A 230,686-nucleotide genomic window follows, 5' to 3' on the forward strand; every position below is an offset into this window, starting at 1 on the left:
TTGTAAAGGCTCCGTAAGGAATTCCATCGCTTATATTGGTCCAGGTTTTACCATAATCCGCTGTTTTGTAAAGGGCCGGAGTGTAGTCGTTGAACTTGTATCGGGTGGTGGCGATGTATGCCGTAGCGGGGTCATGAGGTGATACCTCGATGGCATTGATCAAGCATTCGCTAAGTCCTTTTGGGGTTACATTGTCCCAGGTTTCCCCACCGTTTTTGGTAATGTGTACCAATCCATCGTCACTTCCCGTCCAGAACACACCCTTTTCATGCGGCGACTCTATCATATAGGCCAGGGTTCCGTAGTTTTCCGCGCCTACCGCCTCATTGGTGTAAGGTCCGCCACCGTTTCCTTGCTTGGCATCGATATCCCTCGTTAGATCGGGAGAGATTTCTTCCCAGGTAACCCCCATATCGCGTGTGCGTAAAACCAATTGCGCGCCATGGTAGTACGTACCAGGTTCGTGGATGGAACCAATAATCGGGGCATTCCAGTTGTACAGATATTTCATGTTCCTAGCTTCCCTTCCCAAATACTGAATGGGGGCGGCCATGATATTCGTGGAACTTTTGGTTTCCGTATCAAGGACTTCGATAGTTCCCAAATAACTGCCACCAAGCACGTATCTTGGGTTATCTGGGTCAAAGGCCAAAAAGGCACTTTCACCACCGGCGGAATAGGTCCAATCCTCCTCCGTTATACCGCCTCTGCCAAGCGACAAGCTGGCGATTCGCACCGAGGTATTGTCCTGCTGCCCGCCGTAGATATTGTAGGGGAACAGGTTATCGACACTTATTCTATAAAACTGGGCCGTTGGCATATTGTCCTGAGCAGACCAAGTTTTACCATAATCAAAGGTAATGGTAGCCCCTCCGTCATCGGCCAACACCATATTTTTGGAATTATCCGGGTTTATCCACAAATCGTGTGTATCCCCATGCGGTACATCAATGGTTTCCCAAGTCTTCCCTCCATCTTCGGAACGGAACATCGCTGCACTCAACACATACACGGTATCTTCATCATTGGGGTCCGCAAAAACTTCAATGTAATACCAGGCACGTTGTACCAGTCTATTATCTCCACTCACCATGGACCAGGATTCCCCTGCATCGTTGGAGACGAAGAGTCCGCCCTTGTCCGCATTGGAATCACTTTCTATCAATGCATATACCTTATTAGAATTGGCAGGGCTAACGGCTATGGCCATTTTTCCCTTTTCCTCTGGAAGGCCTTCGTGTATTTTTTTCCAGGTCTCTCCGGCATCGGTGGATTTGTAGAGTCCGCTGCCTTCCCCGCCACTGATTACCATATTGGGTTTGCGTTGGTGCTCCCACATGGCCACGTACATAATTTCAGGATAATTGGCATCCATAGAAAGTTCTGCCGCACCGGTCAGATTATTCACGAAAAGGGTGTTTTTCCAAGTTTTCCCTCCATCGACGGATTTGTAGACCCCTCTTTCGGGATTGCCGTCAAATAGCGCCCCTTGGGCAGCTACATAGACAATATCCGGATTGGTTGGATGAATGATAATACGCGAGATATGCTGTGTTTTTTCCAATCCTACATGTTGCCATGTTTTACCGGCATCGGTGGATTTGTATACACCATCTCCGTAAGACGTCATCACTCCCCTTGGAGCGTGCTCGCCCATACCGCAGAATAGAATGTTTGGATTCGATTTTGAAACGGCTACGGCGCCAACGGAACCCGTTTTGAAATAACCATCGGAGATGTTTTCCCATTTCTGACCGGCGGTCTCGGTTTTCCAAAGTCCACCCCCTGTGGTGCCCATATAATAGGTCATCGGGTCACCGATAACCCCGCTTGCCGTAACCGAACGCCCACCTCTAAAGGGTCCTATATTGCGGTATTTCATAGGTTTGAAATACTCATTGGCCGATTGGGCAAAGGTGGCGCTGCACGAGAGCAGCATCAATAATACTAGATATTTACTTTTCATTTTACATGATTGGTTTATTCCTTTTTCGAGTTTTATTCTTATTAACTTGTGTTATGTCAAGATTAGTGAACCAAAGCTTCTCGACTCCGCTCGAAGTGACAGTTGTAGTTCAGTTAGTCCTTATTCTTAAAATTGGTTTCATTTTTACATATGGAGAATAACTTTAATATATCATAGTCCCCATTTGCCAATGCCATTTTCTTCGCCCTACTCCATTTCTTTATTTTCTTTTCAAATTTTTCCGCTTGTTCAAATTGCATAAATTCTTGATGCCAAATGATAATAACAGGTCGACGTTTAGAAGTATATGAATTATCGTTAAAACCGTAGTTGTGTTCTCTTATTCGTCTTTCTAAATCATTGGTTAAACCTATGTAAATACTTTCATCAGCACATTGAGCCATATAAACATAATAATATCGCATTGAACTTATTTAAAACTAAAAGACTGTCAGGTCGAGCGGAGTCGAGACCCATGTTCCGGGGCTTCTTCTCGACTCCGCTCGAAGAGACAGGTGTCATTTATTTAGTCCTCTACAAACAAATAATTCAATTTTAAGTCATTAAAAGCGGCATTGAACGCTTGGAGTTCATTAGACATCACCGCATCAAACTTGTCCAATTCCTTGTTAATGGCAGCTGTAAGCTCGTTCTTAACGGCAATGTCCTGTTCCGTGGGAGGAAAGTCGTCAATCGCCACCAAACTATTCAAATGTCCCAATTTGTTGGTCAACTTAATGGGAAAATTCAATGGATCTTGCCGACTCCTATTCTTGGTCTGGTACAAAGCCTTCTCCACCTCGCCCAAACTTTCCTTCATTTTTTTGGCCTTTTCGATAAGTTCCTTAGTGGATTCATTATCTGCATACTGCTTAGTGAATGCATCCAATTGGGCCGTTACGTTCCTAATCTTTTCAATGGATTTGTGGGCTTTATCTATGGTCGTGTTGATATCGGTAATAAAATCATATTGTTTTTGCATATCGGCCACAGATGCCTCCGCTCGTGGATCTGGAAGTATTTTTAACTCCTGTGCACTGGAAACCCCATTGACATTCAAATGCACCTTATAGTTACCAGGAACCGCTTTTGGCCCATCCAAATTGGCCCACCAAAGTATCATACCGTCCAACAATTTGGCACCCTTACCCCGAGTGTCCCAAACAAAGGTATTTCCACCTTTTTTCACCTCAATTTTTTGGTCCTTTTCTTTTGTAAAGTTGTTATAAGTGGCCAAGGTATCCCCGGCTATGGAGGTATAGGTTAGATGAACACTATCCTTTTCACTGAGATTTTTCAAGTAAAAATGGGTCACCACGCCATTAGGGTGATTTTGTCCAGAGGTCTTGGAAAGTCTGTTGGAAGCCCTACCTTTTGTACGAAAGGAATCCTTGGGCTTATACAGGATATGTCCCGATGATTTCTTGCTTTCATCCAATTGATGTAGTACCGTTAAATCATCGATGATCCATAGACTGCGTCCTTGGGTGGCCACAATCAAATTATTATCCTTGATGGTCAGATCCGTAATGGGCACGATGGGCAAGTTCATCTGGAAGGATTTCCAGTTCGCCCCATCATCAAAGGAAATGTACATGCCTGTTTCCGTTCCCGCATACAGCAAGCCTTTTCTTTTGGGGTCTTCCCGCACTACACGGGTGAAGTGTTCCTCATTGATGCCATTGGTAATCTTGGTCCATGTTTGGCCATAATCCGTCGTCTTATATAAATAGGGCTGGAAATCGCCCAATTTATATCGGGTAGCGGCCACATAACAGGTACCCTCATCAAAAGCGGAAGGTTCAATACTGTTGATCATGTTCCACTCCGGCATATTGGAAGGGGTAACATTTTCCCACGTCTCGCCCCCATTTTTGGACACATGGATCAATCCGTCATCACTCCCTACCCACAACAAGCCTTCCTTTAAAGGGCTTTCATTGGCAGCAAAAATGGTACAATAGTACTCTACACTGGTATTGTCCTGGGTTATGGGCCCACCACTGGAACCTAATTTTGTTGGGTCGTTCCTGGTTAGGTCCCCACTCAACACTTCCCAACTTTGACCTTCGTTGGTGGTCATGTGTACATGATTGGAAAAGGTGTATAGTTTATTAGGATCGTGTCTACTGAACAAAATGGGGAAGTTCCACTGAAAACGATATTTCATCGCCTCTGCCCCGGCACCCATGGGGTTGTCCGGCCATACATTGATACCCCTAACGGTACCTTTTTCATGGTTCACACGGGTAAGGAAGCCGTCATAACTTCCTCCATAGACTATATCATCATTTTCAGGGTCTACCGCTATCCAAGCGGATTCCCCACCGGCGGTTTCCTCCCAATCGTCCTCCGTGATAGCGGAACCATCGCTTCTATGATTGACACGTAGTGTGGAGTTATCCTGCTGCGCTACGTAAATTCGGTATGGAAAATGGTTGTCCGTAGTCACCCGATAATATTGAGCGGTAGGCTGATTGTAATAGGTACTCCAAGTCTCCCCGCCGTCATAGGAAATCTGGGCGCCCCCATCATCCCCAATAATCATCCGCTGGCCATTTTCTGGAGAAATCCATAAATCATGATGGTCTCCATGCGGGGCATTGAAGGATTTAAAGGTCTTACCTCCGTCCATGGATTTATGATAACTTACGTTCAAAACATACACTACATCTTCATCCTGGGTATCCGCATACACACGGGTATAGTACCAGGCGCGTTGTCTCAAGTTTCTATCGCTATTGACCAAGGACCATTTTTTGCCACCATCTTCGGAACGATACAAACCGCCCTTTTCCTTATTTTCAACAATAGCCCAAACCCGTTCCGAATTTTTAGGGGAAACCGTTACACCAATGATTCCCAACGTATCCGTAGGAAAACCTTCGTTCTTGGATATCTCGTTCCACGTTTCACCACTGTCCGTACTTTTCCATAGGGCCGATCCTTCCCCTCCACTACTTAAACTGTAGGGTGTTCTTTGGGCACGCCACGTGGAAGCATACAAAATCCTCGGATTGTTTGGGTCAAAAGTCAAATCGACCGCTCCAGCCTGATCGTTTACGAAAAGTACTTGTTTCCATGTGTCACCACCATCGGTACTTTTATAAATGCCCCTTTCTTTTGTCGGTTTGTATATATCTCCCAATACTGCGGCATACACAATGTTATAATCCGTGGGATGTACCCTTATTCTTGGTACGTGCCTGCTCTTTTCCAAGCCGGCCTTTTCCCATGTTTTACCAGCATCTACAGTTCTCCAAATGCCATACCCTGAAGAAACGTTTCCCCTTAGGGTCTTTTCACCACCACCTACATATATAACGTTTGGGTCACTCTTGGCCACTTCTACAGCACCAATACTGCCGCCAAAGTAACCATCAGAGATGTTCTCCCAAGTACGACCACCGTCCAAGGTTTTCCAAACACCACCACCTGTGGCTCCGAAATAGTAAAGATTGGGTTCACCGGGCACCCCAGTAACCGCAGCTGATCTACCACCGCGATAGGGGCCTATGCCTCGATATTCAAGGCTGGAGTACAATTCCTCCGGATACGAAACGGTAACGCTATTTGATTTGTTTCTACGCTGTCCCTCAGTTGCGTTTGGCAACAATAATAGGAAAAGGGCCACTAGGCCCAAAATGGTGTAATTGGATTTCATTTTCAGTTCTTTGAATTAGTCAACCCTAAATTTAAAGAAAAGCTTTTAATACACCCATTATAAAAGGACAATAATGCTATTGTTGGCAAAGGTTTTTATTAACCTTAAAAAATTCTCAATCCATAAAGTGAATTTCCGTAAACATAGGGCCAATTAGTTTTCAATCCAAAAACTCCAAACAAACGGGATTGGGCAAATCAATTTCTTCCAAGAATGCTAAAGTGCCTAGCTCCTGGTCTCTTTTAAAGACCACAATATTATTGCTCTTTTGGTTGGCCACCAGCAAAAAATTACCACTTGGGTCAATCGTAAAATTACGCGGCCAATCCCCATGAACGGACTCCCTGCCCACAAGGCTTAAGGTACCCGTTGCTTTGTCCACTTTAAAAATGACAATGGTCTGCTCACCTCTATTTGATCCATATAGGAAATTGCCATCGGGTGATAAATGGATATCGGCACAGTAACTTTCTCCAGAAAAGTCTTGGGACAGTGTAGCATGTGTTTCTTTTTCCACATAGGTAGAACCCTCCCTTTTAAAAATGGTAATAGTGGAATTCAATTCATTAATGACATACAGATACTTTCCATTTTGACCAAAAGTAAAATGTCTTGGCCCTGCTCCATCGGGTAAATCAATGGAAGCTTGTTCGTTTGGTTTGAACTTTGCGGCATCCAAAGAAAATCGCTTCACGGCATCCAGGCCTAAATCGGCAATGAATAACCCTTCCTTTGTAAAGGCGGCAGAGTGTGCATGGGATGTCTTTACAGTATCCAAACTTTGCAGGTCAATTACTTGTGGATTCTCCATTAGCCCACCTATCTCGTCCAAATTGAAAATAGTGGAATTCCCCCCAGTATAACTAGAAATAGCCATATTTTTCCCATCATCTGAAACGGCTATATGACAAGGATGTGCACCCACGGTAACCACACCCCTTTTTTCAACGAGTTTACCTTCTATTAATTCAAAGGCCATAACACCGCCAGTTTTATTTTCAAAGGAATCTGTTTCCAGTACGGAATAAAGCATTGAATTATCTGGAGAAAACTTTATATATGAAGGGTTTTCAATAGTTGCCGCCAATTGTTTGTTGGTTAAGGCTCCTGTATTCGCATTGAATTTCAGTTGATAAATACCATTGCTATCCCCGTCCGTATACGTTCCTACATATAAATCATAGGTCATGTGGTCAGAATTCATATTGCATCCCATCATACAGAGTATGCCTAAGTACATCATTGCAGTAGTCCATCTATTCATCTGTTTATTTATGTTGTTTTTCATAGGTCAGACATGCCCAACTGCCTCGTTCAGGCCAGTGTAATTATTCACATCATTTCAGTTTGTCTACCATGAGCGTTCATGAATCCTCGATCGCCATCCCGATAGCTATCGGGACATCTAGGTGAGTATCAAGACTTGTTATGGCTCATTTCACTGGGTAAATTAAATTTACCTAAATGTAGACACTTTTAATGAATCTCTGTAAATCGCGAAATCTAAAGGTCAGTTCTTGTATTGTCCCTTTGATTTTTATAATCGCGATATTCCTTGGTCGATTTTTTCAAATCAATGATGGCAACTACCACAAGAATAAACAAAACCAGGGTAACTATAAGCAATACAAAGTACATCATGGGGGAAGTATTTACTTTTTAGACCCAGAATGTTGGTTAAGGTCACTAACCATACCTTTTTTATGGACAAACCAGATGCTTATTCATTAAAATGTTGATTACAAAGTCACTATTGATAAACCAATATCCGATTAAATTCCTATCTTTTGGAAATATCCCCATTATCTGGTATACCATTAACTGATCAATTTGGCCATATTTGGCCATAGAACTTTAAAAACTTAGATAATGACAGTAACCAAAAAAAAATCCAGGCCATTAATCATTTTATTGTTAGTACTGGTAATTTCTCCATTGACGGCCCAATTAAGGAAAATCAAGGACACTGCTCCTCTTATTGTTAAAAGAGTGGTCGGAATGGAAGATTATAGTTCAACCCTTGATTTTAACGACAACAGAAAACAACTTCTCATGGCCGGTCAAAATTACCAGACAAACTACGGTATTTATGCATCTATTGAAATTGGTGAATCAACATTGGGACAAAACTATAAAACGATAAAGAACATTGAATTTGAAATCGTAAACTATAAGCCAACTTATTTTATTGGTATTGATTCTGTTGTGGTAGTAGCAGACAGAAATAATAGCGGAGCTACTTTTAAGATTTATACACGTGCCCTCTCAGATAAGACAAATTATATCCTTAGCGAAAACTCTTTAAACAACTTACATTTTGAGCAAGGCAGCTATTTACATTCAGAAAGGTACCTAAATCCCATGTTTCCCATAAAAGATGCTAACGGAAATATAGTTTACGGCAAAGATGGCCGAATAGACTGTAAACCTGACAATGGAAAGGCATTCGATTTTGAATTTTTTTATATGGATGGAAGACATGTTGTAAGAAAAGAGGATTATGACAAAGAACAAGAAAGTGAGCTAAGTGCCACCAATGAAATTGCATTTTCACTTCCAGGACGAAGGTGCAATACCAGTTTTAACAAGGTCGTATTCTAATGTATAAATTCTTAATCTGTTTTTTTCTGATTAGTTCCAATCTATTGTCCAACAACAAAAAACTAGAGACTTTTTTTAATGCAACAAAAAATCAAGATTACGATAACGCTTATTTAATCGCTTGCAATATAGAAGATGATATATTGAAAGGTCATTTGATTACCCTTGTGAATTTATTGACTGAAAAAACACCCAAAACAGATAATAGCGTTAGCACCGAACCTTCTGAAAACAAAGAATTAAACTTTGTTAAGTTCCTAATATCCGCATATCAAAACAACTATGCTATAAAGCAAGACAATCTTCAGGCCTTCAAAAATTTCTCTAGCGCACTTAAAATAGCGGAGTCCCTAGAAAACGAGGTTTTGGCCAAAGCAGCGTTGATTGGGACACTTGACCTGTTTGCTGCAGAAATATTTATTGGAAGCAGTCAATTTGAACCTTTCTTGGAACGACTGATAGAATTAAGAAATGACACTACCGATGATTTTTTAATTCTTCTATACCAATTGATTTTTCTTACCAAGGCCGATGACGATATCCTTGAAGTAGACGCGCAGTATTATTCATATTACGGCAAACTCGATTCAATTTTTTTAAGATTGAAGAAAACGCATCCTTTATATCCCAAGTACTATTTCGAAAAAGGTATTTACCATAAAATTGAAAAGGACTATGGGAAAGCAGAGGATTTTTTTTTAAAAGCGGATAGTATCGCTTCCAAAAATAAATATTTCAATGTACTACGAGGAAAAGTGGCCTGGCAATTATCTTCTATACATATGGAAAACAACCAAATTGAGAAGGCCAAACGTTATTTGAAGATATTCAAAAATAGTTCCCATACACTTAGAGATTTATTTTATTCTACCCGTTTGGAATCCTTAATATTTCAAAAAGAAGGTATCTATGATTCAGCGTATTTTTATTTACGAAAATCAGTAGATGTTGAGTATCAACTTGGCTACAAAAACAACACTCTGGAATCCTCCATCTTAAAGGTCCAAAATCAAACGGACAAACTAAAGCTGGACAAATTAGAGTTGGATGCCCAGAACAAAAAGATAAAAATTTGGACCCTGGCACTTGGACTGGCCCTTCTTTTTGGGTCAGTCATTGGTGTACTTACCTATAAAAACACCAAGCGCAAACAATTGCTCGCTGAGCAGGGAAAAATATTGGAGGAACAGAAAGTGGCAACACTTCTAAAGGATCAGGAACTGGCTACCATTGATGCAATGATAGAAGGGCAGGAAAAGGAGCGGCAACGCATCGCCCATGACCTTCATGATGATTTAGGTGGATTGATGGCAAACGTAAAACTTCATTTCAACTCCTTGCAAGAAAAATCAATAAGTAACAAGCAAGAACTTTATAATAAGACCAATGAACTATTGGAAGAGGCCTATCAAAAAATACGGGCTATCGCCCATGAAAAAAATTCCGGGGTCATTGCGAAGCAAGGACTATTAAGAGCTGTTAATCAAATGGCTGAAAAAATTTCGCAATCAAATAGAATAGGGGTAACTGTTCAGGATTTTGGTTTGGACAATCGGCTTGAAAATAGCCTGGAAATAAACCTGTTCAGAATTATCCAAGAATTGATAACTAATATCATTAAACATGCCAAGGCCACAATGGCAAACATACACCTCACCAACCACGGTGATGTGCTAAACATTTTGGTCGAAGATAACGGAATAGGTTTTGACCCAAAAACCATAAAGAAAGGTAAGGATGGAATGGGCCTCAAAAGTATCGACAAACGAATATCCCATTTGGAGGGCACTTTTCATATTGAATCCGAACCCGGTAAAGGTTCGACCATAATTATTGATATACCCATATGATACGGTTAGCAATTGCTGAAGATCATCAGTCGTTGATAGATGGCTTGGAGCTACTTCTTAAATACGAGGAAAATATCCAAATTGTAGGCACTGCCAACAACGGGCAGGAGTTATTGGAGGTCGTACGGAAAAGAAATCCAAATGTTATAATTACCGACATTAGAATGCCCATTATGGACGGGATTGAAGCAACAAAAATTATCAAAGCGGAGCACCCCCATATTACCGTTTTGGCTTTTACCATGTTCGACCAAGAGGGGGCCGTAAAAAAAATGTTGCATGCGGGCGCAACCGGATATATTCTTAAAAACGCTTCCCTTAACCAAGTCTTGGAGGCAATTTTGACCGTTGCCCAAGGCGGTACTTATTATGATGGCAATATTGATCTCTCATTTGCAGAAAATCAAAAAAAAGCCTCCAGCAAAGGTCGGTTGACCAAACGACAAAAAGAAATATTATCCTTGATCGCACAAGGAAAGACATCAAGGGAAATTGCAGATGAACTTTTTATCGGCATACACACCGTTGACACCCATAGAAAAAACATGATGCGCATATTGGAAATCCAGGGAAAAGGAGAGTTACTGAGGTACGCCTTGGAAAAAAAGTATGAATTTTAATCTTTTCCCCTATTTTTAAGGAGAATTGAAATACTCAAAAAAAATGATTGTCAGGTCATTGTACATTCTAACCATTTTTATGTATGCCCATGTTTCCGGATATTCCCAAGTTGAAACGTACTATGCCCTGAAAAACCAAGAGGTTGAAAAGACCGATTTCAAAGAAATTAAACGAGAGCTCTTATTTAAAGCGGAATCAACGGATACTAAGGAATCCTTTGGGCTGGCCCTGGGTGCATTGGCCGTCAAACTCATACCTTTGTTGGTTGATGGGGCCTCCAAATTATTCTATAATCCTGATAATTTCAATAAAGAATATTTTGCCAGTTATTCCTTTTTTGAAAATTCTGGAAGTTTTACAAAACTAGATTCTGAGCAAAACATGGTCTTCCAACAATCTGGTCTCAACGAATTTGGGGGGCGGGAAGTAATCAATCGATTTGTATTTGACCTAGGTAACGTAAAAAATGTAGAAGGTTATTATTATCTAGGCCTAAAATCCTACGAACTCAATCATTCCTGGTGTAAACTAAGTGGACCGGGTAACCGAATTAACTATATTCTGGATATTGGATTTTATTATTTTGACGAGGATGATAAGGCCCAGGAATTCCACATCAACCCCATTCTATTGGACGAACAGTTCATTGATGGAGAAAAAAGGGAAATTCCAGAAATAAACTATCAGGTAATACCAAAAATGAAAGTACTTCAGACCGTCCAGGTTAGGATACGCGAAATCAATGCAAAGACACAAAATTGGGACCGCTATCTAGAACTTTATCAAAGTAACCAGAACAATATCTCCAAATTTTTGATACGGGCACTTGGCGAATGACCATGTTCTTCTTCAACTGGCTTCAAAGAAACTTACTTACCCCTTCAAATCGACACTAAGGAGAACTATATATACCCTTTACTAGGTATTGAATTAGGTATGCCCGCCTACTATTTTTGATCATAACCAAACGTTGGATAACCTTATGAAATACGCGTATATTCTATTCTTATTTATACTTTGGGGTAAGACCTTCGGCCAATCCTATAGCGGTCTTTTTACAGATAATTTTAGCGGAATACATAACACCATTATCAATCCGGGTAGCCTTGCGGACAGTCGTACTAAGTGGGAACTCAACCTTTTTTCCATCAATAGTGTAGCAAGTACTGATTATACCCCCTTGACCTTGGGGAATATCACTTCTTTTATTGAAAATGATAGTTTTGATAGTTTGGAGAGACTTGCTTCCGATACTAATAACTTTTTGATAAATTTAGATGTATTGGGGCCTTCCATACAATTTTCACTTAATGAGAAAAACGGACTTGCGCTATTTACAAGAATAAGGGCCATTGGAAACGTAAACAATATTAACGGTACTCTTTTTGAAAGTGTTTATGATGGGTTTGCCAACCAGGACTTTGATTTTGTTGCGAACAATATGGATTTTACCACACACGCTTGGGCTGAAATAGGCCTATCCTATGGATCAATACTGCTACAAAAAAAATATCATAGGTTAAAAGGAGGGATTTCTTTAAAATACCTCCTTGGCGGAGGGGCTATTCAAGGTAGCAGTACTCAGCTTAATGGCCAGTACGATTCTAGTATCGAAGAGGTGTCCCTAAACGGTGACCTTTCCTATGCTTTTAGTGCTACGGAAACTGAGGGGGATGTTGACTATTTTGACAACCTTTCACCAGGGTATGGTTTTGATTTTGGCGTTGTTTACGAGTTTAGAACCCCCTCATCCTTAGCTCCTTCCAATGGCGATAATCCTAGGGGATTCAATCAATACAAACTAAGAATGGGGCTATCTTTTTTGGATATTGGAAAAATAACCTATCGCAATACGGAGAGCTCCACCTATCAAATTAATGCAACATTTGCTGCCCAAGATCTAGAAGAAGATTTCATATCGGCCATTGAGGATCAGGTTGTTCCACAAACCCTTGTAAATAACCAAGCCTGGAAACTCCCTGGCACCATTAATTTAAACGTTGATTACTGGTTAACCAAGCAATGGTATCTGAACCTAAATATAAACCAAGGTTTGTTGGATATGAATGCCACTTTTAATAACAACCCTTTGAATCTTATTACGCTTACACCAAGGTATGAATCCAGGATTTTTGGAGCCTATCTACCTATTTCTAATAGTAAATTAAGTGGAACCTCAATAGGCTTAGGGTTGCGATTGGGTCCGCTTTTGATAGGTTCTGGAAGTTTATTTTCCAACCTAGGCAATAATGCCCAATTGGCAGACATATTCCTTGGACTTAAAATACCTGTGTACCACAAAAGAAAGAGTAAAGATTTCAAATCAAAAAAACAATAACCTACAATTGGTACGCCTTTTAAGTACCAAATTCAATTAAAAACCACTGTGCGCACCATACATTTTAAACAATTGACAAAATTTAGTATTTTACAACTCTAAGTCGTAAAAATAGTATGAAACCCAAATTTAGGGATTTGTTATGGTACGTTAAATACCTCTTTAAACATCAAGCTATTAATCAAATTTTAAAGGTTTGAAATATCTCACTGTACTATTGTTCTTTTGGTTCTACCAATCAGCTGTTGGTCAGGGTTTCCAACAGGATATTGTATACGAAGAAGTGGATGAAAGTTGCTTTGGCAACCAAAGCTATCAAGCGGACCCCGAAGCCGAGGCTATCGTGGACGAAATCATGGCCCAAATGGGCTTAAACAGAACCTTTAAAATTAGGCAATGCCACAATATTCAAAACGCATTGGCCAGTATACAAGAAGATAATAGTGGTAAAAAAGACCCTTATATCCTATATGACCCTGTCTGGCTTGCAAAGATGAAAAATAGCTCCCGTACAGATTGGGCTTCCATAGGAGTAATGGCCCATGAAGTAGGCCATCTTTTAAACTATCACTCTTTGAACAACGTGGGCAGCAATCATAGATATGAGATCAGTGCAGACCGATTTGCCGGGTCCACCATGGCCCGTATGGGTAGTACCCTTGAGGAAGCACAGAGCATGTTCAAAAATTATCCGGAAAAAGCCTCTAGCACCCATCCCGGAAGGGCGGAACGTTTGGAAGCCATAAAAGAAGGATGGAACCGAATCAATAATCCAACCCAAAGAACGGTTTTATTAAACGAAAATACCCCGGATCGGGATATTCTTCCAGAACTTATCATTAACAGGTATTACAAGGAAGCTGGCGGACAAAAAGAACTAGGCCAAATAAGGGAACTAAAATTTCGTGAAAAAATCACCGAAAAAATTGGTCAAAGCTTAAATGCCATATCCAACGAATTTCAACATGAATATGTGCTGAACCCAAATACCATATTGGTAAACAAAGCCTTGGAGGGACGGGATTACAGTGAGAATTACAAAGTTGAAAACGACTCTTTATTTTGGAAATATTCAAATGAGGAAAAATGGAATCCAGGTGCTCCTCGCATAGGAACAGAAAAACAAGATGACTATGAGTTTAAAAAGGACATTGAGCCAAGCTTGAGTAATTTTTTTGAAGACTTTGTTTTACTATCCAATCCAGAGGTAGCGACCTACAATGGCAGAGAAAGAATCGACGGCATCGAATGTTTTGAACTCAAATTGCCCGAAGAACGCATGGAATTTGGTGATCTTCAAAAAAAGGGCAAACGCGTGACGGTGGAAAAAAGTTATTTTTATCAAACAGCTACTGGACTCCTGTATGCCATCGTAGAAAAAGAGCTGATTGAATCTTTTAAAAAAGGAAATCCAAAAGATAAGAAAAACACCGAACGAAAAATAGTGTATGGACACTATAAAAAGTTTAACGAACTACTTTTTCCTACCGAAATGAATACCAGTCTCGTTCCTCTAAAAAGTGATATTCCCCAAACCGGAGAAGGTATATATCAGGAACGAAAAATAACGGATATTCAGTTCTAACAATACTTGAAAAAGCGATATTTTGTAGGTCTTTTCTTTAAGTCTACCCAATACTTTCCTTCTTTACAATCAACTGATTATCAATCTCCTCATTCCAAATTATACCCAATAATGGGTATTTATTTATTTGGCCTTACCTGTTATATTTGATTTTATCGATAAACCTATCTTTTTATCGACAAAAAGCAATTTAACAATGATAAAAACCATGAAAATTTTCTATCTTGAAAATCCCCCGCTTTGTCCGTAAGGACCTTCAAACCACCAACCAAAATGCAAAGAGACCACTATATTTTATCATTTATACTTTTTTTACCATTTCTGGCACTTGCCCAATTTGGACACGGCACCGTTTTTGACAACTATGGCGGAATCTATAATGTGGTGCAAAATCCGGCCAACAGTGTAGAATCCAAATACAGGTATCATATCAACGGTATGTCCTATCACTTTTTCAATCCCACCGAGATTGGCGAAACCGATTTTCAGGACATCATCCAAAATCCAAATGGTTTCAATGCTTTGGACTTTCAAGAAGTTGATGAAAAAAGTTTAAGTCTTAAAAATAACTCCATGGTTGACCAAGATATTTTATTGCCCTCTGTTCTTTGGGGTTTTTCTCCCAGGCATGCCGCTGCTTTTCTATGGCGTTCCCGTTCCTACACGGATTACCAAGGCTACAATGGAGGGCTTTGGGCACGACTGACCAATCCCGATTATAACGGATCCATACCCATAAATACATCCAACTTCAACAATACCACCCACCAATGGGACGAATTTGGTATCAACTATGCCTTTGCAGCCATTAGGGGTAACTATCACTTTTTAAAAATTGGTGGCACCATTAAATATTTGGCCGGTAGGCGTGGTACAGAGGTGCGCGGCAGTCTTTCAACCGACGAAAACGGAAACATTACAGGCGTTGAACAATTAACCTATTTAAACACTGCCACCGCATCACTTCCTTCCAACGCTACAGCAGAAACCGATGCATTTTACACCCATGCGATTGGGTTTGATTATAATGGACAGGGAATAGGTGGGGATATTGGCCTAGTTTACGAGTGGCGTCCAAGAGAGACTAACCGGGTTGGCGCCAGGAATAGCAGTGCAACCGTTAACACATACAAGTTACGGTTAAGCGCCGCTGTTTTGGATATTGGAGGTATTGAGTACGGAAAAGAAGAAAAGGACATACGAAAGATGTTGTTTAAATTTGAAGGTAACTCAATTGAACCGGACAATACAGAAGAACTGTTCCAAACCTTGGATGGTGCAAATACCCATACTCCACAGGATGAAAGGATTCAACAGGGCAGCGTCACGTTTGCGCTTCCCATGAGCTTAAACATCAATGCGGACTACCTAGTCCTGAATGACAATAAATACTATGTAAACCTCAACTATGTGCAGGCGCTGACCTCCAAAGACGACGAATTTACAAATACTAGATTTGGTATGGCTACACTGGCTCCCCGGTATGAAACCTCGGATTTTAGTGCAAGTATCCCTCTTGCGTATGTGATGGAAACCGGGAGTATCCATGTTGGATTGGCGGTTCGGTATAAATACATCACGGCCGGTTGTGTGAGCCTGCCCAACATGCCTTTAAATCACATTTATTTTGGAATCAGCCTGCCTGTTTTGGAAAAGGTATTTTAAAAAGATTTAATATGAAAAGAAAATTACTACTCCTCATTATACTAATTGTTACGACTTGGTCTTATGGTCAATATACGGCTATTCCTGACCCAAATTTTGAACAAGCTTTAATTGACCAGGGGTACGATTCAGAAGGGGGGGCTGTCGATGGTCAAATATTGACTACTGATATCCAGAACATTACATTTCTCAATCTCACAGGCGACCCAAATTTTAATGTAAACCAAAATGAGATAGGTTTAGGAATTACAGATTTAACAGGAATAAAGGATTTTGGGAGTTTGCAAGTATTATGGGTACAGGGTAATGACCTGACCGTGCTGGATGTAGAAGGAATGTCTTCCCTTTTAGATATTCGAGCCTTTTTTAATGATTTGGAGCAAATTAACATTAACGGTCTGATCAATTTGGAGATTATAGGTCTTAACGTCAATAATCTTTCGGGTATTAATGTATCCACCAACACAAGTCTGGAGATTTTTGATATTGCCCAAAACAACCTTTTGGGTCTGGATATTTCTGGTCTTAGCAATTTAACCAACATGAACGTGCAGGACAACCCTAACTTATCCTGTATACAAGTGGAAAGTGCTGCAACGGCCACGTCCCTAAACGGCAATACCAATTTTAGAAAAAATGGTGCTACTGTTTTTTCAAACTCATGTCCTTCTATTTACACTCAGATCCCTGATCGAAATTTTGAATCTGCTTTAATCTCGAACGGAATTGACACCCAAGGTGGTATCCCAAATGGTTTGGTACTGACTGCAGACATTTCGAACCAAACTAACTTGGATATTTCCAATCAAGGGGTAACGGACCTAACTGGTTTGGAAGCGTTTACCTCTTTGGAAATACTGGATGTAAGTAACAATAATTTAAATGCTCTAAGACTTCAAAACCTTAGTTTAATTGAAATTTATGCTAATAACACTAATGTAGCTGGTGGCGAAATATTCTTTCAAAATGTGCCCAGTGGTTTACCATTGTCTAACGTAACTACCTTGGAATTAATAAATAATAGTTTAGGAAATGCATCTTCTAATTTTAGTTTTGGTGGTGTTCCTAATGTACAGACTTTGAATATTAGCGGAAATAATTTTGGCACCTTAACACTTGGGGGGCAAACAGATTATATTTCTAATCTCATTGCTTCCAATTGCCCAAACCTAAACAACTTGACCGGTTTAGGTTCTTTATCACAATTACAGGAATTGACCATTACCAATTCCAATTTTACAAGCTTGGATTTTACCGGTTTAGACTTACTTAGTACGCTACGGGTTGACAATAACAACTTTGAATCTTTGAACCTCAAAGACATTGACGACACACTAACGACGCTGAATGCCATCGGAAATGTTAATTTAAGCTGTATTGAAGTAAGTAATGTTGGCACCGCCCAGGCCCAAGGGGGGTGGCAAAAAGATGATGCAACAGAATACCGGACAGATTGTAGTACAGTCCAACCGTTTTTGGTATCTGCAACTCTAACCGGAGCGGGTATTGGGCCGAATTTCTCCGTTAATGAAGGTGAATCTTTCTCCATTGAAATAAATGCGTTAAGCGATGAAGCGGATGGACAGACTTTCAGCTACGCTTACGTTCCCAGTGGCATAAGCTTAGACGACTATACACCTCCACCAAACCCAAGTAGTTTTACTGTAAATAGTTCTCAGGTCGTTGATGGTAGAATCACTTTTGAGATTACAGATGATAACATTCCTAACGAAGGTGAAACAATAATTATCGAATTATTCGAAGACAATGAAAATTGGAATTGGGAAAATGCCTCCGCAAATGGGACAAGAACCTTTGAAATAAAAATAAATGATGCTCTGACCAATGCACCTTTAATAGTGGAGGCACAAATTAATGGTACAGAGGGCAGTGCTCCCAATTACAGTATCAGAGAAGGGAACACTTTCAACATAGAATTCAACGCCCTGGGTAATGATTTTGAAAACCAAGATTTCCCTATTATTTTCGAGGTTACGGGAAACTCACAACCAGAGGACTATAACGGCTCTACAAGCCCCAGTTCGTTTACAGTAAATGCATCCACGCCCATTGATGGCAGTATAGCTTTTGAAATCACAAATGACGGAGTTGATGAGTCTGGAGAAACCATTGTTATAACCCTTCCAAAACCAACATCAAATTATGAATGGGCAAATGCTGAGGCAGATGGGAGTTTAAGCTTTGAAATTATATTAACAGATGCTTTCCTTCAAACCAGTACTTTCTCTTCAGCTATCGTGGGTGCGAACCAAGACGCCAATGGGAATTATTTCGTAAATGAGGGAGATGAAATTGAGATTCATATTGAGGCTAATGAGATTAATTTACCTCAAGGTTCTCCATTCACATTCGAATATCAAGTTTCCACTACCGGCGATAGCAATGATTACGTCGTTGAATCATCAAACCCTTATACATTTACCATTGACAACACTAGTAATCCAGACGGAAAACTTAATATAAAAGTTAACACCGACAATTTTAATGACGGTGGAGAAACTATAACAATAGTACTTCAAAGTAATGAAAATGTACTTTGGGAGGATGGATATGACCAGATAACAGATTTTTATGAAGATGCATCCTTTACCTTTGAAATTGTTGACGTCCCACCTATTGGTTTTAATATAAAAGCTGAGTTAGAAAATACTGGCGGAACTGAAGGAAACGGAATCCAAGCTGGCAGAGATGGAGCTATAGAGGATGGAATGGGTACTGATACTTTTACCCTTACTCTTAAAAATAATGATGGATCACCTTATGTGACCGACCAAGAATTGGTATTTCAAATAAATTTTATTCCAGACCCTAACCCTCAAAATGATGGAAAGAGTGCCGACGAAAGTGATTTTATCATTCCAACGCCCTCTGAAATAAGAATTGCACCTAGAACTTCCAGTGGTTCAATTACCGTTCAATTGCCTCAAGAAACCGAAGATGATATTCTTCATGAGTACTATCTCGCCGCTGTAACACAAGATACCGAAAGCCCCCCAATTCGAATGCCGGAAGCATTACAAGCCAAAATTATTGATGATGAAGGAAAGTTTAGAGTTTTTTATACAATTGATAGTAGTAACCTTTTTTTGGCTGACTACCCAGGAGCTGGTTGTTGTGCTCACAATAATGTTGAGGAGGGAGAATCAATAAAGTTCTCGTTTAATGCAGAAAAAGGAGTAATTTTAAATGAAGAATATAAGATTGGCATATCCTATCCAAAAGCAACTCACCCAGAGGATGTTATGATTGATGCTCTGCAGGGCGAAAGTGAGGATTTTTATAATACCGCGGAATTTGAAGAATTGTTTGATAATAGTGATAATCCTCCCAAAAGAATAGAAATCATTACATCTGAGGTAATTGAAAATGATCCAGATTTCAATTTATCTATTCGAACAATTGCTGATGGTGATCCGAAGGAAAAATTTGCGATTGAATTAACCTCCCAAAGCGATAACTTTCTTTTAATAAGTTCAAAAATAACCTATCCTGATTATGTAATAATACCCACAATTCAAGCTTCTTTACAAGTATTGGATGATACAGCCGATGAAGAAAATCAAGAAGATAAAGGTGTTTTTAATATAAAGCTTGAAGATGAAGCAGGAGCTCCCATTGATATGTCAATTTATTATACTATCGAAGGAAGTGCCATAAATGGAACGGATTATGTCTTTTTAAGAGATTCTATATTTTTTGCTAGGGGAGAAATTGAAAAAACTATTGATATTGAAGCAATTGCGGATGATTTCCCAGAAGATACTAAGACTATAATTCTCACACTGTTGGATAAAAAAGGTTATTCCATAAGCAGCAACAATAGGGGTATTGTTACCATACCAAAAAACGACCAAGATCTTATTGAATATTCAGTTACCCTAACAGCGCTTCAAGACATAATAACCGAGTTGTCCGGTAGTAATGTAGGAACATTTGATGTTTCCATTTCTCCGGCCAATACTTCTGGAAACGATGTCATTGTAAATTATGCTTTTATCGATAATGGAAAGCCTAACCCTGCAACAGAAGGTGAGGGTAATGACTTTACACAATCTGGCAATGGACAATTAATTTTTGTGAGTGGTGGCCCCTCAACACAACAAATTACGGTCACCGCATTAGCCGATCCTGAGACGGGCCCAGAGGTTCCCGAAACTATAACGTTATCACTTGTAGATGGCAATCAATACAGTGCGGCGGCCACTCCCGTTGCCGTAATGGAAATACTAAGTACAGAGGTAAATCGTGACAGACTTGATGAAAATGCATTGGAGGTTCAAGTGTTAAGTAATACCTGCGCAAACTCCAATGAAGGTAATGTTATTATAAAAAATAATTCCCCTTTTGCTTATTTGGCAACAATAGTCAAAGAAGATGGAGAAGAAATTACTTTTTCTTTAAATCCTCCAAAAGGTGAGGAAGAAAATGGTGAGATTGAAATAGAAAATCTACCTTCCGGTAGACATTTGGTCTCTTTTAAATTTGAGGACGAATCCATAGAACTTATCCCCCCGATTTTTGAAATATTCATTGAAGCTTTAAATGGTACCTCCCTCAAAGCGAAAAGTATAGACTTTTCCAGTAAAATGGGATATTTAAAGGTATCTGGTAGCAGGAAATATATTGTTTACAACAATGAAAAGGAGTACGTTTTCGATACACAAGGGTACGATGAAACTATTATTTCCGTACCGTTGGAAGATGGAGTCAATAATCTAAAAATTAAAGGTGAAGCTGCCTGTCAAGGAATCTTGGAAACTACACTTAATTTAACAGAGTTGACAATATATCCGAACCCTAGCCAAGGAAGGATAATAATTAACGGGTTTTTAAGAGACAGCAAAGCTAAAGTTTTTGTTACCAGTCTAGAAGGTAAAAATATTTATACAGAAACAATGGAAATAAAAAATAATCGCCTTGACCTTGATTTATCGTTCTTTCCTAGTGCACTATATATAGTAAATGTCGCTACGGAATCTGGTGAAAATATAGAATTTAAATTATTAAAGAACTGAAGACATGAAAAAAGTAATTATTTGTTCTTTTATGGCATTAGTAAGCCTATTACTAGCATGTGATGGTGAATTTGTAAAAAATGATTTAGCTATTTTTTTGACTTCACCAAAAAATGATGCCCCCTGTCTAGACGGTGAAAAAGTTGGTGAGAAACTTGATATACCCGTTGAATGGACTATAGAGGGATTACCTAATAATTTGATTATTTATGTAGACAAACTAGATGATAATAAAGAAATCATAGACATTTCAAACCAACAACAAATACCTATAGCAGTCGAAGAAACTTCAAAAAAAATCACTGTCGATCCAGGCAGTTGGTATCAATGGCAAATAATTGGAAATGAAGGAAACCTAAAAAGTGATGTATATACATTTTTCAGTGAAGGCCCTCCATCACCTAACCAAGTTCCTTTACCGGCGCAAATTCAAATTACAAGAAACAGTAATTCTCAGGTTCAATTTAATTGGACACAAACTCCAGATCTTGACAATGATCGTTTAGTTTTTGATGTTTTTTTTGGAGAAACAGAGGATACAAGTATTCCTCTCCGGGAAAACTTGGAAAGCCCAGAAGAAATATCACTCTCACCAATAGAAGCAGATAAAACGTACTACATAAAAGTAATTACCAAGGAAATTAGATCGGACAATACCGTAGGTAATAGAGCGATAGCTTTGTTAAAAGTTGCCGTGAATGGTTGATTTAAAAGGCCTTGTTTATTATAAAAGTCGAAATGTAGTATTTCTAATATTTTTTCATTTCGTGACGCTCAGCGCACAAAATGACATCCAATCCAATAATCTATTTAGCGTTCAACCCCCCCTCCCCCTCCAACTCTCCTACACCAATAAGCAAATAAAAAAGGAGACGAATAAAGAAAAGGGCATTCATACCAATTTATTATACAAGCAAGGAGAAAATTGGGATACCGTTCCCATATCCCTTAGGGCACGGGGGAACTTTAGAAGAAATACCTGTTATTTTACCCCCTTAAAAGTATACTTTAAACGGGGTGGTACCCAGAACACGCCCTTTGAAGACCACAAAAACATAAAAATAGTTTTGCCTTGTTTATTGGAGGACCGCAGCAACGATGACGTACTTAAAGAATACTTGGCCTATAAAATGTATGAATTACTATCCCCTATCCACTTTAAGACCCGCTTGGCAACATTGGACTATACGGATACCCGTGGTGAAAAAGAGGAACTACACCCGTTGGCCATGTTTTTAAATGACTCCAACAAAGTTCTGTACAACGGTGAGGAAGCTTGGGCCGCTAGAAAACCAAAAAACCATACCTTGCTAACCATCCTTATTGAGGATGACAAAGTAGTGGCCAAGCGCAATGATGCCAAAGTACTTGAGCGTTTTGTGCATCCCTTGAACCAGGAGGAAACCATCTCCACCACCAATGCCTTTTTCCAGTTTATGATCGGGAATACGGATTTCTCCACAGCCTATAGCCATAACCAAAAACTGATTTTCAAGGAGGGCAAAAGCTATCCTATTCCCTATGATTTTGACATGAGCGGTCTGGTGAATGCTTCCTACGCGGTTGTATCCAACATAAATAACACTTCTTTGGAAATTGATAAGGTGACCGAACGCCAATACCGAGGATTCAAACGGAATACTGCCCTTTTTGAAGACACTCGCAAGCATTTTCTTTCGCAAGAGTCGGAAATCCTAAAAATACTGGAAGCGCATAAACCCCTATTCAAAGAAGTTAAAAGCTATGAAACGGCACACGATTTTATATCCGACTTCTTTGCCATTTTGAAAAATGACCTTCGGTTTCAAAATGAGATTGTGGAAATAGCAAGGGAGAAATAATCCAACTTTACTTGTAATAAGAGTTGAATTCCGTCTTAGTATTAATATACTTTACCAAATGCTTGTAAAACTTTACAAATCCAGCACTAAAAAGCGTCACGGCAATAATGGGAGCGGACTTGATTACAATCCCATTTTTAAACAGGGAGATGGTCAACCAAACAAAGAGTACGGTAAAAACGAATAAAATGGCCTTACGTACGGTCCTATAACTGATCTTTAATTTCGTGTCCAACCAAATGAAGTAGGCACTGGCCAAAAAGCTGAGTAAAAAGGTTAGAATAACAATCCAAAACAAAGGAACTTCATATAAAAAGGTATTGTATAGGATCATGGAAATGATATTGGCATGTATGACCATACCATACATATCCGGAATGCTTTTACCGGCCGTTACCTTGTTCAAAGGGGTAAAGTGTTTGTCTTCCACATCAAAGGGATTTCCGGTAGGGCTGCCCAAATAACCGAACAAAACAATTTTGTCCTTCACCATTTTTTTATTGGGAAAAGAAAGAAAATCCTTTAGCGGAAAATGGACAAATCCCAAGTAATCACTCTTATAGTTTATCAATTTGGGTTTCGATAATTTTTTGGGATAACCTCTAGCATACCATTTGTCTGTACTCATATACGACTTGGCTACGGCCACGGGAAATGCCTCAAAAGTATTTTCCTGAAATACATAGGTGGGGGTAAATTCACGAACTACCGCATCCTGGTAGCCAAAATTGTAGTTGACATAGCCCTGTTTTCCATCACCCACAAAAAACGGATGATTCAAAAAGAATTGATTTTCCTTTAAAATATAGCCCGATATTACTCTTTTATCATTGAGTACTCGGGCCAGAAGTGTATCGGTCTTTGATTTATCAAAATGTTGCAACATCACGTCAAAACCAACGACTGTTGGATTTTCAGCAAGCACATTTTGCAACCCTTCCAAAATAGTCTCCCGGTTTTCATGCTCGATATTGATTAATACAATATTAGAATCCATATCCAAATTGGGATTCATTTGCTCACTGTAGTAAATATCCAAAAAACTAAAATCCTCCAGGGCCTTTTTAAGGGGATTAAAAAAGTTTAGGTTTACAAAGAGTAGTGATAACAAAAAACAGGTCATCAAGGAAAGAAGGGTGCTAAATAAGGCATCCCTCCAAAGTAATTTTCTTTTAGAACGTTTCGGTACAAGTTCGGAATCCATGTAGGCCTTTGTTTAATAGGGGCAAAATTTATAATCCGCACAGATAGCTTCCTTAATCTTGGCCTCTGGATATCCCAATAACGTAAACGTTTTAATCAAGACATCCATTTCCTTTTTCAATTCCTGAAAAGTCTCATCATCCAACAAAGTAAGTGTGTTATATTTTATGTCCTTCAAACTGGGAAATGGCTCCAGACTAATGGCCCATTCATATTGTCTTCCCTTTTTCAAAAGATTATTGTCCACATAAAGTAGCATAGAATCTGAAGCGGTTCCTATTTTAGTAATGTGGTCTCCATCATGCTGTTTTAAAAAAAGATAAACCAAATCGCTTTTTGAATTGTTCTCCCATCGAAAAAATATACTGGGCTGATATAATTTGGCACTATCCACTGGAAAATGTTTGATGATCGTCCTATCTTCCCTATACACTACCCCGGCTTCCTGCTTACTTTTTCGGCGGTTTGTGAACTGCGTCCACACATACGTAAAATACTTTCTTGTAAATGAAGTTTGGTTCAATTGTACCTTGTTTTTCGAAATATCCTGAAAAACAAATGCATTTGGGCCTGACAAAGCAAAAATTTCCCCTGTCTGGTTTACGAGCGTGACCTTTTCATGATCCGCAAGTCTCAATGTATCCAAAGCCTCAAAATATACGCCTCTATTGGCCTTTTTGTTCGAAGAAAATTTAGGCTCGCCCGTTTTTTGATACACATAGTAGCTTTCCTGACCGAAACATTCGGCAGTAAACACTGTACACAAAATGATGAAAATCAATCGTGAAAAAAGAATCCTTCCCATTTAAATCGTTTATATAAATAATGTGCCAACTTTTTATAAAACCCTATCAGACCAATACTAAAAACCATCACAGCGGTTATGGAAGCTGTTTTAAAAAGTAGTTTTTGCCTGAAAAGCAACAAGGCCACCCAAACAAAAAATACGATAAAAAATAGTTGTACGATATTCAACCTAAGTATATAACTGGCCAACTGTCTTTTATTCAACCAAATGAAGTAACAAAGGGCCATATAGGTCAATACGATCGTCAACAGGATACGTATCCAATTGGGAACCACTTTTATAAAATTACCTTCAATAATCATTTGGACAATATTCGCGTGAATGACCAACCCAAAGGTATCTGGTGGACTTTTCCCCACAAATCTGGGATTCATCGGGGTAAAATGTTTGTCCTCCAAATCAAATCGGTGTTGAATGGGATTACCCAAATATCCTACCAAAATAATTTTATCCTTTATCAAAGGAGAAAACTCTCCGTTCATAATTTCATCATATTCCAAAACAAGGAAAAAATCCCTATTGCCGGAATAATTTATGGGCCTGTCGATGGATAGATAGGATTCCATTCCAATGTCCCAATCCTGGGCCATAAATTTCTTCGATACGGCTGTTCCAAAAGCTTCCAAGATGGTATCGTTTTTTTTATAGACACCCCTAAAATTTCTTATTACCGCGGATTCATCATCAAAATTGAAATTCGAGTATCCCAAAGCCACACCTTCTTCAAGTATATTTTTATTTGAAATAATTCTTTTATCATCATTTAGAACATAGGCGGCGACTATGTTTTCACTTTTAAGAAATTCCGAAAGAAAACGATCCCATACGGGATCTTCCAAATCTTTAAATATGACATCGACACCGATCACTTTTGGTTGGGATTCCTGTATTTTTTGTAGCATCCCTGCTATCTCCTTTCTATTCCGCCTGTCAACATTTACCAAAATGATGTTCTCATTTATATTTGGATCATTCGTTTCTAGCTTTTCAGCATAGTACATATCCAAATAGCTAAAATCCTTAAACGCATTTTTAAAAGGACTAAAAAAATTAAGGCTAATACCTATCCAAGAGACTATGCACAACACGGTAAAGGCGAAAATCATACACAAAAATGCCTCTTTGAACAAATTCCTGTTCCTCATAAAAAAGTTGTAGAAATACCTTTTTTTATTTGATTCCTGCATGTAGAAAACAATTAAGAGGTTTGTTAATTGCCCCCCTTTGATCTATTTTTTATTCGATAAATTTTTACGGAAAAAAGGAAAACCGGAGGTAACGCTGATCACCTCTCTTCCAAAAAGGTCCATAAAGGCGATTTTATTTTCATTTTCATCAAGCAGTATGGTCAACTGTTCATCATTGTTTTTTAATATGAACTGCTGCTGAGGATCAAAAGATGAATTTGAATTCTGTGGATCCCAAACATAATTGGTATCGTCAATAAGCACTTGTTTTAATTCCTGAGTACTGTTGATATTCAAAGTGTCCAGTACTTTTAGCTGATTGTAATATTCATTTTCTGTTCCTTCGATAAGCGTTTTGACCAAATCAATTCTAATGACTGTATTGGCATTTTCAATTTTACCGAATCTTTCCGGGTTGATCAAGGCCTTTATTTTTGTACTTTCTATCGTATTGGAAGCTTGGATTTTTTCCGATTTCTGCGAAGACATACAGGAATACATCAATAGAACGACCATCAAAAAAGCTAGTTTTTGCATTCTAGGACCTTTTAATATCCAATATCATCATCGCCAATGAACCTTTATCGAATTCTGCTTTAAAACTCATTTTATCCTTACTCAACTTCATCGCTTCTTTTTTGATTAGCTTATCATCAAAAATCACGTACAATCGATCTAATAACGTACCATCCAATTCTTGAAGTTTGGATTGCACCTCCTTCATGTCTATTTTTTCCAAAGAAAAAACGACTATGGTATAGTCCTTTTCCACATCCTTGCTTAATCTCGCATAGGCCTTAGCTCCTTTTGGCGCCGCAGGCAATATAACTTCGGACTTATCGGAATTTATGAACGGGCTTATGGAGTCCTTATGGGGAAATAATGGAGAAAACTCATTATCCGAATCCATCCCAAAAACATATACATAAGCGGGTTGATTTACTTTAGTTACCATACGATACCTAGTTCCGGTACCATAAACATCTTCCGTAATATAATCTCCAATACTTTCATCCTCTTTTTCAATGACCACATCCTGAGCACCAAATACGGATCCGGTATATTCGCCCTTTTCATTGCGTACGTTCATAGGTTCGTTACTTCTAAGGATAAAGTCGACCTCTCCAGCCAAAATCTGTTTTTCCTCTTTTTTGACTTTTAAGGGTATCATTTCAAAGGCATATCTTGTATACTCGGCAAAATCTGAATACCTGATCCACATAAACCCATCATTTCCCCATGTAGGCCCCCAACTATTTACAATTTCAAAAGAACCGCCGTACTTATCATCGTCATATCCAATTACACACATGGCATGCCCCCCGGTTGTCCCCAAATTATCAGGGACATAAACATTCTTGGCACTTTGAAATGCATTATCTACCATAAACCCGATAACCACGGGATTTCCATTTAGAAGTGAACGTTTTACACCATCTACTTTAAACTCCTCCGACTCATCGGAACCAAATATTCTTGCAAAATCCTTTATCTTGAATCGCTCGGCAGAACTATACAATTCTTCAGGTATCTCTGTATCACACATAACATTATAATCTTCGTAGTAGGGCACGCCCTTTTCCACCATGGCTTCCATGGCCTTGCCAATGAAGGCACCTCCCCCACAGTTATAATCGTTGTCAACGTTGGAATGTAGATAGGTAAACACCGGAGCAAAAGCACCCCGGGATATGGCCGTTGAATCCTTAATGTTATATAACCTGGACTCCAGAATGGTCCTGCCGTAGTATGCGGTTGCCCATCCTACACAAGTACTATATCCCCCCTGGTTTTTTATGGGAGGAACGAAGCTTTTTAAAGAAGACGAGGTAAATTCCGTTACCACATCCTGGAAAGCAACATTTTTTGCTTTAACGGGTGTATTTTCATAAGCTTCATCATCAAATAAGAGTCCTGTACTACGTTGGGTTTGTGAGTACCCTAATACAGAAATAAAAAATAAGATCAAGGTGAGATTTCTCATTTCAATATCTAATTGGTTATGAGAACAATATACTATTTTTTTAAGAAGCCCTAAGTACCGTTTATTGGGTATTTATAGATAAATTGGAAAGTTTGAACGCGTTTGTAGTATAATTCTTTAGTATACTGGTGTAAAGACATCACCTACACAAAGGTCCTCTTGATTTCCCTTCTCAAAAAATAACCGGTAACGATGGTTGCCAGGACATCGGCGATGGGGAAAGAGAGCCAAACACCCAATTCGCCAAACAATTTTGGAAGAACCAGAATCAAGGGAATGAAGAAAAAGCCCTGTCTGGAAAGTGTCAATAATAGCGCAGGAATGGCCTTGCCTATAGCCTGAAAATAGGCCGCCCCTATTAACTGTAGTGCTATGATTGGAGTTGCCGCAAAAACCCAACGCATCGCATTAGGGGCATTTTCCAAAACAAAAGCGTTCGTATTTACATCCTCTGGTGACATTCCAGGCTTATCGCTCAGGAAAAGTGCCGTAATTGCTTCGGGAAAAATCATGAGCCCTATGAAAACAATGGTCGCTAAAAGAGAGGCGTAGGTAATTGCCGTGTTGATGGTCTTTCGTACCCTATCGTATTTTCGGGCCCCATAATTAAATCCGGCAATGGGCAAAAATGCTTGGGTAACCCCAAACACGGGGAATAAGGCAAACATCAACATTCTGCCAATGATGGCATACACCGCCACCATTGCCTCACCGCCCAAAGAAAATAGGATATTGTTCATAATCAAGTAAATGACACTTACCACTGCCTGTCTGGCTAAAGTGACAAAACCTAAGGACCCCATTTCCTGTACAACCGGCATGTCCAATCCCAAATGTTTCCATTGGATCTTCATTTCGGAATGCCTGGAAAAGAAAAAGTAACCAACATAAAGGAAACATAATATATAGCCAATCGTTGTTGCCCAGGCTGCTCCTGTCATACCCCAATCAAAAACATAGATAAAAACATAGTCCATCAGTAGGTTGCCTATGGATGGAATGATCATGGCAATCATGGCAAACTTTGGCTTCCCTTCGGCCCTAATTACCGTATTACCCATCATACAAAGCGCCAAAAAAGGAACTCCGTACAGGACTATGGTGTAATAAATTTTTGCTGGATCGTAAATGGCCCCTTTTCCTCCAAAAGCGGGAATGATGGACTCAACAAAAGTGAGGCCGACAATGACCATGGAAATGGTTATAATCAGGGTAAGGGTGATTTGATTTCCGAAAGTCGTGAAGGCTTTTTCCTTGTTTTCGGCACCAAGGGCCCTAGAGATGATACTAGATCCGCCTACACCAATGGCCATGCCCAAAGCCCCTATAAAAAAAGAAACGGGAAGCACAACATTGATGGCCGCTATGGCTATGGAACCTATCCAGTTTCCAACAAAAATGGAATCGACCAATACATTCAAGGACATCACAAGGATTCCTATACTGGCAGGAACTGCCTGGCCTACCAATAGCTTTCCAATGGGTTGTTTACCTAAATCTTCCGATGTGAATTTGGCCATAGGCCTCAATCTGTTTTCTTAAAAATGCCCTAGACCAAAGAAGAGGCATTTTTCTTTTGGTTTTGAATGGCTTCGCTTATGTAATCCCATAACTCAATTCTTCGCTGAAGTGCTTTTTTGGAAATATCTAGTACAGCCTCCCATTTTGATTTTTCATCCCCACATAGTTCCATCATCATTTTCAGGGAAAGCGGACCATGATCATCGCCATCCAGTTCTATATGTCTTCTCAGATAGTATTCCAACTTGGGATATAGAGATGCCTTTCCATTGCTCTCGATAATCTTTAGGAACATATCTGGAATAAGTTCCTCCCTTCCAAAGGTGAAGGCCGCTGCTATTTCATGAGGTTTGCCATCCGCTATTACATCAAAAGTAAATTGCATAAATTCCTTGACGGCATCGGGCAATCCTGATTGTAAGATACTTGTCTGGATATCACCCGATTTTTTAACCGTATCAATAAACGCTTCAATAGGGTACGTCTTGGCATCCACTTCCTTCATGGCTTCTAGATACATCTCAAAATGGCTCCTAAAGTTTCCGGCCTCGTCCCTATCTGTCTCCTCTTCCAACACAATCTCATTGATAAACCGGGCCGTATTTGTATTACTGCAAGGTATCCAAGGTGTTGTAACACAGGTTAGGTTTATCTGTAATGCTTTTAGCAAGGACATAAAGTCCCATACCGCATATATATGTCCTTCCATAAAAAGCCTAACATCCTCAATAGTGGAGAGCTCGCTATAAAGCTGATGATTTTTTAAGGCCGACCTCAACGGGTCTAAGGCCTCCTCAATATGTCTAATATTCTTTTCGAGCATATCTTTATTATTTAATAATGAGGCAATACCCCATCCTTTTCCCACGAGTCTATCCATTGCGCCATCAAGGAGACCCAGGCATCGTTGTCATTCAAACAAGGTATGTGTTTGTAGGCTTCCCCCCCAGCTTCCATAAACTGGTGTTTCCCTTCCATGGCGATTTCCTCCAAAGTTTCCAAACAATCCGCTACAAAGGCAGGGGTAACCACCGCCAACTTCTTCTTGCCCTCCTTCGGAAATCGTTCAAACTCAAAATCCGTATAGGGTTTCAGCCATGGGTCATTGGGCAAACGGGATTGGAAGGACACGCTTACTTTATCTTCCGGTAGGTTCATCTGGGTGCGGACCAGCTCGGTCATTTTATAGCATTGGTGGCGATAACAGGTATGGTGGGCTACAGAATTTGTATGGCAACAGGAGCCATCGATTTTACAATGGAACTTTGTTGGGTCCGATTTTCGGATATGCCGTTCCGGAATTCCGTGATAGGAAAAAAGAATGTGGTCATATTCAAAATCCTTCAAACCCTCCTTTATGGAATCCGAAAGGACTCGGATATAGTCGGTATTTTTATAAAATGCCGGTAAGGTGGTAATTTTTAGTTCAGGAAAAAAGGCATCCTTTACTTCCAACGCCTTTACTACCACGGTTTCATAGGAAGACATGGCATAATGTGGGTATAAGGGCACCAACAAAACCTCGACCACACCCTTGTTCTTAAGCTCTTGAAGCGCATTTTTAATGGTCATGCTTCCATATCGCATGCCCAGTGCCACAGGAAGTTTAGTTTGTTCGCGGAGCTTATCCGTAAACCGTTCCGAGAGCACGATCAAAGGCGAACCTTCTTCCCACCAAATCTTGGAATAGGCCTCTGCCGATTTTTTAGGTCGGGTTTGCAAGATGATTCCCCTAACAAGGATGTTACGCAATAACTTTGGAACGTCGATTACGCGTTCGTCCATAAGAAACTCGTCCAAATACGGTTTTACGTCCTTTGCCGTGGGACTATCAGGGGATCCCAAATTAACCAGTAAAACTCCTTTCATTACCTAAAATTGATTTATGAACTGCAAAAATAACACTTGATATGCGATGATATTTTAATTTAGGGCATTAGTTTTCTATACTACCATAAAGTCCGTCGATTTATTTCACTATTGTTTTGTGGGCTACCAAATTTTAGTATGTTGTACCCAAACTTGGAGATATGGATACAGTTTTCGAAGATATTCCCAGGGAATCGTTGATTTATTTAGGTATTTCGTTCACGGTTTTCCTCATAATCTATTGGGTTACGCTATTTGTATTGCGAAAATTTGGTAAAGACCCCCGGTATTTGGTGCCCGAGGGGGTCATGAAAAAGGTTGCCTTTCCCATTTTTCTCCTATTTGTTTCCATTGTGGTCCGTATGACTTCCTTTAGACAATTATTGGGTATGGAAAACGAGGAATACTGGTTCAAAAAGGCCAGTACCCTTCTTTTTATATTCGCTATGACTTGGCTTATCATTGGAATCCTAAAAGTGGTCAAACAACTCATCATCCACAATTATGATGTAAACACGGAGGACAATCTTAAGGCCCGAAAAATCTATACGCAATTCAATATTCTGGAACGAATCGTCATATTCATAGTTGTAATTCTGGCCATTGGAGCAGTCCTTATGAGTTTTCAAGAAATCAGGGAGGTAGGGGTAAGTATTTTTGCATCGGCCGGGGTGGCAGGTATCATCATTGGTTTTTCGGCTCAAAAACTTATCGGAACCGTATTGGCGGGCATACAGATTGCCATTGCCCAGCCCATAAAGTTGGATGATGTAGTTATCGTAGAAGGGGAATGGGGCCGTATCGAGGAAATCACGTTAACCTATGTGGTCGTAAAAATTTGGGATAAACGCCGTCTCATTGTACCTACGCCTTATTTTATTGAAAAACCTTTTCAAAACTGGACCAAAACTTCCTCAGACATTTTGGGCACCGTTTTTTTATATACCGATTACAAGGTTCCTTTTGATGCTTTACGGGAGAAATTGACCCAGATTTTGGAAAATACCGATTTATGGGACAAAGAAGTTAATGTATTGCAGGTAACCGATAGCAAGGCCAATTTTGTAGAGATAAGAGCCCTCATGAGTGCCAAGGATTCTTCTACGGCATGGGATTTGAGGGTGCATGTACGAGAAAAATTGATATCTTTCCTTCAGGAAAATTATCCGGAAAGTATTGTTCATAATAGGTTGTTGATCAACGACAAAGATCTTGCTCCTTCCAAGACGGATTAACACAAACTAATGAAACCCTCATCGCGGGATTTGTTAGGATAAGTTAAATACCTCTACAAAAGTAAATGATTAATAATCAAGCCATTGACCTAATTTTAAACGTATGAAATATACCTTACTATTTTTCCTTTTGTTCCTTCCATTGAGTAGGACAAAGGCCCAGACTATCACCTGCTCTCCATTGGACAGGCAGGCTGTACAGACTAAAATTGATGAGACCCAAGGTTTGGAACAACCTGATTTTGGACAAACCTTAGTCGCGGTAGGCAAAACTTTTCTAAAGACGCCATACGTGGCCAAAACACTGGAAATTGGGAACACGGAAACTTTGGTAATTAACCTACAGGGGCTGGATTGTACGACGTTCGTAGAAAATGTTCTTACATTTTCATTGATGCTTAAGGAGGATAAAACCACATTCGATGACTTTACTCGGACATTAGAAACCATTCGGTATAAAGATGGAGACCTTGACGGTTATGCGTCTAGACTTCATTACTTTTCAGAATGGATCGCCAATAATACAGAAAAGGGGTTAATAGAGGATATTACAGGAGAGATTGGCGGCAACCAAATTACCAAGGACATCAACTTTATGAGCGAGCATCGTGACCTCTATCCCTTTCTTGCTGACGATACCAATTTCGAAAAAATAAAGACATCCGAGAATTTCCTGAACAGTCAGCCTATTTGTGTTTTGGCTCAGGATGAAATTGCCAACAACGAACATTTGATACAATCCGGTGATATCATTGCCTTGGCAACCTCCATCAACGGACTGGATGTTACCCATACCGGAATAGCCACTCGTGAGGCTGACGGGAGAATTCATCTTCTACATGCCTCAACAGGTTCTATGGAAGTGGAAGTTTCGGAAAAACCGCTAGCGGAATATTTGAAAAAAATAAAAGGTAATACTGGTATTATGGTGGCAAGGCCACTATAAGGCTAAAAAATAAAAACCAACCACTGGGTTTGTTCCCCCAATTAGAAAAGGCAGAAGTCTTTTTAAATCTATCGAAAACTATCTAGGTTTTATCGATGAACAGCAAAAATATCTTTAAAACTCGTTGTACTTATTTCGAATACAAACTACTTAGTTTGTTAAATTCAAGTAGTACTAGCCAACGCCATCACATATTTCTTGGGCGTTGTCCCATACTTTTTCTTAAAAGCAGCTATAAAATGGCTGGATGTACTATAGCCAATCTTTAAGCCGATCTCAGTAACATTATATTGACCGGATTCTAGTAACTTCCTGGCATGTTCCATTTTATAATCGAATAGAAAGCTGTACACGGAATCGCCATAGATTTGCTTAAAACCCTCTTTTAAACGCTTTAAACTCAGGCCTATTTCTTTGGAAAGCTGGGTCAAGGTAGGTGGTTCCGCCATATTGGAAATAATGATTTCCTTGGCCTTTCGGATCCGTTTCACGTTATCCTCGTCTACCAGAAACGGACACTGTTCTACATCGGCATCCGTATTTTTATTAAAATAAAGAGCGATCAATTCATATATCTTGCCTTTTAAATAAAGTCCTTTTATCGTTGGATGTAGATTGTAGTTGATGATCTGACTCAAAACCACAGCGATTGGGGGCGATACCGGTTCCTGTGCATAATACTTCTTTTCCTGGTTCTCTTCACTAAGAAAAGGAATATAACCGGCCTCGTCTGAAAACAAGGAATGAAATTTACGTATACTCATTACCACGGAAACCATCCATGAATTTGGGGCCAACATAAGGTTCAAGGGCAAATCCAATTGCGTATTATAAAGCAACAGCGAATTCTCCTCGGATACCTCCAAGGCATAGGTTCCTTGGTTAAAAACAAACTTCCCCCCTCCTTTTAAACAGAAGTGGAATTGGATATAACTGCGGTTGATCTCGCGTGTGACGTTCTTTGTTTCTGAAGTATTGTTCTGAATTTTAAGTACATAAAATCCATTTTCTATCAGTAGTTCCTCAAAGGAACCTTGGGCGATGTTTTTGCTTTCCATACTTTCGCAACTTAAAAGCTATTATTTAGAATCTATCTAAACAACAACGATGGAAGATTTCCGTTAGACGTTGTAAAAATAGGGGTTTTGAGCCGATTTATATTGTATTTTGTCTAAAATCACTTCTACCGACGCTTATAGTTCCTCAAGCGTTATTTTTATTTAATCGATGCGTTTATTTTTGTCGCCGCAACTATGAAGGACTATCACATTTCTAAACATAACTCCTTTTATACGATCGGCCTTAATTATAAAAAGGCTGATGCCGAGGTAAGAGGGAAATTCAGTTTGGACGAGGCATCCATGACGGCACTCCTGGCAAAAGCGAAGGAACAGGGTATCGATGGGTTATTGGCCACCTCCACCTGTAATAGAACTGAACTTCATGGTTTTGCCCAGCATCCCTTTCAATTGATCAAATTATTGTGCGACTTTTCCCTTGGCAGTGTGGAGGAGTTTCAAGAAGTGGCCTATGTGTATAAAAACAAGGAAGCTATTTCGCACTTATTTCGGGTTGGAACGGGATTGGATAGTCAGATTTTAGGTGATTTTGAAATCATCAGTCAATTAAAGCAGAGTTTTTTCCGTTCTAAAAAACAGGATATCGCCAATCCGTTCATAGAGCGTTTGGTCAATGCGGTCATTCAGGCCAGCAAACGCATAAAAAATGAAACCGAGATATCTTCGGGTGCAACTTCGGTGGCATTTGCATCGGTTCAATATATTTTAAACAACGTTGAGAATATTTCCGAAAAGAACATTCTTCTCTTTGGTACGGGTAAAATTGGACGAAACACCTGTGAAAATCTTATCAAGCATACCAAAAACCCACATATTACACTAATTAACCGAACTAAGGAGAAAGCGGATAAGGTGGGTGGTAAGTTTAACCTTACCGTTAAGGATTATGGTGACCTGCAAGCGGAAATACGCAAAACAGATGTTCTGGTCGTTGCCACAGGTGCACAAAAGCCCACCGTTTGCAAAGAACTCATTTACACAAAGAACCCTTTATTAATTTTAGATCTTTCAATTCCTAAAAATGTGGACGACAACGTTTTGGAACTGGATAACGTATCCCTCCTACATTTGGACCATTTATCCCAAATGACGGACGAAACCCTGGAGAAACGGAAGCTTTTCATCCCAAGAGCGGAAGCTATCATTGAAGAAGTCAAGGAAGATTTCATACAATGGCTGGAGACGCGTAAATTTGCTCCCGTTATCAAGGCACTTAAAATGAAGCTAAAGACCATGAAGGATGAAGAGTTGGACTATCAATCCAAAAAAACCTCAAATTTTGATGCCGAACAGGCCGAAATCATATCCAACAGAATCATCCAGAAAATCACCAAGCAATTTGCCAACCATCTTAAGGACGACACTATTGATTCAGATTCTAGCCTAGAGCTTATCCAAAAAGTGTTTCAATTAGAGCTAGAGACTAAATGAGTAAAAGTATTCGCATAGGCACGCGCGATAGTGAATTGGCACTATGGCAGGCCAATACCGTTAAAGAGCAGCTTGAGGCATTAGGCCATTCCGTAACATTGGTTCCTGTCAAATCAACCGGCGACCTAGTTTTGGACAAACCACTGTATGAACTTGGTATAACAGGGATTTTCACCAAAACCTTGGACGTGGCCATGCTCAATGGTGATATCGATATAGCGGTACACTCCATGAAGGATGTACCTACTCAACTCCCAAAAGGCATTGTTCAAGCTGCGGTCCTCAAAAGGGCCAACTATATGGATATTCTGGCCTTTAAGAACAATGAGGAGTTCTTGGGTTCTCCTGATGGCATTATCGCTACCGGAAGTTTGCGAAGAAAGGCACAATGGCTAAACCGATATCCTTCCCATACCGTAGTAGACCTTAGGGGGAACGTGAACAGCCGCTTACAAAAGTTGAAGGATAACGATTGGAACGGGGCCATATTTGCAGCCGCGGGGTTGGAACGGATTGGCTTGGAACCTGAGAATACAATCGGACTCACATGGATGGTACCCGCACCTGCACAAGGCGCTATTATGGTGGTAGCCATGGAAAATAATCAGGAAATTCGTAAAATATGTGCCGAACTCAACCATGAGGAAACCGAAATCTGCACAAAAGTGGAACGTGAATTCCTAAGGGAATTGGAAGGTGGGTGTTCGGCCCCAATCGGCGCCTTAGCCTATATTGATAAAGAGAACGTCGTTAACCTCAAAGGGGTCCTTCTGACCGTTGACGGATCAAAAAAGCTTGAAGCCTCCTTAACGGCACCCCTGGGCAAACATAAAAACCTAGGGATTGATGCCGCACGAAGTATTTTAAGCCGCGGGGGAAGACGCCTTATGAACGAATTACAAGGTGCGGACCTCAAGACCAATATATTTTCCACAAAAAAACTGACCGAGGCCCAATTACAAAGATTCAAGGGCTCCATTAAAGTTGATTCCGATGATTTTATAAAGATTAGCCCTAACAGGATTTCTCCAATAGTGTTAAAAAAGGAGCATAAAAATGTAGTTTTTACCAGTAAGAATGCCGTAGAAAGTCTTTTGACGAACATAAGTCCCGAAGAACTTCAATTTGAGAATATTTACTGCGTAGGCAGGAAAACAAGGAGACTTATTCGGAAAAAAATTGGTAAAGTGACCCATTTTGAAAACAGTGCTACGGATTTGGCGAATTATCTGGTGGAATATATAGAGGGTACAGAAGTCACCTATTTTCATGGAAACCTTAGTTTGGATCATCTGCCCAGCATTTTGGAGGAAAACCAGATTACCGTAAACAAAATTGAGGCCTACAGGACCAAACTTTCCAGCAAATCCATATCGGAGTCGGTTGAGGGTATTTTGTTTTATAGCCCTTCTACCGTAGAAAGTTATTTATTAAAAAACAAGCCACATTCAATTGCTTATTGCATTGGGGAAACCACAGCAACCGAAGCCCGGAAACATTTCAAGGAAGTGAAAGTTGCAAAAATACCCGATACAGAAAGTGTCATTGATTTGGTAAATGAGGATTATAGTAGTTAGAAAATACAAGTTCAAGAGCAAGATTCAAGCTCAAATAAAAAATTGCTTAGCAATAACGAACAACCAAAAACCAACAACAAACAACCAAGAAATCCAACAGCCAATAGCTAATAGCAAACAGCCAATAGCAATAATATGATAAAGAACGATTTATTCCTTAGGGCCCTAAAAGGTGAAACAGTAGAGAGACCTCCGGTTTGGATGATGCGCCAAGCAGGCAGATACCTTCCGGAATTCATGGAAATCAAGGAGAAATACGACTTTTTTACTCGATGTCAAACCCCAGAACTGGCTTCGGAAATAACGGTACAGCCCATCCGAAGGTTTGGTATGGATGCCGCCATTCTCTTCAGCGATATCTTGGTGATTCCGCAGGCAATGAACATTGAGGTTCAAATGAAACCTAATTTTGGTCCCTATCTACCAAACCCCATAAGAAGCCAAAAGGGCGTTGATGAAGTTATCGTTCCTGATGTAGAAGAGGCATTGGATTATGTGATGCAGGCCATTACCGCTACCAAAGAGAAATTAAATAACGAAGTGCCGCTGATAGGTTTTGCGGGATCTCCATGGACCATTCTTTGCTATTGTGTACAAGGACAAGGCAGTAAGACTTTTGACAAGGCCAAGGAATTCTGTTTTACACAACCAGTGGCAGCCCATGAATTGTTGCAAAAAATCACGGAGACCACCATTGCCTATTTGAAAGCTAAGGTAAAGGCGGGCGTCAACGCCGTACAGGTTTTCGATTCTTGGGGAGGGATGTTGTCACCTATGGATTATCAAGAGTTTTCATGGCAATACATACAACAAATAGTAGACGCCCTTAAGGAAGATACCCCAGTAATCGTCTTTGGTAAAGGATGCTGGTTTGCGCTCAAGGAAATGTCCCAATCAGGGGCCTCGGCCCTTGGTGTGGATTGGACCTGTTCCGCCCAAAATGCACGCTATCTCACCGGTGGCAATATTACGCTACAGGGTAATTTTGATCCGGCCAGGTTATTGTCACCTCCATCGGAAATCAAAAAAATGGTCACGCAAATGATCCATGAATTTGGTAAGGACAGATATGTTGTGAATTTAGGACACGGAATCCTGCCCAATGTTCCGGTGGAAAATGCGAAGGCTTTCATAGATGCCGTTAAGGAATATAAAGAAACGCACTGAACTAATTAATTTTTCCAAACCTTGCGTTTTACCTTTTCAAAGGGCCAAAGACTTCGTACTTTTAAGGAATGATTCCCATCGCGAACGGTACTTTTGAAATAACGCCCATCCATGAAAAATACGCATGGCGAATCTGTGATTTTGTTACGGTCAACACCTCAAGGCTTAAAACCTATTTCCCTCAAACCCTGACCGAAAATTTGACCCCGGAGCTTTCCAAATTATTCGTCGACCAAAAAATTAAGGATTTTAATAGCAAGACCGAATTTGTGTTCGTGATAAAAAATACCATCGATAGAAGCGTAGCGGGTTTGCTCTTTGTAAAAAATCTGGATTTTGATAAAAAGGAGGCCGAAATCGCCTATTGTATTGGGTACCAGCACGAAGGCATTGGGATAACGACCATGGCGGTCAAAGAGATAACGGCTTGGGCATTCAAGGAACAAGACCTAAGAACATTGCGAATCATTGTACATAAGTCGAATCCCGCAAGTATACGTATCGCAGAAAAGTGTGGGTATACGTGGAAGGAAACCTTGCCCAAAGAACATCAGCCACCAGCAATGCAACCTATGGATATGGAATTATATGTGAAAGCTTATGAAGGATAAATTTTTCGAGTACATACACCAGCTACAGGATACCATCACTAAAAAACTTGAATCCATTGATGGCAAGGCAAAATTTCAAGAAGATTTTTGGGAACGGCCCGAAGGAGGAGGCGGACGTACGCGGGTCATTGAAAATGGGGATGTCTTCGAAAAAGGTGGCGTAAATATTTCGGGGGTTCACGGAGCTTTGCCCGAAAGTATGCAGGCCTATTTTGGGGTGAAAGATGCCGATTTTTTTGCGTGCGGACTAAGTTTAGTCCTACACCCAAAAAACCCTATGGTGCCCACCGTACATGCTAATTGGCGCTATTTTGAAATGTATAATAACGATGGAAACGTGGTGGATCAGTGGTTTGGTGGTGGGCAGGATTTGACTCCGTATTATTTATTCGAGGAAGATGCCAAGCACTTTCATGAAATTTGCAAAGCAGCATGTGACAAACACGACCCCAGTTTTTATCCCACCTATAAAAAACGCTGTGATGAGTATTTTTGGAATACGCACCGGAACGAGGCTAGAGGCGTTGGCGGTCTATTTTTCGATTATTGCAAGGCAACGGAGAAAATGTCCATGGAAGACTGGTACAACTTCGTTACCGAGATAGGAAACAGTTTCTTGGATTGTTATATACCGATTGTTACAAAACGTAAGGACCTCGCCTACACCCAAGAACAAAGGGACTGGCAAGAAATCAGAAGGGGCAGGTATGTTGAATTCAATCTGGTTCATGATAAGGGCACACTTTTCGGTTTAAAAACCAACGGTCGTATTGAAAGTATCTTGATGAGCCTACCGCCGCATGTGCAATGGCGATATGACCATCATCCTGTAGCAGGTAGTGCGGAAGAAAAACTGATCCATGTTCTGCAAGAACCAAAAGCCTGGGTTTAGACTATGAAACAAAAAATATATCAAATCGATGCTTTTACGAACAAGCTCTTTGGTGGTAACCCGGCAGCGGTTTGTATTCTGGAAAAATGGTTGTCCGATGATACCATGCAAAAAATAGCCGCGGAAAATAATTTGGCAGAAACCGCTTTTTCCGTTCCTCATGGCAATGATTATGAACTACGCTGGTTTACACCAGAGGTAGAGGTCGACCTATGTGGACATGCTACCTTGGCCACGGCCTACGTTATCTTTAATTATTACGATTACAAAGATCATACCATTAGGTTTATTTCGCCTAGAAGCGGTGAACTTCTGGTAAAAAGGGATGAAACCGGACAAATGACCATGGATTTTCCTACGGACGACCTGGTTCCCATTGACAGTGTGAAGGAAATTAACGAAGCCATTGGAAAGGAGCCCTTAGAAACATTTAAAGGGAAAACAGATTACTTGTTGATTTACGAAGACCAGCAAGATATTGAAAACATTAGGCCGAATTTTCACTTAGTGGACCAGTTGGATTGCAGGGGAGTCATCGTTTCGGCTAAAGGAGATGCTGTCGATTTTGTGTCCCGTTTCTTTGCTCCACAATGTGGTATTCCGGAAGATCCAGTAACAGGTTCGGCACACACGACCCTTACGCCGTATTGGTCGAAAAAATTGAACAAAACTGTTATGAGTGCCCAACAATTATCGCAACGTGGAGGAAGCTTGACTTGTGAATATTCGGGAACCAGGGTGAAAATTTCAGGACAGGCAGTTTGTTATCTTGAAGGTGAAATCACTATATAAATTAAAAAGTATAAATTATAAGTTCCTAAAACAAGTAATATGTACCCACTCATAAGAAACAGAAGATTACGCGCATCCGAATCCATTAGAAGATTGGTTAGGGAAACCATCATAAGTCCGGATGATTTTTTAGTACCCCTTTTCGTCGTAGAAGGTAAAGGAATAAAGGAAGAGATTGCCTCCATGCCCAATTACTTTCGGTTGAGTTTGGACAATTTGGAAAAAGAGGTCAAGGAACTCTGGAGTCTGGGACTTTCCTCCGTACTGTTGTTCGTGAAAGTCCCTGACAATCTAAAAGACAATGCAGGGGCGGAAGCTGTAAATGACAACGGGCTCATGCAATTGGCCATTAAAACGGTCAAAAATGCCTGTCCGCAGATGTTGGTCATGACCGATGTCGCCCTTGACCCCTATTCGTCATACGGGCATGATGGGATTGTGGCCGACGGACAAATCCTAAATGACGAAACCGTAGAAATTCTTTCTGAAATGAGCGTTTCGCATGCCAAGGCCGGAGCTGATTTTGTGGCGCCCAGCGATATGATGGACGGTAGAATACTCAGCATTCGCGAAGCTTTGGAAGATGAAGGATATAGCAACACCGGTATTATGAGCTATAGTGCCAAATACGCCAGTGCCTTTTATGGGCCGTTCAGGGATGCCCTAGATTCTGCGCCCGTAGATATTAAAAACGTTCCCAAGGACAAAAAGACCTACCAGATGGATTATGCCAATCGGTACGAAGCTATCAGGGAAACCCAAATGGACATTGACGAAGGTGCCGATATCGTCATGGTAAAACCCGGACTTTGCTATTTGGATATTGTCCGTGAAATTAGGAACGAAGTGGACGTGCCTGTGGCGGTGTACCAGGTCTCTGGCGAATACGCCATGGTAAAAGCTGCTGCCGAAAAAGGCTGGCTAGACCATGATGCCGTGATGATGGAACAACTGACCGCAATCAAACGTGCCGGGGCCAATATCATAGCGTCCTATTTCGCTAAAGATGTTGTCAAACTGCTTAATACCTAAAATTACTCCGCCCTCAACATCAGCATACAATGTAACATTCCACCAAAGGCATTATCTTTAGAGGGAACCAAACCTCCCTTTTATGAAAAATGTCCTTTTCTACGCTTCCCTGTCCTGCTTTATGATCCTGGGTGGCTGTAAACATCAGACCCATGAGCAAGTTACTCCCAGCCCTACGGAAAAAGCTCAGCGGTTCTCCAACAATTATATCCCTCCAAAATTTGAAAACGATCAGCGGACCAGCAAAATTACTGGGGCACAGGATAAAATCCAGAGGATTTTTGAAGCCAATGCAAAAGCAAGACATATTCCGGGCATCAGCTACGGCATTGTAGTGGACGATTCACTGGTACTTACCGGAAGTTATGGTGTTATTGACCTTGAAACACAAATCGAAGCCAACACAACAAAAGCCTTCCGGATTGCGAGCATGACAAAGAGTTTTACGGCCATGGCCATTTTAAAATTGCGGGACGAAGGCAAGCTGGACTTGGACGACCCTGTATCAAATTACTTTCCGCAGTTGGACACCTTAGTATACCTTACCCAAGATTCCCCGGCAATTACCATAAAGAACCTTCTAACGATGACCGCAGGCTTTCCCGAGGACAACCCTTGGGGTGATCGCCATTTGAACGATGCTACGGAAATGTTGGAAAATATGTTGGCCGAGGGACTTTCCCTCTCCAAAGTTCCATCTTTTCAATTCGAATATAGCAATACAGGATATGGCATGTTGGGCCAGATTGTGGCAAAAGTGTCCGGAATCACCTATCAGGAGTACATTACCCAAAATATCCTAAGACCATTGGCTATGGAGCATACCTACTGGGAATATGAAAAAGTACCCAAGGACATGCTGGTACATGGATACCGATATGAGGACGACACTTGGAAGCCCGAACCCATTTTGCATGATGGTGTCTTCGGTTCCATGGGCGGGCTGATTACCACGATTGCCGATTTTTCAAAATATGTGAGCTTTCACCTCTCCGCATGGCCACCCAGAAGCGAAAAAGACAATGGGCCCGTAAAACGGAGTACCCTACGGGAAATGCATACGCCACAATATCCGTACCTATCCACTTGGGCAACCGATTGGAATAACGAGCCCTGTGCAAGGGTCTCCGGCTATGGATATGGGCTGGGAATTTCGGAAGATTGTAAAGGAATCATAAAGGTTTCCCATGGTGGGGCACTGCCCGGTTATGGTAGTAACTACTCCTTTTTTCCGGAATATGGTATAGGAATTATGGCCTTTGGCAATTTAACCTATACCGGACCTTTGCCCTTGGACGAAATCTCTAAGGTACTGTTTGAGGAACTGGAATTGCAGCCTAGAAAAAAGGTAGCTTCCCAAATGCTTAAAAAAAAGAAAGACCAATTGGTATCCGCTTTGAAAACATGGGAAACCGGGATGGATACCACCTTATTTGCGGATAATTTCTTTTTGGACCGTTCCCTGGAAAAACGAACCCAACACATTTCCGATTTGAAACAAACTATAGGGGAAATCGATTCCATTGGGGAAATACGCCCCAGAAACCAATTACGTGGAGATTTTGAAATTTACGGTAAACATGGCGCCATCTCCGTTTTCTTTACCTTAAACCCTGAAATTGACCCGAAAATCCAACAATTGGAAATGAGAATTAATCCCTGACTTTTTCTGAGTTAACCCAGTCACTTCAGAATAATATCATCGCCCCTGATGGCCAAGGTAATGGTAAAAGACCTGTCCGGTTCAAATACCCAACAGGTCTATTTATACTCCTCAATGCAATTCCTCACAGAAAAAACCCCGTTGAGTCAAGAGTGTTGAAACAGCTGAGGGATTGGGCTTTTGAGTCTCTATGCGGAGAATATTATCGCAATCCTCCAGATCAAAGTTCCATCGCCCATGGTCATTTATCAATTCGTTTAAATAAGGGGCAAGATAGTTCACCTTTCCCCTTTTTCTTACGGAAGTTTTAAAAACCAATACTGTTTTCATATGTAGCTTCTATCATAAAACATGGGTGGTTCAATCCCCAAAGATCGCAGATATACATAAGCTTGACCGCGATGATGGATTTCATTATCCATAAAATAAAAAAGTGCGGATTGCACCGTTCCCGGGAATTGTCCAAAAGAAACTATTTGTTTCTGAAAGTCCATTTCTTCCATTTGCGCCCATAACATGTTTAGTTGCTCCGTGGCACTGTCCCAAGCCTCCAATAATTTCGCCTTGCTGTTGCCGTGGTCAAAATATTCGTTTAATTGAGTGGTTTGCCCAGTAACAATTTCACGTAATCCCGGTTCAGCAATGCCCAGAAGTTCCAAAACCATATCAGCAAAGGGACGCATCCCTCCAATACTATACGTAAAGAATTCATTCTCTGGGAATGTTTCGATAACCCTGCGGGTAAGTCTTCTGTGTCCTTGCCAATGTTCCAACAATTGATCTGGCGTGATTACTTGGGATGTTTTTTCCTTGATGTTTTCCATAACTCTTGATATTTAATGATTTATTATTTCGAAATCAAAGGTATGGAGGCGGTGTGACAACCCTTTGTCAGTAGTCTTTTGGAATTCAAAAATAATTTTGCTCTTGACATACAGCTGTCACACCTCAGACCTATTTTTGATCAAAAGGAATACTAAAATGGATACCAAATGGACATTTGACCTTAAAATCTTGTCCTATCTTTGGAAGAAAGGCCGCTCTATTATGGGAATGGATACCGTAAAACGTTTTGATAGGATTGTAGCGATATTTATACAGTTGCAGTCCAAACATATTGTAAAGGCCCAGGAACTTGCAGATCGATTCCAGGTGAGTCAACGAACCATCTATAGGGATATTCGAACCCTTGAGGCTTCAGGAGTGCCCATTGCCAGTGAAGCAGGTGTTGGATATTCTATCATGGAGGGCTATAGCCTTCCCCCGGTCATGTTTACCCGTGAGGAGGCCGGCAGTTTTGTTGCTGCGGAAAAATTAATGCAACAATTTACCGATAAGTCCCTGGGATCTTACTTCGAAGCGGCCATGTACAAGGTGAAGTCGGTACTCAGGGTAAGGGAAAAAAAGTGGGTGGAAGCTCTGGAATCACAGGTGAGGATTTTTCCGAACCAGCAATTGTTCAATGAAAATATACCGAATGCCCTTGAAATTCTTTTTGAAAGTATTGCCGAAAAGAAACAAGTTTTTCTACGATACACAGCCGTAGAGGCCGATGTACCATCGGAAAGATATATTGAACCCATAGGTGTTTTTAATGAAAATAACTATTGGTATGTTATGGGGTATTGCCACCTGCGTAACGACTATAGACAATTTAGGACCGATAGGATTTTAAAAATTATAGATACTTCCAAGCCCTTCCTTTTGGAACACAAAACACTGGACGACTTGCGAAAACGTTACGAAGTCAAGGACAAAACAAAAGTTCGAATTCGTGTGGACAAAAAAGTAAGCAAATACTTAGGGGCAAGTAAATACCACCAAGGTTTTATTTCTGAAAAAATCAAAGGAAATCAAGTAGAAATGACCTTTATGGTCGATGATGTCCAAAATTATTTTTCTCGATGGTACATTTCCTTTGGAGATTATGCACAAATTTTGGAACCGGAATCCTTGAAAAAAAGAGTAGTGGAGATTCTTTTACAAACACAGGAAGGTCTTAAATAAAATGAATGTTGGCAGCCCACCAATGAACTTCAAGGATTATATTTGAAAGACTAACAAAACCGTCATGCCAAAAATTATCCTTTATCTATTTATTGGAATATGTTCAAATGTACTTTTAGGACAAAAATACAACGTTGAACAGGTTGTGGGGGATTTGAACCAATTTGATTATCAGCTGGTTTATAATCAATTAGATTCCATCATAACAAATGGTATAAAAAATGAAGCTTTCCCAGGAGCCCAGGTATTGGTTGCCAAAAACGATTCCATCATTTTTCACGAGGTTTTTGGATATCACACGTATGACAGTATTCAGCCCGTGGCCTTGGATGATTTGTACGACCTTGCTTCGGTAACAAAAATTACGGGACCATTGCCTGCCATTATGAAATTGGTTGATGAAGGCAAATTGGATTTGGATGTTCCTTTTAGTACCTATTGGAAACCTTGGAAGCGACGAAAAGATAAGAAGGATATCACCCTCAGAGAGATATTGGCACATCAGGCGGGACTGGAACCGTATATCGTCTTTTTAAACAAAACCTTAAAAAAGAACGGTCGGTTTAAAAATAGGTTTTTACGGAAATTAAAAAGTAAAAGATTTGACAAACATGCCTTTGAGAATATTTATGTAAAAAGTAGGTTCAACCGGAAAATGTATCGGATGATAAACCGTTCCAAGGTATCAGAAGATAAGACCTATCGGTATTCTGGGTTGACGTTTCTTGTTTTTCCAAAAATAATAACGGATTTGACAGGGGTTCCCTATGAGGAATATGTCCAAGAAAACTTTTACGAACCTATTGGTGCCAAGACCTTGGGTTTTCTCCCGTCGACCAAAAACTATCGAAATCACATTGTCCCCACCGAAATGGATACGCTTTATAGAAATACCCTTACCCAAGGTTGGGTACATGACGAGAATGCTTCGCTGCTTGGGGGTATCTCTGGCAACGCCGGTTTGTTCGGCACAGCGAAGGATTTGGCTAAAATCATGCAGTTGTATTTAAACTACGGTGCCTTTGAAGGGAAACAGATTTTACCCAAAGATGTCGTCCAGGAATTTATCAGGGTTCAATATCCCGAAAATGATAACCGAAGAGGACTCGGGTTTGACAAACCTTTATTGAACAACAAGGAACTCCCCTTGGAAGAGGCTTATCCAGCTCCGCAGGTGAGCCCAGATAGCTTTGGCCACAGTGGTTTCACGGGAACTTTCGTTTGGGCAGATCCTAAAAACCAATTGGTATATATTTTTCTTTCCAACAGGGTCTATCCCACTAGGGAACATAGGGCACTTTACGAATTGAACATAAGATCGGCTGTGCAGCAAGTTTTTTACAAGGGATTGGCGAACCAATTAAAATTATAATCCTTTTAATTATTATTTCCAATTTCTTTTTTGACCTCATCCAAAAATACATACCCTAAAAGATATGTGTTTATGGTGTAGACGGATTTAATTGGTATCTTAGACACTCATTAAACAGACTTATGGGACTACTCATTTTTTACGCCCTCATTTCCATTTTTTTCTCTTTTCTGTGCTCCATTTTGGAGGCTGTATTATTGAGTATTACCCCAACTTTTGTGAACGTAAAAAAAAGGGAAGGCAAGACATACGCTCTAACTCTAGAGGAGTTGAAACAGGACGTGGACAAACCTCTTATAGCCATTCTTACGCTCAATACCGTTGCCCATACCGTAGGTGCCATATTGGTAGGAGTACAGGCAAAAGTAGCTTATACCGAAATGTACGGGACTACTACCCGTTCCATATGGGGCATTGAATTTACGGAAGACCTCATGGTAGGTGTTGTTTCAACCCTCATGACCATTTTGATACTGGTGGCTTCCGAAATCATTCCAAAGACTATTGGCGCTACCTATTGGAGACAGTTGGCCAATTTTACCTCCAAAGCACTTAAGGCGATGGTCTTAGCTCTAAAATATACCGGATTGTTGTGGTTATTACAACTATTCACCAAATTGGTAGGTGGCAAAGGTCATCACGGTAGCGTCTTGAGCCGGGAAGACTTTACGGCGATGACGGACATGGCCCATGAGGAAGGGGTATTTCAAAAGTCGGAATCGACCATCATTAAAAACTTATTACGTTTTGAAGAAGTTCAGGTGAAGGATATTATGACTCCCCGGGCGGTGATGAAGATTGCTTCCTCAAAGAAAACCATCCAGTCCTTTTTTGAAGATAACCCAAAATTGCGCTTTTCCCGGATTCCGATTTTTGAGGATAAAGTGGATAATATCACCGGTTTTGTTTTGAAAGACAACGTCTATGAGGAAATCATCCATAAAAACGGTGATTTGCCCTTGCAGGAAATCAAACGTGACATCTTACTGACCAAGCGTGACACCCCCATTCCCAAGTTGTTCGACACCTTCGTAAACAAAAGGGAGCATATTGCCTTGGTCATGGACGAATATGGTTCCGTTAGCGGCCTTGTAACAATGGAAGACGTTATTGAGACCCTCCTAGGACTCGAAATCATGGATGAAAGCGATAATGTAGCCGACCTACAACTTCTGGCCCGTAGAAATTGGGAAAATAGGGCCAAACAGAGCGGGGTCATCGAAAAAAATCCCGTAGAACAAGTACCAACAGAGGAAAAAGAACAAGAATAGCGGCAAATGGAAACTGCATTTATCCACACGCCCTTAGGTACCACAAAGTTGGAAGGCGACGAAAACGGTCTTTCTGCTATAACCGTTTTGGATACCCATGAAGAACCCACGGATATTATTCCCATGGAATTAGAGGATGCCGCCTATCAATTAAAAGAATATTTTGAGGGCTCGAGAACACAATTCGACCTAGTACTCAACCCATCCGGCACCGATTTTCAAAAATCCGTTTGGAAGGCCCTTCAGAAAATTCCCCATGGCAAAACAGTTTCCTATTTGGATTTAAGTAAAACCTTGGGCGATGTAAAAGCGATAAGGGCAGTAGCCTCGGCCAACGGTAAAAATCCGCTTTGGATCGTGGTTCCGTGCCATCGGGTTATAGGTAGCGATGGTTCGCTTACAGGTTATGCCGGTGGCCTGCACCGAAAAAAATGGCTTTTGGAGCATGAGAATCCCGTAAAACAGCAATCCTTGTTCTAATATTCTCCTTATTTAGTGTGGTGCTTACCTTCTTCCTAACCGACCGAATAGTCGGTTCCCTTAGATTGAATCCAATAAAAAACCGAGTTTGTTGCTTTTAAACTTAGTCAAAATCACTTTTGTCCAAGAACCCTTCCTAATGTTTAACCCTGTCAAACTATGTGACAGACCACTTGGTCTGTAAACCCTAATCCACAAAATATGTAGGTACAAAATTCAAATTTTTCTGTGCCCTTAGCTTTCCCTCGGTTGAAAGCAAAAGAAAACCCCCAGGTTCATCAATTTCACCATTAGGTAATATATATGAAATGGCGAACACATTTTTATCAGGAAGGTATTGACCTAAAATAGGTTGAATATCCAAGCTCTTTTCACTATTCAATTTTTCAATGGTCCCCGATAAATCCAAAACTGTGTTGGTCCCAGTGGAAATATCAAAAATAGCAGGCCCCTTTGATAGGCTAAATGGCTGTTGATAGACGTAATCGTAATACAATTTATCCCCCATTAGTTTTCCATTTATGGGACCCGTTGGAAAGGACTGATCAAATTGTAGCTCCCTAACCGAAATATTTAGAAGGTTTTCCATGTCAAATAACTCCAAAAAGGTATTTTCGTTATTCTCTTTGGTAAAGATGCCCAATTCCCCTTCTTCGGTAATCAAAACACTAGGCTTACTGCCCCCTAATTCGAAGGTTTTGACGATGTCATCCGTTTGGGTATCAAAAAGTATGATTTTGTAGTCCTCATTCCCTTTTCTATAGGTAATCACCAGTTTGCCATCATGATATAAAGGTTGAAACAATTGGTCTATTCCAAATTCGATAGCAATGTCAAATCCTTCTAAAGTTTGCAAATCGACAATGCGGAGGGCCAAATTGGTGGACCCAAATGGTTTGTACAAACCAAAATAAACCGAATTTTCACTGCTAAGTCCCCAAACCAAGGACCGCTCCGAGGTAATGGTATAAAATTCGGGATAGGTGGTAATTCCAGAAGAAACCAAATCCTTTTGGTACAAGGAAATGGCGCCGTTGGATAATGAAAAAAAAGAAAGCTTGTCATTGAGCTGTCGCAAGGTCAAATAATCGTTTGAAATGCCCAATTCGCTAGACAAGTCCGTTTGAAGGCCTTCATCGGTTTCACTATTATAATCGTACTGGTATACCTTGTCCAAATCCTCCCCGATCAACGTCAGGTTTATGGCCTCATCAATAGTTGGGTTCTCTGTGCTATCCATATTGCAAGAAATCAGCAACAGCAAACCGCAAACAATCGATATACCAAAGAATTTAATGAATGTGCCTTCGAATCTGATTTTAGTTGACCCCATTTTTAAATATAACCTATTTTGAGGTATTCAGAAGACCTTAAAGATTAAATAAAATATGTTAAATTACTGACTCTTAGGAATGCCAAAACTATGCTGCACAAGATTAACTTGGAACACATCCTATTTTTGGATATTGAAACCGTTCCCGAAAAGGCGAATTTTCAGGAATTGGACGATGTAAAACAAGAACTTTGGGAACAAAAATCAAGATATCAGCGCAAGGAAGATTTTACTGCGGAAGAATTTTATGATAGGGCAGGTATTTGGGCGGAGTTTGGTAAAATAATCTGTATTTCGGTAGGTTATTTTAAAATGCTGGGAGAAATCCTCCAATTTAGGGTCACCACGTTTCACGGCGATGAAACGAAACTATTAAAAGACTTTAAAAACCTTTTGAACGGGCATTTTAGCGAAGCCAAACACTTACTCTGCGCACACAACGGTAAGGAGTTCGATTTTCCTTATATCGCCCGACGGATGATCATAAATGGTATTTCCTTGCCTTGGAAACTGGATCTCTTTGGAAAAAAACCTTGGGAAGTTCCTCACTTGGATACGATGGACCTTTGGAAATTTGGGGATTATAAACACTATACATCCTTAAAGCTGATGGCGAACATCTTGGGCATCCCTTCTCCTAAAGAAGATATAGACGGTAGTATGGTGAGAGACGTGTTTTATGAGAATAGCGATCTGGACCGTATCATCACCTATTGCGAACTAGATGTGGTTACCACCGCTCAGGTCTTTCTGAAACTACGCAATGAACCTTTATTGGAAGAGCATCAAATAAAGAAGGTGTAAAGCCTCCTAGCCCCTAAAGAGGAATTTGGTTGTTCGTTTTTGGTCGTTGGTGGTTGGTTTATTGATAATCGCTTCAAATTCCAGAAGGAACGCAGGGTACACGAGCTAGATGCTCGTGCCTTTTGGCTTGCCGCTAATCCCATTTCTTTAAACTGGCAGACCTGTCACGTTATGAAAACCTGAAAGGTCTAATCGTTCCCCAATATGTTCTTTAGGTTTATCATTATATAACCATATTCTTGTTTTAAGACATATTGAAAAAAACATTCATAAAGCACACCTATGTTTAATATAAAATAATGGAATTTTTTGGCAATTGAATAAAAAAAGGGCAGCCGATTGGCCGCCCTTTCTACAGTTTATGAGTTAGTTTGGATTACTTCTTCAAATCGAACCTGTCCAAGTTCATTACCTTGGTCCACGCCTTTACGAAGTCCTTTACAAACTTCTCTTTGGCATCTGAAGTGGCATACACTTCAGCTAGGGCCCTCAATTCCGAGTTGGATCCAAAAATCAAGTCCACACGGGTACCTGTCCATTTCTTTTCGCCCGTTTTACGGTCCGTTCCTTCAAACAAGGAATCATCGTCAGAAATAGATTTCCAAGTAGTTCCCATATTCAATAGGTTTACGAAGAAATCATTGGTCAATTGGTCTTTCTTATCCGTAAAAATACCATGGTTAGATTCGTCGGAATTTGCACCCAAAGCACGCATACCTCCTACCAATACGGTCATTTCAGGTGGGGTCAAGGTCAAAAGATTGGCCCTGTCTACCAACAATTCCTCACCTTTTACGGAATACTTTCCTTTGGTAAAGTTCCTGAATCCATCTGCCAAAGGTTCCAAAGCTTCAAAGGCTTCCACATCGGTGTTTTCTTGGGTCGCATCCGTTCTTCCTGGAGCAAATGGTACCGCTATCTTGTGACCCGCGTTATGCGCGGCCTTTTCAACGGCAGCGGTTCCTGCCAATACAACTAAATCCGCAAAGGACACTTTTTTGTTGTCGGATTGTGCGTCATTGAATTCCTTTTGGATACGCTCCAAGGTATCTATGACTTCCGCCAATTGCTTTGGATTGTTGGCTTTCCAATTCTTTTGAGGGGCCAAACGAATCCTTCCTCCATTGGCACCACCACGCTTATCAGAATCCCGATAGATGGAGGCTGCGCCCCAAGCTGCAGAAACCATACTGGACAATGATAATCCAGAAGCCAAAATGTTCTTTTTCAATTCCGCAACATCGGTATCATTGACCAACTCGTGGTCTACCGCTGGCACGGGATCTTGCCATAAAAGAACCTCTTCTGGGACTTCGGGCCCTAGATATCTATCCAATGGCCCCATGTCCCTATGTGTTAATTTAAACCAGGCCCTTGCATAGGCATCCGCAAATTCATCTGGATTTTCTAAAAAGTGTCTTGATATCTTTTCGTAAGCCGGATCCATACGTAAGGACATATCCGTTACCAACATAAAAGGTTGGTGTGTCTTTCCTTCAATATGCGCATCTGGAACAGTTCCCGCACCTGCATCGCCTACAGGCTTATATTGCCATGCTCCGGCGGGACTCTTGGTCAATTCCCACTCAAATCCGAACAAGTTTTTAAAGTAGTTGTGGCTCCACTGGGTTGGGGTCTGGCTCCATGCACCCTCCAATCCACTTGTTATGGTATCCGCACCAACTCCGCTTCCAAAGTTGTTCTTCCATCCCATGCTCTGCATCGTGATGTCCGCTCCCGCAGGTTCTGGTTCCAAATAGTCAGTATCCTTGGCAGCTCCGTGCGTTTTCCCAAAGGTATGTCCCCCAGCAATCAAGGCTACGGTCTCATAATCGTCCATGGCCATTCTTCCAAAGGTATCACGAATATAATGTGCCGCTTCCAACGGATCTGGATTGGCATTATGCCCTTCTGGGTTCACATAAATAAGACCCATATGGGCTGCACCTAGAGGATTTTCCAACTCATTCCCGTCAGAGTCATAACGCTCCTTATTACCAAGCCATTCCGTTTCGGAACCCCAATAGATGTCCTCTTCTGGCTGCCAGATATCCTCACGGCCGCCACCAAAGCCGAACATTTTTAGTCCCATGGACTCATGGGCCACGTTTCCGGCCAAAATCAATAAGTCCGCCCAGGAAATCTGCTTGCCATATTTTTGTTTGATGGGCCATAATAATAATCGGGCCTTATCCAAATTGGCATTATCTGGCCAACTGTTCAAAGGCGCAAAACGCTGATTACCCGTGCTTGCACCGCCACGGCCGTCCGATATTCTATAAGTTCCAGCGGCATGCCATGCCATTCTAATGAAAAATGGCCCATAGTGCCCATAATCCGCTGGCCACCAGTCCTGACTATCGGTCATCAAATCCGTAAGGTCTTTTTTAATGGCTGCCAAATCCAATTTCTTGAATTCCTCTGCGTAGTTAAAATCTGGGTCCATTGGGTCCGATTTGGATGAATGCAACCTCAATATGTTCAGGTTCAACATATTGGGCCACCAGTCACGGTTTGAGGTTCCGCCGCCTGCAGATTGGTTCATTTGCCCGTTCAAAAATGGGCAGCCTGCTGCTTCTGAATCGTTTACGTCCCATGCTTCTCCATGGGGATTTTTGCTAGTATCCATTGTGTCTAAGTTTTTAATTTCCAGTAACTGTAAAGGTACCAATTTACCGACTGACATCAATAGCTATTGTCTTGTTTTGACTTATTTCAATATCGATTTTGTCTATAATTTCTGTATCACTGATACCTAAAAAAGAAGACCCGACACGCGAAAGGCAAGTCGGGTCCAGATAAAAGTAAAAATGAATTGGTTCCGGGGGAATACGAGGCGGACTACAATTTAATTTTTAAAGAATTTGGTGCTTTTATACGTATCGCCATCCTTAATTTGAAGGATGTACATTCCAGTGGCGAGGTCGGCTACTGGAATAGGTTCTTTTTCTATCGTGCCCACCTTCAACTCAATTCCGGCAGGGGAGATAATTCGATACATGGCAGATGCGCCAACTTCGGTCAGAAGGCTTATTTGGTTAACAGCAGGATTGGGATATACGGAAAAGCTGATGCCTTGGTCCGCGCTTAATGTCTGAAAGGTGTCCAAAAGCCCTACAACGGTATTGGGTCCATCGAAGGTAAACTTGTATTCCATACTAAATTCTGACGCGATATTTTGGGAACAGAATGTTCTGACACGCACAACGTAACTCTCATTTAAAACCAAATCCGATAGGGTTTTTGAACCGGTTGTTGTAAAAATCGAAATCCATGAACCCTCGCTTTCCTTTCTGTACTGTACTTCATAAAGCCCATCAACGATTTCATTCCACTTCAACATAATTTTATTATCAAGTGGATTTTCCAATGACAAACCACTGGGTGAATTCAAACTACATTCTGTAAAGGAAGCTCCCGAAACTATCAAGGAATAGTCCTGTTTATCCTGCAATAAACCTCTTTTATGGGAAACAATTATAGTATAAGTACCTAGAGCATTGGGTATTTCAATTTTCTCAAAAGGATCTACCCGATTATCACCATGTTCGGCTGGAGCATTGGGATTCTTGGGATTCAATTTCCATGGAAGAAATGTTTTTCCATCTTGGGTTATTCTTATATCTAGATCGTTCACGAGCGCCGGTGTACCATCGTTCAATTCTCCCCTGTTGATATATTCCGATGCAGGATCGGTCCATGAAATGGAAGCCATCAAGGTCGCGCCTTCGGTTGCCTTAACAGTCAATTCAAAGATTTCCCCGTCTACAAGGGTGTTCTCCAAAATTTGAGTGCTGAACTCCTTTTGATGCAGGACCTCAGCGGCCCTTTTTGCATTCATGACTCCCCATCCCATTTTGTAATCCGGGCCGGGAGCATCAACATCATCTGCGGTATGTAAGGCCAACCCCTTTAATGTGGCGGCTTTTAAATAAGATCCATATAATTGTTCATTATACTGTTGCAATAGCAATAAGGCACCCGTGACACCAGGTGTGGCCATGGACGTGCCGGCGGATATATCATAGCTGGTTTCACTTTTGGCATCTGTAGAAAGGATGGAGGATCCATCTCCGGCCAAATCCGGCTTAATTCTACCATCGTCCACAGGACCATAACTGCTATAGGCAGAAACCGAAGCCTCCTTTAAGTTGCCCCTAGTATCTATCCGAGAATTTGAACCTGCCACTGTCAGTCCGTTCTTGGCAACGGTAAATCCCAATAATAAATCAAAACCATCGGCACTTGTTCCAAAAACCGGAGACTCATTATCCCCGCTGTGCCTTGCATTTCCGGCCGCAGTCACCATAAGATAATACGGGGCATTGTACATAATATTGTCCCAATCCTGGGCCACTTTAATATAAGACCCAAAATACCAGTCAGGGACGCGGTCCGTCTTTATTCCATAAGAATGGTTGGAAAGTAACAACCCATTGGCCGCGGCCTCCGCTACTTCGATCTTGTCCCGAGTCCAGTCGTGTGAAAGAACACTGGCCCTGTAGGCGACTCCCTGTGCATTTCTTTTTATCCCGGAAGAAATCAAACTTCCGGTGACCATAGTGGCATGCGCATCGATTTCCGTACCTCCATCACCCACATGGGCCCTTACATCATATTCCTGATGTGTGGTCATCGCCACACCAGCGTCCCAGACACCAACTTCCATACCAAGACCATCCAAATCCAAATTCAAAAGACCGTTATTATGTAGGGCGGAGGCCCTGGAAGTTTGACTGGCATTATCGGCATAGGTCTCATAATAGATGGGGCTACCATCATGACCAATTTCCTGCAATTCGACCTTTTTACCATTGGGCAATACCTCCTTGATTTTTAGATTATTCGCTTTAGCCATAGCCATCGTCTTGGCCCTGTTCACCTCATAGTCGAATTCGAGGTCTACTTGCATGGAACCTATTTTAGAAAAATCATATTCTTTCTTAATCAAAGACTTTAATTCCAGGGATTGAGCAACCATCTTCTGGCCCACGGAGACAAAAAGGAATAAGAACGACATGGTTACACCATTATAAAAGAAGCGAATTCTAGAGTCCATAGCATAATTAGATTATGTAAGATTTGGACTACAATATTATAGGTTGAACCGAATTCGATAATCAATTGCCCCTATATATTCGATGAACTACACACTAGATTCTTGAAGGCTGTTGTGAAAGTATCAAATTTTGATGTTTGTAGGATTATTCTTCCTTTTTCTACTTGTTGAGCTTTAGAACGATGTACACAGGAAAATGGTCACTGTAACCGCCCAAGTATTTTTTACCAACAAAGGTCCTAAAGGGATTCCCCTTGTATTTCCCTTTTATTTCCTTTAAAAAATCTTGGTCAAAAATATTGGCGGTATCGAAACTGTGGCTTCCTTTTTCATATTTATAGAATCTATGGGAAAGTAGTATTTGGTCAAATAAACTCCAGGTTTTTTTGTAACTGGCACTTCCCCGCGACTTTGGTATATGAAGGCTTTCCATTGGGTTATGTAACCCCGTATCCTGTAAAAGTGTTTGAACACTCTTGGAGGAAGGATCGTCATTGAAATCTCCCATTACGATGCATTTGGGATTGGGTTCATCCCTTTCAATAGTGGCTATTTTTCCTTTTACAACTTCGGCGGCAGCCATTCTTTTATATTCGGTGCTTTCTGCACCATCCCTTCTGGACGGCCAGTGATTCACGAACAAATGTATTTTTTCTCCATTCAGGTGGCCGCATACATATAGGATATCCCTGGTAGTATCACGAACTCCATCAGGGTTGCATACCATAAGCGGGATTGCTTCGGACATGATTACCTTGAAATACTTTCTATTGTATATAAGTCCGGTATCGATTCCCCGTTCGTCAGGTGATTCATAGTGCACGAAATCATAATCCACATCCTCTAAAGGCTCGGTTTCGATCAAATCCCTTAAAACTGATTGATTCTCTACCTCAGCCACACCGACGATTACAGGCGGATAGGGATTTGCCGATTGTCCTATTTTAAATATGGTCTTGGCCAATCCAGATAATTTCTTGCGATACTTTTTGGGTGTCCATTTTTTAAATCCGTCAGGAGTAAAATCCTCATCGAGCGTACGAACATTGTTCTTGGGGTCAAATAGGTTTTCGAGATTATAGAAAGCGATGGTAAATAATTGTTTTGAAATTTTCCTTTTAAAGAATGGGAATCGCATGTCCTTTTTTTAGGGGCCATAAAATTACTAAAATAGCATAGGCGGTTTTCCGTAATTTTGCACTTTACCTATATATGTTAGAAAAGAAAACTACAGAATACGAAAAGGCCGTCCTCATTGGAATTATCAATAAGGAACAAAACGAAGAGAAAGTAACAGAATATTTGGATGAATTGGAGTTCCTTACCTATACGGCGGGCGGGGAGGTTATGAAACGTTTTGTACAAAGGGTCGACGTACCCAATCCCAAAACGCTAATTGGTAGTGGTAAAATGGAGGAGGTTGAACGTTTTGTGGACGAAAACGAAATTGGTTCCGTAATATTCGATGATGAACTTAGCCCTGCCCAGCAGCGGAATATAGAAAAACAGTTGCGCTGTAAAATCATTGACCGTACCAGTCTTATCTTGGACATCTTTGCCCAACGTGCCCAGACCAGCTATGCCAGAACACAGGTGGAGCTGGCCCAGTACGAATATTTGTTACCACGTTTAACTGGTTTATGGACACACTTGGAACGGCAAAAAGGAGGTATTGGGATGCGCGGTCCGGGTGAAACGGAAATTGAGACGGATAGACGTATCGTGCGCGACCGTATTACACTGCTTAAGAAAAAGCTTGAGAAGATAGATAGGCAAATGGAGACCCAGCGCGGCAACCGGGGGTCGCTGGTACGGGTTGCCCTTGTTGGTTATACCAACGTTGGGAAATCTACCTTAATGAACGTCATTAGCAAAAGTGATGTTTTTGCGGAGAACAAGCTTTTTGCAACCTTGGATACCACGGTAAGAAAAGTGGTTCTTGGAAACCTCCCCTTTCTTTTAAGCGATACCGTTGGATTTATTAGAAAATTGCCCACCCAATTGGTGGAAAGCTTTAAAAGTACCTTGGACGAGGTTAGGGAGGCGGATCTCCTATTGCATGTAGTGGACATTTCCCATCCCCAATTTGAGGAACACATAAACTCCGTCAATCAGATTCTTTCTGAAATCAAAAGTTCCGACAAAAAGACCATAATGGTATTTAACAAAATCGATCAATATAAAAATGAGGTCATTGCAGAGGATGATCTTATGACGGAAAAAACCTCCAGGCATTTCACCATTGAGGAATGGAAACTAACTTGGATGGAGAAAGTAGGCGATAGAGCCTTATTCATTTCTGCCTTGAACAAAGAAAATCTGGACGAGTTTAGAAAACGGGTATACAATGAGGTCAGGGACATACATGTCACGCGTTTTCCATACAATAATTTCCTGTATCCGGAGAATTTGGACGAATTTCAATAGCCATTTTAAAAAGCTCCAGTGTAATTCATCGATCAAATTAAACCACTCATATTTTACACCACATTTTGGGTTTGGTTCACAACATAAATGCTGTCCAACCTTAATGAAGGCCGTACCTTTACCCTGTGTTTAAGTGATAGTGTTGACCCCAAATCAGTATTTAACTTCTTAAGCTATAAGTAAAACCCCAAATTTTACGATACCTACTTAACCAAAAAGCCCTCCTAAAAAGGAGGGCTTTTTTTGATTTATTTGAAACTTATGACTTAAAACGCATAATTTAACCCAAACAGGACGTAGGTCTGTAGGTCATTCTCAATATTATCAAAAGTAGCATTTGCAACAGGGTTTGGGCCGTTCAAAGCATAATTTAAGGCCTCTTGTTTGTTGTTCCTTAGTCCAAACTCAAAACCAAGTCCAATACCGTTCCAAAGCGTGTAACCAAAAGAGTTGATCCAAGTATAGTTGGAAAGATCACCGCTCTTATAACTTTGGAACATTGATAGGTTGGTCTTAAAGTTGACGGCACCAATTTTTCTAGTATAGTCGGCAACAATCTTGGCTCCCAAAGAAGACTCAAAAACAGCGTCGTTCTTGCTAAAAACAAAGTTGTAGTTCAACGGATGGATGACCACTACCAAATCCGTAATAGGGGTCCAAGTAGCTCCCACACCCAAATCCAAATATCCAGGGTCATTGAAATTGCTTAAAATAGTAGTTCTATATTCGCCCAATCCTGATATGGCGAACTTTTCACTGAGTTTTTGACCGTACAATGAAGAAATTGTAAATACGTCCGATGCCTGTCTAAAGCTATCATCATCATCAGGGTCATCCTTGTCATCGAATTTCACCCATGCAAGATTAACGTTCATGGCATTTCTCCAAAAGAATTTTTCCTCTTGTAGATTAGCGAATCCGTTTACGGTAACGCCAATGTTTCCTGAAGAGTTGTTTGGTGAACCTTGGGCATACCAATTGTTAAAGTTGGTCAAATTGGCACCTATGGTACCAAAAGCGCCCTTCTTCCATCCTGGAAGCGCATCGATTTTGGCCTGAATGGCATCTACCCGGGCCTGAATTGCTGCAATAGAATCCTTCTTTGGACCCATTTCAGATTTTAATTCCTCTTCCGTTTGGGCAAAACCAAACGCACAACCCAAGAGAAGAAAAGTAACTAAGAAAATGTTTTTCATGATTTAGTGTTTATTTCAATTAGACACCAAATGTACGAATAGTCACTTTTTGGTTGCAAAAATTGACCGATTATTTACGCTTGAAAAGGGGAACCGAAGAACAGGCCTCCCCGTACATAATGGACTTGGCCACTTTCTGCAGCTTTTGTGTCAAAAAGATGTAGGCGTTCGGAGGTACCGGTCTTTTGCTACACCCTTTTACAATTATGAGTTTATCTTGATATAGGGAGAAGTCCAAGGTATTGATGACATCGTAGTAAAGCGCGGTCTCCAAATCCTCCATTGAACCTTGTACAATTCTTTTGGCGATTGGTTGTAATTTAGTTGTGATCAACATAAATGCCCATCCGGGCACAATGGCGTCACTGGAACACGTTAGCGCCACATAGCAGTCCTGGTATTGGCTCCAATCGTATTCCTCCAGAGTTGTCCTGAACTCTTTTTCCCTCAGAATAATACCCTCATACAACCAGTCCTTTATATCCAATAGTTTCCGTTCACCGGCAGGGTAATGGTCTTCTAGGTTGAACGTAACCAGTTTGCTTTGGGCGACCCTATTTACAATTTCCTCCGCCATCAATACTTATAAAAGTCCCAGTTCCAATTTGGCCTCTTCACTCATCAAATCCTGCGTCCAAGGTGGATCAAAAGTAATCTCCACTTCCGCATCCTTGATGGCATTTAAGGATTTCACCTTTTCCTCAACCTCTACCGGAAGTGTTTCCGCAACCGGACAATTGGGAGACGTTAGGGTCATCAAAATTTTTACCTCGTTGTCCTCATTGACCAAAACATCGTAAATGAGTCCAAGTTCATAAATATCCACAGGGATTTCTGGATCGTAAATGGTTTTAAGCACCTTTACGATTTTCTCCCCCAAATCTGAGGTATCCGTTCCTACTACTTCTTCTTTCATGTCTTTTATTTTATTTGGGTTTGATAAGCCACAGCATAAAGTTTCAGCTGTTTGATCATACTCACCAGTCCGTTGGCCCTTGTGGGCGACAAATGTTCCTTAAGTCCTATTTTATCTATAAATTCCGTATCCGCCTCAATAATATCCTTAGGCTTTTGGTTACTAAAGGCCCGTATTAAAATGGCTATAATACCTTTGGTTATAATGGCATCACTATCTGCGGTAAATACCAACTTATCATCCTTTAGTTCTGCATGCACCCATACCTTACTCTGGCATCCCTTAATGATATTATCATCGGTTTTATAGGTTTCCTCAATTAAAGGCAATGATTTTCCAAGCTCTATCATATACTCATAGCGCTGCATCCAATCATCGAACATGGAGAACTCGTCTATAATTTCTTCCTGTATTTCTTTTATTTGCATGTATCGCTTTTCTACAAAAGTACAATAGGAATTCTTGGGAATCAAAAGTTTAGTCTTACTCTAACAAATTGCCTTACAAGAGCATGTTTCGAGCCCTTCGTACTCCCTCGACCAAGACATCCACTTCTTTATTGGTATTATAAAAACTAAAGCTGGCCCTTACCGTACCCGGGATTTTATAAAAATCCATGATAGGTTGGGCACAATGATGCCCGGTTCGCACGGCGATGCCCAATTTATCCAAAATGGTGCCTATATCATAAGGATGAATACCATCAATATTAAAGGAAATAACCGAAGTTTTATTTTTAGCAGTACCGTAAATTTTGAGGCCGTCTATCTTTAACAATTCTTGGGTAGCGTAGAGCAGCAATTCGTGCTCGTATTTGGCAATTTCTTCAAAACCAATGCTATTCATGTAATCCAATGCTGCACCAAAAGCAATACCTCCACAAATATTTGGGGTTCCGGCCTCAAACTTATGCGGCAGGTCTGCATAGGTCGTTTTTTCAAAGGTAACTTCGGCGATCATTTCCCCACCACCTTGATAGGGGGGTAGTTTTTTTAACCATTTTTCCTTGCCATAGAGCATACCTACTCCTGTGGGACCACATACTTTATGTGCGGAACAGGTGTAGAAATCGACATCCAAGGCCTGTAAATCCGCTACAATATGGGGAGCCGCCTGTGCACCATCTATTAAAACCGCAGCGCCTAGATTATGTGCCTTTTCTATTATTTCCTCAATAGGATTAATTGTTCCCAAGGCATTGGAGATATGATTACAGAATACCAGTTTCGTTTTTTTGGACAATAATTCATCGTACACATCCATCAACAATTCCCCTTCTTGGTTCATGGGGATAACCTTTAAAACAGCACCTGTGCGCTCACATAGCATTTGCCATGGTACAATATTGGAATGATGCTCCATAGCGGACACCAAAACCTCATCACCCCTTTTAAGAATGGATGAAAAACCATTGGCTACCAAATTGATGCTATGGGTCGTTCCCGACGTAAAAATTATTTCATAGGGATTGGCCGCATTAAAATGCCTCTGGATTTTTATCCTGGCCTGCTCGTACTTGTCCGTTGCCTCCTGTGAAAGGGTGTGAACGCCTCTGTGGATGTTGGCATTGTAGTTTTCATAATAATCTACGATGGCTCCAATGACCTGTTTTGGTGTTTGTGAAGTTGCGGCATTGTCCAAGTACACTAGAGGCTGGCCATTGACCTTTCTTTTAAGTATTGGAAAATCTTCGCGTATCTTATTAATATCTAGCATATCGACTTAATGATATACAAAGATACCTAGTACAGTATTAAATTCGAATTAAATAAACTTCAAAGTTCAACCCAAATCTTAACACTATCTCACACAATGAAAGTACGGTCTCTAGAACAACCTATAACCCAAGATTAAGGATTGTCCGCTATATTGGGCATTTTGAAAAACATAATTGAGAAGCTGCCTGTCAAACGTATGCCTGAATTCAACAAAGAATCTATTGTTGTACGCAAAACCTAGACCAGCTGCAACAGTACTCCCTTTTTCAATTGGTCTGGAAGGTCCAATATCAATATTAGAATTACCACTGTCAATGGCAAAAATACCCGAAGCGTTTATGAATAGTTTTGAATTGTCGTTTAAGAAAAGATAATGTCTTATTCCTAAGCCTAAACCAAAATACTTATAATCTACAGATAGTGTTTGACTGGCACTTATAGGCAATTCTGATTCATAGGTTTCATAAAAAGGTTCGGCAGTCACCGCCCATTTATTTTTATTAAAAGGCATAACAGCTTCAATTTCAACTCCAACCCTAGGTGATAATTTATTCTCAAAAGTAAATTCCCTTCTAACCAAACCTGTATTTGTTGGTGAAACTTCAAGGTTTACTGACGAATAATGTATTCCAGGTCTAAGAATAATATTGATCCATTTTTTTCGATTTTCTTTTGAGTAGCTTATGGCATCAATGCTACTTTCATTATTAACCTTTTGAAAAAAAGAAGTCAAACTTTTCTCTCTATAGGCCAGCTTAGATAGTTCTTTTTCGGTAACTCCTTGACCATTAAATGCATTAAATAATTGCTGCTTGTACTGTACATTTTCACCAATCTTATTTTCACGAGTAATGTATTTTTTAAACACCAAAGGCTCGATTTTACCATCTGAAACTTTGTAAAAATAATTTGCCCCAAACGAGTCTTCAAATTTGTAGAGTGTTGCTTTTCCTTCAACCAACACCATTAAAAATAGGGTTTCATTGGAAAAACTTGGTTCACGGACCAAGGTCAATTTATCGACTTCTTGACTGGATCGGTCAATATTTACCGTTGCCCTTATGAATTTTGATTCTCCAATCACGCCAAACTCCTGTGTATTGGTCAAATTCCCAGTTTGAGCATCTTCATTTTCAGAAAGTTTATACTGAAAAGAATCAGGGTTCTTCATCCAGTCCACATTTCTAATCAAGCATTCTGTCTTGTTTCCAGAATTGTCAATAAAATATCCTTTTTCATAGGTGATTTGGCTTTGTACGCTAATATTGAGTAATAACATTAAAACAGACAGCCAAATAGGCAAAGAGAACTTTTGAAATATCATTTAAAGATTTGGTTAGGTTTAAAATAGAATATCCTATTAATAATTGGTCTTTTCTATCAATGGATATTTTTGGGAAAAATACTACAAACTATTTTTAGATACCAAATGAATTGGCCAATTACTTTTTTTTCCGTCCAAACACCTTACCTGTTTATTCTAAAAATGTTTATTAAAACCGAAAACCGATACCCGCTTTAAAAATGTTTAGATTTTCCCTTATACTATATGAGTAAGATTGCCCAGAAAGATCTGTATTGCCCTTATAATGCATCCATAAGTAATCCCACTGAATTTGTACATAAAATCTCTTTGTAAGATTATAACTAACTCCCAAGTTTAAATTTAGCCCTCCATCTGATGAAGTTGGCAAATCATAAACTATATCGTTATTATTATTGGAATATGTATTATTGAACAAAATGGAATATCCTAATCCTATTTGAGGTTTTAGCCTTGTGAAACCTGGTATTTCCATTTCTCCAAAAACCTTAGGCTGCAAAATCACGACATTCTTTTTATAATCAAAAAAAGCATCCCCACTCTGTGATCCGTAAGTGAAGTTGTCATATTCCCTAAAGTAGGATATATTAATGCCAGTGCCTAACTTGAAGATACCAAGATTTAAAAAACGGTATTTCGCACCCAAATCCAAGACCTCATTGATTTCCCCTATTGCAGGTGCTGTTTTGAAAGTTAAAGGATAACTGGCCTCAACACTCCATTTCTGGTCTTGGGCATATGTAATCAAAGAAATAAAAACAAAAGCCGAAGTGATAAAAAACTGTTTCATAGATGTTGATTAGATTAGTTGTTGAAGTAGCTAATGTAGATTTACGAATTGTAGGAAAATAAAAATGGTTTGTTAATATTACTCAACAAACCGTTAATTGTAGCACCAATAATTCTTAAAATAGAAAAGTCTCAAAAACCTTTAGCTTCATCAGAAAACCTCGAATCCACCCAAGAAAAATCACCTGAATACATAATTCAGCGATAACTGTATGGCAGCGTTGTAGTTCTGTGCTCCTTGGAGTGCATTTAACCTATTTCGAAGCCCGATATAAAACCTTGGGGAAACCGAGAAATTGTCGTTCAATTTTAACCCTAATCCTACGGCCGCGCCATAATCCAATTGAAAATCCCCGGAAATGGAAGATCTTCTTTCCAAATTGGAATCCTGATTCAAGTCTTTATTTTTTATTACCTGATTGAGCAAAAAACCAAACTGTGGACCAAATTCTAGGTCTATACGGTCATTAAGGGCAAACTTTCCCAAAATAGGAATCATAAGATAATTTAACTGAACGTTGGTCCTGAAATCGTTTTCTTCCCCAACAGAACCATTGGTTTGAATGGCGGCCAAATCCGTACTATATTGAAATCCTTGGGAAGAATATAACAGCTCTGGTTGCAGCTTAAATTTCTCGGAGAAATCGATTTCCACAAATATGCCACCGTGACCGGAGAATCTAAACTTTAATCCATCCGTAAGGTCACCCACAATGGAAGAATAATTGAGTCCCCCCTTGACCCCAAAATGTGCCTCTTGTGCTTTTACCCCTAGGTTTGACAATAAAAAAAGGGCCATTATAATAATGACCCTCTTATATCTATGATAATATTTCATACGATTTCTACAAGTCGAACCCTAGGTTCACCCCTAATTTATTCGCTATTAATTTATTGATTCGTGTTTTGAGTTCCGGAATCCGAACCGTTGCCAATACATTGTTGGCAAAGGCATACATCAAAAGCGCACGGGCCTCTTTTTGTGGTATCCCACGTGTCTGTAGATAGAATAGTGCATCCTCATCTAACTGTCCAATGGTACAACCATGGGAACATTTTACGTCATCCGCAAAAATCTCCAATTGCGGTTTGGTATTGATAGTGGCCTTATCACTTACTAAAATATTGTTATTCTGTTGGAATGCATTGGTCTTCTGGGCTATTTTATCGACTATGATCTTACCGTTGAAAACCCCGGTGGAACTATCTCCATAAATCCCTTTGTAATCCTGATGGCTTTCGCAGTTGGGCTCTATATGGTGCACCAACGTATGATGGTCTACATGTTGCTTGTCCCCCAAAATTGTCACCCCCTTCATAGTTGAGTCAATATGTTCTCCGTTCTGGTAAAAGTTAAGGTTGTTACGGGTCAATTTTCCACCAAAAGAGAACGTATGTACCCTCACAACGCTCTTGTCCTTTTGATCGATATAGGTATTATCAATCAAAGAGGCCGTTGGGGCATCGTTCTGAATCTTATAGTAATCTACAATGGCATTTTTTGCGGCAAATATTTCGGTTACAGAATTGGTCAATACCTCATTGCTTGTTAAGCTTTGGTGTCTTTCAATAATCTGTACCTCCGCATTTTCTTCCACAATGACCAAGTTCCTAGGCTGCAACATCAAAGAGGCCTCGTTACCCGTAGCAAAATGTAAGATTTCGATAGGTTTCCTTGGCATTTTGTTCTTTGGGATGTAGATGTATGCCCCTTCCCTGCTAAATGCTGTATTCAACGTGGTCAAGGATTCATCCTTGGAGGCTACTTTGTTAAAGTATACATCGATTACGGGTTGATACATGGGTTTTGTCAGCGCCGCACTCATCAAACAGATATCCACACCGTCATGGGTCGTCTCGGAAAGATAGGAACTATAGATTCCGTCAATAAAAACGATTTTATAGGTATCTATCTCATGAAGAAAATACTTCTTCACATCCTTGTATTCCAAGGCATTCTCTTCCTTAGGGAAAATGCTAAAGTCTATTTTTTGTAGACCGTTCAGGGAAGTGTATTTCCAAGCCTCCTCCTTTTTGGTAGGAAATCCCTTTTTCTCAAAGTTCTTTATCGCTTCCATACGCACATCATGAACGGGATGCTCCACATCCACGTTGTTTTCGAACGCCATAAAGGAAGAAATCAATTTATCTTTTAAATCCATATTTTTAGTATTAAGTAGTTAGTAAAAAGTGGTTAGTTTTTGATACGTACCACTTTGTACCTGATACCTTGTACTTTTAACCAGAAACTGTTTCCTGCTTTAACCAATCATATCCTTTTTCCTCAAGCTCCAAGGCCAATTCCTTACCTCCGGACTTCACAATTTTACCATCGTGCAATACGTGTACGAAATCGGGAACAATATAATCCAACAATCTTTGATAGTGGGTAATTACGATTACGGCGTTATCCTTGCTCTTTAACTTATTGACCCCGTTAGCAACGATACGCAAGGCATCAATGTCCAGTCCGGAATCCGTCTCATCCAAAATGGCCACTTTAGGCTCTAACATGGCCATTTGAAAAATCTCGTTACGCTTCTTTTCCCCTCCTGAAAAACCTTCGTTCAAAGACCTTGATAGAAATTTGCGGTCTATTTCCAACAATTCCGATTTCTCACGAATCAACTTCAACATTTCGTTGGCGGGCATATCCTCTAACCCCTTGGCCTTTCTAGATTCATTGATGGCCGTTTTCATAAAATTGGTGACAGACACTCCTGGAATTTCTACAGGGTATTGAAAGGAAAGGAAAATACCTTTATGCGCCCTTTCTTCCGGAGCTACTTCCTCTAAATCCTCACCTTCCAACTCAATCGAGCCCTCGGTAACTTCAAATTCCTCCTTACCGGCAATGACCTCTGCCAAGGTACTCTTGCCAGAACCATTAGGTCCCATAATGGCATGTACCTCTCCTGCTTTTACTTCAAGGTTTATTCCCTTTAATATTTCCTTGTCTTCTACCTGTGCATGCAGGTTCTTTATTTTCAACATAATCTGTTACTTTAAATATTCAGGTGCCTTTGGCATTTTATTAAAATCTTCTTTTTGATGTTGTACATAGACCTTGGCGTCCATTTCCTTTACAAATATTTCAAAATCTTCCATGCTTGCCAAGGTTTCTTCTACATCATAATTAAAACTGGGAACTCTCTTATGTTCCCTATTTTCGTAAAGGTGATACAAGTCCCCTGTTAACAGTGTAGGTCCGTTTTCGGGTAAATCCAAAAACAGTACTTGATGCCCGGGCGTGTGTCCCGGCATGGATTTCATAATCACAGTTCCATCCCCAAACACATCATAATCCCCTTCTATTTTTTGAATCTTGTCCAATTCCTGAATTGCCTCATAAATTCCCTCTCCACTAATTTTAACTTCCTCACTGGTGATAAAATCATACTCCGGACCTTGAACCAACCAAGTAGCGTTTTTCATGGTGTTTGCATGCCCGCTATGATCAAAATGGGTGTGCGAAAGTGCGATGTAATCAATATCGTCAGGGGTCATTCCTATTTTTTTCAATTGATTTACCACGGAATCCTTCCTAGAAACAGTAAACGCTCCTGAAGGATCCGTATACTCGGGCTGACCTACCAACATTTGTGGTAAACCGGCATCCCACATTAAAGTCCCTTCGGGGTGAACAATTACGTAAAAAGGATCGGCAAATTCCTTGGTCTGACCTTGATACGTAGAGTCTTGGGAAAATAACTCCAAGTTATTGACCATTACCGTACCTCCATCAAACGTATAGAGTTTAATCTCTGGTGCCGGTGCTTCGGCAACCTCGGTTTTCTCTTCTTTCTTGGTTTCCTTACAGGAAAGAAATCCAATTAAAACCGCTGTAAACAAGAAAAATCTTTTCATAAATTTCTACTATAACTCATTAAAAAAGAACAAGGAATGACCCCTAGACTGCGCTCGAGGGGCATCCCGTAACCATTTAACCTACCGACCCCTCTAAACTAATTTCCAATAATTTTTGGGCCTCAACGGCAAATTCCATGGGCAACTTGTTCAATACCTCTTTGCTGAATCCGTTAACGATCAACGCGATGGCCTTTTCCGTATCGATACCACGTTGATTGCAATAGAAAATTTGGTCTTCCCCAATTTTACTAGTGGTAGCCTCATGCTCTATTTGAGCCGTTTTATTTTTTGCTTCGATATATGGAAACGTATGGGCCCCACATTCGTTGCCCATCAACAAGGAATCACATTGTGAAAAATTACGTGCATTGTCCGCACGACTATTAATCTGTACCAGACCCCTGTAACTATTCTGTGATTTACCTGCCGATATTCCTTTTGAAATGATGGTGCTCTTGGTGTTTTTACCCAAGTGAATCATTTTGGTTCCCGTATCCGCCTGTTGGTAATTATTGGTAACCGCAATGGAATAAAACTCGCCAATGGAGTTGTCCCCTTTTAGGATACAAGAAGGATATTTCCATGTTACGGCGGAACCTGTTTCCACCTGTGTCCAGGAAATTTTCGCATTCTTCTCGCAAATTCCACGCTTGGTTACAAAATTATAAACCCCACCCTTTCCATCCTTGCCTCCGGGAAACCAGTTCTGTACCGTGGAGTATTTTATTTCCGCGTTGTCCAGGGCAATAAGCTCAACCACGGCGGCATGCAATTGGTTCTCGTCCCTGGATGGCGCGGTACACCCTTCCAGATAACTTACATAACTCCCTTCATCGGCTATGACCAGGGTTCTTTCGAACTGACCGGTACCTGCTTGATTTATCCTAAAATAAGTGGATAGTTCCATAGGGCAGCGCACTCCTTTTGGGATATAGCAAAAACTACCATCGGAAAAAACGGCGGAATTCAAGGCCGCATAGAAGTTGTCCTTTTTGGGAACTACGGTGCCTATATATTTTTTGACCAATTCCGGATGCTCCTTAATTGCTTCGGAAATAGAACAAAAAATAATACCTTTCTCTGCCAAGGTCTTCTTAAAAGTAGTAGCTACCGAAACGGAATCCATCACGATATCCACGGCAACCCCTGCCAGTTTCTTTTGCTCATCTATAGAGATACCCAGTTTTTTGAACGTATCCAACAATTCTGGATCTACTTCATCCAAACTATCATACTTTGGTTTCTTGTTAGGTGCCGAGTAATAGGAAATAGCCTGAAAATTGGGCTTTTTATACCTAACGTTTGCCCATTCCGGCTCCTCCATTTCCTTCCAGGCTTTGAAAGCTTCCAAGCGCCATTGGGTCATCCAGTCAGGTTCATCCTTCTTTTTGGAAATCGCAATAATCACTTCCTCGTTTAGTCCTACAGGAAGGGTATCCGATTCTATGTCCGTATAGAAACCATACTCGTACTCCTTGGTTTCCAGTTCTTTTTTTAATTCCTCTTCAGTATATGCCATAACTAAAAGCCCCTAAATCCCCAAAGGGGACTTTGTTTTAATTGTTAAATTTCTTCTTCTCGTATAACAGATATTAACTATCTTTTTAAATTAACTCTACTAGAGTACCACCCAAAGCGTTCCCCCTTTGGGGGCTAGGGGGCTTACAGTGAAAAACTCTCCCCGCATCCACAAGTGCGCTGGGCGTTTGGATTGTTAAACACAAAACCTTTCCCATTAAGACCTCCGGAGTATTCCAAGGTGGTCCCCACTAAATATAAAAAACTCTTTTTGTCTACAATGATCCGTACGTCATTATCTTCAAAAACCTTGTCCGTTTCGTCCATTTTGTTATCGAAATTGAGTTCATAGGACAAACCGCTACAGCCTCCACTCTTTACGCCCACCCTGACATAATCCTTGGAAGCATCGAACCCTTCCTCTTCCATAAGGGTTCTCACCTTCTTTTTTGCCGTTTCCGATACTTGTATCATATCTTAAAATGGATTAATTATAAATAGTTCACAAATATACTTCATTGGTAGGTTTTAACAATAGAACCTAACATTATTATAACGTATTAAACTATAGGACTTCTCTATGTTGAAGAAAAGGGAATTTACCGGAGTTTAATGAGTACCAAATCGGATTTTCCTTTTGATCCCAGTCCTTGGAAATCAACACTTTGACTTTCTCCGATAAGCAGTACACTTCCATCCTCGCCTTCTACTACATCATAGCCAAAGTCTATTTGGGAACCACCAAAGGAACCTTGCCAAAGCAGGTTGCCTTTATCATCGGTTTTTAGCATCCAAATATCATTTTCGCCATTATTGGATGATACATCCTGATCTGAACTTTTAGAATTACCAACAACATAATAACCGCCATCTTTGCTCGATACAACAGCCTGTGCAGCGTCAAACCGACTGCCTCCAAAAGTGCGCTCCCAAATAAGGTTGCCGGAACCGTCCACTTTTACCAGCCAGAAGTCGGATTCCCCCTTACTAGCGGTAATGTCCCCATCGGTACTAAAGGTATTGCCAACAACCACGTAACCGCCGTCCAAGGTGTTGTCTATATCATAGGAGATCTCTATTCCCGTTCCGCCAAAAGAACGTTCCCATTCCATCGTCCCCGTGTTATCCAATTTCACAAGCCAAAAATCATAACTACCTCCCGGATTGCTGATATCAAAATCATTACTTTCCGAGAATCCGGCCATGACAAAACCCCCATCCTGCGATCTCACCACGGCATGTGACCTGTCATTGTTAGTGCCCCCAAAGTAACCCCGCCATTCAACATCCCCAAACGGGTCGATTTTGGTACCCCAAAATTCCCCCACACCATGTCGGGTGAGCGTGTTGCCTTTTTCCGTATATCCATCGGCCCGGGCCGAAGTAATATCCAAAAAACCGGTAAAGAAAAAACCCCCGTCCTCGGTCTGTAAAAGGTCGTAGGAATGATCATGACCGGAAAAACCATAGCTTTTTTCCCATTCGATCTCCCCGGTAGTATTGAGTTTCAACAACCAATTATCATGAAAACCCCGATTCAAAGAGGCATCACCATCGTCGCTCATTGCGTATCCTGTAAGGGCATAACCACCGTCCATGGTCTGGACCAAACTCTGTCCCCTATCGTCCTTGGAGCCGCCATAGGTCTTGCTCCACTGTGCATTTCCATCGGCATCCAGTTTCAATAGCCAATAATCATTGACCTCAACTGTTTTTCCCTGTAAATCACCATCAATACTGTTGGAAAATCCCAAAATGGCATAGCCCCCATCCGAAGTCTGGATAATGGCCTGACCAATATCCTCGCCCGATCCACCAAAAGTCTTGATCCATTCAACTTCGCCCAAAAAACCTTGTTCGTTACTTTCAAGGTTTTCCCCATTGGCATCCTTGGAACAGGACCAAAAGAAGATAAGTGCCCAAATGAAATGAAACCTGTACATTTTCTATTCCGATTTCTTAATCACAAAAAACCCGTCGCTTATATCGCTGACAACAATCTTTCCGCTTTCAAAAAACGGATAAACACTCCAAACGCCATCAAATTCGGTATTATCATTCTGCGGAAACGTATCAAAAAAACCTGTTTCAGCTATATTCTTACCTTCAATATCTGAAATATCCAATACCCTAATTCCTGCGGTATAATTGGCCAAATAGAACTCGTTCCCCAAAACATAACCATTATGATCTATAGCACTTGTTGGGCCCAAATAGGTATCATGTAACACAGGGCTGTCCAAATCCGTCATATCAAAAATCAAGGTCCTAGACCTAAAGCCGTAGTTTATCTCATCCAACTCATCGCCCAGGATAAAATAGCGCTGGTCTTCCGTAAACCATCCTTGATGGGTATAGCCAATATTGGGATACGGAAGCGTCGCAATCTCAACAGGATTTTCCTTGTTGGTAATATCTACCACAACGACTTGCGTCTCGTTGGCCCCAACAAAAATTTCTCTATCCGTATAATCCGTATCGGGACCGGTATAGGTCACTACTTGAGCATCATGGGTATAGCCATTAACACCCCAACCGCCAGCGGCCAATGGCATTGTGGGATTTGAAAGATCCAGGAAATGGACACCCCCATTGTAAATATCATCCCGATTGGTTCCAACGGGATAGGCAAACCCCGTAACCGCATTGATTACAATATTGTGGGCATTACCGATACCCGTAAACCTTCCGTCTTCCTCAAATTCATTTGAATTGCCCACAGCATCGCGCAATTTTGTAAGGTCGAACACCTGCACCCCATGAGCATTCGCCTCTGAAACAATGAACGCATAGTCCCCATACACTTTTATATCCCGCCAGGAACTGGCCGTTGTAGCAGTTGGCAGTTTTCCTAGATACATCAAGTTCTCGGTATCGGAAATATCAATAAAGGCGGTTCCGTTATCCAGGCCCATCAAGGCATATTCCTTTCCTGTGGAGGCATCCGTCCATCCCCAGATATCGTTGCCCGATTGTGCGTTCAGCTCTGTCATTGGAATGTGTCCCAATAAGTCATACCCATTACAGGGATAGTCTCCGGCAAACCCATTTTCACAGGGAACAAAGGAGGTCGTTTCTCCCGGCACTTCCGGGTTTTCAGATTCATTCAGGACATCAGTATCAATATTCCCATTATCCTTGGAACAGGAAACGAAAACGAATAAAAACAATAGAACGGCCCTTAATCCCATCTTGATAAATTTATCCTAATAGTAAAGATACGATATAAAATATCCTGTTTACTTTTGCAACATGCTAGAAGACAAGAATAAAGAAAGGACCTCCTTGGAGAAATTGGGCGAGTTTGGACTTATTGACCATCTGACCCAAAATTTCACCCTAAATCACTCCTCTACCCTAAAAGGCGTGGGCGATGATGCTGCGGTGCTGGACTTTAAAAATAAAAAAACGGTACTTTCTACGGATTTGCTGGTGGAAGGCGTACATTTTGACCTAAGCTACATGCCGTTAAAGCATTTGGGATACAAATCCGTCATGGTCAACCTCTCCGATATCTATGCCATGAACGCAAAGGCCACCCAAATCACGGTGTCCCTTGCCGTTTCCAACCGCTTTCCTTTAGAGGCCTTGGAAGAATTATATGCAGGCATCCATCTCGCTTGCAAAACCTATAATGTGGACATGATCGGGGGCGACACCACCTCTTCCAAAACGGGTATGTTAATAAGTGTCACCGCCATTGGCGAGGCCGAGGAAGACAAAATCACATATCGTTCAGGTGCCAAGGAAAATGATCTATTGGTGGTTTCAGGCGATCTGGGCGGAGCCTATATGGGACTGCAAGTACTGGAGCGCGAAAAAGAGGTTTTTAAGGTCAACCCGAACAATCAACCCGATTTGGAACCCTATTCCTACATCGTAGAGCGACAGTTAAAACCGGAAGCGCGCAAGGATATTGTAGAATTGCTTGAAAAACTGGAAGTCATTCCAACATCCATGATCGATATCAGTGACGGACTCTCTTCGGAAATATTGCATTTATGCAAAAGCAGTAAGGTGGGCTGTGCACTGTACGAAAATAAAATTCCGTTAGATCCAACGGTTATTTCTACCTGTGAGGAATTTAAGATGGACGGCACCATGATCGCCTTGAGCGGGGGTGAGGACTACGAATTGTTGTTCACGATAGATCAGGCCGATTTTCCAAAAATAAAGGGGAATCCAAACCTAACGGTGATTGGGCATATGACCGATACATCCGGTGGAGCAAACTTGGTAACTAGAGCAGAAACATTGATACCCCTTAAAGCGCAGGGCTGGAACTCCTTTCAGGAGGAATAAAAAATCCTGGAAAAAAGCGCGATTCTTTCCTTAACCGTTGTGGGGCATACGACAGGTAAGAATTAAAGATGCTTACTTAATTTCCAGGAATTCGTTGTTGGGTTACGCGTTACGGAATGACGAAAACCCGGTGTTTTTTAAAAGAAGTGCATTACGCTACTTGATGCTCGCTATGTCTGTACTGGTAAATACGTTCCAAGGTTCTATTGATGTCCTGCAGTTCTGGTGTTAATATGGATAGGTTGCCACTTACGTCTGTGGTAACCTCCTTTTTGCAATGGATACATTTATATTCCTTGATGTGGGACGTCACTTTTTTGGAAACGGCATAATGATGTCCAAAGATGGTGCAGAAAAGTTTTTTCATGCCTTAGGATTTTTTAGGTTCACATTTGGTTCGATTTGGGAATCGGTTAAATGTTGATTTTTTTTTGGTTTCTGTATTTCAATTATGAGAACGAAGCGTTTTCAATAATATTTGTTAAAGTATATCTTTTTAAGCACCTGAACCATAATTTGTTGTGATGTGGATAAAACTTGTGGTCAACGCTAAATTTTTATGGGTCTTGATTTTTTGAAATAGGTATTCCATCTTTTTCTTCTATCTTCCCATCATGATTTCAAGTGCTTTCAAGACTAAGGAAATATGGGTAACGGCCTTTGCCCTTTTCTCCCTGTTCTTTGGCGCCGGTAACTTAATATTGCCGCCCCAACTTGGTTTAAAATCGGGTGAACTTTGGTGGTTGGTTACCTTGGGGTTTTGTACCTCAGCCGTCCTGATTCCTATTCTGGGAATATTGGCCCACGCCAAACTGCAGGGAACAATCTTTGATTTTGGGAAAAAATTTTCTCCCACTTTTGCCCTGATCTATTCGTTACTCGTTTATGCTATTGCCATAGGGCTACCAGCACCCAGAACGGCCTCGGTAACCCATGAAATGGCCGTTGCCCCTTTTTTTGATAGCTCACCTTGGCTCACCAGCATGCTCTATTTTGTCTTAGTGTTCGTATTTGTCATGAACCGATCAAAAATTCTGGACCTCATTGGCAAACTGTTGACCCCGGCCATCTTTCTCATTTTAATAGGCATCATTGGGGTCATTACCTTTTCGCTGGATTATGATTTTGCCCACAGCACTATGGAAAATACCTTTACAGCCGGCATTTTGGAGGGCTATCAAACCTTTGATGCCATTGGGGCCGTTGTTGTGGGTGGTGTCATTATAGTCTCCATAAACATTAGGCACACAAAAAGAAGTTATGCAGAAAAAAAGACCTTGATCCGCAAAGCGGGATGGCTTGCCGGGTTGGCCCTTTTTCTAATCTATATGGGACTCATTCTTTCAGGGGCCTTGTCCCATTCGCTTTTTGATTTGGATATTTCCAGAACGGAACTCCTCTCCGGATTGGCGACCGAAGCCTTGGGCACCTATGGAAATTTATTCTTGAGTATGCTCGTTGCCCTGGCCTGTTTTACCACGGCCGTAGGCATTGTTACGGGTACCTCGGATTTTATACGATCACGATTTCAAGATTCCCAAAAAGCGTATACCATCACGGCTATCCTGGGCTGTGTTCTAGGGGTTGTCATGGGACAGTTTAATGTGGACTACATTATTGCCGTAGCCTTACCGGCTTTGATGATCATTTACCCCATTACCATTGTTTTGATATTATTGAACATAGTCCCGGAAAAATACGCCTCCCCAACAGTTTTTAAAGCGGTCGTGTGGACGACCATCATTTTTAGTATCCCTGATTTTTTAAATAGTATTCCATCCCTTGCGCCAACACCTGAGGCGTTTTCTTGGATTCCTTTACAGGATTATAGTTTGGGGTGGGTGTTGCCAGCTTTGGCGACTTTTATTGTAGGGAATCTAACATCTTCTAAAGATTAAAATAGTCCTCAATTTCATTCATCCATTTTGGTTTGCTTGTAACTATTAATTCTTTATACTCCTTAGATATTTTCTCCTTATTTTTTTCTATAAAATTCATAATTTTCTCTTTATTAGAAATCATGTCACTGGCGGCGCCATTAAAGGTGAGCATCGAATAGTCTCCTTTAATTTGACTGCATGAAGCATTCTTTGATACAGAAAAATTTATTAAATCTTTTTTCAATTCCTCATCTCCATGTAAATTAATGGTTTGTGATAAACATTTAAAAAAATCATTAGGGTCTATTGCTTCCTCAATTTCTAAAGGCATTCGTGCCTGATGTTCATTCTTAACCAATGTTACTTTCCCATCAATAATTTGTAATCTCCTGAATTTTAATTTATTCGATCTTGTTTCGGAAGAATGTTGTAATTCTGGCCCCATTAAATCAGTATCTGTAAGGCATAGAATTTTTCCTTTAACATCTAAAGCTTCAGATTTATGACTCATTGGGACATATAGAAAATCATACAACAATTTAACAACTCCGCAACCACCTACAGGTAAAATTTTTAAATTTTTTATTCTTAAATTTTTTGATAAATAATTGAAATCATCAGTCCCTTCCACAATAAGCCAATTTGTTGAATAGTGCTTTAAAGAACTAATTATTGAACTTGTCAAATCATAAAAGCTCTTTAGTTGAATATCATTTGGGTGGCTACCCCTATCTTCAAAATAATTTTGGAAATTAAATCTTCTGTGCTTGGGTGTATCTGTATCCAATTCTATTTGAATCAAGGTTCCCTTATTAAGTATCGGAAGAGAACCATACCAATGGGTTGTTAAAAGTACTTGACAATTTTTAGCCTCACTTATTTCCTCAATCCTAATAAATTGGTCATAACAATTGGATATATGCAATGAAGATTCAGGTTCATCTATTGCTAGAATTATCTCGCTGTCCCTATCTTTTGCTCCAGATATAAAGGAGTACGCAATATCAATTAAAGCTTTTTTTCTTTCTCCTGCACTTAAGTTTCTTATTGGTTTGTCATCCTTTTTCAGTGTTCTTTTTGATAAATAGGAATAAATTATTTGCTCTTTAATATCACTGGCAGTTAGATTTTGTTTTGCCTTGTATTGCATTTTAAAATCATAGCCCTTATAAATAGTTTTTATAGTTCTTTCAGTATCATTAATGTATCTTTTCAAATTTTCATTAATGATATCCAGCAAACTTATTTTTTTTGTTCGATTGGGTCCAGTAGCTCGGGTGATTCTTTTATCGGTTAGTGTTTTGTCAATTTCTGATGAAATTTTCTTATCTATTAAATTTTGCATTCCTTCTGTTTCTATCCGTAAAAAATCTTCAATAGAAGTTTCAATGGGAATGTATAGATAAGTATAAACCTTTCTTAGTCTTGAAATTAAAGCGTTATATTCTTTTGGTTTAAATGGTTGAAGACCAGCTTCTTTAAATTTCTTTTGAACTGAACCGGTAAAGGTGAAAAAATATTGATTGCCATTGTCAAACTCCTTACTAAGGACTAAAAGAATATGTGTGTCTCGGTATTTTAAAAGGTTATTTTTTCGAAAACTAAAATAATTTTTAATTGGTTTATAATTGGAATTAGAAGCTTTTTCCTCCCATAAAAAATCACTTAAAACCTCAATATATTTTTGATTTGATGGTGTGAAATTTTTTAATTTTTCTTTTTCAAATAGCAGTAAAGGTGCTACAAAAGCTTCTCCTTTTTTTGATCCAATATTAATGTTGAAAATTCTATTATTGAAAAATGTATCAACCGCTTCCAAAATTGAACTTTTTCCGCAACCATTGTTGCCAATTATTACGGAAAGTGTTTCAGGGTCTTCGGAATGAAAGGGAATAAATGAAAAACCCTTGTAAATTTTATAATGCCTTTGAAATAAACCTATTATCATTAGTACCAAAAATTTTCATTTTTTTCAAAAATTTCTTGAAAGTTTGTTAAGTTAATTAATTATAGGTGTAATTTATAAGAATATTCTTATTAGTAAATAATTAATGAGTTCAAGGCAACTATTTTTATTTAGTTTTTCGCTTTTTTGAATAGTAATAGAAAAAATAGGCTACCAGAATCAACACTACAAAAGGCAAATAGGTGCCAATGGCTACCCCAATTTCATAGGAACTGTCCGGTGCTTCCTGCATTTTCTTTTCAATTTCGGAAACATCCTGTAAAACCATAAATACACCCATAATCATATGTCAATTTCCAAACTGATGGGACAATGGTCGCTACCCATAATCTGGTCATGAATTTCCGCCGACTTCACTTTAGGCCACAGCGATTCGCTCACCAAAAAATAATCGATACGCCAACCTACATTCCTACTTCTGGCACCGCCACGCATACTCCAAAACGTATATTTGTCAAACGTATCTGGGTGCATTGCCCTAAAACTGTCCACTAGATTTAGGGTATTAAGCATGTTTTCAAACCCATCGATTTCCACTTGGGTAAAACCTGCCGTTTTGTTGTAATTTGATTTGGGATTGGCCAAATCGTTCTCCGTATGGGCTACGTTAAAATCTCCCGTAATGATCAATGGTTTCTTTTTGGACAAGTCGAGAAGATAATCCGTAAAGTCCTTATCCCATCCAGAGCGGTAGTCTAAACGTTTTAAACCATTACCGCTATTAGGCACATAGACATTGACCAAATAGAAGTCGGGGTACTCAGCATAGGAAATCCTGCCCTCCAAATCATGGTCCGCAATACCCATATTACTGCCAAAAGAGATCGGCTCTTGCTTTGAAAGGATCCCTGTTCCCGAATAACCTTTTTTCTCGGCGCTATTGGAATATAAATGGTAGTCCTCAATTCCGGATAAGGCCTCTACCACCTGGTCGTCCTGTGCCTTGGTCTCCTGAATACAAAAAACATCCGCATCAAAATTGGATACCACTTCTTCAAAGCCTTTTTTAACGGAGGCCCTTATACCATTTACGTTCCACGATACTAATTTCATAACACTATTGTTTTAATATAATTCCTTGATGATCTTAGGCATTCATCAAATCCTCAATTTCCTCTACTTCGATGGGAATATTACGCATAAGATTAAATGGTTCACCCTTCTCCCGAATCACCACATCGTCCTCCAAACGTATGCCCATCCTTTCATCGGGAATATAAATCCCCGGTTCTACAGTAAAGACCATGTTGGCCTTCATGGGTGTTTTTAGCTCCCCGTAGTCATGGGTATTCAACCCAATATGGTGACTGGTACCGTGCATAAAGTATTTCTTGTAGGCGGGCCACTCCGGATTTTCATTTTGAACATCGGCCTTGTCCAAAAGTCCGAGCCCCAATAATTCTGAGGTCATGAGTTTACCACATTCCTTATGGTATTCAGCCCACAGCGTTCCAGGTACCAACATTTTGGTCGCATCGTTCTTCACCCTTAGGACGGCGTTGTAGACTTCTCTTTGTCTTTTGGTGAATCGCCCGTTGACAGGAATGGTGCGGGTAAGGTCGCTGGAATAATTGGCATACTCGGCGGCTACATCCATCAATAGCATATCACCATCCTTACAGGGTTTGTTGTTTTCCAAATAATGCAGCACATTGGCATTATTCCCGGAAGCGATGATGGGCGGATAGGCGAATCCCTTGGAACGGTTCCGCACAAATTCGTGCAACAGTTCCGCCTCTACTTCATACTCCATGACGCCGGGCTTTACAAAGCCCAATAATCTTCTAAAACCTTTTTCGGTAATGTTACAGGCCATTTGCATGAGCTCCAGTTCCACCGGTTCCTTGACGCCTCTTATTTCTTGAAGTATCGGGTTGCTCTTGGTCACTTGATGGGCCGGAAATTTTTGTTGGCAGGCGAGAATAAATCGGTCTTCCCGGGTTTGGGTCTCTACCGCTTGCCTGTAATGCTCATTCGTATTGAAGTAAATGGTATCGGCCTCCGTCATCAAATCAAAGAATATTTTATCGAATTCCTTTAACCAATAAATGGTCTGTATCCCCGATACGTCGGTTGCTTGTTGCTTGGTCAACTTTGCACCTTCCCAAATGGCGATGTGCTCGTTGGTCTCACGTACGAACAGAATTTCCCGGTGTTTTTTGTCCATCGCATCCGGAAACAGCAACAAAATGGTTTCCTCTTGGTCGGCCCCGCTTAAATAGAAAATATCCCGGTGCTGTTCAAAGGGCATGACACTATCCGCACTTATAGGGTAAATGTCGTTGGAATTAAATACCGCAATACTTTTAGGGCGCATGCGGGCCATAAATTTCTCTCGGTTTTTTATAAATAGGGCGTTGGGAATTTGTTCGTATTTCATGAAGTCTATGATTTTGACATAAAATTAAGCATTAGCCACTGTTTTCTTAAGAAATGAACCACATATTTACCATAATTACACCCTTTTTAAAAGGCTATTTTAGACAACAATTGGCTAACTTGTACACCATACCAAAACAAACCAATTGTCATGAAAATCCGGTATTTATTGCTCGCATTACTTCTTTTAAACTTTGTTTCAATTTTTCCCCAAACCGATGCTGCTATTTTTGAGAACCTACGATTTCGTTTTATAGGACCAGAAGGCAACCGTACCATTGCCATGGCGGGGGTACCTAGAGATCCCATGACTACCTATATCGGTGCGGCATCGGGAGGATTGTGGAAAACTTCCGACGGCGGTATTAGCTGGGACCCCATTTTTGACGACCAAGATGTTTCTTCGATTGGCTCGGTGGCCATTACCCCAACAAATCCCGATATCGTTTGGGTGGGCACGGGTGAAACCTTTGTGATTAGGCCCGCCCATGCCATGGGCGATGGCATTTATAAATCCGAGGATGGTGGAAAAACATGGAAAAACATGGGCCTTGAGAAAACGGGGCGTATCGGTCGGGTCCTTGTGCATCCTACCAATCCAGACATTGTATATGCAGCTGCCCTTGGACATACCTACGGACCACAGCAGGAAAGGGGTGTATATAAAACTAAGGATGGTGGAAAGACCTGGAATCGAATCTTTTTTGTGGACGAGAACACAGGTGCAGCCGAACTGGCCATAGACCCAAAAAATCCAGACCGACTCCTAGTAGGTATGTGGTCCATACATATCAACACATGGGGCTTGAACAGCGGTGGTCCCGGAGGAGGTGTATACAGGACCTTGGATGGTGGGGATACTTGGGAGCCCTTGTCCAAAAATGGCCTGCCAGGAGGAAAAGAAAATCCCGTTGGTAAAACAGCCGTAGCCATTTCACATTTCAGCCCGAATATTGTGTATGCCCTTTTTGAAATAGAGAGTCCGGCTCTTTATCGCTCCGAAGACTTTGGGGAAACGTGGACACTGCAGACAAGAAACCACGATATTGCCGAACGTGCACCCTACTACACCCGGATGGCGGTTTCGACTTCTGACCCTAATGAACTCTATTTTGCCAGTGTTAAATTCAGCATTTCCAAGGATGGCGGCAAAACCATTGAAAGCGGTTACAGTGCCGGAGGCGATAACCATGATATCTGGGTGGACCCCACCAATGCGGACCGTCTCATGGTGGCCCATGATGGGGGTGCCAGTATCAGCATGAATCATGGAAAAACCTTTCAGCGGATCGTGCTTCCAATAGCTCAAATGTACCATGTAGCCGTTGATGATAAGATTCCATACAATGTCTATGGAAACCGTCAGGATGGCTATTCCTATATGGGGCCAAGTAACAGCAAACAGGGCTATATCCCTTTGGGCCTTTGGAAAGGTGTGGGCGGATGCGAAAGTGGCTTTGCACAGCCCGATCCTTTTGACAATGACATTGTTTGGTCCGGTTGTTATGATGGTGGATTACAACGTTATAATGTTAAAACAGGGCACGCCCGTGATGTACGGGTCTGGCCAGAGGCCGGGTACGGTTGGGAACCGGGAAAATTGAAATACCGTTGGCATTGGAATTTTCCCTTGGCCTTCTCTCCCCATACAAAACATAGGGTCTATGTGGGTAGCCAATATGTGCATAAAAGTGATGACGGCGGACAAAGTTGGCAAGTGATCAGTCCGGACCTTACCTTGAACGACAAAAGCCATCAACAAAATTCTGGGGGCATCGCCGTTGACAACCTCATGACCTTTGATGGGTCGGTTTTGTTCAGCATTGTGGAGTCAACATTGGAACCTGGCCTTATTTGGACCGGTAGCAATGACGGACAGGTACAGCTCACCAAAGATGGAGGAACCACTTGGACCAATGTAACCTCCAATATTCCTGACCTTCCCAAATGGGGCACCATTGCCAACATAGAAGCATCCCGATATAAAAAGGGAAGTGCCTACATCACGGTAGACTTGCATCAAATGGGGGACTTTGACCCTTATGTTTACAAAACAGAGGATTATGGGCAGACCTGGAAGTTAATAAGCGATACAGTGCCGAAATCTGTCCACAGCTTTGCCCATGTTATCAAGGAAGACCCCAAAAGGGAAGGAATGCTCTACTTGGGAGTTGATAACGGACTTTATATAAGCCATGATGATGGTGAACATTGGATGCGTTTGCGCAACAACCTACCACCTGCACCCGTGTATTGGTTGGAAATCCAAGAACGGTTTGATGATCTTGTGGTGGGCACGTATGGAAGAGGCTATTATATCATGGACAATATTTCCCCTTTACGGGAATACGATATGGATGCAAAGGATAAGGAGGCCCATCTTTTCAGTCTAAGACCGGTATATCGTTTCCAAGATGTTCAAAGCATCAAAACCGATGGTCCTAGCTTAAATTCCGGTACTAACCCTGCCTATGGTGCGGAAATCAATTACTTCTTAAAGGATAGTACCGATCAAAAAATCGAAATACAGATTTTGACCATGGAAGATGAAGTTGTCCGCACCTTGGAAGGAAAAAACAAACCAGGCGTCAATAGGGTCATGTGGAACCTACGCTATGAACCCACATATAAACCAAAACTTCAGACCTCCCCACCAGGAAGGCCATGGGTCCAGCTCAATGGTGAAGGATGGCGCCCCTTGGTCACTTGGGACCTTGATTTAATGCGTGGACAATACGGTCCCAAAGTAGTACCCGATAACTATAAGGTAAAACTGGTTATTGGCAACAAAGAATACATTAGGGAACTGGAGGTTTTAAAAGACCCGAGTACTGAAGGTAATCTCGAAGACATTCAAAAACAAGTAGCCTTTTCCTTGGAACTTCGCGATGCGATGAACTTGGCCGTAACCATGATCAATGATATTGAAGCGATACGGGCAGAGCTCAATGATATCATCCCAAAGTTAAGCCGCTCAGCGGACCGAAAAAAAGCCGAGGAACTACGCGCCATGGCCATTGCCATAGCTGGCAGCCTTTATGACATCCATCTGACAGGGGCCCGTGAAGATGCCTTTAGATCTCCCATAAAGCTTTATGGTAGGCTGAGTGCTTTGGCCAGTGACATCGGTGGGTTTGGTGCAGATTTTAAACCTACGGACCAACAACAGGAAGTGTATGCCATTTTTAATGAACGTCTTAAAGAGGTAGATGCCAAGTTTAAGAAATTCATAACCGTGGAAGTGGAGCAATTGAATTCCCGATTGAAACAAAGCGAACTACAAATACAACATACCCAAAAGATAAAATCATAAATTAAATTCAACTAGCAGACCTATGAAAAAACAACTCTTTATTGTTTTAACAGCCATTTTAGCCGTCTCTTGCGGCGAAACGAAAAAAGCAGAAACACAGGCAGAACTATTTGCCCGCATAGATTCCGAAATCAAGCAAAACGCAAAAGGCTACAGTACGTTAAAGGAAGCTTCCGAAACTATTGGTCACCGACTTACAGGTTCCGAAAACGGTGCCAAGGCAGAGGAATACACCTATAATAAGTTCAAGGAATATGGTTTTGAGGATGTGGAATATCAATCTTTTGAAGTAGAGGCTTGGTCCAGGGGAACCGTATCCGTCACTATAAATGAAGAACCTGTCAAGGCGGTGACGCTAGGACATTCACCCGTGGAAGCCATGGTATCGGGAGAAATCGTGGACATGGGCAACGGCCTAGAAGTAGATTATGCGGCAAAACCCGATGCCGTAAAGGACAAAATTGCCTTGGTGTATATTAGTATTTTGGAAGGAAGTCCGGAGGGATTGAGCAATCTGCACCGAAGTGAAAAAACTGCCTTAGCAATTAAATACGGTGCCAAGGGAATTATCATCATCAACCAAGTGGACAATGGGGTGCTATTAACTGGAACCGCCTCCGTAACCGGGGAACTGATTCCCATTCCGGCCGTTTGTATCGGCAAGGAAGATGGTATGGCCTTAAAAGAAACGCTGAAAGAAGGAACCGCGTCCGCCACAATTGAAATGACGAATAACAGCGACATGATCAGTGCCAGGAACGTGGTAGCTACCCTCCCGGGAAGTGAGTTACCCAATGAAATCATCGTCATTGGCGGCCATTTGGATTCGTGGGATTTGGCTACAGGTGCCATAGACAATGGCATTGGGTCCTTTGCTGTATTGGATATTGCTCGTGCGTTTAAGGCCAATAACCTTCAGCCAAAAAGAACGGTAAAATTCGTCATGTTTATGGGCGAAGAGCAGGGCCTTTTCGGTTCCAGACACATGGTGGCAGAAGCCCTGAAAGAAGGCACTATGGAACAAATAAAGTATATGATGAACTTGGACATGGCGGGCAATCCTATTGGTATGAATGCTGGCGGAAAGTTGGATAACGAAGCTTTTTTCACCGATTTAGGAGCTGCTATTCAACAACAGGACAGCATCTATAAAAATGAATTTTCAAACCGGTCTGGGCTGCATAGTGACCACCAGCCTTTTATGTTGGAAGGGGTACCCATTTTATCGGTTCATAGCAATTTGGACCGTTCCATCTATGGCTGCTATCATTCCGATTGCGACGATTTTGAATTGGTAAATGAGGAGCACATGACCAATACCTCCCGTTTCGGAACCATGATGTTATACGGCCTAGCCGATGCCGCAACGCTGCCGGCCACCAAAATGGACAGTGAGACCACCAAGGAGTTTATGATAAAAAACGACCTCAAGGAAAAACTGATTATTGGTGGGGATTGGAAATGGGAGGAGTAGCTTAGAATAAGCCAAAGTTCAATTTTCAAATTCAAATTCAATTCATCTGACCGCAGGGTATGAATGAAAAATATAAGATGACTTTTTGGATACACATCGGAATGATTGATGTGGATGTTACATGTGACCTATAAGACAAATAAATATAATCACATGAAAAAGGAGAACAAAAAACAAATCACCTAAGCATGAAAAATCGACAACTTCTTATAGTTGCAATTTTGGTAATGAGCCTTTTCTCCTGCAAAGACGATGCTGCCACCACCAGTGAAATGACGAGTGCCGATGATACAAAACCCAACATCGTTATCATTTATATGGATGATTTGGGCTTTGGTGAGCTCGGTGCCTACGGGGCTACGGAATTAAAAACCCCAAATATGGATGCATTGGCAAATGGCGGACTACGATTTACCAATGGCTATGCTACTTCGGCTACCTGTACGCCCAGTAGATATGCCTTGTTGACTGGTGTGTATCCTTGGAGAAATAAAAACGCCAAAATTCTTCCAGGTTCTGCCTCGTTGATTATTGACACAGCTCAAAATACTATTCCCAAACTATTGAAATCAAAAGGCTATGCTACGGGGATTATTGGAAAATGGCATTTGGGCTTGGGAGCAGGTGAAATCGATTGGAATACAAGAATTAGCCCCGGACCTAATGAAGTCGGTTTTGACTACAGTAATATTTTGGCCGCCACCCAAGATCGCGTCCCCACGGTGTATATAAAAAATGGTGAAGTGGTAAATCTCGACCCGAAAGACCCTATTGAAGTCAGTTATGAAAAGAATTTTGAGGGTGAACCTACAGGGTTGGACAATCCCGAAATGCTTAAAATGAAATGGCATCACGGACATAACAATAGTATTGTCAATGGTATTCCAAGAATAGGCTTTATGAAGGGCGGGCAAGCCGCGAAATGGGTCGATGAGGACATGGCCGATTATTTTTTGGCGGATGCCCAAGCCTACGTCAAACAAAATAAAGACCGACCTTTTTTCCTGTACTATGCCTTACAGCAGCCCCACGTCCCAAGAACACCACATCCAAGGTTCGTTGGAAAATCCGGAATGGGCCCAAGAGGAGATGTGATTTTGGAAGCGGATTGGGTCATCGGTGAATTTATGAAAACCCTTGAGATCGAAGGGTTGTTGAAAAATACCCTGATTGTTTTTTCAAGTGATAACGGTCCGGTGGTAAACGACGGCTATTATGATGATGCTGTAGAAAAATTGGGAGACCATAAACCTGCAGGTCCTTTAAGGGGCGGAAAATACAGTTTGTTCGAAGCCGGTACGCGTGTACCCTTTATTACCTATTGGAAAGGAGCAATCAATCCCGGTGTTTCCGAAGCGATGGTTTCCCAGTTGGATCTGTTTTCTTCCTTGGCCGCTTTGGCAGATAGTGATGCCACCACAAACGATAGTAAAAATATGTTGGATGTATTCTTGGGGAAAAGCAAGGACGGTCGCGAAGCCTTGGTCATTGAGGCGACCTCCAGAACGGCATTTCGAAAAGGGGAATGGGCATTGATTCCACCCTATAACGGAGCCGCCAGGAACGATTTGGTGAATATCGAATTGGGAAATGATACCGTATATCAATTGTACAATCTGAAGGAAGATATGGGCCAAAAAGAAAATCTGGCCCTTAGCCATCCGGATAAATTACAGGAAATGATACGGGAATACCACGCTATCGTTGAAGACCAACAAACCGAAAGCCCAGCACTTCGGTTAGAGTAAAAAAGATGATTAAAATCTATATGAACTATCAAAAAATACCGCAGGCCTTAGCCTTTATTATTTTTCTGTTATTTTCCTTCCTGGCGAATTCCCAAACTTCAGGAAAAGAAAGTGAACGTTATTTTGAAGTTATCAGACCCAAGTTTGATGGCCATCTGGCCTATAACACCACCGATTTTGTAGCCCAATATTGGAGGGTTCCAGGAAACACGGGATTTAACCAAAGTGTTGATTGGATTGCTACCGAACTGAAAAAAGCCGGCTACGTTTTGGAATCCGAAGCCCAGTCTACGGACCGACTCACCTATCGCATTGAATCCAGACCCATGGAAAGACCCACTTGGGAACCTGTTTCGGCACAATTGGATGTCGTGGGAGAAAGAAACCCGCTTTTGGTTTCTACAAAAAATAGGAACATGACCTACCTGAATTCCGTCTCCACACCCGTTGGCGGAATAACCTCAGAAGTCATTGCAATTAACTCCGATGATGATCTTGCTTCAATGGACCTAAAAAATAAAGTGGTCTTTATAGAGTCGGGCATCAGAAGTTTCTACAAACAACTTTTGGAAAACGGAGTTTTGGGTATCCTGTCCTATGATAATCCGGATTATCTACAACCCGAAAAAAATGTGACCTCAATACAGTTTAGAAGCCTACCCCCACAAACCGAAACCAAATTTTGGGGCATCGCCCTGTCCTTTGAAGCCAAGGAAAGACTTAAGGAAGCCTTAAAAAAGGGAAAAACAAGGGTCAAGGTCGATATCCAAACAAAAATATATGATGCAGACGAGCTTACGATAATTGCTAACATCAAAGGAAATGAAAAACCTTCCGAAAGATTAGTGTTCAGCGCCCATATCCAAGAACCTGGTGCCAATGATAACGCCAGCGGCGTTGGTGCCCAATTGGAAATGGCCGTTGTGGCGGCGCAACTACTTAAAGAGCAAAGTATTGACTTTAATCGGACCATGACTTTTCTCTGGGGTGATGAAATATCCTCCACCCATAGGTATATTCAAGAAAATAAAACAAGGGTTGAAGGCATAAAATGGGGCATCAGCCTAGACATGGTAGGCGAAAATACGGATATCACAGGAGGCTCCTTCTTAATAGAAAAAATGCCAGACCCCAGTGCAATATGGACGCGTGGTGATGACAAACACACGGAATGGGGAGGGGAGGTCCTTTCTCTAGAGGACATGAAACCCCATTACCTGAATGATTTTATCATCCACAATTTTAAAAAGCAAGGGGAATATGCAAATTGGGAGGTGAACACCAATCCCTTTGAAGGGGGAAGCGACCATACCCCGTTCCTCAACGCCAACATTCCAGGACTATTATTATGGCATTTTACGGATCAATTCTATCATACCGATAATGACAGAATTGACAAAGTCTCCCAAGAGACTTTAAAGAATGTGGGCACGGGGGCATTGGCCAGTGGACTTTATCTGGTCAATGCCAATACCAACACGGCGAATGAGGTGCTGGATATCGTTGAAAAAGCGGCATTGGAACGTTTGAAATCGGAATTCGAGCTGAGCAAGAAGGGTAAGCATCCCACGGAAGAAAAACCAATACTAACCGCATGGGAAGATTGGTACCTAAAAGCATTACAATCGGTATACGATTTAGAACCCGTACCTACAGAGGAATTAATGGAAAGAATTACAACTGCCCAACAAAAAGTGAAAGAAAAGACCAGGAACTATTTGGCAAAACTTGACGTACGTTAATCCAAATCAATGGCGAACTTCTTAAGATCTTTGGCGCTCATCTTCAAAATATTAACGTCCATAGTAATGGGTGTTAAAGGCTCGTCCAAACTATCAGTTTGCACATGGACCATGGCATCCACTACCTGCATGCCCTTGATTACCTCGCCATAAACCGTATAGTCACCATCCAAGCGATGTTCACCTTGCTTGTTCTGTACAATATAGAATTGGCAGCGTGCCGATAGTTTTTCCGGGTTTCCGTCCCTACCCGCACCAAAGGCACCGTACGTATGTGTCAATTTCTCATTGAATTCCGGGGCTAACAGATATTCAGGGTCATTGAAGCCCTCTGGCGTATCCGGGCAACCTGCCTGTGCCACAAAATTGGGAATGACCCTATTGAATGTAAGACTGTCCCAGTACCCGGCGTTCGCCAATTGAATAAAGCTTTTTTTGTGATTAGGAGTCTCGTCATGCAGCCATACCAAAATTTCACCTTGCGGGGTTATAATTTGGCCTACTTCATACTTTTTCAGGGACGAACATGCCGAAACAACAAGGTATAAAACAAAAACCAGGATACTTTTTTTCATTGGAGAAAATTTCAAACCTAAAACTACAAAAAAGGAGCCGACCTTCAATTACCCGATACTGTCCGTTTTGTGTTCATAAATAGACCCAGCTGGGAAGCTTAGAGTTTTTTTTGCCGCACCCCTAACTTATTGTTACCTTCCACCGTATATTTTCATTTTTTTATTATGAGACTTTTTTACATTATCACCTTGTTTTCTATAGGTCTAGGTTTTTCACAGGTACAACCCACCAAACCTGAGGAGGTGGCCCTTGATTTATCCGCCAAGACAACACTAGAGGAACAATCGATTTTTAAACATATTCCCTTAAAAAATATTGGCCCAACTGTCATGAGCGGAAGGGTGGCCGATCTAGAAGTCAATCCAGACGATCCCACAGAATTTTATGTGGGTTATGCCTCCGGTGGCGTGTGGCATACCAGAAACAATGGAACCACCTTCACCCCAATTATGGATAATGCGCCTAGCATCAATGTAGGGGATATAGGTATCCACTGGCCTTCCAGAACTATTTGGGTGGGTACGGGAGAGAACATTTCCTCTAGGTCATCCTATTCAGGCATTGGTTTATTAAAAACCACGGATAATGGAAAATCGTGGGAAAATATGGGCCTTGCCGATGCACACCATTTTGGGCGAATTCTTGTGCACCCCAATAACCCCAACGAAGTTGTGGTGGGAATTACCGGCCACCTCTATTCCCCCAACGAAGAACGAGGTATGTACAAAACTACCGATGGCGGAAAGACGTGGCAAAAGACCCTTTATATCAACAATACAACGGGAATCATTGATGTGGCCCACGCGCCGAACAATTTCTCCATACAGTATGCGGCTGCTTGGGAAAAGGATAGAAAGGCCTGGGATTTTGTGGGGAGCGGAAATGCATCGGGCATTTATAAAAGTACGGACGGCGGTAGTTCTTGGAAAAAGATAGCTGGTTGGGGAAGCGGGTTTCCAACGGGAGAAGGCGTTGGTCGGATAGGGTTCGCCGTATTCGATGAACAAACGGTATATGCCGTGCATGACAATCAGTTTCGGCGCCCAAAAACTACAAAAGAAGAAGATAAAACCTCTGGCCTTACAAGAAAGGACTTTACGAATATGACCGTATCCGAGTTTCAAGAACTGAAAAATACCGAATTAGATTCCTTTCTAAAAAAGAACCGTTTTCCCAAAAAATATACGGCCAAAACCATTAAGGAAATGGTTCTAAAAAAAGAGATACAACCCTCCGATGTGGCCCGATATCTTGGAGAAGGGGATTCTGATGAACCGGACATGCCAGTTATTGGTGCCGAGGTATATCGCAGCGATGACGGAGGCCAATCTTGGACAAAACAGAACGAAGATTACATTGATAACCTGTTTTATAGTTATGGTTATGTATTTGCCCAAGTGCGAGTGAATGCCAGTAATAAGGACAAAATCTATCTTCTTGGCGTTCCCATTATCAAATCCGATGATGCGGGGAAAACTTATACCTCCATCCAAAGGGAAAATGTACATGTGGACCATCATTCCCTTTGGGTGAATCCAAAACGGCCAGGGCATCTTATCAACGGTAATGATGGTGGTTTAAATATTTCCTATGATGATGGGGCAAATTGGACAAAGCAAAATTCCGAATCCGTAGGAACTTTTTTTGCCGTAAACATTGATTATCAAGAACCCTACAACGTTTACGGTGGTCTCCAGGACAACGGGGTCTGGATGGGTCCAAATAATGCCAAGATGGACTTTGAATGGCAGCAGACAGGCCATCACCCATGGAAGGGAATTGCTGGTGGGGACGGAATGCAGATACAAATAGATCGTAGAAACCCACAAATCGTTTATACCGGCTCACAATTTGGGTACTATTCGCGATTGGACCTTGGAAAAGACACTCGCACCTTTATTAGGCCAACCCATCAATTGGGGGAATCACCTTATCGGTTCAATTGGGAGTCCCCAATTCTATTATCGTCACATAATCAGGACATCCTGTATTTTGGAACCAACAAATTTATGCGGTCCATGGACCAAGGCGATACATGGGAAGCTATCTCCCCAGACCTCACTTCAGGTGGAAAAAAAGGAAACGTACCCTATGGAACAATTACTACCATATCAGAATCTCCTTTTCAATTTGGACTACTTTACGCGGGTACCGATGATGGACACATACAAGTATCCAAAAATGGAGGTAGTACTTGGGAGGATATCGGAGAGAACATCAACCTAGCATCCGTTACTGGTGGCATCAGTACAAATGTGGGACAACCTTTTTGGGTAGCACATGTAGTGGCTTCCCGGCATACAAAGGAACGGGTATACGCTGCGCTGAGTGGTTACCGCTACGACGACTTTACAACGTATATATTCATGAGCAATGATTATGGAAAGTCTTGGCGGTCCATTGCTGCCAACATACCGGATTCCCCTGTAAATGTGATTATTGAGGATACCGAAAATGAAAATTTACTTTTTGTGGGTACCGATAATGGCCTGTACGCCTCATTGAACCAAGGGAATACTTGGGAGGCTTTTCAAAACGGCATGCCCAATGTAGCCGTACATGATCTTGTGATACAGCCCGAAGCAAAAGAATTGATAGTGGCCACGCATGGTAGGGGAATCTACAAAGCAGATATCACACCTTTGCAGTCCATGACCCCGTTTATTCTAAATCAAAAAATACATGTATTTCCCCTAGAAAACATAGAATATTCAAGCCGATGGGGCAATGCACGAAGCGAATGGCAAAAACCCAATACACCCGGACTTGATATTGTATGCTATGCTTCAACACCTGGTATGATTAAAGCTAAAGTCTTTTCGGAAGATGGGATTGTTGTAAGCCAAACCGAAACAAACGCCGACAAAGGAATTAATATCCTCTCTTTTGATGTGGCCTTTTCCAAAGAGGGAAAAAACAATTATTTACAAAAACATAAAACTAAGCTGGAAGAGGCTAAAGATGGTAAAACCTATTTACCTAAAGGTACGTATGGGGTAGAAATTTCAGGCAATGGAAAAACAGAAAAAAGTACCTTTAAAATTGAATAAAAAATAGTGCGTACAAAATGGAACTAACCCTAGGAATACCTGCTTTATTGTTTCCAGCCATTTCATTGACCATGCTTGCCTACAATGCCCGATACCTGGCCATTGCCGCCCTAATACGCCAGCTCCACCAAAAATTTGAGGAAACAGGATCAAAATCTGTAGGGCTACAGGTAAAGAAGCTTCAAAAGCGGCTCACCATTATTAAAAACATGCAGGCTACCGCTATTTTCAGCTTTTTGCTTGCCGTCATTACTATGTCCCTGATTTACGTACAGCTCACTTTTTGGGCCAATCTCATCTTTGGGATAAGTTTATTGGCACTTATGATTTCCTTGATACTTTCCTTTATCGAGGTGCAACTTTCTACCAAAGCCTTAGAGATTCAACTTAAGAACATGGAAAACTGAGCGGATTATTTTGTATACCATATTGACCTGAGTTTTTAACAGTGTTTTACCCGAAAAAGATAAATAACTCCTATATTTATAAGGAGTTAGCCAACAGTATCACCATATGAAACGCGTAAAGGATATACCTTACTTCAAAAACATACGAGAGGTAAGGGAATTTGAATTTGGGGTTTTTTATTATTTCGATGGTCTGGTTATATCCGAAATAAATGAAGGAGTTGTTTTTGACTGGAATATGGCCAAGAGGGCGGTAGCGGCCGCCAAAGAAATTTTCGGGGAAGAAAAACCTATTGCCTATATATCCAATCGTATCAACAGCTATACGGTGGTTCCCACGGAATGGTTAAAATTTTACAAGAACAGACATCAGTTGTCCTATTACAGTGTGGTGGGTTCCACACAAGGTAGTTTTGCGAGCATCGTTTTGGAGAAAATGTTCTTCAAGGAATCACTACGGCAATTCAATGATTTGGAAGCCGCCGTTGCGTGGAGTTTGGACCGAATCAAAGAGAAAAAGGAGACTTTGTCCTAAAATCCAATAAAAAAGGCCTTTAGAATGTAAAGGCCTTATCAGTTCACTTTGTTATTTTTTATTTAATAATCAGTGTCTTACCCTCATAACCGTCCACGGATTCGAACAAGAGGTAATTCACACCCGATGGAAACTCCGATACGGAAAACTGATTTACGGCGGGATGATTCGCTGGGTAATTTACCGTTTTCAATAACTGGTTACCGGGCCCATAAAGACTTACCACCACAGCTTTACCCATATATCCCGAAAGGTCTATGTTGAAAGTATCCGTAGCCGGCATAGGGTACAACTTTATGGAACTGGTATTTGGAGCTATTACCTTGACAAGAACCGTGGCGTGATAGCCACCGTCCTCGGTAACAACGGATACATCCATCTCACCTACAGTATTGGCCGTCACCAATCCTGAATCGGGATCAACAGAAACAATGGTTGGGTCATTCGAGAACCAACGTACATTTTTGTTCGTGGCGTTATCCGGTTCAACTATGGCATTCAACAGAAATGTTTCCCCAACGTTCAAGGTCAGTACTTTAGGTGATACTAGCACATTGTAAACGGAAATGTTTGGAGCGGGACCCCCAATAACCTTTATCAAGGCACTGGCCTTATACCCACCGTCGTTCGTGGTTACGGTAACATCGATCTCACCCGCCCCATTCGCCGTTACAAGACCTGTTGTGGCATCAATGGTGGCAATACTAGGGTCGTTGGAAATCCAACTGACGCTTTGGTCCGTTGCATTGGCAGGTTCAGTAATCGCATTCAATAGAAAGGTTTCCCCAACCTGAAGGTTCACTTGGCTGGGTGATGTCAATACATTATAAACCGCTATAGGATTTTGCGGTGTACCGGCCACTCTTATTAGGGCACTTGCCCTAAAACCACCATCATTGGTGGTCACGGTTACATCTATTTCACCAGGACCTACCGCGGTTACCAGACCTGTTGTGGCATCAATGGATGCAATACTAGGGTCGTTTGAAATCCAACTAACCCCTTGGTCCGTCGCATTGGCCGGTTCCGTAATAGCGTTCAATTGAAAAGTTTCGCCAACCTGAAGGTTTACAACATTAGGTGATGTCAGCACATTGTACACTGGAATGTTAATTGTTACCTCTCCAAAGACTTCTACCTCTGCCAAGGAAAGAATTTTATTGTTTCCTGGTAAATATACCATTAGGTATCTACCACTAGTGTTAACGCTGGTAAAGAATTGCGAGGGGTCAGCAGTGGCCGTTCCCACTTCGATATAGTCCGCTGGATTGTTGCTCGGGGTGTTTCCAACCAAGATTTTGGCACCATTCAGTCGTTCGTAGCAGCAATCGGTTCGATTGTACATATTGATTTTGTTGATGGTATATTCCCTACCCAAGTCTACCCTCCACCATGGATTGTTGGACGTGGCCGTATGCGTTACGGAACCATTGGAATAGAGGCCGCTTCTGTTTCCGTCAACGGCCTTTGCAGCATCCCCTCCAAAATCGTTACTTGACTGTACTGCTGGTTTGTTCAAGGCCAGATTCACCTCATTAGGTCCGGTGTTCGAACCCAATTGGCGTATCCAAGCTTCCAATAGGGCAACGCCATTCGCATCAATTTTGTTCTTGGCAATGGGAGGCATGGCAATGCCTTCCTGTAGGCTATTGGCGCGCAGGTAAATTATGGACTTCTCTGGAGAACCTTGTCTCAAGATGGCTTCATCGGGAATCCCCAAGGAATTAAAAATTCCCGCATCCAAAAGACCTGTTTGTTCCAGGTTCAGCAACATTCGCATATCAAAATCCGCCCGAACATCGGAACCGGCCTGGTGGCAATACGCACAATTAAGGTCTAGATAAGAACGAGCCTTTTCATCCAAGGACGCGTTTGCATCGGTCAAAGCTTTATATGTTAAAAGGGAATTTGTATTGGCATCGGTAATTGTTTGGTCCAATATGCCCAAATGGCTTAAGGTAACCAATTGATTTGCCGTTCTACCCGTTCTGGGATATCTTAATTCCTTGTTGAGGTATCTCGTACGTGTACCAATGGTACCTCCGGTGCTAGGGTTATGACAGGTAACGCAGTCGCTTCTGCTAGGGTAAGTCCAAACTTGGGCTTCGGTCGTTCCATTTGCCCTTATTATGTTCAAGGTTTCATCCAAACCGGATGTCAATAGCACTGCATCGGTCTGGGCCTCGTTCCATTTATAGGTAACATAATAAAACTGACCGTTGGCCGCCTTGACTGAAAATCTTGTCTCCAGACGTTTTGTAACCGATGGGTTATTTTCATCCAAAGGCATTTCAAAATGCTTTATCAGTACAGATCCAATTGGAAAATCCCAATTTCCGTTTTCGGAATAATTGATCTGCTCCTCTTGCGTATTGTGGGTACCATCGTTAGGGATTCCCAACCATCGCTTTTTGAGGGCGCCATCGGACCAAAATGACTCGATCAATTCATAGGGGAAGATACCTTGTGACGGTGTTAGCGTGGATAGATCGGTGAACGCGCCCGTTGCGCTTAAGGTTTGTGGTAAGGTCTCTTCAAATGATTTTTTGGTCGAAAGTTTAAAAAGTGTGGACACGCCCTGTTTAAGAATGTAGAGTTCCCCTTGTTTATCCTCTCCAAAAGATATGATGTTGGTGGAACTGAAATTCCCCAACTGTTCGTAGGCACCGTTGGAAGTATCCACGGCCCAGATTTCCTCGCCAACGCCATAATCGGCACATATATATTTACCTTTTAGTTCTGGAATTTCCTCGCCCCTATACACAAACCCTCCAATAACGGCATTGGCCTGTGATCTTGGAAAGGCGACCAAGGGTTCTTCATGCGGCATGTTCTCGTAAAGACCCGATACGCAAAAAGTGCTTCTAAAAAGACCCTCATAAAGTGGCCAGCCATAATTTTTTCCTTTTTTGACCACATTGATTTCCTCGTGGCGGCCTCCACCTATTTCGCCAATATATAAATCCCCAGTAGCCCTATCCTTTGTCATTCTATGTGGGTTTCTATGACCCATGGAGTAATACTCCTCAAAGCGTGTACCGTTTGGACTTAGAAAAGGGTTGTCATTGGGTATCCAATATCCAACCCCGGTGATTTCATCTGAAAATCCATGGTCTTGGGGCATGGTCCTAATGGGCGCATGACTTCGGGCAGGATTCCTATCTACGTCCAAACGGAGTACGCCCCCATCCAAGTTATTGATAATGTCCTGCGACTTTTTAAAGGCAGTTTGATCACCCGTGGTAAGGTATAAATAGCCATCGTCCCCAAAAAGAAGTCCGCCCCCTCTGTGAGTGGTTCCATACATTCTAAGTTTCAACATAACCTGTTCCGAACTTTCGTTCACGGTCATGGTCGTGGGATTCATGGTATATCTGGAAAGAATCAAAAAATTACCCCAATACTCCTGGCTGTTACAGCTTTGGGTGGTGTACATATTTGGATAATTATTTCCGTTCCGGTCTTTTGTGGTATAATAGGTATAGAAGTAATTGTTCCCTGCGGTACCAAATTTCGGGTGAAAGGTGAAACCCAGAAAGCCTCCGTCCCAGACAACACCTACCTTATTGCTCAAATCCAGTAACATGTTCTTTTGGGACACGTCAGGATCTTTGTCAAACCAAAATATCTTTCCGTCCCTTTGCCCAACCACGATTTTGGCCGATGTTGGCAATTCATTGAAGGTCAAAGGCGAGTCAAAAGTTAAGTTGGTGTACACAGGTGCATATGGCAATCCATTTGAATTGGGCACTGCCGCTGGAAAATTAAAGTTCAAATAACGGCCCAAAGGTTCAGGGGCGTCTAGCCCAGATCCGATAAATAATGGTGCTGCACTTAACAATAAAAGGGCCAAGGCAGCAAGTAAGGTAATTTTTCTTTTGGTTGATAGTAAATATATTTTCATATAGGGCTGGGCTGGTTTAACGCATTAAATAAACTAAAGTGGTCCGACAACGGTATTGTTTTTCGATTAAACGATGGTATTTTAGACCAATCAAAGTTCTTGTTGGCAATTCTTACAACTAGGAATGGTTTCCCCCATAGTCCTGATAATCAGGTTTTTCAGATTTTGATAACGGTCTCTTCTTGAAATTTCGAGGAATGGGAGGTATAATCCTACAAGACTACGGAAGTGTACATATACTAGATTCGATCATAAACCGTTATAAAAAACCTTTGATCTGTTTAAGTATTGACCCTGTTTAAACCGTGTTTTTTAGTTTGTAATTAAACAGTCTATAAAACATTCTTAAAATGGGTCTAAATAAGCGCACTTAGACTCTTGAAAACTTGTTAATAACTGCCCCGTGCAGTAAATTTGTGCAAATTAAAAAAGCAACTAATGAGCGGATTTTTTAAATCTTCAATCGGCAGAAAATATGCGATGGCGCTTTCGGCCCTTTTCCTAATGGTTTTTCTACTGCAGCATTTTGCCATCAATATTTTATCTGTTTTTAGTCCGGATGCCTTTAACGAGGCCTCCCATTTTATGGGTACTTTTTGGGCTGTACAGTTTGTACTTCAGCCCATACTCATTTTTGGTGTGATTTTTCATTTTGTCATGGGATTCATTCTTGAAATCAAAAACAACAAGGCTCGGCAAAAAAGCTATGTCAAAAATAATGGGAAGGCCAATTCCACTTGGATGAGCAGAAACATGTTGTTGAGCGGTGCGGTAGTTTTGGCGTTCTTAGTGCTACACTTTATCGATTTTTGGATTCCTGAAATCAATGTCAAATATATTCAAGGAGACATGTCCGGTCTGTTAAGCGATGGGGAGGGCTTTAGATATTACGAAGAGTTGGTCCATAAGTTTGAGAACCCTTTGCGCGTTGGCGCTTATGTCTTGGCCTTTGTTTTGCTCAGTCTGCATTTGCTTCACGGATTTAGTTCGGCATTTCAATCCGTTGGTGCGAACAATATTTACAAGAAAAGTATGAAAGGTTTGGCTCAGGTGTACGCTATAGGTCTTCCCGTAGGATTTATTTTCATTGCACTTTACCATCATTTCAACCATTAAAAAATAGCTACTATGGCATTAGATTCAAAAATACCGGAAGGCCCGCTGGCCGATAAATGGACCAATCATAAAAATAAAATCAATCTTGTAAACCCTGCGAACAAACGTAATATCGATGTTATCGTTGTGGGTACAGGCTTGGCGGGAGGATCCGCCGCGGCAACTTTGGCGGAATTGGGATACAACGTAAAGGCATTTTGCTTTCAAGATTCACCACGTAGGGCACATTCCATTGCCGCACAAGGTGGGATCAACGCCGCGAAAAACTATCAGGGCGATGGCGACTCAACCTACCGACTGTTTTACGACACGGTTAAAGGTGGGGACTACCGTTCGCGAGAAGCAAACGTGTACCGTTTGGCAGAGGTATCTACCAATATTATTGACCAATGTGTGGCTCAAGGAGTCCCATTTGCAAGGGAGTATGGCGGATTGTTGGATAACCGTTCTTTTGGGGGCGTTTTGGTATCGCGTACTTTTTATGCTGCTGGCCAAACAGGACAACAGTTGCTGTTAGGTGCTTATTCTGCCATGAACCGACAGATAGGACGTGGTAAGATTAAAATGTACAATCGGCATGAAATGTTGGATGTGGTCATCGTCGATGGCAAAGCAAGAGGGATTATTGCCCGTGATTTGGTATCTGGTAAGATAGAAAGGCATTCTGCCCATGCCGTGGTTTTGGGAACAGGTGGCTATGGGAATGTATTCTATTTGTCCACCAACGCCATGGGGAGTAACGTAACCGCTGCATGGAAAGCACATAAACGGGGGGCGTTTTTTGCGAATCCCTGCTATACGCAGATACATCCAACCTGTATTCCGGTTTCAGGGGACCATCAATCCAAGCTTACCTTGATGTCAGAATCCTTACGAAATGACGGTAGGATTTGGGTGCCCAAGAAATTGGAGGATGCCGAAGCTATACGAGCTGGGAAACTTAAACCAACCAAGATTGCTGAAGAAGACCGAGACTACTATCTGGAAAGGCGTTACCCGGCTTTCGGTAATTTGGTGCCTAGGGATGTAGCATCTAGGGCGGCCAAAGAGCGTTGTGATGCCGGATATGGTGTAAATGCCACCGGAGAAGCCGTATACTTGGATTTTGCCGATGCATTCATGCGATATGGTAGGGAACAGGCTTTGGTAAAAGGATTGGACGTAAACGATGATGTCCTAGTGAAAAAATTGGGTCAGGAAGTGGTCAGGACCAAGTATGGAAACTTGTTCCAGATGTATGAAAAAATCGTAGATGAAAATCCGTACGAGACCCCTATGATGATTTATCCTGCCGTGCATTATACCATGGGAGGCGTTTGGGTGGATTACAATCTGATGACCACCATCCCGGGTTGCTATGCAATTGGGGAGGCAAATTTCTCCGATCACGGCGCCAATAGATTGGGTGCATCCGCACTCATGCAAGGGTTGGCAGATGGCTACTTTGTACTGCCTTATACCATTGGCGATTATTTGGCCGATGATATCCGTACAGGACCTATCCCAACAGATACCAAGGAATTTGACGAAGCAGAGAAATCCGTACGTGACAATATCAACCATTTGATTAACAACAAAGGGAAGCACCCCGTAGATTATTTCCATAAACGTCTTGGTAAGATTATGTGGAACAAATGTGGTATGTCCCGAAATGCAGAAGATTTAAAATCGGCCATTGATGAAATCGCGGAATTGAGAGCTGAATTCTGGAAAGATGTAATGATTCCAGGATCTGCGGATGAATACAATGAGGAATTAGCCAAGGCCGGTCGTGTTGCTGATTTCTTGGAATTGGGCGAATTGTTCGCAAAAGATGCCCTACAACGTGAGGAATCTGCAGGTGGTCACTTTAGGGAGGAATATCAAACCCCCGAAGGTGAAGCCAAAAGAAGGAAGGAATTCCAGTATGTTTCTGCTTGGGAGTATAAAGGGGAACCAAAAGATGCCGTTTTACATAAGGAGGAATTGGTTTACGAGAATATTGAAGTTAAGGAAAGAAGTTATAAATAAAGGAAAGCTATGAATTTAACATTGAAAATTTGGCGTCAAAAAAACGCTAATGATAAAGGGAAAATGGTTGATTACAAAATCAACGACGTTTCCCCTGATATGTCCTTTTTGGAAATGCTGGATGTGTTAAACAGCGGGCTTATCTTAAAGGGAGAGGAACCCGTAGCTTTTGACCACGATTGTAGGGAAGGTATCTGTGGGTCATGTTCCTTATATATTAACGGCGAGGCGCACGGACCTGATAGAGGCGTTACGACGTGTCAATTGCACATGCGTAAGTTTAAGGATGGGGACACCATTTATATAGAACCGTTTAGGGCCACTGCCTTTCCTGTAATAAAGGATTTGATCGTTGATAGGAGTGCCTTTGACCGTATTCAAAACGCAGGCGGATTTATTTCGGTAAATACCTCCGGCAATACAATAGACGCGAATACAATACCTATAAATAAACACGATGCGGACGATGCGTTTAGCGCGGCCACATGCATTGGCTGTGGAGCTTGTGTAGCGAGTTGTAAAAATTCTTCGGCGATGTTGTTCGTTGGGGCCAAAGTATCCCAATACGCCCTCTTACCACAAGGTAGGGTCGAAGCCGTTGATCGTGTAAAGAATATGGTCGCACAAATGGATTTGGAAGGTTTTGGAAATTGCACCAATACGGGCGCATGTGAAGTAGAATGTCCTAAAGGAATTTCCTTGGAGAATATTGCGCGCATGAACAGGGAATACCTTTTTGCCAATATCAAGGACTAGTTACCACATCATAAAATTTAATTAAATCCTGTTTCAAATGAAATGGGATTTTTTATTTTTAAGGAATGCCCAAAAACTATTCCGAAGAACGTATTAAAGTCCCCAGATTTAACGAAGAATCAGGATTCTACACCACACCCCAACGTTCCAAGATAATGAGCAAGATTCGGGGAAAGAACACCAAACCTGAAATGGTATTTAGAAAGGCTTTGTATGCCTCAGGATATAGATATCGGGTTGATTATAAAAAATTGATAGGAAAGCCAGATATCGTCCTCAACAAATACAAAACGGTCATCTTTATCGATGGAGAATACTGGCACGGCAAAAACTGGAAGGAACGGAAACCCAAAATTAAGACCAACCGTGCGTTTTGGATTGCCAAAATTGAAAGGAACATGCAGCGCGATGAAGAAGTTAACAGAGAGCTAGAGCGTTTGGGATACACTATTTTCAGATTCTGGGAAATCGAAGTAAAAAAAGAACTGGAAAAATGCCTGCAATTGGTTGTGAAACATTTGGAAAACGTGGACAATTAATACTACAACCAGTTGCATTAAGATAAGCTTAACCTTTAAACACCCTTATTTAATAAGGCCTTAACGCATGTTTAGGTTTAGTTTCCCTAAATTAAATGGTGAAATAAAGTTTAACCTAAAAATTAGAATATAATGAAGAGGATTGCAATTTTAGCAACACACGGATTTGAAGAAAGTGAATTAAAGTCACCAAAGGAAGCCATGGAAAAGGAAGGTTTTCAAGTGGACATCATAAGCCCCGAAAACGGGAAAATAAAAAGTTGGGCCAATGGCAACTGGTCAAATAGCTATAATGTGGATAGAAATCTTTCTGATGTAAAAGCGGAAGATTATAATGCCTTAATGCTACCTGGTGGTGTAATAAACCCAGATACTTTGAGAAGGAACGAAGATGCCCTGGTTTTTGTTAGGGATTTCTTTAGCATGAAAAAGCCGGTGGCAGCTATATGCCATGCTCCTCAGATTTTAATAAGTGCCGATGTAGTAAAAGGAAGAACCCTTACATCCTTTAGCTCCATCAAAGATGATCTTATCAATGCAGGAGCTAGATGGGTGGATAAAGAAGTTGTTGTGGATGATGGCTTTGTGACCAGTAGAAATCCTAACGACCTACCTGCCTTTAACTCTAAGTTAATTGAGGAAATCAAGGAAGGGAAACATAAAGAGCAACATGCTTAATTTATTAGTTTAGTTGTTTAGAAAGGCCCGGGTTTCGACTCGGGCTTTTTTAGTTTATTTTTATGACTATGAACAAGGAAAAAAAACTTAAATCCAAATTGCCCTATGTAAAAACCACCATTTTTACCACCGTAGGGAATTTGGCCCGAAAACATAACGCTATTGACCTGTCCCAAGGGTTTCCAAATTTTGAAGCGGATGCCAAACTAATTTCCTTGGTGAACCAAGCTATGGAACAGGGTCATAACCAATATGCCCCAATGCAGGGCTATTATGGCTTAAGAGAAATTATTTCAGAAAAAATTCAAACACTCCACGGTCATCAGTATCATCCACAAACTGAAATAACAATTACCGTAGGTGCTACGCAAGCCATTTACACGGCCATAACGGCATTTGTACATCCAGGCGATGAGGTAATCGTGTTAAAACCTGCTTATGACTGTTATGAGCCTGCCATTAAGGTCAACGGGGGAATACCTATATTTCTACAATTGAATGTCCCAGATTATAAAATTGATTGGGAAGCCTTCAAAGCCAAAATCACCAAAAAAACCAAAATGGTGATTATCAATACGCCGCACAACCCAAGCGGAAAAATATTTTCCGAAAATGACATGCTACAGTTACAGGAAATTCTTAAAGGCACGAATATTTTGGTATTGAGTGATGAAGTATACGAACATATAGTTTTTGATGGAAAGGAGCATCAAAGCGCTTCTAGGTATACTGATCTGGCAGAACGAAGTTTTGTATGTGCCTCCTTTGGCAAGACCTTTCATGTTACCGGTTGGAAAATAGGCTATTGCGCGGCTCCTAAAGCCCTAATGAAGGAATTTAGAAAAGTGCATCAATTTGCCGTTTTCTGTGTGGACCATCCGGTTCAACGTGCATTGACGGAATACTTAAAAAACCCCGAACATTATCTTGGACTTAATGATTTTTATCAAAGGAAGCGAGACCTATTTCTTGAAGGCCTTGCCGATAGCAAATTTAAGTTCATCCCCACGCAAGGCACCTATTTCCAACTGTTGGATTATACCCAAATTACCCAAGAATCGGACGAAGAGTTTGCCAAAAAACTTATACTGGAACATAAACTGGCGAGTATCCCCATATCTTCTTTTAATGTCAACAACAGGGATGATAAAGTACTCCGATTTTGCTTCGCGAAAAAGCAAGAAACGCTAGAGAATGCTGTGGAAATTTTGTCCTCGCTTTAGTCCAGTGCCTCATTCAATTTGGACATAAATTCCCCGATTTTATTTGGTTCCAACCATCGGGTGACTACGACCATTTCGTTTTCAGGGTCTATGACGATAAAATTCCCGCCAAATCCTGCGGCGTAGTAAATGTTCTCCGATAATCCGTCCCAGTGCCTGTCACCTTTTTTATTCAACCACCACATGTAGCCATAATTGACATTTGGAGTAGAGGGTGAAATGGCTTGCCGAATCCAATCTTCACTTATGAGTTGTTCATTATTCCATTTACCATTGTTTAGAAATAACAGTCCAAAGCGGGCCATATCCTCTGTATTGATAAATAGACCTGCACCGGAATGACCTCCCCCGGTTACGGATTTCATATTGATCCCATCGATTTCCGTCCATGCGTGATCATATCCGTACCACCGCCAAGTAGTACTCGCACCAATAGGGTCCATAATGTTTTGCTTTAATACCTGTGGCAATGGTGCTCTCCAGACATGGGTCAATGCATAGGCCAGCACATTGACACGAACATCATTATACTCCATGAACGTACCGGGCTCCTTGGGCTGTTCAAATTTCCAATCGTCTATGCCGCCTTCACTGGGCGGACGATCGGCCCAATCCTTACCTCCCCATAATTCACCGGACCAAGCGGAATTTTGTTGCAATAAATGTTCCCACGTAATTTTCGAATTGTGTTCCCCATCGAAGGTACCATCCCATATATAATCACCTGTCTTGTCCTGTGTGGAAGAAATAAAACCACGGTCCAATGCCAGTCCTGCGGTAGTACTCAGAAGACTTTTGGTAACACTAAACGTCATATCCACACGTTTTACATCTCCCCATTGGGCCACGATATATCCATTTTTAAGTATCATGCCCGCAGGTCCGCCCCGTTTTTTGGTAGGACCTAGGATTTTATGAAAAGGTTCCTTTTCAAATCCTTTCAAGATGGCAATTCTAAGGTCTCTTGAACCCGAGTATTCGTTCGCTTGGGCGAAATCCACCGCAGCCTGAAGTTTATCCGTATTGATTTTATATTCTTGTGGCTTTTTTTGTTCCCAACTGGCATTGGGTTTGGGAAAGTAGTATTCCTGGCCACTCAACGCACAGGAAAACAAAAGAAAAAAAAAGATGTTCTTGTAACTTTTCATACTCATAGTTTTATCTGGTTATAACATCATATCGCATTAAATAATCGGTTTGCTTATCATTTCCAATGAAGTAGGGATGTGTCCCAAATTTGTAAAATCCATGTCGTTCATAAAAGACTATGGCGCGCGGGTTTTTCTCCCAAACACCCAACCATAGAAATGATTTTCCAACATTACCAGCCCTATCCTTTATCCAATCCAAAATTCGCTTTCCCAATTGCTTTCCCTGAAAGGCCTTGAGTACATAGATTCGTTCCAGTTCCATGGAGTCCTTCTGTTTTATATCGGTTTGGGCATCACCTTCGTTCAATTTAAAATAGGCCGCCAAAACACCCTCAAAATACACAAAATAAAAAGTCATTTTTGGGTTTTCCAGTTCTCGGCACAATTGCTCTTTGGAAAATGCCTGTTCCAAATACGAGTTGAAATCGGCTGGATCGTTTTGATTGCGAAACGCATCGGAAAAAGTGGTTCTGGATATGGACATCAATTGCTCCACATCGCAAGGTTTGCACGGCACAAATTCAAGTTTCGGGATATTTGACATCTTTAGTCCGTCAAGGTTTCCTCAAAGAGTTTAAAGATGCGCTTGTACTCATCGGTCCAACTGCTCGGTTCCACAAATCCATGACGTTCTACGGGATACACCGCCATTTCCCAATTCTCCTTACCCAACTCTATTAACCGTTGAGATAATCGGACCATATCCTGAAAATGCACATTATCATCGACCATTCCATGTAAAATCAGCAACTTTCCTTCCAAACCTTTGGCAAAATAGATAGGAGAACTTCTTTTATAGGCCAAGCTATCCTCCACCGGCGTATTTAAAATATGTGCGGTATACGGATGATTGTATGCCGCCCAGTCCCCTACGGAGCGAATGGCCGCACCGGCACTAAAGGTATCGGGTGCGTTGAACATGCCCATTAAGGTTATAAATCCACCGTAGGATCCACCATAGATACCTATTTTGTCTGTGTCAACACCATAATTATCTACTAAGTATTTGGCGCCATCTACCTGATCTGAAAGGTCCTTACCGCCCATATGACGGTAGATTCCCGTACGCCAGTCCCTGCCGTAACCCGCACTTCCCCGGTAATCAATATCCAAGACGGTATATCCATTATCCACTAATAGATTGTGAAACATATATTCCCTGTAATAGGAGCTCCACCACTTATGTGCATTTTGTAAATACCCTGCGCCATGCACGAAAATTACGGCTGCATTATTTTTTACTTTCGCATCTGGGGTATAGAGCCTAGCATGAACATTGGCCCCATCAGCTGCCGGAAAAGTAATGATTTCAGGGTCTTTCCATGAGTATGCATTAAAGGCTTCCGTATTGGATTCGGTGATTTTCACTGGGTCGCCGCTTTTTCCATACACCGGATTTTTCTGTACATAAAGTTCTGTTGGCTTGTTCGAATACGAATAAAGGATGGCCATTTGTTTTTCATCCGGCGAAAGCCTTACGTCGTTTCTTCCCTCCCACTGGGTCAATTTTTGCAATTTGCCTCCTTTTAACGGTATCGTATAAAATTGACGATTCCCTGGATGATCTTTGTTCGCCGTAAAATACCAGCGTTTTTTATCCTTGGAAATAAAGGGATCGTAAATCTCAAATTCCCCTGAGGTAAGGGCCCTTTTATTCCCTCCATCCATATCCATGGTATACAGGTGGGCATAGCCCGTTTTTTCCGATTTGTACCAAATACTCTTCCCGTCTGGCATCCAACCAAGGTCACCCCCATTGAACCAACCCGTAATTCCAGGCCCCGCAATCCAAGCATCATCATGTTGACGGTCCAGTTGGGTTATAATTCCGGTTGCCGCATCCAACAGCACCAGCCATCTGTCTTTATAATTGCTGGCCTGAAGGTCCAAAATGGCCTTTTCTCCATCAGGATGCCATGTGGGATTACCTATTCTACCGATGGGATTTTTGTTTTCATAGGTTTTATCGGGATAATCCTTCATAAATTCCGGAACATCGTTTAGTCCTTCCAAGCTATCCAGCACAACCGGATAGTTTGTACGCCTTTTTGTGTCGTACACGAACATTTCATATGTTGGAAGTTCGTCGCCCACTTTTGTTCGGGTAGTTTGCTCTTCAGTATACCCTGATTCCGTTACAAAATGGGGAACCATGGTGTTTTTGTTTTTTGGGGTATCCATCAACACATAGGTCACATAGCGCCCGTTTGGCGAAACCGTTTGGTTGATGACCTGTTTATTCCCGGTCGCTATGGGCAGGGGTTCAAGGGCGTCCAATTTCTTGGAGATTCGCTCACCCAACTCCCTTTTTTCCTTTCTTTCTCGTAATACGCCAAAAAGTTCCAATTGATCTTCGTACAGCCATTCATCCTTAGTGCTCCTCTTTGGGTCTTCTTTCAGCTTCTCTACAAAGTCGGTAAGCTGTTCCAAAACCCCGATTTCCATATCCCACGAAAAAAGATTTGATCCATTAACAAATGCCACTTTTTTACCATTGTCCGTGAAATGGGGGTTGGATTCCCTTTCCTTGGTTTTGGTGATGGCCATGGATTTGCCTGTAGCATTGTCCAGGAGAAAAATATCCCCGTTTTTGGTATAAACAGATTTGTTTTGCGTGGGATGGTCCACCTTTTGCGTTGCGGGAAGATTTTCCGCTTCAAGAAAATCGACTTTTTCAATATCCTTGGTTATAAATCTATAGCTATAGAGCGAATCACTAAATGCCATATCCGGATTCCAATCAAAATAAATGGCGGATTGGTCCGTTGCCCAAAAAACATTGGAAGGACGATGGCCTATAAAATCATTGCCGTTCATGATATCCGCTATTTTCAATTCCGATAGGTTACTTTCTTGTGCCAGAATAGAAAGAAAGCTAAAAAAACAAAAAACAATAGTTAAACAGTATCTGTTCATAGAATTGAAAATTTTTACAATGAATACCAAAGACTAGAATGGAGCTTAAAAATAGGGATATTTATAAGTAATTCTAGGTTGGTTGGAAAATAATAAGGAGCAAATTTCTTTGCTCCTTATTCTTGTTTCTTCTAGAATCAAAATAGCTTACTTATAAGCTTGAAAAATACTTGGGTGAGAATTGCCACGTCCTATTTTGATTTTTACATAGAACTTATTGAGGTCCATCTATAATTGAAAGCATAAGTAGGTTAATATGGGTATTTGTTAATTTTATTTTTTCAAGGTTGCCTAATAGCGAAAGGTTTTCCAGTTATATGATTCAGATATATCTTTCCATCCGCTTCGACCATAATGACTTTGACCTCTGGAAAATCTGTACCGGGATATGAAATAGAGTACTTTTCTCCATCAAAAGTCCACTTAAAATCGGTATAAAATGTAATTTCTCCATTTTCATAGCCTTGAAACCTTCCAAGGTATACATCATTAAAAATCCATTCTTCCTCATCCACCACCAATTTATTGCTATTTGTAGCAGATTTGACTTTATTCTTCCATATTCCAATCACAGGATCATTGTTGTTCTCAATTTTAGAACATGAAACCACCATTAAGAATGGTATTAGATAATTCCATAAAGATTTCATAGTAGGTTAAGTTTTAGAGTTATTTGGGATTCTCTTTAAACTTCATACCAATATTATGTAATAATTTTCTTACAATTTTATTTTTGTGGCAAAAATATAATGACTTGTTGTGAAATAAGTTAAATCTAGCATATGTTAATTTAAGGGTTAAGAGAATTGCCCATTGGGTAAACCTCCTTTGATGAAATATAAATTTTAATGCAAAAAAAAAGAGCAACCTGGGGGAGTTGCTCTTTTTTTCTTTTGTTGCGACTTAAAGCATAAACAGCTTTTTCGTCAATCGTACAAAACCACTCAAAAAATCGTTATGGTATACTTGCACTTTTTCTTCTCTAGGAATGTAATTCTGGGTATCCATTATAGGTCAAGTTTTGTTTTTACTTTGGGTTATTCACATCAGTGACGTAAAGATAGGCCCAAAGACTAGTTAAAACCGAATTAATGTTGTGAAGATGTCCTAGAATGTTGTGAATAAAACAACATACCCTAATTCACCGATGAAATGCAATCCCTTATGCTTCAATCGACCTTCATTTCCGGAATTTCCCCAGATACGATCAGCGTGCCTTCTGTAGCCTGCCTTATGTCTTCTACGGATACCCCAGGCGCACGCTCCAATAAGATAAAGCCTTCAGGTCCCACCTCCAACACCGCCAGGTTCGTAACTATTTTTTTTACACACTTTACACCGGTGAGTGGTAACGTACACCTCTTTAATAATTTGGATTCCCCAGCCCTATTGGTATGCATCATAGCAACGATAATATCCTCTGCAGATGATACCAAATCCATGGCCCCGCCCATGCCTTTGACCATCTTACCAGGAATTTTCCAATTGGCGATATCACCGTTGTCCGCAACTTCCATAGCGCCCAAAATGGTAAGGTCCACATGTTTTCCCCGGATCATGGAAAAGCTGGTGGCCGAATCAAAAAAAGAGGCCCCGGGCAATGTGGTTATGGTCTGTTTGCCCGCATTTATAACATCGGCATCCTCCTCGCCATCAAAAGGAAAGGGACCCATGCCCAATACACCATTTTCGCTTTGAAACTCCACGCTAATATCGTCCCGAACAAAGTTTGCCACCAATGTAGGTATACCGATACCTAGGTTAACATAATATCCATCCTTAACTTCCTGAGCTATACGCTTTGCTATTCCGTTTTTATCAAGCATCTTTTAACCTCTTTTTCTTACGGTTCGTTGTTCAATACGTTTTTCGTATCCTTTTCCCTGAAATATTCGTTGTACAAAAATTCCGGGGACATGGATTTGATTGGGGTCCAGAGATCCGGCAGGTAACAATTCCTCCACCTCAGCCACAGTTATTTTGGCCGCTCCACACATACACGGGTTAAAATTCCGTGCGGTTCCCTTAAAAATAAGGTTTCCGGCCTCATCGCCCTTCCACGCCTTCACAAAGGAATAATCTGCCTTAAAAGCCTCCTCTAGCACATACATTTTACCATTGAACTCTCTAGTTTCCTTACCTTCAGCCACCTCGGTTCCATATCCTGCAGGGGTAAAAAAAGCTGGAAAACCCCCTTGGGCCGCCCTACATTTTTCTGCCAAGGTTCCTTGGGGTGTCAGTTCCACTTCCAATTCCCCGCTGAGCATTTGCCTTTCAAACTCATCATTTTCACCCACATAGGACGAAATCATTTTTCTTATCTGCCGTTTTTGAAGCAAAAGCCCCAAACCAAAATCATCCACCCCGGCGTTATTGGAAATACAGGTAATGTCCTTTATGCCCAATCGCACCAGCTCATCTATGGCTTTTTCTGGGATTCCGCATAAGCCGAATCCTCCAAGCATAAAGGTCATTCCATCCTTTACCCCAGCAAGGGCTTCTCTCACATTTGATACAGTTTTTCTAATCATAATAAACTTTCAATGACATATTACTAAAATAAGGCATTTAAATCGAAAAAAATAAAAAAGCCCCGGTCATCCCCGAAGCTTTAAAAAGATTTTATTGCCAGCTATTTTATTTAAAAATCCAAATCGTCCAAGTCGTCCTCGATTTGTAAGTCTTGTTGTTGGTCTTCTACGAACTTGGTACAGTCCGTAACTATTGTCATATCTTCCGGTTTTTCAAAATCCTCTTTGGATACGCCTAACTCCTCGTTCCCGTAATTCTTTTTCATATATAATCCCCAAATGGGCAGTGCCATGGAGGCCCCTTGTCCATATAGAATGTTCTTAAAATGAATCGATCGTTCTTCGCCACCTACCCAAACCCCCGTGACCAAATTAGGCACCATGCCCATAAACCAGCCATCACTATTGTTTTGGGTAGTTCCGGTTTTACCAGCAATGGGATTGGTCAATTCATAAGGATACCCTGTCATAATTTCCTTATATACCGTATTGTTTTTATTGTAGTTATGCCTTAATCTAGTACCTGACCCCCCTTGGGTCACACCTTTCATTAAATCGATCATGGCATAGGACACTTCCTTGCTCAAGACATCTTTTGTTTCAGGAACATATTCGTATAGTACCGTTCCGTTTTTATCCTCTATCCGGGTCACCATAACCGGTTTTACATAAACCCCTTGATTGGCGAAAGCACCATAAGCTCCTACCATATCATAAATATTGGCATCCAAAGTGCCCAACGCTATAGAGGGTACTTCGGGAACATCTCCGGACATACCCAAATTTTTGGCTATGGCCACTACGGATTTGGGGCCTACTTTGTCAATCAATTGTGCGGTTACCGTATTGACCGAATTGGCCAAGGCATTTTTCAGTGTCATTTCCTTACCTGTATACTTTAAGTCTGAATTCCTAGGGCACCATGCCTCCATATTTCCATGTTTGCCTGCCTCAATGCAATATTGTGTGTCCGGCAACTTTTCACAGGGGGAAAGTCGTAACTGGTCAATGGCCGCTGCATAGACAAAAGGCTTAAATGTAGAACCTACCTGTCTTGCTCCCTGAATAACATTATCATATTGAAAATGCTTGTAATTAATTCCGCCTACCCAGGCCTTTACATGGCCCGTTTGGGGTTCCATGGACATCATGGCGGCCCGTAAAAAGGTCTTGTAATACCGAATGGAATCCATTGGGGTCATAATTGTATCCTTCTCACGGGTATCGCTTTTCCAATCAAAGACCGTCATTTCGGTTTTTTTGGAAAAGGAGTTCCGTATCTCCTCTTCTGATTTTCCAGCGGCTTTCATCCCCCTCCAACGATCCGAATTTTTCATGGCTCTTTCCATAATGCCTTCCGTTTCTTCCGGGGTTAGGTCCAAGAAGGGAGTTGTTGGGTTACGCTCCGGTGTATTTTGATTAAAGAACTCCGTCTGCAAATTAGCCATATGTTCGTATACCGCTTCTTCCGCATTGGCCTGCATTTTGGAATCTATAGTGGTATATATTTTTAAGCCGTCCAAATAGATGTTCCATTTATCCCGCTCTCCAGGTAAGGCAGGTTTGGGATTTTTATCGATCCAATCTTTCATGAAACGCTGCAAATACATCCTAAAGTACGTGGCCAACCCCTCCCTATGGTTCTCTGGATTAAAGTTGATATCCATTTTCAAAGCCTGTAGGGAGTCCTTTTCCTGCTCGGTAATGTAATCGTATTTGGCCATTTGCGCCAAAACCACGTCTCTCCTGGTTTTCACCATTTCCTCCCTACGTAAAGGATTGAAGAGGGAGGAGTTTTTGAACATTCCAACCAACATGGCAGATTCCTCGATTTTCAAATCCTTTGGCTCCTTGCCAAAATAAATCCGGGCCGCAGAGCGAATACCATCCGCATTGTTTCCAAAATCATAAATATTGAAATACATACTGATGATTTCTTCCTTGGTATAGCTGCGCTCCAACCTTGTGGCAAGAACCCACTCTTTGATTTTTTGCTGTAAGGTTTCCAGCTTATTTCTAGATCTTACGCCCACAAATAATTGCCGTGCCAATTGCTGACTGATCGTACTGGCGCCACCCCTTGTGCCCAAAAAGAAAAAGGCCCGTACCGTTCCCCTAAAGTCAATTCCGGAGTGGTCCTGAAAACGGGCATCCTCCGTTGCGACCAGAGCGTTTACCAAATTCTCCGGTAAATCTTCATATTTTACATCGGTACGGTTATCGTCCAAATAAAATTTTCCCAATAGTTCCCCATCCGAGGAAATGATTTGGGAAGCTAGATTGGTTTGTGGATTTTCCAAATATTCGTACGGCGGAAGTTCTCCAAAAAAACCCCATGACGCAGATAGAAAAATCAACGCAATGAAGGCAATGCCCGATGCAAACAAAATCCAAAACCATTTGATGTATTTGGAAAAGCCAGGATCGCTTTTCTTTTTTACCGCTTTTGCCATGAGCCTAGGGGTTACTTTTTTTTATTTCAATACCTACATCGGTTACACCTTCCAATGAAATCACTCCTTGAACAGTACCGTTTTTTCGCATCGCATGCGAGACTTCTAATGTATATACGCCCGAAACGGGAAAAACGATGTTTTCCTTATACCATAATTTATTTTCCTTTAAACTACCGGTCCCTTTTCCCAACCAAGTGCCATCCGGCAAGGCCATAGTGTATTCCAAAGTATCCTGTAGTACTTCTCCCTCTGGGGTACTAAGGGATGTTATCAAAAACAAGTTGCTGTAGGGAAAAGTATCGTCATTGCGTACATTAATGAACATATTATATTCCTGTACCGTATCCATTTTTGTGAAGCTGAACTCAAGAATATCATCCTTGTTCCAAACAGCCCCCTTTAGGCTCTTATATTCAGAGGTGACCCCAGTTGTATTACACGAGGCGAGAAGAAATATTGCTAACATCAAAAAAAGATAGCTACGCATTTTTATTGCTCCTATTTCGTTTTCTGTTATTATTCGTATTATTCTTTTTCCTATTGCGGTTTCTATTGCCCTTGGATTTCTTCTTTGGCCTATCAAACCTGGTAAGGCTATCTTGCCCAACCACATTTTCAAAAACTACTTTATCCTCCGTAATATTGTCCACTGCATAAATTTCCAAACTTGGAACCTTCTCTTTTTTCTTGTTCTTCTCCAAGATTTCGTTCACCTGATCCTTGGATAGTACGTGCCAATTGGCAGGTTCGTCTTTATATGAGAACCAAAGCAATTCCTTGAAAATATCCGTTTTTTGGCAAAAGGCAAGTCCTTTTTCCGTATTAAGTTTGGTGTCTTGGGGTGGAAAGTCCTTTAGGGCGTCCAGGTATACATCCAACTCGTAATTTAGACAACACTTCAATTTACCACATTGCCCTGCCAATTTTTGGGGGTTTAACGAAAGTTGCTGATAACGGGCCGCGGAAGTACTTACAGACCTAAAATCGGTCAGCCAGGTAGAACAACACAATTCCCTGCCACAGGACCCAATACCCCCTAGGCGCTGGGCCTCCTGTCGGTAGCCTATCTGTCGCATTTCTATACGAATGCCAAAAGCTTTGGCCATATCCTTTATAAGCTGTCGAAAATCTACCCGGTCCTCTGCTGTGTAGTAAAATGTAGCCTTGGAACCATCGCCCTGGAATTCCACATCGGAAATCTTCATTTGCAAATTCAAGATAATGGCGATTTCCCGAGATCGTTTTTTAATTTCCTCTTCCCTGTCCCTACATTTTTGCCAGATATCAATATCTTTTTGAGTGGCCTTTCTATAAACTTTGGGAAGTTCCTCCTTTGCCGGATCTATTTTCTTGCGCTTCATTTGAACGCGTACTAGTTCCCCGGTGAGCGTGACCATGCCAATGTCATGGCCGGACTGTGCCTGGGTAGCCACGATATCCCCAATGGAAAGGGAAAGGCTTTCCGTATTTTTAAAAAATTCCTTTCTACTGTTCTTAAAGCGCACCTCAACATATTCAAATGGCCGCTCGCCATTAGGAAGCGACATATTTGAAAGCCAGTCAAAAACAGTTAATTTATTGCAACCATCTGTACCGCAAGTACCGTTATTCTTGCATCCCTTTGGTTGTCCATCCTTACCGGTAGAACAACTACTACAACCCATATTTTATATATTGATTTGGTTAAATCCTATGGGACCCACCAAACTAGGTTCATAAAAAATCTTCTTGTAAAGATAATCAAAATCTGAGCGAAAAAAAGTGCTCTTTTTTTGCATTATGGATGGAATACATAATCAAGAGTAAATCATTGAGGTTACCTTTTGAACTTTAGTACTTCCGATCTACCCTTTTTAAAAATTTTATTGCTCACTACCATACCTTTTCTTAGGGCTTTTTGTTCCTCATAGGGCAAGGCGTGGATTTCCATGCAGTGATTAGAACAGCAATCGTTCATTTTTTCGGCACACTTTTTACATTGTATGAACAATAGGTGACAGGCCTCATTGGCGCAATTTACATGGTCATCACAGGGTTCCCCACATTGATGGCATTGGGAAATGATATCACTGCTAATCCGTTCGCCCCTTCTATGGTCGAAAACGAAATTCTTGCCCAAAAACTTATTCTCCAACCTTTGCTTCTCAACTTGCCTGGCATATTCTATTATACCTCCTTCCAGTTGATAGACTTGCTTAAACCCCTTATGCTTGTAATAAGCACTGGCCTTTTCACAACGGATACCCCCCGTACAGTACATGACCAATTTCTTGTCCTCTTTATGGTCCTGAAGGTCTTTTTCAATAATATCCAAGGAATCCCTAAACGTATCCACATCTGGGGTAATGGCATTCTTAAAATGTCCTATTTCACTTTCGTAATGGTTTCTCATATCCACCAACACCGTATCCGGGTCCTCGATCAACTCGTTGAATTTCTGGGCATTTACATGAACCCCTTTGTTGGTGACATCAAAAGTGGCATCGTTTAGTCCATCAGCCAAAATTTTATGCCTAACCTTGACCTTCAATTTCAGAAAGGACATATTATCCTGTTCTATTGCAATGTTCAATCGTACATTCTCCAAAAAGGAAATACTGTCTAGAAAGTCCTTAAACCTCTGAAAGTTTTCCGCAGGAACGGATAATTGGGCATTGATTCCCTCGTGGGCCACATAAATACGGCCCAAAACATCTAGGTCGTTCCAATGAATGAACAAATGATTCCTAAAAATACCGGGATTGCCAATGTGTGCATATTTATAGAAAGAAATGGTCAAGCGGTCTTGACCGGCCTCTTCAATGAGGGCAGCTCTTTCCTTTGCACTTAAGGTATTGTACAGTTGCATGCTATACTAATATTTTAAGTTAACAAATTTTGAGCGGCAAAGATATAAAATCCAGTAGGAACGGCTATTAATTGCCGGTAACAAAAAAGTCCCGATTTAAATCGGGACTTTTGTTTGGCCATTCCTGCTTTTCCTCTTCACAGCATTTGTTGAGTTAGTTTATTAGGAAATGACCTTTAATACCTGTAACACTAAAAACTGCTTACAAAACCATGTTTTGTTCTCACGCTTTTCAACTAGATAGAAAATGTCCAAAATGGTTGCGTAATAAATGTGGATATTCTTTTTTCCGAAAAGAAACACTAATTTAGCATTCCTAAAAAATACGTGATGAGTTCCGATAAAGAAGCCAAATTAAAAGCCCTAAAACTAACCCTGGATAAGCTGGACAAGACCTATGGAAAAGGTGCCGTAATGAAGATGGGGGACAGTGTTGTTGAAGATGTAGAGGTGATTCCTTCAGGATCCCTAGGACTTGACATAGCCTTGGGCGTTGGCGGTTACCCAAGAGGTAGGGTCATTGAAATATATGGACCGGAGTCTTCTGGTAAGACCACGCTCACGTTACATGCAATTGCGGAGGCACAGAAAAAAGGGGGGATAGCGGCTTTCATTGATGCGGAACATGCATTTGACCGTTTTTATGCCCAAAAATTGGGGGTCGACATTGATAACCTAATCATTTCCCAACCGGACAACGGGGAGCAGGCTTTGGAAATAACGGATAACTTGATTCGTTCCGGGGCAATTGACATTGTAATCATCGATTCTGTTGCCGCACTGACTCCAAAGAGTGAAATCGAAGGTGAAATGGGTGATTCCAAAATGGGACTTCACGCAAGGTTAATGTCTCAAGCACTTAGAAAACTAACAAGCTCCATAAGCAAAACGCACTGTACCGTTATATTCATTAATCAATTACGTGAAAAGATCGGGGTGATGTTCGGTAACCCAGAAACCACTACTGGCGGAAACGCACTAAAATTTTATGCCTCCGTTCGATTGGATATTAGACGTTCTACCCAAATCAAAGATACAGATGGTAACATCCAAGGTAACAAGACACGAGTAAAAGTGGTCAAAAACAAGGTTGCACCTCCATTTAGAACTACCGAGTTTGATATTATGTACGGAGAAGGCATTTCCAAAGTTGGAGAAATCATTGACCTTGGGGTAGAATACGAAATCATAAAGAAAAGCGGTTCCTGGTTCAGTTATGGAGATACCAAACTAGGTCAAGGAAGGGATGCCGTCAAATCCCTTTTATTGGACAATCCTGAATTATTGGATGAATTGGACGGTAAAATACGCGATGCCCTTAACGCCGTTAATAATTAAACTTCTTTAAATCCAGGTCCTTTAAAAGTACTTAAAGGATTGTACATTTTGATTTTTCACTCCAGCGGATAAGGCTGGGTTACTATCTTTTAAAAGTACTCCTCTCCACTAAAAATCAAGGGGAAAACGCAACCTTTAGAATAAATTTTCATCTTTCTTGTAAAAGAAATTGTAACGATGATGAAAAAATATACCCTAGTGGTCGCGTTGTTCGCATTACTATTAGGTGGTTGTTCCCTAGATGATGACGAACCCAACTTCAATTTTAAGGCATTACGTATTGAGAGTGCGGAATTACCGGAATCCTTTATTTTGAACGAAACGTACCAAATAAACGTAACCTATTCCTTGCCAGATGGATGTACGCAATATGAAGGATTTGATGTGACCAAAGAAGACACGACTATAAGAAATGTGGTTGCTATAGGTGTTGCAATGACAGATTTGGTATCTTGTACCAAGGCGATAACCCAAGAAGAGGCTTCCTTTAACTTCATTGTTAAATATGACCAACCCTATACCTTTAGATTCTATCAAGGAGATAATAGTGCTGGTGAGCCCGAGTTTTTTGAGGTTGTCGTTCCTGTAAACTAGATGTAAAAAACATAACCAACATATTTGTTGCTGGAAGAACTGGTACATAGATGTAAAAAAGGCGAGCGAAAGGCCCAAGAGCTATTGTATAAACAGTATGCGGGTGTTCTCTATGGCATTTGTTTGAAATATTCCAGGAACAAGACAGAAGCGGAGGATAACCTACACGATAGTTTTATGACCATTTTTGAAAAAATAGGCCAATACAAGTCAACGGGTTCCTTTGAAGGATGGATAAAGCGTATTACCATAAACACGGTATTGCAGAAATATAGACGAGAGGAATATTTAAGCGTGGTGAACGAGAACATGCCCGAAGAAGTGACCTTGGAATCCAATTTCGCAGATATAGGGCTTCAATCCTTATTGGGATATATACAGGAATTGCCAAATAAATACAGGACAACATTCAACCTATATGTCTTGGACGGTTATAGCCATAAGGAAATCAGTCAGATGCTGGGGACTTCGATAGGTACGTCCAAATCCAATTTGGCAAGGGCAAGAATGTTACTTAAGGATAAAATTGAGAGTAAACTATCACAATCCATCATTGGTTTGGTGATTATAATTGGAAATTGTTTTTGATTCCATTGGGAATACGTAGAAATATGAGTTTTGAATAATGAGCAAGAAGCATTTAGATAAATTTTTTCAAGAAAAATTCAAAGGTTTTGAAGAGACACCTGATGATAAGGTATGGGTTGCCATAGCATCATCATTGGACAGAAAAAAGAAGAAAAGAATTTTGCCACTATGGTGGCGACTTGCCGGAGTAGCTGCAGTAGTGGTCTTTAGCTTTCTACTGTTAAATCCTTTTGACACTGGTAATTACCCAAATGTCAATAGCGTTACGGATACGGAGCAAAAGGAAAGTGATGACAAGTTGTTGAAAGAGACCATACGTGCCAAAGATGCTGTTTCAAGTGCGCCCAAGGATGTAAATCCTTCAGAAATCGACACCAATACCAACTCCCAACCGGAAGGATCCATCGTGAAAACGGATAATTCTCGCAGCACACCTGCTACCAATGGTGGAATTCGCAATGCTGCTAAAAATGAAACCGAGAATATTTCAAACCAATCCAAAATTGCCGACACTGAACCAGGTAAAAAATTCAACAAATCGGAAAACTTACTATCAGGGAACAAAACAACCGGTGAACTAAAAGGAAAGAATCAGGTGGCCGACCCTTCCATGGATAATCCCTTGGTAAAACCGAATACCGAAGCAATCGCTTTCAAGGAAGAAACAGAAAATAACCAAAGTACGGTCTCCGAAGGTAAAAAATCCTTGTACGACGAGATTCAGGACCAGGAAGAAGAAGAAATTGCTGCTTCCAAAACTTCGAAGAATAAATGGTCTGCTGGGCCAAGTATTGCACCGGTATATTTTGATGCTTTGGGAACGGGTTCTCCTGTAAGCCCCATGTTTAGTGCCAACGCCAAATCCGGTAATGTCAATATGAGTTATGGACTTTCTGTAGCCTATGAGATTAACCCAAGGCTATCCATACGGTCCGGGGTACACAAGGTGGATTATGGGTATGATACCAATGATGTTTACTTTACCTCCTCCATATCGGCCTTGAGCCAAAATCGCATTTCCAATATCAACTACGCCCAAACTGCGGAAAATTTGGTGGTATCCTCCAGTAATGCCGCATTGAACTTGGATAGTAAATCCTTTGATGTATCGGCAAGAACCGCCAACAGGTCTGGGGTCATGGCACAACAGTTGGGATACCTGGAAGTACCTGTAGAGTTAAGTTATGCCCTGGTCAATAATAAATTCGGGGTACATGTGATTGGCGGTGTAAGTTCACTGTTCCTTGTGGAGAACCAAGTAGATCTAACTTCTGGTAGCCTGACCACCCAAATAGGGGAGGCTAACAATGTCAACGACTTGAACTTCAGTGCCAACTTTGGAATAGGACTGGGGTATCAATTTTCACAAAAATTAAAACTGAACATTGAGCCTCTATTCAAGTATCAGTTAAATACCTTTTCGAATGTTGATGGCACCTTTAACCCTTATACCATTGGTGTTTATAGTGGAATTAGCTTTAAGTTTTAAAGAAAGTTTATTCCATCGAGGAAACTAAATCTTGGTAGATAATATCCCTAACCTCTTCACGAAGGGTGCTCTTGTCCTCTTCGGATAAAATACCTGTTTCAAAGAACTCGTGAACCCTTGCCCTAACCATACCTGGTCCCCCACTGAAAAATGTAAATGAAAAGCGTTTTTTATTATCAAAGAAGGTAATGGGTACTAAAGGTATTTTATGGGCAATGGCCATTTTAAAGGCTCCATCCTTAAAGGTGTCCAATACAATGCTTTCGTCATCGGGTACGCCGCCTTCAGGAAAAATACAGATGCTTAGACCTTGGTTCAATCTTCTTTGGGCCCTTCTATATACTCCTGTTCTACTTTGGGTGCTGTCCCGGTCTACCATAATGCACACTCGTTTATAAAAAAAACCAAACACCGGAATTTTTACCAATTCCTTTTTACCTACGAATACAAAGGGATTCTTGCTCACACACAGCATTAACATAATGTCCAACATACTGGTATGGTTCGCGACGAGCATATAGCTTTTGCCAAACTTCAATTGTTGGTCATAGGAAACCTTTGGGGGACACCCCATACCGTACAAAATGGGCCTGGCCCATAGGTTTCTGGCCATCCAAAAGAATTTGGGGTACCATTCCTCCCTAGACGCGAACAAAAGCAAAAACGGGAAAAATAGAAAGATAGGAACCGCCACAAGTACGTAAAACCAGATTCGGTATAGCGTTTGACCTATTCGTACCAGTAGAACCATGCATCAAAAATAGCGATTCTACCTTTGTTTTTTCCTATTTGTTTTACCTTTGTCGACTTATAGAAATTACCCAATGGCAAGAATTTTAACAGGTATCCAAAGTACCGGCACGCCCCATTTAGGAAATATCCTGGGGGCCATTATACCGGCCATAGAAATGGCAAGTGACCCAAAGAACGAATCGTTTTTGTTTATTGCGGATATGCATTCGCTTACCCAAATTAAGAATGCGGAAGTATTACGTGAAAACACCTATGCCATAGCAGCTGCTTGGTTATCTTTTGGTCTGGATATCAACAAAACAGTTTTTTATCGTCAGAGCGACGTTCCCCAAGTGACCGAACTTTCTTGGTATCTAAGCTGTTTTTTTCCATATCAGCGACTAACGCTAGCGCATTCTTTTAAGGACAAGGCTGATAGACTGGAGGACGTAAATGCCGGTTTGTTTACCTATCCAATGCTCATGGCCGCGGATATTTTGCTATACGATGCCCATATTGTTCCGGTTGGAAAGGACCAATTGCAACATATTGAAATGACGCGGGACGTTGCCCACAGATTTCATGCCCAATTGGGGGATACCTTTGTGGTTCCCGAAGGAAAAGTCCAGGAAGAGACCATGTATGTGCCGGGGACCGATGGTGCCAAAATGAGTAAAAGCCGGGGAAATCTTATTAATTTGTTTCAGCCCGATAAAAAACTGCGCAAACAGATAATGGGTATCCAAACCGATAGTACCCCCATGGAAGAACCCAAAGATCCTACTAGGGATAATGTGTTCGCACTTTATAAAATTATGGCTTCCCAGCCACAAATTGAAGAGATGACCGCGAACTATTTGGGAGGCAATTACGGATATGGGCACGCCAAACAGGCATTGTACGAACTGCTTTTAAACAAGTTTGAGGAACCACGCGAGAAGTTCGAATATTATATGAACCACTTGGATGAAGTGGACGAGGCTTTGTCCATAGGTGCGGAAAAGGCCAAAATAGTAGCTGATGGCGTTTTGGCCAGGGTACGGGAAAAGTTGGGGTATTGAACCTCACCTAGCTCCTCCGTTACTTTGACTGCGCTCAGCACAGACAGAGGGAAATTTGTTCCTTCCTTTTTGTATTTGAGCCTCCTGAATTTTCAAAAGGTAAAAGCACCAAATTCAAGTAAACCGACTAGCTGGTCGGTTTTGTGTTTTATGAAGCATTCAATTTTTCGGAAAGAAACGATAAGGCCACATTCTTTATCGGCGAATTGTAAAAATGTCAATCCTGTTATTTCGGGTCCAAATAAACACAAACCAATCGGTCTGTAAAAATCCTAGACCGCTTCGAACAATTTACCCGGCAAGGGCCGTATAACGCCTTTCATTTCCATAGTGAGCAACGTTGCCGAGGTCTTAAAAATGGGCAATTGGCAATCAAAAGCGATACTGTCCAACAATTGTTTTCCCTCCTGTTGTAGATAGCTATAAATTTTTTGCTCTATTTCGTCCAGATCAACGAACAATTGCTTTTGAACCGCTTTGACCGGGGATTCCTGGAGGTCCCAGTTCAAAAGATAGATTAAATCTCCCGCTGAGGTCAACATATGGGCCTTTTGCTGCTTGATAAGGTTATTGCAACCAACGCTGTATTTATCCGTACTTCTTCCCGGTAGGGCAAACACGTCGCGGTTATAGCTGTTAGCGATATCGGCTGTGACCAAGCTTCCGCCTTTTTCGGCAGATTCGACCACAACCGTCGCTTCGCTCATCCCAGCGATAATCCGATTTCGCTTTAGGAAATTCTCCCGTTCCGGACTACTGGTGCTCCAGAATTCCGTAAAGAATCCGCCATTATGCAGGACATCGGCTTGATATTTCTTGTGCACTTTAGGATATATCTGGTTCAGTCCGTGGGCCAGACAGCCAATGGTCTGCAAACCTTGATTGATTGCCTCCCGTTGAATGCAGATGTCCACACCGTAGGCGAACCCGCTTACGATTACAGGATTTAGCGGCACCAAATCTGCAATGAACTGTTCGCAAAAGGCGGTTCCATAGCTGGTAATGTTCCGCGTCCCCACCACACTGATGATTTTTCGGCCTTCCAAATCTATATTTCCCTTGTTAAACAGCAGAACAGGGCTATCGATACAGTTCCGCAAATACCTTGGGTATTCCGCATCTTCAAAGTAGGAAACCTCAATTTCATTATCCAGGATAAACTGGTATTCCTTTTCGGCATCGGCAAGAAATGTGGCATCGTACAAATGTTTTAGGGTGTAGGTGCCAATACCATCGATTTTTAATAGTTGATTCTGTTTCTGCTTAAAAATTTCCTGTGGACTTCCACAGTATGCGATCAATCTTTTGGCAATCACATCACCAATATTGGGTATATTTTGCAATCGTAGTATTGCAATCAACTCATCCGCAGTATGTTGTATGAAGCTCATTTTTATTCGCCAGGGATTACAAATATAATGTTAATAAAAAGTTATGCCACCCATTTTATGAACCCCTATTTTTTTTGATATTTGCCAACAATGGTAGTAGAACACTATATAAGCGAATTACTGTATCGATACAATTGTGTGGTGGTGCCTAACTTTGGTGCTTTTCTTACACAGCGGACTTCCGCACGTATAAACGATATAACCAATACCTTTTTTGCTCCCACAAAATCCATTTCGTTCAACGAACAGTTGATATCCAATGACGGTTTGTTGGTTTCCTATATCGCTGAGGCGGAGAAGGCCTCTTTTGAGGATATTCTTTTTAGAATCGAAACCTTGACCAAGCAATGGAAAGAAAGATTGAACGCTGGCGAAAAGCTAAGTCTCAAGAATATTGGCCTACTTTGGAACAATTCTGAAAACAAGGTCCAATTTCAACCCTATTACGAGGTAAATTATCTAACCTCCTCTTTTGGGCTTTCATCCTTTAAGTCGATTCCGGTTGCCAGGGAGGTACTAAAAGAGGAAGTCGAGGCCCTTGAAGAAAAAATCCCGTTTATCATTAGCCCGGAAAAAAGGGAGCAGGCCAACTTTAGGCCTTATCTCAAATATGCCGCAATTTTGTTGTTGGCCATTTCGGCTGGGTTCACCGGGTATCAGGTATTTAACAACGGATTTCAATCCCAGCAGGTGGTTAGGGAAGATGCGAAAAAGGAAATTGAAAGACAGATTCAGGAAGCTACTTTTTTCAACACCGCTCCTTTGGAACTTCCCACAGTGAATGTAGATGCGGTTTCCACGACCAAAGCCAAAATCAATAATGCGGCCAAACACCATATTGTAGCCGGAGCCTTTCGGGTGAAAGCCAATGCCGACAGGAAAATCGAATCCTTGCAAAATAAGGGTTATAAGGCAGCCTATTATGGTACCAATGCCTACGGACTTCATATGGTTACGTATGACCGATTTACAGACCCCAAGGAAGCCCTATCCGAATTAAGAAGGATTAAACGCTCCGAGTCCAAGGACGCCTGGCTTCTTTCCGAAAAATAACCGAACACTTTTCCCTTTTAAAAAATCCAAGGCTCGTATCTTTGCCGAAAATTTTCGTCTATGACACCGAAAACGCCTTCAGAATCGAGAACGACCATGACGGACATGGTATTGCCCAGTGAGACCAATGCGCTTCAAAACCTTTTTGGGGGCGAGCTACTCGCTAGGATGGACCGCGCGGCAAGTATCGCCGCAGGTAGACATAGCAGACGAATTACCGTAACGGCATCTGTGAACCATGTGGCTTTTAATCTTGCCGTACCCCTGGGAAGTGTGGTTACCGTCGAAGCCGCCGTTTCCCGAGCTTATACGACCTCTATGGAAGTCTATATCGATGTATGGATCGAAGATCGCTACAATGGGAAAAGAACCAAGGCCAACGAGGCCATATATACTTTTGTGGCCGTGGACGAGACCGGTAAGCCTACCGAAGTACCACCCTTACAACCAGAAACGGACTTGGAAAAGCAACGTTTTGCAGGTGCCCTGCGTAGGAAGCAATTGAGCTTGGTATTGGCGGGTAAAATGAAGCCCAACGATGCCACGGAGCTTAAGGCCTTGTTTATGGAAGGATAGAAAGATACGTTACCAAAAGAAAAATCATTTAATCCTGTAATTGCGGAATATAGCGTTTCCTTCTTGCTATATGTTTCACTTTTTAAAAACCAGTGCATGATTTGGTCTATCGACCCTTAATAAGCTCAGAGTATATTCTTTCCAATTGTTTCCAACTATCTTCTTGCATCCATTTAAAAGCCAACCAAGAGCACTTAATTACAAATTTTCGCAATTTGGTTCGCTTTTTTAGAGACCTTAAAATATTCTCCACGAGCCATTCTTCTTGGAAGCCGGCCCATTCCCCAGCAACGCTTGTGAGGTTTTTTTGTAGCACGGGGAAAATCTCATACTTGTTTATTTCCTTTACTTCTTCAATAGAATACGGACTTTCCATTATAATACGGGCAATATGTCTGTAATCCATCCCTTCCAATTCCGTATCAAGATAGAATTCCGATAAGGCTATCCAAACGGGTTTCCGTGCCTCTATGTTTATGGTTTGGGACATTAGATTGTTCACAATTGTATATAATCATCAATTATATATCAAAACAAATATCTAAAAATCAAAATGGTCCGGATGCGGACCGCTGCGCTCATCCCTGTCCATACCATCTAAATAGGCCATATCCTCCTTAGAAAGTTCAAAGTCAAAAATATCCGCATTGGAGGCGATGCGGTTTTTATGTACCGATTTTGGAATGGTGACAACCCCTTTCTGTAGGTTCCATCGCAGGATGATTTGGGCAGCCGATTTGTTGTACTTTTCTGTCAATTCCTTATAAAAATCCAATTGGAATAGTTTTCCTTGCATAAATGGTGACCAAGCTTCATACTGAATGGTATTTTCACTGCAAAAATCCAAAAGGTCCTGCTGCACCAAATACGGGTGAAACTCCATTTGATTCACCATAGGTACAATATTGCAGTCAGTTAATAAGTCATCCAAGTGATGCCGTAAAAAGTTACTGACCCCAATCGCCCTAACCTTTTCAGTTTCGTATAAATACTCCAAAGCCCTCCAAGTATCCTTGTATTTCCCCTGAACGGGCCAGTGCACCAGAAAAAGGTCGAGATAATCCACCTGCAGGCGGTTGACGCTATCCTCGAAAGATTGCAAGGTAGTGTTATAGCCCTGTTCACTGTTCCAAACCTTCGATACCAAAAAAATGTCCTCACGGGCTACGGGACTTTCCTTAATTCCCCGGCCTACTCCTTCTTCATTCTTATACACCGATGCCGTATCAATATGTCTATATCCCAATTCCAAGGCATCCTTTACGGAATCTATCACCTCTTGGTCGTTATCGGCTTGGTAGGTTCCCAAACCTAAATAAGGCATAAAAACCCCGTTTCGCAATTTAAACCCTCCTGAAATGTCCGTAATTTTCATATGTTTAATTTGTTGATTGTTCCCTTCGGCTCCGCTCAGGGCAGGAGTTGTTGGTAATGTAAAGGTTATTTTTCATTTTTCATTTTTCATTTTTCATTTTTCATTTTTCACTAACAATTAACCACTCACAATCGATACACCCATTCCTCTGGATTCAATCTATCCGTATCTTGGTACAGATAAAATTTTAGTCGGGTTTGGCCATTGGACCGATTGGTATAAATTGTTCCCAATTCATCCTTGATCTTCACTTTATCTCCCTTTTTTACATAGAGTTCCGCTAAATTATAGTAGGTACTAATAAAATTACCGTGTTTCACCTGAACTCCTTTGTTACCCCCCGGCACCGCCAAAATGGCGATGACCTCGCCTTCAAAAATGGCCCGTGCCTTGGACCCCGGATCTGTGGCAATGATGACCCCGTTGCTTTGGTGCTTTATTCCGGGGTACACGGCATCATTATATATACCAAAACCCTGACTTTTAATGCCCTTCTCCACGGGCCAAATCAATTTTCCTTTATTCGCCGAAAAATTGTTGGCCACTATGGTCGCCTCAGGGGTCAATACAAATTTACTGGTACTGGTCGTGGTTTTACCCGCTTCTTTATTAGAAGCGGCAATAGCGGACCGTATGAGATTCTCTATCTGTTGGTCTATTTTGCGTGCCTCCCGCTTCTTTTCGTCAATAGCCTTGGCATATTTACTTTCGTTTTGCCGGATGGTTCCCAATAGCGCCTTCTGCTCCTGTATCTCCGCAAACAATTGGTCTTTGGCCTTGGTGTTCTGGGCCAATAACACCTCTTTCACCTTACGTTCTTCGTTAAGATCCATGTTCAAACGCGTCAACTCCTCCGTTTTGGCTAAAATCTGCGCTCCCTGCTCCTTTCTGTAGTCTGTGTACTGCTTCATGTATTGAAGCCTTTTGAAGGCCTGATAAAAGCTCTCTGAGGATAAGAGGAACATCAATCGGTTCTGCTTTGATTTGTTCTGATAGGATTTTTGGATCATTTTGGCATATTCATCCTTGATCTCCTGAAGTTCACCTTTAAGCTTACTGATATTTCGGATATTGGTGTTTATCTGCCTGTTCAACAGATTTGCTTGCTGATTGGTAACCCTAATAAGTTGTTGACGGACCGTAATTTTTTTGTCAAGGGCCTCCATCTGATCTAGCACCGTGCCCCTTTCCTTTTTTTCGGACAACAACAATCGGTTAATTTCCCGGATTTCATTTTGAAGCTGTTCCCTCTTTTCCTCCAAGGCCTTTTGCTCACTAGTTTGCGACCATGCACGTGGAGCTCCCAACAGAAAAAGAAGAAAAAAGATATAGCTATATTGCCTTGCTTCTATCATGTTACTCCAATACGATTTCTTTAAAACCTTTCGGTATATTATATGGAAAGTTCACCGACCTATTCAGCTCTATGTTTCTGTATTCCAACAGAATCCTGTTCTCGTTGTTTTCTTCTATAGCCAGAATAGAAACTTCATTGGGTATGGCTTCCTTACCTACAAGTTGGTAGTTTTCATATTTGATTTCCAACAAGCGCTTTTTCTGAGGCTGCGACAATTGCTGTAGGTCCATCTTAAAGTTCTTAGGCTCTATTTGGAAGAGGGTTTTGTAAAGCACACCGGCCGTTTTTGGGGTCAATCGATAGTTCTCCTTACCTATTGAAAGGTCATATTTATCATTTCTTAAGTCAAAAAGGGCTTGCCCTAACAACATGTTCTGAAGGATGGAGTAATCCACCTCGGTTCCCAAAAGCTTGCTCAAATAGGAGAAATCCCCGTCAAAATATTCATTGTCCATTTTGTTGTAAAACGAAACCCTATCCGGAGTGATATACGCTTTTACGATTCCCAAAGGAGCGCTGATCCAAATACCCCTGTCCTTTTCCATCCGTAGACTTACGGATACGCTTTGTTCATCCTCCCCATCGGAATAATCGATTTTGACCCTTCCCGTAAGGGTCCTGAATTCCAACTTATTTTGGTAGTGGGCCTTCACAACCGCTTTTGCCGAAAGCCTATCGTCCATGGAACCATCGGAAATTACCTTGGCACTTTTACAGGAAAAGACAAAAAGCGCGAAACTACATACCGTAGCCATTCTTAAATATGTTCGTAAACTCAATTGCATCATTAAAAGCCGGGTTTCACCTTGTTCAAATATTCGTTTGCCTTTTCCGTATTCCCCATGGCACCGTACACCTCTGAAAGCTCCTTATAGATTTTATTCTCCAATACCGGGTCGTCAATAAGATAATCCAAGGCCGTCTCCAAGGCTTCCTTTGCCTCCTTGGGAGTGTTGCCCATTTTAAGGGCGACTCCATTCGCATAGTACAAAAAAGGCTGTAGGGGATACTTTTCAAGAGCCTCCTCGGTTAGGATTAGAAGTGATTCTCCCTCACCGGTGTTGTCCAATAAATTCTGTATTCTATCCTGATACCCGCTCAAATCATCGGCATCAATGCTCTTGTTTTCAGATATGCCAACCTTGTTCGTTATATTCCGTTGCTTTGCAATGGAATCGTTTATTTTGGATTGAAGGTAATCGGTTTTTGCCGTTTTCTCCAATTCCATCAATATGTTCTTCGCCTCTTGATAGTTTCCTAGTTCGTAATAAATAGTTGCCAGGTTCGATTTTAATTCCCGATTATTCCATGGAATCTGGTTCTTAATGGTGCTAACCGTTATGTTTTGGGCCTGCAAGGTTTCTGCCAAGGTGTTTGCATACCAGTAGTTTTCTGGGTCCTCCAAAACGGCTTCCTGCGCATATTCCTGGGCATTGATATACTGCTTGTCCAACAAATAGGATTTGGCAAGTTCAAAGGAAACCACCTCCTTTTCGGGTTCCAAGTTCTTGCACTTTAAAAAAGCATTTATGGCCTTATCGTAATTTTGGATACCCTGTTGTTTTAGGCCTTCAAAAAAACTTTCCTGAAACTCATCGGAAAAATCCTCAAAAGATACCTCCGCACTCTCTTCCTCGGTGATGGGACCTTCTTCTTGAGACAAAACAATCCCCGGGGCAATAGTTGCTCCTAAAACAAATAGTAGCATTGGGACTGATTTTTTCAAACGTTTAAATTTTAGTAATTAATTGATAATAAATGAATTATAAAATTAAGAATCCCGATGGCTATCGGGACAACCACTCGCTGAACTCGTTCTCTCATTATCCCGATAGTTATCGGGATTAAACATTCCCTTCTATGAAGAAATTTTTAAAATTTTTTAATGCTCGTTTCATTCGTAGCTCTATTTTACTCCTGTACTGCCAAAACCCCCGGCTCCTCTAAGGGTTTCAGAAAGTTCTTCAACCGGTTCCCATTCTGCACGTTCATGCTTGGCTATCACCATCTGGGCAATACGTTCCCCGTTTTCAATGGTAAATTCTGTGTTAGAAAGGTTTACCAGAATTACGCCTACCTCTCCCCTATAATCCGCATCAATCGTGCCAGGAGCATTTAAGACCGTAATTCCCTTTTTAGCCGCCAAGCCGCTTCTAGGACGCACCTGAGCCTCGTAGCCAATGGGCAGCTCCATAAAAAGCCCTGTTTTTATAATGGCCCTTTCCAATGGTCTAAGGGTAATAGGCTGGTCAATATTGGCCCGAAGGTCCATTCCGGCCGAGGCCTCCGTTTCATAGTGGGGCAATTCGTGATTCGATTTATTAATGATCCTAATCTTCATTTCTACCTACTTATATTTTCATTTAACAAATACCTTCTTCAAATTATCGATTTCCAATTTATAGACCAATCCTAAGAAAATCAGTAATAATGGAATCCCCACAAATAAATTTCTTTCAAAGATATAGAAGGAAATGATGGAAAACAGTATGGATATTCCTAAGTAAAATATAATTTTTCTAAAATTATAAGGGATGGGATAGTACATCCGACCAAAATAGAAGGATAATAACATCATGGTACCATAGGCCACCAAGGTGGCAATGGCAGAGGCCACATAACTGAAATATTGTATCAAGACTACATTAATAATAATGGTGAGAACGGCCCCTATCATTGAAATGTAGGCACCAAACTTTGTCCTATCGGTTACCTTGTACCACACTGAAAGATTGTGGTAGATTCCTAAGAAAAAACTGGCCAAAATTATAATGGGAACGACCGACATGGCGTCCCAATAGGAACTATCCAAGACGAACAATTGCTTTAATACATCGGCAAAAACCACTACGGCCAAAAGAATGATACTCCCAAGCACGACAAAGTAGTTGGTAATCTGGGCATAAGCCTTTTGTGGGTTTTTGGTATCGGAATGGCTAAAGAAAAAAGGTTCTATGCCCATTCTAAAAGCAGTGGCGAACAAGGTCATGAACAAAGCCAATTTATAACATGCCGCATATTTGCCCATCTCACTTTTGGCGATATCAGGCGGGAGTAATTCGGACAACAAATACTTGTCGAAAACTTCATTTATGGTAAAAGCGATACCAGCTATCATTACCGGCATGGCATAGGCAATCATCCTCTTCCATAAATCCATATCGAAGACATAGGGTCTTCTCAAGTAGATTTTCAGCATCAACAAAAGGGTGGCCGCACTGGCGATAACATTGGATATCAATATGTACGAAATCTCAAAATCCGGAACAAACAACTTGTTGAACACTCCTTCCCCACTTTCTGCCGCCAATGATGGGAGAAGTATCAGAAAAAATAGATTTAAACCCAAGTTTAAAGCCACGTTTATAGTTTTTACAATAGCATACCGCATAGGTTTCTCATTTGCGCGTAACCAGGCAAAAGGAACAATGACCAGTGCGTCCAAAACCAGTATACTCAGGACAAAATTCATATACCTAGGCTCAATGTTCAGTGCCGTTGCCAAGGCGGATTTAAACAAAAGACCTATCAGCAGAAAAATAAACGAGGACACCCCCAGGGAAAGTAAGGAAGTGCTTACTACCTTTTTTTTGTTCTCCGAGTCCTTATAAAACCTAAAAAAAGCCGTTTCCATACCATAGGCCAAGAAAATATTGAAGATGGCAAACCAAGTAAAAATAAGGGTCACTTCTCCATACGTTCCCGGTGACATGACCGAGGTATAAATGGGTACCAAAAGGAAGGACAACATCCGCGGGAGCACGGTTGCCAAGCCATAAATCGCCGTTTGTTTAAAAAGTTTTTTAAGCGGATTCAAGCAACTTAGATTGAAGTGTTAAATGTACCTATTTACCTTCGTTATACAAAGTTGGATTTCCCCCCAATCAACACATTTGTTCAATCCTCAACTTGAACCGGGGCCTGCTCATCAGAGAGTTCCAGTCGTTTCATGGCAATAAATGCCATTAAAAACGCCAACAACAAGAAAAAGGCGGCTAATGTATAGGGCGCACCAGGATAGTAGATACCTCCGCCGGGACGTATAAAAAAGTAGAATACCGGCGAGAAAACCAACTGACCCAAAATTGCGGTAATGCTCACAAGACCTGTGATGGAACCTTGGAGGTTTCCCTGTTCCTTTTCGGAAACTTGGTTGGAAATGATTCCCTGTACCGTTGGACCGGCAACCCCACCTAGGGCATAGGGAATCAAAAAGGCATATAACATCCATGGTTCCGAAGCCAGGGAAAATAAGAACATGCCAACGGTCCAAAGTAAAAAACCGACCGTGACCACAAATCGCTTTCCAAACTTCTTGACCAAGACACCTACCAATACTCCTTGAACGATGGCCACTAATAGCCCTACTACCATTAACGACACCCCTATCTCCTTAGGGCTCCAATTATAACGCTCAATTCCGTAGTAAGACCATGTGGAGGGTAGGGCCTGACCGGCCAAATTCGCCAGAAAAAAAGCAAAAATAAGTAGAAGCACCCCCTTGTATTTCCGGAGGGCTAACAAGGACACCCCTGGAATCATTTTTGTAAGGTTGATAGCCCTTCTATATTCCGGTGTTAAAGATTCAGGCACGAAAAACAATCCGAACAGGAAATTCGCAAAGGTCAGTCCCGCGGCGATGTAAAAGGGTAGGCGGATGTCGATTTCCCCGAAAAAACCGCCCACGCCCGGACCAATGATAAAACCCAGACCAAAAGCGGCACCGATCAATCCAAAGTTCTTTGCCTTGTTTTCCTTGGTACTGACATCGGCAATATAGGCCGATGCCACCGTAAAACTAGCACCGGTAATACCGGCCAAAAATCTTCCCAAGAACAACCAGATAATACTTGGTGCCCAGGCATGGATCAGGTAATCGATACTTAAACCCAGCAATGCCAGTAAAAGAATAGGGCGCCTTCCAAACTTATCCGAAATCTCCCCTAAAACGGGTGAGAACAAAAATTGCATCCCTGCGAATGCCGTAGTCAACCACATTCCGTAGATGACGGCCATGGCCGTCCCCTCACCGGTCAGTTCCATAATTAGGTCGGGGATAATGGGCAGAATGATGCCAATTCCTATGACATCGACCAAAATGGTGACGAAAATAAAAAGTAAGGCCGATTTTCTTGATTTCATAGAAGGAACAAAAGTCGGAAAAATTAGTCTTCATTTTATTAAAAAAACCCCTACGTTTCCGAAGGGGTTTTAAATATACTTGATATGTCTAATTAGTTGTTCAAAGCCTCGGCTCCTCCTACAATCTCTAGGATTTCATTGGTAATGGCCGCTTGTCTTGCTTTGTTATACGTCAATTTCAATTGATCCCGCAATTCCTTAGCGTTGTCCGTTGCTTTGTGCATGGCCGTCATTCGTGCCCCATGCTCACTGGCAAAGGAATCCCTTATCGCCTTGTATAACTGTGTTTTGAGCGATTTAGGAATCAATTGCTCCACGATTTCGGCTTTGGAAGGCTCGAACATATAGTCGGAATTACTTCCTTCCTCACCTTCCGCAGGAATAATCGGTAAGAATTGTTCCGTCATGACCAACTGGGTAGCCGCATTTTTGAATTTGTTATATACGATATCAATACGATCATATTCCCCTTTGGCAAACTTCTCCATCAAAGCTTCTGCGATTTCAGCAACATTGTCAAAGGTGAGATCATCGAAAACTCCGCTTTGATTTGAAATGACATTAGATCGTTTCTTAAGGTAATCATTTGCCTTTTTCCCAATGGCCATGAAATCGACCTGCTTACCTCCATAAACGTTTTCCAAAAGATGGGTACTTTGCTTTAGGATGTTTGTATTGAACGCACCACAAAGACCACGATTTGAAGTAATGGCAACCACCAAAACCTTATTAACGGTTCTGTTGCTTGCATATACACTACCAGAATCACCTTCCAAGCTTGCGCTAAGATTCTGCAGAAGCTCAGTAAGCTTATCCGCATAGGGTCTCATGGCGGTAATCGCATCCTGGGCCTTTTTCAACTTTGCCGCAGATACCATTTTCATGGCACTGGTAATCTGCATAGTTGAAGAAACCGATGTAATCCTGTTACGTATTTCCTTTAAATTGGCCATTCCTTAAAGTTCTAAATTCTGAATTAAGAGTTATGAGTTTTTGACTATTGCAACCAAAATTCGTATTTACTCACCCTTCAGCATTCTTAATTTACTTCTTATATTTCGCTGAAAGCTCTTTACATACCGTTGCAAGCGTATCCGTAACCTCATCGGTCAGTTTACCTGCTTTTAAGGTATCCAATACGTCCCTATGCTTGGCGTTCAAGAACTCCAAATAGTCACGCTCAAACTCCTTTACCTTATCAACGGGAACATCGCGTAGCAAGTTCTTGGAACCGGCGTAGATGATAGCGATCTGATCTTCAACGGTAAAAGGGTCGTTCTGGGCTTGCTTCAATATCTCAACGTTCCTACGTCCTTTTTCGATTACGTTCAAGGTAGCCGCATCCAAATCGGAACCGAACTTGGCAAACGCCTCCAATTCACGGAACTGGGCTTGGTCCAACTTCAACGTACCAGCTACCTTTTTCATGGATTTGATCTGTGCGTTACCACCCACACGGGATACGGATATACCTACGTTGATTGCCGGTCTAACCCCTTGGTTGAACAAATCTTGCTCCAAGAATATCTGACCATCCGTAATAGAAATTACGTTCGTTGGAATATAGGCGGATACGTCACCTGCCTGTGTTTCGATAATAGGTAAAGCGGTCAAGGATCCGCCTCCCTTTACCATCGGTTTCAATACCTCCGGTAAATCGTTCATGTTCTTTGCGATACTATCGTCATTGATAATCTTCGCGGCACGCTCTAACAATCTGGAGTGTAGGTAGAAAACGTCCCCTGGATACGCCTCACGTCCCGGTGGTCTTCTCAACAACAAGGAAACCTCACGATACGCAACGGCTTGCTTGGACAAATCATCATAGATAATCAAAGCAGGACGACCGGTATCCCTAAAATATTCACCGATGGATGCCCCGGCAAATGGAGCATATACCTGCATTGGAGCAGGGTCTGATGCATTGGCAGCAACAATCGTAGTATACGACATGGCACCTTTATCTTCCAATGTTTGAGCAATCGCAGCAACGGTAGAGGCTTTTTGACCTACGGCGACATAGATACAATAGACTGGTTCTCCCGCATCGTAAAATTCCTTCTGGTTCAAAATAGTATCGATACAAACTGTAGTCTTACCAGTCTGACGGTCGCCAATAACCAACTCACGCTGACCCCTACCCACTGGAATCATGGCGTCGATGGCCTTGATACCGGATTGCATCGGCTCGGTTACAGGCTCTCTATAGATAACGCCTGGTGCCTTACGTTCCAAGGGCATTTCATAGGTTTCACCAGTTATAGGTCCTTTGCCATCGATCGGGTTACCCAAGGTATCCACAACGCGGCCCACAATGCCTTCCCCAACTTTAATGGAGGCGATACGTTGTGTTCTCTTAACCGTGGCTCCTTCACCTACTGCTTTGGATGGTCCCAACAATACAACACCTACATTGTCCTCTTCCAAGTTCAAGACGATGCCTTCCAAGCCGCCTTCAAATTCTACTAGCTCACCGTATTGGGCATTTGCCAAACCGTAGACCCTGGCAATACCATCACCTACTTGCAATACAGTTCCTACTTCGTCCAAAGTAGCGGTTGCATCAAATCCTGATAATTGTTTCTTTAAAATTGCCGATACTTCTGCGGCTTTTACTCCTGCCATTTTTGTTCCTGTTTAAGATAATCCCTTTGACTTAGCTCAGGGTAAATTTCAATTATGAAATTTAATTATAGACTGTTTGTAAATTCTCTTCTTAAATTGTTCAATTTATTGGATACACTTGCATCATACTGCAAATCCCCTACCCTCAAGATAAAACCACCAATAATGCTTTCATCGATTTTGTTCTCAATGGTCACCTCATTACCTGTAATGGAGGTAACCTTCTTTAACACTTGCTTTTCCAAGGAATCCGTCATGGGAACGGCCGTGGTTACATAAGCCACACCCTTTCCTTTTAAATCCTCATTAAGAATAATGTATTTTAGGGCCACTTCATTTAAAATTGAAATACGCTTATTGTCTATCAACATTGTCATCAACCCTTCAGAAATGGCATGTCCGTCTTTAAAAACGGCTTTAAGTACATCCTTCTTTGCCGATCCAGAAATTACTGGATTTGAAAGCATATCCCTAAGATCCTTACTTTCGGATATGGTACCAACTACATTGCGCATGTCCTTTTCAACAGCATCGGTCGCTTTATTATCTATGGCCAAACCCAAAATAGCCTTGGCGTATCGTATTGCCGCTCTGGAATTACTCATCGTTTAGTTCAATTTGATATCGCCTAGCATTTTTTCAACTAGCTTCAATTGTTTATCCTTTCCGGACAATTCCTCCTTGATAACTTTTTCGGCAATGGAAACAGATAGCTCCGCAACCTGACTCTTTATTTCCGCAACGGCGGCCTTCTTTTCACTCTCTATCGTAGCCTGTGCCTGCTTGATCATTTTATCACCCTCTATCTTCGCCTGCTCCTTGGAATCCGCGATCATTTTATCCTTAATTTCACGGGCCTCCTTCAACATAGCCTCACGCTCAGCACGGGCCTCCTGTAACATTCTGTCATTATCTGCTTGCAGGTTTTGCATCTCCGCCTTGGCTCTTTCTGCAGCGGCCAATGCTTCTTGGATACCGGTTTCCCTTTCATTTAAGGAATTTAGAATAGGTTTCCATGCAAATTTCACCAATAGGAATATTAGCCCTAACAATAAAATGGTCTGTACTATAAATAGACCTGGCGAAAAATCGTTTATTAATGTTTCCATTTATTTTTGAATTTTAATACGAATCAATGATTAAAAAAACACTTCCTGCAACCAACCGTTGCAGGAAAATGCTTTCTTGGCTTAACGTTCTTATTTTCCTAAGAACAAGGCACCGAATGCCAAACCTTCCAAAAGTGCAGCGATGATGATCATCGCAGTTTGGATTTTACCGGTCGCTTCTGGTTGACGGGCAATACCTTCCATTGCCTTACCACCAATCTGACCAAGTCCAATACCTGCTCCAATTACGATCAAACCTGCTCCAATTAAATTGTACATAGTAAACTGATTTATATATTAAATTAAAAACACTCTTAAATAAAATCTGCCCTCACATCTTCTTCGTCCGGAATTTCATGACCTTCGGCATCGTGATGGTGTTCATGGTCATGTTCGGCCACCGCCATCCCAATGAACAATGCTGAAAGCATCGTAAAAATATAGGCCTGTAAAAAGGCGACCAATACCTCGATAAGGGTTATGAAAAACGACAGTATCAATGAAAGTCCGGTAGCTCCCGCCACTCCCAAACTATCCTTAAGGGTAAACATGATGGCAATCAAGCTCATTACCACAATGTGCCCGGCAGAAATGTTGGCGAACAATCGGACTAACAATGAAAATGGTTTGATCAAAAAAGCACCTGCCAATTCGATAATGGCCAGAACCGGTCTAATCAACACAGGAACCCCAGGCATCCACAACATGTGCATCCAATAGTCCTTGTTTCCGCTAAACGTGTAAATAATCAATGTAAGTATGGCCAAAGCGGCAGTAACGGCCAACTGTCCCGTAACATTGAATCCGAAAGGTGTAAGTCCTAATAGGTTCAGTATCCATATAAAAAAGAATACGGTCAAAAGATACCCTGTAAATTGTCTGTATTTTTTCTCGCCGATATTCGGTTTGGCGATTTCGTCCCTAACATAAATGACCAAAGGTTCCAATACACGGCCAAAACCTGTGGGTACGCTTTTGTTTTTATACTGTCTGGCCAAAGAGGAGAAGGCCCACAACATGAACAATCCAACCAATAGAATTCCAACAACACTTTTTGTTATGGAAAAATCCAACACCTTGTGTGCATTGGTCGCGTGATGGCTCTCATCCAGGTTTACCGATGTGGCACCAGCTTCCAACTCGTAAATTTTACTGTGCAGTTTTACAAATTTGGAACCGTTTTTTTCCACGATTACCTCGCCATTGTCATCGTGATGAAATTCAGAGGACATAAAAGTAGCCAAACCATTACTGGACCAAACGATTACGGGAAGAGGGAAACCCACATGTTTTCTTTCGCCTTCAGCGTTTGTATAGGAGAACAAATGGAAGTCGTGGGAGTCCTTGATGTGGTGATTTATATATTCAGATACTTCCTCTTTCGTGTCAACAGCACCTTCATCTTGACCTTCGGAGAACGCAAAACTTTGGAGTGAACTTACTATTGCCGTAAACAATACCAGATTTCTTATCACTTTGGAAACTTCCTTCATTATTTCTTTATCAAAAATTATGCTTCTGAAAATTTGCGCAAAAGTAGTCAATCTAGATGTAATACAAAGAATTTTAAAGGCTTAAAATTCGACCTTATTTTTTGCGCATGATTTTTGAAACAAAAATGACTTCCAAAGTCAAGAATATAAAAATAGGAAGTAGCATCATAGCCCTGTAAAAATGGGGAAGTGGTTGATCTCCCATGAGTTGCGGAAAGAACATAGTGGTAAAAACCACAATCTTGAAAACTAACATCCCGATATACAAAAAACCCAATTGTTCAAAGACTTTTTGATTTTTTGAAAGGATTTGAAAGGCAATTACCAACAGTAAAGAGAAGAAAAAATGGAATATATAGGACTGTTCCAACAACTGTAAAAAGTCAGTTTCCAGGTCCATCAAAAACGTTTGGCCCAAAAAAGAAATCGTGCCCACTATTGTGAACACGATCGCATATAAAAGTATCTTTTTGAACAATTCTACCTATTTGTTTAAGGTTTGTTTAAGGACATCACCTTTTTAATGACCAGATATATGGACAAAAATACGGCAAGTAATGTAATGGTGTCCTCTAAAAAGGTTTTTTGAAATTTTTCATCCAGCCAAGCGCCCAATAAATTCCCCAAATATATAGTTGCACCCATTTGTATAGCAATCCCAGAAAGACTTGCTGCGGTGCGCAATAAATTGGAATCGTTACGAGGCTTTTGCTGGCTCATTTTTAGTGTTCATGGAAGGTTTAAAACCTCCAGAATTGCTAGCACCGGCTTTTCCACCGCCCATGGTACAGGATGCATTGAATGTAGCCCCAGGTTCAACCGCCAATTTGGAAACGGATACCGTTCCTTCTATGACTGCGGAAGACTTTAGGGATAGCAGGTCGGATACCAAAAGTTCCCCGTTAAAACTGCCTTCTATATCGGCATTTACGCACTCCACCTTGCCATGGATATAGCCATCCTTTCCAATGACCACCTTACCGGATGTCTTCACATTGCCGTCCAGCTTACCGTCAATCCGGAAATCCGCTTCGGAGATAATATCCCCTTTTATTTTCGTATTCTTTTCAATTCTGTTTGGTTGTCCTCCTATTTCGCTCATAGTTCTAGGTTTTTGTTTGTCTGAAAACATTGTTCAAGGTTTTGGGGTTAAAGTAGTATTTCTGTATGCTTCTAAGTTCTTGTGTACCTGTATTATTTTATAGTTGTCCGATAAAATTACGAAATTCTCATCAGCCACCCGGTAATCCTTATTGTTTTTTAAAAGTTCCGAATAGCCTAATGCAAAATCCTTGGATTTAAAGCCGTGGACCACCACAAATTGGTCTTCCAGATTATAGATGTCCTTGGATACGATGTTCTTATATTTTAAATCCACGATGGACTTTTCCAAAAGCTCCATCAATTTTAACGCCTTTTCATTATTACTCCTCTTGAATGGAAAGACCACTTTCCAGTTCGATGTTCCCGTGGAGCCCGTTTCAGGAGAAAATTCCGTTGGTTCTAATTTAGGTAGTTGCTCTGCGACCATCTGTTCCGCCTTTTTGCCTTCGGGACTGTTTGGATAGGTAAGTGCCACATAATTGAGGGCTTCCTTGAACTCCTCAAATCCCTGCAATCTACCAATGGCATTGGCCTTCAGCATTTCGAACTTGGGCACTATGGGGTCGCCGGTAAACCGATTTATATTTTCCTCTGAACCGGTAATGACCTGTAAAAACTCCTGGTCCTGAAATTTCTTGAAAAGGAGTTGGTATCTTTTTTCGGGACTGTCACTATCATCGGCAAGGACGGCCTGTGGGTTCAACAGGATTTCCGCGTAGCGGGAATCCCCATGGTTGGCAATGATATCAGCCTTCATGGAGGCCATCAACGGACTGTTTTCCGCCTCGTAAATTTTATACAGATTGTATTTGGAGGGAAGGATCAAACGCTCTTCCGGATTGGACGCCAGCACACTTTCAAGCTTTTCTGCCGCCAAAAGGTTTTCATTGAACTTTTCCTTATAGATTAGCCCTAACTGATAATTGGCAAAATTTCGTTCCGTTTTAAGGCTATCTATTACGGTTTCCTCCTTGGGAACCCCGTCCATATAAAAGTCCAACGAGAATTTTTCATCCTCCGTAACCGCAGCATCTGGGTCAACGTTTGCCGCTATAACCTCACCCGTAGCTTCCGAAATATTGGAAACCGCTTTGTTTGACCAGCGCCAGTCATCGGCCAGTTCCCTATTGCCCCATCGGTTCTTAAAATCGTTCTGTCCGTATCCCAGGCTGGTAATATTGTAAAAGTAGAATTTACCTTGGTTTTCCTTGCCTCCCTTGGATTTGGCGAAGGCCGCAAAACCGTCAGTCAACTTGTCCCGTTCCTTTTTCTGCGCCGCTTCCTGGGCCGCTTGTAAATCGGCTATATGCTTTTCAAAATAAGCGATCCGGTCGTCTATGGGCATTTCGTAAATGGTTATGACACTATCCGTGAACTGAACAATATCCTCATATTTTATCACGTCCTCAAGGTTGTCCAATTTCTTTTTGATGGTACGGTACTTTTTGGTGTTTTCATCCAAATTCACAAGCACACTATCATAATAGGCCCCGGCATTTTTGTACTGATTTTCGTCGAAATTATATTCTGCCAAATTCTCATAGTTGAGAGCGTTCAGTTTTGGCTCGTTCTGCGTAGCCCGGAGCGATTTGTTGAAATAGGACAACGCCAGACTATCCGAACCCTGTTCCAAATGGAATTCGGCAATTTGCCTATAAATTTTGTCCAGGAAGGGCCTGTTTTCCCTGTTTTCCTCCAATTCCGTCAGGTACTCCAGCATTTCCTCCTGATTTTCTGTGGTGATGGCCGTATTCCTTATTTTTTGGATTTCGGCATTGATCATATACACCCTGGGCGATTTTCTATTGAGGTCGATCACCTTATCAAAAGCGTAATTGGCACTGTCCTTAAAGCCCAACTGATTGTACAATTGCCCGATGATGTAATAATACCGGCCTTTCTCTGGATTCTTTTTGGTGTAGTAGGATGCGACTTTCAATTGCTGAATGGCAGTATCCGGCGCGTTCAGGTTGATGTAGGCCTGCGCCAACATGGCCCGAGCATCTGCATATTCCTGATCCTTTAAGGTCTCAAACTTCATCAACCGCTTTAGGTTCTTGATGGCCAGCTCCTCGTTTTCCAACCGGATATTTACCTTCTCCCTCCAAATACTGGCTTCGTTGAGCTTATTGCTTTCCGTGTATTTGTTGAGGATATAATTGAAGGACTCCAAAGCAGGGATATAGCGCTCATCAAAATAGCGGGCCTTGCCCAACAACAAAAAGGCTTCATCGGTCTGCGGATTGCGTTCCTCGTCCTTAATGTCCATACTGTGCTTCTGGATGGCCTTGGTCGCCTTTTCCTCGGCAATAATGAAGTTGGGGTTGTTGTCCTCTGAATCCAGCTTAACCTCTCCCGATACCTCCAAACGCTCTATGGGCAGTATTTCCCAATAATCGTCCTTGTAGGAATCGTTCAACGTGGCCCTACCCTCTTCAAAAGCGATATTACCGTTGTACAAGGTATTGTACTTGGTGTTTAAGGCGTGCCAGTTTCGATTGATAAAGGCATCCTTTTTCGTGGAACAGGCATTGAAGAGTACGGTTCCTAGAATAAGCGATAAAAAAAGTTTGTTTCTGTAGTTCAAAATAGACGGTCTACGTATGTATGCATAACTGAAAAACATCCATATTATTATACGCTTCATCGACAAAAGACCCCTTTGTTTTGGAGATTATGGACCGATATCAATTTCAAGGGCCGATAATTTACATACTATCCGGTTTGTTTCCTTGGTTTTTATGCCGATTTTAAAAGGAAAATAGGCCCTTTGCCGATGCTTTTTGGAACAATATCGATATCTGTTCCAAGGATAGAAAATGGATTAAAACAAAAAACCGACTGAAGCGTCGGTTTTACTCTTTAAACTTGACAGGTTTAGATTATCCCGCAAAAAACGCCTCCAATTCCCTTAAGGTTTCTGTAGAGGTTTTGATGTCCTTGACCACTTGGCCTTTCTTCCGCAATTAATAAAGTGCGTTTAACAAATCTCTTGAAAGATTGTCCAATACTATTGAATTTCCCCTATCCTCAAAAAAGGAAAGATTAGAAAGCAATACAATGGCTTTCTTGTTTACTACATCCATCATCAAATTAGAAATATAACCACCTGTGGCTCCATTATGACAATGCCAAAAATTCTTGCCCTCCTCATTAATATGCCATGAAAGACCGATTTGTTGATTATCTTTTACGCTAAAGGTAGGTTCTTGAGCTAATTTAAGTTCTTCATTTGATGGCTCGAAGTTTGCAAGCACAAAGGTTGCCAAATCTTCGGTTGTGGATATAATCGCACCGGCCCCAGCATAGGCATCAAAATTCCATATACCAAAATCTCCAGTTGGAAGCACTAAATCGATATTCAGATTTTTATGATCCGTAAAACTGTGATTCATCCCATATCTATCAAAAATAAATCGTTTCAATAATGAAGTATAATTTTCCTGATATACTTTTTCCATAGCATTTGCCAAAAGAGCCGCCCCAATATTGGAGTATTCAAAATCTTTGGTTTCGGATAACTTCATGTCTTCCTTTAAATATTCTTGTAAATCATTTGAATCAAAATCCTTATATGGGTCAAAAGGTCTTAGTATGGTATGTAAATTAGAATGCAGTTTGGGTAGTCCAGAAGTGTGGTTTGCTAGAGATTTGAATGTAATAATTTGATTTTTATTGAATTGAAAATCATAAAATTCATTTATTTCATCTTCCAGCTCAATTCTACCATCTACAACTGCGTTCGCCAAAAGCGTGGATGTAAAAACTTTTGTGATAGAGCCAATTTCAAAAGCCTTAGTATTATTCTCGGCAGTAAAAATACTGTCATTTCTGCGTTCCACTCCGTAAAATTGAACGCTATCCGAAGAAATAAGTGCTAATGAAAACTGCGTCTTATTGGGTGCATTTTTTGCGGCTTCATACATTTTAGTCTTTACATCCTTTGGAACTAAAGAATCACTTTTTATTTGAGCATTTACAGCTTCCGGTATAATCTCTTCTTCATAAGAAAAATAGAACCAAGTACCTAATCCAACTATCACCAATGTAATAGCAGTCAAAATACCAAAAACAATTAATAGTGCTCTTTTCATGTGCTTATCTTAATTAATTTTCAAGGGTCACATAGCAAACATATGATCATTCCGTTGTTTTTTGAAAATCTGTCATGGATGCTTCATCCAGCAAAAAACGCTTCCAATTCCCTTAAGGTTTCGGTAGAGGTTTGGATGTCTTTGACCACTTGGCCTTTGTTCAACACCACAATGCGCTCACAAACCTCAGTTACGTGGATCAAATCATGGCTGGACACCAAGACCGTAACGTCCTCCTTGGCCGCCAAGTCCTTGATGATGCCCTTCAAACGGATCTGCGTAGTTGGATCCAAATTGGCAAAAGGTTCATCCAATATCACCACCTTTGGATTTCCAATAAAGGAGGCGACAATGCCCGCCTTTTTTTGGTTACCCTTGGAAAGATCTCGTAAGTATTTCTTCTGCCCCAAAATCTCCCCATGGAAAAAGTCGGAAAAATGCGCCAAAAGTGCATCCACATCGGCTTTGTTCTGTCCGCGTAAATCACCAATAAAATAGAAGTACTCTTCCGGTGTCAAATAGCCTATCAAAAACGTTTCGTCAATAAAGGAAGCAGTGATGGGTTTCCATTCTTCGCTGGTATTCACCTGAATGCCATTGTTTTCAATATGACCGGAACTCGGCTGGATCAAATCCAACAACAAACTAAAAAAGGTGGTTTTACCGGCTCCGTTGTTTCCCACCAAACCAAAGCTTTGCCCGGTTGGAATTTCCAAAGATTCTATATTCAAAACGGTCTGACTTCCGTATTTCTTGCTTAAATTTTGTACTGTTATCATGGGTTTTTTTGTTTCAAGTTTCAGGTTTCACATCCAACGTCTAGCGTCTAGCGTCTAGCGTCTAGTGTCTAGTGTCTAGTGTCTAGTGTCTAGTGTCTAGTGTCTAGTGTCTAGTGTCTAGTGTCTAGTGTCTAAAATACTAGCTGTTTTTTTCCTTAAATCCGGCAATCATGCCATATTTCTTTTTCCGATACTGCTCCGTGACCGTGTTCATCAAAGTATTCTTTAAGACCAATCCAATAAGCCCTAAAACACACAGGACGATTACCCCTGCCATTACCGAAAAGAGGTAATAGAAAAGACTGAATATGAGTATAGGAACGATAAGCACGGGAATCATGATCAAAAACTGATTGGCACTAGTGCCCTGCATGTTCCCGAACGGACTCTGATCCAGTTCGATTCTTTTTTTATTGAACGATCCAAAAAATAAAATGACGGGGATATTTACTCCCAAATTATACATGGCGCACCCAAAGTTGATGGCCAAGGTCTCCCACCCAAAATAGACATAAGGTATGGTAAGCAGGAACATAAAAATCACACTGACCGAAATCAACAATGCCTTTGACTCCAAGTACTTTCGCAGCGGAATATTTTGGGACATCATCATACTATAGTAACTACTGTCCCATGCGGGTATAAACTGTCCGAAGTTACTTAGGAAAATACCGGTCATAAATACACCCAAAAAGGCTTTCATGGGCATCATGTTGGCATAAATTTCCTGAGTGTAGAAAATAAGCCCATAAAATACGAACAGCAAGGATATCCAAACCTGGGATTTTGTTCGTTTGTTCCGCCAAATCATTTTAAGATCCAATTGCAAAAAGGTACCCAGATCACCAAAGCGTTTCGTCCAAGCCAAATCGCTGGTATTGGCTTGCGCCTTTTTGGCCTTGAGCTTGGCATCCAAATAAATCTTGTCGTTTAAATAGTTGAAGTTGATATAGTACATGACGACCATTAGGGCCAACGGTACCAGAACGGTTATTGGATAGGCATACAAGGCGTGGAAAATAGGGCCAAACACCTCCTTCACAGAAAAAATCCCGAAATAATCCAAGGCATAAGAAACAACTAGGATAGCGGCCAGGATACTCAAAGCAACATTGCTTTTATTGATCAGCAGGTTCAGGTAATTAATGGCCAGGACAATGGCCATCATGGAAATCAGCCAAAGCAACACATTGAGTGCCGCATAACCTTGGACCAAGAGCACAATACATAATGGGATAAAGAAAAAAAGTGCCAATAGGTTATATACGGATGCCGCAGACCGACCCAAAATATAATGGGCAATGGAACTTTTTTTGACCGGAGTTGTCAAAAACGGTTTAATGTCCATTACCGGTAACTTCTGCATAAAATACCGCAAGAATAACTCGATCAATACCCAATAAATTAGGTACTGGCTCAAGGTCCACATAGGACTTTGGTCCGGTACGGCCTTTCGTAAGATGAAATAGATACCGGCACCCATGGCGGCTAGTACTACGAGCATGTACACCCCAAAGAAACCCATGATTATTTTTACCGCTAGGCTCTTACCAAAGTTGGCAGACCTAAAAAAGGATTTCCATTGCAGGGAAGCAAATCGTTTAAACATAAGGGTTGGATGTTGTTGTTTGGTCCATAAGTAAACCAAAAATGGAAAATGTTACAAAAACTAAGAAATTTTATATTCTGGATAGGTTTCTGCCAATATTTCATCTGCTTTTGATGGAATGACATATCCACAAATTTTGAGCAAAAGCCCCATACTTACAATTAATAAAGACAATGCCGATTGAAAATACAGGTTATCCATAAAGTTGTTGGTCCATGTTAGATTCCAAAAATTCATTGGGATTAAAAATAAACTCGAAAGCAAACCTTGTTCGTATATTATCTCTTGGAGCATCCATTTACGCCAAGTACCTTCCATGCGTTTTTTCAATTTAAACGTTCTAAATAGTATTACAAAGGAAAAGCCTATAAATACTCCCGAAATAATACCTTTTTTTAATTCACCCGGAGGAAGCATTTTGAGCATAGTAAATATGCCTATAACAAAGGTCAGGGTCGCTATTATCTTGGGAAGAGACCACCACTCCTTAAAATGACGCCAGATAATACCTCTGTATCTTTTTGACATGGCCTTTCTGCGCTGTTTTACAACTTCCTGAAAGCCAAAAACTCCAAACTTTTTGAACTCAAGGTTTTTAGCTTCTTCAAAAGTAAGACCGGGTTTCTCTTCCCATTGCTTTTCAATACCGTTGGCTAAATGATCTACCAATTCCAGTTGTAAATCATAGTATTCCACAGAATGGGCTCTAGTAAATTTAAATAGCTCTTCAATTTGGTTTTGGGTAAGTTTCATAAGTCTCATTTTATTGAATACTCCATTTCGGATTAACCAGTTGCTGCATACTTCGTATAAAATCTTCCAATTCGGCCAATCTGTTAACCGTTTCCTTTTCACCTTGCTCTGTTAGTTTATAGTATTTTCGAAGCCTATTATCCACTTTAGCCACTTCCACATCCAGGAGGCCTTCGGCTTCCAACTTATGCAAGGCTGGATATAAGGCCCCCTCAGTGATATTCAATTCCCCTTTGGTGAGTTCCTTCACCTTCTGTGTAATTTCATAGCCATACATCTTTCCTTTCTCCTCCAACAACTTTAGAATAATAGTGTTCAGACTTCCTTTATATAATTTTGAATTCCCCATAATGCCGTATTAAATCAATTTACTGGTCCCAATATACATAATTTTCTTATGCATAAGATTTTTAGGTATATTTTTCGTCAAGGCCATAGCCTACTTGATTTATTTTGCCTTCTAAAACAGGTCGCTTTCTCAAAATTTTTACCAAAAAAGGTTCCCTCCAGGAGTAGGGAGGGGTGTTCCGCTGTCGCGGAACGGGGAGGGTAGGAATTGGACATGTTAACCAAATAAAAGTTAAGTGTACGATACTTTTTCCGTCGCCGAAAAAGTATCCAAAAAGGCTAGGCTGATTTTGGGATACTTGAAATCCAAGCAGTCCTTGGCCCGCATCCCCCAGGCCGTTTCCGATTGCATCGGAATAGGTTGCAGGGCGATTTCCTTTGCCCCCACTCCAAGGCCTTCCGGATTTACCACGCATCCCAAAAATAGGCCGGTTTATTCTCAAAACATCCATTTATGTAACCTCATCTTTATTAACGCCAAATAAGCTCCGCTCCCTGGTCAGGGAGGGGTGTTTCGCGATAGCGGAACGGGGAGGGTCGAGATAGGATGTGTCCTTCAAATTAAAATATTTCTCCAAGCAGGTTTCCCATCCATCATTATTGATTTTTTCACTTTCCCATTTTATATCGCATCCTCTTTCCTTAATTTTGCATTTTATTTCTAGATTGGATAATTATGGCAGATTTTTATGCATTGACCGTTAAAAATATTAAAAAACTAACCCCTAATTCCGTGGCCGTCACTTTTGAGATTCCCAAGGATTTGGTTCAAACCTTCTTATTCACTGCCGGACAATACATTACCATAAAAAAGGAAATAAAGGGCAAGGAATTGCGTAGGGCCTACTCCATAAGTACTTCCCCCAAAAAAGACCATATCACCATCGGTATTAAAAAAGTGGATAATGGCGGTTTTTCCCATTATGCCAATACCAAACTACAAGTTGGCGATACGTTGGAAGTCATGCCGCCGGAAGGTAGGTTTTCCTATAAACCCTCCGGAAATCCGCAAAATGTTGCTGCCTTTGCAGCGGGTAGCGGTATTACCCCAATTATGAGCATCGCAAAAACCGTTTTAGAAGGGAATCCAAAGAACAATTTCGTATTGGTCTATGGCAACAAGTCTTATGAAGAGACTATGTTTTATACGGATTTGGTAAAACTGCAGCTGGATTATTCCAATCGGTTTTTTGTGTATTTTATCAATAGCCAAACACGGGAAGACAAAGCACTGTTTGGACGCATTGATACCTCTACGGTGAACTACGCTCTAAAAAACAAGCATGCCAATTTGGATTTTGACGGTTATTACCTCTGCGGGCCCCAAGAAATGATCGAGAACGTAAAGGATACCCTGTTGGACAATGACGTCCCAAAAGAGAAAATCCACTTTGAGCTATTCACGGCAACGGAAATAAAGGAGGAACTACCCAGTCTGCCCGATGGCCAAACTGCGCTTACGGTAACTTTGGATGATGAAGAGTTTCAGCTGACTATGGACAAAAAAACGACCGTGTTGGACGCCGTTCTCAAGGAAAATATTGATGCTCCATACTCTTGCCAAGGCGGCGTCTGTAGTAGTTGTATCGCTAGAATTACAGAAGGAAAAGCGGAAATGGCCGTAAACCAAATCCTAACGGACGGGGAAATTGCTGAAGGTTTCATCCTAACCTGCCAGGCCCATCCCATAACACCTACCCTTAAAGTGGATTATGACGACGTTTAGTACGCTTGTACTTTACTATTTTCCTGGCGCATTGTCCCTTAATAGCAAATGCATTCCCAAATTATTGTATTGGGCTAATTTGATGTAGTCCTTGTGTTACATTTGGTCAAATCCTACCTTTAAATATGGCCTGGGAAATTATTACCGTATTTCTTATCATCGGCGCAGTTGTAATCCTGTTTGCGTTTGAGGTTTTTCCTATGGATAAAATCTCATTTTTAATCATAGGAATTCTCTTGCTCTCTGGCCTAGTTAGCCCGGAAGAGGCGGTAAGCGGGTTTTCCAACAAAGCCGTGATAACGATACTTTGCCTTATGATATTGGCCATTGGACTAGAGGATAATGGAGTAATTTCGTGGTTGGCAGAAGGATTGAAAATCTTAAAAAGTTGGCCGGGCGTTCTTGCCTTGATTGCCATCATGATTTTATCCGGAGGTATCTCGGCGTTCATCAGCTCGACTGCCGTCGTTATCGTTTTTATCAAAATCGTCGCAAAGCTCAAAGAAAAATATGGTATGCTGCCGGGAAAGCTACTGCTGCCCATTTCCTTTGCAGGAATTCTGGGTGGAAGCTGCACGCTTATGGGGACTTCTACGAATTTGATCGTGAACAATATAGCCCTCCGTTACACAGGCGAAAAACTTGGTTTTTTTGAATTTTCCCTTTTGGGTTTGACCTTCCTTGGTGTTTCCATGTTCATCATCGTTCTGTTCTACAAATTTTTACCCAAAGGCGACGGGGACAAACTATCGGATACCTACAATCTAAACCGATATCTGCTCACCCTAAAGGTAAACAAAGACTCCCCTTTGGTAGACAAGGAACTACAGGATACCTTCATGTTCAAGGAATCCGAAATTACCGTTTTAAGGGTGACCCGAAATAATCTGGAGAAGAATATGCTCAGCCCTGGATTGAAAATAAAGGCAAACGACATTATTCTGTTGCATTGCAGCTTGGAAAATCTTCAAAAAATGAGAGGGGAAGGGTATTTTGACCTTGATATCGATGAAAATACTGCAGATTTTACCTCCGAAGAAACATCCATCAAGAGATTGGATAGAAAAGAAAAGGATTCTCCCAATGTAATAGAACATGAAACCATCCTCCTTGAACTTTTATTGTTACCAGGCTCCCGTTTCATTGGAAAAACACTATCGGGACTTAAAAAAATGATTGTACCTAGGGCCATTCCAATTGCGGTAAACAAGAGAAAACCCTTGACCAACCTGAGAAGTCGTTTACATTTGAACAATAGCGCCATAACCCGGCTCAGGGTAGGCGATCGTCTATTGATACAGACCGATACTTCCTACCTTAACAATTTTGAGAACAGCAACAACTTGGCCGTTCTAAATCAATTTGACGGGGCACTACCCTCTACCCCCTTGAAAAGAAACGTTTCCCTATTGATTTTGATAGTTACCATCGTTCTTGCGGCAACCGGGGTTTTTGAGATTATGACCAGCGTCATCTTCGGGACCATAGCCATGCTCCTTTTTAAGTGTATTGAGCTCAATACCATTTATGAAAAGATCAATTGGCAGATTATTTTTCTACTTGCAGGGATGATTCCTCTAGGCATTGCCATGACGAACTCCGGAGCAGATCAATGGTTGACCCAGGAACTTTTAAAAATTATGGCCGGCCAGCAACCTATATTCATCATCGGCGTGCTATTCCTTACTACCATGTTGTTCAGTAGTGTGGTATCTAACAACGCCACAGCCATCATCATGGCCCCTATTGCTATTTCTCTGGCCAAGGGACTGGAACTGGATGTAAAACCCTTTATTCTTTGTGTGATGTTTGCAGCTAATTTTAGCTTTTTTACCCCTTTAGGATATCAAACCAACGCCTTGATCTATAGCATGGGAATTTATAAGTTTAAGCACTTTCTAATTCTGGGAGGGGTCATTTCCTTGGTGCTACTTGTCCTGGGCACCTTGCTCTTGAGTGCTATGCTGTAAGTGATTTAAGAACCAAGGGTTTTCAATTGTTTGCAAGCACTTTCATATCCAATGGCATAAGCCTTTTCGATTCCTTTTCGGTCCAGAATTCCTATATGTTCCAAGGATTTCGGTTCGATTACCAGATCGCATTTTTTTATTTTCTCCCTGTTGATGGCATAGATCATCAATCCGGTGACCCTGCCGGTCAATTGTAGGGAATTGGTTAGGTTCTTTTTGTTCAGCTCAGAAACGATGGAAACATTGCTACCAATAACAAAATCTACTTTATCCCTAACCGGTTCCAGCGGGAAGTTGTTCATGATGCCTCCATCCGCATATAAACTTCCATTATAGGACACCGGGCTAAACACTGGGGGCAAGGCCGCCGAAGCCAACAAGGGCTTGATCAGTTCCCCTTTACTTATAAACAATTCCTCCCCTTTTTCCAGATTGGTGGCAACCACGTGTAACTCCTTTTGTAAGTCTTCGAAGGTGTTATGAGGAAAATAGGTCTTAAAAACAGTTTCATACCTATCGGTATCTAATAGGCCGGGCTTGCCTATAGATAAAAAATTGTATTTGAACAGCGGTGTTTCCTTGAAGAATCGAAGCATGTCGATAATAGGGGTTCCATTGGCATAAAGAGCTCCCACTAAAGCCCCTACACTGCTACCCGCCACCAGTTCCGCCTCCAAGCCATACTCCTGCATCGCCTTAATGACCCCAATATGGGCCATGCCCCGTACCCCACCACCGGAGAGGACCAAACCTATTTTTTTTGTCGAAAGGAAAGCCATATTGATTCTAAAAAAATGCCGTACGAAGTAAAACCCTCATACGGCATTAAAGTTAACCAAATACCACTAGTTTACGAATCCAATCCGAAGGCATAATAATATTTACTTCCATCTTCATAGACGCCTTCAATCATTACCCCGCCTTTTTTGTTTTCCAAAATTTCGGCAACATCTTCAACATTGCGAACACGTTTGGCATCTATATGGGTTATTATAAAGCCTTCCCGCATTTGGGTTTCCTTCTTGATTTTTCCTGGATACAGCTTGTTCACCTGTACACCGCCATCCAAGTCAAGTTTCTCGGCCAAATCCTTATCCAAGTTTTCAAAATCGGCTCCAAGGAGGTTCAATATTTCCTTTTTCTCCTTTTTCACGAGCTTGGTTGTTCCGTTGACATTTTCAAGGATTACTTTGAATTCCTTTTCCTTACCATCTCTATTGACAAGTAGAATTACTTCATCTCCAGGTCTTTTACTGGCTATGATTTCCTGTAGTCTTGGGGAGGTAGTGGTTTCCTCTCCGTTCACCTCAAGTATAATATCTCCAGATTGAATTCCGGCCTTGTCAGCTGCACTGTTCTCACCAACCTGCTCGATCCAAACACCTTTTGTGAAGTCTACCTTCTTTTCCTTGGCAAGGTTGCTATCCATAGTCCGTATGGTCACGCCCAACATTCCTCGTTGAACCGCTCCATATTTCAACAGGTCTTCCACCACTTTAGTAACGATATTACTGGGCACTGCAAATCCATATCCGGTATAAGTACCTGTCCTACTAGCGATTGCCGTATTTATCCCAACAAGATTACCATCTAGATTTACCAGGGCCCCACCACTGTTTCCGGGGTTGATGGCAGCATCGGTCTGGATAAAACTTTCTACGGCAAACTTATCTTGATTGATATTGATACTTCTCGCCTTGGCACTCACAATACCAGCGGTTACGGTAGAGTTAAGACCCATTGGGTTACCAACGGCCAAAACCCATTCACCTACCTCAACATCATCGGAATTTACCAAAGACATGGTACTCAAGTTATCGGCATCAATCTGCAGCAAGGCCAAATCTGTAGTTGGATCGGTCCCAATGACCGTTGCCTTATAGGATTCGTTGTTATAAAGGGTAACCTCAACCTCATCGGCATTATCGATCACATGGTTGTTCGTAATGATATAACCCTGATCGTTTATGATAACTCCTGACCCAGTACCGATTCTAGGTTGGGAGCGCATCCCTTCTGGACTTTGTCCTTTGAACATATCGCCGAAAAATTCCTTAAAGGGATCTGGAAGTTCCCTGCCTTGATTTCCATAATTAGGAGACGATTGGGTAGATTTGATGTGCACTACCGCATCCAATACTTTTTTGGAAGTATCCGTAAAATCCAACGGTTTAATGTTTCCTTCCTCGTCCGCGGTATAGAGCACATGCTTCCCTTGTACCGTTTCTACCGTAGTCACACCCTTAATTTCCTCTTTTTCATTTAACTCGTTGATTCCTATAACACCTAGGCTTACTGCCAAGGCGATAGCGGCAGAAAAGAGGTATACTTTTAAACTGCTTTTGTTTGATTTGTTTGTATCCATTTTATTTTCGATTTAAAATTATTTTTTCAACACGCTCCTATTCATTCAATTCCTGTGCCACTTAAAGTCATGTAATTGCTAAAAAATGTTTAAAATTCCGCACATTTTTAAGTTGTTTTTTAGACTCGCGGTTTCGATACAAGAAAAAATCAGAAAATAGTGAAAGGAAGACGATTTTTGCCGACTTTTTCCTAATATGACAGGTATTTACACTAATTATTAAATGTATTTAGAAACCGTACGGTCAAGCGCATTGTACATTTTCTGCCATTTTGACTTGTTTTTATTTTGCCGATTTGCAGTAAAAAGTTAGACAAAACAAAACCCTTGGATTTTTTTGTCGTATGTTTAAAAAAGAAAGTTAACTGAATCCTTAATGCAAAGTACCGCCGTTCTTATTTTCGCGAACTCTTCCCAGGAAGAAAAGCGATACAAACCCCTTCAAAGGGGCGAGGTACTGTTCGATTCCTTGACCAATACAGTAATCCGGAAGGTCAAGCAATCAAAATTGACCTACTTCCATATATCCGAAAAACATCAAAAAGGTACTTCCTTTGGGGAACGATTTTCCAATGCGGTGCAAAGTGTCTTTGACAAAGGGTTTGACAACGTAATTACTGTCGGAAACGACACTCCCCATCTTCAAACGGCACACATTACGACCGCCGCAAAGGCCCTGGCCGATGGCAAGACCGTAATTGGTCCTTCCTTGGACGGCGGTTTCTATCTAATGGGCATCCATAAGGCCGATTTTAACAGGGAGAACTTCCAGAATTTGCCATGGCAAAAATTCAACCTGTTGAAATCGTTATTGGACAACCTTCAAGAAAATTCCTTTCCCATTGTTCAATTACCGACTTTTAGGGACATCGATTCCATTAAGGATATTCTTTCCTTGGTCAACCATATAAGGTCAATCTCCGTTTCGATACAAAGACTTTTTGCCCTTTGCCTTTGGACCAAACAACAATTTTTCCTTCTAGAGGAAAATTTATATACATCCATTTTACTCCAAAATCCCTATAACAAAGGGTCCCCAGTGTTAGTACATATCCAGTAATATGTCCACGTAGGATTTTAACGCCTTCGTGTAAAGTTGAACTAACACCACCAAAAAAACATGAAATATGTATTGTGGGTCGTGCTATTTTTCATGACCACCATCAATTTTGCCCAAGAGAGCATATCGGGCACCGTATCCGATGTGTCAGGAGCAGCCCTTCCTTATGTGAACGTACTTGTATCGGGCACTAATAAGGGAACCATAACAAATGAAGAAGGCGCATACCGAATAACCGTAACAGAAGGAAGCGGTAGTTTGAAGTTTTCCGCCATTGGATACGAGACCCAAATAATCCCTATTGATGTTACATCCGTTCTAAACATTGTGCTAAAAGAAGCATCGGAACAATTGGACGAAGTAGTATTGACGGCCCTCGGTTTAAAAAGGGAAACCAAAGAGCTGGGCTACGTGGTACAAAGTTTAGACGCGGAAGGGGTTGCGGAAGTAAAGGCAGTAAATTTTTTGGATAATCTCGCCGGAAAACTTGCCGGCGTAACCATAAGCCAAGGACCAACGGGAGTTGGATCGACCTCGAAAGTAACGATCAGGGGGGAAGCCTCGTTCTCCAACAACAATCCTTTATTTATCGTTGACGGAGTTCCCATTAACAATAATTCGGTCTTTAATTTCACCAACGAAGCCGCCGCCGGTTTCCAGGAAATAGATTTTGGAAACGGGGCCATGGAGGTAAATCCAGATGATATTGCAGAAGTTTCCGTACTAAAAGGTCCCAGCGCAGCTGCCCTATATGGGACCAGAGCTTCAAACGGTGTTATAGTTATCGAGACCAAAAGCGGTAGAAACTCCAAAGGGATAGGGATAAATTACAACACGAGTTTCTTTGTGGATACGGCATTTCAGTTACCCGATTTCCAAAACGAATATGGCCAAGGCCAATCTGGAGTCTTTGAATTTGTTGATGGTCTTGGAGGCGGTATCAGTGACAACATTACCTACAGCTGGGGACCAAGATTGGATGTGGGCAATTTAATCGCCCAGTTTGATAGTCCCGTAAACCTGCCGGATGGTAGCGTAGTCAGAGGGGGTGATACCGCACTCTACAATGGATTGCCCATTACACCAACGCCTTTTGTTTCACATCCAGAAAATCTAAAGGATTTTTATAGAACAGGGACCACGTTAATCAATAACATTGCCATTGGAGCTTCTTTTGAAAAAGGGGATTACCGACTTTCCGTTACCGACTTACGTAGTGAATCCATTATTCCTGGCGTGAATTTGGACAGGCAGACCATAAGTACCCGATTGGGCTTTAGACCTACTGAGAAACTAAAAATCAACACGACCATCAATTATGTGAATTCAAAGAGCGATAATCGTCCGTCCAACGGTTATGGCTCTGAAAATGTAAATTATTCCTTGGTGGGATGGGGCCCTAGGTCCCTAAATATGGAAAGTTTGCGGGATTATTGGCAACCTGGTTTGGAGGGTGTACAACAGTACTCTTTTAACTACACCTTCTTTGACAACCCGTTTTTTATTATGTACGAAAATAGAAACTCCTTTAACAGGGACCGTATTTTCGGGAATGTTTCTGCAAGTTATGATATCACGGAGCATTTGACGGCATCGGTACGGTCTGGAATGGATTATTCAAGTGAACTGAGACAATTGAGACGCGCCTTTAGTTCCAATAGGTTTCAAAATGGCGGGTATGCGGAGCACGACGTATTTTACAGGGAGGTAAATACGGACTTTCTTTTGAACTATACCAATCGGTTCAATAAATGGGCCTTGGATGCCAGTGTAGGTGGAAACCGGCTGGACCAAAAAGCTTTTACCTCACAATCCCAAGCTACCAGTTTGGCGCAACCCGGTATCTTTAGATTGTCCAACGCAGCTTCGCCAGTTGAAGTCTTTGAGTTTGAATCCAACAAACGCATCAATAGTTTTTACGGACTGGTAAAATTGGGGTACGCCGACTTTCTATTTTTGGACGTTACCGGAAGAAACGACTGGTCAAGTGCCCTGGCAACGCCTATTTCTGTGGATAATACCTCGTTCTTTTACCCATCCGTATCCACAAGTTTTGTCCTTTCCGAAGTGGTGCAACTTCCAGCCGCAGTATCCTTTGCAAAACTGCGGGCCAGTTGGGCGCAAGTGGGGAACGATACCAATCCCTATCAAACCACAAGCTCCTTTATAGCCCGTACGCCTTTTAACGGTCAGCCCACATTTAGCGATCAGAATACGATCGCAAACCCAAACCTGAGACCAGAACGCACTTCCTCCATTGAAGTTGGAGCGGATGTACGTTTTTTTGGCGATCAGTTTAGTTTTGATATATCCTATTACAATGCCCTCACAAAGGACCAGATCATTTCGTTGCCTATTGGCATCTCTTCCGGGTACACCCAACAGGTGGTAAATGCGGGTAGTGTACGATCCAGAGGTGTCGAAATTATTGCAGGAATTTCTCCTGTATTATCAGAAAATTTCAGGTGGAACAGTACCTTGAATTTCAGTACAAACCGCGCCATCGTAGAGGACTTGCCCCAAGAAGATGGGCGATTGACATTGGCCTATTCCAGAATCTATGATAGTCAAAACCAAACGGTATTTTTTCAGGTAGAGGAAGGAGGGCGCGTTGGCGATCTCTATGGCACAGGGTATCTAAAAAATGACAATGGCGACTTTATACTTACCAACGAGGGCCGATACATTCCAGATAACGAACTAAGGAAATTAGGCAATTACAATCCAGATTTCACGCTAGGGTTTAACAATCAATTCCATTACAAAAATTGGAACCTAGGTTTTCTACTCGACTGGCGCCAGGGCGGGATTATTGTTTCAAGGACGAGGGCCCTAGGAAATGTGGGAGGTCAATTGGCAGAGACTTCCTTTCGCCCGGAGGAAGGAATCGTTCCCCAAGGTGTCGTAAATATTGGAACGGATGAAAACCCTGTCTATGAACCCAATACGGTAGCCGTTTCGGCTGAGAGTTATTATCGACAATTTTATGACCGAAACCACGAGGAAAACAATACCTATGACGCCTCTTTTCTAAAATTAAGGCAGTTTTCCTTAGGCTATACATTTACCGACCTTTCCCTTTTTAACCAAAACGCGACCTTAAACCTGTCCCTGATCGGAAGAAACCTTTTTGCCCTAACGGAGAATCCGCATTTTGACCCCGAACAATTGGCGGTTCAGGGGCAGGGATTTATAAGTGGTGTCGAGGATATGTCCTATGCCACAACAAGAAGTATTGGAATTAAAGCCGGATTTAATTTTTAAGAATAAGAAAATGAAGTTTATATATAAAACAGTTGTAAATGGTATTCTTAGCTGCCACTCCGTGCTTTTAGAAACATGGTCTATGAGCAAGTGTATCTTTACTGTCGGTTCGAGCAGAATCCAGAACAATTGGATAAAATCAAAATTGAGCTTGATAGGTGTATTTGTACTTGTACTTTTGGGTACCACATCCTGTACCCAGGATTTTGAGGATATAAATACGAATCCAAATGCGCCCGTAAATGTACAGCCCAATCTGCTCTTGAGGCAGGTAATTTATGATTACGGGGAGCAAATGTCCTACGAAGGGTTTACGGCAGGCAATCTTTTGGGGCAGTATACCACGGCTTTGGATTTTAACCTTTTTGATAGGCATAATTTAAAATCGCCCCAACTTGGAGGAAATCCCTGGCCCATATTCTATCAGAATCTTAGGGATAATGAACTGATCTTAAATCTATCCCTTGAAAATCCTTCCTTTAGGGTTTATGAAGGGCCAGCACGTATCATGAAGGCCTATATGGCCGCTGCCCTGACAGATCTTTTTGGGGATGTCCCCTATTCCGAAGCTTTTAGGGGAAATCAAGGTCCCGTCACGCCCGTCTACGATGCCCAGGAAGATATTTATATGGGTGAAAACGGAATATTCGATAATCTAACCAAGGGTATAGCGGCTATCCAGTCATATGATGGCAATATCGCTTTAGAAGGCGATATCCTGTTCAACGGAGATTTGCAGGGCTGGGTACGCTTTGCCAACTCCCTTAGGATAAAATATCTAATGCGGGTATCCTCAAAAATGGACGTTTCCGCAGAATTACAATCTATTTACAATGCTGATACCTTCATAAAAGAAAACGGCCAAAATGCCATTTTTAACTTTACCGATGGGGAACCCAACAATTTTAGGTTGGCAAGATTGCGAATAGGTGACTTCAACAATTTTGTCATGTCTGAAACCATGGAGGAAATCCTTGTCGATCTAGATGATGCCCGTATATCGAGGTTGTTCAGACCCTTTGCCAATAGTGAAACTGGTGATGAATATAATGGTCTATTGAACGGTATCGATGCATCCTCCACTACGGTTACCTTGGCCGATTACTCTTTGGCGGGCACCATATTCCGGGAAAATACAGGCTTATTGGATACCAATTTTATGACCAGTATGGAAACGTATTTCCTATTGGCGGAAGCGGCACAAAGGGGCTTAATTTCTGCCGATGCCCAAAACTTGTATGAAATTGGTGTGACCCAAGCCTTCGACTATTGGCAGGTGGACTTGCCAAGCGATTATCTTTCGGGAACCGGGGCAATGGAAAATGGCGACCCTTTGGAAAATATTATCACCCAAAAATGGATCGCCAATATGATCAATGGTTATGAGGGTTGGGTCGAATATAGAAGAACCGGTTTTCCCCAACTCAAAACGATATCGGCCAGTCTAAACGATGACCTAATTCCTGTAAGAATGCCCTACCCGGCGGAGGAAGAAGCGTTGAACAACCAAAATTATACCACGGCCGCCAACAACACGGATGGCAATAGTATCAATGTAAATGTGTGGTGGGACCAAGAATAATCTAAAATGAGCGACCTAGTATTTTGGCAGTGGGGATTGATTCTAGTATCTAGTTTGGTACTGTTTCTTCTTTCCCCATACGCAAAAGATACCAATCAGTTTTTTAATGCGGTTCAAAAAAGGGGCACGCCCAATACCTTTGTCCTTATGGGCAGTTTGATTATCTCATGGATTTTTGCCAAAAGCATAACCAATGCCGCCAACCTAGGTTTGGAATTTGGTATCGTTGGTGGGATTGCCTATGCGGGTTACTATGTGTCCTTTGCCGTTGCGGGTTTCATTATATACCAAATGAGGGTAAAAGCAAAATATACCAGTATCCATCATTTCTTGACCTCCAAGTTTGGAAAAAGAGCGGTTTCCCTGTTTTCTATGTTGATTGCCATTCGATTGTTCAATGAAGTTTGGAGCAATACCATGGTCATTGGGTCCTATTTTGGGGAAGCTGGGTCGAGTCCGTATTACTGGAGTATCCTGATTTTTACCTTGCTAACATTGGCCTATGTTATCAAGGGCGGCATGAGCAGTTCCATTTTTACCGATGTCGTACAAATGGCCTTGTTCACCCTATTACTAGTGATAATACTTCTTACCATATACGGACCTAAGACCGATTTTATGGTAAAGGACACGGTCAGTTCAGGTATATGGTCCTTTGAAACGGGACTAAACCTATTGTTCGCCGCGATAATTCAATCCTTTAGTTATCCCTTTCACGACCCGGTTCTAACGGACAGGGGGTTCATCAGCAGCCCTAAGGTGACTTTAAAAAGTTTTCTAGGAGCCAGTTTTCTTGGTGCCCTATGCATAGTCCTTTTTAGTTTTATAGGGATATATGCGCAGTCCGAAGGCTTAGCTGGACAGGCCGCTGTAGAAGTGGGAAAGGCATTTGGTATCATAGTCCTACTTATCATAAATTTCATCATGATTACCTCGGCCGCCTCCACTTTGGATTCCACATTCTCCTCCTTCTCTAAATTAATAGCGATCGATTTGAAATTTGGCAACAGTTTGAGCATTGGAAGATGGTCCATGGTCCTTATTGCCATATTGGGAACGATTCCCGTTTTTTTGGATGCCGAAATTTTATCGGCTACGACCATCAGCGGCACTATGGTCATTGGGCTTACGCCGATATTCATTTTTTGGAAAGGAAAGGCTCCTAAAATTAGTTTTCATCTGAGCGTTATGTGCGGATTGTTCTTTGGCCTATTGCTTGTTTTTAAAAGCTTTCCGGAGCAATTAATATTTACAGAAGGAAAATATGCCGATTTGCTTTGGATCAACGTCTGGGGAATACTTTGTTGTACACTTTTATATTTTATACCTATATGGAGCAAAAAATAAAGGACTTAGGAACCAAGGAAGGTACATTGCTGCTTTTTGGTGGCGTCTATAGCAACCTACAGGCCATAGAAAAATTGATTTTACTAGCCAAGGAAGCGGGTATCCCCCCAGAAAACTGTATCTGTACAGGAGACATCACAGGATACTGCGCCCAACCCGAAGAAACGATTCAAGCCTTTAAAAATTGGGGCGCATTGTCGATCGCTGGCAACGTAGAAATACAGCTTTCTAACGATAGTGAGGACTGCGGTTGCGATTTTAAGTCGGGCGGACGTTGTGATGGATTCTCAAAGATGTGGTTTCCCTATACAAAAATGAACCTATCGCAAGACTCCCTCGAATGGATTTCGGCCCTGCCCGAGTACCTTAGTTTTACGTATGCGGGTAAAAAAGCGACCGTAGTTCATGGAAACTATGGCAATGTATCGGAATTCATATTTAAATCCAATGCACAGGATAGTAAGGAAAGGTCTTTTCAAGCAACCAACAGTCAAGTAATTATTGCTGGACATTGCGGTTTACCATTTCATCAGAAAATAAAAGATAAACTCTGGATAAATCCTGGGGTCATTGGAATGCCCGCAAATGATGGAACCACTAGGGTATGGTATCTTCTTTTGGAACAATCTGATGGGGAAATCGTTTTTCACCACCGTAGCTTTGAATATGACCATAATAAGGCCCAACGAAGAATGCTGGACAATAATTTGCCAGAGGAGTATGCGGACACTCTAGTTTCGGGTATTTGGGACAATATGGAAATACTTCCTGAAGTGGAGAAAATGGGTCAAGGAATTCCCATAGGATTGGATACAACTATAAATCAGAACATAAAATCACAAACAAATAAAACAATGGCAGATTCTTATTACGACCCCAAGGACTTGAGAAAGTTTGGTAAAATAACAGAATGGAGTGAGGAACTAGGTACCAAGTTCTTTGACTATTACGGAAAAGTTTTTGAAGCCGGTGCCCTTACGGCGAGGGAAAAATCCCTTATCGCCCTAGCCGTTTCCCATGTAGTAAAATGCCCTTATTGTATAGATGCCTATACCAAGGACGGATTACAAAAAGGGATAACCAAGGAGGAAATGATGGAGGCCGTGCACGTAGGTGCGGCCATTGAAAGTGGTGCCACCTTAGTCCACGGAGTACAAATGATGAACAAATACAACAAACTATCCATGTAAAGGGCCGTAAATATCCCAAAAATGAAGTTTGATTTTTAAATACAGAAATTATGGCAACAAAGTCGTTAAAGGCGCAAGGAGATGAATTGGCGGTTTCCAACAAACAATTGGAAATTCTGAACGGAGGTATTTTTGCCGATGGGGAACTCCCCTATTTTAAGGATAAGATCCATCAAATTGATCAGTTCCCGTTGCGCCCCAGGAAATTGGAAATACTGCAGATCAATGTAGGATATATGTGCAACCAGGTCTGTGAGCATTGCCATGTTGATGCCGGTCCGGACCGAAAGGAAATCATGACACGCGAAACCATGCAACTATGTCTGGAAGTCATTAGAAACACCGGCGCACATACCTTGGATTTAACTGGTGGGGCCCCAGAAATGAACCCAGATTTCAGATGGTTTGTTGAAGAGGCAGCCAAAGCTGGTATACAGGATTTTATTGTCCGATCCAATTTGACCATCATTAGGGCCAACAAGAAATACCATGATTTGCCGGATTTCTTCAAAAAACATAATGTACACGTAGTATCCTCAATGCCCCATTGGACTCGGGGTAAAACGGATAAACAACGTGGGGATGGTGTTTTTGACAAATCCATTAAAGCGCTGCAGGAATTGAACGAGAGAGGTTATGGCATGCCGGGCAGCGATTTACGGTTGGACTTGGTCTATAACCCTTCTGGAGCCTATTTGCCTGGAGACCAGGGGGCTATGGAAAAAGACTTTAAAAAGGCCCTCAAGGAAGATTTTGGTATCGAGTTCCATAATTTGTTCGCCATCACAAATTTGCCCATTGCCCGCTTTCTGGATTACTTGATAGCTTCTGAAAATTACGAAGACTATATGTATGCACTTGTGGAGGCATATAATCCGGCAGCTGTTGCCAATGTGATGTGCAGGAATACCATTTCCGTGAGTTGGGATGGATGGCTATACGATTGCGATTTTAATCAAATGCTGGATTTAAAGGTCGCCAGTAAAATAAAACATATCAAGGATTACAACGAGGATATTCTAAACGATAGGAATATCATCATTTCCCAACACTGTTATGGCTGTACGGCCGGTGCCGGCAGTAGTTGTCAGGGTACTGTGGCTTAAGCCTCCCCTAACCCCTCCAAAGGAGGGGTATTTTTATTCTACTTTGGTGGTATCAGACATGAACTATGTCAAGTCACAAGTTGTTAATCCTTAAAATTGTTCACATAAACCGACCACTTGGTCGGTTTTCATTTTTAAAAAAGTAGTAGTTCATCGGGTTTTTGAACGTTCGCCGATTTTTTTCTTCATCATATCCAAAGAATCGAATTTCACCCAGCATCGGTCGGTTCTTTGTATAGACCAAACGGTCGGATTAACCCAAATCTTGAAATCATGGATAAAAATTTAAAACGCATGGCTACCATGCACCGCATGCAAACCGCTGGATTGGAACTATTTTATGCAAATGGGTATTATGCCACCAGCGTTGACGACATTCTGAAAAAACTATCCTTATCCAAAGGTGCCTTTTATTACCACTTTGTATCGAAAGAGGATTTCTTTATACAAATCATTCAAAACTTATTGGCGAGAAAAATATACAGCGTACTAATTGAACCTATAGAGGGCCATGACAATCCCCTTGAGCAAATAGTCGATTGTTTTGAAGACGCTTTGCAAACCGCCGTTCACAATGACATGGACTTTGGTTGTGTCCTCAATAATTTCTTGACCGAATTTCGCGGAAAGGACCAAAAAATAATGAAACATCTTTGTGATATATTTTCCATTTGGGAGGTAAATCTAGTTTCAGCCTTGCAAAAAGGGAAGTTTAATGGCTACGTAGATCGCCATGTAGATTGTGAGGCGGCAGCCACTTATTTAATAAGCTCTTATTTTGGTGTTCGTACCTTGATGGTAGGAACTACCCCTAGTGCCAGGAAATATCGCTTTATGAGCCAATTACGAGTTTATCTAAAATCCTTGGAGCCTAAAAAAGTTGTCGCCTAGTCAATTATAAGTATTTGCCGAACTCTTTTTACAATCTGTTCAGGTGAAATTGTTTTCATGACTTGATCATATCCCGGCGGAAATTTGTTTCCGTAAACAGATGTAGGTATCAGGGGGAATTCTTTCCTGTTCGAAACAATTTGGTTTTCAACCGACTGGCCAAAGGGTGCAAAGCCAGCTGCCGGATGTGTTACGCCCCACAAAGTAATTACAGGAACACCGTACATAGCTGCCAAATGGCCGTTTGCGCTATCCATGGAAATCATTACCTCCAAATTACTGATTAGGGCGAGTTCCGCTTTAAACGGTAATTTTCCCGCTACCGAGGTGCATCCAGCGTATTGTTGTTCCCAATCCTCCAAAACTGTCCGCTCTTTTTGGCCACCTCCAAAAAGAAGTATTTTTACATCTTTCATTGCGGCCAATTCCGAAATCAAAATCTCCATTAATGCAAGAGGGTATATTTTACCGGAAAAAGCGGCAAAGGGTGCGATACCTACTACCTTCTTGCCTTTAGGAAAAAAACTAGAACCTAAATCGGCGACTAATCTATGTTTTTCCAAAATATGCACATTGTGAACGGGAAATTCAAAACCATGTCTTTTGAAAACCGATTGATACCTCAAGTACATTGGAATTAGAGGATTTAGTTCCTTTATTTTTCCCGAAGTCAGTTCCCTTTTCTCCTTTCTACCCTTGTCCAATTGTTCAATAGGGATACCGTTTAATTTAAAAAAGATTTTTAGAATATTACTGCGTAGCACATTGTGAAGATCTGCCACGGCATCCACATCCATCCCCCTAAGCTGTTTAAAAAGTTTCCATAGACCCAAAGCCCCTTTATGCACGCCTTTTACATCGGCAATAAAAACACCTACGTTGGGAATTTCAGATACAATGGGTGCAAAAAATGGTTTGGTAAGAAATGTAATTTTTAGATCGGGATATTTTTCGGTCAGTGCAAGTAGCACAGGAACCGTCATGGCCACATCTCCCATGGCCGATAACCTGATAACCAATATATGCCCTTTCCTATTTTTGGCCACGAAGGATGGGATTTAGTTCCTCATCGTTGTACATCTTCATTTGCTTGTACACTTTCATGTATTTGTTGCCTTCTTCTATATCTTTCAACAATTGGTCGATGGCCATCGAAAGATCTCTGCGCTGCTCCATAAGAATATCCAATTTGTCCTGACACCTTTTTAGATGTTCCTGGGATGCATCCTCCCGGTTCACCTCTTCCTGCATGTGGTAAATTTTCAAGGCGAGAATGGAAAGTCGGTCTATCGCCCAGGCAGGGCTCTCCGTATTGATGGTGGCGTTCTCCTTGATTTCTACTGATCGGTATTTATTAAGGAAGTACCCGTCAATATATTCAACGAGGTCCGTTCTGTCCTGATTGCTGGCATCGATTTTACGCTTTAAATCCAAGGCCGCTTTGGGTTCAATATTTGGATCCCTTATAATATCCTCATAGTGCCATTGCACGGTGTCGATCCAATTCTTTCGGTAAAGTAAATGGGCTATATCCTCCTTTGGATAGGGATTGTTAAACACTTGATCTACATCATCCTTTTTGTGATATGTATGGATACTTTCCTCGAAAACCTTTACCGCAAAGTCGCTGAACATAATTTAATTTTTAACAAAGATACCTTATATCAGGAAATCAATAGATTTCCCAAAAAAATCGCCGTTGGAAACAAAATACTGGCAATCAATAGTATTTCCCGAAATTTTTCGCGCTTTATGGACTGCACATAATTGGTCATTAAAATGACCGTGGGGAAAAAGGTGATAATCAATGCATGACTATTCCCTGAAAGTACCAATAGGTTTAGCAATAACCCCAAAACAAAGGAAAGGACCACCAAACGTATCATAATAATCCTTCCTACACCGGCTTTGCCCAATTTTAGAAAAGCCCAAAAGATAAGTGCTACATTTAAGACAATATAAAATCCGATTTTCACGCTTGGAATAAGGTCAAATGTAAACAAGTTTTTAATGTCCAGTTGAAAACTATAGTGTTCCAAAAGCCAGTCAAGTTGGTCAAAAATCGATAAAAACCCGATCAGTATGAGCAAAAAGCATATTGTCGAAGATATAATTACAAGCCAGTTTCGCAAGTTTTTTGGTTCATAAATAAAAATAGCCGAGAGCACCAAAACCAAATAGAGTATGCCCCAATCATAAAAAAGGCTGCCTACGAGTATCCATAAACTTGCGTCAAATATCTTTAGTTTGATGTTCTTAAGGGATTTTATACTGAGGATTCTCCTAAAGGCAAGTAATAGGAAGAAATTGCAAAAGATGGCATTGGAATCGCCCATAGTTGCGGGAAACACCATTAAAAATAGTGTAAAAAACAGGATGGCGTAAGAATTGTTCTTGGTCAACTTATTTCGTTTTACTATGAAATCCATAATAAATACACTAAATAATAATACGACCAATACAATAAGTTCCTTTAAGGGACTTACGTCGTTTACATCAAGATTTAGCACAAAAACCTTTGTTGTAGGATATAAAAGAAAGATAAAACTGAACAGTATGACAAAGTTTACCGGTTTTGTTTTACCAAAAATGCTTGAAATCATGGATGATTTTTATACTTTTGCCTTGTAAATATAGCAATAAGATGAAGTCATTTTTTTACGGTATCGAGGATTTGTTTGTCAATGTACTTTTCGCACCATTGGATGCATTGCGATTTATGGAAAGCTGGACACTATCCAATATTTTGAACTGGATATTTATGTTAATCGGCTTTGTAGCATTTGTGTATTGGATGTTGGAGCTGAAAAAGTTCAACGATAACGGTGAAGAGGATAAGTCGATTTCTTCCCACTCGTACCTATAAAGATCAACATTTAAAAAAATCGGCATTTTCCAAATTGGAAAATGCCGATTTTCTTTATAGGTCAAAACCTATATCCCGCCGGTAATTCATTCCCTCAAATTGTATCTTTTGAACGTTTTTGTAGGAAATTGCCAAAGCTTCCTTATATGATTCCCCGTAGGAAGTTACTGCCAAGACCCTTCCGCCATTTGTTAGTATTTTACCTTCTTTAAGGGTGGTACCCGCATGGAAAACAATGGAGTCCTCAATCGTGTCAATCCCTTTTATCTCCTTTCCCTTTTCATAAGCACCTGGATATCCGCCTGAAACCGTCATCACCGTAGTGGTGGCTCGTGCATCGATTTTAATCGCTACATCGTTTAAACCTCCTTTGGCAACGGCTTGCATCAGTTCCACAAAATCATTTTGAATCCGTGGTAATACGACTTCCGTTTCCGGATCTCCCATGCGAACGTTGTACTCGATTACTTTTGGTTCATCGCCCACTTTGATCAATCCTATAAATATGAATCCCTTATAGGGTAGATTATCCAATTTAAGGCCCTCTATGGTAGGTTTTACTATTTGGTCATGTACTTTGTCCATAAAGGTCTTATCGGCGAAAGGGACTGGTGAAATGGCCCCCATACCGCCCGTATTGAGACCTGTATCGCCCTCCCCGATTCTTTTATAGTCCTTGGCCGTGGGCAGAACTTTATAGTTTAAACCGTCGGTAAGCACAAAAACACTTAATTCTATACCTTCCAAAAATTCCTCTATGACCACAGTGGTACTGGCACTACCAAATTTTGCGTCCACCAACATGGATTTCAACTCCATTTTTGCTTCGTTCAGGTCCTTGAGAATGACCACACCCTTGCCCGCTGCCAGACCATCCGCTTTCAATACATAAGGAGGTTCCAAACTCTCTAGAAATTCATATCCCTCGTTCAATAATTCTGCAGTAAAACTTTGGTATTTGGCCGTAGGAATATTATGACGCATCATAAACTCCTTGGCAAACTCCTTACTACCCTCCAATTTTGCCGCTATTTTTTGAGGGCCGATAACGGGAATGCTTTTTAATTGAGCATCTTCCAAGAAATAATCATGAACGCCGTTCACCAAAGGGTCTTCTGGGCCAACAATCACCAAGTCGATTACCTTTTCCAGCACGGCCTCCTTGATTTTTTCAAAATCGTTTACACCAATTGGTATGTTTTCGCCTAAATTGGAGGTGCCCGCATTTCCAGGGGCAATGTAGAGCCTTGATAAATGATCGCTTTGGGACAACTTCCAAGCGAAAGCATGTTCGCGGCCCCCAGATCCAAGAATTAAAATGTTCATGAGTAGACTTTTGACAAAAGTAAGCTTTGATGCGTAAATAAACTATTTGGAAGAAAAATCCCGATGTTCCTTTTTTTGCAACTCCTCGGGGGAAAGGGATTTGAAATAATCGTATACGATTTTTAGGCCCTCAGACCGACTTACCTTAGGCTCCCATCCCAAAATCTGCTTTGCTTTTGTGATATCCGGCTGGCGCTGGGTGGGGTCATCTTTGGGAAGTGGTTTATAAATAATCTTCTGATTTGTTCCCGTCAGGGCAATAATCTCCTCAGCAAACTCCTTAATGGTTGTTTCGTGTGGATTCCCAATATTCACAGGGTCCGGATAATCACTGAATAACAATCGGTATATTCCTTCAACCTGATCATCGATATAACAGAAGGACCGAGTTTGTGAACCATCGCCAAAAACGGTCAAATCTTCCCCTCGCAGCGCCTGTCCCATAAATGCCGGTACCACCCTACCATCATTCAACCGCATTCTGGAGCCGTAGGTATTAAAAATTCGTACAATCCTTGTTTCCAATCCGTGGTGTCTATGGTAGGCCATGGTGATGGACTCCATAAAGCGTTTGGCCTCATCGTACACTCCCCTAGGACCTACCGGACTTACATTACCGTTGTATTCTTCGGTTTGGGGATGTACCAAAGGGTCTCCATACACCTCAGATGTTGATGCAACCAAGATTCTTGCCCCCTTTTCCTTGGCAAGTCCCAATAGGTTCAGCGTACCCAACGAACCCACTTTTAATGTTTTGATAGGGATTTTAAGATAATCTATAGGACTGGCAGGCGAGGCAAAATGCAGTATATAATCCAATTTTCCGGAAACATGGACAAACTTAGTCACATCATGGTGATGGAATTCAAAATTCTCCAAGGGAAAAAGATGCTTGATATTATCCAAATCTCCCGTAATCAAGTTATCCATGCCAATAACATGAAAACCTTCATTAATAAATCTGTCACATAAATGTGAACCAAGAAATCCGGCCGCGCCGGTAATTAGGATTTTTTTCATTAGTCTATTTTATATTCCTCTAGAGAACAATACTGTAGTAATGGTTTTGAATATGATTCTTAAATCCAAGGTAATTGAACGGTTTTTAATATAATAAAGATCATATTCCAATTTTCTAACCGAATCCTCCAAATTTTGCCCATATTTATACTTTACCTGAGCCCAACCGGTAATACCAGGTCTTATAAGATGCCTAGTCCCATAAAAAGGCACTAAATTGTTTAATTGTTTAACAAATACCTTTCGTTCTGGCCGTGGACCAATAAACTGCATATCTCCCCTAATTAAGGAAATAACTTGGGGAATTTCATCAATCCTGAAAATTCTTAATATTCTACCAAAAGAAGTAATACGAGCGTCGTTCTTTACGGCCATTTTGGCCCCTTCCTTTTCTGCATCCGTTACCATGGACCTAAACTTATAAATTTTGAACTCTTTTCCATGTAAACCGACACGCTTTTGTGTATAAAACAAAGGCCCGGGATTAAAAAAAATATTTAGTACGAATACAAATGGAATGCATAGTATAAGCATTAGTCCTAGAAAAAGTGAAACCAAAAAATTTAATCCAAAACTAAAAATGGTTTGTAGATACCTGATCTTTTTATGCCTTAATTGAAGTATTTCATAAAAACTGTCATTATGAGATTGTATGGGCAGCGCCTCGTAAATATTTTCATAAAATGAAGTATATGTTATCACTTCTTTCCCCTTTAGAATTGCCCTAAACATTAGCTTTTCCAAGTCGGCAGGAATCCCATTATAACTTTTTACATTAAGAACCCAAGAGTCTACCTTTTCAATCGCGTTAAGGAAAGGTTTTCTAATTGCTGTATCCGAATTAATATCATACGTTAATTTTACTCTATAAAAAGTTTCAAGGTCAACCCCATCAATACGCTTTTGCACTTCTCTTAAAGAGCCTTCTGTATCCTTTTCATAAATTAACAGTACATTTTTAGTAATGGGTATTACCCTAAATACATTAGCAAAAAAAAGTCGCCAAAGCGCCACCTCAACGGGCGTAAGCAATAGAAAGACCAAAAGAGGTATTCGCCAGAAACTCGTGTCAAAGAAAATAACACAAAAAATAAATACGACAAAAACAAAGAGACTAGTAATGTAAAGCGCTTGCGTAATTACATATTTTCTGCGTAACCTCTTCTGCAGGTTATATAAATCAAGGATGTAAGAGAGGGTCAAAAATGAAAAAATACCGAAAGAGAAAACCGATATCTCCAATCTAGTCGATATAAATTCAGCATCAATAGCATGATTTACAAAAACGTTCAAACTTGCTATAATAACAACCAAATCCCCTACTAAAAGAATAAATTTGCGTTCTACGCTATTTAGAATTGAGGGGCGTGCCATTTGATTTTTTCTTGTAAGATTTTATGACTTAAATGTAAGTTTTCAATTTTAAAAACAATAAAAGTAAAAGTTTAATAAAGGATATTTAGCCAAAATAAAAAAACATAACAAAATCCATGCCCATAAAATTTTATTTAAACTGCCTAGACACATTGCCAATTCTTGAAACCTTAAAATTCATAAGGATAAATATTGCTATAATCTGCTTCAGTTTTATTATAATGGTAGTGATTGAATAGAAAAAAGAAAGTACAATTGATAATTGGGCCACTTTACGAAATACTTGCCATTGATACTGAATCAAATCCAATTTATTCGCTGATACCGAATCGTTTCGTTTTATGTAACTTGACAAACATTCAGTTAAACCATATCCATTGGTTTTTCTGAGCAAATTTAACCAAAGTGCATGGTCTTCGCACTTTCCTATGGTCGGGAAATATTGCTTTCCAAAGAATCCAACATCATAAATTACAGTCAAACAGCCAATTGGGTTATTGTAAAGGGCTCTTTTTAGAGTGACCTTGTCAAGACAGTGAATAAAAATATCAGCTTTTTCTTTATTTTCGATTAAAACAGCATAGTCGCTAAAGGTAAAATAGTAATTATTTTGCCGCATAAAGTGAAGTTGTTTTTCCAACTTTTCAGGATACCATAAGTCATCACTGTCTAAAAATGCTATATAATTTCCATTGGCCAGTTCAATCGCCTTATTCCTGGCCACAGCGGCACCACCATTTTTCTGAAGCCTGAAATACCTAATCCTAGAATCCTTTTCTTGAAATGATTTTATAACCTCTTGGCTTCCGTCCGTGGAACAGTCGTCAACCAGGATATGCTCCCAGTTCTTATAGGTTTGTGCCTGCACTGTTCCAATATTATATGAAAGGAATTTTTCAGAGTTATAAACTGGCGTTATTATTGAAACCAAGTCGTTCATAGAATAATATGTTGATTATCAGCTAATTTAATGTACCAGTGTATTTACGATAATTTTTCCCGTATTCCCTGAACCATATAAATTAACCTCAAAATCAATGTTCTTTTCGCCTAATTGGTCAAATAATTGTACTATTCGTTTTTGGTCAGAACCCGCAATAAAATTAACGCCGTGTTCCACCAACTCTATCCATTCTGTTTCCTCCCGTACCGTAATACAGGGTTTTTTAAAGAAAAAAGCCTCTTTTTGAAGTCCGCCACTATCCGTAATGACACAAACGCAATTGGACAACAACCATATCATTTCAAAATAGCCGACCGGTTCCAAAATCTTGATGTTGTTATTGACCATAATTCCGAAACCATCTAATTTTTTAATGGTTCTAGGGTGCAGCGGCAGAATCACCTTTTGATTTTGAGATATTTCCTTCAATGCCTCGAAAATAGATGTTAGTTTTCCCTTATCGTCCGTGTTTTCCTGACGATGAATGGTAGCCAGTACAAAAGGCACTGTATTACTATCCACACCCACTGGCCGTGTACTTTGTTCTGTATAATATAATGCCGCATCATACATTACGTCACCACATTGTACTCGTTTTATGCCCATGGCCTCGTAGCCTTCCTTGCTCAGATTGTCCATGGCGGTTTGGGTTGGACAAAAAAGAACATCGCTTATCCTGTCTGTTAAAATACGGTTGATTTCCTCAGGCATTCTCATATTGAATGAACGCAATCCGGCCTCTACATGCGCAACTTTTATATGAAGTTTTTTTGCGGCCAAAGCCCCAGCAATGGTTGAGTTCGTATCCCCATAGACCAACACCCATTCTGGTTCTTCATGAAGTAACACCTTCTCTATTTCCTCCAGCATCTTGCCTGTCATTGCCCCATGGGATAGGCTGTTGATGTCCAAATTGTAGTGCGGCAGTGGAATGTTCATTTGTTCAAAGAACACATCACTCATTTTTGTATCAAAATGTTGCCCTGTATGCACTATAATCTCTTGTATTATTTGTGTAGGTTGATATGAATTATACTCTGCAATTGCCCTGCTGACGACCGCAGCCTTTACGAATTGAGGTCTGGCTCCTACTATTGTGATTATCTTCATTTCTAAATACTTAAATTAATAAATCAAATTGCCGCTATTCCATTTTTTAAAAAAAACTAAACATCTCTTATTACGCAAAACTATAGGTTTATTTATGTTTCCAATTTGGCATAAATGCCCAGTAATTTCTTTTCCTCGGGCTTCCAATTATATGTATTGAGAACCGCATTTCTCCCATTTTCTCCCATACGCTGGGCACTCGCTTTATCATCAAGGAATACTTTAATGGCCTTTGAAATTTCTACGGGATCTTTGGGGTCAATACAAATGCCACAATCTACCTTTTCTATAATGTCCTTCCATAAATCAAAATTTGAGGCCACCAAAGGTATGCCTTGGGCCATATATTCGAACAACTTGTTGGGTTGGGAATGGGTATGGTTGCCAGCAGGCAAAAAGGTAACAATCCCAACTTGTGAGTCACGAAGTACTCTTTTTACCTCACTACGATCAATTTGTCCAAGAAAATTGGTTTTCTCCCATCCTTTTCTTCTCTCCAAGTTCTCCTTAAACGTGTTAGGCGCAAAACTGCCGGCTAGATTCAGGCGAATGCCCTTTAAAAGTTCCATGGCGTCAATGACTTGTTCTAACCCCCTAATCTGGGTAATATTACCAACATAGCAAACTTCGTTCTTCTTGTTGGCCCAATCCGTGGTTTCGGTGTTCAATTCACTCAATAAAGGATAATTGTTGACATCCATGGTAGCTTTGTTCAATTTGGCGAATCTTTTTCGTATGTGGGGGGTGGCCGTTATTACAAAGTCAAATTTCTTTACTGCTAAGTCCTCGTATAACTCCACAAGTACAGATACAGGCTTGCGAAGAAAGCCTGGAATATACTCTTTGCTCATGATTTCCCTTGGCAAGTCTTCATGGGAATCATAGATCACCTTCTTTCCCTTTTTCACCAACCTCAGTCCAACAGGGATCAGTTCTGTGTCGTGAAAATGATAAATGTTCGCATCAAGTGCAAACCCTTTATGATATACCGCCTTAGTGGTTTTAGTAAACCTGTTCAACATGCTTTTTGGCTTGCCTACATCATGAATATGAACCCCGTCAAAAATTTCATCCCCTTTACCGTCGGCTACAACTAAATGAACTTCGTAACCATTTTTACGAAGTGAAATACACTCCTTTAGTAAAATACGGGTATCATATCTAAAATGTACTGAACTTAAGTGACAAACTTTCATCATGGTTTTAAAGTTATAAGGGACTACCGGGTAACTTGGGCTGTGGGCCTTTTGTTCAACAAAAAAATCGAGGCCAACAACAATGCTAAACCGCCATGGGTCAGAAATACCGTGCTTACCGGAGAACTTAAAAATGAGAACATGGTGACTAAATATAGGCCAAAATACTTTGAAGGTATATGAAGACTATTCAATATCGAAAAATAAACGCTGACAATTATGATATTTATGAATACGCCGGTACTTCCAAAATTCATATAACCATCTGAGATAAATCCATTGTTGGCAGACATATTGGGCCGTTTAAAATATAGGTCGCCAATAAGATGGGTAGCCTGAACATCATAAGGATATTCTATCAAGCCCTTGAAAATTGATTCTGACCAGTATAAATAGTTGTTCTTAAAAAAATCGAGATAACAAATATCCAGTAGGGCAGACGAAAAATGCACCCTCCTAAAAGATAATATCCAAGGATAGTCCCACCCAAAATAGGCCAAGACCGCAAATAGTACGATCAGGACACAAGAGTACTTAAGAATGAAATGGATTGATTTTGCATAACTGAATTTATAGAATATGAACACTACAAAAAGGCCCACATAGACAGATTTATGTGCGCCAAACAAATAAAACAAAATCAAGTATAGCGCCCCTACAAAAACCCAGACCTTTTTTTTGAGTTCTAGGCCAAAAACAATTATTAGTGGAATTACAATCTTCGTGAACACTGAATAGGAATATCCAAAATAGGGGTTTGATAGGGGCCTCATTTTGAACCTAGTCTCATACACGTCCATTAATAATAGGTTTTTCAAATTGATATAGGGACCATAGACAACAATATAGGGAATAATGCCAATGGTAGCTGTTAGCAAAAGCAGGTAGAGGGACTGACTCTTGTTAATTGTAGGAACTTTGGCAAAATTGACATTAATCCTTGAGAACCCAAAAAGGACGAAAAAAAAGGATTGATGATATATCAACAAATTGCCCGGATAATTGCTGCCGGTAGTAAAAGCAATTAATGATGGAATGGTAATCAATGCAAAGAAAATGGACAAAACGATAAATGACATCTTGGTCTTCCTTAAAGTGCTGAGTAAAGCCAAGTTTATTGAGAAAAGAAGCAGTGATAGAAAAAAGCGCGATGGAATAAAACCAAAACTTTGGCTTTTCAAGAACCCCACATATTCCCAATATGGGTAACCCTTAATCTTATAATGGAACAGGCCCATCAAAAGAAAAAAATACAGAACAAAGTAATTTGAGATATTCAACTTAAGCTTCATCGACCACACCTCCCTTCTTTGGGTTTGTCATTATATAACAGCATATAAATGAGACAAACGAAATACCGGAAAAACGATTGAACATTCCCTCAAATATTGAATTAACAAGCAATATCAGCACAAAAGACAAAAATAAGGGGGAACCCACGCTTTTAGAGAAAAGCACTGAGAAAACACACAAAAGAAGGAGTACGGCGACAATTCCGTTCTCGAGCCAGGATTGCAACCATAGATTATGGGCGTTATAACTTTCCTTTAATGCGAATGTATAATTGTTTTTCAGATAATACGTGTTTAACTGTTTTTGGGTGTTTTCATGACCATATCCCAAAATTGGTTTTTGTTGTATTAAATTAAAGGCCGCATCCCAACTTAAAAGGCGTGTTCCAAATCCGTAGCGCTCGTTTTTATTTATGGTTATCCCATCAACAACAACCTTACGTATCGCCTCCCGCGCTCTGGGATTTCCAAACACAAAAAGTAAAGTTACCGCTATACTTATGGCTAAGCCCCTAACCTTTTGTCTAACACTATATGTTGAAAAAAACAAGAGCATCTGTAAAACCATGACAAGAGCGATGAATGAAGCTTTGTTGGAAATGAGAAAGAGCAACGCCAAAAAAAACATTATTAAAACAATGCGCAATAGCGGTTTAAACTCATTAGGTCGAAACATTAGTACAGCAATACCTATACATAGATAAAGCGCAAAATACACGGTTTGGTGAAAGATTGAGAAGTGCCGGCCAAAGAAATAGTTGCCCCCATACATTATGGATTCTACAAACCCTTTTCCGCTCAATACATTGGCTTGAAAGACAAAGATGCCGTTTTCGATTGACGTTGACCTATAGGTGGCTACTAAAAGACATACAAAACCTGCCAATGTTAGTCCGGCAACCAAGGCCCGCAGCATATCCATGCGTTGTTGAAGAGAATAATCGTGAATAAAGAAAAGTACTGGAAAGGCCAGCAGAGATAGTTTGCTCTCTATAAATCCATAATCTGAAATTCCAGAATTTAAAAAACCAACGGCGTAGGAGACGTAAAACAAGGGCAATAGCCAGAGAAACTTATTCTTGACCACATTTCCACTTTTGTAGCTTATCATTGATAAAAAAAGCCAAATAATTATGGCTAGAGTTGCCATTTTTGGATGAAGCGGAATGAAAAAAGCATATAACAAGGCTCCCTTATAATGAAGATTGTTCCGTATGCTTCCAAATTTAAACGTCATCATCATTCAGCAATTTTGGTTGTTGTGGTCAGGGTCTTGACCATAACCATAGAGGGTTTTTATCTGAAGGGCCAAATACAAGCCATATAGTATGATTTCATGAACAACATATACCCACATAAGTTTTATTAGCCCCAATTTAAGGTGAATGGCACAAAACCCTAAAGACACAAAGGTGCTTACAAAATACAAAACCTGCCATTTAGATGCGATTCGCAGGGTATTGGTGGCATTGAATAGAGATGAAAGCGGACTTATAACTAACCTCACCACAAAGCTAATGGCAAGAATTGATGCAAAATGACCGGATCTATTCCATTTTGTGCCAAAAACAAAACCAAAAAGCGATTCTCCGAAGAAGAATAGTACGATTCCTATTGGCAGTCCCATTAAAAACAAGGCCATTGCAGCCTTTTTATGGAAGTTTTGTGCTTCCCGATATCGTCGGGCATTCATCAAAAATGCAATTTTTTGATAAAAGACATCTTTGAAAGAAGCTCCTATAAGTGTTAATGGAGCGCTCAAAACCATAAATGTGAGGCCAAAATAGCCCAAATCTTCGGTCGTATAGAATTTTGTCAACACCAATACCATGGCCTGAAGCGATATGGTATTCAAAAATGCGGGCCAAATGCCGTATTTAGGATAATCTATATAGGTAATGGCCATATCCCTTAATGATATGAAAGGCAGTATGGCAAACCTTATCCGTGATTTACGGAAAAGAAACATCCAAGAAATAATAGTGCCGACAATTTTGGCAGTTACCAGCCCAAATGCCAAAAGCTTACTGAATCCCAAACCAACAGCGATGATGATGTAACCAAGAGCTTGCACTACCTTTGCCAAGGCGTTGTTAGTAAAGGTCTTATGTCTAATGGAAACATTAATGTATGCCGTCCAAATACCAAAGAACAAAACATAGAGAGGTACGTAAAAAAGGGCATTTTTTAAGGTGTCAGGAAAAAGACGGTGGAAAAAAGGCAAAATCAACGCAATCGCCACCGAATAGGCAATGGTCAAATATATACTTAGGGTAAATAACTTAATGGCCTCAACTTCAGCCTTAGGCAAAACGATTGCTAGATGATAATTGCCTCCAACAGCTACGGCAAAAATACTGGCCACAGCGAAAAATGACGTATACGTGGCAAAATCCTCTTCTGTGTATAAACGGGTCAAAAGAGGGGTGGCCAAAAAGGGCAATGCTTGTGCCATGCCCGTACCCAAGATTTGAGTGGAAACATTTCTTGAAAACTCAGATTCTGAAAATTTCGACCAAATTTTTGAGAACAATTTGCTTTTATATTTCTTAGATGGTATCTGTTGTCAAGAATCAAGGCCTACTAGAAGGGAATGGTACTCACCTCGCAAACCAACGGGTTCTGAAGCCCTAATATTATGGACAATTTCTATTGCGGTTCTTGCCGCCTCAAGGCCATAACCTTTGCCATCAAGAATATCTTGGTATACCATGGTATGCAAATCGGTAAAGCCACCGCTGAACTCCAATTCTTCGCCATCAATGGTAATCGACCTGAAAGTGCTTTGTCCTTTCTCCTTGATCTCATGGGGAAGATAGTCCGCATTAATGGATAAGAACCATCTAACCCTGGCATTTTCAAATTCCAAATAACCGGCGGCCCGATCCTTTTCATGAACGTGCACGATATTCTCTTGAACATCGCCAAAGATCCAAGAAAGCATATCATAAAAATGGACCCCGATGTTGGTTGCGATACCTCCTGATTTGCTATGGTCCCCTTTCCAAGAGGTATGGTACCAATGCCCTCTAGAGGTCAAATAGGTTAAATCAACCTCAAATTTTTTGTCTTTTTTCGCGTTTTTTACCTTTTCCTTGAGTGCAATGATAGACGGGTGTACTCTCAGTTGTAGGATATTGTAAACTTTTTTGCCTGTGTTCTCTTCTACTTTTTTAAGTTTATCGATGTTCCAAGGATTAAGTACCAAAGGTTTTTCGCAAATAGCGTCCGCTCCAGAACGCAATGCAAAACGAATGTGGGCATCGTGAAGATAATTGGGTGAGCAGATGCTAACGAAATCTAAGAACATTTCCCTTTCGTACTTCAACTTTTCGATATGTCGGTCGAAACGTTCGAATTCAACAAAAAAATCAGCTTTGGGAAAATAGGAATCTATCACCCCAACGCTATCCCCTTTATCAAAGGCGGCCAACAAATTGTTTCCTGTATCCTTAATGGCCTTCATATGTCTTGGAGCAATATAGCCCGCTGCACCTATCAATGCAAAATTCTTCATTTAAAGTAATTTAATCAGATTGTTTGTGATATAGTCTAGTTCATTCTCTGATAGGTATGGGTTCATGGGCAAACTCATTACCTCGTCAGCGCACATTTCGCTTACGGGAAAATCTCCAAATTTGTAACCTAAATAACCAAAACATTCTTGTAGATGCATAGGTATGGGATAGTGCACGGCAGTAGGTACACCTACTTTGGCCAAATTCTCCTGAACCCATCCACGATTCTGTACCCTTATCGTAAACTGGGCCCAAACGGATGTTCTGTCTTCTTTGACCACCGGTGTTGGGATAATGCCTTTTAGCCTAGTTTTATAATTGTCGGCAACTTTCTGTCTCCTCTTGATGTCCTCTTCATAATAATTCATCTTTACGCTCAAGATGGCCGCCTGCAAATTGTCCAGCCTTCCACCCATGCCAATATATTTATGGACGTACCTTTTGACCTGCCCATGTACTCTCATGGCCTTCATCATCTCATATAATTTTTCATCTTTTGTAAAAACGGCACCCCCGTCTCCAAAACAACCTAAGGGCTTTGCTGGGAAAAAACTGGCACATCCAATAGTAGAGGTATTACAGCTCCTTTTGCCCTTATAAAGCGCACCAAAACTTTGCGCACCATCCTCTATAACGGCCAATCCATATTTTTCCGCAATACGATTGATCTCATCCATATCCGCCATTTGACCATAGAGCGATACTGGCATAATGGCCTTCGTGTTTTCGGATATGGCGGCTTCAATTAATGAGGCATCGATGTTAAAAGTTTCCTCATCTATATCTACAAAAACAGGTCTTGCACCCAAGCAAGCAATTGTTTCGGCTGTGGCGATAAATGTAAACGGCGTAGTGATTATTTCGTCTCTTGAACGTATTCCTAGGGCCATTAAAGCCAATAAAAGTGCATCTGTACCGGAAGAACATCCAAGCGCATGTTGCGAGCCGGTAAATTGCCTCAGTTTTTCCTCAAATTCATCAGTTTCCTTGCCCAAAATATATCGTGCTGAAGACATTACTTCGAGGGCTGCTGTCAAAAATTCATCCTCGTGCTCCTTAAATGCCTTATCCAAGTTGGCAAAATCTATATTCATATTATGCTATTCTTGTTACTTTACCGTCCTCGATTTTATATTTTTGCTCACTTTCAGGACAAATGGCCTCATTTTGCGAATTAAATTGCAACCGATGTCCATATTCCCCAACCCAACCAATTTGTTTGGCAGGATTACCGACCAGTAACGCATAGGCGGGCACGTCTTTAGTCACTACCGCTCCTGCCCCGATAAAGGCATATTCGCCAATGTCGTTGCCGCAAACTATGGTGGCATTAGCCCCAATGGAGGCGCCCTTTTTTACTACCGTTTTTGCGTATTTATCTCTTCTATTTATAGCACTTCGCGGATTTATTACGTTGGTAAAAACCACTGATGGACCTAAAAAAACATCATCTTCACAAATTACACCGGTATAGATAGACACATTGTTTTGAACTTTTACGTTGTTTCCCAATATGACCTTAGGTGAAACAACTACGTTTTGTCCAATATTACAGTTCTCGCCAATAATACAGTCTGTCATTATATGAGAAAAATGCCAGATTTTAGAGCCTTTTCCTATGTTAGAATCTTTGTCTATAATTGCACTCTCATGAGCAAAATAATCAATATATATCATTTAGAAATTTAATTTTCACTAAATCTAAGGAGTCACTAAATCATTTTTTCAAAAGTACAGTTTTTCTTCCTACTTCATTTTTGTCACCAGTATTGTTCACTAAAAATGCCAAATAATCGACAGGAGATTCATTCTTGCCCAATTTAATCTTCATTCAAGGCAAATTAATTAAATACTCCCCATACCCGCTATTCATTAAAGGTTTTGCCAGTTGAAATAATTGTTCCTTGTCAATATATTCCATGGTATAGGCCATCTCCTCAATACAACCAATTTTAAGTCCTTGTCTCTGCTGAATTACCTCCACTAAATGGCTGGCTTGCATCAATGAGCCAAATGTTCCCGTGTCCAACCATGCCGTGCCACGGTCTAAGATGCTTACCTGCAACTTCCCCTTTCCCAGATAAGCCTTGTTTACATCCGTTATTTCCAATTCTCCCCTTTTACTGGGTCGGATACTTTTTGCAATTTCAATTACTTCGTTATCGTAAAAATAAATACCAGGCACGGCATAATTTGATTTTGGTTTTTTCGGTTTTTCCTCAATGGAAATCACCTTTCCAGAATTATCAAACTCAACTACTCCATACCGTTGCGGATCATTTACGTGATACCCATAAATAATGCCTCCTTCCGGATTATTATTCAGTTGCAAAAGCTTTGCCAGCCCAGAGCCGTAAAAAATATTATCTCCCAAAATTAGCGCAACCTTATCATCTCCAATAAATTGCTCTCCAATGATGAATGCTTCTGCCAAGCCATTAGGGTGTTCCTGAACAGCATATTGAAACTCACACCCAAGTTGCGAGCCATCTCCTAATAATTTTTCAAAAATAGGCGCATCCTGCAGTGTGGTAATAATCAATATCTCTCTTATTCCGGCTGACATTAAAGTGGCCAAGGGATAATAAATCATAGGTTTGTCATAAATGGGCATTAATTGCTTGCTCACCGCCAAAGTAATAGGGTGTAAGCGTGAACCCGTACCGCCCGCCAATATTATTCCCTTCATTTTCTTCCTTTTCTATATTTATCAACATACCAAGAAACGGTCCTTTCTAAACCGGAATCCAAACTTTCCTTTGGGAACCATCCTAACTCGTTCTTTATTTTAGATGAGTCAATCGCATATCTGAAATCATGTCCTGGCCTATCCGACACAAACGTAATCTGTTCCAAATAACTTCCTTTGGATTTGGGAACATGGTTGTCCAAAATAACGCAAACTTCTTTTGAAATTTTTAAACTACTCAATTCGTTGTTTCCCCCTAAAACATAGGTTTCTCCGGACCTGCCTTTTTGAAAAACCTTGGATATACCTTTACAATGGTCCATAACATAGAGCCAATCCCTTATGTTACTGCCATTGCCATAAATGGGGATTTCCTCCTCATTTAAAGCTTTTCTGATAATAGTGGGAATCAACTTTTCATCATGTTGTTTAAGACCGTAATTGTTGGAGCAATTACTGGTTACCACATTTAAACCGTAGGTATGGAAATAACTACGAACTAAGAAATCTGAAGACGCTTTTGAGGCGCTATAAGGGCTATTTGGTGCATAGGAGGAGTCTTCCGTGAAATATCCTGTTGCTCCCAAACTACCAAATACCTCATCCGTGGAAATGTGATGAAAACGTGCATGTTCCATACCTTTTCTAACTTGAAAGGGTGAATTCATCCAATACTTTCTTGCAGCTTCAAGCAGTACAAAGGTTCCCTCTATGTTGGTCTTAATAAAATTTTGCGGATCTTCTATTGAATTATCCACATGGGATTCGGCTGCAAAATGCACAATACCATCTATATTATACTCCTCGAATATTTTGTTGACCAATTCTTTATTGCATATATCCCCCTGCACGAACAAATGCCGACTATCATTTGCTACCTCTTTCAAGTTATCAAGATTCCCAGCATAGGTGAGTTTATCCAAGTTAATTATCCTTACATTAGAGTTGTTTTTTAAATAAAACGGAATAAAATTACTGCCAATAAAGCCCGCTCCCCCGGTGACCAAAATAGTGCGGTATTCATTGAATCGATTTTTCATTTACTATTCTCGGGCAATTTTGCTTTTCTGTTGAGGTACCGTAAGAAGGAGATTAGAAAGAAAAAGAGTATAAATACAATTGGCACAAGAACTATATTCTTTCCAAAAAATGACTTTCTAACTATTTGAGGCTTTCCAAAGTTGATGATACTGATAGGTTGCAACTGCTCTGCTAATTCCAGTTTTTTCGCTTCAATATCTCTTATAAGAATGTTCTTATATTGGAAAAGATCGGCAATATTAACTTGTTCCTGATTGTCCAAAATAATCCGTTCACTAGAAATGGGATTATTCCCCGAAGCCAGATTATTGGTATAATTGGTAACAATCCTATCGACCTGTTCCAATAATACTTGGTTTTGTTCGATTCTATTTTCTGCGTTATTTCTAGTTATTTGGAGGACATCGTCAAAGTAAGAATTGGAATTGATATAATCCATAACTTTTTTGGCAAACTCACTTCCCTTTTCCTTGTTTTTGTAGTAGAATGTAATCCGATGACTAAAAGAGCTTTTGTCCTCTAGCTCTGCCCTTAACAGATCCGCAATAGCATTGGTGTTTTCAAAATTCTGTAGTAGCTCCAGATATTGCATATCCGTTTCAGAGGTAACTTCCTCCATGGCCTTACCAACGGTGATCTCCAAACCTGAGAAATCAATATCCATTATTCCTATGGACTGAAAAAAACTAGTATCCTTTGCAGCAATATTTGATTGTAATTCGTCTATTACATCATACAAATAATTCTTACTGTTTAATTGGGGCTTTACAATAACCTCCGTCTTTAGTCTTTTTGAAACAATTTGGTTTAATCCATAGCCGACCGCCAATCCCAATAAAATTAAACCAATGAGTATAAAAGCATTTTTCTTTAAATAGAGAAAAACTCTCAGTATAAACCTGAAAATGGCATTAAATCCCCTGCCGATAAGCTGGAATAGCTGTCCCAAGTCGATTTCATCGGAACTGTCCTGATTTTTAATTGATTGATTTTCCGCCATGTTATGAGTAAAATATTTGTTTTAAAATACGATCTGTAATCAAATAGGTGGGCTTTACGCCCGTTGTACCCAATCCTCCCGAAGCCAAAGTACTGCCAGTTTCCAAAGGATTGTCCGATGCATAATAGGCATATCGCACCTTCACATCTTCCCGTATACTTTTTCTAATTTTCGAGGCAGATTGTATCGCTTTTTGATAGTGCACCCCTTCCATTTCCAATCCTATTACGTTCCAAGTGGATTCATGAAAAAACTTCAGTATATCCTTATTCTGGAGCGAAGTCCCTAAAACGGTTACCATGGCTCCTTCAAAAACTTTAAGACCGTTTCCTTTGAAATCTTCGCTGCACAGTTCGTTGTTAAAAGGATAGTTGTCCGCCGTTCCCTCAAAAATATGTGCCGAAGGAATCATAATGTCTCCTTTGCCTCCTTCCAATATCCCGGCCTTTCCCATAATGGAGACTGATACTACATTTAAGAAAACCTCCCTCTCCTCCTTTTCATATGGCTTAAGAAACTCATCGATAGTTTCAAAGGCCTGCTCCCCAAAGGCATAGTCCATTACAAATATAACAGGTTTTTCTTCTTCACCTGTACTTGGGAAATTATAGCAGCATACGTTTTTATTGAACCTCCCCGTATCAAATATTTGTACATCAATATTGGTACCCGAGGAATCCTCAATGGATATCATGCCATTGGCCTCTGCAAATTCCCGCACCTTTAATCGCAAGTCTTCACTGCCCGATGCGCTCAAGGCTTCATAAATTTCCAGCTTGTTCGCATTGGGAAAATCATCTTTTAGTGCATGGGTTGCAAAAAAAGAATTCATGACACTATGCATATTAGCGGAGATTATATGGATAGGCCTTTCCAATAGACCATGTTCTTCCAAAATCGCTTTTATGTGGTTGGCCCAACGTTCCCCATGAATGTGATGTCCCAATCGCTCCCTTAACAAAGTACTAAATGTAATGGAGCGCTTTTCTCCTGTCAATTCCTCTTCAATTGCCAATTTTCCCAACCAATATACAATGCGTAAAAATCGCTCTGGGTTGGTTTCCGTTGCCAATTTATTGTAAACATTCAATACTTCTCCAAAGGACCTTCCCAAAATATTTGCCGTATGTATCAAAGCAATTTCCTTTTCGGATTGTTCCAGCTCTGTCTTTTTCAGGGAGGCTTCCAGCTTTGTCCAATCCCTAATGGTTTTATTGGAATCAGGAATCAAGACCTTATTACATATTTTTTCGGATTCGATGAACAAAAATGTTAAATGGGTCAGAATATCATAGATATCCGATCTGCCACGTGTAATCTCAATGTTCATTTGTTCGTCATCGATACGGTAACAATTCCGTCTTCTTTTTGGGGGAATAATGGGGTCTATATGGGAAATTCCATAACCCTCGTCAGAAGTTAGATTGATAAACCTACATTGCTCTATGCCCTCTGGCAGTCTTTCCAAAACGTACAAAAGACCGTTGAGCTCCGCCTTTTCCTCCCCTAGTGATCCGTAAATTTCTGGTCGTAAAAGTAAAAGAGCATTTTTTAAGGCTTCGCCAGATACACCGGTGGGTTTATAAAAGCCTCTATTAAAAAGGTGCCGCATGGTAATGTACATGCGTTCAATAGCATTGGTAGATTCCTGTGCCCTGGTAGTTGTAACTGTTTTACCCATAAAAGATTTCCCGCAAAACTACGATTATTATTTGTATAGATCTCCTGTCTTGTCAAGCGATAAATTCCTTTAATTTGTCGGCGACACTTCTGTCATTAGACAATCTTTGGACCTTGTTTTGACCTCCCAGCTTGCCAATGGACTTCATGTAATCCATAAATCCATTTTTCCTGATCAGGGTTATTTTCAAGGGCTGAAGGACCTTACCTTCTATCAAATCGAAATAATAGCTGTTTTGTTTTTGTAATGCTTGGTCCAAAGTTTTCTTGAAGGTTTCCATATCCGAAGGTTCCCTTTCAAATTCAACGAACCATTCATGATAAGGCAACTCCTCATTTTCAGGTGTGATTTGTGGTGCTACCGTAAACTCGTTTGTTTTGGCATCCGTAGCACTTGTGGCCATGAGCATAGCTTCTTCTACTTCCTTGGCTATCACATGCTCACCAAAGGCCGAAATAAAGTGTTTAATCCGTCCCGAAACGATTACTTTATAAGGGTCCAAGGAAACAAACCGAACGGTATCCCCAAGATTATACGCCCAAAGTCCTGCATTCGTGGTTATAATCATCACATAGTCCACATGCAATGCTACCTCCCTTATGGTCAACCTTTTCCTTTCCTCATTATAGAATTCATCTGCCCTAACAAACTCGTAGAAAATACCATGGTCCAAGAGCAGCAACATACCTTTATCCTTCTGGGAATTCTGATAGGCAAAAAACCCTTCACTGGCCGGAAAGAGCTCAATACTGGCAACTTTTCGGCCAATCAACTCCTCAAACTTCTTTCTGTAGGGTTCGTAGTTGACACCGCCGTAAATGAATAGTTCAAAATTAGGGAACAGCTCCCCAATATTCCGATTGGTTTTTTCTTTGAGCCTCTCAAAATACATTTGTACCCATGAGGGTATACCTGCAATTACGGTCATATCCTCGTGCATGGTTTCGGTTACGATCGTATTCACTTTGGTCTCCCAATCCTCAATGCAATTGGTCTCCCAACTTGGCAGTCTGTTCTTTTGGAGATAATTGGGCACATAGTGGGCGGAAATGCCGGAAAGCCTACCCAATTTTATCCCGTTCTTTTCCGTAAGTTCAGGGCTTCCCTGTAAGAAAATCATTTTTCCGTCCACAAAATCGGCCCTACCCGTTTCATCGATATAACTGAGAATGGCATTTCTGGACGCTTCCACTTGATTCTTGATGGATTCCTTGGTGATTGGAATATATTTGGCTCCCGAGGTTGTACCGGATGTCTTTGCAAAATATAGTGGTTTGCCGGGCCATAAAATATCTGCCTCTCCATTAACCATTCTCGTAATATAGGATTTTAGTTCTTCGTAATCCCTAACTGGTACCCTTTCAGAAAAGTCTTTATACGTGTGGATGTTGCTAAAATCGTGGTCCAGTCCAAATCTGGTTCCAGCCCCTTTGCCTATAAGCTCCTTGAAAACCCTGTTTTGGGTTACATCTGGCTTGCGGACCCACTTATTGGTCTTAGCCACTATTCTTTTGGCGAAAATCTTGGCGGCAAAGGCTTTTAACGACATGTCATTTAATTAAAATCGATAAAATTTTGGGGGTCTACGGGATTTCCGTCATCCCAAAGTTCAAAATGTAAATGAGGGCCTGTGGTCAATTCACCGGTATTTCCAACAGATGCTATGACCTCACCGCCCCGCACGACCGCTCCCTGAAATTTTGCCAAGGATCCGTTATGCTTGTATACACTTAAAAGACCATCCTTATGTTCCAAAATAATGACATAACCGGTGTCTGCGGTCCATTCTGAAAAAATAACGGTACCATTCGCCACAGCTTTTACCGGCGTATCCATAGGGGCAGTGATGTCCACCGCATAATGCTTACTTTCTAGGTCATAACCCATGGATACGGTCCCTGTTACAGGAGGAAATAGCACCAAATTTTTCCTGTCCGTATCCCTCTCAAAAAGGTTGTATTTGTCTTCCAAGGCAACCTCTGCCCTTAAAAGGGAATCTTCGCGTGTGGGTGTCAAATCAACGGAGGAAGGATCTATCTTGAATTGTTCGAACAAAGAATCCCTATTGATTTCGTTGTTTTCAATATCGCCCTTCAAGACCATTCTGATGTTGTCCAAATACCTATTGGTATAATTTAGGGTCCTTACCAACGAATCCGTCTTGTAAGTAAGTTCCGTTGCTTGTCTCTTCAACGCAGTGGATGAATATCCGGGGATATACTCCCGTAAGGGTGTAAATGCGATGAGAAGTATGGTGAGACCAATAAGTACTATCATAAAAAGGGAACCCGTTACAAATACGTTCAAACGGCTGAGCTTGAAAGATATCTTTTCCTCAAAAGTACTTTCGTTCAGTATCACCAAACGGTACTTATGGAGCAACTTTCGCTTTATTTCCTTTCTTCTTTTTACTTTTTTGGCCATCTGAACAAAGATAAACTTAGAAATGTAAACTATTGCGAGAACTTCTAAAAATAAGCGATGCGTAAAACATGCAACTAAAAACTTTCCATGATTCCGGCCCTAATTTTACCTATTATTGGGTTAACGTTAATATTCTAGTTAGGTAAACTTGTTTTTATTACATTTGTTATTCCATTAAATACTTTGTATTATGACGTTAGCGAATATTTTTTTAGCAATAGGCCCTTGGCAGATAGCAATAGTGGTTTTGGTAGTTCTTTTGCTTTTTGGAGGGAAAAAAATTCCAGAGCTTATGCGCGGCCTTGGCAGCGGAATAAAGGAATTTAAGGACGCTTCCAAAGAGGACGAGTCCCCTGAAAAAGAAAAAAAAGAATAAGGATATAATTATATAGTTTGAAAAGGCGTTAACCGGATGTGGCTAACGCCTTTTTTGTTTAACTTTCTTTATTGCGTTTTTTTCTTCAAACCCCTTTTGACCCAAGCAAATATTACTGCTACACGACAAAAAACACCCCTTTCACAACAAAAAATAATTCATTAAGGGCTTTAAAAGTATTTTCGAAAATAAATCTGTCCAAAAACTGTTATTAGTCAACTAGTTGGAGTAAGATTTTCGAAAATGATTTTTAAGGCATGAAACATATTTTTCCTTTTTGTTTATTTTTTATGTCCCTATCCATAGGTGCCCAAGATCTTCAGACTGATCTGGCATCATCGGCTTTGGGGGCTCCCAGGAATACATCAAATCAGGCATATTCCGTGGATAGAACGGACGATGAAGGGTTTTTCAATGCTACAAGGACAAACAATATTCCACAAAGAACCCTAACCGATATCGATGGGTTTACCGATGGCTATTATGTGATTGCAGGTGTTTTCAGCAAGGACAACAAACTTGATAAACAAGTAAAGAAACTCAATAAAAAAGGCTTCAACGCCGGATATATTAAAAATCCCAAAAACAAACTTTATTACTTATATCTAAACCACTATAGATCCTGGCAAACAGCGATTGCCGATTGTAAGTCCAATTTTGACGGACAGTACGAAGATGACGTTTGGATTTTGAACATGGTAATCGACAACTCATTTGACAATAGTATAATTGCTAGTGAAAAAGACCTTTTGGAAAATAGGTTGCCCCAAGACGGTAACATTATCTACTCCGAAGTTGTGACCAATGATGCAGACGGAAAAGCCACTGCTGTATATTATACCAAACAGAACAATACTACAGCTTACCAAGAGGCTGCCAGCGGTTTTGAAGAAAGCGGAATTGCCAGTGCTGGTAAAAGTTCTTCCCTAAACAAAGGAAACGCCTCGCAACAAAAGGAACTAAACAATAACATTTTGGTAAGACCTCTTGAACCAGAGGACGTTACTTATGAAATGATACAAGAGCAGGTGGGGAATGCGAATTTAGTTGAAGCTGTAGAACCATTACAAGATAATCCTGGGACAAAATCCATAGAATCCGACCCCAACAAAAGTATGATTATAAAAAGGGCCGATGCCTATTTCGATAAAATGTGGTATTCCGAAGCTGCAAAATTATACGAAACGGCTTTGGACAATAATAAGGTAAACCAATCTTATGAGGTACTACAAAAAATTGCGGACGCTCATTATTTCAATACAAACATGGAGCAGGCCTATAAATGGTATAATGCCATGTATGAAACTTATGGGGATCAAATGTCTGCCGATAATATTTTTAGGTATGCCCATTCATTAAAGGGAACTGGAAAGTATGCCAGATCTAAAAGGTTAATGCGCCTTTACAACAAGAAATATGAAGCCCAACTTGGCGATTATAACAGATCAAATGAACAAAGGGAAGAATTGTTGGATCGCCTATTAAACTCTAAGGACAAGTTCGACATAAGGAATCTTGAAATCAATTCAGAATATAGCGAATTTTCCCCTGCGTTTTTTGAGCAGGACAAGGTTGTTTTCGCCTCTGCTAAGGATTCGTCCGTATATACTACCAGACTTTATAAATGGGACAACCAGCCCTATTTGGACCTTTACACGGCAAAGTTGAACGAAGAGTCGCAAGAATTGCGCGATGCCATTAAGTTCAGCAAGAAAATCAATACCAAATACCATGAGGCCGCAGTTACCTTTACGCCAGATAACAATACCATGTTCTTTACAAGGAACAATTATGGCAAAAAGCTTCGAAGGGACAGTAAGGGTATCAACCATCTAAAAATCTATAAATCGGTCAAGGTCGATGGTGAGTGGGCCGAAGCTACCGAAGTACCTTTCAACAGCGACTCCTATTCAACAGGTCACCCAGTGCTTAGTCCGGATGGCAAGAAAATGTATTTCGTGTCAGATATGCCTGGAAGCATCGGTGAAACGGATATATTCGTAGTGGACCTCAAGGAGGACGGCTCCTTCTCGGAACCTAGAAACTTAGGTCCTGGCATTAATACGGCAAAACGGGAGATGTTCCCCTTCGTGAATGGGGAAAAACTATACTTTTCTTCGGATGGCTATGTAGGCATGGGCGGTTTGGACGTATATGAGGCGGCCTTTAACGAGGATGGCGGTTTTATGGAAGTAAAAAACATGGGTAAACCTATTAATAGCAATAAGGACGATTTCTCATATATTGTAAACGAGGAAAAACAGATGGGCTATTTTGCATCCAATAGGGATGGAGGTAAAGGATTTGACGATATCTATTCCTTTAAAACCCTAAATATAGAGGAAATTCCGGTCGTGAAAAATGCGATTGCCGGTATCGTAACTGAGTTGGTAACCGGCGATGTTATGCCAAGGGCGCTAGTGGAATTATTGGATGAGAACAATATTAAATTGAAGGAGGTCGAAGCAGGTGAAGATGGAAGCTTCATGTTCGAAGACCTAGATGCCAATACAAAATATACCCTTAAAACGACCCGCAATTCCTATTTTGATTATGAAACGGAAGTTGCCACAACGGATAACGATACTATAAACGTGGACATTCAAATGAGAAAGCTCAAGGAAATGATCGCCGTTGAAGACGGTATTCGAAAGCTTAAGACGGAAATGATCCATTTTGATTTTGATAAATCCTACATACGTACTGATGCGGCCAAAGAACTGGATAAGCTAATAAGCGTCATGAACGAATATCCACAGATGGTCATCAAGATAGAATCCCATACCGACTCCAGGGGTAGCGATGTGTACAACAAATACCTCTCGGATAGAAGGGCCAAGTCCACTAGGGAATATATCATTTCCAAAGGAATTGCACCGGAAAGAATCCAAAGTGCCATAGGGTACGGTGAGGAAAGACTGCTCAACGAATGTAATGGCAGTGTACACTGCACGGAGGAAAAGCATTATTTAAACCGTAGATCGGAATTTATAATTGTAGACATGTAATACCATAAACATATTTGATTTAAAAATGGGGCCGGTTTTCTAAAAACTGGTCCCTTTTTCTATGCACTTATGATAAACCAATAAGTGTTTTGTTTAGAGTCGTTTTCGATTGAACGTTAAAATTGACCCTTTATCGATTTTATAAAATATCCTTCTTTTTTGAAAGAATTTATGATCCGTTAATCTAATCTTTTTAGAAATGTGCTTTCTGTTTTCGAAGTTTGGCACTGTAACTTAAAAAACTATGATTATGGGGAATCTTTTACTTATCAAGGAAATTTATATTGAAGCCTTTAGAAATTGGAAAAGTTATATTCTGGAAAACTATTTCAAAATTTTTTCATGGGCATGCTTTATACTAATTGCATTGGCGGCGTATGCACTAATATTTAGAATATCAACAGGTTTTTCGTTTAGTAATCTTTAAACTAAATAACTAATTTATATCCGTAAAAAAGGGCCCGCTTATCGTGGGCCCTTTTATTGTAATACCAGATTAATCTACTAATTGAATTTTACTGTCTTTAAAATTGCCTCCAGCTCGAACATATAGTCGCGTTTTTCTGTTGCTGGCGCAAAAGTGAACCCTTCCAAAACTAATTTTCTATTATTTGGCTTATCATTTATTATGTAGGTCAAAAAAGGACCTGCCATGGGATACTCGGACATTTCCCACCTTCCCCTTACCTCGGCCGCTTTTCTTCCACCTACTTCGGCAGGAAAAACATAGGGTGAAAACGCCTTTTCTGTAATCATATGGTTGTTTTTTCCAGGAATATCCTCCCCCGGAATAAAAAGGTTTCCAATAGAGTCTCGCATGCTTACAATGTCCTGTACGAAGGTGGAGTCGTTCTCAAATGTATCCCAAGGCACACTGTAGGCAATGATATTCATGTTCCCTTTTTGAATTTGCCTATCGATCCACACAAAATTCTCCTCTTCCCTTCCTACCTTATAAACGGAAGGTACGTTGAGACTTATCCCCAATTTTTCCTGCAAGGCCTTTTCCTTGCTGAGGGATTTCAAAAACTTCTTTTGAGCCTCTGCTATCTCCAAAGCCTTATAATCCGATATAAATTCAGGGGCTTTTTCATCTAGGTTTTCAATAATTTCTTGATGGTTTCTGCCTTTTATAACACCTATCAATTGAGGTTTGGCATACATGTTACTCTTCATATGGGCTATATCCAAGGAGTCCTCCATTATATATAATACCGCCCTAGTGTTCCTAATGGAACCTGAAAAGATTTGATGTGGAATTTGCGTGATTCGAAATTGGGCTTCGTCCCAAGACAAACCCAATGCAGGAGCAGCAAAGTGTCTCCTTATATTGTCCCCAACCTCACTTTTCCAAAGATCGTTGTTGATAACCACGGTGAGCGTATTATAGGCGCCAATGGACTCTGGCAAATAATCTTGTTTTTTGCCCTCCTTACAAGAAGCAAGGGTCAAGGTAGTTATTGTTATTAAAAATAGTGCTCTAATTTTCTTCATTTTACCTATCTAATTTACGATGAACAATCGCACAGTTTCAATTTTGTGCCCGGTTTTAGGTTATTACCACTAATACCGTTCCATTCTCGTAAATTTTCGATACTAACTCCAGGATATTTTCTAGAAATCGTCCAAAGGGAATCACCGCTGCGGACTTCATGCACCTTAGAATTGCTTGAAACAGTTCCTTTTGACGGGGTGTCCTTAGGCTTCACTGCGGCCACGGGCTGCTTTCTGGGGTAAATGGTCAAACGCTGTCCAATTCTAAGATTATTGCTCCTTAAACCGTTCCATCTTTTAATTTGGCTAACCCCAACACCATATCGATCCGCAATTCTACCAAGATAGTCGCCACTACGTACCTTATATGTAATTTCACCCTCCTCAGCCTGTTTTACAAGTTCCTGTAAAGGACTTTCCTTGCTGTTGAGTTCCTTTTCTACATGGGCATAAATAGCGGCCTCATTTGCTACGAACTTGCCCATATGGCTTATGGGCAACCTAAGGGTATAGTTCTTTCCGTCTACGTAAGGAATAGCGTTCAATTTATAGGAAGGATTTAAAATTTTAAGTTCCTCTTTTCCAATACCTACCAATTCTGATATTTGATCGAAGGTGATAAGGCTTTTTACGTGCACGGTATCAGTTTCAAAATAGGCCCTATCCACTTTTTGGCCCTTTAGGCCATGTTCTTCCGCATATTCAAAAATATACATCGTAGCGAGAAATGCAGGTACATAGCCAGCCGTCTCCCTAGGAAGATAACTCCTGAGATTCCAGTAATTCTTATATCCCCCAGACCTTCTAATAGCCTTGTTCACATTGCCTGGGCCTGAATTATAGGCGGCAAGCGCCAAATCCCAATCCTGGAAAATTTCATACAACTTTGATAAATATTTACAGGCTGCCTCAGTAGATTTAATGGGGTCACTGCGCTCGTCTACATAACTGGTAACGTCCAAATTATACATTTTTCCCGTTCCATACATGAACTGCCATAAACCCGTGGCACCCACCCTAGACCTTGCCTTTGGATTCAAGGCAGATTCGACAATCGACAAATATTTCATTTCCAAAGGAATGTTGTGATTGTCCATTTGTTGTTCAAAAAGTGGGAAATAAAACTGACTTGCGGTCAACATGCGCTGCATAAGCCCTCTTCTTCTTGTAAGAAATGATTTGATCACATTTTCAAGTGAGGGATTGTAAGCAACATTAAAAGGGGTTTTTTGATTTAATTTTTCCAAACGGAGTTTTAGTGTGTCCGTATTAAGGTCCAAAACGTAGGTTGAATCGGGTTCCAAGGTGGTGACGTCTTCATATATGGCCTCAAAAAGAGGGGCGTTCGCTATAAGTTCCTTCAACCAAAGACTGTCATATTTTGCAGCTTGGGAATGGTCGTTGAGATGGTACTTATGGGTTTGGTCAGACTTTACCAATATGAAATCGTTGTCCGGAATAGAGTCCACTGAAGAAAGGTCGATTACCTGTTCCGCCTGAAGCGTCGCAGTGTCATTTTCAACCTCAATAAAGGACAGCTCCTCCTTTTTCACAACAGTTGTTGAATTTTTTTGCTGCCCCAAGGAAATCATCGGCAATACAAAAAAACCAAAAAGAATAATACTACGGGTGTGCAACTTCTTCATAGGGCGTAAAATTTCTTAGCGGGACTAACGAAAATCGTACATTTTTCCTTTAGAATAAAATTTTCTTTCTTAAAATGTAGATTACTTCGATAAACTCCGTTAATCGATAACGCCCTGTCTAGTCGTTTATTGCAGCGATTCCTGGCAAGGTCTTTCCTTCAAGGCTCTCCAGCATGGCCCCTCCTCCGGTAGAGACATAGCTTACTTTGTCCTCAAAGCCAAATTGTTTGACGGCGGCAACGGAATCACCACCCCCAACAAGGGAAAAAGCACCGTTTTGGGTAGCCTCATCAATGAAATTTCCAATAGCTATGGTTCCCTTGGCGAAGGCATCCATTTCAAAAACCCCAACTGGCCCGTTCCAAAGGATTGTTTTGGCCCCTAAAATCACTTTTTTGAAGATTTCCAATGTTTTGGGCCCGGCATCCAAACCCTGCCACCCATTTGGTATTTTATCAACATCCAAAACCTTGGTGTTGGCGTTTGGGCTAAAATCATCGGCAGCGAGCACGTCTACCGGCAAATGTACATTTACGCCCTTTTCTTTGGCCTGTTTTAAGATGTCCAAGGCCAAATCCATTTTATCGTCCTCGCAAATGGAATCGCCCACGCCGCCTCCTTGTGCCTTTACAAACGTATAGGTCATACCCCCACCAATGATTAAATCATCAACCTTATCAAGTATGTTTTCTATAATGGTAATTTTGGAAGAGACCTTTGCGCCGCCCAAAATGGCCAAAACAGGTTTTTCCCCTGTTTGCATCACCTTTTCAATGGCATCGATTTCATTGGCCAATAAATATCCAAAGCACTTCGCCCCTGGGAAAAACTTGGCCACAATGGTCGTGGAGGCATGTGCCCTGTGGGCGGTACCAAAGGCATCGTTTACATAGATGTCCCCCAATTTCGACAGCTTTTCAGCGAAAGCTTCATCACCCTTCTCCTCCTCATTGTGATATCTAAGGTTTTCCAGTAAAAGCACTTCTCCGCTTTTTAAATCGGAAACCGCCTTTTCAGCCTTTTCACCAATACAGTCGTCCACAAATTTGACGGAAACACCAATTACATCAGATACCTTGGAACAGATATGTTTAAGCGATAAATCAGGGTTTTTTTCACCATTGGGCCTTCCCAAGTGGCTCATCAATACCGCGCTTCCTCCATCTTCCAAAACTTTTATGATGGTGGGTTTTGCAGCCTCAATCCTATTTGCGTCCGTGACTTTAAAGTTTTCGTTCAAAGGAACATTGAAGTCCACCCTTATCAATGCTTTTTTATTTTCAAAATTGTAGTCGTCTAATATTTTCATGGAATGATGCTTTTGAATGAAAGGCAAATGTAAAGATTAATAGGTGTAGTTAAAACCCTGCCCCAGAAATTATCTTTATTCTTTCCTGCACCAAAAACTACTATATTTGAGGCCATGCTATTTAAGGACGTTTTAGGGCTTTCCCATATAAAGAACCATCTCACTTCCAGTGCAGATGCAAGGAGGGTTCCACATGCCCAATTATTCGTAGGACCGGAAGGTTCAGGTACTTTGCTTATGGCATTAGCCTACGCGCAATATTTGATTTGTGGAAACTCAAATGGCGAAAATGAAGGAGGTAGTGCTTCCTGCAACCTAAAATTCAATTCCTTTTCCCACCCAGATGTCCATTTTGCCTTTCCGGTAGCGAATACGGAGCAAGCCAAAAAACATGCCGTTAGTGACAATTTCATAAGGGAATGGCGTGATTTTTTATCGGAACAACCGTATGGAAATCTTTTTGATTGGTACCGATTGATAGATATAGAAAAAAAACAGGGCCAGATCGGTGTGGACGAGGCCAAGGAGATTGTAAAAAAACTGTCCCTCAAATCATACGAGGGAGGCTATAAGATTATGATTGTCTGGATGGCCGAGAAGTTGAATAACGCAGCCTCAAACAAACTGTTGAAATTAATAGAGGAACCCCCCGAAAAAACGGTCTTTCTATTGCTTTGCCAGGATGAGGAGCAAATTCTTCAGACCATACGTTCCAGGTGTCAGATTTTACATTTCCCGCCGTTGGCGGAAGACGTTATTGCCGATGCGCTGCTCAAAAAAGGGGCGTCCCAGCAAGAGGCGATGCAAATCTCCCACGAAGCCAATGGAAACTTCAACAAGGCGCTTGACCTTTTGAACAAGGACTCGGAAGATCTGGTGTTCGAAAAGTGGTTCGTGCAATGGGTGCGCAGTGCCTTTAAAGCGAAAGGAAACAAAGCCGCAATCCATGAATTACTATTGTGGAGCGATGAATTGGCAAAAACCGGAAGGGAAACCCAAAAAAAATTTCTTTACTATTGTATTATGGTAATGCGACAAGCGATGCTTTTGAATTACGGAGTGCATGAACTTGCCTATATGAAGGTACATGTCGATGGCTTCCAGTTTGAAAAATTCGCGCCCTTTGTCCATGAAAACAATATTTTGGAAATAACCAAAGAACTGGAAGAGGCCATTTACCACATTGAAAGAAATGGCAATGCCAAGATCATATTTACGGACCTATCCATTCGACTTACAAGGCTACTTCATAAAAAACCGACAAAAATACCTTCTTGATGGAAACAATACACGAATACGCTTCAGAGCTTATTTTGCTTCTTTTTTTGGCCTTGACCTTTTTACAAAGCGGAGCTGATAAAATATTCGATTGGAAGGGCAATATAGGATGGTTAAAAGGTCACTTTTCAAAAACGCCGTTCAAGAATTCCGTTCCTTTACTAGTGGTAATTATCCTGGTGTTGGAACTAATTACGGGAATTGCCTCATTAATGGGCATTTATGGAATCCTAAGTTCCCAAAACACATCCATGGCTTTTTGGGGTGCTCTTTTGGGCTGTATCACCCTTTTGATGTTGTTGTTAGGGCAACGGGTAGCAAAGGACTATGACGGGGCCAGGACGATAGTGATATATCTCATGCCCACCGTTTTTCTGTTGTTTCTTCTACAGAATTAAAAAACCTCCCAAGAATAGGAGGTTTTGGAGGCATCGAGCGGATTCGAACCGCTGTACAAGCTTTTGCAGAGCTCTGCCTAGCCACTCGGCCACGATGCCCTTTTTTAAAATGATTGCAAATTTAATAAAAAATAATCCTTTTGTTTTAAAGGAAACGAAGTTTGTTTGAAATAATAGACCCATGGCCGCTCTATCATGGATCTATCAGAATTTATTCTGCTTTTGAGGCATCGAGTGGATTAGAACCAGTATAAAACTCTTGCAGGAGTTCCGCCTTCCCGTTCGGCCACAATGCCATTATCCTATTTTCCTCTCTTGAGCGATAATTCTACCAGCACCTTTTGCACATCGCCGTTTATGGGCGGGTTTACCTTGGCAACTGAAATTCTAGCTTTTTTTACCATTGGGAGTTCCTTAAAAATACGGTCCCCTATTCTTTTGGCCACATGTTCCAATAATTTGGAGGGAATGCCCATTTCCTCCACCACAATTCTGTTTATATGGACGTAGTCCACAGTGTCCTTCAGTGCATCGGATACGATGGCTTTGGAGAGGTCTGCCTTGACTTCAACATTTACCAAATAATCGCTTCCGATTTTTGTTTCCTCAGAAAGACACCCGTGATATGCATATACCCTAATGTTATCTACCCTAATAATCCCCATGATCCAATTATTGATTCGATCACAAACTTAAAACAAAGATGGGTAAATCAATAGGTACACCTACAATTGCTGATACCTTGGAATAGATCCACACCAATGGTAACTACATGGGTACCTGTACTATAGCCTAAAATCTCGTTCAAGATTATCTGATAGGAGTATCCAAAATAAAAGTTGCTTTTCTTTAACCCTAGTATCGGTGCTATATAGAGCGGGTTTCCAATCTGGTCGTTCAAGAACCTGTAGGTAACCCCGGCGTAGTAGTAGTCCTCAAAATCGTACCATCTGAACTTTACGTTCAAATCCGTTTCGGAACGTCCATCGCTTTCAAAAATCTTGAACAACATAGAGGGTTCAATTTCCAAATTGCTTGTTCTGCTTTTGGTATATCTGTAGCCCGTATACACATAATAGTTTCTCAATTCATTGGGCTCGTCTATATCAAACGTAAGGTCTCTTGGGTCTTTGTCCAAAATATTGGAAGCATTTGCGGCAAAGTAAAACTTGTCATATCGATACAAAACCCCCACATCAAAGTTGTGGTTGGTCGTTTGCCTGTTGTTTACGATTCCATTATCGGGAAAGTCGATAAGATTGAACTGATCAATGTCGATATTGAACTGGTTGAAATTATAGGAAAGACCAAAGGATAGAAACTCGTCCTCATAGCGGTCCAAGGTAAGGTGGTGGGCAAAAGAAACCCTGGCGCCCCTTTGCTTGGTATATCCGTTTGAATCGTTATATAAAAACACGCCCACCCCGGATTTTTCCCCAATCCGCATATCTGCGGCCAAGGATTGTGTCCTGGGGGCATCCTTGATGCCTACCCACTGTGCCAAACCATTGAGCCGTATCTTAACATGGTCTCCAATCCCTGCATAGGTGGGGGCCAGTACAAACGGGTTATCCGCAAGATACTGGGAGAGCTGTGGGGAATTAAGTTCTTGACCTCTTACGAATAAGGCGCTTGTGATAAGTGCTAAGGTCAATAATCTCTTAAACATAGTATTTAGGTTAAGTTTTATCTATATAAAGTGAAATGGCCAACAAATTCCCTACTATCTTCCTCCCCGTTCAATTGAATGACGTACCAGTAATCTCCGGTTGGTAATTCCTTGCCTTCGTATCTTCCATCCCATCCCTTGGCATCATGGGCCTGTCTGGAAACCACTCTACCATAACGGTCATAAATCTTTATTAGTATATCCGGGAATTGCTGAATATTTTTTGGAATCCAGAAGTCGTTTTCACCATCACCATCCGGAGTAAAGAAGTTAGGAATATCGACGTCAATGAATTCCATGAAGATGCTGGCAATCATCTCACATCCGTTTTGGTCCACTACCCTAACCTCGTACGTATCCGTCCTCATAATGTAGAACGTATTGTCGTTTCCATTGTCAACACCATCAAAATAATAGGTGTATTCTGGACTACCTCCCTCGGCAATTGCCGTTATCTCGTTTAGGCTTCGTTGTTCAAGTAGCAGGGTCAAAGGTTCAAAACTTTCAATGGTGAAGTCTACCGTAACCAAACAGCCATTTGAATGCGCAATGGTGATATAGTGGTTTCCTGGAGCAATGTTCCTAAAGTCTGGGTTGAGTTGCAGCGCAGAAGCATCCGTACTATCCAATGCGTACATCACATCCCCAATGAGGCTTTCATCCTCCAAGGTGATGTTCACGTAATTGTCCGGAAGGTCTCCCGTACACACATAAACAGGTTCAACCGTGGCGTTAAGATTCACACCTGGTTCTATATCCACGACCACATTGGTCTCACAGCCATTGGCATCCCTAACGAAAATCAAATAGTTGCCGGCGGCCATATCCGTAAAGTCGATTCTACCCTGAACAAAATCCGCATCGTCATTTGAATTCAGTGCGGTGCTATATGGAGCTGTACCTCCTGTTATGCTGAGAGATATAGCTCCATCCTGACTGTCCACGCAAATTTCTGGAGTAGCGGTAGCATTCACCATTAACATAGATGGTTCAGTAATCGTATACTCCAAATACTCGAAACAACCATTTTGATCTTGGGCTATCACTATGTAATCTCCTGGTTCCAAATCTGTAAACGTATTTACGGTGTCGAACTGGTTCAAGTTGGGGGAAATCGCGTATTGATATCCACCGGAACCGCCAGAAAGCGTAACTGTAATACTACCGTTTCCTTCTCCTTCACAGGTTACATTGACTACCTCATCAACATAGGTCAATGGAACAGGTTCCGTAATGATAACCTCCTCTGGCAACGTGGTACAATCCTCACTTGTCACAGAGACATAATACGTGCCTGCAGGCAGATTTCTAAATTCGCCAATGGATGTTGGACCGGCAATTCTTGAGGCAACGCTTAAGGAAGCATCGGTAAACAACTCGAACTGATAGTTGCCAAGCCCTCCAAAAGCATCGGCATAGATAATGGCTGTACTTTCGCCCGTACAATTGATATAGGCAGCAGATTGGTCCACCAACAGCACCAATGGGTCGATCATGTCTTCCGTAATTGCATTCGATTGAACTGCATCACAACCATTAACAGCGTCCCTTACAAAGTACTGGTAGGTGCCCGCTCCTAGTGTTCCGGTTGCAGGTAATCCCATTGGATTGCTTGTCATTGGCATAAATGTGATACCGTCCGCACTGTACTCGTAGCTTCCACTTCCTCCTGTAGCGGTAAGTTCAAACTCCGCACCGGTAGCACAGGTCAATGGATCGGTCCGTATCAATTGAGCTCTTACCGGAGTAGGTTCTATGATTTCTACCGTGTTGGTAGTCACGTCACATTCCCAGCCATCAGTAACCGTTATACTATAGATGCCTGTTCCCAAATCGTTGAAATTAGGGCTTAGTTGCGACGCCGTAGAGAAAAGAATCGTCGTTCCGTCCGCATCAATATAGTTCAAGATATATTCATAAGAACCGCTTCCTCCGGCAACCGTTATATTTGCGGTAACCGTAGCGCCCATATCGCCATAACATGCCAAATTGGTCACTAATGGAGTGGCGTTTGCAACTATGGGTGTCGCGGGGTCAAGTACCACCGCATCCGTATAAACACAACCTGCTTGGTCCGTTACCGTAATGTCATAGGTACCCGCGGAAAGACCGTTGAACACATTTGCATACACATTGTTTTCAGTAAACGTATTGGTTCCATTGGTGATGGAAATGGTATATGGTCCAAACCCACCTTCTGGAACTACACGAATTTCGCCCCTATCGTTGGTACAAGTTGGCTGGGATAGAACGTCCACAACGGCCGTCAGTGCCATATCCGGAGAAGCTATGGTGACCATATTGGTATCTTCGGAACAGAAAGGAACATCCGTTTCCGTAATTGTGACGTAATAATTGCCACCGGAAAGACCTCCAACAACCCTAGGGTTGACGGACGTATCCGTACTCACCACTCCGCCAACAGGGTTACCTGCAGCATCGAATATTTGATAATTGTAATTCCCTGTGTACCCTGTGATGTTTATTTCCAATTCACCATTGGAATCTCCAAAACATGTAACCGGAGTAACTGCAGTGGCTGTAGCCCTAATGAAGTCATACGGTTCTACATTGTAGGCGGGCGTATCAAAATAACATCCTGTGTCCACATCGGTTACCCTAAATGTGTATGAACCCGTTGTCAATAGATCAAAAGTAGCCGTGGTGGCCGTAAACCCTGTTTGTACTGCATTTGTATTTCCTATAGGCAATAACTCGTACATATAATTATGTGCCAAACCATTGTCCGAAACCGTAATGGTAACCGTTTCATCATTTGTACACGTGATGTCCACATCTGTAGAAACCAATGCCGTAAATCTATTGATTGGCTGAATGGTGACGATATCCGTTGCGATACATCCATTGGCATCCCTAACATAGACCGTGATATTTTGCACCGTACCGTTGTCAGCGATATTGAACGTATTGGCAGATTGGTAGGTTACATTATCCAAACTATATAGATAAGGTGCAGTTCCCGATGGGCCGATTGGTGGTGTCACTCCATTATCGACGGTTACCGTAACAACGGCCGTATTGATGCTGTTATCCGGAGCGCAATCAAAAGTTGTAGCCGTCGCACTTACCATCAAGGAGTCGGGTTCCGAAATACTTTCGCTCTTTCTGTCGTCACAACCCAGGCCGGAAATCACCCTTACCTGATAATCCCCAGCGGCCAAATTACCGAATATTGGGCTGGTCTGTGGACCGGCGATCGGGTTTACCAAGTCGGAAATGTCGTATAACTCGTAAAGATAATCTGGGTTTCCATCCGTAGCCGGATTTAAAATTGCCGTAATACTACCATCGCTTCCCCCCGCACAACTTACATCCACAATTGTGGCATCCAATAATACTGGTAAAATTGGAGCCTCCAACGCTTGTGAAATGGTCTTTTCACAAATTGGGTTGCTTGTGTCCAAGTCACGAACTAGGAAATTGTAATTACCTACCTGAACAAGGTTCGCAAAAATCCCCGTTGTGTTCGTAATGGTTGTTGTACCATCTGGATAAGTGATCGTGAATTCAAGGTTTGAAGAGCTTCCGGTAACATTTACCGTGATTTCACCACCAGGATTTACGGTACAATCGATTACCTTGTCCACTGTAGTGGTCAAATTCATTTCCTCGTACAATAAAACGGCCGGTGTTATTGCGGTACATCCCCACTGATCCGTAACGGTTACCTCATAACTGCCAGCTCCCAGTCCGGAGAAAATTGGTGTATTCTGGGGAGCACGGAAATTGGAACCGTTCAATAAGAGTTGATACGTATAGTTGGAGCCCTGACCTCCTACGGCCAAAACTTCAATCTCTCCTTGCAAATTGGTACAGTTTTCCTGATTTACCTGCAAACTGGCAGTTATAGGAGTTGGATCTACCAACACAATAGTGTTATCGATCAATTGCTCACAACCTTGGGCATCCCTTACCCAAGCTTGGTATGTTCCTGCGGATAGACCTCCTAAAGAAGGAGAGGCCAAATAGTCCGATGGGGCACTTGGAGCTGCGATACCAATGTAATAGGTATAACCTCCCCATCCACCAGTAACATTTATGATTTCTATGATGCCATCATTACCTGGAACACACGTAATTTCGGTGATATCGATAGCCCCAGTAATCGCAGCAGGTGGTCCTGCAATTGTAAACGCCTCCGTATTTTCGCAGAAAGGGTTATTGTCCTGCGAAATGGATACATAATAACTTCCAGCCGGTAAATTGATGTCGGCCATTGGGCCGTTGGTGGCCTCATTGCCAGTTACCACGGAAATATCGTCGGCAGTATTGGCCAAGGTTCCGTTGGTATCGTAAACTGTCCAAGTAAAGCCTCCTGGATAAGTTGCATCAACCAATTCAAAGTTGACCGCACCTGTAGATGTTCCATAACAAACCACATCGCTTGTCTTGGCAACGTTAATTGTAAAAGTATTAGGTTCCAACAAGGTTTCAGATGCAGAGATGATACATCCTGTATCTATATGTCTCGCCAAAATGGTATACGGTCCAGCCGCCAAACCTGGGAAGACATTGGATACTTGATAGTTCGAACCATTATCGATACTAAATTCGAATCTCGAAGGGTCCCCTAACGTAGACACTACGCTCATGGTCAATTCCCCGTCGTTTCCTGGGTTACATGTAACCGTATTGGTAATACTGGCCGATGCGGATATCAATTCGTCAAACGGAGCGATAACCGCTGTCGTTGAGCCTAAACAGCCGTTGCTGTCATACACATTGATAGTATAGCTTCCCCCGGCAAAATCGGTTTCAGTATATACGGGATTCGTTCCCGATTGAACAACCACCGGAGCCTCTACGGGTACCGTGTTGGGGTCGTCCTCTTCTATAAACTCATACCTCACGTAGGTTCCTGAACCTCCTGTAATTGCAGGGGTATCTATGGTAATCGTTGCATTGTTTTCGTTGTTTCCAATCGTACAGGCAAAATCTACCACTGTTGCATTCACATTGGCGATGATTTCTGGCTGTGTAATTACTTGGGTAACATCCATAAAACAGCCGTTTGCCGCTGTAACCCTTATGGTATAGGTGATTCCCGGAGCAATCAAACCTTCTAGCCCTTGGAACGTGGCCCTTGTAGCCGTACTGGTCGTTGGAGCAATAGGGAAAGTGGCACTGCTTCCAGGACCTGAAATTATCTCATAGGAATAAGGTCCGGTACCTACATCCGTACTTGTTACCGTGATGGTCCCGTCATCGGCACCGTTACAGGTAACATCGGTAAAACTGGAAACACTAATGTTTGGCGTTACCGCTGGCGAAACATTTACTACAATGCTGCCCAAACAATTGGGTATGGCCGTACTGGTGTCATATACCGTTACAGTATAGCTACCATCAATGCTGGCACCTGTCCATGTGATACTTGAACCGCCCATTGCTGCTCTAGCTTGGTCCACTGCACCGGGCCCGTCAATCTCATAATCGTAGGAACCTGATCCTGCAGTAACATTAATGGTAATTTCGGCATTGTTGGCAGGAGCTACCTCACAATCCAATAAGGTGGTTAAACTAGCATTAAATTGTAATGGGGGTTGAATATCAAATGTTTCAGTAACTGAACATCCGTTCAAATCCCTAACCTCAATTTCTTGGGCCAATCCAGAGTTAAGTCCCGACACCAAATATTGGTTGCTGCCATCAAACGTAAAGTTTTGGAAGGCATTTCCGTTCACTCGAATTTGGAACGGTGCCGAAGCGACCAATGGATTATCCAGAGTAACCAATACTTGGAACGTTCCCTCGTCCACACATTCATCCACTAGGGACAAACTAATGATTGGGCTTGGGTCTTCCAGTACCGTAATCGGCCTTTGGAAAATACATCCATAGGCATCCTTAACGTAGACTATGTAATCACCGGCCTCCACATTCGCTGAAGTGGCACTTACCCAACCTGCATCACCGGCCAAAGGTGCAGGAGCCGAATCCAGTAAATATTGATATTCATACGGAGCCGTTCCGTTTCGTCCCGCAGCGGTAATGATGCCCGCATTGAGATTACAGTTGTCGTTTTGTGGAGAGGCAACATCCAAATCCAGCGCAAAGGCGGATTCCCGTATCGTAAAAGTACCTCCATCCACGGAACAACCATTGTTAGGTCCACCCACCTCCGTGAGCAACAAATAGTACTCACCAGGAGGCAAGGTTGCAAAATTGCTTACCGTTACGGAACCAGGTGGGTTTACACTGGATGTACCCATATACCCGGTAGTTACATTGGATTGCCTGTTGAAAACTTCATATTGTACATCGGTTGCAGCAACATCATACCCGGAAAAGGTAAAGGAGATATTACCGTCCGCAGATCCTGTACAACTTACATTATTAACAGCGTCAAGCGTAGCCACCATGGATGATGGCGTGTTGATGGGTGCAGCGGCCTCCTCAAAATAATAACAATTGGTAGTTAAATCGAACACCACAAAAGTATACGTAATGCCAGGTGTAAGTCCGGTAAACGTTGAAGTAAAGCCTCCAAGAACATCCGGAGCCTGATAGCTGCTCGAATACGGAGCAGCATACGTTTCCAAAATAGCAAACTCATAATTTCCACTTCCTACGGCAGCACCTACAGACACTACTGCAGTTCCCCCTACCAAACAATCTACAGTGGCCGTAGATACATCAATATCCAGGTCATTGGGTGGTGATGCAATGATTTCGGTTGTATAGGAAGCACAACCGTTGGCGTCTACTACATCAATTTGATAAATACCGAATTCCAATACCGTAAAAGTATGGTCTCTTGTACCCGGTGTTGTGATATGGGTTTGTGTAGGAATCCCATTGTTTCCAGTTAAAATATAGGTATACTCGGCAGTTCCGCCTGAAACCCCAGAAATGGAAATTTCACCGGGATTCGTTGTCCCCAATCCAGCATCACAGGTAATTGGCACGTCTGAGGTAGTATAAACAATAGGGCTAGGTTCAGAAATGGTTACCGGAAATGGTGCGGAAACACAACCTTTACTGTCCGTAATGGTCACCTCATAATTGCCCGCTGGTAAACCTGTGGTCTGGGTTCCATAATTGGTAGGGCCAGAAGTTTCCACTACATTGACTACATAAGGAGGTACACCCACGGAAGTATCTATTTGAACATCCAAGGAGCCCGTGCTTTCACCATTACATAGTATATCCGTTGGAACTACATTGGCAATTACGGGGGTTTGGGCTTCCGTAATCGTAATAGGATTGGTTACCACCACACAATTTACGGGCGTAGAGGTATCCGTGACCCTAAATACAAAGGTTCCAAATAGGTTGGTCGTGAATACGTTCCCAACAAAATTCGTATTTGCATAGGTAGTTCCCCCATCATTGGACCATTCATATGCGTATGTTCCTGAACCTCCGTTGGCATTTATCGTGACGGATGCATCCATCAAACACGTTAAATCGTTCGTTAGGACCGCATTCGCGGTTAATTGGGGGTTTATCGTTACCGTTTGGGTATTGGGTGCCAAAGGACATCCTAGGGCATCCCTTACTTCAATATCATAAGAGCCTGCGGAAAGATTACTAAAGGTAAAGGTTGTAGCCGTTGTTGGTGTTGGAGCCAACCAAGGGCCGCCGTTTATCCTAAACTGATATCCTCCATTTCCACTGGAAACATTCACGACAATTTCACCATCATTATTTCCACTGTAACAGGTTGTGGGTTCTGCCGTAAACACGATTGGGTCCGTTGGGTTTATGGTGAGCGGGGCATCGATTACATCCTCGCAATTGTTTATATCACGCACACGCACCAAATAATCGCCTGGGATAAGTCCGCTGAAAGTGGTATTGCTGCCATTGGTGGCAAAATCAAAACCTGCAATAATGCCTCCGACACCATCTTCCAGTTGATAGCTGTAGTTGGGGGTGCCACCTATAGCCGATGCAATGATAACTCCTCCATCTGTACATGTCGCCTGACTATTGATCGATGCCGAAGCTACTACAGGAGTAGGTTCGTTGATCGTTTGGTTCAATGTAACCGTACAACCTGCAATTGGGTTATCAACGTCCCTAATTGAAATTGTATAGTTACCTGCGGAAAGACCGGAAATAGTTTGTGGGGCCGTTGTGGTACTTCCTAAAATTGTGATAAAATTATCCAAACTATATTCAAAACCTCCAGCACCAAAATTATCGACATCAAAAGTAATGGAACCATTATTGTCACCATTACACGTAACATCCATAGCAGATACGATGCTGGCTTCGAAGGCATTTCCTGGCTCAACGGTTACATCAATAGTTACCGTTTGAGGACATTGTTCTGGAAGTTGAGTAGCAATTATATTATCGATAACAACGTCGTTTCCTGCCGTCGCAGTTCCAATAGTTCTTATTACAATGTCAAGATTGGTCTCTGCACCCGGGTTCAAAGTTATATTGTAATTTTCCCATATATCAGGATCCGTACTCTTGGGAATATTACCGGTAGGAATGCTTGCTATGACCGTACCCGATGAGTTTACCAGTTGAACATCAAGATTGGCATCTGCTCCAGTAGAACCTACAAACTTGAGGTTGAAAACATCAATTGAAATGGTGATGTCCCTGTTTGGAATCACTTCTATTCCCCTTTTTGCATAAACGATGCCGTTGACACCGGCTACACCACCAATATTAATGGCAAGGTATCTTCCATTTGGGTTGCCAGACTGTTCGTTGGGGACCAACCATGTGTAAGGGTTTACGATTGTGTTTGCAACTGAATATTCCCCATCCTGTATATGTGTATCCGTACCAAAACTTGGACAACTACTAGGGCTTCCATCTTGGGGTTCATAACAGAATAAGGGGTCAATTTCCGTAATGCTGGTTGGTGCACCAACTCCAAAATCCTCGCGCAACAAAACACTTGGAGAAGGAGCCGCATTGCTTATATAATCGACAGAAATCGTATGTGTGCCGACTGGAACATTGTTAAATATATTGGAATCTGCAGGTGTGTTAGGAGTCCCATTCAAGCTGTACGTGTAATCCAAACTTGGATCATCCGTTCCTATGGTTACGATACCCGTTCCATCACAGGAATAATCCACCGTTGGGGTCAAGGTAACATTGGGAGGTGTTGGTGCCGGATCAATTGTTACGGACATTGGGTAGGTACAACCATTGGCATCTTGCACGTATAGGGTATGCGTACCTGCCAATAAATAATCTATGGCATTGGCCCCGTAGGACAATCCGCCGTCAAAACTGTAGGTATATGGTGCCGTTCCTCCTAGTACATTGGTAATCCGCACCTCAGCACCGGCACTTGGATTACATTCAATCAGCTGGGTAACCGCAGCGGATGCTGACAAGGTAAAAGGTTCCGTAATCGAGTATAACTGACTTACCTCACAATTGTTTGCATCCCGTACCCGAACCGTGTAATTCCCCGTGCCCAGGTTGTTAAAGATGTTGGTTGTTTGATAGGTTGCACCGTTATTTATACTATATCTATACGGAGCTTCCCCACCACTTGCCAAAATTGTTATGGTTGCTTGGTTTTCCCCACTACAAAGAATAGGGGTGTTGGACACTGAAATGGCCAAGGGTGCATCCTGAACAATGTTGATGTCATACCTAGCTTCACAGTATCCTGCATTTCCGTTGTTATCCCTTACATAGACATCGTAGTCTCCTGAAGCACTTACGGTAAAAGGATTAGTCGTTGAGAAATCGCCTGCAGTTGGTGATACACCATCGGCAACAACAGCGTATACATAATTTCCGTCTCCACCGGCTGCAGTAATATCAATATCAGTATCCGTGGCACATGCGGTAATATTGCCAGCACTGGCAATAAGGCTAAGTTCAGGGTTAATTGTAATGGCTTGTGTATCTGTACAGCTATTTCCGTCCCTAACATTGATGGTATAGGTTCCAGGAGCAAGGCCTGTAAACACATTTGATGTGCTATAACCACCTCCATTTATATTATATTCAAAATTACCATCGCCTCCGGAGGTAACATTGGCCGTTATCGTCAATCCAACCGCATCGTCATAACAGAAATCATTGGGCGTTATTACCAGTACCGGAGCGGTTGCCGGGTTTATATCAAAAGTAAAGGGTACCGTACAATTGTTGGCATCCGTAACGGTGCCCGTATAGGTGCCTCCCTGTGTTAGATTGTTAAATGAGCCATTGGTATTGGTGCCAAATACCGAAGTGTCAGGATTTAAAAGGGTATATTCATAACTTCCCCATCCTCCAGTGGAAGATATGATAACACTTCCGTCATCCAAACATGTTGGCTGGGTAACATTGGGCGTTGCAACGGTAAGCGCCGTAGGAGGTCCTTCTAAAGTATATATTGTACTGTAGTTACAAGTAGTGTCCGTATCTACAATATCTAAGGTGTAATCGCCCGCGCCTAAATTTGGCAAGCTAATGATTGCCTGTACGCCACCTGTTGCAACCGTTCCAGAAGGACCGGTAACTGTATAGGTGAAATTTTGTCCGGTTTGATAATTAACGTTGAACTGTACCGTTCCATCGGTCGCACCAAAACAGGAAACAGGAGTTACCGTGATACCGCTCATGGTAATGGGTACAATAGGTGCTATGGTATGGTTTTCTTCATAAAAACAGCCATCGGCATCCGTTACCCTAATAGTATACGTGTCCGGAGCCAAACCGTTAAAGTCGGCCGTGTTTCCAGAAGTGGCATCCGGCGCAATAAAAGAAGGGGCAACTATCTGGAAGGTCAATGGAGCCTTTCCCCCTACCGAGGTAACCTGTAAATCAACCGTGCCAGATGGACAGGTTATTTGAGATTCCACAACCGACAAATCTGTTGGAGGATCCGTTGGGTCTAGTGTTACAGGAGCGGTAGCCAATACACATCCGGCGGCATCCCTTACTGTTATTGTATATGTTCCCGCTGTCAAGTTTTCGAACCTGTGGGCATTGGGTGTCGAATCCGGAATGAAATTTATTCCATCGATACTATAGCTATAGGGTGCCGTTCCACCGGATACATTCTGGGCCTCTATAATTCCATCCAGTAAACAACTATAGTCTTGTACAAGTGCCGATTCCGCATATAAAGCATTTGCGGGACCACTTATCGTATGGTAGTATGGATAGTTACAATCCGCACTTCCTTTACGCATATTGACAACAATGGTATAGTCGCCTGGCATCAGGTTTCCAAAATAGCCCGAAGCATTGGCGGCAATCGCATCATTAATGTCAAAATTATCGTTGATTACGTCAATTTGTGGAATATCGAAATCAAAAAGATAATATGTAAGTTGGTAGCCATTATCGTCCAAAAGATTCATCTGTATGGATCCCGAAGCATCGCCAAAACAGGCTTGGTCTTCAATGGTAGCACCTGAAAACTCAGCTGCCGGTCTAAATTCTATAGTCACCGTATTAGAAAACGCAAAGCAGTTGTTACGGTCCACTACCACGAACGTATAATTGCCCGGATTGTAGATATCAAAGATTTGGCTAGACTGGAATTCGGTCGCTGGAATATCCTGTGGTGTTGGGTAGGAGGTAACCATAGTACCTATTTCGTCCTCAAAGGACCAAATAGCATATCTATGGGGCGTTTGGCCCCCAGTGGAGCTCATGAGAATATTTCCTTCCCTACAGGTGATGTGTTGCGAGACCCGAGCCTCTATTTCTAAATCATTACCATCAACCAAAGTTACCTGCTCTGAATGGGTACAACCGTCTTGGGTACGAGCAATAACAATATAGTTTCCTGCATTCAGGCCAGAGAACGTAAAATCATTATCCGTTTGTGCGGTTTCGTCATCAATCAAGGTCCCTTGACCTCCGTTAGAACCATCGTCCAAACGAAGTTCATATTCGTAATTGGGTTCTGCATTGTTAATTTGAATGTTGATGCTTCCCAGTGAGATACAATTGGGGTCCGTATGGGATACATCAAAAGTTACGTCCCTGTCCAAAACCCCAATGACCGGGGTTCTAAAAATACAGGCATTATCAATAGGGTCACCATTCAAGTCCAACTGGGTAACCTCAACTACATAGCTTCCGTTTTCGCCCGCGTTAAAATCAAAACTAGGCCCATTATTGGCACTGAAAGGTATCACTACAGTATCCGTGTCGTCATTTACCAATTGGTAACCATACCCATTTCCTAGATTGGTAATCGTAATGTTTCCCGGATTGGCACAAATAATGTCTTCCTTAGTATACTGAATATCCAAGTTGTTTCTGAATACATTGAAGTAGAAACGGCTAGTACAGCCATTTTGATAAGTTACAGATAAGCGGAATTGCCCTTCTGTGTTCGCCGTATACGTATTGCCCGTTGCCACTTGGTTCCAAGTACAGGTCAAGGCTCTGTTAGCACAGTCGTCGCCCGATGGACTGCAGCTCCCTTCATCCAGCTGTTCCCAAACAATGGATTGTGCATCAATAATGTTTATTTGTAGCTCCTTTGTGTCCGCAGCGCCACAAAGAAATAATTTGGGTAACATGGCATTGTCCACACTGCACTGCACAACTTCACCAGGGATGTCGTTATAAGGGTCCGTATCATTGTTTACGGCATTCATGAGCTCAATGATTGGATTGGGTATCAACCCGGCCCCATAGGGAGTTACCGTAATGATTTCCTTAAAACCCTTACATGGATCAGCCACAATCTTATCCACAATATAGGTGCCCACTTGGGTGACCATTATAGTACTTGGATCATTATCTGGGTCACCGTCCGTGATTACGGTATCCGTGGCATCAAATAGATTGTTGCCATTATCGTCCCTAACCCAAACGTACTCGTCAAAATTATCACCGGCATCTAGGATTGCAGAGCTACCGCAGAGTTCTACGGTACGTTGAAAATTACAATCGGAAAGGTCGTCCAATAAAAAGTTGGTGGCCCCGGGTACCACAAAACCACAAGCATTGAAGTCCGTTACACTGGGGTCATCTGTAACCATAGCGGTATTTTCAACTCCTTGATACGAGGAGTAGGCCAAATTCTGAATCAAATCCGAACATGCATCAATAAAATCGAAACAGTTTTCTGCAACCTGAACCCGCATTCTAATAGAATATTCAGGTCCATCCTCTTCTACCAGATTATTTGGAATCGAAAAAATAACTTCTCTTGAAGCAGCTGTATATACGTAAGTTACCCCTGGAGGTAACGCAAAATCAGATGGTATAAAGTCTGTTCTGCCGTCAGGCGGAGAAACATTTATTGGTAGGACATCTCGAATGGTATAATTGTCCGCATCATCATTCCCAATATTTTGAAAGGATAGTACATAATCCAAAACTTGGCCCAAATTAACTCCCTGACCGGTAATGTCCACACCGCCAGGAGTGTTAACCCGTTTTTCCAAAACAATATTTGGAGCTATAATTTCTATATCGAACGACGTAAAAAAGATATCATATTTGTCCTGAGAGGAACTTGCCCTCAATACGGCACTAGTGGCATCGTTTGGAATGACATTGTTGAATTGATTGTTTATCTCAAAAAGATCTATGTCCCAACCCAAGGTATTGATACTATTGGGGGTTCTATCTGAAACCAATGCATCGTAACGAGTAATATTTGAGTTGAAAAAGTTTGTAGCTGGGTTTAATGTATTGGATAAAGGTGTAAAGACGCCACCACCAAAGGCATCGATAGCCAATCCATCGCCTGATATTCTATTATCCCCTTCCAAAGCAGCCACACCAATTTTGGCATTTACCGGAAAAGGGGCCGGCAGACTGGTAAATCCGCTAATAGGGATATCCACGGTCTGACCCGATGCAATTCCTGCATATCCATCAAAGGTCGTGATATATCTACTACCGGGAAGATTAGGGTTTTCATACACGACTACCAACTTCCAACCACCGGAAATACCACCAGAAATATTACTTCCAGAACTTGCCCTAATGTTTGCCACAGTATATTCTCCGTTTGGGTCCGGTAAGGCCGTAAGAATACTCGTTACGTCCGTATAGGCAGCATATGGGCTATAATATCCAAAGTCTGCATCACCATTCCCATCGAACAGAATTTCATCGGCGGTAATGTCTTGGTAAGCACCACCCGGTACCCTAAACCTAATCTGATCAATGTTACTACGATCTGGATTTACATATACGGCGGACCAATACAAACCTGCATATCTTATTAAGGAACATGCAGGGTCTGGAACCGTTAAAATTGCACTACTTGAGCTGAACGTACTTGGGTCACTGTCCACGTCAATGTATTGCATGTCCAAATTATCATTGTACTGAGAGGCGGTCCCGGTCAAATTGTAAGGGTCGTTTGGAGAGGTCGCGGGAATTGTAACCGTTACCTGTCTCCATCGCCCATTGATAAATTGCCATTCCTGTCTTGTTTCCTCTTGTGTGCGTCTATTGACAATATTGTTGCCAGCAAACGTTAGTTCGCCCCTAATATCCGCGGAATACCTTACATCAAAATTGTTCTTTACCTGAGAAAACGTTGAAAAAGTTCCGATTCCCAAAAAAATCAAAAACAGGGAAATCTTCAAAAAAGAGGTTTTCAACTGAAAATTTGGAATGGTAACTCCAAAAAATGTCGTTTGTTTGGTCATAGATCTATGTTCTAAAAGCTTTCCGTAGTGACTTTAACTCAAATCACGTCGGAATACGCCAATAACAAAGATTGCCTATACTGGTAAGGTTTGAAATTTAATGTTGTAGTCTGGTTACTACTTGTTGTGAAATAAGGTTTGTTGATGGTGACCTTTGGTCAACTTGGCCCTTTTTTTGAGCAAACCAGGATTTTTATATGGTATGGTTCAATAAAATATTATGAAGAAACTCTACGTATTATTGATGTTTTCAAAGATTTACCGATAGAATGTTCAGGGTATTTTTAAAACAAATTTTTTGGAAGACCTAATAGCTACCATCCATTTAAAACCTCATTTGATTTAATTCCTTCGAGCGCCTAAAAAGGCGTTAATGAAAAAACCAAGGAGATATTTCCTTGGTTCAATTTAAAATAATCGATTTCTAATTATGCCATTTGCCCAGGGGTTACCCTCATAATCCACATTTTTTCATCATAAGCGTCGTTCAACCTAGAATAATAGGAAATTAGGGCGTTTGTCCAGGAATCATGTCTTTTTAAGTAAACATACCTCCAATTGTTCTCTGGGTTTATGAAATAACTGGCACTAAGCCCATAGGAGTTTAAAAGGGCTACAAACCTATTGGCGTTTTTAGGGTTGGCAAATACATTTGCTATAATATAGTACCCAGATCCAATTCCATCAATTTCGTAATTTTCAGGTGTCGTACTATTCGATGCCAACTTATCCTGTTGTACAACATTTTTACGAAGTACATCCATGTCATATTTGGAGGATTTCTCCTTAAGCTTGTTTACGTTGTTTACATAAGCTTCATTGGTGTATCGATTCTCAACGTTCATGATCCAAGTCTTACCTTCATAGGCTCCGTTGAAATTTGAATCGTGGGCAGCCACCGCTTCCTCAAACGTTTCATATCGTTCCAAATACACATATTTTAATCCGTTGTTGGGGTTGTCAATATAATCCGCATTAATTCCCTTGGCCTCCAAAGAATTTAAAAACTTGTCCATATATTGACCACCTTTATAGACGTTGGCCACTACGTAGTATCCATCGGTAACATTGGGGAGGTCATTGAACTTTCTGCTTTTCACCCCTTCCTGTACCGTGGACTTCTCCTGTTCTTGATTTACAGGGTTCCTTTTGGGTGGCGTATAGGCCAATACATCTCTTTTGGATTCCTCCTTGATTGTTTCCTGTTTAGGTCGGTTCGTTGTGGACACCTCGGTATTCGCTATGGCATTGGATGTACTTTTCTCTTCTAATGAATTGTTGCTTCGTGTCGCTTCATCAATGCCTTTTGAAGTGGGATTTACATTGGTGGCCAAGGCATCTTGAACCGATGAATTCCGATTGGTATTTACCAGTTCTTCAACTTCCCTTTCCTTTGTATTTTGTGCCGATGCCAGCTTTACATCAGAATTGTCGCCTCTGAAAATTTCTTCGGCCCTGCGTTCCAAATCGGGACGTTCTCCATTGGTTTCGTTCCTAACCATTTTCATGACCATATTGAACCTTCGTTCCAGGTCTGCCTGTCTATTGGCCTCCAAGGAATCCTGCCGAAACATCAACTCTTCAATAATGGCATCATTTTCAGCCAATTTCCTTTTCAATTCTTCAATTTCGTCATTCGTAGCAATGTTCTCCGGTTCTAAATCATTATTAACCAAATCGTCTTCAGAATCATCTTCCAACATAACCCTGTCCTCGGTCAGGTTTGGTGTGAAGGAATAGGCAAAGGAGATTTCATGTGTAAGGCCAAAATTATCGAAGTTGTTGGATAAGCCTTTTTCCATGGTATATCCCAAAGAAATCCGTTGGTTCAGATTGAAACCTACCCCGGCAGCAGCTCCATAAAAACTATCATAACCACCTTGAATCCAACCGATTTTGGGAAGGTCCAAAATTAAACTACCGCCTAAGGTAATATTGTCTTCTTCCCCATCCATACGAACCCTTGCCAAAGGCATCAAACGCCCAGCCTCCAAAATCCCGGATGTGTTTTTAAACTGATGGGTATATTGTAAGTGTCCGGAATATGTTTTTTGACTAAAATCCGTAAGGGATTCACTTGTTTTTAAATTATAATCAAACAGGTTTTCCGCAAAGGCACCTATGTCAAAATTACCATAGGAAAGGTTAAATCCTGGCTGAAAAGATAACAGGTTCTGGTCTTGGAATCCGGCCAAAAATGGATCTTCCTCTACCGTAGTGGCCCTGCCTTCATCAAAACCACTGTTGTAATAGGACAAGTTGGCCCCAAAAGTGAAGTTACTTTTATCGCTCAGTTTTACTCCGTAGGCGTAGTTTGCCAAGACACCATAATTACTTAAAGCCCCCAAACGCTGGGTATACAAACTTAACCCCAAACCGGTACGGTCGCTGATCCTACCACTATAACTCAAGAAATAGTTTTGGTTGTTATCATCAAATTGTACCGATTGGTTCCTATGCAATAAATTGATGTACGATTTGTCTTCCCGTACCGTAGAAAATGTTGGGTTTATCAAAAACCGATTGTATTTCAACAAGTTTTGGGAAGGTACCTCGTACCCAAAATAAGGATTGTCTTCCTGCGCTTGGGCCTTAGAAAACCCAAGGGCAAGAAGTACAAATAATAGTAGTATACGTGTTTTAGGTAGCATGTTTGGTTTTAGCGTATTACGGTGATCGTGCCCTGTTTCAGCACCTCGTTGGCGTTTCTAATCTTATAATAGAATACCATGTTTTGCTTGGTAAATGCCGTTGAGGTCTGGGGCCAATTATTTTTATAGTCAAACTCATTTAAGACTTCTTCTCCTTGGCCATTGTAAATGATTACGTTTACATCGGGCCTATTGGAGTAGGAATTGGGTATTACCCATTGGTCATTGATTCCGTCGCCGTTTACTGTAATGACATTGGGTACTTTGAACGTATCCAATATGGACACTTCAAATTGCCTAACAATTTCACAATTCCCAATACTTGCAATCAGCGTGTACGTTCCCGGTTGGGTAATGGCAGCGCTGTCCGAAGTACTTATTTCCGTGTTGTTGGCATCCATCCATCTATAGGCCGTTCCGCCGGAAGCAGTAATCGTCCTGGTAGTTCCCTCAGGAATGACCATGTTACCGGCCGGCTCCAAACTGATTAGGTTTTCGTCCAAAGGAGATATCGTAACTTCATTAGAAACCAATTGACATCCGTCACGGTCCAAAACCAAACGGTATGTTCCCGTTGCGCTAACATTTAGGTCCCTATCCGTGGTGCTTACCATACTCCCGTCCAATTGCCATTCAAACGATTCGGCAGTTAAATCCAAGGAAGCACTCAAGGTTATCAAATCACTAGCGCTACAATAGACCGTGCCTGTACTACTAATAGTAACTGTATCACCGGTCAATAATTGCACGGCCAATGCATTTGATGTTTCGTTGTATGTATCGATAGTTGCGTTCACGCTATAACTTCCATTTTCCAAATTGGAGGCGATGCTGATGGAATTCCCTGTCTGACCGGATATGGTAGACCCGTCCTTTTGCCACTGATAGGCAAAGGCATCCCTAAGATCTTCCGTGACGTTTGTTTTGGTTCCATCCGAAGCAACCGCATTAATGGTCGCGACCTCCAACACTATACTTGTAGAAACACAGGAAGTATAATTTCCTGCATAATCCAATACCAATTCAAAAGACGCCGGTGTAACCACCACCGTAGTTTCCGAATTTTTGCTGGTACTGCCGCAACTTCCCCCGGTTTCCGTAACCTGGGCGTAGTAGTTACCTGCCTCGGTAACGTTCAAGGTGCTGGTAGTTTCACCGGCGATCTCCCCCCCGTTTTTAAACCATTTGTAGGTTGGTGAACTGGCATCGGTAGTGACAGATAAGGTTTGGGGTTGTGTTGGTAGTACGACCACATTGGCAGAGTTATCCCTAGTTACCGTATAAGACCCAGGGTTGCTCATGGTAACCGGAGCGGAACGCTCGGTACAGATACCTGCCCCTGAAATCTCAACCGCATAATCCCCTTCAAAACCTGCAACCCCTCCATTAACGGTATAGGTAGTTCCTATAGCGCCCATAATGGCAACATCGTTCTTATACCACTGATAGCTCCAAGCCGCATCGGTTTGGTCAATGGACAATATTTCAGAATCCGTGTTACAAAGTATTGTCTTGCTCGGCGGATTAATTGCAATTCCCGCTCCCGTACCACCAATGGTAACGTCCACAATGTTGGAATCCGTATTTCCAGATCCTGTACAATTTGGCCCATAATCTACATAGGCGTTGTACATGCCGCTTTGGGTAACGTTCAATGTGTGTCCCGTCTGCCCGGTCAAAAGTGTTCCACTTCTATACCAAATATACTGATAGGTTTCTGGATTTGGGATATTATCCACCTGAAGTGTTATGGGTCCCGTGGCGCAAACACTTCCCGGAGGTACACCGTCTCCCAACTCGCTAATGTTAAGATTGTTGGTGATGTCCATGTAATACATGTTATAGGCGGGGGATTCCGTTCCAAGCTTTACTGGGTCCGTACTCCGTACGCGCATCTTGTAGCCCAGCCCCCTTGTGTCGTCTGGGACGGAAAAGCTCACGTCAAAATCGTTTGTGGTGTTCTTGTCGGTTATCGTAGCCAATACGGTCGGCGACGAAAAATTGCCATTTGCATCTGAAAGTTCCAGAATAAATTGGTTACCGGCATTGGCCGTACCCGCCCAGGTAATGTTCACAAAATATTCGTTGAAACCTCCGTTTCCGGCGCAAACATATCCCCAAACTGAATTACCAGGTAAATTAGGATTGTCTGCCGGTTCTGGCGCATTGATGATAATGGCCTGTGCGGAAAGCTGTAGGAAGCCCATGAACACAAGAATGAGGGTCAAGCAGTAAGATTTGTAGTTTTGTTTCATAGTGATGTGTCGTTTTGTGCCCCAAATGATAGTGATGTTGTAGGTCAAACACTTTAAACCTTTGGTACTCAAAACAAATATGACACAATTAACGCGCGTGGGGTATTAATTGTTGTAGCCCGATTCAAATTTGTTGTGAAACGCATTTTGTACAAGGTGAATCTTTTTTAATCTTAGGTTTTATGGCAATTTTGCTACTTTTGTAGCTTGAAAAAACACAACATGAGCGAGACATCGAAGTCTTTGAATTTTATTGAACAGATCATAGAGGAAGATCTGGAAAAAGGATACTCCAGGAGCGATTTACGGTTTCGGTTTCCGCCAGAGCCCAATGGCTACCTCCATATTGGCCATGCCAGTTCCATATGCTTAAATTTTGGTTTAGGCCTTCGTTACGAAGCGCCTGTAAACCTGAGGTTTGACGATACCAATCCCGCCAAGGAAGAACAGGAATTTGTGGACGCCATTAAAAAAGACGTCTCTTGGCTGGGTTTTGATTGGGATACCGAACGGTATGCTTCAGATTATTTCCAGCAGCTGTACGATTGGGCCGTGCAGCTTATCAAAAATGACAAGGCCTATGTTGATAGCCAATCGTCCGAGGAAATGGCGGTGCAAAAAGGTACCCCTACACAGCCAGGAACAAATAGTCCTTACCGAAACAGAAGCGTTGCTGAAAACCTATCCTTGTTTGAAGAGATGAAAAACGGGGCTCACAAGGAAGGCTCGCATGTGCTTAGGGCAAAAATAGATATGGCCCATACCAATATGCTTATGCGCGATCCTATCATGTACAGAATACTGCATAGAGCGCACCACAGAACAAATACCGATTGGTGCATTTATCCAATGTATGACTGGACACATGGCGAAAGCGATTACATAGAGCAAGTTTCCCACTCCCTTTGCACCTTGGAATTCCTTCCACACAGGGAATTATATGACTGGTTTCTTGACCAAGTTTACGATGCTGAAAAGTTACGACCAAAACAGCGAGAATTTGCCCGAAGAAATTTGAGCCATACCGTGGTAAGTAAGCGTAAATTGGCACAATTGGTCGCCGAGAAAGTAGTCACCGGTTGGGACGACCCAAGGATGCCCACCATTTCCGGCATGCGAAGAAGAGGGTATACCCCTGAATCCATTCGTAATTTTGCGGATACCATAGGAATCGCAAAAAGAGACAACCTTATCGATGTTTCCTTGTTGGAATTCCATGTTCGTGAAGACCTCAACAAAACCACCCCCAGGGTTATGGGAGTTTTGGACCCCTTAAAGGTGGTCATCACCAACTACCCGGAAGGTAAGGAGGAATGGTTGGAGGCTGAAAACAGTCCGGAAGACGAATCGCTCGGGTTTAGGCAAGTTCCTTTTTCAAGGGAATTGTATATTGAAAAAGAAGATTTTAAGGAGGAAGCCAACAAAAAATTCTTCCGATTAAAGTTAGGCGGAGAGGTTCGATTAAAAAACGCCTATATCATAAAGGCCGAAAGCTGCACCAAAGATACCGATGGGAATATTGTTGAGGTACAATGCACCTATGACCCCAAGAGCAGGAGTGGAAGTGGTACGGAAGAAAGCATGAGAAAGGTAAAGGGAACCTTACATTGGGTGTCTCTGCCGCATGCCGTTCCGTCTGAAATCCGGTTATATGATCGTTTGTTTACCCATGAGAGTCCTGATACGCAAAAAGACAAGGATTTCATGGATTTTATAAACCCGAATTCCCTAGAAGTCATTACCGGATTTGTGGAACCAAGTTTGAAGGAAGCCCAAATAGGTGATCGTTTCCAATTCCAACGCATGGGCTATTTTTGCGTGGACAAGAATTCTACCGCGGAAAACCTTGTTTTTAATAGGACCGTTGGACTTAGGGATTCCTGGGCCAAAATTCAGCAAAAAACAGAATAAATTCCAATGCAAAAATAAATATCAAAAGGTTGACCTTAAAAAAACCAAATAGTATATTTTATATCTAAAAAGGCACGATTTCTATTTATCGTGCCTTTTTTGCTTGCTTTATTCCTATGATTTTCCTTTGTCCAAGCTTCTCGTGTCCTTGTTCTTCTTCATTTGTTCCCCTATCATATTGCTCGCCGTAAAGGAAGCCACCATGTTGTTCAACATATCACTACCGGCCTGTGGTGAATTGGGCAAAAGAATAAGGTTGGTATTTGTTTCTTCCCCTATGCTTTGTAAGGTATCATAATGTTGGGTCACCACGATCAATGCGGAAGCCTCTTGCGAATTGATTCCTACCTTGTTCAACACCTCAACGGATTCTTCCAAACCACGAGCTATCTCCCTTCGCTGATCCGCAATACCCTGACCTTGTAAACGTTTGCTCTCTGCTTCCGCCTTTGCCTTTTCAACAATGAGTATCCGGGCGGCATCCCCTTCAAACTGTGCGGCAATTTTTTCTCTCTCTGAGGCATTAATCCTGTTCATGGCCGCCTTTACCTGTGCGTCTGGGTCAATATCGGTTACCAAGGTTTTAATAATATCAAAACCATAGTCCAACATGGCGTCGTTCAATTCTGCCTTTACCGCTAGGGCAATGTCGTCCTTTTTTACAAAGACATCGTCCAGTTTCATTTTAGGAACCTCGGCACGTACCACATCAAACACATAAGAGGTAATCTGTTCGTGCGGATAATCCAACTTATAAAAAGCATCATACACCTTCTCGCGGATAACCCGGTATTGAACGGAAACCTTTAGCCTAACGAAAACATCATCCAAGGTCTTGGTCTCGATGATTACGTCCAACTGCTGAATCTTTAGGCTCAATCTTCCGGCAATCCGTTGCACGAACGGAATTTTAAACTGTAAGCCGGATTGTCTTATACTGCTAAACCTACCAAAGGTTTCTATGATGGCAGCGGTTTGTTGCTTTACTATGAACACAAAGGACATTAGCACCAGCCCTAAAATAATTACAATCGGTATTAAAATGAAATTTCCCATGATTCCTTGTTTAAATTTAATTTAGATGAATGTACAAAATCGTTGCTACTTACTAGTACTTTAAAATATTGTTTTGTTACAATTTTCTAATGACTTTCAAAATGTAGCAATCAGTAGCTTTCCACAACTTCGCATTGTGTCTACTATACAAAGGCAATAAACAAAAAATACAAGACAAAAAACCAATCGTTACAAGACCGATTAAAATCCCATTGTCCGTCCAATTACACAAAAATTCGAGCGTATGGTGAAGTTTTGTATTCATAACATATGTAGGTTACTTAACTTATAGGTACTTTCTAACACCCAAAAGTTTAACTAAATGAAAAATTACCCGTTTCAAATCACACTCGTTACGTTCCTTCTTCTTTTAACCACCGTTTTTATTCTCCTAGTTTCTTGTAAGGACGGTACTTCAGCTACTGCGGAAATGGATCAAACCGTTCCTAAAATCGATGTACAAGCCGAGCTTGATAAAATCGAGGAGATGCGGGATTCCTTTCAAAAGACCGTACGAGAAAAACGCTATGGCGATCTGGGAGGTTTTGTTACCAAAGACCTAATTTCCATAGGGCCCGGGAGTGAGGATTGGATCGCCTATAGAGAACTTAGGGAACAACACGGTAACAAGTTCCGTTATGACAGTATCATTATGACCCCAAAGGAAACCGTCATTTTATCCGATACCATGGCCTATGATTTTGGGGTTAGCCGCACTTTTTACACAGATGAAAATGGTGCCGTTCATGAAATGGGCGACACCTTTCTGGTGCTTCTGAAAAAGGTAGACGGAGAATGGAAACTGTATCGGGAATTGGCGTCTTCGCAGGTAGAATAAACTAAATTTTGTACATTCAAATTGGTTTGCAACGGAAACCAAAGTTATTTGTACATGCCACTAATCCCTTATTTCCGTGGATAACGATATTTCAGAATACATTTCAAAACAAAAAAAATGGTCGAGTGAACTACAATTATTGCGGGAAATACTCCTTAATTGTGGGTTGGACGAAACCTTTAAATGGCGAAATCCTTGTTATGCTATGGACGGTAAGAATATAGCTATTCTGGGTGCGTTCAAAGACTTTTGTTGTTTGAGCTTTTTCAAGGGCGTGCTTTTGAAGGATACCCAAGGTGTTTTGAGGCAACAAGGTGAAAACACGCAATCCGGGAGAATAGTTCCGTTTACCGATACGGCCGAAATCCATCGGTTAAAACCCGTTCTAAAAGCCTATGTTTTTGAGGCGATCGAAGTTGAAAAGTCCGGCTTGAAAGTAGAATTCAACACCCCCGATGAACTAGAGCTTCCAGACGAATTGGAAATTGCCTTTCAACAGGATGCAGAATTCCGAAACGCCTTTCAAAGCCTCACGCCCGGCAGGCAAAAGGGATATTTGTTGTTCTTTTCAGGCGCAAAACAATCGGTCACGAGATTTTCAAGAATAGAGAAATACAGGTCTCGTATTATGGTAGGGAAAGGCATACATGATTGTATCTGTGGCCACTCCAAGAAAATGCCCTCTTGCGACGGTTCCCATAAAAATATTTGAGTAGATTGGTTGCCTTAGGAACCTTATGCTTCCATCTACGTGAACAAGCTCAACTATCTTTTCTTACTACTAGCCTTGGTGGCGGAAGTAGTGGGAACGGTTGGCGGTTTTGGGTCTTCTGTGTTTTTTGTGCCTTTTGGCAATTTCTTTTTCGATTTTCATATTGTCCCAGGGCTTACGGCCCTTTTCCATTTATTTAGCAACATGAGTAAATTTATCTTGTTCAAAAAGGGCCTGGACAAAGAAAGGAGGGCTATCCGAGGCTTTGCCATGGCGGCCTTCAATCTTGAAAAAGGCGTTTTTATTACGACTTGGGCCTTTATTGATTTTTTTATAGATTTTACCAGAACCTTTGTTATTTCAAAAATGGCTACATTCAAAAGGAACACCTGATTTATTTGCCTTTTATTATTGGTAATCGGCTTTTTTGGCAGCTATCTGGGCAATCGTATTCTCTATTACATTCAACAGGACAAGTTTAAAAAATCTCTTTGCTGCTCGTTTTGTTTATTGGTGTGGTTACCTTGGTAAATGTTTATTTTAAAATAGCTTAAATTATTTTCTTTTTTCCAGTTTTTTAAAGCCCGATGTTATTTCTCGGTAAATCTTGGTTTTATGATTGTCGCCCTGTTTTTTATATCCTATTTTAGGGCGCTGTTCCGTTAATTTAGTTGAGATGATTAAAAGAATATCGGTCTTTTATCTGTTGCCTTTTGTTTTTTTGCTGGCTTTTTCTGGTTGTAAAAGCGAATCTAAAATCAATTACACCGCAAAAAAAATACTAAGGAGGCCCAAGAAAAGCCATACGTAATCTTGATTTCCCTGGATGGTTTTCGGTGGGATTACGTAGCGCGTTTTAAACCTCCATTTTTGTCCAAATTTATCCAAGACGGGGTACAAGCCGAGTCCCTAATTCCAACTTTTCCTTCTAAAACTTTTCCAAATCACTACACCATAGCCACCGGCATGTTTCCTGATAAGCATGGGATTGTGAGCAATAGCTTTTATAGCCATGAAAAAGGATTAACCTATAGTATTGGTAATAGAAAAGTGGTTGAAGACGGCACATTTTATAAGGGCACACCCTTATGGATACAGGCGGGTAGGTCTGGAATGGTTACGGCAAGTTACTTTTTTGTGGGCTCAGAGGCCAACATCATGGGTTCTTGGCCTACTTATTATAAAAAATATAATGAGTCTGTTAAAAATGAAGAGAGGGTCTCACAGGCCTTAAAATGGCTTGCTTTACCGGCAAAGGAAAGACCACATTTAATTACTATGTATTTTTCTGATATGGACGATACTGGACATCGTTTTGGGCCAAATGCCGATGCCGATCTGATAAAAACCCTAATGAAGTTGGACAAAAATCTGGAATCGTTATTCCAAGGGGTAAAAGCTACTGGCCTTCCCGTTAACATTATCATTGTTTCCGACCATGGGATGGCAGAGGTTCCCAAGGAGCAGTATATAGCCACGGATTCATTAAAAAACGATTCACGCTACCGTCTTGTGGATAATGGTGCCCTCCTAAATATTCATGTGAAAAACAACCAGAATTTAGAGGAAGTGCTTTCTTTACTAAGACAAAAGGAAAACCATTTTAAGGTCTACAAAACATCGGAAACACCCGGTTTTGAGTATGACCCAAAGAATCCCGATTGGGGACAAATACAAATAATCCCAGATTTTGGCTATTATTTTGCCAAACAGGATAAAATTGAAACCGTTATTTCAAAATCAAAGACGCCGTTCGGAGTGCATGGCTATGACCCAAAGCACAAAGAAATGCACGGTATTTTCTACGCCAACGGGCCCGGTTTTAAAAGCGGACACGAGATTGCCGCGGTCAAGAACATTCATATATACCCTTTGGTATGTAAAATCCTTGGTTTACCAGTTCCTCCTAATATAGACGGAAACCTGCAAGTCGTTCAAGAGGTTTTAAAATAGCATAAAAAGCTAGGCCAGTTCCGAAATAGCCTTATTTATCCTCCCCAAACTTTCTTCTTTGCCGATCAACTCCATGATGTCGAAAATATGTGGGCCTTTCATGTCGCCAACCAATATCAGGCGTAATGGAGGCATCACCTTTCCAAAAGACAGGTCCTTTTCAGAAATCCATTTTTTGACTTCTAATTCTATGTTTTCGGAAGAAAAATCGGCTATGCCGCCAATAAAACTTGCCAATTTTTGCATAATATCCTTGGTATCATCCTTCCATTGCTTTTTAATGGATTTTTCATCGTATTCCGTAGGTGCAAGGAAAAAGTAATCGCCCAATTCCCAAAAATCCGAAACAAACGTGGCTCGGTCCTTGACCAAGGAAACAGCCTTTTGGACATAGTCCTTGCTTTTGGTTGTAATCCCTTTTTCGGCTAAATAAATTTGAAACTGTTCGGCCAAGACAGCATCGTCCTTTTGATGCATGTATTGTTGATTATACCATTTGGTTTTGTCCGGGTCGAACCGCGCTCCTGATTTGTTCACCCTTACCAAGGAGAAGGAATCCACCAATTCTTCCAACGTAAACAACTCCTGTTCCGTTCCCGGGTTCCAGCCCAACAGGGCCAAAAAGTTGACCACAGCTTCCGGAAAATACCCTGCTTCGCGGTATCCCACAGAATCGTTCCATGACAACGGAAAAACGGGAAAACCTCCCTTTTCTCCGTCTCTTTTGCTCAACTTGCCTTTGCCCACAGGTTTCATAATCAAGGGCAAGTGTGCAAATTGTGGGGCTTCCCATCCAAAAGCGTCATACAATTGCTGATGCAAGGCCAATGAGGGCAGCCATTCTTCCCCACGAATAACATGGGAAATCTCCATCAAGTGGTCATCCACAATGTTGGCCAAATGATAGGTGGGCATTCCATCACTTTTAAAAAGGACCTTGTCATCCAAGGTGTTGCTATCTATTTCAATATCTCCACGAATAATGTCCTTAAGTTGTAGCTTTTGGTCCGGTGGTGTTAAAAACCGAATCACATAATCCTCTCCTTTGGCTATTCTTTTTTGCACCTCTTCTGGCATCAAGGAAAGGGAATTGTCCAGTTTAAGTCGGTTATGCCAATTGTAAATAAAGGTTTTTCCCTTGGATTCATGATCCTTACGGTGAAAATCGAGTTTTTCGGCAGTATCAAAAGCATAATACGCCTTTCCCTGTTCAATCAAATCCTCGGCAAACTTTTTATAAAGATGCTTCCGCTCGCTCTGTCTATATGGCCCATATTTTCCCAGTGTGTTGCCCTTGGTGGTGGGTGAACTTGGGCCCTCGTCAAAGGGAATGCCGCACCAGTTTAGGGAATCAATGATATATTGCTCCGCGCCTTCCACAAACCGGTTTTGATCTGTATCCTCGATTCTAAGGATAAAATCTCCATGATGTTTTTTGGCAAATAGATAATTGAACAAGGCGGTCCTAACGCCTCCTATATGTAAAGGGCCCGTGGGACTTGGGGCAAATCTAACCCTAACTTTTTTTGTCATTTCACAAAGGTATGAAAAGCGATGATGGGGCAAAAGTGGTCCCGCCGGTATTCAAGTAATTTTAGAGGCTATTCCTCGTTGTTAAAATATTAGGGGTATATGTCTCTTTGCTCGATAATCGAGATTTAAATGCTCCGACACTTGCCTAGAAACTTAATGTAAAGGTTCTTTATATTGACTCGTGGGTTTGCTCAAGTGTTTTTTGCCTGTGTTTTAACAAATTATTCTAATCTTAAAGTTCAAAACCTTCTATCTTGGTGTAAAAATCCATCGAAATTGCAGAATTACGACATCATATTAGAAAAATTAAACGATTTTATTAGAGGACATTATACCCAGAAATTGATTAAAGGTGTTATCCTTTTCGTTGCTTTGGGTCTCTTCTTTTTTTTGGTGGTAGTGGGCGTTGAATTTGCGCTTTGGTTAAGTTCAACCGGAAGACTTGTGCTTTTTATTGTTTTTTTGGGTATCGAAGGGTTTTTGCTCTACAAATACATTGGTGTTCCCTTGTTTTATCTTTTTAAGTTAAAAAGGGGGATTACAACAAAAGACGCTTCACTCATGATTGGAAAACACTTTCCGGAGGTGGGCGATAAACTATTCAATCTCTTGGACCTAGCGGACCAACCGGAAAAATCAGAATTGTTGTTGGCCAGTATAGAACAACGATCAGAACAATTGAATGCCGTGCCTTTCAAAAGGGCCATCAACACTAAGGAACCTCTAAAATATTTGAAGTTTACGCTATTGCCTTTGGTTATTTTGGGGTTGTTGTGGTTGTCCGGCAATTGGAATTCCTTTTTTGGAAGTTATTCCCGTGTTGTCAATTACAATCTTGCCTATGACCCTCCAGCCCCATATAGGTTTGAATTGATTAACAACCAGTTGCAAATTATTGAAAGTGAACCATTTACGTTTGAAGTTACAACCATTGGCTCCGTAAAACCAGAAACGGTGTTCTTGCTCTTGGATGGAAAGGAAATACTGATGCAGGAAGATAACGGAATTTTCAATTATACCTTATCACCCCCCATAAATTCTGGAACCTTTACTTTTCAAGGAAACGGAGTACAATCCAGAGAGTATGAGCTTGTTGCGCTTAAGGCGCCCGCCATTTCCGATTTTAACATGCGACTGGAGTATCCTGCATACATCAATAAACTTCCAGAGGTCATAAAAAGTACCGGAAACGCCATAATACCCGAAGGAACCAAAATAACCTGGGAGATAAAAGGCCAGGACACCGAGGAAATTAAACTGGTTGCAAAGGATACTTCTTTGCTGTTTAACATTAACGGAGACGATTTCAGCCTTTCCAAAAGAATTTATTCGAATTGGGACTATCAATTGGCCACATCCAATGCCAATATACAGGAATACGAGACCCTAAATTATTCGTTTCAGGTAATCAAGGATGCGTATCCAACGGTGAAAGTGGAGCAAGTCTTAGACTCCCTTGAACCGAATATTTCCTATTATTCCGGGGAGGCCACGGATGATTATGGACTTAGAAAGATTGAATTGGTCTATTATGAACAAGGAAGTGAGCAAGTTGAGAATATTCTTGAGCTGAGCGGACCACAATCCAATTTTCATCCATTCTACTATACGTTTCCCTCTGGGCTGAATTTGGAAGAAGGCAAGAAATATGCATTCTATTTTATGGTTACGGACAATGATGCCATCCATGGCGGAAAATCGGTTAAAAGCACCGTGTTCTCCCAAGAAATTTTAGACGATAACCAACTGAAAAACAAAGAGTTGGAGTCTCAACAGTCACTGATTAACAACTTGGACAAATCCTTGGAAAAGGCTGCCGAGCAACGTGATAACCTTAAGGAAATCAACGCTTTACAGAAAGAAAAAAACCGATTGGATTTTAATGACCAACGTCAGGTATCCGATTTTTTGGAAAAACAGGAGCGACAGGAGCAATTAATGGAGAAATTTAGCCGGGAACTAAAGGAAAATCTGGAAAAAGGGGCGAAGGACGACAAATTGAACCAGTTATTGCAAGAGCGTTTGGAGCGGCAGGAAATGGAGGCCAAGAAGAACCAAAAACTTTTGGAAGAACTCAATAAGATAGCCGATAAAATAAACAAAGAGGAATTGACGCAACGTTTGGAGGAACTGGGCAAAAAACAGCAAAATTCCGAGCGTAGCCTTGAACAATTGGTGGAGCTGACCAAACGGTATTACGTTACCGAAAAGGCCGCACAGTTGGCAAGCGATTTGGAAAAACTTTCAGAAAAACAGCAAGCGCTTGCCGAAGAAGAAATTGCCACGGAATCCTCAAAACAAGAACAGGAAAAATTGAACGAGGAATTTGATAGAATCGCAAAAGAATTGGATGAACTAAAAAAAGACAATGCGGATCTAAAAAAACCTATGGACCTAAGTATCGACAAGTCGAAGCAAGCGGGAATCCAAGAAAACCAAGATAACGCGTTGGAGGAAATTCAAAACCACGAAAAGTCGAAAGAAAAGTCGGACAACGAAGGCATGGAACAAAGTGCCAATAAAACCAAGCAAAATCAGAAATCTGCGGCCCAAAAAATGAAGGAGATGGGGGAAGAGCTTGGGCAGTCGTCCATGGGTGGGTCTTCCGGCAGTGATTCCGTGGCAGAAGATGCCGAAATGCTGCGTCAAATATTGGATAATCTTATAATCTTCTCGTTTAAACAAGAAGGCTTGTACGAAAGGTTAAGTGATCAAGACCGGGAGGATATTTCCTACTATTCTGAAACAGTACGCAATCAGAATGAGCTTCGAAGCCTCTTTGAACACGTTGATGACAGTTTATTTGCGCTTTCCTTGCGCCAAGCCGAGCTCTCAGAATTTGTAAACGAACAAATAACAGAGGTATATTATAACATAGACAAGTCCTTGGAAAGTGTTGCCGAGGGGCAAATATACCAAGGAGTATCATATCAAAAATATGTGTTGACGGCATCGAACAGTCTCGCTGATTTTTTGGCACATGTGCTTGAAAATATGCAGCAAAGCATGCAAATGGGTCAGGGAAGCGGTCAAAGCCAAGGAGGTTTTCAGCTTCCAGACATCATTAAACAACAACAGTCCCTTGGGGAAAAAATGGGGGAGTCTGGTAGCCAGGGTCAATCAGGACAGGAAGGGAATCAACAGGGTAATCAAGGTGAGGAAGGAAACCAAGGAGGAGAACAGGGCAATAAAGGACAAAATGGAAAACAAGGAGAACAAGGGAATAATGGAAACGAAGGAAGTGGGCAAGGCGAAGGTGGTCAATCCGGGGAGGGTGAAAACGGTACCAATGGGCAAAACCAAAGATCCGGAAATTCTCAAGGCAGTGGTGGTTTGAGCGAAAGTGAGCTGCAGGAAATCTATGAAATCTATCAAGAGCAGCAGCGTATCAAACAAGAATTGGAACGCCAGTTGGAAAACCTCATCAATGAAGGTGATCGCAAATTGGGGGAAAAGCTTATTCGCCAAATGGAAGATTTTCAGAACGATCTTCTCGAAAATGGTATTACGCAACGTACCCTAAGCAAGGCCAACACCATACAATACGAATTGTTGAAACTAGAAAACGCTACTTTAAAACAAGGAAAAAAAACAGAGCGGGAAAGTAACAGCAACAAAAAAGACTTTACCAATCCCATAACCACCAAACCCTCATTACTAGATAATTATCGTAACGAGATAGAAATTTTAAATAGACAAGCCTTACCTTTGCGCCAAAATTTTCAAAACAAGGTAAAAGAGTACTTCAAGGGCAATGATTGAATTTCATTTTGAGACGGAATTTAAACTTTCCAATGCAGAAAAATACAGGAACTGGGTTTCAAAGGTTGTTACGACTGAAGGGTATACTACAGGCGACCTGAATTACATTTTTTGCGACGACAGCTATTTGTTGGAAATCAATCAAAAATATTTACGGCACGACACCCTTACCGATATTATAACCTTTGATTATACCATAGGGAAAGCCATGTCGGCAGACATATACATATCCATAGAACGTGTACAGGAAAATGCTGTAAGCTACCAAGTGACTTTTGAAAACGAGCTTTTACGTGTAATGTCCCATGGTATACTTCATTTAGCTGGATACAAGGACAAGAAAGAGGAACACAAAAAAGAAATGCGCTTACAAGAAGATGAAAAAATAAAAATGTTCCACGTGGAACAGTAGAAATTATGTTTGGAGAAATTTACGATGTTATTGTAGTAGGAGGAGGCCATGCAGGGGCAGAGGCAACCGCCGCGGCGGCCAATATGGGTTCGAAGACACTCCTAGTTACCATGAACTTGCAAACAATTGGACAAATGTCGTGCAACCCTGCCATGGGCGGAATTGCTAAAGGACAAATTATTCGTGAAATAGATGCCTTAGGAGGGTATTCCGGTATCATAACGGATAAATCAGCGATTCAATTTAAAATGTTGAACAAATCCAAAGGTCCCGCCATGTGGAGTCCACGGGCCCAAAGTGACAGAATGCGATTTGCAGAAGAATGGCGGCTAGCCTTAGAGCGAACACCAAATGTCGATTTCTACCAAGAGATGGTCACAGGCCTTATTGTAGAGAAAAACAAGGTTGTTGGGGTAAAAACCTCCCTAGGAATAGAGATAAGGGGAAAGTCCGTAGTACTAACTAACGGTACCTTTTTAAACGGTTTAATCCATATTGGGGAAAAACAGTTTGGAGGTGGAAGGGCCGGAGAAAAAGCTGCAACAGGAATTACCGAACAATTGGTCGAATTAGGATTTGACAGCGGACGCATGAAGACTGGTACGCCTCCAAGAGTGGATGGACGATCCTTGGATTACTCAAAAATGATACCACAACCCGGTGACGATAAACCCGAAAAATTCTCCTATTTAAACACACCTGTATTAAAAAAACAAAGGGACTGTCACATGACCCATACCAGTGCCCTGGTTCACGACTTGCTACGTGAAGGTTTTGATAGATCTCCCATGTTCAATGGTAGGATAAAAAGTATTGGCCCTAGATACTGCCCGTCCATAGAAGATAAGATAAATCGATTTGCAGATAAGGATTCACATCAAATGTTTATAGAGCCTGAAGGATGGGACACCGTTGAAATATATGTAAATGGATTTTCAACCTCATTACCGGAAGATGTACAATTCAAAGCATTGCGGTCCGTAAAAGGATTTGAAAAGGTGAAGTTCTTTCGCCCAGGTTATGCCATAGAATATGATTATTTTCCACCAACCCAATTAAAGCACACCTTGGAAACAAAATTGATAGAGAACCTTTATTTTGCAGGTCAAATCAATGGCACCACAGGCTATGAAGAAGCTGCATCCCAGGGGTTGATGGCCGGGATAAATGCACATTTAAAAATAAACGAAAAGGAAGCTTTTACTCTCCAACGTGATGAAGCATACATAGGGGTGTTGATAGATGACCTTATCACCAAAGGGACGGAAGAGCCCTATAGAATGTTCACATCACGAGCGGAATATAGGACCCTTTTAAGACAAGATAATGCCGATTTAAGACTCACACCTAAAGGATATGAATTAGGATTGGCAAAAGAAGATAGGTTAAAAAGAATGGAAGAAAAACTAGAGAAATCGGAAGCCTTTGTTAGTTTTTTTAAAAATACTAGTGTACTGCCAGAGCAAATGAATCCAATTCTTGAGGAGGTGAAATCGGCGCCGATTAAACA

At 41.3% G+C, this 230,686-nt stretch carries 182 protein-coding genes, 1 tRNA gene and 1 pseudogene (2 of these 184 running past the window's edge); 72 read left to right on the forward strand and 112 right to left on the reverse strand.

All coding sequences use genetic code 11. From position 1 onward, the window contains the following. From DZC72_RS04640 to DZC72_RS17705, 5 genes are all read right to left on the reverse strand, one after another. Positions 1-1,966, reverse strand: partial view of a WD40/YVTN/BNR-like repeat-containing protein gene (locus DZC72_RS04640; protein WP_125221702.1) — the 5' portion only. 1,163 nt of this gene lie to the left of the window's left edge; the window shows 1,966 of its 3,129 coding nt (coding positions 1-1,966); its start codon is at positions 1,964-1,966; the stop codon falls past the left edge of the window. 113 nt (positions 1,967-2,079) lie between these two features. Then, positions 2,080-2,391, reverse strand: a complete 312-nt coding sequence (locus DZC72_RS04645; RefSeq protein ID WP_165869270.1) for a GIY-YIG nuclease family protein — start codon at positions 2,389-2,391, stop codon at positions 2,080-2,082. 101 nt (positions 2,392-2,492) lie between these two features. Beyond that, entirely contained in the window at positions 2,493-5,630 is a 3,138-nt protein-coding gene (locus DZC72_RS04650; protein WP_125221703.1) for a VPS10 domain-containing protein, read from the reverse strand. A 160-nt stretch (positions 5,631-5,790) separates the two neighbouring features. After that, positions 5,791-6,894 carry a lactonase family protein gene (locus DZC72_RS04655; RefSeq protein WP_165869271.1) on the reverse strand — a complete coding sequence of 368 codons (1,104 nt, stop codon included), beginning with the start codon at positions 6,892-6,894 and terminating at the stop codon, positions 5,791-5,793. 239 nt (positions 6,895-7,133) lie between these two features. After that, entirely contained in the window at positions 7,134-7,271 is a 138-nt protein-coding gene (locus tag DZC72_RS17705) for a hypothetical protein (RefSeq protein ID WP_165869272.1), read from the reverse strand. Between the two features lie 228 nt (positions 7,272-7,499). On the opposite strand from DZC72_RS17705, the gene DZC72_RS04660 reads away from it, so the two are divergent. The 10 genes from DZC72_RS04660 to DZC72_RS04705 all read left to right on the forward strand — a co-directional run bounded on the left by DZC72_RS04660 (position 7,500) and on the right by DZC72_RS04705 (position 23,167). Continuing rightward, positions 7,500-8,231 (forward strand): hypothetical protein, encoded by a 732-nt coding sequence (locus tag DZC72_RS04660; protein WP_125221705.1) that lies wholly within the window; start codon positions 7,500-7,502, stop codon positions 8,229-8,231. A gap of 44 nt (positions 8,232-8,275) precedes the next feature. Further along, positions 8,276-10,081 carry an ATP-binding protein gene (locus DZC72_RS04665; protein ID WP_165869273.1) on the forward strand — a complete coding sequence of 602 codons (1,806 nt, stop codon included), beginning with the start codon at positions 8,276-8,278 and terminating at the stop codon, positions 10,079-10,081. After that, a complete protein-coding gene (locus tag DZC72_RS04670; protein WP_125221707.1) occupies positions 10,078-10,701 on the forward strand; it encodes a response regulator in 624 nt (207 codons plus the stop codon). Before DZC72_RS04665 ends, DZC72_RS04670 begins: the two co-directional genes overlap by 4 nt. 43 nt (positions 10,702-10,744) lie before the next feature. After that, positions 10,745-11,539, forward strand: coding sequence for a hypothetical protein (locus tag DZC72_RS04675; protein WP_125221708.1), 795 nt, complete (start codon positions 10,745-10,747; stop codon positions 11,537-11,539). Between the two features lie 145 nt (positions 11,540-11,684). Further along, complete coding sequence (locus DZC72_RS04680) at positions 11,685-13,040, forward strand: DUF5723 family protein (protein WP_125221709.1); 1,356 nt, start codon at positions 11,685-11,687, stop codon at positions 13,038-13,040. A 196-nt stretch (positions 13,041-13,236) separates the two neighbouring features. Beyond that, positions 13,237-14,625: a M48 family metalloprotease gene (locus DZC72_RS04685; RefSeq protein WP_125221710.1), complete on the forward strand. Its 1,389-nt coding sequence runs from the start codon at positions 13,237-13,239 to the stop codon at positions 14,623-14,625. A 273-nt stretch (positions 14,626-14,898) separates the two neighbouring features. Then, positions 14,899-16,290 (forward strand): DUF5723 family protein, encoded by a 1,392-nt coding sequence (locus DZC72_RS04690; RefSeq protein WP_125221711.1) that lies wholly within the window; start codon positions 14,899-14,901, stop codon positions 16,288-16,290. Positions 16,291-16,301: 11 nt separating this feature from the next. After that, positions 16,302-21,326, forward strand: a complete 5,025-nt coding sequence (locus DZC72_RS04695; protein WP_125221712.1) for a Calx-beta domain-containing protein — start codon at positions 16,302-16,304, stop codon at positions 21,324-21,326. 4 nt (positions 21,327-21,330) lie between these two features. Then, the gene (locus tag DZC72_RS04700) at positions 21,331-22,032 is read left to right on the forward strand and encodes a hypothetical protein (protein WP_125221713.1); all 702 of its coding nucleotides are present in this window, start codon (positions 21,331-21,333) and stop codon (positions 22,030-22,032) included. 61 nt (positions 22,033-22,093) lie between these two features. Then, positions 22,094-23,167 (forward strand): hypothetical protein, encoded by a 1,074-nt coding sequence (locus DZC72_RS04705; protein ID WP_125221714.1) that lies wholly within the window; start codon positions 22,094-22,096, stop codon positions 23,165-23,167. A gap of 7 nt (positions 23,168-23,174) precedes the next feature. Here the strand turns inward: DZC72_RS04705 and DZC72_RS04710 are convergent, their stop codons facing one another. The 8 genes from DZC72_RS04710 to hemH all read right to left on the reverse strand — a co-directional run bounded on the left by DZC72_RS04710 (position 23,175) and on the right by hemH (position 31,739). After that, positions 23,175-24,371, reverse strand: a complete 1,197-nt coding sequence (locus tag DZC72_RS04710; protein WP_125221715.1) for a CHASE2 domain-containing protein — start codon at positions 24,369-24,371, stop codon at positions 23,175-23,177. Positions 24,372-24,383: 12 nt separating this feature from the next. After that, the gene (locus tag DZC72_RS04715) at positions 24,384-25,175 is read right to left on the reverse strand and encodes a hypothetical protein (protein ID WP_125221716.1); all 792 of its coding nucleotides are present in this window, start codon (positions 25,173-25,175) and stop codon (positions 24,384-24,386) included. Then, positions 25,148-26,323 (reverse strand): CHASE2 domain-containing protein, encoded by a 1,176-nt coding sequence (locus tag DZC72_RS04720; RefSeq protein ID WP_165869274.1) that lies wholly within the window; start codon positions 26,321-26,323, stop codon positions 25,148-25,150. The genes DZC72_RS04715 and DZC72_RS04720 overlap by 28 nt, the downstream gene beginning before the upstream one ends. Positions 26,324-26,407: 84 nt before the next feature. Further along, positions 26,408-26,902, reverse strand: coding sequence for a hypothetical protein (locus DZC72_RS04725; RefSeq protein WP_125221718.1), 495 nt, complete (start codon positions 26,900-26,902; stop codon positions 26,408-26,410). Between the two features lies 1 nt (position 26,903). After that, positions 26,904-28,349, reverse strand: coding sequence for a C1 family peptidase (locus tag DZC72_RS04730; protein ID WP_125221719.1), 1,446 nt, complete (start codon positions 28,347-28,349; stop codon positions 26,904-26,906). A gap of 143 nt (positions 28,350-28,492) precedes the next feature. After that, complete coding sequence (locus DZC72_RS04735) at positions 28,493-29,869, reverse strand: MATE family efflux transporter (RefSeq protein WP_125221720.1); 1,377 nt, start codon at positions 29,867-29,869, stop codon at positions 28,493-28,495. A 29-nt stretch (positions 29,870-29,898) separates the two neighbouring features. Then, on the reverse strand, positions 29,899-30,693 hold the full coding sequence (locus DZC72_RS04740; protein WP_125221721.1) for a DUF3050 domain-containing protein: 795 nt from the start codon (positions 30,691-30,693) through the stop codon (positions 29,899-29,901). Positions 30,694-30,704: 11 nt separating this feature from the next. Then, positions 30,705-31,739, reverse strand: a complete 1,035-nt coding sequence (gene hemH, locus DZC72_RS04745; RefSeq protein WP_125221722.1) for a ferrochelatase — start codon at positions 31,737-31,739, stop codon at positions 30,705-30,707. Between the two features lie 161 nt (positions 31,740-31,900). Between hemH and DZC72_RS04750 the strand changes: the two genes are divergently transcribed. Both DZC72_RS04750 and DZC72_RS04755 read left to right on the forward strand, forming a co-directional pair. Further along, a complete protein-coding gene (locus tag DZC72_RS04750) occupies positions 31,901-32,974 on the forward strand; it encodes a mechanosensitive ion channel family protein (protein WP_125221723.1) in 1,074 nt (357 codons plus the stop codon). 103 nt (positions 32,975-33,077) lie between these two features. Beyond that, positions 33,078-33,920: an N-acetylmuramoyl-L-alanine amidase-like domain-containing protein gene (locus DZC72_RS04755; RefSeq protein ID WP_125221724.1), complete on the forward strand. Its 843-nt coding sequence runs from the start codon at positions 33,078-33,080 to the stop codon at positions 33,918-33,920. A gap of 164 nt (positions 33,921-34,084) precedes the next feature. Here DZC72_RS04755 and DZC72_RS04760 read toward each other — a convergent pair whose 3' ends face one another. Further along, positions 34,085-34,978 carry a helix-turn-helix transcriptional regulator gene (locus DZC72_RS04760; protein ID WP_125221725.1) on the reverse strand — a complete coding sequence of 298 codons (894 nt, stop codon included), beginning with the start codon at positions 34,976-34,978 and terminating at the stop codon, positions 34,085-34,087. Between the two features lie 195 nt (positions 34,979-35,173). Between DZC72_RS04760 and hemA the strand changes: the two genes are divergently transcribed. From hemA to DZC72_RS04800, 8 genes are all read left to right on the forward strand, one after another. Beyond that, positions 35,174-36,430, forward strand: a complete 1,257-nt coding sequence (hemA, locus tag DZC72_RS04765; RefSeq protein WP_125221726.1) for a glutamyl-tRNA reductase — start codon at positions 35,174-35,176, stop codon at positions 36,428-36,430. Continuing rightward, positions 36,427-38,007: a hydroxymethylbilane synthase gene (gene hemC, locus DZC72_RS04770; protein WP_125221727.1), complete on the forward strand. Its 1,581-nt coding sequence runs from the start codon at positions 36,427-36,429 to the stop codon at positions 38,005-38,007. Before hemA ends, hemC begins: the two co-directional genes overlap by 4 nt. Positions 38,008-38,142: 135 nt before the next feature. Next, positions 38,143-39,174 (forward strand): uroporphyrinogen decarboxylase, encoded by a 1,032-nt coding sequence (hemE, locus tag DZC72_RS04775; RefSeq protein ID WP_125221728.1) that lies wholly within the window; start codon positions 38,143-38,145, stop codon positions 39,172-39,174. A 68-nt stretch (positions 39,175-39,242) separates the two neighbouring features. Beyond that, a complete protein-coding gene (locus DZC72_RS04780; protein WP_125221729.1) occupies positions 39,243-39,785 on the forward strand; it encodes a GNAT family N-acetyltransferase in 543 nt (180 codons plus the stop codon). Continuing rightward, positions 39,775-40,677, forward strand: a complete 903-nt coding sequence (gene hemF, locus DZC72_RS04785; RefSeq protein WP_125221730.1) for an oxygen-dependent coproporphyrinogen oxidase — start codon at positions 39,775-39,777, stop codon at positions 40,675-40,677. The genes DZC72_RS04780 and hemF overlap by 11 nt, the downstream gene beginning before the upstream one ends. A 3-nt stretch (positions 40,678-40,680) precedes the next feature. After that, complete coding sequence (locus DZC72_RS04790) at positions 40,681-41,469, forward strand: PhzF family phenazine biosynthesis protein (RefSeq protein ID WP_125221731.1); 789 nt, start codon at positions 40,681-40,683, stop codon at positions 41,467-41,469. Between the two features lie 39 nt (positions 41,470-41,508). Continuing rightward, positions 41,509-42,501, forward strand: coding sequence for a porphobilinogen synthase (gene hemB, locus DZC72_RS04795; protein WP_125221732.1), 993 nt, complete (start codon positions 41,509-41,511; stop codon positions 42,499-42,501). Between the two features lie 82 nt (positions 42,502-42,583). Then, positions 42,584-44,164: a serine hydrolase domain-containing protein gene (locus DZC72_RS04800; RefSeq protein WP_125221733.1), complete on the forward strand. Its 1,581-nt coding sequence runs from the start codon at positions 42,584-42,586 to the stop codon at positions 44,162-44,164. A gap of 111 nt (positions 44,165-44,275) precedes the next feature. On the opposite strand, the gene DZC72_RS04805 is transcribed toward DZC72_RS04800, so the two are convergent. Further along, positions 44,276-44,494, reverse strand: coding sequence for a hypothetical protein (locus DZC72_RS04805; protein WP_125221734.1), 219 nt, complete (start codon positions 44,492-44,494; stop codon positions 44,276-44,278). Beyond that, positions 44,491-44,988: a DinB family protein gene (locus DZC72_RS04810; protein WP_207891711.1), complete on the reverse strand. Its 498-nt coding sequence runs from the start codon at positions 44,986-44,988 to the stop codon at positions 44,491-44,493. Before DZC72_RS04810 ends, DZC72_RS04805 begins: the two co-directional genes overlap by 4 nt. 223 nt (positions 44,989-45,211) lie before the next feature. Here DZC72_RS04810 and DZC72_RS04815 point away from each other — a divergent pair, with 223 nt between their 5' ends. The 4 genes from DZC72_RS04815 (at position 45,212) to DZC72_RS04830 (ending at position 49,294) form a co-directional block, all read left to right on the forward strand. After that, positions 45,212-46,171: a helix-turn-helix transcriptional regulator gene (locus DZC72_RS04815; protein ID WP_125222605.1), complete on the forward strand. Its 960-nt coding sequence runs from the start codon at positions 45,212-45,214 to the stop codon at positions 46,169-46,171. A 64-nt stretch (positions 46,172-46,235) separates the two neighbouring features. Further along, entirely contained in the window at positions 46,236-47,543 is a 1,308-nt protein-coding gene (locus tag DZC72_RS04820; protein ID WP_125221735.1) for a serine hydrolase domain-containing protein, read from the forward strand. A gap of 122 nt (positions 47,544-47,665) precedes the next feature. Further along, on the forward strand, positions 47,666-48,814 hold the full coding sequence (locus DZC72_RS04825) for a CNNM domain-containing protein (RefSeq protein WP_125221736.1): 1,149 nt from the start codon (positions 47,666-47,668) through the stop codon (positions 48,812-48,814). A gap of 6 nt (positions 48,815-48,820) precedes the next feature. Further along, complete coding sequence (locus DZC72_RS04830) at positions 48,821-49,294, forward strand: methylated-DNA--[protein]-cysteine S-methyltransferase (protein WP_125221737.1); 474 nt, start codon at positions 48,821-48,823, stop codon at positions 49,292-49,294. A 187-nt stretch (positions 49,295-49,481) separates the two neighbouring features. On the opposite strand, the gene DZC72_RS04835 is transcribed toward DZC72_RS04830, so the two are convergent. Then, complete coding sequence (locus DZC72_RS04835; RefSeq protein ID WP_125221738.1) at positions 49,482-50,534, reverse strand: hypothetical protein; 1,053 nt, start codon at positions 50,532-50,534, stop codon at positions 49,482-49,484. 183 nt (positions 50,535-50,717) lie between these two features. On the opposite strand from DZC72_RS04835, the gene DZC72_RS04840 reads away from it, so the two are divergent. After that, the gene (locus DZC72_RS04840; protein ID WP_125221739.1) at positions 50,718-51,431 is read left to right on the forward strand and encodes a 3'-5' exonuclease; all 714 of its coding nucleotides are present in this window, start codon (positions 50,718-50,720) and stop codon (positions 51,429-51,431) included. A gap of 376 nt (positions 51,432-51,807) precedes the next feature. On the opposite strand, the gene katG is transcribed toward DZC72_RS04840, so the two are convergent. The 3 genes from katG to DZC72_RS04855 form a co-directional block, all read right to left on the reverse strand. Further along, positions 51,808-54,060 carry a catalase/peroxidase HPI gene (gene katG, locus DZC72_RS04845; RefSeq protein ID WP_125221740.1) on the reverse strand — a complete coding sequence of 751 codons (2,253 nt, stop codon included), beginning with the start codon at positions 54,058-54,060 and terminating at the stop codon, positions 51,808-51,810. Between the two features lie 219 nt (positions 54,061-54,279). Continuing rightward, positions 54,280-56,490 (reverse strand): S8 family serine peptidase, encoded by a 2,211-nt coding sequence (locus tag DZC72_RS04850; RefSeq protein WP_125221741.1) that lies wholly within the window; start codon positions 56,488-56,490, stop codon positions 54,280-54,282. Between the two features lie 160 nt (positions 56,491-56,650). Then, a complete protein-coding gene (locus DZC72_RS04855) occupies positions 56,651-57,628 on the reverse strand; it encodes an endonuclease/exonuclease/phosphatase family protein (protein ID WP_125221742.1) in 978 nt (325 codons plus the stop codon). 74 nt (positions 57,629-57,702) lie between these two features. Between DZC72_RS04855 and hflX the strand changes: the two genes are divergently transcribed. After that, positions 57,703-58,917 carry a GTPase HflX gene (gene hflX / locus DZC72_RS04860; protein ID WP_125221743.1) on the forward strand — a complete coding sequence of 405 codons (1,215 nt, stop codon included), beginning with the start codon at positions 57,703-57,705 and terminating at the stop codon, positions 58,915-58,917. Positions 58,918-59,183: 266 nt separating this feature from the next. On the opposite strand, the gene DZC72_RS04865 is transcribed toward hflX, so the two are convergent. The 15 genes from DZC72_RS04865 to DZC72_RS04935 form a co-directional block, all read right to left on the reverse strand. After that, a complete protein-coding gene (locus DZC72_RS04865) occupies positions 59,184-60,113 on the reverse strand; it encodes a DUF3078 domain-containing protein (protein ID WP_125221744.1) in 930 nt (309 codons plus the stop codon). A 70-nt stretch (positions 60,114-60,183) separates the two neighbouring features. After that, a complete protein-coding gene (locus DZC72_RS04870; RefSeq protein WP_125221745.1) occupies positions 60,184-60,690 on the reverse strand; it encodes a DUF2480 family protein in 507 nt (168 codons plus the stop codon). Positions 60,691-60,696: 6 nt separating this feature from the next. Next, complete coding sequence (locus DZC72_RS04875) at positions 60,697-61,029, reverse strand: SUF system Fe-S cluster assembly protein (RefSeq protein ID WP_099546165.1); 333 nt, start codon at positions 61,027-61,029, stop codon at positions 60,697-60,699. 5 nt (positions 61,030-61,034) lie between these two features. Further along, positions 61,035-61,457, reverse strand: coding sequence for a SufE family protein (locus DZC72_RS04880; protein ID WP_125221746.1), 423 nt, complete (start codon positions 61,455-61,457; stop codon positions 61,035-61,037). A gap of 73 nt (positions 61,458-61,530) precedes the next feature. Further along, positions 61,531-62,745, reverse strand: coding sequence for an aminotransferase class V-fold PLP-dependent enzyme (locus DZC72_RS04885; RefSeq protein ID WP_125221747.1), 1,215 nt, complete (start codon positions 62,743-62,745; stop codon positions 61,531-61,533). A 111-nt stretch (positions 62,746-62,856) separates the two neighbouring features. Beyond that, positions 62,857-64,071 carry a porin family protein gene (locus DZC72_RS04890; protein WP_125221748.1) on the reverse strand — a complete coding sequence of 405 codons (1,215 nt, stop codon included), beginning with the start codon at positions 64,069-64,071 and terminating at the stop codon, positions 62,857-62,859. Positions 64,072-64,240: 169 nt separating this feature from the next. After that, complete coding sequence (locus DZC72_RS04895; protein WP_125221749.1) at positions 64,241-64,861, reverse strand: OmpW family outer membrane protein; 621 nt, start codon at positions 64,859-64,861, stop codon at positions 64,241-64,243. A gap of 180 nt (positions 64,862-65,041) precedes the next feature. Then, positions 65,042-65,698 (reverse strand): porin family protein, encoded by a 657-nt coding sequence (locus DZC72_RS04900; protein ID WP_125221750.1) that lies wholly within the window; start codon positions 65,696-65,698, stop codon positions 65,042-65,044. 7 nt (positions 65,699-65,705) lie between these two features. Further along, positions 65,706-67,022, reverse strand: a complete 1,317-nt coding sequence (gene sufD / locus DZC72_RS04905; protein ID WP_125221751.1) for a Fe-S cluster assembly protein SufD — start codon at positions 67,020-67,022, stop codon at positions 65,706-65,708. Positions 67,023-67,098: 76 nt separating this feature from the next. Next, positions 67,099-67,854 (reverse strand): Fe-S cluster assembly ATPase SufC, encoded by a 756-nt coding sequence (gene sufC / locus DZC72_RS04910; protein WP_125221752.1) that lies wholly within the window; start codon positions 67,852-67,854, stop codon positions 67,099-67,101. 6 nt (positions 67,855-67,860) lie between these two features. Next, positions 67,861-68,727: an N-acyl homoserine lactonase family protein gene (locus DZC72_RS04915; protein ID WP_125221753.1), complete on the reverse strand. Its 867-nt coding sequence runs from the start codon at positions 68,725-68,727 to the stop codon at positions 67,861-67,863. Positions 68,728-68,803: 76 nt separating this feature from the next. After that, a complete protein-coding gene (gene sufB, locus DZC72_RS04920; protein WP_125221754.1) occupies positions 68,804-70,249 on the reverse strand; it encodes a Fe-S cluster assembly protein SufB in 1,446 nt (481 codons plus the stop codon). Positions 70,250-70,392: 143 nt separating this feature from the next. Further along, a complete protein-coding gene (locus tag DZC72_RS04925; RefSeq protein ID WP_094996725.1) occupies positions 70,393-70,722 on the reverse strand; it encodes a HesB/IscA family protein in 330 nt (109 codons plus the stop codon). A 125-nt stretch (positions 70,723-70,847) separates the two neighbouring features. Next, positions 70,848-72,191 (reverse strand): hypothetical protein, encoded by a 1,344-nt coding sequence (locus DZC72_RS04930; RefSeq protein WP_125221755.1) that lies wholly within the window; start codon positions 72,189-72,191, stop codon positions 70,848-70,850. 3 nt (positions 72,192-72,194) lie between these two features. Beyond that, positions 72,195-73,439: a choice-of-anchor B family protein gene (locus DZC72_RS04935; protein WP_125221756.1), complete on the reverse strand. Its 1,245-nt coding sequence runs from the start codon at positions 73,437-73,439 to the stop codon at positions 72,195-72,197. Between the two features lie 61 nt (positions 73,440-73,500). Between DZC72_RS04935 and thiL the strand changes: the two genes are divergently transcribed. After that, positions 73,501-74,550 (forward strand): thiamine-phosphate kinase, encoded by a 1,050-nt coding sequence (thiL, locus tag DZC72_RS04940; RefSeq protein WP_125221757.1) that lies wholly within the window; start codon positions 73,501-73,503, stop codon positions 74,548-74,550. A 151-nt stretch (positions 74,551-74,701) separates the two neighbouring features. Here the strand turns inward: thiL and DZC72_RS04945 are convergent, their stop codons facing one another. Beyond that, complete coding sequence (locus DZC72_RS04945; RefSeq protein ID WP_099546175.1) at positions 74,702-74,917, reverse strand: hypothetical protein; 216 nt, start codon at positions 74,915-74,917, stop codon at positions 74,702-74,704. A gap of 247 nt (positions 74,918-75,164) precedes the next feature. Between DZC72_RS04945 and brnQ the strand changes: the two genes are divergently transcribed. Then, a complete protein-coding gene (brnQ, locus tag DZC72_RS04950; protein ID WP_125221758.1) occupies positions 75,165-76,448 on the forward strand; it encodes a branched-chain amino acid transport system II carrier protein in 1,284 nt (427 codons plus the stop codon). On the opposite strand, the gene DZC72_RS04955 is transcribed toward brnQ, so the two are convergent. The 4 genes from DZC72_RS04955 to DZC72_RS04965 all read right to left on the reverse strand — a co-directional run bounded on the left by DZC72_RS04955 (position 76,438) and on the right by DZC72_RS04965 (position 80,776). Beyond that, entirely contained in the window at positions 76,438-78,378 is a 1,941-nt protein-coding gene (locus DZC72_RS04955; protein WP_125221759.1) for an AAA family ATPase, read from the reverse strand. The two genes, brnQ and DZC72_RS04955, sit on opposite strands and share 11 nt — an antisense overlap. A 124-nt stretch (positions 78,379-78,502) precedes the next feature. Beyond that, positions 78,503-78,676: a DUF4448 domain-containing protein gene (locus DZC72_RS17710; RefSeq protein WP_165869275.1), complete on the reverse strand. Its 174-nt coding sequence runs from the start codon at positions 78,674-78,676 to the stop codon at positions 78,503-78,505. Positions 78,677-78,678: 2 nt separating this feature from the next. Next, positions 78,679-79,449: an exodeoxyribonuclease III gene (locus tag DZC72_RS04960; RefSeq protein WP_125221760.1), complete on the reverse strand. Its 771-nt coding sequence runs from the start codon at positions 79,447-79,449 to the stop codon at positions 78,679-78,681. Between the two features lie 34 nt (positions 79,450-79,483). Further along, a complete protein-coding gene (locus DZC72_RS04965) occupies positions 79,484-80,776 on the reverse strand; it encodes an aminopeptidase P family protein (RefSeq protein WP_125221761.1) in 1,293 nt (430 codons plus the stop codon). A 150-nt stretch (positions 80,777-80,926) separates the two neighbouring features. On the opposite strand from DZC72_RS04965, the gene DZC72_RS04970 reads away from it, so the two are divergent. The 4 genes from DZC72_RS04970 (at position 80,927) to DZC72_RS04985 (ending at position 89,052) form a co-directional block, all read left to right on the forward strand. After that, positions 80,927-84,088 carry a WD40/YVTN/BNR-like repeat-containing protein gene (locus DZC72_RS04970; protein WP_125221762.1) on the forward strand — a complete coding sequence of 1,054 codons (3,162 nt, stop codon included), beginning with the start codon at positions 80,927-80,929 and terminating at the stop codon, positions 84,086-84,088. Between the two features lie 22 nt (positions 84,089-84,110). Beyond that, positions 84,111-85,562, forward strand: a complete 1,452-nt coding sequence (locus DZC72_RS04975; RefSeq protein WP_125221763.1) for a M20/M25/M40 family metallo-hydrolase — start codon at positions 84,111-84,113, stop codon at positions 85,560-85,562. A 188-nt stretch (positions 85,563-85,750) separates the two neighbouring features. Further along, positions 85,751-87,310, forward strand: a complete 1,560-nt coding sequence (locus tag DZC72_RS04980; protein ID WP_125221764.1) for a sulfatase family protein — start codon at positions 85,751-85,753, stop codon at positions 87,308-87,310. A 5-nt stretch (positions 87,311-87,315) separates the two neighbouring features. Then, positions 87,316-89,052: a M28 family peptidase gene (locus tag DZC72_RS04985; RefSeq protein ID WP_243641642.1), complete on the forward strand. Its 1,737-nt coding sequence runs from the start codon at positions 87,316-87,318 to the stop codon at positions 89,050-89,052. Here the strand turns inward: DZC72_RS04985 and DZC72_RS04990 are convergent. Next, positions 89,049-89,627, reverse strand: a complete 579-nt coding sequence (locus DZC72_RS04990; RefSeq protein ID WP_125221766.1) for a peptidylprolyl isomerase — start codon at positions 89,625-89,627, stop codon at positions 89,049-89,051. The genes DZC72_RS04985 and DZC72_RS04990 overlap by 4 nt on opposite strands. Before the next feature lie 165 nt (positions 89,628-89,792). On the opposite strand from DZC72_RS04990, the gene DZC72_RS04995 reads away from it, so the two are divergent. The 3 genes from DZC72_RS04995 to DZC72_RS05005 all read left to right on the forward strand — a co-directional run bounded on the left by DZC72_RS04995 (position 89,793) and on the right by DZC72_RS05005 (position 93,620). Next, positions 89,793-92,678 (forward strand): beta propeller repeat protein, encoded by a 2,886-nt coding sequence (locus DZC72_RS04995; RefSeq protein ID WP_125221767.1) that lies wholly within the window; start codon positions 89,793-89,795, stop codon positions 92,676-92,678. A gap of 17 nt (positions 92,679-92,695) precedes the next feature. Continuing rightward, positions 92,696-93,085 carry a DUF2721 domain-containing protein gene (locus DZC72_RS05000; RefSeq protein ID WP_125221768.1) on the forward strand — a complete coding sequence of 130 codons (390 nt, stop codon included), beginning with the start codon at positions 92,696-92,698 and terminating at the stop codon, positions 93,083-93,085. A gap of 106 nt (positions 93,086-93,191) precedes the next feature. Then, positions 93,192-93,620 carry a hypothetical protein gene (locus tag DZC72_RS05005; protein WP_125221769.1) on the forward strand — a complete coding sequence of 143 codons (429 nt, stop codon included), beginning with the start codon at positions 93,192-93,194 and terminating at the stop codon, positions 93,618-93,620. A 58-nt stretch (positions 93,621-93,678) separates the two neighbouring features. On the opposite strand, the gene DZC72_RS05010 is transcribed toward DZC72_RS05005, so the two are convergent. Beyond that, a complete protein-coding gene (locus DZC72_RS05010) occupies positions 93,679-97,524 on the reverse strand; it encodes an Ig-like domain-containing protein (protein WP_125221770.1) in 3,846 nt (1,281 codons plus the stop codon). Positions 97,525-97,962: 438 nt separating this feature from the next. Between DZC72_RS05010 and DZC72_RS05015 the strand changes: the two genes are divergently transcribed. The 6 genes from DZC72_RS05015 to DZC72_RS05040 all read left to right on the forward strand — a co-directional run bounded on the left by DZC72_RS05015 (position 97,963) and on the right by DZC72_RS05040 (position 103,846). Next, a complete protein-coding gene (locus DZC72_RS05015; RefSeq protein ID WP_125221771.1) occupies positions 97,963-98,640 on the forward strand; it encodes a succinate dehydrogenase cytochrome b subunit in 678 nt (225 codons plus the stop codon). A 12-nt stretch (positions 98,641-98,652) separates the two neighbouring features. Then, positions 98,653-100,650 carry a fumarate reductase/succinate dehydrogenase flavoprotein subunit gene (locus DZC72_RS05020; protein ID WP_125221772.1) on the forward strand — a complete coding sequence of 666 codons (1,998 nt, stop codon included), beginning with the start codon at positions 98,653-98,655 and terminating at the stop codon, positions 100,648-100,650. A gap of 9 nt (positions 100,651-100,659) precedes the next feature. Continuing rightward, positions 100,660-101,406 (forward strand): succinate dehydrogenase/fumarate reductase iron-sulfur subunit, encoded by a 747-nt coding sequence (locus tag DZC72_RS05025; RefSeq protein ID WP_125221773.1) that lies wholly within the window; start codon positions 100,660-100,662, stop codon positions 101,404-101,406. Positions 101,407-101,471: 65 nt separating this feature from the next. After that, complete coding sequence (locus tag DZC72_RS05030) at positions 101,472-101,945, forward strand: very short patch repair endonuclease (protein ID WP_125221774.1); 474 nt, start codon at positions 101,472-101,474, stop codon at positions 101,943-101,945. 132 nt (positions 101,946-102,077) lie between these two features. Beyond that, a complete protein-coding gene (locus DZC72_RS05035; protein ID WP_125221775.1) occupies positions 102,078-102,623 on the forward strand; it encodes a type 1 glutamine amidotransferase domain-containing protein in 546 nt (181 codons plus the stop codon). 68 nt (positions 102,624-102,691) lie between these two features. Next, entirely contained in the window at positions 102,692-103,846 is a 1,155-nt protein-coding gene (locus tag DZC72_RS05040; RefSeq protein ID WP_125221776.1) for a methionine aminotransferase, read from the forward strand. On the opposite strand, the gene DZC72_RS05045 is transcribed toward DZC72_RS05040, so the two are convergent. From DZC72_RS05045 to trhO, 10 genes are all read right to left on the reverse strand, one after another. After that, entirely contained in the window at positions 103,843-104,994 is a 1,152-nt protein-coding gene (locus DZC72_RS05045) for a serine hydrolase domain-containing protein (protein ID WP_125221777.1), read from the reverse strand. The genes DZC72_RS05040 and DZC72_RS05045 overlap by 4 nt on opposite strands. Before the next feature lie 10 nt (positions 104,995-105,004). Further along, positions 105,005-105,514: a GNAT family N-acetyltransferase gene (locus tag DZC72_RS05050; protein WP_243641643.1), complete on the reverse strand. Its 510-nt coding sequence runs from the start codon at positions 105,512-105,514 to the stop codon at positions 105,005-105,007. 29 nt (positions 105,515-105,543) lie between these two features. Continuing rightward, the gene (locus DZC72_RS05055) at positions 105,544-107,913 is read right to left on the reverse strand and encodes a S9 family peptidase (RefSeq protein ID WP_125221779.1); all 2,370 of its coding nucleotides are present in this window, start codon (positions 107,911-107,913) and stop codon (positions 105,544-105,546) included. A gap of 281 nt (positions 107,914-108,194) precedes the next feature. Then, positions 108,195-108,563, reverse strand: a complete 369-nt coding sequence (locus DZC72_RS05060) for a hypothetical protein (protein ID WP_125221780.1) — start codon at positions 108,561-108,563, stop codon at positions 108,195-108,197. Between the two features lie 519 nt (positions 108,564-109,082). Then, entirely contained in the window at positions 109,083-109,739 is a 657-nt protein-coding gene (locus DZC72_RS05065; protein WP_125221781.1) for a 3-oxoacid CoA-transferase subunit B, read from the reverse strand. A 3-nt stretch (positions 109,740-109,742) separates the two neighbouring features. Then, on the reverse strand, positions 109,743-110,444 hold the full coding sequence (locus DZC72_RS05070; protein ID WP_125221782.1) for a CoA transferase subunit A: 702 nt from the start codon (positions 110,442-110,444) through the stop codon (positions 109,743-109,745). A gap of 110 nt (positions 110,445-110,554) precedes the next feature. Beyond that, entirely contained in the window at positions 110,555-112,897 is a 2,343-nt protein-coding gene (locus DZC72_RS05075; protein WP_125221783.1) for a penicillin-binding protein 1A, read from the reverse strand. A gap of 4 nt (positions 112,898-112,901) precedes the next feature. Next, positions 112,902-113,366, reverse strand: coding sequence for a gliding motility lipoprotein GldH (locus DZC72_RS05080; RefSeq protein ID WP_243641644.1), 465 nt, complete (start codon positions 113,364-113,366; stop codon positions 112,902-112,904). 13 nt (positions 113,367-113,379) lie between these two features. Continuing rightward, complete coding sequence (locus DZC72_RS05085; RefSeq protein WP_125221785.1) at positions 113,380-114,564, reverse strand: PSP1 domain-containing protein; 1,185 nt, start codon at positions 114,562-114,564, stop codon at positions 113,380-113,382. Between the two features lie 152 nt (positions 114,565-114,716). After that, positions 114,717-115,748, reverse strand: coding sequence for an oxygen-dependent tRNA uridine(34) hydroxylase TrhO (trhO, locus tag DZC72_RS05090; protein ID WP_125221786.1), 1,032 nt, complete (start codon positions 115,746-115,748; stop codon positions 114,717-114,719). Positions 115,749-116,078: 330 nt separating this feature from the next. Here trhO and recA point away from each other — a divergent pair, with 330 nt between their 5' ends. From recA to DZC72_RS05110, 4 genes are all read left to right on the forward strand, one after another. Beyond that, positions 116,079-117,086, forward strand: a complete 1,008-nt coding sequence (gene recA, locus DZC72_RS05095) for a recombinase RecA (RefSeq protein WP_125221787.1) — start codon at positions 116,079-116,081, stop codon at positions 117,084-117,086. Between the two features lie 177 nt (positions 117,087-117,263). Then, a complete protein-coding gene (locus DZC72_RS05100; protein WP_165869276.1) occupies positions 117,264-117,680 on the forward strand; it encodes a hypothetical protein in 417 nt (138 codons plus the stop codon). A 24-nt stretch (positions 117,681-117,704) separates the two neighbouring features. Then, positions 117,705-118,268: an RNA polymerase sigma factor gene (locus DZC72_RS05105; protein ID WP_125221788.1), complete on the forward strand. Its 564-nt coding sequence runs from the start codon at positions 117,705-117,707 to the stop codon at positions 118,266-118,268. 37 nt (positions 118,269-118,305) lie between these two features. Further along, entirely contained in the window at positions 118,306-119,757 is a 1,452-nt protein-coding gene (locus tag DZC72_RS05110; protein ID WP_125221789.1) for a porin family protein, read from the forward strand. A gap of 7 nt (positions 119,758-119,764) precedes the next feature. Here the strand turns inward: DZC72_RS05110 and DZC72_RS05115 are convergent, their stop codons facing one another. Beyond that, positions 119,765-120,508: a lysophospholipid acyltransferase family protein gene (locus tag DZC72_RS05115; RefSeq protein WP_125221790.1), complete on the reverse strand. Its 744-nt coding sequence runs from the start codon at positions 120,506-120,508 to the stop codon at positions 119,765-119,767. A 73-nt stretch (positions 120,509-120,581) separates the two neighbouring features. On the opposite strand from DZC72_RS05115, the gene trpS reads away from it, so the two are divergent. After that, on the forward strand, positions 120,582-121,550 hold the full coding sequence (gene trpS / locus DZC72_RS05120) for a tryptophan--tRNA ligase (RefSeq protein WP_125221791.1): 969 nt from the start codon (positions 120,582-120,584) through the stop codon (positions 121,548-121,550). Between the two features lie 272 nt (positions 121,551-121,822). Here trpS and dprA read toward each other — a convergent pair whose 3' ends face one another. Further along, the gene (gene dprA, locus DZC72_RS05125) at positions 121,823-122,941 is read right to left on the reverse strand and encodes a DNA-processing protein DprA (protein WP_125221792.1); all 1,119 of its coding nucleotides are present in this window, start codon (positions 122,939-122,941) and stop codon (positions 121,823-121,825) included. A 90-nt stretch (positions 122,942-123,031) separates the two neighbouring features. Here dprA and DZC72_RS05130 point away from each other — a divergent pair, with 90 nt between their 5' ends. Together DZC72_RS05130 and DZC72_RS05135 are read left to right on the forward strand one after the other, a co-directional pair. Next, positions 123,032-123,994: an HU domain-containing protein gene (locus DZC72_RS05130; RefSeq protein WP_125221793.1), complete on the forward strand. Its 963-nt coding sequence runs from the start codon at positions 123,032-123,034 to the stop codon at positions 123,992-123,994. 60 nt (positions 123,995-124,054) lie between these two features. After that, positions 124,055-124,570 (forward strand): acyl-CoA thioesterase, encoded by a 516-nt coding sequence (locus DZC72_RS05135; RefSeq protein ID WP_125221794.1) that lies wholly within the window; start codon positions 124,055-124,057, stop codon positions 124,568-124,570. Positions 124,571-124,676: 106 nt separating this feature from the next. On the opposite strand, the gene DZC72_RS05140 is transcribed toward DZC72_RS05135, so the two are convergent. The 24 genes from DZC72_RS05140 to DZC72_RS05255 all read right to left on the reverse strand — a co-directional run bounded on the left by DZC72_RS05140 (position 124,677) and on the right by DZC72_RS05255 (position 146,779). Then, positions 124,677-125,060 carry a DUF7079 family protein gene (locus DZC72_RS05140; RefSeq protein ID WP_125221795.1) on the reverse strand — a complete coding sequence of 128 codons (384 nt, stop codon included), beginning with the start codon at positions 125,058-125,060 and terminating at the stop codon, positions 124,677-124,679. A 51-nt stretch (positions 125,061-125,111) separates the two neighbouring features. Beyond that, positions 125,112-125,945 carry an aldo/keto reductase gene (locus DZC72_RS05145; protein WP_125221796.1) on the reverse strand — a complete coding sequence of 278 codons (834 nt, stop codon included), beginning with the start codon at positions 125,943-125,945 and terminating at the stop codon, positions 125,112-125,114. Positions 125,946-126,070: 125 nt separating this feature from the next. After that, positions 126,071-127,300, reverse strand: a complete 1,230-nt coding sequence (locus DZC72_RS05150) for a murein hydrolase activator EnvC family protein (protein WP_125221797.1) — start codon at positions 127,298-127,300, stop codon at positions 126,071-126,073. A 1-nt stretch (position 127,301) separates the two neighbouring features. Beyond that, positions 127,302-128,057 carry a DUF4292 domain-containing protein gene (locus tag DZC72_RS05155; protein WP_243641645.1) on the reverse strand — a complete coding sequence of 252 codons (756 nt, stop codon included), beginning with the start codon at positions 128,055-128,057 and terminating at the stop codon, positions 127,302-127,304. Between the two features lie 32 nt (positions 128,058-128,089). Continuing rightward, entirely contained in the window at positions 128,090-129,010 is a 921-nt protein-coding gene (locus DZC72_RS05160) for a tetratricopeptide repeat protein (RefSeq protein WP_125221798.1), read from the reverse strand. A 198-nt stretch (positions 129,011-129,208) separates the two neighbouring features. After that, entirely contained in the window at positions 129,209-129,643 is a 435-nt protein-coding gene (gene dut, locus DZC72_RS05165) for a dUTP diphosphatase (protein WP_125221799.1), read from the reverse strand. An 18-nt stretch (positions 129,644-129,661) separates the two neighbouring features. Beyond that, complete coding sequence (locus DZC72_RS05170) at positions 129,662-131,119, reverse strand: lipopolysaccharide biosynthesis protein (protein WP_125221800.1); 1,458 nt, start codon at positions 131,117-131,119, stop codon at positions 129,662-129,664. 80 nt (positions 131,120-131,199) lie between these two features. Then, a complete protein-coding gene (locus tag DZC72_RS05175) occupies positions 131,200-132,444 on the reverse strand; it encodes a TCR/Tet family MFS transporter (RefSeq protein ID WP_125221801.1) in 1,245 nt (414 codons plus the stop codon). Positions 132,445-132,536: 92 nt separating this feature from the next. Further along, entirely contained in the window at positions 132,537-133,397 is an 861-nt protein-coding gene (gene atpG, locus DZC72_RS05180; protein ID WP_125221802.1) for an ATP synthase F1 subunit gamma, read from the reverse strand. A 91-nt stretch (positions 133,398-133,488) separates the two neighbouring features. Further along, on the reverse strand, positions 133,489-135,069 hold the full coding sequence (gene atpA / locus DZC72_RS05185; RefSeq protein ID WP_125221803.1) for a F0F1 ATP synthase subunit alpha: 1,581 nt from the start codon (positions 135,067-135,069) through the stop codon (positions 133,489-133,491). A 65-nt stretch (positions 135,070-135,134) separates the two neighbouring features. Beyond that, complete coding sequence (gene atpH / locus DZC72_RS05190; protein ID WP_125221804.1) at positions 135,135-135,674, reverse strand: ATP synthase F1 subunit delta; 540 nt, start codon at positions 135,672-135,674, stop codon at positions 135,135-135,137. Positions 135,675-135,677: 3 nt separating this feature from the next. Further along, entirely contained in the window at positions 135,678-136,178 is a 501-nt protein-coding gene (locus DZC72_RS05195) for a F0F1 ATP synthase subunit B (protein WP_125221805.1), read from the reverse strand. A 90-nt stretch (positions 136,179-136,268) separates the two neighbouring features. Then, positions 136,269-136,457, reverse strand: a complete 189-nt coding sequence (gene atpE / locus DZC72_RS05200) for an ATP synthase F0 subunit C (RefSeq protein WP_013993139.1) — start codon at positions 136,455-136,457, stop codon at positions 136,269-136,271. A 35-nt stretch (positions 136,458-136,492) separates the two neighbouring features. Continuing rightward, positions 136,493-137,671, reverse strand: a complete 1,179-nt coding sequence (gene atpB, locus DZC72_RS05205; RefSeq protein ID WP_125221806.1) for a F0F1 ATP synthase subunit A — start codon at positions 137,669-137,671, stop codon at positions 136,493-136,495. 94 nt (positions 137,672-137,765) lie between these two features. Further along, complete coding sequence (locus DZC72_RS05210) at positions 137,766-138,149, reverse strand: DUF6168 family protein (RefSeq protein ID WP_125221807.1); 384 nt, start codon at positions 138,147-138,149, stop codon at positions 137,766-137,768. A gap of 14 nt (positions 138,150-138,163) precedes the next feature. Further along, positions 138,164-138,391, reverse strand: a complete 228-nt coding sequence (locus DZC72_RS05215) for an AtpZ/AtpI family protein (protein WP_125221808.1) — start codon at positions 138,389-138,391, stop codon at positions 138,164-138,166. After that, entirely contained in the window at positions 138,369-138,803 is a 435-nt protein-coding gene (locus DZC72_RS05220) for a bactofilin family protein (RefSeq protein ID WP_125221809.1), read from the reverse strand. Before DZC72_RS05220 ends, DZC72_RS05215 begins: the two co-directional genes overlap by 23 nt. Before the next feature lie 3 nt (positions 138,804-138,806). After that, entirely contained in the window at positions 138,807-141,401 is a 2,595-nt protein-coding gene (porW, locus tag DZC72_RS05225) for a type IX secretion system periplasmic lipoprotein PorW/SprE (protein ID WP_449405348.1), read from the reverse strand. Positions 141,402-141,741: 340 nt separating this feature from the next. Then, positions 141,742-142,869, reverse strand: a complete 1,128-nt coding sequence (locus tag DZC72_RS05230; RefSeq protein WP_125221810.1) for a serine hydrolase domain-containing protein — start codon at positions 142,867-142,869, stop codon at positions 141,742-141,744. A gap of 83 nt (positions 142,870-142,952) precedes the next feature. Next, positions 142,953-143,648, reverse strand: coding sequence for an ABC transporter ATP-binding protein (locus tag DZC72_RS05235; RefSeq protein ID WP_125221811.1), 696 nt, complete (start codon positions 143,646-143,648; stop codon positions 142,953-142,955). A 139-nt stretch (positions 143,649-143,787) separates the two neighbouring features. Next, positions 143,788-145,257, reverse strand: a complete 1,470-nt coding sequence (locus tag DZC72_RS05240; protein WP_125221812.1) for a DUF5687 family protein — start codon at positions 145,255-145,257, stop codon at positions 143,788-143,790. A gap of 60 nt (positions 145,258-145,317) precedes the next feature. Beyond that, positions 145,318-146,010: a hypothetical protein gene (locus DZC72_RS05245; RefSeq protein WP_125221813.1), complete on the reverse strand. Its 693-nt coding sequence runs from the start codon at positions 146,008-146,010 to the stop codon at positions 145,318-145,320. Between the two features lie 10 nt (positions 146,011-146,020). Next, positions 146,021-146,359 (reverse strand): PadR family transcriptional regulator, encoded by a 339-nt coding sequence (locus DZC72_RS05250; protein WP_125221814.1) that lies wholly within the window; start codon positions 146,357-146,359, stop codon positions 146,021-146,023. Between the two features lie 231 nt (positions 146,360-146,590). Continuing rightward, complete coding sequence (locus DZC72_RS05255) at positions 146,591-146,779, reverse strand: hypothetical protein (protein ID WP_125221815.1); 189 nt, start codon at positions 146,777-146,779, stop codon at positions 146,591-146,593. A 255-nt stretch (positions 146,780-147,034) separates the two neighbouring features. Between DZC72_RS05255 and DZC72_RS05260 the strand changes: the two genes are divergently transcribed. Beyond that, the gene (locus tag DZC72_RS05260) at positions 147,035-148,084 is read left to right on the forward strand and encodes a ferredoxin--NADP reductase (RefSeq protein WP_125221816.1); all 1,050 of its coding nucleotides are present in this window, start codon (positions 147,035-147,037) and stop codon (positions 148,082-148,084) included. A 125-nt stretch (positions 148,085-148,209) separates the two neighbouring features. Beyond that, entirely contained in the window at positions 148,210-150,054 is a 1,845-nt protein-coding gene (locus DZC72_RS05265) for an SLC13 family permease (protein WP_125221817.1), read from the forward strand. Between the two features lie 5 nt (positions 150,055-150,059). On the opposite strand, the gene DZC72_RS05270 is transcribed toward DZC72_RS05265, so the two are convergent. Together DZC72_RS05270 and DZC72_RS05275 are read right to left on the reverse strand one after the other, a co-directional pair. Beyond that, entirely contained in the window at positions 150,060-150,833 is a 774-nt protein-coding gene (locus DZC72_RS05270; protein WP_125221818.1) for a patatin-like phospholipase family protein, read from the reverse strand. Positions 150,834-150,904: 71 nt separating this feature from the next. Further along, on the reverse strand, positions 150,905-152,419 hold the full coding sequence (locus tag DZC72_RS05275) for a Do family serine endopeptidase (protein ID WP_125221819.1): 1,515 nt from the start codon (positions 152,417-152,419) through the stop codon (positions 150,905-150,907). Between the two features lie 376 nt (positions 152,420-152,795). On the opposite strand from DZC72_RS05275, the gene DZC72_RS05280 reads away from it, so the two are divergent. The 8 genes and pseudogenes from DZC72_RS05280 (at position 152,796) to DZC72_RS05315 (ending at position 162,859) form a co-directional block, all read left to right on the forward strand. Continuing rightward, on the forward strand, positions 152,796-153,479 hold the full coding sequence (locus tag DZC72_RS05280) for a TIGR04282 family arsenosugar biosynthesis glycosyltransferase (RefSeq protein WP_125221820.1): 684 nt from the start codon (positions 152,796-152,798) through the stop codon (positions 153,477-153,479). A gap of 60 nt (positions 153,480-153,539) precedes the next feature. After that, complete coding sequence (locus tag DZC72_RS05285) at positions 153,540-156,743, forward strand: SusC/RagA family TonB-linked outer membrane protein (protein WP_125221821.1); 3,204 nt, start codon at positions 153,540-153,542, stop codon at positions 156,741-156,743. A gap of 10 nt (positions 156,744-156,753) precedes the next feature. Further along, a complete protein-coding gene (locus tag DZC72_RS05290) occupies positions 156,754-158,325 on the forward strand; it encodes a SusD/RagB family nutrient-binding outer membrane lipoprotein (protein WP_243641647.1) in 1,572 nt (523 codons plus the stop codon). Between the two features lie 6 nt (positions 158,326-158,331). Continuing rightward, positions 158,332-159,672 (forward strand): sodium:solute symporter family transporter, encoded by a 1,341-nt coding sequence (locus tag DZC72_RS05295; RefSeq protein WP_125221822.1) that lies wholly within the window; start codon positions 158,332-158,334, stop codon positions 159,670-159,672. Further along, a pseudogene (locus DZC72_RS05300) lies at positions 159,657-160,262 on the forward strand (metallophosphoesterase family protein); the annotation flags it as partial. The gene DZC72_RS05295 and the pseudogene DZC72_RS05300, both read left to right, overlap by 16 nt. 264 nt (positions 160,263-160,526) lie before the next feature. Then, the gene (locus DZC72_RS05305; RefSeq protein WP_125222610.1) at positions 160,527-160,862 is read left to right on the forward strand and encodes an arsenosugar biosynthesis-associated peroxidase-like protein; all 336 of its coding nucleotides are present in this window, start codon (positions 160,527-160,529) and stop codon (positions 160,860-160,862) included. 50 nt (positions 160,863-160,912) lie between these two features. Further along, a complete protein-coding gene (gene arsS / locus DZC72_RS05310; RefSeq protein ID WP_125221823.1) occupies positions 160,913-161,968 on the forward strand; it encodes an arsenosugar biosynthesis radical SAM (seleno)protein ArsS in 1,056 nt (351 codons plus the stop codon). Positions 161,969-162,241: 273 nt separating this feature from the next. Further along, on the forward strand, positions 162,242-162,859 hold the full coding sequence (locus tag DZC72_RS05315) for a TetR/AcrR family transcriptional regulator (protein WP_125221824.1): 618 nt from the start codon (positions 162,242-162,244) through the stop codon (positions 162,857-162,859). On the opposite strand, the gene DZC72_RS05320 is transcribed toward DZC72_RS05315, so the two are convergent. Genes DZC72_RS05320 through DZC72_RS05330 form a run of 3 tightly spaced genes read right to left on the reverse strand, consistent with a single transcriptional unit; the run spans position 162,856 to position 165,462 of the window. Continuing rightward, positions 162,856-163,905, reverse strand: coding sequence for a glycosyltransferase family 9 protein (locus DZC72_RS05320; RefSeq protein WP_243641648.1), 1,050 nt, complete (start codon positions 163,903-163,905; stop codon positions 162,856-162,858). The genes DZC72_RS05315 and DZC72_RS05320 overlap by 4 nt on opposite strands. Beyond that, complete coding sequence (locus DZC72_RS05325; protein WP_125221825.1) at positions 163,892-164,494, reverse strand: DUF4254 domain-containing protein; 603 nt, start codon at positions 164,492-164,494, stop codon at positions 163,892-163,894. Before DZC72_RS05325 ends, DZC72_RS05320 begins: the two co-directional genes overlap by 14 nt. Before the next feature lie 29 nt (positions 164,495-164,523). Continuing rightward, a complete protein-coding gene (locus tag DZC72_RS05330; RefSeq protein ID WP_125221826.1) occupies positions 164,524-165,462 on the reverse strand; it encodes a DUF6427 family protein in 939 nt (312 codons plus the stop codon). Between the two features lie 41 nt (positions 165,463-165,503). Between DZC72_RS05330 and DZC72_RS05335 the strand changes: the two genes are divergently transcribed. Further along, positions 165,504-165,725, forward strand: coding sequence for a DUF6341 family protein (locus DZC72_RS05335; RefSeq protein ID WP_125221827.1), 222 nt, complete (start codon positions 165,504-165,506; stop codon positions 165,723-165,725). A gap of 54 nt (positions 165,726-165,779) precedes the next feature. Here the strand turns inward: DZC72_RS05335 and purD are convergent, their stop codons facing one another. From purD to DZC72_RS05425, 18 genes are all read right to left on the reverse strand, one after another. Then, positions 165,780-167,051: a phosphoribosylamine--glycine ligase gene (purD, locus tag DZC72_RS05340; protein WP_125221828.1), complete on the reverse strand. Its 1,272-nt coding sequence runs from the start codon at positions 167,049-167,051 to the stop codon at positions 165,780-165,782. A gap of 42 nt (positions 167,052-167,093) precedes the next feature. Next, complete coding sequence (locus DZC72_RS05345) at positions 167,094-168,071, reverse strand: UDP-glucuronic acid decarboxylase family protein (RefSeq protein ID WP_125221829.1); 978 nt, start codon at positions 168,069-168,071, stop codon at positions 167,094-167,096. Positions 168,072-168,080: 9 nt separating this feature from the next. Beyond that, complete coding sequence (locus DZC72_RS05350) at positions 168,081-169,445, reverse strand: sugar transferase (RefSeq protein ID WP_125221830.1); 1,365 nt, start codon at positions 169,443-169,445, stop codon at positions 168,081-168,083. A 130-nt stretch (positions 169,446-169,575) separates the two neighbouring features. Next, positions 169,576-170,385, reverse strand: a complete 810-nt coding sequence (locus tag DZC72_RS05355) for a glycosyltransferase family 2 protein (RefSeq protein WP_125221831.1) — start codon at positions 170,383-170,385, stop codon at positions 169,576-169,578. A 27-nt stretch (positions 170,386-170,412) separates the two neighbouring features. Further along, positions 170,413-171,498 carry a non-hydrolyzing UDP-N-acetylglucosamine 2-epimerase gene (wecB, locus tag DZC72_RS05360; RefSeq protein WP_125221832.1) on the reverse strand — a complete coding sequence of 362 codons (1,086 nt, stop codon included), beginning with the start codon at positions 171,496-171,498 and terminating at the stop codon, positions 170,413-170,415. Positions 171,499-171,590: 92 nt separating this feature from the next. Next, on the reverse strand, positions 171,591-172,697 hold the full coding sequence (locus DZC72_RS05365; protein ID WP_125221833.1) for a glycosyltransferase family 4 protein: 1,107 nt from the start codon (positions 172,695-172,697) through the stop codon (positions 171,591-171,593). A gap of 20 nt (positions 172,698-172,717) precedes the next feature. Continuing rightward, positions 172,718-173,773, reverse strand: a complete 1,056-nt coding sequence (locus DZC72_RS05370; protein ID WP_125221834.1) for a hypothetical protein — start codon at positions 173,771-173,773, stop codon at positions 172,718-172,720. 202 nt (positions 173,774-173,975) lie between these two features. Further along, a complete protein-coding gene (locus DZC72_RS05375) occupies positions 173,976-175,229 on the reverse strand; it encodes an O-antigen ligase family protein (protein ID WP_125221835.1) in 1,254 nt (417 codons plus the stop codon). Then, a complete protein-coding gene (locus DZC72_RS05380; protein WP_262707253.1) occupies positions 175,230-176,519 on the reverse strand; it encodes a lipopolysaccharide biosynthesis protein in 1,290 nt (429 codons plus the stop codon). A gap of 33 nt (positions 176,520-176,552) precedes the next feature. Further along, positions 176,553-177,503, reverse strand: a complete 951-nt coding sequence (locus DZC72_RS05385; protein WP_125221837.1) for a Gfo/Idh/MocA family protein — start codon at positions 177,501-177,503, stop codon at positions 176,553-176,555. Then, positions 177,504-178,598 carry a DegT/DnrJ/EryC1/StrS family aminotransferase gene (locus DZC72_RS05390; protein ID WP_125221838.1) on the reverse strand — a complete coding sequence of 365 codons (1,095 nt, stop codon included), beginning with the start codon at positions 178,596-178,598 and terminating at the stop codon, positions 177,504-177,506. It lies immediately after the preceding gene. Between the two features lies 1 nt (position 178,599). Beyond that, positions 178,600-179,181, reverse strand: a complete 582-nt coding sequence (locus DZC72_RS05395) for an acyltransferase (RefSeq protein ID WP_125221839.1) — start codon at positions 179,179-179,181, stop codon at positions 178,600-178,602. A gap of 154 nt (positions 179,182-179,335) precedes the next feature. After that, entirely contained in the window at positions 179,336-180,193 is an 858-nt protein-coding gene (rfbA, locus tag DZC72_RS05400; protein WP_125221840.1) for a glucose-1-phosphate thymidylyltransferase RfbA, read from the reverse strand. Further along, entirely contained in the window at positions 180,190-181,233 is a 1,044-nt protein-coding gene (gene rfbB, locus DZC72_RS05405) for a dTDP-glucose 4,6-dehydratase (RefSeq protein WP_125221841.1), read from the reverse strand. The genes rfbA and rfbB overlap by 4 nt, the downstream gene beginning before the upstream one ends. Further along, the gene (locus DZC72_RS05410; RefSeq protein ID WP_125221842.1) at positions 181,230-182,234 is read right to left on the reverse strand and encodes a hypothetical protein; all 1,005 of its coding nucleotides are present in this window, start codon (positions 182,232-182,234) and stop codon (positions 181,230-181,232) included. Before DZC72_RS05410 ends, rfbB begins: the two co-directional genes overlap by 4 nt. A gap of 1 nt (position 182,235) precedes the next feature. Beyond that, positions 182,236-183,915 carry a DUF6909 family protein gene (locus DZC72_RS05415; protein ID WP_125221843.1) on the reverse strand — a complete coding sequence of 560 codons (1,680 nt, stop codon included), beginning with the start codon at positions 183,913-183,915 and terminating at the stop codon, positions 182,236-182,238. Positions 183,916-183,967: 52 nt separating this feature from the next. Then, complete coding sequence (locus DZC72_RS05420) at positions 183,968-185,464, reverse strand: GH3 auxin-responsive promoter family protein (RefSeq protein ID WP_125221844.1); 1,497 nt, start codon at positions 185,462-185,464, stop codon at positions 183,968-183,970. Positions 185,465-185,469: 5 nt separating this feature from the next. Continuing rightward, positions 185,470-186,339 carry a M23 family metallopeptidase gene (locus DZC72_RS05425; RefSeq protein WP_125221845.1) on the reverse strand — a complete coding sequence of 290 codons (870 nt, stop codon included), beginning with the start codon at positions 186,337-186,339 and terminating at the stop codon, positions 185,470-185,472. A gap of 190 nt (positions 186,340-186,529) precedes the next feature. Between DZC72_RS05425 and tatA the strand changes: the two genes are divergently transcribed. The 3 genes from tatA to DZC72_RS18060 all read left to right on the forward strand — a co-directional run bounded on the left by tatA (position 186,530) and on the right by DZC72_RS18060 (position 190,150). Next, positions 186,530-186,715 carry a twin-arginine translocase TatA/TatE family subunit gene (tatA, locus tag DZC72_RS05430; RefSeq protein WP_125221846.1) on the forward strand — a complete coding sequence of 62 codons (186 nt, stop codon included), beginning with the start codon at positions 186,530-186,532 and terminating at the stop codon, positions 186,713-186,715. A 290-nt stretch (positions 186,716-187,005) separates the two neighbouring features. Beyond that, the gene (locus DZC72_RS05435; RefSeq protein ID WP_243641649.1) at positions 187,006-189,723 is read left to right on the forward strand and encodes an OmpA family protein; all 2,718 of its coding nucleotides are present in this window, start codon (positions 187,006-187,008) and stop codon (positions 189,721-189,723) included. A 250-nt stretch (positions 189,724-189,973) separates the two neighbouring features. After that, the gene (locus tag DZC72_RS18060; protein ID WP_317127104.1) at positions 189,974-190,150 is read left to right on the forward strand and encodes a DUF6747 family protein; all 177 of its coding nucleotides are present in this window, start codon (positions 189,974-189,976) and stop codon (positions 190,148-190,150) included. A 77-nt stretch (positions 190,151-190,227) separates the two neighbouring features. Here the strand turns inward: DZC72_RS18060 and DZC72_RS05440 are convergent, their stop codons facing one another. From DZC72_RS05440 to DZC72_RS05450, 3 genes are all read right to left on the reverse strand, one after another. Next, entirely contained in the window at positions 190,228-191,217 is a 990-nt protein-coding gene (locus tag DZC72_RS05440; RefSeq protein ID WP_125221847.1) for a DUF4837 family protein, read from the reverse strand. A 14-nt stretch (positions 191,218-191,231) separates the two neighbouring features. Beyond that, positions 191,232-192,863 carry a LysM peptidoglycan-binding domain-containing protein gene (locus tag DZC72_RS05445; protein ID WP_125221848.1) on the reverse strand — a complete coding sequence of 544 codons (1,632 nt, stop codon included), beginning with the start codon at positions 192,861-192,863 and terminating at the stop codon, positions 191,232-191,234. 118 nt (positions 192,864-192,981) lie between these two features. Further along, positions 192,982-194,172, reverse strand: a complete 1,191-nt coding sequence (locus DZC72_RS05450; RefSeq protein WP_125221849.1) for a phosphoglycerate kinase — start codon at positions 194,170-194,172, stop codon at positions 192,982-192,984. Positions 194,173-194,286: 114 nt separating this feature from the next. Between DZC72_RS05450 and DZC72_RS05455 the strand changes: the two genes are divergently transcribed. Both DZC72_RS05455 and DZC72_RS05460 read left to right on the forward strand, forming a co-directional pair. Then, complete coding sequence (locus DZC72_RS05455) at positions 194,287-195,450, forward strand: DNA polymerase III subunit (protein WP_125221850.1); 1,164 nt, start codon at positions 194,287-194,289, stop codon at positions 195,448-195,450. Beyond that, positions 195,450-195,848: a DoxX family membrane protein gene (locus DZC72_RS05460; protein ID WP_207891712.1), complete on the forward strand. Its 399-nt coding sequence runs from the start codon at positions 195,450-195,452 to the stop codon at positions 195,846-195,848. Before DZC72_RS05455 ends, DZC72_RS05460 begins: the two co-directional genes overlap by 1 nt. Positions 195,849-195,873: 25 nt before the next feature. On the opposite strand, the gene DZC72_RS05465 is transcribed toward DZC72_RS05460, so the two are convergent. The 6 genes from DZC72_RS05465 to DZC72_RS05490 all read right to left on the reverse strand — a co-directional run bounded on the left by DZC72_RS05465 (position 195,874) and on the right by DZC72_RS05490 (position 216,999). Further along, positions 195,874-195,947: transfer RNA gene (locus DZC72_RS05465), tRNA-Cys, on the reverse strand. Positions 195,948-196,150: 203 nt separating this feature from the next. Then, positions 196,151-196,513 (reverse strand): dihydroneopterin aldolase, encoded by a 363-nt coding sequence (folB, locus tag DZC72_RS05470; RefSeq protein ID WP_125221851.1) that lies wholly within the window; start codon positions 196,511-196,513, stop codon positions 196,151-196,153. A 47-nt stretch (positions 196,514-196,560) separates the two neighbouring features. Next, positions 196,561-197,517, reverse strand: a complete 957-nt coding sequence (locus tag DZC72_RS05475; RefSeq protein WP_125221852.1) for a PorP/SprF family type IX secretion system membrane protein — start codon at positions 197,515-197,517, stop codon at positions 196,561-196,563. Positions 197,518-197,534: 17 nt separating this feature from the next. Next, entirely contained in the window at positions 197,535-212,093 is a 14,559-nt protein-coding gene (locus tag DZC72_RS05480; RefSeq protein ID WP_125221853.1) for a T9SS type B sorting domain-containing protein, read from the reverse strand. Between the two features lie 428 nt (positions 212,094-212,521). Then, complete coding sequence (locus DZC72_RS05485) at positions 212,522-214,744, reverse strand: PorP/SprF family type IX secretion system membrane protein (RefSeq protein WP_125221854.1); 2,223 nt, start codon at positions 214,742-214,744, stop codon at positions 212,522-212,524. An 8-nt stretch (positions 214,745-214,752) separates the two neighbouring features. Continuing rightward, on the reverse strand, positions 214,753-216,999 hold the full coding sequence (locus DZC72_RS05490; protein WP_243641650.1) for a T9SS type B sorting domain-containing protein: 2,247 nt from the start codon (positions 216,997-216,999) through the stop codon (positions 214,753-214,755). 222 nt (positions 217,000-217,221) lie between these two features. On the opposite strand from DZC72_RS05490, the gene DZC72_RS05495 reads away from it, so the two are divergent. Beyond that, the gene (locus DZC72_RS05495) at positions 217,222-218,910 is read left to right on the forward strand and encodes a glutamine--tRNA ligase/YqeY domain fusion protein (protein WP_125221855.1); all 1,689 of its coding nucleotides are present in this window, start codon (positions 217,222-217,224) and stop codon (positions 218,908-218,910) included. Positions 218,911-219,024: 114 nt separating this feature from the next. Here DZC72_RS05495 and DZC72_RS05500 read toward each other — a convergent pair whose 3' ends face one another. Further along, positions 219,025-219,966: an SPFH domain-containing protein gene (locus tag DZC72_RS05500; protein WP_125221856.1), complete on the reverse strand. Its 942-nt coding sequence runs from the start codon at positions 219,964-219,966 to the stop codon at positions 219,025-219,027. A 322-nt stretch (positions 219,967-220,288) separates the two neighbouring features. On the opposite strand from DZC72_RS05500, the gene DZC72_RS05505 reads away from it, so the two are divergent. From DZC72_RS05505 to DZC72_RS05520, 4 genes are all read left to right on the forward strand, one after another. Then, positions 220,289-220,804 (forward strand): Cif family virulence factor, encoded by a 516-nt coding sequence (locus tag DZC72_RS05505; RefSeq protein WP_125221857.1) that lies wholly within the window; start codon positions 220,289-220,291, stop codon positions 220,802-220,804. Positions 220,805-220,880: 76 nt separating this feature from the next. Further along, the gene (locus DZC72_RS05510; RefSeq protein WP_125221858.1) at positions 220,881-221,516 is read left to right on the forward strand and encodes a DUF1801 domain-containing protein; all 636 of its coding nucleotides are present in this window, start codon (positions 220,881-220,883) and stop codon (positions 221,514-221,516) included. Positions 221,517-221,594: 78 nt separating this feature from the next. Next, a complete protein-coding gene (locus tag DZC72_RS17935; RefSeq protein ID WP_243641651.1) occupies positions 221,595-221,909 on the forward strand; it encodes a hypothetical protein in 315 nt (104 codons plus the stop codon). 420 nt (positions 221,910-222,329) lie between these two features. Then, entirely contained in the window at positions 222,330-223,469 is a 1,140-nt protein-coding gene (locus DZC72_RS05520; RefSeq protein WP_243641652.1) for an alkaline phosphatase family protein, read from the forward strand. A gap of 9 nt (positions 223,470-223,478) precedes the next feature. Here DZC72_RS05520 and gltX read toward each other — a convergent pair whose 3' ends face one another. Beyond that, positions 223,479-225,002, reverse strand: coding sequence for a glutamate--tRNA ligase (gene gltX / locus DZC72_RS05525; RefSeq protein WP_125221860.1), 1,524 nt, complete (start codon positions 225,000-225,002; stop codon positions 223,479-223,481). 276 nt (positions 225,003-225,278) lie between these two features. On the opposite strand from gltX, the gene DZC72_RS05530 reads away from it, so the two are divergent. The 3 genes in view from DZC72_RS05530 to mnmG are tightly spaced (at most 5 nt apart) and all read left to right on the forward strand, a layout consistent with a single transcriptional unit that may run on beyond the window. After that, positions 225,279-228,764, forward strand: a complete 3,486-nt coding sequence (locus DZC72_RS05530) for a hypothetical protein (RefSeq protein WP_125221861.1) — start codon at positions 225,279-225,281, stop codon at positions 228,762-228,764. Beyond that, complete coding sequence (ybeY, locus tag DZC72_RS05535) at positions 228,757-229,176, forward strand: rRNA maturation RNase YbeY (protein ID WP_125221862.1); 420 nt, start codon at positions 228,757-228,759, stop codon at positions 229,174-229,176. The genes DZC72_RS05530 and ybeY overlap by 8 nt, the downstream gene beginning before the upstream one ends. A 5-nt stretch (positions 229,177-229,181) precedes the next feature. After that, positions 229,182-230,686, forward strand: the 5' portion of a protein-coding gene (gene mnmG / locus DZC72_RS05540) for a tRNA uridine-5-carboxymethylaminomethyl(34) synthesis enzyme MnmG (protein ID WP_125221863.1). The gene runs 364 nt beyond the window's last position; the window shows 1,505 of its 1,869 coding nt (coding positions 1-1,505); the start codon lies at positions 229,182-229,184; its stop codon lies off the right edge, out of view.

Source organism: Maribacter algicola, from assembly GCF_003933245.1.
GTDB lineage: Bacteria > Bacteroidota > Bacteroidia > Flavobacteriales > Flavobacteriaceae > Maribacter > Maribacter algicola.

Excerpts from the sequence above, each read along its gene's own strand:
- DZC72_RS04645 (WP_165869270.1), bottom strand. The coding sequence starts at position 2,391 with ATGCGATATTATTATGTTTATATGGCTCAATGTGCTGATGAAAGTATT.
- DZC72_RS04650 (WP_125221703.1), bottom strand. The coding sequence starts at position 5,630 with ATGAAATCCAATTACACCATTTTGGGCCTAGTGGCCCTTTTCCTATTA.
- DZC72_RS04655 (WP_165869271.1), bottom strand. The coding sequence starts at position 6,894 with ATGAATAGATGGACTACTGCAATGATGTACTTAGGCATACTCTGTATG.
- DZC72_RS17705 (WP_165869272.1), bottom strand. The coding sequence starts at position 7,271 with ATGATGTACTTTGTATTGCTTATAGTTACCCTGGTTTTGTTTATTCTT.
- DZC72_RS04660 (WP_125221705.1), top strand. The coding sequence starts at position 7,500 with ATGACAGTAACCAAAAAAAAATCCAGGCCATTAATCATTTTATTGTTA.
- DZC72_RS04670 (WP_125221707.1), top strand. The coding sequence starts at position 10,078 with ATGATACGGTTAGCAATTGCTGAAGATCATCAGTCGTTGATAGATGGC.
- DZC72_RS04675 (WP_125221708.1), top strand. The coding sequence starts at position 10,745 with ATGATTGTCAGGTCATTGTACATTCTAACCATTTTTATGTATGCCCAT.
- DZC72_RS04680 (WP_125221709.1), top strand. The coding sequence starts at position 11,685 with ATGAAATACGCGTATATTCTATTCTTATTTATACTTTGGGGTAAGACC.
- DZC72_RS04690 (WP_125221711.1), top strand. The coding sequence starts at position 14,899 with ATGCAAAGAGACCACTATATTTTATCATTTATACTTTTTTTACCATTT.
- DZC72_RS04695 (WP_125221712.1), top strand. The coding sequence starts at position 16,302 with ATGAAAAGAAAATTACTACTCCTCATTATACTAATTGTTACGACTTGG.
- DZC72_RS04700 (WP_125221713.1), top strand. The coding sequence starts at position 21,331 with ATGAAAAAAGTAATTATTTGTTCTTTTATGGCATTAGTAAGCCTATTA.
- DZC72_RS04710 (WP_125221715.1), bottom strand. The coding sequence starts at position 24,371 with ATGGATTCCGAACTTGTACCGAAACGTTCTAAAAGAAAATTACTTTGG.
- DZC72_RS04715 (WP_125221716.1), bottom strand. The coding sequence starts at position 25,175 with ATGGGAAGGATTCTTTTTTCACGATTGATTTTCATCATTTTGTGTACA.
- DZC72_RS04720 (WP_165869274.1), bottom strand. The coding sequence starts at position 26,323 with ATGAGGAACAGGAATTTGTTCAAAGAGGCATTTTTGTGTATGATTTTC.
- DZC72_RS04725 (WP_125221718.1), bottom strand. The coding sequence starts at position 26,902 with ATGCAAAAACTAGCTTTTTTGATGGTCGTTCTATTGATGTATTCCTGT.
- DZC72_RS04730 (WP_125221719.1), bottom strand. The coding sequence starts at position 28,349 with ATGAGAAATCTCACCTTGATCTTATTTTTTATTTCTGTATTAGGGTAC.
- DZC72_RS04735 (WP_125221720.1), bottom strand. The coding sequence starts at position 29,869 with ATGGCCAAATTCACATCGGAAGATTTAGGTAAACAACCCATTGGAAAG.
- DZC72_RS04740 (WP_125221721.1), bottom strand. The coding sequence starts at position 30,693 with ATGCTCGAAAAGAATATTAGACATATTGAGGAGGCCTTAGACCCGTTG.
- hemH (WP_125221722.1), bottom strand. The coding sequence starts at position 31,739 with ATGAAAGGAGTTTTACTGGTTAATTTGGGATCCCCTGATAGTCCCACG.
- DZC72_RS04750 (WP_125221723.1), top strand. The coding sequence starts at position 31,901 with ATGGATACAGTTTTCGAAGATATTCCCAGGGAATCGTTGATTTATTTA.
- DZC72_RS04755 (WP_125221724.1), top strand. The coding sequence starts at position 33,078 with ATGAAATATACCTTACTATTTTTCCTTTTGTTCCTTCCATTGAGTAGG.
- DZC72_RS04760 (WP_125221725.1), bottom strand. The coding sequence starts at position 34,978 with ATGGAAAGCAAAAACATCGCCCAAGGTTCCTTTGAGGAACTACTGATA.
- hemA (WP_125221726.1), top strand. The coding sequence starts at position 35,174 with ATGAAGGACTATCACATTTCTAAACATAACTCCTTTTATACGATCGGC.
- hemC (WP_125221727.1), top strand. The coding sequence starts at position 36,427 with ATGAGTAAAAGTATTCGCATAGGCACGCGCGATAGTGAATTGGCACTA.
- hemE (WP_125221728.1), top strand. The coding sequence starts at position 38,143 with ATGATAAAGAACGATTTATTCCTTAGGGCCCTAAAAGGTGAAACAGTA.
- DZC72_RS04780 (WP_125221729.1), top strand. The coding sequence starts at position 39,243 with ATGATTCCCATCGCGAACGGTACTTTTGAAATAACGCCCATCCATGAA.
- hemF (WP_125221730.1), top strand. The coding sequence starts at position 39,775 with ATGAAGGATAAATTTTTCGAGTACATACACCAGCTACAGGATACCATC.
- DZC72_RS04790 (WP_125221731.1), top strand. The coding sequence starts at position 40,681 with ATGAAACAAAAAATATATCAAATCGATGCTTTTACGAACAAGCTCTTT.
- hemB (WP_125221732.1), top strand. The coding sequence starts at position 41,509 with ATGTACCCACTCATAAGAAACAGAAGATTACGCGCATCCGAATCCATT.
- DZC72_RS04800 (WP_125221733.1), top strand. The coding sequence starts at position 42,584 with ATGAAAAATGTCCTTTTCTACGCTTCCCTGTCCTGCTTTATGATCCTG.
- DZC72_RS04805 (WP_125221734.1), bottom strand. The coding sequence starts at position 44,494 with ATGAAAACAGTATTGGTTTTTAAAACTTCCGTAAGAAAAAGGGGAAAG.
- DZC72_RS04810 (WP_207891711.1), bottom strand. The coding sequence starts at position 44,988 with ATGGAAAACATCAAGGAAAAAACATCCCAAGTAATCACGCCAGATCAA.
- DZC72_RS04815 (WP_125222605.1), top strand. The coding sequence starts at position 45,212 with ATGGGAATGGATACCGTAAAACGTTTTGATAGGATTGTAGCGATATTT.
- DZC72_RS04820 (WP_125221735.1), top strand. The coding sequence starts at position 46,236 with ATGCCAAAAATTATCCTTTATCTATTTATTGGAATATGTTCAAATGTA.
- DZC72_RS04825 (WP_125221736.1), top strand. The coding sequence starts at position 47,666 with ATGGGACTACTCATTTTTTACGCCCTCATTTCCATTTTTTTCTCTTTT.
- DZC72_RS04830 (WP_125221737.1), top strand. The coding sequence starts at position 48,821 with ATGGAAACTGCATTTATCCACACGCCCTTAGGTACCACAAAGTTGGAA.
- DZC72_RS04835 (WP_125221738.1), bottom strand. The coding sequence starts at position 50,534 with ATGGATAGCACAGAGAACCCAACTATTGATGAGGCCATAAACCTGACG.
- DZC72_RS04840 (WP_125221739.1), top strand. The coding sequence starts at position 50,718 with ATGCTGCACAAGATTAACTTGGAACACATCCTATTTTTGGATATTGAA.
- katG (WP_125221740.1), bottom strand. The coding sequence starts at position 54,060 with ATGGATACTAGCAAAAATCCCCATGGAGAAGCATGGGACGTAAACGAT.
- DZC72_RS04850 (WP_125221741.1), bottom strand. The coding sequence starts at position 56,490 with ATGGACTCTAGAATTCGCTTCTTTTATAATGGTGTAACCATGTCGTTC.
- DZC72_RS04855 (WP_125221742.1), bottom strand. The coding sequence starts at position 57,628 with ATGCGATTCCCATTCTTTAAAAGGAAAATTTCAAAACAATTATTTACC.
- hflX (WP_125221743.1), top strand. The coding sequence starts at position 57,703 with ATGTTAGAAAAGAAAACTACAGAATACGAAAAGGCCGTCCTCATTGGA.
- DZC72_RS04865 (WP_125221744.1), bottom strand. The coding sequence starts at position 60,113 with ATGAAAAACATTTTCTTAGTTACTTTTCTTCTCTTGGGTTGTGCGTTT.
- DZC72_RS04870 (WP_125221745.1), bottom strand. The coding sequence starts at position 60,690 with ATGGCGGAGGAAATTGTAAATAGGGTCGCCCAAAGCAAACTGGTTACG.
- DZC72_RS04875 (WP_099546165.1), bottom strand. The coding sequence starts at position 61,029 with ATGAAAGAAGAAGTAGTAGGAACGGATACCTCAGATTTGGGGGAGAAA.
- DZC72_RS04880 (WP_125221746.1), bottom strand. The coding sequence starts at position 61,457 with ATGCAAATAAAAGAAATACAGGAAGAAATTATAGACGAGTTCTCCATG.
- DZC72_RS04885 (WP_125221747.1), bottom strand. The coding sequence starts at position 62,745 with ATGCTAGATATTAATAAGATACGCGAAGATTTTCCAATACTTAAAAGA.
- DZC72_RS04890 (WP_125221748.1), bottom strand. The coding sequence starts at position 64,071 with ATGATATTTCAAAAGTTCTCTTTGCCTATTTGGCTGTCTGTTTTAATG.
- DZC72_RS04895 (WP_125221749.1), bottom strand. The coding sequence starts at position 64,861 with ATGAAACAGTTTTTTATCACTTCGGCTTTTGTTTTTATTTCTTTGATT.
- DZC72_RS04900 (WP_125221750.1), bottom strand. The coding sequence starts at position 65,698 with ATGAAATATTATCATAGATATAAGAGGGTCATTATTATAATGGCCCTT.
- sufD (WP_125221751.1), bottom strand. The coding sequence starts at position 67,022 with ATGGATTTAAAAGATAAATTGATTTCTTCCTTTATGGCGTTCGAAAAC.
- sufC (WP_125221752.1), bottom strand. The coding sequence starts at position 67,854 with ATGTTGAAAATAAAGAACCTGCATGCACAGGTAGAAGACAAGGAAATA.
- DZC72_RS04915 (WP_125221753.1), bottom strand. The coding sequence starts at position 68,727 with ATGAAAAGATTTTTCTTGTTTACAGCGGTTTTAATTGGATTTCTTTCC.
- sufB (WP_125221754.1), bottom strand. The coding sequence starts at position 70,249 with ATGGCATATACTGAAGAGGAATTAAAAAAAGAACTGGAAACCAAGGAG.
- DZC72_RS04925 (WP_094996725.1), bottom strand. The coding sequence starts at position 70,722 with ATGATACAAGTATCGGAAACGGCAAAAAAGAAGGTGAGAACCCTTATG.
- DZC72_RS04930 (WP_125221755.1), bottom strand. The coding sequence starts at position 72,191 with ATGTACAGGTTTCATTTCATTTGGGCACTTATCTTCTTTTGGTCCTGT.
- DZC72_RS04935 (WP_125221756.1), bottom strand. The coding sequence starts at position 73,439 with ATGGGATTAAGGGCCGTTCTATTGTTTTTATTCGTTTTCGTTTCCTGT.
- thiL (WP_125221757.1), top strand. The coding sequence starts at position 73,501 with ATGCTAGAAGACAAGAATAAAGAAAGGACCTCCTTGGAGAAATTGGGC.
- DZC72_RS04945 (WP_099546175.1), bottom strand. The coding sequence starts at position 74,917 with ATGAAAAAACTTTTCTGCACCATCTTTGGACATCATTATGCCGTTTCC.
- brnQ (WP_125221758.1), top strand. The coding sequence starts at position 75,165 with ATGATTTCAAGTGCTTTCAAGACTAAGGAAATATGGGTAACGGCCTTT.
- DZC72_RS04955 (WP_125221759.1), bottom strand. The coding sequence starts at position 78,378 with ATGATAATAGGTTTATTTCAAAGGCATTATAAAATTTACAAGGGTTTT.
- DZC72_RS17710 (WP_165869275.1), bottom strand. The coding sequence starts at position 78,676 with ATGGGTGTATTTATGGTTTTACAGGATGTTTCCGAAATTGAAAAGAAA.
- DZC72_RS04960 (WP_125221760.1), bottom strand. The coding sequence starts at position 79,449 with ATGAAATTAGTATCGTGGAACGTAAATGGTATAAGGGCCTCCGTTAAA.
- DZC72_RS04965 (WP_125221761.1), bottom strand. The coding sequence starts at position 80,776 with ATGAAATACGAACAAATTCCCAACGCCCTATTTATAAAAAACCGAGAG.
- DZC72_RS04970 (WP_125221762.1), top strand. The coding sequence starts at position 80,927 with ATGAAAATCCGGTATTTATTGCTCGCATTACTTCTTTTAAACTTTGTT.
- DZC72_RS04975 (WP_125221763.1), top strand. The coding sequence starts at position 84,111 with ATGAAAAAACAACTCTTTATTGTTTTAACAGCCATTTTAGCCGTCTCT.
- DZC72_RS04980 (WP_125221764.1), top strand. The coding sequence starts at position 85,751 with ATGAAAAATCGACAACTTCTTATAGTTGCAATTTTGGTAATGAGCCTT.
- DZC72_RS04985 (WP_243641642.1), top strand. The coding sequence starts at position 87,316 with ATGATTAAAATCTATATGAACTATCAAAAAATACCGCAGGCCTTAGCC.
- DZC72_RS04990 (WP_125221766.1), bottom strand. The coding sequence starts at position 89,627 with ATGAAAAAAAGTATCCTGGTTTTTGTTTTATACCTTGTTGTTTCGGCA.
- DZC72_RS04995 (WP_125221767.1), top strand. The coding sequence starts at position 89,793 with ATGAGACTTTTTTACATTATCACCTTGTTTTCTATAGGTCTAGGTTTT.
- DZC72_RS05000 (WP_125221768.1), top strand. The coding sequence starts at position 92,696 with ATGGAACTAACCCTAGGAATACCTGCTTTATTGTTTCCAGCCATTTCA.
- DZC72_RS05005 (WP_125221769.1), top strand. The coding sequence starts at position 93,192 with ATGAAACGCGTAAAGGATATACCTTACTTCAAAAACATACGAGAGGTA.
- DZC72_RS05010 (WP_125221770.1), bottom strand. The coding sequence starts at position 97,524 with ATGAAAATATATTTACTATCAACCAAAAGAAAAATTACCTTACTTGCT.
- DZC72_RS05015 (WP_125221771.1), top strand. The coding sequence starts at position 97,963 with ATGAGCGGATTTTTTAAATCTTCAATCGGCAGAAAATATGCGATGGCG.
- DZC72_RS05020 (WP_125221772.1), top strand. The coding sequence starts at position 98,653 with ATGGCATTAGATTCAAAAATACCGGAAGGCCCGCTGGCCGATAAATGG.
- DZC72_RS05025 (WP_125221773.1), top strand. The coding sequence starts at position 100,660 with ATGAATTTAACATTGAAAATTTGGCGTCAAAAAAACGCTAATGATAAA.
- DZC72_RS05030 (WP_125221774.1), top strand. The coding sequence starts at position 101,472 with ATGCCCAAAAACTATTCCGAAGAACGTATTAAAGTCCCCAGATTTAAC.
- DZC72_RS05035 (WP_125221775.1), top strand. The coding sequence starts at position 102,078 with ATGAAGAGGATTGCAATTTTAGCAACACACGGATTTGAAGAAAGTGAA.
- DZC72_RS05040 (WP_125221776.1), top strand. The coding sequence starts at position 102,692 with ATGAACAAGGAAAAAAAACTTAAATCCAAATTGCCCTATGTAAAAACC.
- DZC72_RS05045 (WP_125221777.1), bottom strand. The coding sequence starts at position 104,994 with ATGAAAAGTTACAAGAACATCTTTTTTTTTCTTTTGTTTTCCTGTGCG.
- DZC72_RS05055 (WP_125221779.1), bottom strand. The coding sequence starts at position 107,913 with ATGAACAGATACTGTTTAACTATTGTTTTTTGTTTTTTTAGCTTTCTT.
- DZC72_RS05060 (WP_125221780.1), bottom strand. The coding sequence starts at position 108,563 with ATGAAATCTTTATGGAATTATCTAATACCATTCTTAATGGTGGTTTCA.
- DZC72_RS05065 (WP_125221781.1), bottom strand. The coding sequence starts at position 109,739 with ATGCTTGATAAAAACGGAATAGCAAAGCGTATAGCTCAGGAAGTTAAG.
- DZC72_RS05070 (WP_125221782.1), bottom strand. The coding sequence starts at position 110,444 with ATGATTAGAAAAACTGTATCAAATGTGAGAGAAGCCCTTGCTGGGGTA.
- DZC72_RS05075 (WP_125221783.1), bottom strand. The coding sequence starts at position 112,897 with ATGGCAAAAGCGGTAAAAAAGAAAAGCGATCCTGGCTTTTCCAAATAC.
- DZC72_RS05080 (WP_243641644.1), bottom strand. The coding sequence starts at position 113,366 with ATGTTAGCAATATTTCTTCTCGCCTCGTGTAATACAACTGGGGTCACC.
- DZC72_RS05085 (WP_125221785.1), bottom strand. The coding sequence starts at position 114,564 with ATGGGTTGTAGTAGTTGTTCTACCGGTAAGGATGGACAACCAAAGGGA.
- trhO (WP_125221786.1), bottom strand. The coding sequence starts at position 115,748 with ATGCAACTGTACAATACCTTAAGTGCAAAGGAAAGAGCTGCCCTCATT.
- recA (WP_125221787.1), top strand. The coding sequence starts at position 116,079 with ATGAGTTCCGATAAAGAAGCCAAATTAAAAGCCCTAAAACTAACCCTG.
- DZC72_RS05100 (WP_165869276.1), top strand. The coding sequence starts at position 117,264 with ATGATGAAAAAATATACCCTAGTGGTCGCGTTGTTCGCATTACTATTA.
- DZC72_RS05110 (WP_125221789.1), top strand. The coding sequence starts at position 118,306 with ATGAGCAAGAAGCATTTAGATAAATTTTTTCAAGAAAAATTCAAAGGT.
- DZC72_RS05115 (WP_125221790.1), bottom strand. The coding sequence starts at position 120,508 with ATGGTTCTACTGGTACGAATAGGTCAAACGCTATACCGAATCTGGTTT.
- trpS (WP_125221791.1), top strand. The coding sequence starts at position 120,582 with ATGGCAAGAATTTTAACAGGTATCCAAAGTACCGGCACGCCCCATTTA.
- dprA (WP_125221792.1), bottom strand. The coding sequence starts at position 122,941 with ATGAGCTTCATACAACATACTGCGGATGAGTTGATTGCAATACTACGA.
- DZC72_RS05130 (WP_125221793.1), top strand. The coding sequence starts at position 123,032 with ATGGTAGTAGAACACTATATAAGCGAATTACTGTATCGATACAATTGT.
- DZC72_RS05135 (WP_125221794.1), top strand. The coding sequence starts at position 124,055 with ATGACACCGAAAACGCCTTCAGAATCGAGAACGACCATGACGGACATG.
- DZC72_RS05140 (WP_125221795.1), bottom strand. The coding sequence starts at position 125,060 with ATGTCCCAAACCATAAACATAGAGGCACGGAAACCCGTTTGGATAGCC.
- DZC72_RS05145 (WP_125221796.1), bottom strand. The coding sequence starts at position 125,945 with ATGAAAATTACGGACATTTCAGGAGGGTTTAAATTGCGAAACGGGGTT.
- DZC72_RS05150 (WP_125221797.1), bottom strand. The coding sequence starts at position 127,300 with ATGATAGAAGCAAGGCAATATAGCTATATCTTTTTTCTTCTTTTTCTG.
- DZC72_RS05155 (WP_243641645.1), bottom strand. The coding sequence starts at position 128,057 with ATGGCTACGGTATGTAGTTTCGCGCTTTTTGTCTTTTCCTGTAAAAGT.
- DZC72_RS05160 (WP_125221798.1), bottom strand. The coding sequence starts at position 129,010 with ATGCTACTATTTGTTTTAGGAGCAACTATTGCCCCGGGGATTGTTTTG.
- dut (WP_125221799.1), bottom strand. The coding sequence starts at position 129,643 with ATGAAGATTAGGATCATTAATAAATCGAATCACGAATTGCCCCACTAT.
- DZC72_RS05175 (WP_125221801.1), bottom strand. The coding sequence starts at position 132,444 with ATGAAATCAAGAAAATCGGCCTTACTTTTTATTTTCGTCACCATTTTG.
- atpG (WP_125221802.1), bottom strand. The coding sequence starts at position 133,397 with ATGGCCAATTTAAAGGAAATACGTAACAGGATTACATCGGTTTCTTCA.
- atpA (WP_125221803.1), bottom strand. The coding sequence starts at position 135,069 with ATGGCAGGAGTAAAAGCCGCAGAAGTATCGGCAATTTTAAAGAAACAA.
- atpH (WP_125221804.1), bottom strand. The coding sequence starts at position 135,674 with ATGAGTAATTCCAGAGCGGCAATACGATACGCCAAGGCTATTTTGGGT.
- DZC72_RS05195 (WP_125221805.1), bottom strand. The coding sequence starts at position 136,178 with ATGGAAACATTAATAAACGATTTTTCGCCAGGTCTATTTATAGTACAG.
- atpE (WP_013993139.1), bottom strand. The coding sequence starts at position 136,457 with ATGTACAATTTAATTGGAGCAGGTTTGATCGTAATTGGAGCAGGTATT.
- atpB (WP_125221806.1), bottom strand. The coding sequence starts at position 137,671 with ATGAAGGAAGTTTCCAAAGTGATAAGAAATCTGGTATTGTTTACGGCA.
- DZC72_RS05215 (WP_125221808.1), bottom strand. The coding sequence starts at position 138,391 with ATGAGCCAGCAAAAGCCTCGTAACGATTCCAATTTATTGCGCACCGCA.
- DZC72_RS05220 (WP_125221809.1), bottom strand. The coding sequence starts at position 138,803 with ATGTTTTCAGACAAACAAAAACCTAGAACTATGAGCGAAATAGGAGGA.
- porW (WP_449405348.1), bottom strand. The coding sequence starts at position 141,401 with ATGTTTTTCAGTTATGCATACATACGTAGACCGTCTATTTTGAACTAC.
- DZC72_RS05230 (WP_125221810.1), bottom strand. The coding sequence starts at position 142,869 with ATGAAAAGAGCACTATTAATTGTTTTTGGTATTTTGACTGCTATTACA.
- DZC72_RS05235 (WP_125221811.1), bottom strand. The coding sequence starts at position 143,648 with ATGATAACAGTACAAAATTTAAGCAAGAAATACGGAAGTCAGACCGTT.
- DZC72_RS05240 (WP_125221812.1), bottom strand. The coding sequence starts at position 145,257 with ATGTTTAAACGATTTGCTTCCCTGCAATGGAAATCCTTTTTTAGGTCT.
- DZC72_RS05245 (WP_125221813.1), bottom strand. The coding sequence starts at position 146,010 with ATGAAACTTACCCAAAACCAAATTGAAGAGCTATTTAAATTTACTAGA.
- DZC72_RS05250 (WP_125221814.1), bottom strand. The coding sequence starts at position 146,359 with ATGGGGAATTCAAAATTATATAAAGGAAGTCTGAACACTATTATTCTA.
- DZC72_RS05260 (WP_125221816.1), top strand. The coding sequence starts at position 147,035 with ATGGCAGATTTTTATGCATTGACCGTTAAAAATATTAAAAAACTAACC.
- DZC72_RS05265 (WP_125221817.1), top strand. The coding sequence starts at position 148,210 with ATGGCCTGGGAAATTATTACCGTATTTCTTATCATCGGCGCAGTTGTA.
- DZC72_RS05270 (WP_125221818.1), bottom strand. The coding sequence starts at position 150,833 with ATGGCTTTCCTTTCGACAAAAAAAATAGGTTTGGTCCTCTCCGGTGGT.
- DZC72_RS05275 (WP_125221819.1), bottom strand. The coding sequence starts at position 152,419 with ATGGATACAAACAAATCAAACAAAAGCAGTTTAAAAGTATACCTCTTT.
- DZC72_RS05280 (WP_125221820.1), top strand. The coding sequence starts at position 152,796 with ATGCAAAGTACCGCCGTTCTTATTTTCGCGAACTCTTCCCAGGAAGAA.
- DZC72_RS05285 (WP_125221821.1), top strand. The coding sequence starts at position 153,540 with ATGAAATATGTATTGTGGGTCGTGCTATTTTTCATGACCACCATCAAT.
- DZC72_RS05290 (WP_243641647.1), top strand. The coding sequence starts at position 156,754 with ATGAAGTTTATATATAAAACAGTTGTAAATGGTATTCTTAGCTGCCAC.
- DZC72_RS05295 (WP_125221822.1), top strand. The coding sequence starts at position 158,332 with ATGAGCGACCTAGTATTTTGGCAGTGGGGATTGATTCTAGTATCTAGT.
- DZC72_RS05305 (WP_125222610.1), top strand. The coding sequence starts at position 160,527 with ATGGCAGATTCTTATTACGACCCCAAGGACTTGAGAAAGTTTGGTAAA.
- arsS (WP_125221823.1), top strand. The coding sequence starts at position 160,913 with ATGGCAACAAAGTCGTTAAAGGCGCAAGGAGATGAATTGGCGGTTTCC.
- DZC72_RS05315 (WP_125221824.1), top strand. The coding sequence starts at position 162,242 with ATGGATAAAAATTTAAAACGCATGGCTACCATGCACCGCATGCAAACC.
- DZC72_RS05325 (WP_125221825.1), bottom strand. The coding sequence starts at position 164,494 with ATGTTCAGCGACTTTGCGGTAAAGGTTTTCGAGGAAAGTATCCATACA.
- DZC72_RS05330 (WP_125221826.1), bottom strand. The coding sequence starts at position 165,462 with ATGATTTCAAGCATTTTTGGTAAAACAAAACCGGTAAACTTTGTCATA.
- DZC72_RS05335 (WP_125221827.1), top strand. The coding sequence starts at position 165,504 with ATGAAGTCATTTTTTTACGGTATCGAGGATTTGTTTGTCAATGTACTT.
- purD (WP_125221828.1), bottom strand. The coding sequence starts at position 167,051 with ATGAACATTTTAATTCTTGGATCTGGGGGCCGCGAACATGCTTTCGCT.
- DZC72_RS05345 (WP_125221829.1), bottom strand. The coding sequence starts at position 168,071 with ATGAAAAAAATCCTAATTACCGGCGCGGCCGGATTTCTTGGTTCACAT.
- DZC72_RS05350 (WP_125221830.1), bottom strand. The coding sequence starts at position 169,445 with ATGGCACGCCCCTCAATTCTAAATAGCGTAGAACGCAAATTTATTCTT.
- DZC72_RS05355 (WP_125221831.1), bottom strand. The coding sequence starts at position 170,385 with ATGAACGACTTGGTTTCAATAATAACGCCAGTTTATAACTCTGAAAAA.
- wecB (WP_125221832.1), bottom strand. The coding sequence starts at position 171,498 with ATGAAGATAATCACAATAGTAGGAGCCAGACCTCAATTCGTAAAGGCT.
- DZC72_RS05365 (WP_125221833.1), bottom strand. The coding sequence starts at position 172,697 with ATGATGAAAGTTTGTCACTTAAGTTCAGTACATTTTAGATATGATACC.
- DZC72_RS05370 (WP_125221834.1), bottom strand. The coding sequence starts at position 173,773 with ATGTCATTTATCGTTTTGTCCATTTTCTTTGCATTGATTACCATTCCA.
- DZC72_RS05375 (WP_125221835.1), bottom strand. The coding sequence starts at position 175,229 with ATGATGATGACGTTTAAATTTGGAAGCATACGGAACAATCTTCATTAT.
- DZC72_RS05385 (WP_125221837.1), bottom strand. The coding sequence starts at position 177,503 with ATGAAGAATTTTGCATTGATAGGTGCAGCGGGCTATATTGCTCCAAGA.
- DZC72_RS05390 (WP_125221838.1), bottom strand. The coding sequence starts at position 178,598 with ATGAATATAGATTTTGCCAACTTGGATAAGGCATTTAAGGAGCACGAG.
- DZC72_RS05395 (WP_125221839.1), bottom strand. The coding sequence starts at position 179,181 with ATGATATATATTGATTATTTTGCTCATGAGAGTGCAATTATAGACAAA.
- rfbA (WP_125221840.1), bottom strand. The coding sequence starts at position 180,193 with ATGAAGGGAATAATATTGGCGGGCGGTACGGGTTCACGCTTACACCCT.
- rfbB (WP_125221841.1), bottom strand. The coding sequence starts at position 181,233 with ATGAAAAATCGATTCAATGAATACCGCACTATTTTGGTCACCGGGGGA.
- DZC72_RS05410 (WP_125221842.1), bottom strand. The coding sequence starts at position 182,234 with ATGGCGGAAAATCAATCAATTAAAAATCAGGACAGTTCCGATGAAATC.
- DZC72_RS05415 (WP_125221843.1), bottom strand. The coding sequence starts at position 183,915 with ATGGGTAAAACAGTTACAACTACCAGGGCACAGGAATCTACCAATGCT.
- DZC72_RS05420 (WP_125221844.1), bottom strand. The coding sequence starts at position 185,464 with ATGTCGTTAAAAGCCTTTGCCGCCAAGATTTTCGCCAAAAGAATAGTG.
- DZC72_RS05425 (WP_125221845.1), bottom strand. The coding sequence starts at position 186,339 with ATGGCCAAAAAAGTAAAAAGAAGAAAGGAAATAAAGCGAAAGTTGCTC.
- tatA (WP_125221846.1), top strand. The coding sequence starts at position 186,530 with ATGACGTTAGCGAATATTTTTTTAGCAATAGGCCCTTGGCAGATAGCA.
- DZC72_RS05435 (WP_243641649.1), top strand. The coding sequence starts at position 187,006 with ATGTCCCTATCCATAGGTGCCCAAGATCTTCAGACTGATCTGGCATCA.
- DZC72_RS18060 (WP_317127104.1), top strand. The coding sequence starts at position 189,974 with ATGGGGAATCTTTTACTTATCAAGGAAATTTATATTGAAGCCTTTAGA.
- DZC72_RS05440 (WP_125221847.1), bottom strand. The coding sequence starts at position 191,217 with ATGAAGAAAATTAGAGCACTATTTTTAATAACAATAACTACCTTGACC.
- DZC72_RS05445 (WP_125221848.1), bottom strand. The coding sequence starts at position 192,863 with ATGAAGAAGTTGCACACCCGTAGTATTATTCTTTTTGGTTTTTTTGTA.
- DZC72_RS05450 (WP_125221849.1), bottom strand. The coding sequence starts at position 194,172 with ATGAAAATATTAGACGACTACAATTTTGAAAATAAAAAAGCATTGATA.
- DZC72_RS05455 (WP_125221850.1), top strand. The coding sequence starts at position 194,287 with ATGCTATTTAAGGACGTTTTAGGGCTTTCCCATATAAAGAACCATCTC.
- DZC72_RS05460 (WP_207891712.1), top strand. The coding sequence starts at position 195,450 with ATGGAAACAATACACGAATACGCTTCAGAGCTTATTTTGCTTCTTTTT.
- folB (WP_125221851.1), bottom strand. The coding sequence starts at position 196,513 with ATGGGGATTATTAGGGTAGATAACATTAGGGTATATGCATATCACGGG.
- DZC72_RS05475 (WP_125221852.1), bottom strand. The coding sequence starts at position 197,517 with ATGTTTAAGAGATTATTGACCTTAGCACTTATCACAAGCGCCTTATTC.
- DZC72_RS05480 (WP_125221853.1), bottom strand. The coding sequence starts at position 212,093 with ATGACCAAACAAACGACATTTTTTGGAGTTACCATTCCAAATTTTCAG.
- DZC72_RS05485 (WP_125221854.1), bottom strand. The coding sequence starts at position 214,744 with ATGCTACCTAAAACACGTATACTACTATTATTTGTACTTCTTGCCCTT.
- DZC72_RS05490 (WP_243641650.1), bottom strand. The coding sequence starts at position 216,999 with ATGAAACAAAACTACAAATCTTACTGCTTGACCCTCATTCTTGTGTTC.
- DZC72_RS05495 (WP_125221855.1), top strand. The coding sequence starts at position 217,222 with ATGAGCGAGACATCGAAGTCTTTGAATTTTATTGAACAGATCATAGAG.
- DZC72_RS05500 (WP_125221856.1), bottom strand. The coding sequence starts at position 219,966 with ATGGGAAATTTCATTTTAATACCGATTGTAATTATTTTAGGGCTGGTG.
- DZC72_RS05505 (WP_125221857.1), top strand. The coding sequence starts at position 220,289 with ATGAAAAATTACCCGTTTCAAATCACACTCGTTACGTTCCTTCTTCTT.
- gltX (WP_125221860.1), bottom strand. The coding sequence starts at position 225,002 with ATGACAAAAAAAGTTAGGGTTAGATTTGCCCCAAGTCCCACGGGCCCT.
- ybeY (WP_125221862.1), top strand. The coding sequence starts at position 228,757 with ATGATTGAATTTCATTTTGAGACGGAATTTAAACTTTCCAATGCAGAA.